At 44.1% G+C, this 193,219-nt stretch carries 127 protein-coding genes and 2 pseudogenes; 22 read left to right on the top strand and 107 right to left on the bottom strand.

Annotated features, from left to right (window positions below; genetic code table 11):
* Positions 1–26: 26 nt before the first annotated feature.
* Genes DW205_RS10270 through DW205_RS10260 form a run of 3 tightly spaced genes read right to left on the bottom strand, consistent with a single transcriptional unit; the run spans position 27 to position 2,335 of the window.
* Entirely contained in the window at positions 27–1,598 is a 1,572-nt protein-coding gene (locus tag DW205_RS10270; RefSeq protein ID WP_121963084.1) for a DUF3945 domain-containing protein, read from the bottom strand.
* 20 nt (positions 1,599–1,618) lie between these two features.
* On the bottom strand, positions 1,619–1,969 hold the full coding sequence (locus DW205_RS10265) for a helix-turn-helix domain-containing protein (RefSeq protein WP_004291454.1): 351 nt from the start codon (positions 1,967–1,969) through the stop codon (positions 1,619–1,621).
* A 3-nt stretch (positions 1,970–1,972) separates the two neighbouring features.
* A complete protein-coding gene (locus tag DW205_RS10260) occupies positions 1,973–2,335 on the bottom strand; it encodes a helix-turn-helix domain-containing protein (RefSeq protein ID WP_004304264.1) in 363 nt (120 codons plus the stop codon).
* A gap of 201 nt (positions 2,336–2,536) precedes the next feature.
* Here DW205_RS10260 and DW205_RS10250 point away from each other — a divergent pair, with 201 nt between their 5' ends.
* Positions 2,537–2,836 carry a helix-turn-helix domain-containing protein gene (locus DW205_RS10250; protein ID WP_004291426.1) on the top strand — a complete coding sequence of 100 codons (300 nt, stop codon included), beginning with the start codon at positions 2,537–2,539 and terminating at the stop codon, positions 2,834–2,836.
* 31 nt (positions 2,837–2,867) lie between these two features.
* Positions 2,868–3,173 carry a helix-turn-helix domain-containing protein gene (locus DW205_RS10245; protein ID WP_004291424.1) on the top strand — a complete coding sequence of 102 codons (306 nt, stop codon included), beginning with the start codon at positions 2,868–2,870 and terminating at the stop codon, positions 3,171–3,173.
* 77 nt (positions 3,174–3,250) lie between these two features.
* Here the strand turns inward: DW205_RS10245 and DW205_RS10240 are convergent, their stop codons facing one another.
* From DW205_RS10240 to DW205_RS10210, 6 genes are all read right to left on the bottom strand, one after another.
* On the bottom strand, positions 3,251–3,613 hold the full coding sequence (locus tag DW205_RS10240; protein ID WP_004291423.1) for a hypothetical protein: 363 nt from the start codon (positions 3,611–3,613) through the stop codon (positions 3,251–3,253).
* 11 nt (positions 3,614–3,624) lie between these two features.
* Positions 3,625–4,860 carry a site-specific integrase gene (locus DW205_RS10235; RefSeq protein WP_004291422.1) on the bottom strand — a complete coding sequence of 412 codons (1,236 nt, stop codon included), beginning with the start codon at positions 4,858–4,860 and terminating at the stop codon, positions 3,625–3,627.
* Positions 4,861–5,274: 414 nt separating this feature from the next.
* Positions 5,275–5,637, bottom strand: coding sequence for a DUF3244 domain-containing protein (locus tag DW205_RS10225; protein ID WP_005863481.1), 363 nt, complete (start codon positions 5,635–5,637; stop codon positions 5,275–5,277).
* A 170-nt stretch (positions 5,638–5,807) separates the two neighbouring features.
* Positions 5,808–7,619 (bottom strand): tetratricopeptide repeat protein, encoded by a 1,812-nt coding sequence (locus DW205_RS10220; protein WP_005863483.1) that lies wholly within the window; start codon positions 7,617–7,619, stop codon positions 5,808–5,810.
* 359 nt (positions 7,620–7,978) lie between these two features.
* Positions 7,979–9,547 (bottom strand): ATP-binding protein, encoded by a 1,569-nt coding sequence (locus DW205_RS10215; RefSeq protein ID WP_005863484.1) that lies wholly within the window; start codon positions 9,545–9,547, stop codon positions 7,979–7,981.
* A 133-nt stretch (positions 9,548–9,680) separates the two neighbouring features.
* Entirely contained in the window at positions 9,681–11,348 is a 1,668-nt protein-coding gene (locus tag DW205_RS10210; protein WP_005863485.1) for a nucleoside kinase, read from the bottom strand.
* 83 nt (positions 11,349–11,431) lie between these two features.
* Between DW205_RS10210 and DW205_RS10205 the strand changes: the two genes are divergently transcribed.
* From DW205_RS10205 to DW205_RS10190, 4 genes are all read left to right on the top strand, one after another.
* Positions 11,432–13,117, top strand: a complete 1,686-nt coding sequence (locus tag DW205_RS10205; protein WP_005863486.1) for a Na/Pi cotransporter family protein — start codon at positions 11,432–11,434, stop codon at positions 13,115–13,117.
* 76 nt (positions 13,118–13,193) lie between these two features.
* Positions 13,194–14,576, top strand: coding sequence for a S41 family peptidase (locus tag DW205_RS10200; protein WP_005863487.1), 1,383 nt, complete (start codon positions 13,194–13,196; stop codon positions 14,574–14,576).
* 11 nt (positions 14,577–14,587) lie between these two features.
* The gene (gene nagA / locus DW205_RS10195; protein ID WP_005863488.1) at positions 14,588–15,763 is read left to right on the top strand and encodes an N-acetylglucosamine-6-phosphate deacetylase; all 1,176 of its coding nucleotides are present in this window, start codon (positions 14,588–14,590) and stop codon (positions 15,761–15,763) included.
* Between the two features lie 56 nt (positions 15,764–15,819).
* Entirely contained in the window at positions 15,820–16,833 is a 1,014-nt protein-coding gene (locus DW205_RS10190) for an AI-2E family transporter (protein ID WP_005863489.1), read from the top strand.
* 16 nt (positions 16,834–16,849) lie between these two features.
* Here DW205_RS10190 and DW205_RS10185 read toward each other — a convergent pair whose 3' ends face one another.
* The 13 genes and pseudogenes from DW205_RS10185 to DW205_RS10125 form a co-directional block, all read right to left on the bottom strand.
* Positions 16,850–20,410: a tetratricopeptide repeat protein gene (locus tag DW205_RS10185; RefSeq protein ID WP_005863491.1), complete on the bottom strand. Its 3,561-nt coding sequence runs from the start codon at positions 20,408–20,410 to the stop codon at positions 16,850–16,852.
* A gap of 7 nt (positions 20,411–20,417) precedes the next feature.
* Positions 20,418–21,221 carry a metal ABC transporter permease gene (locus DW205_RS10180; protein WP_005863493.1) on the bottom strand — a complete coding sequence of 268 codons (804 nt, stop codon included), beginning with the start codon at positions 21,219–21,221 and terminating at the stop codon, positions 20,418–20,420.
* Positions 21,222–21,238: 17 nt separating this feature from the next.
* Complete coding sequence (locus DW205_RS10175; RefSeq protein WP_005863495.1) at positions 21,239–21,658, bottom strand: hypothetical protein; 420 nt, start codon at positions 21,656–21,658, stop codon at positions 21,239–21,241.
* A gap of 35 nt (positions 21,659–21,693) precedes the next feature.
* Complete coding sequence (locus DW205_RS10170) at positions 21,694–22,929, bottom strand: 3-phosphoshikimate 1-carboxyvinyltransferase (protein WP_005863497.1); 1,236 nt, start codon at positions 22,927–22,929, stop codon at positions 21,694–21,696.
* Positions 22,930–23,477: 548 nt separating this feature from the next.
* Entirely contained in the window at positions 23,478–24,299 is an 822-nt protein-coding gene (locus DW205_RS10165; RefSeq protein ID WP_005863499.1) for an alpha/beta hydrolase family protein, read from the bottom strand.
* A gap of 72 nt (positions 24,300–24,371) precedes the next feature.
* A complete protein-coding gene (locus tag DW205_RS10160) occupies positions 24,372–26,690 on the bottom strand; it encodes a GH92 family glycosyl hydrolase (RefSeq protein ID WP_005863501.1) in 2,319 nt (772 codons plus the stop codon).
* Positions 26,691–26,747: 57 nt separating this feature from the next.
* Positions 26,748–29,432 (bottom strand): alpha-L-rhamnosidase, encoded by a 2,685-nt coding sequence (locus DW205_RS10155; protein ID WP_005863503.1) that lies wholly within the window; start codon positions 29,430–29,432, stop codon positions 26,748–26,750.
* Between the two features lie 117 nt (positions 29,433–29,549).
* Complete coding sequence (locus DW205_RS10150) at positions 29,550–34,520, bottom strand: C10 family peptidase (RefSeq protein WP_005863505.1); 4,971 nt, start codon at positions 34,518–34,520, stop codon at positions 29,550–29,552.
* Positions 34,521–34,701: 181 nt separating this feature from the next.
* Complete coding sequence (locus DW205_RS10145) at positions 34,702–35,466, bottom strand: DNA-binding domain-containing protein (protein WP_005863507.1); 765 nt, start codon at positions 35,464–35,466, stop codon at positions 34,702–34,704.
* 359 nt (positions 35,467–35,825) lie between these two features.
* The gene (locus DW205_RS10140) at positions 35,826–36,773 is read right to left on the bottom strand and encodes a site-specific integrase (RefSeq protein ID WP_005863509.1); all 948 of its coding nucleotides are present in this window, start codon (positions 36,771–36,773) and stop codon (positions 35,826–35,828) included.
* A 62-nt stretch (positions 36,774–36,835) separates the two neighbouring features.
* Positions 36,836–38,578, bottom strand: coding sequence for an ATP-binding protein (locus DW205_RS10135; protein ID WP_005863511.1), 1,743 nt, complete (start codon positions 38,576–38,578; stop codon positions 36,836–36,838).
* Between the two features lie 128 nt (positions 38,579–38,706).
* Positions 38,707–40,908 carry a GH92 family glycosyl hydrolase gene (locus DW205_RS10130; protein WP_005863513.1) on the bottom strand — a complete coding sequence of 734 codons (2,202 nt, stop codon included), beginning with the start codon at positions 40,906–40,908 and terminating at the stop codon, positions 38,707–38,709.
* Between the two features lie 200 nt (positions 40,909–41,108).
* A pseudogene (locus DW205_RS10125) lies at positions 41,109–41,807 on the bottom strand (glycoside hydrolase family 97 catalytic domain-containing protein); the annotation flags it as partial.
* 379 nt (positions 41,808–42,186) lie between these two features.
* On the opposite strand from DW205_RS10125, the pseudogene DW205_RS10110 reads away from it, so the two are divergent.
* A pseudogene (locus DW205_RS10110) lies at positions 42,187–42,842 on the top strand (serine hydrolase).
* A gap of 181 nt (positions 42,843–43,023) precedes the next feature.
* Here the strand turns inward: DW205_RS10110 and DW205_RS10105 are convergent.
* The 10 genes from DW205_RS10105 to DW205_RS10065 form a co-directional block, all read right to left on the bottom strand.
* The gene (locus DW205_RS10105; protein ID WP_005863520.1) at positions 43,024–44,271 is read right to left on the bottom strand and encodes a GntP family permease; all 1,248 of its coding nucleotides are present in this window, start codon (positions 44,269–44,271) and stop codon (positions 43,024–43,026) included.
* A gap of 12 nt (positions 44,272–44,283) precedes the next feature.
* Positions 44,284–45,429: a glycerate kinase gene (locus tag DW205_RS10100; protein ID WP_005863522.1), complete on the bottom strand. Its 1,146-nt coding sequence runs from the start codon at positions 45,427–45,429 to the stop codon at positions 44,284–44,286.
* A 99-nt stretch (positions 45,430–45,528) separates the two neighbouring features.
* Positions 45,529–46,878: a glycoside hydrolase family 2 protein gene (locus DW205_RS10095; RefSeq protein WP_005863524.1), complete on the bottom strand. Its 1,350-nt coding sequence runs from the start codon at positions 46,876–46,878 to the stop codon at positions 45,529–45,531.
* Complete coding sequence (locus DW205_RS22505) at positions 46,856–47,359, bottom strand: sugar-binding domain-containing protein (RefSeq protein ID WP_005863526.1); 504 nt, start codon at positions 47,357–47,359, stop codon at positions 46,856–46,858. The genes DW205_RS10095 and DW205_RS22505 overlap by 23 nt, the downstream gene beginning before the upstream one ends.
* 7 nt (positions 47,360–47,366) lie before the next feature.
* Positions 47,367–48,800 carry a DUF3863 domain-containing protein gene (locus DW205_RS10090; protein ID WP_005863528.1) on the bottom strand — a complete coding sequence of 478 codons (1,434 nt, stop codon included), beginning with the start codon at positions 48,798–48,800 and terminating at the stop codon, positions 47,367–47,369.
* Entirely contained in the window at positions 48,787–50,469 is a 1,683-nt protein-coding gene (locus tag DW205_RS10085) for a hypothetical protein (RefSeq protein WP_005863530.1), read from the bottom strand. The genes DW205_RS10090 and DW205_RS10085 overlap by 14 nt, the downstream gene beginning before the upstream one ends.
* A gap of 263 nt (positions 50,470–50,732) precedes the next feature.
* Positions 50,733–52,397, bottom strand: coding sequence for a RagB/SusD family nutrient uptake outer membrane protein (locus DW205_RS10080; protein WP_005863532.1), 1,665 nt, complete (start codon positions 52,395–52,397; stop codon positions 50,733–50,735).
* Positions 52,398–52,415: 18 nt separating this feature from the next.
* A complete protein-coding gene (locus DW205_RS10075; protein WP_005863534.1) occupies positions 52,416–55,856 on the bottom strand; it encodes a TonB-dependent receptor in 3,441 nt (1,146 codons plus the stop codon).
* A 142-nt stretch (positions 55,857–55,998) separates the two neighbouring features.
* A complete protein-coding gene (locus DW205_RS10070) occupies positions 55,999–56,982 on the bottom strand; it encodes a FecR family protein (protein WP_005863536.1) in 984 nt (327 codons plus the stop codon).
* Between the two features lie 75 nt (positions 56,983–57,057).
* On the bottom strand, positions 57,058–57,600 hold the full coding sequence (locus tag DW205_RS10065) for an RNA polymerase sigma factor (protein WP_005863538.1): 543 nt from the start codon (positions 57,598–57,600) through the stop codon (positions 57,058–57,060).
* A 437-nt stretch (positions 57,601–58,037) separates the two neighbouring features.
* Here DW205_RS10065 and DW205_RS10060 point away from each other — a divergent pair, with 437 nt between their 5' ends.
* A complete protein-coding gene (locus DW205_RS10060) occupies positions 58,038–59,420 on the top strand; it encodes a hypothetical protein (protein ID WP_008777721.1) in 1,383 nt (460 codons plus the stop codon).
* 74 nt (positions 59,421–59,494) lie between these two features.
* Here DW205_RS10060 and DW205_RS10055 read toward each other — a convergent pair whose 3' ends face one another.
* From DW205_RS10055 to DW205_RS09970, 17 genes are all read right to left on the bottom strand, one after another.
* Positions 59,495–60,412: an endonuclease/exonuclease/phosphatase family protein gene (locus DW205_RS10055; RefSeq protein ID WP_005863542.1), complete on the bottom strand. Its 918-nt coding sequence runs from the start codon at positions 60,410–60,412 to the stop codon at positions 59,495–59,497.
* Positions 60,413–60,449: 37 nt separating this feature from the next.
* Positions 60,450–61,292 carry an endonuclease/exonuclease/phosphatase family protein gene (locus DW205_RS10050; protein WP_005863544.1) on the bottom strand — a complete coding sequence of 281 codons (843 nt, stop codon included), beginning with the start codon at positions 61,290–61,292 and terminating at the stop codon, positions 60,450–60,452.
* A gap of 13 nt (positions 61,293–61,305) precedes the next feature.
* A complete protein-coding gene (locus DW205_RS10045) occupies positions 61,306–63,135 on the bottom strand; it encodes a RagB/SusD family nutrient uptake outer membrane protein (protein ID WP_005863546.1) in 1,830 nt (609 codons plus the stop codon).
* Between the two features lie 20 nt (positions 63,136–63,155).
* Positions 63,156–66,719 (bottom strand): TonB-dependent receptor, encoded by a 3,564-nt coding sequence (locus tag DW205_RS10040; RefSeq protein ID WP_005863548.1) that lies wholly within the window; start codon positions 66,717–66,719, stop codon positions 63,156–63,158.
* 224 nt (positions 66,720–66,943) lie between these two features.
* A complete protein-coding gene (locus DW205_RS10035; protein ID WP_008777720.1) occupies positions 66,944–67,948 on the bottom strand; it encodes a FecR family protein in 1,005 nt (334 codons plus the stop codon).
* A gap of 75 nt (positions 67,949–68,023) precedes the next feature.
* Entirely contained in the window at positions 68,024–70,057 is a 2,034-nt protein-coding gene (locus DW205_RS10030) for a transglutaminase domain-containing protein (RefSeq protein ID WP_005863552.1), read from the bottom strand.
* A gap of 18 nt (positions 70,058–70,075) precedes the next feature.
* The gene (locus tag DW205_RS10025; protein WP_005863554.1) at positions 70,076–71,164 is read right to left on the bottom strand and encodes a BF3164 family lipoprotein; all 1,089 of its coding nucleotides are present in this window, start codon (positions 71,162–71,164) and stop codon (positions 70,076–70,078) included.
* Positions 71,148–72,305, bottom strand: coding sequence for a DUF4221 family protein (locus tag DW205_RS10020; protein ID WP_034526394.1), 1,158 nt, complete (start codon positions 72,303–72,305; stop codon positions 71,148–71,150). Before DW205_RS10020 ends, DW205_RS10025 begins: the two co-directional genes overlap by 17 nt.
* A 120-nt stretch (positions 72,306–72,425) precedes the next feature.
* Positions 72,426–72,644 carry an NVEALA domain-containing protein gene (locus DW205_RS10015; RefSeq protein WP_157257407.1) on the bottom strand — a complete coding sequence of 73 codons (219 nt, stop codon included), beginning with the start codon at positions 72,642–72,644 and terminating at the stop codon, positions 72,426–72,428.
* 207 nt (positions 72,645–72,851) lie between these two features.
* Positions 72,852–73,712: a DUF1573 domain-containing protein gene (locus tag DW205_RS10010; protein ID WP_005863559.1), complete on the bottom strand. Its 861-nt coding sequence runs from the start codon at positions 73,710–73,712 to the stop codon at positions 72,852–72,854.
* 102 nt (positions 73,713–73,814) lie between these two features.
* Positions 73,815–74,381, bottom strand: a complete 567-nt coding sequence (locus DW205_RS10005; RefSeq protein WP_005863561.1) for an RNA polymerase sigma factor — start codon at positions 74,379–74,381, stop codon at positions 73,815–73,817.
* 384 nt (positions 74,382–74,765) lie between these two features.
* Positions 74,766–75,671 (bottom strand): hypothetical protein, encoded by a 906-nt coding sequence (locus DW205_RS10000; RefSeq protein WP_005863563.1) that lies wholly within the window; start codon positions 75,669–75,671, stop codon positions 74,766–74,768.
* A 1,053-nt stretch (positions 75,672–76,724) separates the two neighbouring features.
* Positions 76,725–77,672: a Dyp-type peroxidase gene (locus DW205_RS09990; RefSeq protein WP_005863566.1), complete on the bottom strand. Its 948-nt coding sequence runs from the start codon at positions 77,670–77,672 to the stop codon at positions 76,725–76,727.
* A 148-nt stretch (positions 77,673–77,820) separates the two neighbouring features.
* Entirely contained in the window at positions 77,821–80,019 is a 2,199-nt protein-coding gene (locus tag DW205_RS09985; protein WP_005863568.1) for a glycoside hydrolase family 3 C-terminal domain-containing protein, read from the bottom strand.
* A gap of 22 nt (positions 80,020–80,041) precedes the next feature.
* Positions 80,042–82,570, bottom strand: a complete 2,529-nt coding sequence (locus tag DW205_RS09980; RefSeq protein ID WP_005863570.1) for a sugar-binding domain-containing protein — start codon at positions 82,568–82,570, stop codon at positions 80,042–80,044.
* Between the two features lie 107 nt (positions 82,571–82,677).
* Complete coding sequence (locus DW205_RS09975; RefSeq protein WP_005863571.1) at positions 82,678–85,524, bottom strand: TIM-barrel domain-containing protein; 2,847 nt, start codon at positions 85,522–85,524, stop codon at positions 82,678–82,680.
* A gap of 230 nt (positions 85,525–85,754) precedes the next feature.
* The gene (locus DW205_RS09970; RefSeq protein WP_005863573.1) at positions 85,755–89,834 is read right to left on the bottom strand and encodes a two-component regulator propeller domain-containing protein; all 4,080 of its coding nucleotides are present in this window, start codon (positions 89,832–89,834) and stop codon (positions 85,755–85,757) included.
* 203 nt (positions 89,835–90,037) lie between these two features.
* On the opposite strand from DW205_RS09970, the gene ribF reads away from it, so the two are divergent.
* The 3 genes from ribF to DW205_RS09955 are packed head-to-tail and all read left to right on the top strand — an operon-like array spanning position 90,038 to position 93,293.
* Positions 90,038–90,958, top strand: coding sequence for a riboflavin biosynthesis protein RibF (ribF, locus tag DW205_RS09965; RefSeq protein WP_005863575.1), 921 nt, complete (start codon positions 90,038–90,040; stop codon positions 90,956–90,958).
* A gap of 1 nt (position 90,959) precedes the next feature.
* Positions 90,960–92,015 carry a M20 family metallo-hydrolase gene (locus tag DW205_RS09960; protein ID WP_005860216.1) on the top strand — a complete coding sequence of 352 codons (1,056 nt, stop codon included), beginning with the start codon at positions 90,960–90,962 and terminating at the stop codon, positions 92,013–92,015.
* A gap of 3 nt (positions 92,016–92,018) precedes the next feature.
* A complete protein-coding gene (locus DW205_RS09955; protein WP_005863577.1) occupies positions 92,019–93,293 on the top strand; it encodes a lipopolysaccharide biosynthesis protein in 1,275 nt (424 codons plus the stop codon).
* A 96-nt stretch (positions 93,294–93,389) separates the two neighbouring features.
* Here the strand turns inward: DW205_RS09955 and DW205_RS09950 are convergent, their stop codons facing one another.
* Both DW205_RS09950 and DW205_RS09945 read right to left on the bottom strand, forming a co-directional pair.
* Positions 93,390–93,839: a YqaA family protein gene (locus DW205_RS09950; protein ID WP_005863579.1), complete on the bottom strand. Its 450-nt coding sequence runs from the start codon at positions 93,837–93,839 to the stop codon at positions 93,390–93,392.
* The gene (locus tag DW205_RS09945) at positions 93,824–94,840 is read right to left on the bottom strand and encodes a hypothetical protein (RefSeq protein WP_005863581.1); all 1,017 of its coding nucleotides are present in this window, start codon (positions 94,838–94,840) and stop codon (positions 93,824–93,826) included. Before DW205_RS09945 ends, DW205_RS09950 begins: the two co-directional genes overlap by 16 nt.
* Before the next feature lie 896 nt (positions 94,841–95,736).
* Here DW205_RS09945 and DW205_RS09940 point away from each other — a divergent pair.
* From DW205_RS09940 to DW205_RS09930, 3 genes are all read left to right on the top strand, one after another.
* A complete protein-coding gene (locus tag DW205_RS09940; RefSeq protein ID WP_005863583.1) occupies positions 95,737–98,775 on the top strand; it encodes a TonB-dependent receptor in 3,039 nt (1,012 codons plus the stop codon).
* Between the two features lie 14 nt (positions 98,776–98,789).
* Positions 98,790–100,301, top strand: coding sequence for a RagB/SusD family nutrient uptake outer membrane protein (locus DW205_RS09935; protein WP_227154381.1), 1,512 nt, complete (start codon positions 98,790–98,792; stop codon positions 100,299–100,301).
* A 74-nt stretch (positions 100,302–100,375) separates the two neighbouring features.
* Positions 100,376–101,353: an endonuclease/exonuclease/phosphatase family protein gene (locus DW205_RS09930; protein WP_005863587.1), complete on the top strand. Its 978-nt coding sequence runs from the start codon at positions 100,376–100,378 to the stop codon at positions 101,351–101,353.
* Between the two features lie 63 nt (positions 101,354–101,416).
* On the opposite strand, the gene DW205_RS09925 is transcribed toward DW205_RS09930, so the two are convergent.
* The 10 genes from DW205_RS09925 to DW205_RS09880 form a co-directional block, all read right to left on the bottom strand.
* Positions 101,417–103,999: a family 78 glycoside hydrolase catalytic domain gene (locus DW205_RS09925; RefSeq protein ID WP_005863589.1), complete on the bottom strand. Its 2,583-nt coding sequence runs from the start codon at positions 103,997–103,999 to the stop codon at positions 101,417–101,419.
* Between the two features lie 24 nt (positions 104,000–104,023).
* Positions 104,024–105,295, bottom strand: a complete 1,272-nt coding sequence (gene purD / locus DW205_RS09920; RefSeq protein WP_005863591.1) for a phosphoribosylamine--glycine ligase — start codon at positions 105,293–105,295, stop codon at positions 104,024–104,026.
* 42 nt (positions 105,296–105,337) lie between these two features.
* Positions 105,338–107,539 (bottom strand): S9 family peptidase, encoded by a 2,202-nt coding sequence (locus DW205_RS09915; RefSeq protein WP_005863593.1) that lies wholly within the window; start codon positions 107,537–107,539, stop codon positions 105,338–105,340.
* Entirely contained in the window at positions 107,520–109,070 is a 1,551-nt protein-coding gene (locus tag DW205_RS09910) for a class I SAM-dependent RNA methyltransferase (RefSeq protein WP_005863595.1), read from the bottom strand. The genes DW205_RS09915 and DW205_RS09910 overlap by 20 nt, the downstream gene beginning before the upstream one ends.
* Before the next feature lie 130 nt (positions 109,071–109,200).
* Positions 109,201–110,100, bottom strand: coding sequence for a serine O-acetyltransferase (locus DW205_RS09905; protein WP_005860231.1), 900 nt, complete (start codon positions 110,098–110,100; stop codon positions 109,201–109,203).
* 69 nt (positions 110,101–110,169) lie between these two features.
* Positions 110,170–111,732 (bottom strand): ATP-binding protein, encoded by a 1,563-nt coding sequence (locus DW205_RS09900; RefSeq protein ID WP_005863597.1) that lies wholly within the window; start codon positions 111,730–111,732, stop codon positions 110,170–110,172.
* 118 nt (positions 111,733–111,850) lie between these two features.
* Positions 111,851–112,846 (bottom strand): hypothetical protein, encoded by a 996-nt coding sequence (locus DW205_RS09895; protein ID WP_005863599.1) that lies wholly within the window; start codon positions 112,844–112,846, stop codon positions 111,851–111,853.
* Positions 112,843–113,979, bottom strand: coding sequence for a 6-bladed beta-propeller (locus tag DW205_RS09890; protein WP_005863601.1), 1,137 nt, complete (start codon positions 113,977–113,979; stop codon positions 112,843–112,845). Before DW205_RS09890 ends, DW205_RS09895 begins: the two co-directional genes overlap by 4 nt.
* Positions 113,980–114,448: 469 nt before the next feature.
* Positions 114,449–115,657, bottom strand: coding sequence for a hypothetical protein (locus tag DW205_RS09885; protein ID WP_121963082.1), 1,209 nt, complete (start codon positions 115,655–115,657; stop codon positions 114,449–114,451).
* Between the two features lie 13 nt (positions 115,658–115,670).
* The gene (locus DW205_RS09880; protein ID WP_005860241.1) at positions 115,671–116,150 is read right to left on the bottom strand and encodes a pyridoxamine 5'-phosphate oxidase family protein; all 480 of its coding nucleotides are present in this window, start codon (positions 116,148–116,150) and stop codon (positions 115,671–115,673) included.
* A 105-nt stretch (positions 116,151–116,255) separates the two neighbouring features.
* Here DW205_RS09880 and DW205_RS09875 point away from each other — a divergent pair, with 105 nt between their 5' ends.
* From DW205_RS09875 to DW205_RS09855, 5 genes are all read left to right on the top strand, one after another.
* Positions 116,256–118,460 (top strand): alpha/beta hydrolase, encoded by a 2,205-nt coding sequence (locus tag DW205_RS09875; RefSeq protein WP_005863606.1) that lies wholly within the window; start codon positions 116,256–116,258, stop codon positions 118,458–118,460.
* Between the two features lie 87 nt (positions 118,461–118,547).
* The gene (locus tag DW205_RS09870) at positions 118,548–119,357 is read left to right on the top strand and encodes a head GIN domain-containing protein (protein WP_005863609.1); all 810 of its coding nucleotides are present in this window, start codon (positions 118,548–118,550) and stop codon (positions 119,355–119,357) included.
* A 20-nt stretch (positions 119,358–119,377) separates the two neighbouring features.
* Positions 119,378–120,202: a head GIN domain-containing protein gene (locus DW205_RS09865; RefSeq protein ID WP_005863610.1), complete on the top strand. Its 825-nt coding sequence runs from the start codon at positions 119,378–119,380 to the stop codon at positions 120,200–120,202.
* 150 nt (positions 120,203–120,352) lie between these two features.
* Entirely contained in the window at positions 120,353–121,141 is a 789-nt protein-coding gene (locus tag DW205_RS09860; protein WP_005863612.1) for a head GIN domain-containing protein, read from the top strand.
* A complete protein-coding gene (locus tag DW205_RS09855; protein WP_005863614.1) occupies positions 121,138–121,938 on the top strand; it encodes a head GIN domain-containing protein in 801 nt (266 codons plus the stop codon). The genes DW205_RS09860 and DW205_RS09855 overlap by 4 nt, the downstream gene beginning before the upstream one ends.
* Positions 121,939–121,941: 3 nt before the next feature.
* Here the strand turns inward: DW205_RS09855 and DW205_RS09850 are convergent, their stop codons facing one another.
* The 9 genes from DW205_RS09850 to DW205_RS09810 form a co-directional block, all read right to left on the bottom strand.
* On the bottom strand, positions 121,942–122,958 hold the full coding sequence (locus tag DW205_RS09850; RefSeq protein WP_005863616.1) for an NAD(P)-dependent oxidoreductase: 1,017 nt from the start codon (positions 122,956–122,958) through the stop codon (positions 121,942–121,944).
* The gene (locus DW205_RS09845) at positions 122,955–123,161 is read right to left on the bottom strand and encodes a hypothetical protein (protein WP_005860253.1); all 207 of its coding nucleotides are present in this window, start codon (positions 123,159–123,161) and stop codon (positions 122,955–122,957) included. The genes DW205_RS09850 and DW205_RS09845 overlap by 4 nt, the downstream gene beginning before the upstream one ends.
* Before the next feature lie 27 nt (positions 123,162–123,188).
* Positions 123,189–123,950, bottom strand: a complete 762-nt coding sequence (locus DW205_RS09840; RefSeq protein ID WP_005863618.1) for a metal ABC transporter ATP-binding protein — start codon at positions 123,948–123,950, stop codon at positions 123,189–123,191.
* The gene (locus DW205_RS09835) at positions 123,934–124,818 is read right to left on the bottom strand and encodes a metal ABC transporter solute-binding protein, Zn/Mn family (RefSeq protein ID WP_005863620.1); all 885 of its coding nucleotides are present in this window, start codon (positions 124,816–124,818) and stop codon (positions 123,934–123,936) included. Before DW205_RS09835 ends, DW205_RS09840 begins: the two co-directional genes overlap by 17 nt.
* A 70-nt stretch (positions 124,819–124,888) precedes the next feature.
* The gene (locus tag DW205_RS09830; RefSeq protein WP_227793785.1) at positions 124,889–125,707 is read right to left on the bottom strand and encodes an FkbM family methyltransferase; all 819 of its coding nucleotides are present in this window, start codon (positions 125,705–125,707) and stop codon (positions 124,889–124,891) included.
* Positions 125,708–125,846: 139 nt separating this feature from the next.
* Positions 125,847–127,136, bottom strand: coding sequence for a S28 family serine protease (locus DW205_RS09825; RefSeq protein WP_005863624.1), 1,290 nt, complete (start codon positions 127,134–127,136; stop codon positions 125,847–125,849).
* Between the two features lie 6 nt (positions 127,137–127,142).
* A complete protein-coding gene (queG, locus tag DW205_RS09820; protein ID WP_005863626.1) occupies positions 127,143–128,060 on the bottom strand; it encodes a tRNA epoxyqueuosine(34) reductase QueG in 918 nt (305 codons plus the stop codon).
* The gene (locus DW205_RS09815) at positions 128,060–128,671 is read right to left on the bottom strand and encodes a polysaccharide deacetylase family protein (RefSeq protein ID WP_005860262.1); all 612 of its coding nucleotides are present in this window, start codon (positions 128,669–128,671) and stop codon (positions 128,060–128,062) included. The genes queG and DW205_RS09815 overlap by 1 nt, the downstream gene beginning before the upstream one ends.
* Positions 128,672–128,677: 6 nt before the next feature.
* Complete coding sequence (locus DW205_RS09810; protein WP_005863628.1) at positions 128,678–131,935, bottom strand: DUF2723 domain-containing protein; 3,258 nt, start codon at positions 131,933–131,935, stop codon at positions 128,678–128,680.
* 195 nt (positions 131,936–132,130) lie between these two features.
* Between DW205_RS09810 and DW205_RS09805 the strand changes: the two genes are divergently transcribed.
* The 3 genes from DW205_RS09805 (at position 132,131) to DW205_RS09795 (ending at position 135,627) form a co-directional block, all read left to right on the top strand.
* The gene (locus DW205_RS09805) at positions 132,131–132,430 is read left to right on the top strand and encodes a GNAT family N-acetyltransferase (RefSeq protein WP_005860267.1); all 300 of its coding nucleotides are present in this window, start codon (positions 132,131–132,133) and stop codon (positions 132,428–132,430) included.
* An 18-nt stretch (positions 132,431–132,448) separates the two neighbouring features.
* Positions 132,449–132,673 carry a (4Fe-4S)-binding protein gene (locus DW205_RS09800; protein WP_005860269.1) on the top strand — a complete coding sequence of 75 codons (225 nt, stop codon included), beginning with the start codon at positions 132,449–132,451 and terminating at the stop codon, positions 132,671–132,673.
* 131 nt (positions 132,674–132,804) lie between these two features.
* Entirely contained in the window at positions 132,805–135,627 is a 2,823-nt protein-coding gene (locus tag DW205_RS09795; RefSeq protein ID WP_005863630.1) for a pitrilysin family protein, read from the top strand.
* 39 nt (positions 135,628–135,666) lie between these two features.
* On the opposite strand, the gene DW205_RS09790 is transcribed toward DW205_RS09795, so the two are convergent.
* The 37 genes from DW205_RS09790 to DW205_RS09595 form a co-directional block, all read right to left on the bottom strand.
* Positions 135,667–136,569 (bottom strand): YitT family protein, encoded by a 903-nt coding sequence (locus tag DW205_RS09790; RefSeq protein WP_005863632.1) that lies wholly within the window; start codon positions 136,567–136,569, stop codon positions 135,667–135,669.
* A gap of 696 nt (positions 136,570–137,265) precedes the next feature.
* Entirely contained in the window at positions 137,266–137,721 is a 456-nt protein-coding gene (locus tag DW205_RS09785; RefSeq protein WP_005863633.1) for a hypothetical protein, read from the bottom strand.
* Between the two features lie 384 nt (positions 137,722–138,105).
* Positions 138,106–141,006 carry a TIM-barrel domain-containing protein gene (locus DW205_RS09780; RefSeq protein WP_005863634.1) on the bottom strand — a complete coding sequence of 967 codons (2,901 nt, stop codon included), beginning with the start codon at positions 141,004–141,006 and terminating at the stop codon, positions 138,106–138,108.
* A gap of 19 nt (positions 141,007–141,025) precedes the next feature.
* Positions 141,026–142,714, bottom strand: a complete 1,689-nt coding sequence (locus DW205_RS09775) for a RagB/SusD family nutrient uptake outer membrane protein (protein WP_005863635.1) — start codon at positions 142,712–142,714, stop codon at positions 141,026–141,028.
* Positions 142,715–142,740: 26 nt separating this feature from the next.
* On the bottom strand, positions 142,741–146,055 hold the full coding sequence (locus tag DW205_RS09770) for a SusC/RagA family TonB-linked outer membrane protein (protein ID WP_005863636.1): 3,315 nt from the start codon (positions 146,053–146,055) through the stop codon (positions 142,741–142,743).
* A gap of 103 nt (positions 146,056–146,158) precedes the next feature.
* Positions 146,159–147,097, bottom strand: coding sequence for a FecR family protein (locus DW205_RS09765; protein WP_005863637.1), 939 nt, complete (start codon positions 147,095–147,097; stop codon positions 146,159–146,161).
* Positions 147,098–147,202: 105 nt separating this feature from the next.
* Positions 147,203–147,790 carry an RNA polymerase sigma factor gene (locus tag DW205_RS09760; protein ID WP_005863638.1) on the bottom strand — a complete coding sequence of 196 codons (588 nt, stop codon included), beginning with the start codon at positions 147,788–147,790 and terminating at the stop codon, positions 147,203–147,205.
* A gap of 174 nt (positions 147,791–147,964) precedes the next feature.
* Entirely contained in the window at positions 147,965–148,762 is a 798-nt protein-coding gene (locus tag DW205_RS09755; RefSeq protein ID WP_008777709.1) for a prolyl oligopeptidase family serine peptidase, read from the bottom strand.
* 271 nt (positions 148,763–149,033) lie between these two features.
* A complete protein-coding gene (locus tag DW205_RS09745) occupies positions 149,034–150,827 on the bottom strand; it encodes a family 43 glycosylhydrolase (RefSeq protein WP_005863640.1) in 1,794 nt (597 codons plus the stop codon).
* An 18-nt stretch (positions 150,828–150,845) separates the two neighbouring features.
* Positions 150,846–153,122 (bottom strand): beta-glucosidase BglX, encoded by a 2,277-nt coding sequence (gene bglX / locus DW205_RS09740; protein WP_005863641.1) that lies wholly within the window; start codon positions 153,120–153,122, stop codon positions 150,846–150,848.
* A gap of 14 nt (positions 153,123–153,136) precedes the next feature.
* Positions 153,137–155,392, bottom strand: a complete 2,256-nt coding sequence (gene bglX, locus DW205_RS09735; protein ID WP_005863643.1) for a beta-glucosidase BglX — start codon at positions 155,390–155,392, stop codon at positions 153,137–153,139.
* A gap of 12 nt (positions 155,393–155,404) precedes the next feature.
* Positions 155,405–156,799, bottom strand: coding sequence for a glucoamylase family protein (locus DW205_RS09730; RefSeq protein WP_008777708.1), 1,395 nt, complete (start codon positions 156,797–156,799; stop codon positions 155,405–155,407).
* A 9-nt stretch (positions 156,800–156,808) separates the two neighbouring features.
* Positions 156,809–158,965, bottom strand: coding sequence for a family 43 glycosylhydrolase (locus DW205_RS09725; protein WP_050776217.1), 2,157 nt, complete (start codon positions 158,963–158,965; stop codon positions 156,809–156,811).
* Positions 158,966–159,105: 140 nt separating this feature from the next.
* The gene (locus tag DW205_RS09720) at positions 159,106–161,271 is read right to left on the bottom strand and encodes a glucoamylase family protein (RefSeq protein WP_005863648.1); all 2,166 of its coding nucleotides are present in this window, start codon (positions 161,269–161,271) and stop codon (positions 159,106–159,108) included.
* A 115-nt stretch (positions 161,272–161,386) separates the two neighbouring features.
* A complete protein-coding gene (locus tag DW205_RS09715) occupies positions 161,387–162,883 on the bottom strand; it encodes a RagB/SusD family nutrient uptake outer membrane protein (protein ID WP_005860289.1) in 1,497 nt (498 codons plus the stop codon).
* 24 nt (positions 162,884–162,907) lie between these two features.
* Positions 162,908–165,949 (bottom strand): TonB-dependent receptor, encoded by a 3,042-nt coding sequence (locus DW205_RS09710; RefSeq protein ID WP_005863650.1) that lies wholly within the window; start codon positions 165,947–165,949, stop codon positions 162,908–162,910.
* A 334-nt stretch (positions 165,950–166,283) separates the two neighbouring features.
* On the bottom strand, positions 166,284–169,142 hold the full coding sequence (locus tag DW205_RS09705) for a triple tyrosine motif-containing protein (RefSeq protein WP_005863652.1): 2,859 nt from the start codon (positions 169,140–169,142) through the stop codon (positions 166,284–166,286).
* 91 nt (positions 169,143–169,233) lie between these two features.
* Positions 169,234–170,064: a family 16 glycosylhydrolase gene (locus tag DW205_RS09700; RefSeq protein WP_005863654.1), complete on the bottom strand. Its 831-nt coding sequence runs from the start codon at positions 170,062–170,064 to the stop codon at positions 169,234–169,236.
* 413 nt (positions 170,065–170,477) lie between these two features.
* Positions 170,478–171,770: a tyrosine--tRNA ligase gene (gene tyrS, locus DW205_RS09690; RefSeq protein WP_008777706.1), complete on the bottom strand. Its 1,293-nt coding sequence runs from the start codon at positions 171,768–171,770 to the stop codon at positions 170,478–170,480.
* Positions 171,771–171,873: 103 nt separating this feature from the next.
* Positions 171,874–172,545, bottom strand: a complete 672-nt coding sequence (locus DW205_RS09685) for a TatD family hydrolase (RefSeq protein WP_005863658.1) — start codon at positions 172,543–172,545, stop codon at positions 171,874–171,876.
* Positions 172,529–172,750 carry a membrane protein insertion efficiency factor YidD gene (gene yidD, locus DW205_RS09680; RefSeq protein WP_005863660.1) on the bottom strand — a complete coding sequence of 74 codons (222 nt, stop codon included), beginning with the start codon at positions 172,748–172,750 and terminating at the stop codon, positions 172,529–172,531. Before yidD ends, DW205_RS09685 begins: the two co-directional genes overlap by 17 nt.
* On the bottom strand, positions 172,750–173,136 hold the full coding sequence (gene rnpA, locus DW205_RS09675; RefSeq protein WP_005863662.1) for a ribonuclease P protein component: 387 nt from the start codon (positions 173,134–173,136) through the stop codon (positions 172,750–172,752). Before rnpA ends, yidD begins: the two co-directional genes overlap by 1 nt.
* Positions 173,136–173,891: a uroporphyrinogen-III synthase gene (locus tag DW205_RS09670; protein WP_029257164.1), complete on the bottom strand. Its 756-nt coding sequence runs from the start codon at positions 173,889–173,891 to the stop codon at positions 173,136–173,138. Before DW205_RS09670 ends, rnpA begins: the two co-directional genes overlap by 1 nt.
* Positions 173,888–174,613, bottom strand: a complete 726-nt coding sequence (locus DW205_RS09665; protein ID WP_005860300.1) for a DUF4271 domain-containing protein — start codon at positions 174,611–174,613, stop codon at positions 173,888–173,890. Before DW205_RS09665 ends, DW205_RS09670 begins: the two co-directional genes overlap by 4 nt.
* Positions 174,614–174,649: 36 nt before the next feature.
* The gene (gene lpdA / locus DW205_RS09660) at positions 174,650–175,996 is read right to left on the bottom strand and encodes a dihydrolipoyl dehydrogenase (RefSeq protein ID WP_005863666.1); all 1,347 of its coding nucleotides are present in this window, start codon (positions 175,994–175,996) and stop codon (positions 174,650–174,652) included.
* A 10-nt stretch (positions 175,997–176,006) separates the two neighbouring features.
* Positions 176,007–176,411, bottom strand: a complete 405-nt coding sequence (locus DW205_RS09655) for a PH domain-containing protein (RefSeq protein WP_005863668.1) — start codon at positions 176,409–176,411, stop codon at positions 176,007–176,009.
* Positions 176,412–176,561: 150 nt separating this feature from the next.
* Positions 176,562–177,266 carry a hypothetical protein gene (locus DW205_RS09650; RefSeq protein ID WP_005860303.1) on the bottom strand — a complete coding sequence of 235 codons (705 nt, stop codon included), beginning with the start codon at positions 177,264–177,266 and terminating at the stop codon, positions 176,562–176,564.
* A gap of 141 nt (positions 177,267–177,407) precedes the next feature.
* Positions 177,408–177,971, bottom strand: a complete 564-nt coding sequence (locus tag DW205_RS09645; protein WP_005860305.1) for a DUF5025 domain-containing protein — start codon at positions 177,969–177,971, stop codon at positions 177,408–177,410.
* Between the two features lie 100 nt (positions 177,972–178,071).
* Positions 178,072–178,995 carry a hypothetical protein gene (locus DW205_RS09640; protein WP_005863670.1) on the bottom strand — a complete coding sequence of 308 codons (924 nt, stop codon included), beginning with the start codon at positions 178,993–178,995 and terminating at the stop codon, positions 178,072–178,074.
* A 24-nt stretch (positions 178,996–179,019) separates the two neighbouring features.
* Positions 179,020–179,973, bottom strand: a complete 954-nt coding sequence (locus tag DW205_RS09635) for an outer membrane beta-barrel protein (protein WP_008777704.1) — start codon at positions 179,971–179,973, stop codon at positions 179,020–179,022.
* A gap of 296 nt (positions 179,974–180,269) precedes the next feature.
* A complete protein-coding gene (locus DW205_RS09630; RefSeq protein ID WP_005863673.1) occupies positions 180,270–181,022 on the bottom strand; it encodes a hypothetical protein in 753 nt (250 codons plus the stop codon).
* Positions 181,019–187,111, bottom strand: a complete 6,093-nt coding sequence (locus DW205_RS09625; protein ID WP_121963081.1) for an FG-GAP-like repeat-containing protein — start codon at positions 187,109–187,111, stop codon at positions 181,019–181,021. The genes DW205_RS09630 and DW205_RS09625 overlap by 4 nt, the downstream gene beginning before the upstream one ends.
* 467 nt (positions 187,112–187,578) lie before the next feature.
* Positions 187,579–188,616, bottom strand: coding sequence for a tail fiber domain-containing protein (locus tag DW205_RS09615; RefSeq protein WP_227793788.1), 1,038 nt, complete (start codon positions 188,614–188,616; stop codon positions 187,579–187,581).
* A 177-nt stretch (positions 188,617–188,793) separates the two neighbouring features.
* Complete coding sequence (locus DW205_RS09610) at positions 188,794–189,732, bottom strand: glycosyltransferase family 2 protein (protein WP_005863683.1); 939 nt, start codon at positions 189,730–189,732, stop codon at positions 188,794–188,796.
* Between the two features lie 90 nt (positions 189,733–189,822).
* Positions 189,823–190,701: a tail fiber domain-containing protein gene (locus tag DW205_RS09605; RefSeq protein ID WP_005863685.1), complete on the bottom strand. Its 879-nt coding sequence runs from the start codon at positions 190,699–190,701 to the stop codon at positions 189,823–189,825.
* Positions 190,702–190,727: 26 nt separating this feature from the next.
* A complete protein-coding gene (locus DW205_RS09600; protein WP_005863687.1) occupies positions 190,728–191,090 on the bottom strand; it encodes a DUF3244 domain-containing protein in 363 nt (120 codons plus the stop codon).
* Between the two features lie 96 nt (positions 191,091–191,186).
* Positions 191,187–192,926, bottom strand: a complete 1,740-nt coding sequence (locus tag DW205_RS09595; protein WP_008777701.1) for a lipopolysaccharide assembly protein LapB — start codon at positions 192,924–192,926, stop codon at positions 191,187–191,189.
* Positions 192,927–193,219 lie beyond the last annotated feature (293 nt).

The following is a 193,219-nucleotide window of genomic DNA, read 5'->3' as shown; positions in this document are numbered from 1 at the left end:
TTTTGGATTCAGTGGCGGACACGGGATTACATTTTCATGCCCTTGCCCGTTTTCTTCTGCGGCTTCTCCTGCTGCTGTTGCTGGCGGGCGTCCTTCGGGTTGGTCTGACCTTTCTGCAACGGCTCTCTCAGATTCTTTGTAGCCTCGTTGGTCTTGCCATCGTTGTTCACCGCCACCTGCGTGCGGCTCTCGTTGGACGGAGCAACCTGCTGTGCATTGTCAGGGTTCGTGTCGTAGCGGTACGGGCGTCCCTTCTCCGGGTTGAACTTGATATACATCGTGGCATGGAAGCCCTGCTTGTCGGTCACGTTCTCCAGCTTCACGGCTTTACCCGCCACATAGTCGGCTTTCTGCTGGTCGGTGAAGCTCACGCCGCTCCATTTGCTGATGGGGCGGATGCTGCCGTCCTCGTTCATCCACGTGTTGCGGCGTTGCTCCTTCTTGGTCTGTGCGGCATTTTCCCCGCCCTGCGCCTGACTTTTCGATGTGTCGCCTTTGGTTTCCTGTGTCTGTGCGGTACGGGGCGACTTGCCGGTTCCCGGCACGAACTCCACGCCGCGCTGCTCCACGTTCACTTGCAGGGTGGTGACGAACTTTCTGCCGTCGTTGCGCTCGATGAGCTTGTCGCGTACGGGCAGTCCGGCGCGGAGCATGTCCCGCTCCTGCGTGGTGATTTCCGTCTTGCCGATGCGCTCCGGGATGCGCACCCTGCTTGCCGGAATGTCCGTGATTTCATTCGTCTTGCGGTCGATGCTGATGTAGGAGGGGATGATCTCGCCCGTTTCCCTGTCCACAATGTCCACGACCCTACCGAGATTGCCCGTTTCGCGGAGGTTCTTCCGGTCATTGTCGGAGAATTTGTGTTCCTTGTACTCATCCAGCTTCTGCTCCTTGCGGATGAAGTGCGGCACGAGGCTGATGTTTCCCTCACCGTCCTTCTTGAAGGAGAGGCGGGCGTCCAGCTCGAATGATTCGCCGCCGAAGGTCGGTTTGACCTTTACCAAGTCGGACTTGCCATAGTTGAGCATCTTCGTAAGGTCGCCGGACTTTTCAAGGTTGTCCCGCTTTACGCCCCATCTGTCCTCCAGCTCCTGCCAGTTGATTTTACTCTCGTCGATGGGCTGGTAGCCACGTTTGCCCTGCATCTGTTCGGATTTGTCCTGTTGCTGTTCTTTCCGTTGTTCCATGTTCTCCTGTTTTTGAGGTTCTTGTTTCTCTGTCTGTTGTGCTGCCATCTCTTCCTGCACCTTCTTCTCATAGTCGGAGGTGTCCACCTTGTGAGGGGCGAGCAGCTCCTTGTTCGCTTCGGGGTCTTTCAGCAGTTGCTTCATCACCTCTAAGAGATTTTCAGCTTGGTCTGCCGCAATGCGGTAGAAACCGAAGCGGCTGGGTTCCTTGCACTGCCGGAAGAAGTTCTTGAAGAAGTTGTCCAGCACGTCGCCATGTCGGTCGAATTGCAGGAAACTCTGCGCGTTCTCCGCTTTTGCGGGGGTGCGCTTGGGTGTGCCGTCCGCGTTCAGCCCGGCTACCACGCTGATCTCGCCTGTCTTCTCGTCACGGACTACCAGCACGTCCTTTTCGTCTTTTTTCTTTGCCATCTGAAAAATGTTTTAATGGGTTATTTATGAAAGAAATTATGGATACGAGCCTTGTAGAAGGCTATATCTTCCTTTTTGAAGTCCTTGATATGGTTGGAAAGGAATGTCAGCACGTCCTCCTCGCTGTAATAGGTCTTCTTGCCCAGCGTCTTGTAGGGCAATGCGCCTACGCTGCGGTAGCGTTGGAGGGTGCGTTTGCTTATCTGGAGCAACATGCACAAATCCTGATTGTCGAAAAGGCGGATGCTTTCCGTGATAGTGGGCTGTTTCCCCTCAGCCTTCATCGCCAGCAGCAGTTCGTCCTGACGGTCGAGCCGTTCCATCAGCTTCTGCATCCAGCCCTCGAAGTTGTTTCGTGTGAGCAGTTCCATGACCTATGTCCTCCTTCCTTTTGGTTTGCCGCCCGTGCGCAGCGTGTGGTTGTGGAACAGGGTGTCTATTGTCCCTTCCTCGTTCCTTACTGTGTTGTCCTCCAATAGCCGCAGTATCTCGGAAAGGCGGTAGCGGCAGCTTCCGCGTACCACCACATACTCGATACGGTGGTCGGTGCGCATACGCTGCATGGTGCGCTTGCTCACGTTGAGCATCTTCGCCGCCTGTGCCGTGTCAAGCAGCTTGTCTTCGGTTTCCCGCTTCCGTTTCTTCTCGTCCCTTGCCTCGCGGATGTACCCTGCGATGTTCGCAATCTGCGCCATCATCTCCTTGTAGGCGGAACTTTCCATTGTTATCACTTTCATGTTCAGTCCTTTCTTTTTGTTTCTGCGACAAAATTCGGCAATAAACAAAAGGGGCTTTAACAACTCACTACGTGACTCACGTAAGATTTTTGCGGAAGATGGCTCCGTAACCCGGTCAAACGGCGCAACAGGCAGCCTTTCAGCGGAAAACGATACGTCTTGTATGCCGTTTCGTTACCTTTGCGGCAAACTCTAAATGACATGAATATGGAAATAGTATCTATCGAGAAAAAGACTTTCGAGATGATGGTGGCGGCATTCGGCGCACTCTCGGAGAAGGTCGCCGCCCTAAGGCGCAAAAGCGACACGGGGCGCATGGAAAGATGGCTCACGGGCGAGGAGGTCTGCGGGCAGTTGAGAATAAGCCCGCGCACGTTGCAGACGCTGCGTGACAGGCGGCTTATCGGCTACTCGCAGATAAACCGCAGGTTCTATTACAAGCCAGAGGAGGTGAAGCGGCTGATACCGCTTGTCGGCACGCTCTATCCGCACGGCAGATGATTTGATTTATTCACCCACTGAATCCGAAGTTATGATGAACGAGAACAACGATGTTTTTACGATGGAAGACGAGCCGATAGCCTCTGTGGTGCAGGATATGCGCAAAGGCTCGAAATGGCTGTCCGCATTTCTGGAAAGCTACCGTCCTCCGCTGGACGGGGAACGTTACCTGACGGACGGCGAGGTGTCGGAACTGCTCCGTGTGAGCCGGCGCACCTTGCAGGAATACCGCAACAACCGCGTGTTGCCCTTCATACTTTTGGGAGGGAAGGTGCTTTACCCGGAAACGGGGCTGCGCGGGGTACTGGAAGCGAACTACCGCAAGCCGCTGGAGTGAGGCGGTTTCATGAAAAAGTAAACGGGTGACACCTTTTGTGGTGCTACCCGTTTACTTGTCTTATGGGGTATGTGCAATCAGCAATACCCGGCTTTTCCGTTCTGTATGAACATCACGTATGTCTGCCGTTTCTCTTGTGAGAGTGCCTTTCCCACCAGCCATGTGCGGAACAGGTGGGTGTTGTAGGTATTCACCCTGAAAGCGACCGGGATGATGATTTCAAGGGCGTACACGTCCGCGTGCAGCCCGTTTTCAAGCTGCATGTAGCGGCACACCTCGTAGTCGTTCAGCACGTCCGACTTGCGGACGGCTCTGATGGCGGCGTTCACTGCCGGGACGGTCGTATGGAACAATCCGGCTATTTCGGTGGCGGTCATCCACACGTCGTTACCGGTTACGCTGACTGCCTTGTCCTCGATGATGATTGTGTCACGTTTCATGGCTTTTCTTTTTAGATGGTGCAACCTGCAAATTCCTCGACGCCGTTCAATCTTGCGGCAAGGTTCTCCATGTCCTGATTGAGCTTCTCTTTGGTTATCTTTGCGTAAATCTGCGTCGTCTTTATGCTCTTGTGTCCGAGCATGGAGCTGACCGTTTCGATGGGAACACCGTTGGAGAGGAATATCGTCGTGGCTGCCGTGTGGCGGCTCTGATGCCACGTGATATGCTTGGTGATGCCGCAACGCTTGGCGACGGCACGGATACCGGCAAGGCACGTGTTATAATGCGGAACGGGAAATATCCTGCCGTCCCCGCACAGTCCCCGGTATTTGCCGATTATGCGGTTGGCGATGTCGAGCAGGCGGATGTTGGACACCACGCCCGTTTTCTGGCGGTTGATGTTTATCCACTCGTGTTCGTCGAAGTAGGTGCGGATATTCTCTTCCGTAAGGTTGCGCATATCCGCGAACGACAGCCCCGTGAAGGCGCAGAACAGGTAGAGGTCGCGGTACAATTCCTGTTTGGCGTTTTTCAGTTTCCCCTCCATCAGCAGGCGGATCTCATCTTTGGTCAGGAAACTGCGTGTTGTTTCCTCCTTCTTGATTTCATACTCGCGGAACGGGTCGCGCGTCAGCCACTCGTTGTTGATGGCGATGAATACCATCGTCCGTAACGGGCAGACGTACAGCCACACGGTATTGGTGCAGCAGTGCTTGTCCGTGCGCAGGAACATCTCGAAGTCGGAGATGAAAGCCGGGGTAAGCTCTTTTAGGGCGATGTCCTTCACATGGTAGCGGATGTCGAGGAACTCTTGCATGTGCTTGTAAACGGTGCGGTACTTCAGCAGCGTGCCTTTGGCTTTCATGCCTGCCTCCACCTGCTTCTCGTAGTCCTCGTTGTGCTGGCGGAACACCTGCATCAGCGTGTGGTAGCGGTGTTCCAGTCCGAGAAAGGCGTTCTTTACCTTCTCCGCCGTGACGAAGTTGTCACGCTCCATGATTTCCTGATAGTGTCTGTTGATGCGCACCCGCATCTTGTCAAGCATACGGTTCGTTTCGAGTGCCGCCGTGCTTCTGCCCGTGACACGTCCACCTTTGGTGTCCCACAGTTTCGGATCGACAGTCAGTTTGCAGCTGAACTGTGTCTGGCTGCCGTCCACCGTGATGCGTCCCATGACGGGAACTGTCCCGTCCTTTTTCACTACCTGACGCTTGAGGTAGTAGATTACTGAAAATGTACTCTTCATTGTCCTTAATTTTTGGGTTTCAAAATTAGTTGGTGAAGAGTCCGGTGTTGGTACGCAAAACGGGGAGGAACGGCGCAATCTTTTTCCGTAACCTGATTTTTCGCATGAGTTATGGATAACTCACTATTCCTTAGAGCCTTGTTTCGCTATTCGTACCCGTTTGTCGCATTTTCGGGCATGGTTACGAACAAGTAACGTAGCGGCGTCAGGATTTGGCTTCGGCAGGGATTGTAATGGCTTCACGGATTATCGCCACTTCAACCAAAACCCTTGTAACTCAATTCTATCACTATATCTTTCCGCATTTCACTTTTTTGTAGTAACTTTGCGGCGACAAGATACATTAAAATTCCATCGTGCCATCCCAATCCTAATCACGAAGACACGATGAGAATTTAAAGATTGTCATACGCTTTATCGGATCTCAAATTCACCAGTTAACCACCCTAACTTATGGCTTAAGATTACTTGATATGCTCCTGTCTGCATTCCGTCTATCGGAATGTCGATTATATCGCCCATCGCACCGGAAAGTATATTCTCATATATTATATTACCATTCTCATCCGTAATATGAATTGTCAGGTTGTCCAGAGCATCCTTGAACTCTATGCTCAGTACATTGTTATTTATGGACAATGTGGGTGGCAACGCCGTGATGGAACGATAATCCTCATCATCCCATCTTCCTTGTGTAGGAATATCATCCCCGTACGCCAATGAAATGGAGAAAAAAGAACCTAAAAAGATACAGAAGGTCAACAAATTTGTTTTCATGCTCTAATATTGTTTAATTACTGGTTGTGTTTTAATCGTTTGTGAATATCAGTAAAAAAACAATAAGCGAATGAACAAATATGAACAATGCGAAAAAATATTTTTTCGTCCTATTCTCGCTTTTGTTCATTTTTGTTCGTTTTTATTAATTTTAAATCCTGCATAAATTATTATATATCAGATATATATTTATCAAAATCCTTCGCTGTTCCTTCCTTCTTGGTGAGCTTCTCATACAATCTTTTTCGATAAACGGATACATTTCCCTTACTCAACAAGATTTCGATCGCCCCGGGTTTTACTCCTATTTTACTTAGATAACAGATTTTCCTCTCCGATTCGTTTAAGGAGGTGGATTTTTGCAAGGTGGTCACCATCTTTGGGTAAAGTTTGTCCACCGAGATGAAAAGTTTATGCCAATCCGTATCCGTGGGTTCCCAGCCAGCGGGGGAACGGAATTTATCATATAGGCGTTCGTTTTGCAGTCGCTCTGATTCCTCTATTTTTTTCCGCTCTTCTTCTCTTGCTTGTTCCCGTTTCTTTAAGTTTGAGTTCTCGCTCCGAAGGGTGAGCAAATTTTTCTCTAATTCATCTTTGGTATGAGACAATTTCTCTAATTGCATGATTTTTTGCCTGATCTCCTCGTTTGTCCGCTTTAGTTGCTCATCTTTTTCCTTGGAAAGTTGTCGCTCTTTCGTTTTGTAAATTTGGATTTCGTTCTGTAGGCTATCCTTTACGTCAGATATATTTTTCAGGGTCTGCTCATTTCTTTGAATTTGTTCTTCATTGGCTTTTAACCGTTGTAACAGGCTTTTTCGTTCTCGCCTGTAATGGATGAAACGCAGTAGGGCTACTGTTAATAAAAACAGGCAAGCCGTTATGAGTAAAGAATAAAAGGACTTCTGTTTAGAAGCGTAAAGCCGTGCCTCCCATAAATCCTGTTCGATTTCGTTATATGAATAGAACGCTTGTACGTTCCGGATGGATTCAGCATTCTTTCCTTGCTCTATAGAATCTTTTAATAATTCGTATTGCTTAGATAATAACGCCGCTTGTTCCCATTGCCCTTTCTCCAAGGCTATTTCTTTCAAATGGAAAAGTCCTCCGGCACGTGTCTCGGGTAAAGGTGCAGAATTTATGCAGGCTTGTAAGTAAAAGCAAGCCGAGTCGATTTGACCGCTTTTCTTATAAAGTTCCCCAAGCACTAGATATACGGGATATTTGGCTTGTGGTTTTGCTACGTTTTGTAAAGATGTCCGCAATAATCCATGTGCTTCCTCCAGGCGTTGTCTGTCTATATAGAAACCTGCTAATTCCGTATAAACCGAAGGAATAATTCTCTTCCTCATTAAAGCGATCGCTTTTTGGTTGCAAATAATAGCGCTGTCTTGATGGCCCAGCATCAAGAAGGTACGCCCTAAATCCCGCAACGCGAACACCTGTCCTGTACTATCACTTAATAAATGAAAATTTTCCACCGCTTTTTTCTGGAAAGGCAATGCCTTCTCATAAACCTTCTGGTAGGCATAGAGCATACCTATATGATTATGGATCCTACCAAGCAAGGCATGATCCTCTATCTTTTCCTCATCCCGAAGAGCCTTGAGGTAATATTCCTGCGCTTTTAGCGGGTGCCCCAAGTCTTGATTGATTCTTCCTTTATAATACCAAGCTTTCGCTTTTCTTCCCAAGTCGTCTGTTTTCTCGTAATAATCCGCGGCGATCGAGATCAGGGAGTCGGTGGTATGCGTAACGTACGTCTTGTCTTCCGCTTCCGTCAGCAGCAAATAATAATGTGCCTTATCTTTTCGGGATAGGTTTTCTTTGTTCTCTATTTGTTCAAGGAGCATTAAGGCGCTATCCGGATGTTGGGGCATAAGGTTCTCTATTTTTCGGAAGTCTATGGTTTGATGGCCCATTCCGTCGCAAGAGATCCATATAATAGGTATTAGAATTAACAGGAAAACAATGTTTTTCTTCATTTGTGTGTTATTTGTTGAGGGTAAAAATAATACAAAAAGACGAGAATATCTTGGCTGGAAATCCCGACTTTTTGGATCTATTTTTATTTCCATTACAAATATCTTGAATAACAGATGGTTACGCTAGAAGCAAGTCATCCGCTTATGGCTTGACAAGTGAATAACTAACGGCTTGTCAAGTGAATAACTAACGAGTAGGGGTAGCCGTCAGTTAACGGCTTGGGAAGTGATCAGTTATTCACTTGAGAAGCCTTTTCCCAGAGAAGATATACTTACTTTGCCGATGAAGTATATCTTCTCCGGGCATAGGATATATACTTCATCCGCAAAGTAAGTATATATGGATAAAACAGGCTTTTTTATCCTACCAGCCATCGTTCTATATTCCGGGTCTCTGAGGAGAAGTTCGCGCCGATCTTGATCACTTGCCGTTTATCAGCGGCGAAGGGTAGGGCATAACCTTTCTCCTCGATCTGCCGCAGAGCCTCCTCTGCGGTTCCGTTCAGCTTGAACTCCATGATATAGACGTAGCGGTCGGTTTGTAGGACGAGGTCGATGCGTCCGTTCGAGGTGTGGTATTCCACTTGCGTGTACAGTCCGACCAGCTTGAAGACGATGAAGAGCACGTTGCGGTAATGCAGCTCCGTGTCCCGTTCCGGGTTCCGGCCAATAATCGCCTCGTAAGAGGTATCGGCGAAGAAGCTTTGTAGGCGGTGGAAGAAGGCATCGTAGTCTCCTGCCCGTACCTCTCTCACAAAGCGGCCTATCTCGAAAGGAGACTTCGAGGCTTGAATGTTCGTATAGAACGGCAGTAAGTATTTCATGAAACCCTCCTCTACCTCTTGGTTCGGGAAACCTAAGCGATAGATCTTGAATTCCGGCTCGTAATCCTTGATCGTGAGGTATCCGCTTTGGTAGATGACGGGGATGGGATTGTTCGAAGCGGAGTCGATGCTGTTCAACACATCGGCGTCGGTCTCGGTGTTGGCCATGTCGTACAGGTCGTAGTTCGTTCGTTTCAGCAACTCCATCAAGTAAGTGGGCGTGCCCGTCTCGAACCAATAATCGCTGAGCCGCATATACTTGAAGGTATTCAGCAGGCTGAAAGGGTTATAAATGCCCGGTCCCCCGGCCACGAAATGATAGCCGTCGTACCGTTTCCGTAGCAAGGATCGGGCCTCCTCGTATGTCCGCTCAAGGGCAGAGGCCAACGTATGGATGTCCTCATCGAAATGCGTACGCAGCTCCGTTTCCGTGATGCCGCAAATGGCGGCGTAAGGCTCCCGCATGGATATATCGTCCAAATTGTTGAGGTCGCTGAAGACGCTTACCTTCCCGAACTTGGTCACGCCGGTCAGCAGGGCGAAGCGTATGGCCCTGTCCATGGTCTTCAACACACCGTAGAAGGGTTTGAGCATGTTCCGGAATCGGTTTTGCGTCTCCTCGTCGTGCAAGTTCTGTAGCAAGGGCTTGTCGTACTCGTCGATCAGGATCACGGCCCGCTGTCCGGTTTTGCGGTAGGCCCGGTCGATGATTCCGGCGAAGCGGAGGGGCAGGGTCTCCTCGGTAGGCCGTGTCCCATACTCCTCCTCATATCTGGACAAGGTATCATTTAATATCTTATACAAGCTGTCAGGGGCGTCGTAGTGGGAGATATTCAAGTCGAAATGCAAGATCGGATGCTTGGTCCACTCTTTCTCCAGCTTCTCCATGGCCAGTCCCTCGAACAGCTCCTTTTTCCCTTGGAAATAGGCCTCCAGCGTGGATAGCAGCAGACTCTTCCCGAATCGACGCGGGCGGCTGAGGAAATAGTAGCTTCCTGTTTTCACCAATTGATAGATCAAAGCGGTCTTATCAATGTAGAGATAGCCGTCCTTGCGGATTTTCTCGAAGTTCTGTATGCCGATGGGGTAAATAGTCTGGTTCATATCGTCTTGTGTTTAATGTGACTCATGGACAAAGATACAAAAAAAACACGTACGTGTTTTCAAAAAAAGACGTACATGTTTTCGGAAAAACACGTACGTCTTTTTTTAAAGGCTTTATAGAGTATGATTCTACCTAGTACTTGAAGCTTCCTCCCCCCAAGAATTCACGGAGCAAGGAAGTTCCGGGAAGTTCCTCCGTCGGGATGTAATTAAAGTAGCGGAGGAAACGGAGCAAACGATACGCCTCCGCATTCGCCTTACTACTCTCCGGCACTTGTGCGAGGATCGGTTCCGCGAATTTGCGCAAGGCGGCCAGCTCATACAACATGGCGCTGTTAAACATAGCGTCCGCATTCTCCTGATAGGGAAAGATCCATTTATCCTCACCCCGGCGCACGCTCGGCCAACGGTTGATCGTATCTTCCGCCGAATATCCCCTAAAGCGATAATCCCGGATAATACGGCGCAGCAGACGATTATCCGTCGTCGGTATCCAATTATGGTTATCCAAAGAGATAGAGGTCAAGACCGAGACATATACCCGATATTTATATTTATCATCGATAAACTCCGTCAGTTCCGGATTCAAAGCATGAATACCTTCTATTACCAAAATCGAGTTCTCACGAAGTTTTAACTTCTTTCCCTTGAAAATCCTTCGGCCAGACTCAAAGTTGAAACTAGGCAGCTCGATCTCTTCCCCGGATAACAACTTCTTCAAATCCTTATTAAAATAAGGTAAATCCAGCGCATACAAAGATTCAAAATCATACTCGCCATGCTCATCTTTCGGTGTATCTTCCCGATTCAAGAAATAATCATCCAAGGAAATTCCTACCGGATGAAGCAGGTTAGTCGTCAATTGTACTTGCAAACGCTTGCAAAACGTAGTCTTTCCCGAAGAAGAAGGGCCGGAGATCAAGACGATACGGATGCCCTCTTTATATCCATCGGCGATCTTTTCGGCGATCTTGGCAACCTGTTTTTCCTGCATCGCCTCAGAGACAAGGATTATATCCTGAGAGCGGCCTTTCTCTATCGCTAAATTCAAATCCCCCACATTATCTAAGCCGACAGTCCGCTGCAATGTAAGGTGTTCCTTATAAGCCTCGAACATCTTATCCTGCTTGATGACAGGCTGCAATTCCATCGGATCGGTCTGCTTCGGGATACGGAGCAAAACGCCATCCATATACGGTTCCAAGTCAAACAATTGGATATAGCCGGTCGAAGGGGTTAAACAGCCATAAAAGAAGTTGATATAACCTTCCAACTCATAATAAGAGGTATAAGGCAATCCCGCCGTCTCTATTAAGCGAGCCTTATCATTCATACCCCGCTCCCTGAACAATACGGCGGCATCCACCGTACGGACACTCTTATGGAGGAAAGGAAGATCCGCATCAATCAACTCCCACATACGTTTCTTGATCTTCTCGATCGTCTCCAGATCGATGTTCTTGCCGTTATGGATCACGCAATAGTAACCTTTCGATACCGGATGTTCCAGATTTAAGGTCGCCGTCGGCCAAATATCATACACCGCCTTGGAAAATATATGGCAAAGCGAGCGGACATAGGTTCTCAATCCGGATAATTGAGTATAGTCGATAAATTCGATATCCTTCGGTTGCCAGCAACGGAAGTTCAAGCTTTCCGTCTTATTATTCACTTGCGCGTTCATCGGCCTGTACCGAAGCGGAGCGCCAACCGCCGTATAAATGTCCAACAACGAAGAACCAATGGGTACATCCTTGTAGGTATTATTATTTTTGCAGTAAATTGTTATTGTCTCAGACATACTATCTCAGTTATTATTTGTAAATTCGCCCCCTAAAGTTAGGAATATTAATCGGATATACAATCCACTTAAACGTAATTTAAATGGACTATTCTTTTTTTGATTTTCTCCGGCTGATCGGCTCCTTGGCGCTGTTCTTGTACGGAATGAAGATCATGAGTGAAGGGTTACAAAAATTTGCGGGTGACAGTTTACGGCGAATACTAACCGCGATGACCACGAACAGAGTAACCGGTATGCTCACCGGGGTGTTAATAACGGCTCTTATCCAATCATCATCGGCTACGACGGTTATGGTCGTGAGTTTCGTGAATGCCGGACTCTTGACATTGACCCAATCCATCGGAGTCATTATGGGTGCTAACATCGGAACCACGGTAACGGCATGGCTTATCTCCGCCCTCGGTTTCAAGGTCGATATCGCCGCATTCGCCCTTCCCCTTTTAGCTTTCGCTCTCCCACTCTTCTTCTCAGGAAAAAGCTCTCGTAAATCAATTGGTGAATTTGTTTTTGGTTTCGCGTTCCTGTTCATGGGTCTTCAAAGTTTAAAGGCAAACGCCCCAGACCTCGGAGCGAATCCGGAAATGCTGGCTTTCGTGCAGAATTATACGGATATGGGATTTTTCTCCATCATCTTGTTCTTATTTATCGGAGCGATCTTAACCATGATCGTACAAGCCTCCGCCGCCACGATGGCTATTACATTGATTATGTGCGCCAACGGCTGGATCGATTACCATTTGGGAGTCGCTTTGGTATTAGGCGAAAATATCGGAACCACGATTACGGCCAACTTAGCCGCATTAACCGGAAACACACAAGCACGACGAGCCGCGTTAGCGCACCTTGTTTTCAACGTTTTCGGTGTCATGTGGGTTTTGGTGCTCTTCTACCCTTTCACGAATGCCGTCTCATGGTTTGTTACCCATGTAATGAAGGTCAGTGATCCGGCTGTGGCGGTATCCTTTAAACTGGCAGCGTTCCACACTGCATTCAATATCAGTAATACTTTCATTATGATCTGGTTCGTAAGCTTGATCGAAAAGACCGTATGTACGCTTATCAAGCCCAAGGTGGAAGACGAGGAATACCGCCTTCGCTATATCACGGGAGGTATGTTATCCACCGCCGAGCTTTCCATCCTACAAGCTCATAAAGAAATCTCATTATTCGCCGAGCGTACGGCTAGGATGTTTAATATGGTGAAAGAATTATTCTACGAGAAGAATGAGGAGACCTTCCTCAAGACTTATAGCCGCGTCGAGAAATACGAGAATATCAGCGACCGCATGGAGATCGAGATCGCAAATTACTTGACCGAAGTATCGGAAGGCCGTTTGAGTTCTGAAAGTAAGGAAGAAATCCGTATCATGCTACGTGCCGTCTCGGAAATCGAGAGTATAGCGGATTCTTGTAATAACCTTGCCCGAAGTATCAAACGCAGAAACGAGTTCAAATCCGAATTCACGGAGGAGCAAAACAAGCACTTGGATCATATGTTCGAGCTGGTATCCGGGGCGTTAAATCGCATGAACCTAATTTTGCATAAACCGGAACTCGTACATGATGATATCAATCCTTCTTATAACATAGAGAACGAGATCAACAACTATCGTAACCAGTTGAAGAGCCGGAATATCGAAGATATCAACAATAAGCTGTACCAATATCAAGATGGCGTTTATTACATGGACATGGTTAGTGAAAGTGAAAAGCTGGGCGATTATGTATTAAATGTTGTTCAAGCGGTTATCGAGAAGAAAATATAGCGTATATTTGTCCTTAACAATATCAACAGCCCTTTTCCGTTATTGAGAGAAGGGCTGTTTTTAATATATATCCACTATGAATTATAAATATTATACGATCGTTATCCTTGGCCTTTTAGCATTCTCCGCTTGCGAGAAAGATGATATTGACATTCCGGCAACCGACAATGAAGTAAATCAATGGATCGAGCAAACGATGCGAGAGAATTATCTTTGGTATTCCGAGTTCCCGGATAAAAGTTCCTTGGACTTTAGTCTTGATCCGGAGACCTTCTTCAAGGGCCTGTTATCCGATAAAGACGGGAAAGATCTTCCTGAAGGTCATCATTACTTTTCCCAATTAGAGAAAGCGACCGTAACAAAGAGCATTTACGACGCGAACAACTCATATGGATTCGATTTCGCGACTTCCAACCTTAAAGACGGAGGCAGTACCTATAAAATAGCCATTGTCCTTTATGTATTAAAGGATTCACCCGCCGAAGAAGCCGGATTGAAACGGGGAGACTGGATACTTGGCGTAAACGGCTCCTTGGGTTCTATCCAAGACTATGATGTATTGAGAAGCGGAGGCAGCGTATCCCTCCAACTAGGAAAAGAAATAGGAAACACCAAGGGATTCGTCTCCACCCGAAGAGTTACCTTGAACGCATCCCGAACGGTAGAAGACACCCCATTCCTAAAAGATTCCGTATACACATATGGCAATAAGCGAATCGGCTATTTGATGTACAACCATTTCGCCTCCGGACCGGATGAATACGATTATAGCGACACAAGTTATAATCTTTATTTGCAACAACTCTTCGAAAAATTCAAAAGCCGCAACGTCAATGAGTTCGTACTTGATTTACGCTATAATGGGGGTGGGCTTGTCAATTGCGCCCAATTACTGGCTTCGCTATTAGTCCGTGAAAACGTTTTAGGAGAACCTTTATGTATCATGGAGTATAACGATAAAAACTCCAATAAAAATGAGACCTTGCCTTTACTCAAAACGACCGAGGTCATGGCGGGAAACTTAAACCTACAACGGCTATTTGTTTTGACAGGTTCAACTACGGCTTCTGCCTCCGAACTTATCATTAACTCGCTACGATCTTATCTAGACGTTCGGGTTATCGGTAAGCAGACTTTTGGCAAGACCGTCGGTATGACGATCTACAATGAATCTAAAAAATATGGCTGGATACTTTCTCCCGTCACTTTCCATATTTATAATAAGGATCGGGAAGCTGATTATGAAGACGGATTTCATCCCGATGTAGCTATTGATGAATTCAAGAGTGATCTAGCTGAATTCGGAGATTTGAAGGATCCTTTATTAGGACAAGCTATTTACGAGATAACCGGCCAGTCACCACTCTTACGATCCGCTACCCCGAGGGGCAACCGGGAAATCCAATATAATCCCCCGTTGTCCTATAAGGATAACTTATTACTGATTCCAAAAGACTAAAAACAAAATATATGGAAAGCGCATTTCTTAAAATCATAAACGCAAAAGTATTAACTCCTTCGGGCCTCCTACCAAACGGGCAAATCATCATCTCGGATGGGAAAATAGTGGAGATCACCGGGCAAAACCGGGAGATTCCTCATGCGGAGATCATCGACGCAAAAGGATATTATGTGGCTCCCGGCTGTATCGACACGCATGTACACGGCGGCAACGGACATGATTTCACGGAAGCTACCCCGAAAGCGTTCTATGCGATCACAAGAGCACATGCTTTACAGGGAACAACGGCTTTATATCCTACATTGGCAGCGGCCCCTATCGAGACCTTCCGGGAAGCGATCAAGACCTGCGAGCACATCATGAACCACCCGGAACAGGGGGCCCGTATCATGGGATTACATCTTGAAGGCAACTATTTGAATATGGCTATGAAAGGCGGACAAGACCCTAATTATATTTACCCGCCCGATCCCCAAGAATATAAGGAATTACTAAACAGTACCCAATGTATTAAACGCTGGAGCGCCGCCCCCGAGCTTGACGGGGCTTTGGTATTCGGTAAATATGCGTCAGCTCATGGTGTGTTGGTTTCACTAGCCCACACCACAGCCGATTATCTCCAAGTGAAAAAAGCATACGAAGCCGGATTCACCCATGCTACCCACTTCTACAATGCCATGACTTCCGTCCATAAAGACCGTGAGTATAAACATGAAGGAACGGTAGAAGGTATTTATCTCATGAAAGATATGACCGTTGAAGTTGTAGCCGATGGTATCCACGTACCGCCAGCAATCTTAAAGTTGGTATATCAAATCAAAGGGGTAGAACGTACGTCCTTAATCACGGACGCAATGGCCGCCGCCGCTTGCGATAACGGTACGGAACATTTTCCGGACTCCCGGGTAATTATTGAGGAAGGCGTATGTAAATTAGCCGATCGCTCAGCTATCGCAGGAAGTATAGCTACCGGAATCCGCTTGATCCGTACCTTAGTCGAGAAAGCGGAAATTCCATTGCACGACGCTGTTCGTATGGCTTCCGAAAGCCCAGCCCGCCTAATGGGTATTTTAGACCGTAAAGGAACATTGGAGAAAGGAAAGGATGCCGATATCATCATTTTCAACAACGATATAGAGATTCAAGAGACCTTCATCGAAGGTAAACGGCTCTCCAAAGAATAAGAAATCCAATAAACAATGACTTCTCCTATCTTGTTTTTAGATAAATAAGGGCATGAATGTATATGGAAAACGTAAAAGAACATTACTGGAGATACTCATTGATCACCATTATATTAGGACTAGGGGTAATTCTATTTTTTAAGATTACCCCGTTTCTTGGAGGTATACTTGGAGCATTCACCATCTATATATTGCTGCGTGGACAGATGTTCCATCTGACAGAAAAGCTAAATATGAGACCGGCTTTTGCAGCTTTACTGTTACTGGGGGAAACAATCTTATGTTTCTTAATCCCAATCACATTGGCGATCTGGTTGGTAATCAACAAAACTCAAAATATTAATTTAGACCCGACTGTACTGCTAAATACAGGCCAACATATAGCGGATCTAGTTCAGGAAAAGACCGGGTTTGATGTACTGGATAGAGGAAACTTATTAAAAGCGGCCTCTATACTCCCACAAATCGGACAGTTTTTAGTGGGTAGCATAAGCAGTTTCGCCGTAAATGTCGTCGTCTTGATTTTCATTCTGTACTTCATGCTGATAGGCGGAAGAAAAATGGAAAACTATCTATACACCTTATTCCCCTTCAGTGATCAAAACAAGGATGAGGTACTCAACGAGATCAATATGATCGTAAAATCAAACGCCATAGGTATCCCTCTTTTGGCGGTTATACAAGGTATCGTAGCGGTGATCGGTTACTTTATCTTTCAGACTCCCGATCCGCTGTTATTTGGGTTTCTCACTTGTATCGCTACGATCATTCCCATTGTAGGGACCGCATTGGTCTGGGTTCCGTTGGCGGCTTATATGGCTTTAAACGGAGATTGGGTACATGCCTTGGGATTGGCTATTTATGCCTTGCTTGTCATTACGAACGTCGATAATCTGATTCGTTTTATCCTACAAAAGAAGTTGGCGGATATACATCCGTTAATCACCGTCTTCGGAGTCGTAATCGGGTTGTCCTTATTCGGATTTATGGGGATCATCTTCGGGCCGTTGTTACTATCCTTATTCCTTCTTTGTATAGATATCTTCAAGAAGAGCTATTTGGATAAATAAAGAGTATCTAACGCAATTAACGCTTCCGGGCCTTTTCCCGGGCGGCCTTTTCCTTTTCCCGCAAGGCTTCCTTGCGGGCTTTTTCTTTCTCTTTCAATTTTTGCTTGTATAAGCGTTCCTTCTCCTTACGTTCTTTTTCTTTCTCTTTCAAGCGTTGCTTATAAGCACGTTCCTTTTCCTTACGAAGGTCCTCACGAGCTTTCAGTTTCGCCTTACGGTCGGCTTCCGCTTGTTTCAGCTTGGCCTTGCGATCAGCTTCCAACTGTTTCTCTCGATCAGCCTTCGCTTTCAACAGGGCACGTTCTTCCTCCGCTTGCTTCTTGAGAAGTTCTTCCTGTTCTTTCGCTTTCTGCTCACGTAATTCCTTATCCGCCTTTTGCTGGGCCTCGAAAGCCTTACGAGCCTCTTCCTTGCGGGCTTCTTCTTCGGCAGCTTCCCGTTTACGGATCTCTTGGATTTCTTTCAAGGTCATGCCTTGATCCTCAACCGCCGGCTGAACAACAGGAACCGTATCCTTACGAAGGGTATCGACACGCTGGATTTCCGGTTTGTCAAACGCAGGGACCTCAATCGTATCCGGGACGACTGGTATAGCGGGCTGTCGAACAGGTTCTTGAACAGGCCGTTGTTCCTCCTCCGGCTCTGTAACAGGTTGTTTTTCCGGTTCAACTTCTAGTTTCAATTCATCTGCCTCTTCCGGCACTTCGGCTTCTTCCTCCGTGATCATTTCATCTTCAGTCGCCTCCTCCTCCTTAGCGGCTTCCATACGGGCTTTCCAACGACCTGCCAGATCCGGTAATTCCTCACCGAAGCTCTCATCGAAGAAGGTGATATATTCATCCAAGGTCTTGCCACGCATCAAGGTCTCATAATTATCATCAGAGATCGGTAACACGGCAACCGCTTTATTCAAGGCCGTAGCATAGCCATCCTTACCGTATATCATCTTATAATATTGGATAATCTCGTCAAAACTAATAAATCCTTTAATCGCCAGCATACTGATCGGGCCGGCCTGCTCCAAAGCCAAATCAAACTCTTTCACCATGAAGTTCGCGAAGTTATAAGCGGCGACGGCGAATAGCAACTGATTCTGATCTACGCTACCCGTAGGATATACCAAAAGCATCTGATAAGGCGTATTCCGTTCCGGATTAAATACACGAGCCGAATCCTCGGCAGATAGCATACCATCCTCGCCCAAACCGAATCGTAGGTTCCAACTCATACCTTTCACTCCGCCCTGCACCAAGGCACGTCCCCGAAGAACACCTTTCAACATCTCCCCGGCCAGTTCCGTGACATCCGCATTCGGATACTTCTCGACCAGTGCTTTCAAGGCATTCTTAAACCCTTCCGCATCCCCGGCCTGCACATAGGATAACGCATCCAAGAACATGAATTTAGGCATCAATGTAGCCAATGGATATTTCTCGCTTACGTACCGGAAACTCTTACGTACATACGCTGTATCGCTTTCCAGATAGCGGTCGTAAGTAGCTTGATAGATCGAGTCTTGTACCACATCCATCATGCGGATATTATACTCGTAATTCGGATCAGCCACAGCTACCGCATAATCGCTTTCCGGGAAGGCGTTCATTAGTTTATTCTTATACTCGGTAGCCAACGCTGTATTTCCGGTTTTCAGGGCCATCAAATATACTTGATAATAGCTCTCCAAACGGTGCTCATTATCCGGGAAACGGCGTTCCAAATTCTCGAACGCCTCGACAGATAAGGGGATATCCTCCAACTTATCCTTATAGATCATCGCCATATTGTAAAGACCGTCTATAATAATAATGTTAGAAGCATCTATATCCTCTTGCGTGAAAGGTAGCTGCTGTAGGTAATACTCACGGGTATGCGGATCATCGGCGGCAACAGCCGGCAGATCACCGCCTATCGAATCGGTCGGCAACGGCTCACCGTCCGGCCCTACCATTTGGGTGGAATCTCCCTCGGCCAGCATCTCCTCATCCAGATTCTCATTAAAGGTAGAGAGTTCCTTCTTACGGCGGCGCCAGTGATCTTCCAACGGACGACGTCCCCATTTACGCTGGAACTGTGTCTTTCCTTGCGCTACAGTCTGAGGGTTATAGAAGTAGAAAGACGCTCCACCGGACGCATTCGGCAAGACAACAGCGTTGGTTTCCGTACCGGGACGGTCGATTCCGGTGCCTTTCGCTTCCTGCTCGGCCAGATAAGCCTCCTTCTCAGCCAAGGCTTTCGCCTCTTCCTCCTCTTTCTTTACCTCCTCAATCTTCTTATCGATAATCGCTAACCGCTCCGCTTCCGGTAATTTAGCCAAGGCTTGCAAACTGTCTTGAAGATGGACCGCTTCTACATGCACGACCAATTCATCCAGAATCGCCGACAATTTAGAAACCCGTTCATAATCCCTGTATTCCTTTTGAATTCCAGCTAAGGCTCCGCTAAAGCAAGGTTGCGCTTTCACGTAATCCCGCATCGTAAAATAGATATCTCCCAGCTTTATCTGGCAGATCGCCTTATCCATTCCATTCAATGTACTCTTATCGATACCGAGTTGATAGTTCTTTATGGCATTCACCGTATCTTCCCGGCTGAGGTATACATTTCCTAAAGCATAGTATACTTGATCCAGATAATCCTTATTCTTCTGGCTTTTCGCCATTTTCTCGAGCATCTTCACCACTTTCAAATAATTCGTACCCGAGAATACTTCTGTCTGACGGATACGTGAGGCAAATTCCAACTCATACGGAGGATTCGAACGGGCTACCTCACCAAAGGTCTTATAAGCCAAGCCATCTAATTCTTGATCCGCATAGATTTGTCCCAAAAGATACTTCATCCGGGTACGTTGCTTCCGGTTTTTCTCCGCCTTGATAGCGGTCTTCAGATAAGGGATGGCATCCTCGAACTGCCCGTTCTTGATCAAATAATCGGCATACACCGCCGCATATTGCTTCAAGGCGGAAGCAGGAATACCGTTCTTGTTCATCTTATCCAAGATATCCTCGGATTCATAGAACCAACCCATCTCGGAATAACAACGGGCTTGCCACAAACGGGCCTCGGCCACGACCTCCTCGTCCTTCGCATAATGACGGGCTATATAGGAAAAGGTAGCGGAGGCTTGCAGGAAATCGGCATTGTAGAATTGCGCCTGTCCCATGATCAGCCAACTATTCTTTAAGAAAGGGTTATATTCCTCTTGTTCTTGGATAGCACGTAGTTTGGGATTATTCCGCCAGCCCGGTTTCTTGGCCGGTTTCGCTTTTATGGAGTGTAGTTTAATAGCTTTATTACTTTTCTCGATCGTCCGGTCGAAAGGGCCGCCCGGCTCGGCTTTGTCTTTAGGCTGAGCGCTAATCGGATACATATAGATCCTGTCGGAATAGTTCTCTTTATATCCGTCCTGTTGGCTTTTCAGTGCCTCGTCAAACGCTTGTTTTCCATTGAAATAAATATTATAACGGGTCGTAAAGGCATGATAAAAACGGCTCGCTTTCGTGTTCTTCTTCGTGCTGCACGACCAAAGCAAGAGTACCGTTAATAACGCCACTATGTAGTAAAACCCTTTTTTCATTCTTTAATTAACGCCGTAACAACGGTTTTATTGCTTTCAAGGCCAAAAAGAGGACCACCAAAAACAAGATGATAAACGCACCGGAAGGCACGTTCAGGAAATAAGAAAGAACCAGTCCGGACACGCAACCCAGAAAGCCGATCGCGATACTTCCCCATATGATCTTCTTGAAGTCGGAAGTAAACAGGTTCACCGTTATTTGAGGCAGGGTCAGCAAACTCATCAATAGCATAATCCCTACCAACCGGATCGAAAGAACAATTGTCATGGCGATAAAGCACATCATCGTATACTCGATCCATTTTACCGGTAGGCCTTGCGTGACAGCGAAGTCACGATCGAACGCCACGTAAACAATCTCACGGAGGAAAAGGGAGAATATGAGTATCAACAATACCACCAACCCTAAAATCCATAAGATATCGGCCGTAGAGATCGTTAATATATTACCAAATAGATAGGCGGATAGATTCGGGGCGTACCCCGGGGTAAGGAAGATGAAGATCACTCCCAAAGCCATACCCAGCGACCATACGCCCGCTATAGCGGAATCCTCCCTTACGTTTTGCGTCTTGCTCGCCCACTCCACGCCAAAAGCGGAGAGGATGGAGAACAGCATCGCCATCAAGATCGGATTTGTTCCCAGATAAAAACCCAAGCCCAAACCACCGAACGAAGCATGCGTGATCCCTCCGCTGATAAATACCAACCGGCGGGATACGATGTAAGTCCCGACAATCCCACAAGCGATAGCGGTTAGCAAGCTCCCGATCAAGGCATTCTGAAAAAAGGCATATTGCAATAAATCCATATGATTCGTTTCCTAAATTAATGAGTACGGCGTTCGCCAATGATCAAGAATGCCTCATCCTTCAAGGCATCCGGCAAATTGATCCCCCGCAATTGCAGGCTACGGAGCCAACCGGCCACCTCCACTTCCCGGAGGGTATAAAGCACTTCACTAAACTCCTCAACGGCTTCCTCATCGTAAGCGTCCGCTTCCACTCCTTGGAACCGATCCAGTTCCTCATCGTTATAATATTCGATTTTCTTGCTGACGGCAGCTAATAAACTATCCCGCTCGCAAGTCTCATGTTGTCCGCAGCAAACCTCCGGGATCTCCTGTGCCTCGGGGATCTCCGAGATCTCCCCCCGTTCCAGCATCTTCTGAAGTTTCTTATTCCGGAAATATCCGGCGACAGCGGCTACGACACCCAGGCCTATAAGACTTATGACAATGTACCACATAATTCAATTGAAAATTGAGAATTGAAAACTGAAAATTAAAGGGCTGATTCCCTAATAGAGAAACCAGCGGCCTTAAGATCTTCCCAATAATGGGGGTAACTCTTGCTGACCACTTGCGGGTGGGCGATCTCTATCCCCTCGGGACGTACCAAAGCGGCGGGAGCGAATGACAAAGCCATCCGATGATCCTCGTAAGTGGCGATTACCGGATGCGACTCCGGTTCCTTGCGTTCACCGTTCCACTCCAAGATGCTATCATTGCGATCCGTCAACACATAACCTAATTTACGAAGCTCTGTCTTCAATGCCTCGATCCGATCCGTCTCCTTGATCTTCAATGATTGAAGTCCCATAAAGCGGAAAGGGATATTTAATAACACGCAAGTCACCACAAAGGTTTGAGCCAAATCCGGTTCATTCACGAAGTTATAAACCAATTTCTCACAGATATTTCCAGTATGCTTTAACACGACTCCACGTTTCGTATAAGTAGTGCCCACTCCCAATTGAGCGAACAACTTCGCTCCGGCGGCATCTCCCTGCAAGCTATTCTTGAATAAACCTAACAATTCGATCTCAGCATTTTTCGATAACGCCATGATCTCATACCAATAAGAAGCGGCGCTCCAATCAGATTCCACTGTAAAATGAATCGGCTTATACTCTTGGGGAAGTACTTTGATCATATTCTCCGTCCAAGAGGCTCTCACTCCATATTGCTCCATCAATTGCAAGGTGATATGGATATAGGGCCTAGAGATAATGGCGCCCTCCAAATGCAACGTAACCCCATTTTCTGTTAACGGGGCGATCATCAAGATAGCGGATATATATTGAGAGCTGACATTTCCCGGTAGCGAGATCTCTCCGCCTTGCAAGGCGCTTCCGAAAATACGCAAAGGAGGATAACCCTCCTTCTCCATGTACTCGATCCGGGCGCCTAAAGCGTTCAGCGCATCCACCAACACCTTGATCGGACGGTTCTTCATGCGTTCGGTTCCCGTAATCGTCCATTCGCCCACCACCTTCGAGAGGAAAGCAGTAAGGAAACGCATCGTCGTACCCGCCGCACCCACATTAAAATCCCGATCGTTCGAGTTCAATGCCTTTACCATCAAATTTGTATCATCGCAATCGGATAAGTTCTCCACATCGTATGCGCTATAACTTAGCGCATTCAAGATCAATGCCCTGTTACTGATACTTTTAGAAGCGGGAAGCTTTACGGTAGTCCGGATAGCGGAACCCGGAGCATCTATCTGATAATTCATCGCTTTCGTATATTCAAAATTCAAGAGGCAAAAGTACGAAAATTAGCGTACATATGGAGTATAACAGCGGGAAACTTTCTTTATGCTTCTTTTCGAATGCGAATCGTGACAAGGCATTCGTTTGAATCGCCCCAACCAGTAGACGTGAGGGGCTATAAAACGCCCTTTTAAGTGAGAGTATTCCCGTTTTTAAGCACGAAAGGCGACAAAAGCCTACACGTATAGTCGCGTTGGGCGACGCCAATACTGCCGTTAGGCATTATAAACAGTCACGAATAGGGTTGTCAATAGTCGTGAATAGGCATCGTAACCCGGTTAGAACCCAGTCGTAACCCTATCGGATAGCCCGAAGAAGTCAATGGATATGAATTAGGATGAATTATTTTCGCTAGAATGAAAGGCGGTTTTTCGGTATTGTATTATCAATGAACGAATTATTGTTTTTTTCTTGCGTATTTGGCAACGAGTCGTACATAGTCCCGGAAAAATCGGTTCTCCGGGACTTCAGTTTACAAAATGTCAGAATGTCAAATCGCCAAACGGTCTTATCACAAGGCCTTCATCTTCAAGAAATGCTTCCAGAAAAAGAGGATCTGGTAATCAATAGAATTATTCCAGTATTGTGAATCATGATTACCCGGGCGAGTGATAAAGTCGTGGTCGATGCCTTGTTTTAATAACGCTTCGTGGTAGTTCTTATTCACCTCCAAAAAGAAATCGCTGTCACCGCAATCGAAGATCAAAGCGATCTGGTCTTTCCTCAAGGTTGGAACCAAATTGATAACCGTGTACTTCTCCCAGTTTTCCGGATATTTTGCTTTCTCACCTATTTGTACGCTCATCTCCCAGTTTTTCGGGAAAGGGCGGATATCCACGCCACCGCTGGTACTTCCCGCCGCGGAGAAAACATCGCTATGACGAAGGCCATTCCACATAGCGCCATGTCCACCCATGCTCAAACCAGTAATAGCACGTCCCTTACGATCGGCCACTGTCTTATAATGGGAATCCACGTATTTCACCAACTCATCCGAGATGAAAGTCTCATACCGTACATCAGCGTTCAAAGGGCTATCCCAATACCACGTATTCTTACCATCCGGGCATACGAAAAAGATACCCTTCTCATCAGCGATCTTAGGTAGATCCGGCTTGATACCGACCCATGTACGAGCGTTACCGCCATAGCCATGTAACAAATAAATCACCGGACACGCTTCCGTCGCGGCCATATCCGGACTTACCACGACTACCTCTATACTTTTATTCATCGAAGGACTTTTCACTTGCAAAGTATCTACCTTCGCTGCCTGTAAACCGAGCGGAAGCAAACAAACCAACGCTACCGCTACCTTTTTCATCCAATTCATATCAGTGAATATTAATGATTAATTCCCCGTAGCCTTGTTTTCAAGGAACTACGGGGACAAATATACAGATTTCTACTCGATGCCCCAAGTCTTGTCCGGTGTAGGCCCCATCTCCAATTCTAGTACGCCACCTTTCATAATATCCTTATAATCAAGATAGCATCTCGTATAATCCATCCCGTTTAATTTAGCGGATTGGATATAGGTGTTTTCCGGGGTATTTCGGTTGGCTCGTATGATAAATGTATTCCCTTCGCCAACCTGAATCTCGGTCTTCTCAAAAACCGGGCTGGATATCTCATAGCGAGTATCTCCCGGACAAACCGGATACAAACCACATGCCGCCAATACATACCAAGCGGACATCTGACCGACATCCTCGTTTCCAACCAAGCCTTCTACCTTATTCTTATACGCCTTATCGCAAATGAAACGAGACCATTTCTGGGTTTTCCACGGCTGTCCCAAATGATTGTACAAGAAAGGCACATGATGAACCGGCTCGTTCGCATGATTGTAATAAGCGTTCCACAGGAAATCCGTTGGTGTCTTGTCGAACATCGTATCCAGATCGGCAATCACCCGTTCCGTTCCACCCATCAGTTCCACCATACCCGGAATATCATGAGGCACGAACCACCCCTGTTGCAACTCATTGCATTCCATACAGCCGTACCATTCCTTCAGCTTACCCTCTTCCGGCCAAGCCTCAAACCGGCCATTCGCTTCTCTCGGGCGGAAGCTATGTTTCTCCGCATCATATAAATTCCGGTAAGACTGAGCCAACTTCGCATAATAAACCGCATCCTCCTGTTTTCCTAATGATTTCGCCAACTGAGACATACACCATTCCGTATACGCATACTCCAAGGTCTTGGAGATACTCTGCGGATTCGGGGTATAGCCCAACTCCGCATTCCCGAACATTCTCGAGGTTTTATCCGCATACCGATAAGCCTTTTCCATATCCAAGCTACAAATACCTTTCGCATAGGCATCCGCCAAGACCGATATAGCCGGATTTCCTAACATACAACCGCTATAGGCGTTCAACAACTCCCAGCGCTCATAGTACTCACGACCACTCTCCTCCGCCATCGTTGTCAATGACTTCAACAAATCGCTGACCAATACCGGATTAATAATCGTTTGCAAAGGCATCTGACTACGGAACACGTCCCAACCGCTAAAGATCGTACGTTTCGTGAACGTATCCGACTTATGCGCTTTTCCGTCCGCGCCCATATATTGACCATCCACATCCGTGTAAATCCTCGGATCGATCATTGTATGATACAAGGAGGTATAGAAGATCACCTTTTGCTCATCCGTTCCACCGCTGACATCCATCTTAGCCAAAGCCGTATCCCACAACGAGCGGGCACGAGAACGTACCGCGTCAAAATCCCAATCCTTGATCTCCGCTTTCAAGTTCTTTTCCGCACCCTCCAAGCTTACAAAGGAAATACCGGCCTTGAAAAGAACCTCCTCATTCGCCTCGGTCTCAAACTCCGTAAAGAACCCGAGGTGCTCACCCTCATATGCCTTTGGTCTCTCCGAAATCTTTGCGTTCGCTGTCAATGTCTGGAAAGCCGAGCTCTCCACGAATTCCCGATGCCGATCCTGCCCAGCCGGGATATCCACGCTCCATACACCATAATCTTTCAACGGTTTGGAGAACTGCGCATAAAAATACACGGTATACCGGGAAGAACCCTCACCATTCCCCCAGCCTCCGCCTTCCGGCGTACATTCTATTCGTCCGGCGATCGTATGGTCATCTATCACTTGAACCGCCTGATACGTAGAAGTACCTCCTACACGACGGGCTAAGTCCAACTGGATGCGAGACTGCTTATTCTCGGGGAAAACGAATCTCAGCATACCGCTATGAGGAGCCGCTGTCGCCTCCGCTTGTATCTGGTAATCGCTCAGCAATACCTTATAATATCCAGCCTTGGCCTCCTCGGATGATTTATCATACCGGGAACGATACCCGGCTACGCCCCCCTCTTTTCCCGAGTTCGTGCGCAGATCGCCCACGGTAGGCATTACCAATAAATTACCCAGATCACCGTACCAGCCGATACCACTCATCTGCGTAAAGGCGAATCCCTCGATCGTCTCATGCTCGTAGCTATATCCGGAACCATTGTCGCCCCCTGTAATCGTATTCGGACTTACCTGTACCATACCGAAAGGGGTAGTCGCACCGGGGAAGGTCTTCCCCAAGCCATGGTAAGCACCGGCCGCCTCCGTATTCGTACTCGCCCCGATAAAGGGATTTACATAATCTGTTCCCGCCATCAGATCTTTCTTTTGAGAGCCGCAAGCTACGGTAACCAATCCCAATAAGCCGAAAGCAGAGGCTAATAATGTTTCTTTAATCATGTTATATTCGTAGTATTAAGTTATATTTATTTCCAAAAGAAGGGAATCATATGATTCCTATTCCGCAGGCAGCGATAGCGTGTGTTTTCCACTTTCCAACAAGATCGAACCCAGCGATATCTCTACATTATTCCCATCTAACACACAATTCGATACGTTAAAGGGAGCGATAAAAGTCGCCGTACTATTCGCAGGAATTTCCAGATCAAGCGAGAGCGATCGGTTCTCCATAGTCCAAGACACACGTGCCGTACCGTAAGGGGTCTCTCTCGCCACCCTCGCCCACGTCACGCCATCCGGCACTTGCGGTTTGATAAAGAAATGTTTATAGCCCGGCCTATCCTCATCCGGCAAGATCCCTCCGATCGCCTGACAGAACCAAGCGCCAATGCCATTGAAACAATTATGAACCTTACTACGTTCTCCCGACCAGTATTCCCAAGTCGTAGAAGCCCCTTGATCGATCATATATAGATATCCCGGTTGCTCTCTCTTTTTCAGCATGGAATAGAGAAAATCAGCCTCTCCGTTCTTTATCGCCCAATCGGTCAAGATCGTAACACCCACCAAACCGGAACCGATATGGCCCTTACAATTCTCCAAAGTCTCTCGATATAAACCTTCCTTTACCTCGGGCATATGCTGTTCATCTGTCACGCCGACCAACATCGGATAAATCCGATCGATCTGGGAGCCTGTAGCGTACTGTTTCTTCTCCGGATCATAGAAAGTCTTCTGGATAAGCTCGTTCAATCGTTGGCGACGCTCTTTATACTTAGCGGCATCCTCCGCTTTCCCCAATACCTTCGCGATCTTCTCCATCGTAGTGAGGCAATCGCTTATAAAGCAGTTGCTAACCAGATCTACCGATGACTGCGCCGTATAATCGACACCCGCCGGAGCCAACCAATCCCCTAAATACCATGCCCGATAATCCGTATCCGGCCAACGTTTCAGCAACCCATCGACCGTATACGCATCCACATAACGCAACCAATGTCGCATAACCGGATAATATCGCTCGATCAGACGGCTATCCCCATAATTCAAATAAGTCTGCCACGATCCCGTGATAATAAAGCCACACCAATACGGACCACCTCCCGCCGGGTATGGATTCGGTACGCAATGCGGCATCCCCCCATCCTCACGGAGGCAATCCTGCCACATCTGCATCCAGTTCATATACACGGAAGAGCCCTCATACAATGTCTGGAAACTCTTACAAGAGGCATTTCCATCCCCACCGTATCCCATACGCTCATAATGCGGGCAGTCTACGATATAACCACTGAAAGCTAGGTTCTTGAAAGTATATTTGATCATCGCATAGATAGCATTCAAGTCCGGATCCGAGCACTCGAAAGACGAGGCATCCTTATAATCCGTATGAATCAGATAGCCAGTTACCTCCTCGGGAGCTTTCGCCAAACCGGATATCCTTATATATTGAAACGCATGGTGGTTAAATTTATTTCGGAATACCTCTTTGCCTTGTCCGGAACCGATATACCAATCCTCATACTGTCCGTTCTCCTCTTGTGGCTTGAAATCTTCGTTTTCATTTAACCAATCCGTATATTCCATACGGACCCGGTGGCCTTCCGGTAATTTTGGGAAACTCAGCTCAACCCAACCATTCAACGCCTTTCCCATATCTACGAGCCAAATACTGTCCCCTATTTGTTTGATTCCTTTGGGACGGATAATCTCTTGTATTCGATTAGGCTCACACATCTGGGGACTTACCTCTATCCCGGGTACCTCCACCTCCAACACCGGCTTCCAATCCAGTTCGTCGAGCGTAGCCGTTGTCAAATCCGGCAACGCCTTCCGCCCATCCACACATTCACCCCCGAATTGATGGGGATACCAAGTACCGGTACCGGTCTCACCATACATACTTCCCCGGCCTTCCCAAGAGCTATCCGTAACGAGTAGCGTACTTGTAGTGCCATTTCTTTGAATCTCGTCCAATTGCAGTTTAACCAACGGCCCATCATGAACGGCATTAAAAGTAGCTTTTCTGTACCAACCACGGCCCAACCAGAGCAATAAGTCGTTTATTCCCTGCTTTGCGTACGGCGTAAGATCGTACGTCACCGATAATGATCTTTTGTTTAATTGAAATACCGCAGGCGAGAGAACATCTTCCGATACCTTCCTCCCATTTAAATAGATCTCATGATACCCTAAGGAGTTTACATGAAGGAGTAATGTGGCATCACGGTCTTGAAGCTCGAACTTCTTCCTTAACATCGGATTCTTCTCATCCGGCATCCCTATATATTTCCCTTGCCATTCCGCTTTATCCAAAAGCCCGATCCCAAAGCGATTGATTGGACTCCAATCCGAGGATTCCCCCTTATTATCCCATACCCGGACTTTCCAATAGGCCAGCACACTAGATCGCAACTCTTTTCCTCGATAAGGGACCATCACGGAAGCGGACGATTCCACCTTACCTGAATTCCATAGATCGGCTTTGCCTTGAGCCAGCAAGGAACTATCCGTGGCTACTTGTATCTCAAAATACGCTTGCCGCATAGTTTGCCCGTCTGTCTCGATTTTCCAGCTAAAATGGGGATGGGTATTGTCGATCGCGACCGGATTCTCCAAGTTCTCACAACGAAGATCTTTTAAGATGATCCTCCGCCCGGATTCACAGCCCGACATCAGTAACAATAGGGTCACAAAGTAGATAGATATACATTTCATGATAAATAGATTGAGATTACGCATGAATATACTTTCTAATGGCTTACGATACTTATATCCCCGATAAATATTAAGATTTATTAAACAAGAAAGGCGAGCCACTCGCAAATGACTCGCCTTCCTATGATTCCTCAAGAATGGCTAGAAGCGGATCTTGTAGGATTGGTTGCCAATATAAATTATATAAGACCCTTGTGGAATACTCGTGATAGTCTCGCCTACAGGCAAAGATAAGTTCCTATACAAACGCCCTTCGAATGTAACGATACAAGCTGTGTCCATAACAGGAGTCTGGATATGCAATCGTCCATTCTCTCCCCATACTCGCAAGCCATTGGGATCTACCTCTGCGTTATCAGTAGGATTATCTTTCACGATGCCTGTTACGGTAACAACGATATTACTCGTTACTTTCTCAATCACATAACGGCCGCTTGATACCGGACCAAGTACTGAGCCATTCGCTTTCACTGTCAGTTGAGGCGCACTGTAGCCGTCCTTCAAAGTCAGTGTGAACGCAAAACTCTTGCCGGATTCTACATTCGTGGAAGACTCCGCAATCAAGGTAGCGCCCTCTACAACCGGCAATGTCACCATGTAGGTGGTCGGGGTTGGCTCCGGTTCTGGTTCCGGATCCGGAATCCTATTACCTGCCGCCGTAATCACCAAGGTAGCCGTGATCTTCTCCAATGCGAAAGCACCCGTGCCAGAATTGTATGTATAATCCGTAGACGCTAGCGTATTCTCTCCCATCTTCACAGTAATGGATGTCGGAAGCGTATAGCCGGAGGCTGCTTTCAGCGTAAGTTCCACTTTGGAATCCTTAGCCAAAGGCTCGAAAGAAGCCGGCTCGGAAGTGAGGTTAACAAGATTCGGGATTACCTCAAAGAAGCCCTCTTGTACACCTTTCGCCTCAATAACGATCTCGCCATCCACATTCTCAATCTCGATTATTCCCGTCGTATTGTCATACGTATAGTACTCAGAACCTGCTGCCCTAAGCAAATTCTTTTGCTTCAACAAACGACCACCCATCATCACCTTTATGACATAAGGGAATTTGTATCCCGTAGCTGGTGCTAATTCACATTTGAATGGCTCTCCTTCTTTCACAGTCTCTCCGGAAGTCTTAATCTCTATGTTCTCGGTCTGTTCTTTCACTTGGAAGATCTCCGCACCAGAAGCTTTAATGGAAACCTCAGCGGTTACGTTCTTTATTTCTATCTCCCCGGTCTTCGGATCATAGGAATAACCGGAACCAGCAGCCAGCACTTTACCACCCATCATCACCTCGATCGTGGAAGGAAGCCCGTACTGTGGGGTCACTACAGATAACTTACCGGTCAAGGTCTCACCATGTTTAATCTTCTTGCCTTGCGAGATATCAGAAGTCAAGTCTTTTAACGTAAGGGCTACCGCATAGCTCTTCTGTACGCCTTGCGCCGTGATCGCTAACTCACCGGTTACTTTCTTCAAAGAGATTTTTCCCGTAGCGGCATCATAGGTATAATCAGTTACGTCTACCAATGTTTTACCACCCATCGTTACCGTGATCTCAGTTGGAAGTGTATAACCCTCATTTGCGGAAAGTACACAAGCGAAGGCTTCACCAAATTGAACTTTAGTGTCCGACTTGATATCGGAAGTTATATTTGCCAATGTAGCGGTAACTGAATAGCTCTTTTTCACACCTTGTGCGGTAATGGAGAGCTTCCCTGTAATCTTCGCCAAAGAGAAAGCTCCTGTGGAAGTGTTATAGGTATAATCCGTACCGGCAACCAAGGTCTTATCACCCATCTTCACCGTGATCGTGGTTGGAAGTATATGACCTTCAGCCGCCTTCAAGGTCAATTCAACTTTGCCATTAACTAATACCGGATCAAAAGAAGCAGGTTCGGAAGTAACTCCAGCCAAATTGAGTATCACCTCATAATGGCGATCATCAATACCGGAAGCTTTCACGGTCAAGTCACCGGAAACTGCCTTGATCACGACTTTACCCGTTTTAGCGTCGTAGGTGAACTCTTCCGCTGTCAATGCGTCATTGCCCTTCAAGATACTGATCGCATCCGGAAGCTTGTAGTTCGTAGCGGCTTTCAAGGTGAAAGTGAACGATTCGCCTTCCTTCACGGTCGTAGCCGAGGTAATGGCCGGCGTGGAGGTTAGGTTCTTCAATTCTGCCGTTATCTTATAAACGGATGGTTCAGACACTCCTTCAGCGGTAATGGCTACCTCACCTCTCACATTCAATATCTCTACTTTGCCTGTCTTGGCATCGTAGGTATATCCCTTTCCTGCCTCTAAAGTGGAACCGGACATCTTTATCGTAATGGATGTCGGAAGCATGTAACCGCTATTCGCCGATAAGGTAAACGAGAATGCCTCTCCTTCTTTCACGATCGTAGCGTCTACGATGGCAGGGGAAGAAGACAGATTCGACAAATTAGCCTTAACGGGATATGTGGCGGCTTGGATCGGATCGGCTTTAGCAGTGATGACGATATCGCCGGTCACGCTATTGATATATACATATCCATTCGCTGGATTATAACTATAGATTTCCGGATCTAGGGTATTCCCGTCCATCGTAATCGTAACTGAAGATGGAAGTTGATATCCCATACTCGGAAGTAATACAAGCACCAAGGACTTCTGGTCTATGACAGTTGTCACCTCGTCTTGGACAGTCAAATCTTGCAAATTCACTTGGACCTTATGGGTTGTTATCGGAGTTTCCGATATGATAAGACTTGCGTTCTTATTATCGGTGGGAACACTCTTTCCTCCCACAGTCCCAACAGAAACAGACACATTTGCGTATTCATCTTCTGTAATTGGCCGCCCCGAACTTAGCAAGAACCGATAACTAGCCCCCTCCGCAAGATTACCGACAGCTAATGGCTCTTTTGTATAATGATAATTCTTATCAATCGTCTCTAGTTTAAGTTCTGTCTTCTGTTCGCCATCTACATAATATAACTTAATTTGGTCTATTGACTCTGCAACTAAAGATGTAGATAGTTTAACCTCTTTTCCCACAAGACAAGGATCTGCCTTATCAAAAGTATAAGTGAAAGGTATTTCCGTATTCACGGTTCCAATGACAGGGTCTGGAGTAATCTTTCCTTCGATGCGATTCAAAAATACCATCGATTTATCTTTTACCCCACCCTTAGAATTAACCATATCGGATTCGATATATATTTGAATATCGTAAACCAACTCGCCAGCCTTGGCAGACAGCACCTTGAGATAATTTATGTATGACCCATTAGTGATTTGCTCCAGGCTCACCGGCACGTCGAAAGAGCCATCTGTACCGATCTCGGCCTTTGTCCCTTGATTTGCTTTATAAATATCGCGATCACCATAATAAACATTCAATTGTCCTTTCCATGCGGCATAATCTTTCAAGGTATAACGCAAAATGACATTTTCCGCCACATTGGCGAGACCGTAAGAAATCCTATCTGTATTGTAATCGTTATATTCAGAGTTATCCAAACCCGTTATTGCCAAATACTTGTCATCAAAACCATTCCAACGAATGCTCACATTTATAGGTCTTACATTCGGATCGTCCGGATCATCATTTGAATTTCGCACTCCATTCATATCAATATATAAAGGAGCCTCAGCCGTACCTGTCATGACTACCCAATTCTCTCCATCCCTTGAATAAACCGGAAGAATTTTCTCTCCCTCTGCTAGAGCCTCGGTCAGCTGGCATTTGAAATCCCAATATGTAGACTTTTGCATCCAAATTGAAACCTCTGGTGATGGCGTACTGATACGCTTCTTGATTTTTCCATCCGCTCCGATCACGGCCATATCCACTGAACCGTAGAACTCTGCATTCCCTATATTTTTCGCACCTACGTTAATCGTAAAATCTGTATTTACCGCTAGTTGACCTGATAGTTCAAGAGACAAATACTTCAACATATATATTTTCGTATCACCAGCCTTTGGAGGACGTATACCTATTCCCATCCCATATAAAACGTAAGGATCATCCCCGCCGTCGGAATCCAATGCGGAAAGTAAAAAATAGCCATTGCTGATACCTCCCCACCCCCAGTTAATATGAAAAGCCTCATCTTCCTTATAGCCATCACAAATGAAAGCATGGCCACCTTCGCTATTATTCCCACTGTAAATAACAGGTCGATTACTTTCCAATTCATCTCTTACCAACTTTTTCCATTCTGTCCAACGATAATCCGATTTATTAACGTATCGCAAGCCATCACTATAACCGTATACAGAGTTAAGCCTCTCTATCGCATTCTTTGTATTAGCTCCACTTACATCAACAGAATACCCCATATCAACATTGGCCCCAATCTGCCACATCAAGGACGCTACAGTATTTGCCTCTTCCTCCGTAAATTCTCCATCTTTATAAATAAGAGGCATCTTGTCCCACTCATACGGCCCGTAGGAAACAGGAAGTCCACTCCAATATTCATTTACTCTATTACTGCTAGTAACAGTCTCTACCGGATACTCATGATATCTCATGACAATGGCAAGTGCCGTAGCTACACATCCGGTTACAGCATGGTATCCATCAATGATGGGTGTCTGCCGATTGTACGGATCTCCTTGATCCCACCTTGCGGTTGTAAGCAATACCTCGGTAGAAGCCGCCCTCAAATTACCAGCTAGGTATCGCCCCCACTCGGCTTGGATATTCACCGAGGCTTCCAAGTCTTTACGTTCGGCATAAGTGATCTGGCTTTGATAGAAAGCTAACATCGCACGCAAGTTGTCCGGCAAATTATTCGGATCAAAATTACCCTCGTCCGATTGTCCCAGAACCGGATAAGTGCGATCATCACCGGAGACGATCACGAATCCCTTGTTTCCCGGTACATTAAACACGAAATAGTCCACAGCACCATCAACCGTCCCGCTTCGTAACGCAGAACTTGATTTTCCCGGTGCCGCCGCATAAACCAACGATAAGTCTCCAGCCGAGCGCAAGCCCGAACCCGCATTAGCCACGTTCTCCGCCACCTTGCGGGCCGTGGACACGTCTATCCTTTCCGCCCAGACCATAGCGGCCGACAGGCAAAGGATCAGCATTAGTAAAAGTTGTTTTCTCATGAATTATAAATTTATAATGAATAAATGATTTAACATTCGTTAGTAAGGGGTATGGAAACACCGTTGTTCCCATGGATGGGAAAGCCCCAGTTGATAGGCATGGGAAAGCCCCGGTTCCCATGGGTGGGAACACCGTTGTTCCCTACCCTAGGTATAGAGGCTCTCCCATCCCGCTATGCGCCTAGATCTCGTCCGGGCTTTCGCTGTCGCCTCCTCCTCCCGCGCCAACGGTCAGGAGTATGGGAAATTTGTAGGTGCGTGGATCTTTTACGAGAGAATAACCCGCACCTGCCTGCGTGGTGACGCTCAGCCAGTACTGTCCCTCGGCGAGTTGCGGGATCTGGATGATGATCTCACTCGTAGTGTTACGTACGATAAGTAAAACCTTCGTAGGCGTAGCGCCCTCCTCGTCCTTGGTGAAGTAGACGCCTACAGATGGATGATCCCCCTTGATAAGCAACGTGCTGCCGAAGATGATGGCCGGGGCGTTCGGAGTGATATGGAGGTTCTTCTCACCTGTAGTGGAATCCGTGAGGCTCTCGATCATCGGGCCCACGGTGGCTACGTCGGCGTTCACGTAGATGTTTTCTAGCGCCTTCAGGAGGGTGGCGCTGGGGGTGAACATTACGGTGATCTTATTCTCCGTAGAGCGGAAGTCTGATTTCTTTCCGTCGAACGAGCCGTTGATAGTGAGCAGCCATTGCCCGAACTTGTTCACCACGCAACGGCCTTGGGCGAGGGCCTCTATCATCTCGTCGTAGGAGAGGTCGAGGATGTTGGTGATCGTCTCCGGGCGGTACTCGGTGCGTTTCTTCACGATGCGGTTCGAGATGTCTGAAGTTCGCGTGGTTCCGGTAATGCGGATCTTTCCGGTGAAATCGCCGGTTTTCTCGGTTAATACGTTGTCGTACAGATCTACGGTCAAGATGGTCTTTTCTTCTGCCATGATGCTTTTTGTCTTTAATGCCCCGTGGTAGTGGGGCGTTACCTTTTAATAATGTTTATCACCCTTATTCGCGAAATAAGGGGAAGAGATATCGCACGTCCAACATAAACTAAAAAAAACACGCATAACCACTATTTTTAACCGCATATCCACGATATATGCGCAATAAGCATAAATTTGGATTAATTAGAGGATACGATATCTGTATCCCCTTCAATTCCTATTTCTTAATAAATAGATAAAAGTGATTGTTTATCAATAATATTTTTTACATTTGCCAAGCCTTCCGTTGAAAATAGCCTATTATAGGTAATTTTTATGCAGAATAGGCTCCTCCCCTTATTTCGCGAATAAGGGCATCATCCAGCCGCCAAAAGCAAATCCACCTCTTCCGTCACCCTAGCGTTCGCACGATTCAATTCCGACTGTTCCAAAGAGGCCAGATAAAAACGTGTTGTTTTTTCCGAGGTATGCCCCAACGCTTGGCTAATGATCGATAAAGGGACTTGTTTCCGCAAGGCGTTCGTTGCCCATGTATGGCGGAAAACATACGAGGTCAGATGAATGGGACGAGATAGCGCACGACCGATCTTCTTCAACGAGTTATTATACGAACGCAGTATCGCCTTGTATTCCTCATGCCCTACCTCTCTACCCGGAGATAAAATAGGGAAAAGGTACGGGGAAGAAGCGTCCGCATACTTATTAATCAACCGCCGCATCCCCGCTGTTATCCCGACACGGATTAAGGTCCCCGTCTTCTTACGCCGATATACGATTTCCTCGCCATACAGGTTCGCCGTAGTCAAGCGAGCCATATCCGCGAAAGGCATGCCGCAAGATAAATAGGCGAACGTACAATAGTCGATCACGCACGCCAAATCCGGCTCCTCAGACTTCAAGGTCACGATCTCCCGGAGCGACTCGTTTCCCAACGCCCTAGATCCGGCTCTTTCCCGCTTCAAGTTCAAGTACGCGAAAGGCGATACGACGCAAGCCGGCAACAGACCATCCCGACAAGCTTGGTTATAAATCGAGCGAAAGTTGCTGAGGTATGTATTCACGGTATTCACTCGCAAGCCGGCGGATTGCAGATAAGCGACAAAACGGCTTATTAAGCCCGGGGTTATCTCCGGGAAAAGAAGGTTTCTCCTACCCAGAAAGGCGCAGATCCAATTACGGGTCGTCCTATATAAATCGGCAGTGTTATGTTTCCCCGCTAAACGTTTCTCCCAGATGCGTTCGGTGGCATAGGTATAAAATGTGATGCCCGCCTTGCCCAAGCGGTTATTCTTTCTCTTGCTCATATCTCCTTTTTTGATGATTAAACGTATTATTATCTACCATCAAAAATAGCATAAAAACAAAATCAAGCCAAGTCCATCTCGCAAACAGCAAGCTTCCAACCCTTAAAGACCAAGGTGACAAGACGAAGCTCCGTATCCCCCTTAGTAGCGTGAACCTTCGGGTCTGCGGCGTAACGGCGTAACTGGATGGCGGCCTCGGCTCTCAACGCCTCGATTTCCGTTTCGGAAGCGTCCCGACGGGCGTATTTCACCTCCACGATATAGCTAAAGCCTATCTCGGGCTGGTGGATCAAGTCGGGCATCATGTAGAAATCGGCGTACCCCTTGTTGGCCTCATACTCCGGATAAATTATATAGGTACGGGTCAAGCCTAGATAAGCCAGTAGGAAACCTTTCACGTGCGCCTCCCCCTCTATGAACTCGCGGATAGCGCTCTGCCGCTCCAGCTCGGAGGAAAAATACTCGAACACAGGCTTCCAGTCTCCGTCGTAAGCCATGTCCTTTACCAGATCATGAAGCTTGTATAACTCTATTGAGAAGACATCAGCTTCCCGGTAAGCCTCGATCAGATAGGTATATAATTGCTCACGTACCGTCAGGTTGGGAACGCCCAGAAGGGTATCTCCACGCTTGGTACCCTTGATGGAGAGCAACCCGAAATAGTAAAGCAGGCTCTTGAAGTTGTCCGGCTTGGCGATATCCTCGGCAGGAAAAGCATCCTTGATTACTGCGGTGGTCTCGCCGTTGTTCACGATCTCCTGGATGATCGAAGCGTTCGTGCCGAACCGCTTGTCGAGACGGATCAAATGGCGGAGCTTGTTGTAGTCCGTGCGGATGTTGTTGTCGATCATCTTATCCGGGGCCGATCTCAAGGGCAGGTAATTGCTGATGAAATACAGTACCATATCCGAGTTGTACATAGGCTCGTCCAGACTCTTCGTAGAGAAACGGTAGTTATCGTACCACGGCTTCATCAAGTTGATCAGATCGTCCACACTATCCTCAAAACCTGTCTCGCTCTTGTAATAGGCCAGCATCTCCCGTACCTCTCCCTCGCTAAAACCTATGATTCCATTAAAGCGGTAATCTGTCGTCATGTTGGCTCCGATATTGAAACCGCTGGTCACGTCGTCCATCGTCACTGGAGATACCCCAGTGATAAACATGCGCTTGATAGGGCCATCGCCCGTAGCCCCTTCTTTCAGTTTGTTGAAGAAATAACGGAAGAAGCCCGTACCGTGTGTCAATGCCTTGTAATGCTTCTCACCCATATTGGCGAGGATAGCGTTGGTGAAGTTATCATACTCGTCAATGAAGAGATAGATAGAGAGATTCAAGCGTTTAGCCTCACTGATCGTGTAGGTCAACTTCTCGTCAGCATTTGGCAGACTCTCCATTTTCTCCCGGAAGCCCGGATTGAAGAAACGTTCGTAGTAGTAGGCAAACTCCCGGAAACGAGCGGCACAGTGATCATTAAAAGAGCGGATCAACTCGTCAGGATCTGGGTTCACGCCTGCGAAATTGAAATCCAGTACAAGATATTGTCCCTGCTCCGGGGTCGGATGGGAGCCGATATATAAGTCGCCGAAGAGTTCCTCAAAAGAATCCTTACGGTTCACGTCATAATACCATCTGAGGACATTCAAGAATAGCGACTTCCCGAAACGGCGCGGGCGGATAAGGAAAAAGAAACTTGCGTTCCGCTCCACCTCCGCAATATAGCGAGTCTTATCAACATAATAATAATTGGCGGTACGGATTCGCTCGAAATCCGTCAGGCCATATGGAATTTGCTTCGTTGCCATAATATATCTCCTCCTGTTTATTTGTCACTTACGAATAAATCACTTGTTCGTAACTTACTTACGCAAAGATAACATCTACAAAATGATTTCACGAATCTTTGACCGTAGAATCATGCCGTCAAACCAAATCAATCGACAAACTCACCAGAAGGAGGATTCGCACCTTCTCCCACTCCCCACTTCTTATTAGGGCGGTCTCCCATAAACAATTCTAATGTTCCTCCCTTCATGACATCCTCATGAGTAAACCACGTCTTATTATACTCGGCGCCATTCAACTTAGCGGATTGAATGTATTTATTTTCCCACGAAACCCCATGAGCGATCATGGTAAACACTTTCCCGTTCGCCAACTGAATCTCCGATTTATCAAATAAAGGACTACCTATCGTATAAACAGGCACTCCCGGAGAAACCGGATAGAAACCTAAAGCGGAGAATACATAGAAAGCCGACATTCCACCACCATCCTCATCACCACAAACACCCATCAGATCATTCCTGAACCAACTTTCCATAAGCATACGAATCCGTTTTTGCGTCTTCCACGGTTGACCGGCGTAGTTATACAGATAAGGAATATGGAAACTAGGCTCATTTCCCATCACGAATTGCCCGACATTGCCCGTAGCGTCCGGATGAAGAGCGTAATATTGCCATTTTGACATTTTCATATCCTCAACAAATAACTGATCCAATCTCTCAATAAAAGGAGTGTTGCCTCCAAAAAGATCTATTAAATCCTGAATATGATGGCGTACATCCCAATTATAGGTCCAAGCATTATTCTCATCAAAATAAGCCCTAGCCCCGATACCTCCGGAAAAAATATAGTCGAACGGTTCTATAAACTTCCCATCTTTATCCTTCGGATGGAAGAAATGAGTCTCTTTGTTAAAGACATTCCGGTAATTATAAGAACGATCCTGAAAGAATCGATAATCCTCATCTTTTCCCAAATGTTTAGCTAATTGGGCGATACACCAATCGTCATAGGATGCGGCTGTAGTTACGGCTGCCGCTTGTCGCTGTTCAAATGGTCCTACCTCCGTAAACTCTTCTTTTTCTCCCGGATGCAAAGCGGGGAACCAGCCATTCTCATGATAAAAATCATCCAAGGCCGTTTTAGGTCCCCGGTACCAAGGGATCATGGACTCAGTCATCACCGTATGCTTCATACCCTCGAAAGCCTTTTCCACGTCAAACCGCAAGCCTTTATTCAAGGCATCCGCAAAGACACCTGCCGCATGGTTACCGTTCATGCAATGCGCATCCCCAAATACACAAGGGAAAGTAGGTATCCACCCGGATTGCTCATACATCCGGATATAAGACGCCAGTTTTTGTTCTTGAGCCTCCGGATTCAATAACACTTGCAACGGGTGAAGGGCCAGATAGGTATCCCATACCCAATCATCCACCCAAAAATCCACCCCATTATCTTCATGTATCTTTCCGTCATACGCACTAAAATATTTACCATCTTCAGAAATATTGATCATTCTTTCGTGCGCCCGATACAAGGCGGTATAAAATGTGGTCTTTTGATCCTCCGTGCCTCCTTCAATCTTTATTTTGCCTAACACGTCGTTCCATTTATCACGAGCTTGCGAGGCCAATTTCTCCAGATTGAAATCATTGATTTCATTATATAAATTCCGCTTGGCCTGCTCTACTCCAATATAAGAAATTCCATAACGAACATTTACCACATCCTTCGATTCCGGAAATTCAGCAAATACCAAAGAATGAGAGAGGCTATCAACTTGAATGGGCTGGGCATCAAACTCCAAATAAAAATAATGTTTTATCCCGGCGAAATTATCATATCCACACAAAGCTCCATCCTTTATATCGATCTCTCCTTTTCCATTGGCTTTCAACAAAATCAACCGTCGATCCGAATCCTCAAACCGAAAACGATAGATCGCCGATTTAGCAGCAGGCGCAAAATCCACCCCTACGGAGAAATCATCCAAATACACCGAATAATTATAAGGCGTAGATTTCTCATGATCATATCGATATTTTAAATTCCCACCGAACTCCTTAACGTCCCCCCTATAAGGCAACAGCAACAATGAATGGCCTTGCCTATGGGAAGGACTATTTAGGGGCAGTCCCTCCATACGATCCGTCGTAAACTCATTATGAGTCGGAATCATTCGCAACATGCTGTTAGGCAGGTGGGTAGTGGGATAGGTAGGCACAAGTAAATGACTGATATTCCCAATCCGGTTATTCACATAATCTACTGGTGTTTTTTCTATTTTACTTATGCAACTACATAATAATAGAAACAAGGTTGTCTGAAATAATAGTTTCTTCATGAGATTGTAATTAATAATAACGATTCTCTAGCATCTGTCTCCCTACAAAGATGAAAATTAAAATTGATGAAGCAAAACTATCGTAAACTATTCAAAGCAAAACTCTCTAGAGAATTACATGCCGTGTTCCCGTATTATAACTAGAAAAGAGGCTACCTTCCTTTTGAAGTGAACCTCTTTTCTATCTAGAATAAAGTTTATCAAAAGGATACGGGTTGAATATGCATAGCGGCACCACCATCTGAAGCGAGCGGTACTGTTATTTTATCCTTTGCGGTAACAGTTAAAGTATCTTTGATAAGATGATTAGGATTGGTATCCGTGTCTCGCGCATCTTTATAAAGAGTTACTTTATAATCTCCTTTACCGAGGAAATCCAAGGCTATTTCCACATTACGGGCTTGACTATTGTTGATCGCCCCAACGTACCAATCGTCTCCATGCCTACGTGCGATCGCTACATACTCATTGACAGAGGCATCCGGTACGACCGTTTTGTCCCAAGTAGTCGGTACGGTTTGTAAGAACTCGAATCCCGGCTGGCCTTCGTAAGCTTCCGGAGTATCGCAGATCATTCCCAAATAACTCTCCAATACGACATACATCGCTAGCATATGGCAGCGAGTGCTAGTGACATAAGGGTTGCTTTGTTGTATCTTAAACTTGTCTTTCGGAAGAGCCCGAAACCCACCTAAATGATAATCGGCAGTTCCAGCCAATAAACGGGTAAAAGGCATAGATATATCATGATCCGCGGTCGTGACCATACATCCTTTGAAATTCTCATAATTGAGCGTCCCTTCCCGGGTAAATTCATTCGGATAAGTCCGATGTAATCCAGATGGCTTACTGGAACCATGGAACTGCACGAACAAATGATGTTTAGCCGCCTTTGCCATAAGGCGAAGTATCCTTTAATTGTTTGTTCTTTGGCTGCCCCAAATTCCGAAGGTTAATTATCAAAAATATATGGACAGGCAATATGGTGATGAGATCATTTTGAGATTTCCTGTTAATCTAGAAGTAAAAAAAACAATAAGTACTTCAACGACCTTACACTATAATATATTAATAATCAAAAGAATAAAACATCAATCATATTTTCGGGAAAACATGTACGTGTTTTTTCAAAAACATGTACGAGAATTCAGGAAAACACGTACGTGTTTTGAGAAACAAATAATGAGATCGTAAACGCCTTTGGAAAAATATACAATAACCCAATGGCAAGCCGAACATGGAAAAATTTCCTACCTTCGCGTAAAAACGGTATATTCCATGAACAAATACGTTAGCACGATTCTCTCAATCTTACTTGTATTCGCACTACCTGTCATAGCCAAAGACAAGAAAGGAGAATTAAAGAAATTATTGAGAGAAGCTATAGCCAACAAAAAAGCCCAAGTAGGAATCGCAGTTATTATCAATGGCGAGGATACGATTACACTGAATAATAAGGTACGTTATCCGTGATACATTATCTGGAACAAAACAAATTACCACTCACAACTTCTTTATATATTTCCCAAACAGAAGAAGATATGCACCGTGACCTGCGATTATGCTATCAGAATTGGACTTCTCCGCTGGATGCTGCCAAGCTGCTAGACCTATTTGTATCCCGCCCTCTCTTTACCGAACCTCATCAAACGTTCATCAAACAGACTATGATCGAATGTGAGACCGGAAAAGATCGGCTGGCTCAACCGCTAGAGGCAACCGATGCCATTATCGGGCATAAAACAGGAACGGGCGACCTGAATGCCCGATGGCAACTGATCGGTACGAACGACATAGGTTTCGTTTTCCTACCGGATGAAGAAAGATATACGATTGCGGTATTCGCTAAAGACTCGGAAGAGAGCCCGGAAGCAACTGCGGCAATCATTGCGGATATATCCCGGATCGTATATCAGTATATCCAAAGAGACTAGCGTGCAAGGGATTGCCATTTCATATACGTGCCGATCCGCTGTAACCACTCCTTCGAGACATAGCGCAAGCCGGACAACCCATGCTGGCTAAATGCGATCTGTATGACCGTAAATCCAAGGTAGACCAATACACTCGGGAATAACTCCAAAACGAAAACACTAAGCCTTATCACGAAAAGAATTAATTCACGGTAAGATAAGCAATTATAGTCCCAACGGCCAAAATAGCGCCGATCGCGGTCTCATAAGGAATCAGCCTCAACCGCTCACGAATGCTTATATCCGCTACCCCACCAGTAGCGTGGAAGAACGATCCATGCGGCAAATGATCAAGCACGGTAGCACCGGAATTAATCATAGCGGCTCCCCAGACACCACTGATACCGGCGGCGATAATAATATCCGCGAATGACGAAGAGGCAACTGTCGCTCCGGCTGTAGTAGAGGCTGTAGCGGCAGACATCAATACGCCGGAAACCGGAGCCAATAAAAGCTCTCCCATATTCGTATGCGATAACGCATCTAATAAAACATCCTTGATAGAGGAAGCCTTGATCACTCCCGCTATAGTGCCTGTCCCGACCAACAGGATCGAGACATTCGACATCTTCTTGAGTCCATACGAGAGGCTGTCCGTAATCAATGACCATTTCCTCATCGCCAGAATCCCAACGATTCCTCCAACGGGCAAGGCTATCATCGGATCGATCGCCACATGGAATAAAGGGCGAAACGACAGCAGTAGGATCGTCACTACCGGAGCGACCATGCTAGAGGCGAAGGAGGGGAGATCCGCTTGCAGGTTATCTATCTCCTCGTTCGCATAAAATCCATTTTGCCGGGGTAAGAAACGGCCTATGACATATACCGTAAACAACAAGCCAACCAACGCCGGGATCAAGTTCGCATACATGACAGAGTACAAATCCGCATGAAAATTCTCAGCGGCGATAATCGTATTCGGATTTGGAGAAATGATATTGCCACATTTGCCTCCACCGATCATCATCAACAAAAGGCTACCCCGGGGAACCGCCAGTTTCCGGCCGATGCTCAACGCAATCGGAGCCACCGTAATAACAGCAACATCAATAAACACTCCAATAGCCGTCAGCAACATCGTAGCGAAAGCGAGCGCAAAAAACACATGCCGTTCTCCCAATCTATAAATGATCGTATTGGAGATAGAAGCCGCCGCACCTGTCTTCACCAATATCCCCGACAATACTCCCGCCGTCAAGATCCGAATGACGGCCGGAGTTACGTCATTTACTCCACTGATCATTAAAGAGATCGTTTCCGGCAACGACACACCCCCTAATAATCCTCCTACTAATGCCCCTAAAATAAGGCTATAGACTGGCGATACCTTTCTTATAATCAAGAAAATCGACACTAATAATCCGATAAAAGCTCCCCATGCACTCATTATACCCATGTGTTAGTGATTCATATAGTAATGGATTACACGCAATTGTTGTTCCAAGGCACGCCCAATATTCCGGCAGGTGAAATCCTTATCCATCGCCTGCTCCAAGGAAACCGGATAAGGAAGAAGTGGCAAGACCGCCAGAAACCCGGATTTATTAAGCGCCTCTACCTCCTCTACGGAACCACCCATTACGATAACCGGGATACCCTGTCTCATGCCTGCCTGCAATACTCCGCATGGGGTCTTTCCCATGCAAGTCTGTTTATCCAGTTTACCTTCTCCCGTAATAATCAGATCCGCCCCCCGTATACATTCATCAAAACGCAAGGCATCCAGAACCATCTGGATACCGGGTTTAAGTTCAGCCTTTAGGAAAGCGACAAACCCTCCACCTAAACCACCTGCGGCTCCCGCACCCGGAATGTCGTCTATCTCTATTCGTCCCGTTCTTTTTATGACTTCCGCAAAATTTCGCAAGCCCTCATCCAGCAAACGGACCATAGCGTCGTCCGCTCCCTTTTGGCGGGCAAAGACATACGCCGCCCCTTTCTCACCATAAAAAGGGTTATTCACATCGCAGGCTATGGTAAATGAAGTTTCCCGCAATTGCGATAATGCCCTTGAGCAATCTATCTCATAAATCTGATTAAGGATCTGCCCACCCAATCCCAGCTCATTCCCTTTTCTATCAAGAAAACGAAAACCCAAGGCCTGCAACATACCGGTTCCTCCGTCATTCGTTGCGCTTCCCCCTATTCCTATCAAGAAATCCCGGCAACCACGATCCATAGCGTCTTTTATCAACTCACCGGTTCCATACGTCGTTGTTCTCAAGGGATTACGTTCCGACACAGGCACTAACGTAAGACCACTCGCCGTCGCCATCTCGATAACCGCCGTACGATTATCTCCCAGTATCCCATAAGTGGCCTCGACCGATCTCATCAACGGATCATGTACGACACAAGATACGGCTTCTCCACCCATCGCCGTAATCAAAGTCTCCACGGTACCTTCTCCCCCATCCCCAACCGGGATTTTCACGACCTCGCAATCCGGAAAAACCTTATGGATCGCCAACTCGGCACATTCAGCCACTTCAATCGAAGATACTGAGCCTTTAAATGAATCGGAAGCAACAACGATTTTTTTCATTTACCAACCTTTTTATAACATGAAAAATAAGATGCCCAAATATATAAAAAAGGAGTGTCCTTTTCCGAGGACACTCCCATAAACTTAACTAGGTATTCTTTATTTTGCCCGTGTACATTTGATTACCTCTTGATTGATGTATTTAACCTTCTCCAGATCCATCTTTTCCACCTTTCGGTCATAAGTGACCAAGCCGTTTATCTCATGTTCCACATCTGTAGTCTGCGTATAGATGGCCGTGCTTAGTCCGAAATAGTTTATCATCTGCTCTAGCTCGGTAAGCATTAATACATAGGTATCGGTCAAGATTTCTCTATTCAACATCATCTCATAAGCGTCATTGCGTACAGGCCACATATGCCCACGCACAAATAGACCTTTTCCTCCGAATTCGCCAAGGGACGCAGCACGTTTATCATCGGGACGGGGGATCGCCTTAGGCTCGATCTTGCCATAATGATGCATATCCACGAAATCTCCATTTCCGGGATCTCCATAAGCTTTCCGATAGCCCGGAGCGTAATTATATCCCGACATACCGTTTACCCAACGATTCGGATCGTACTTTTTCACCCAAGCTGTGATGTCTGTCGCTTCAAAGGCTCCCCAATTCTCATTAAACGGAACCCACATCACAATAGAAGGCGAGCTGACGTGTTGGTCGATCATCACTTTCAATTCGTCACGGAACTGTTTACGAACCGCCACGGAATCCTCACCATCAGGCTCCCAAAGATTCGGCATATCTTGCCAAACCATCAAGCCAAGCCTATCACAATGATAATAGCAACGTTGAGGCTCTACTTTGATATGCTTGCGTATTACATTAAAACCCGCACGTTTCGCCAGTTCTATATCATATAACAAAGCCTTGTCGGTAGGAGCGGTAAATGCGCCATCGGGCCAATAACCTTGATCTAAAAGACCGATATGGAAAACAAACTCCCCGTTCAATAAAGGCCGAAGCACACCATCTACCTTTCCCATACTAACAGAACGCATACCAAAATAAGAAGATACCTCATCTATTATCTCACCCTTTCGATCTTTCAACTGTAATTTCAAACCATACAAGAAAGGATCATCTGGACTCCATAGACGGGGTTCCCGGATAGGCAAGTAAAAACTCATATTGGAATTTCCTTCGGTTCTTGCCACCTCTGAAGTACCATTATCCGCGATAGCCGTTACCTTTAACTCCTTATCCTCCGTATAAGCAATTACTTCCAACCGATTATTTTTTAAATCGGGCACTAGCTTAATCTGAGAAATATATTGTTTCTCTACCGGTTCAAGCCAAACGGTTTGCCAGATACCGGAGGTAAAAATATAATCTCCACGTGAGCCGTTCTTGCCCGAAGCGGCCCGGCCGTCGTTAGGATCATAAGCACCTACCACAAGGACATTTTCACCGGATTTCAAATAATCAGTAATATAAACTAAAAGCATCGTACCCTCCCGTATGGGTACCCACCTTCTTACCGTTGACAAACACAGACGAGATCCGATCTACAGCCCCAAAATTCAACAATACATGCCTGCCCTTCCATGCTTGAGGAACAGAGAAGCTACGCTTATACCACAGACAAGTATCACCCCCACGAGCTATACCGGATAATTCCGATTCCGGAGGATACGGCACACGTATCTTTTCTACTTTCGCGGGAAAGGCTGGAGGAGTGGTCGCCGTAACAGGATCGAGCAGGTCTTTTCCTCCCATATAATCCCATATACCATTCAGATTCAACCATTCCGAACGCACCATCTGTGGACGCGGATATTCCGGTAAAGGAATCTCAGCCTTCAATGCCTCCTCTGTCCATGGGGTAGGCAATGTGAACTTCTCTAGGATTTGCGCCTTTACGGAGAAGAGATCTCCCCCAAAAAGAAAGGAGCAAAGAGCTAAACAAACAACGGTAATCTTTTTCATAAACCAACTATTTAAATAATTCCGGATAATATTTCCGAATCAAATCTTGATCTTCTTTCTCCAACTTATCGATCAAGACCGGCTTATCTTGCGGGCGGAGACCTTTTTGGTTGATTTTGTTGATCAAGCTCCAATCCTTAGCCGGTTTTGTCGGGGTCGGATCGGCAGGTTCATGAGCCGGCAAATCATAACGGGTAAAGTCGATGACATAAGCCGGGGAATTTTTCGTATGCCAATCACGTAATAAGGCCAAGCGGAATTCCTTATTCATAAACCATTTTATCTCCAAGTTATTATAAGAGTCTCCCAAACCAGAGCCTCGTTCTACGAAGCGATAGTTCCAGTCGTCGTTCGATTTATATTGTTTTCTCCAAAGTTCGCCAAATTCTCCGAACGTAACGAAATGAGTATCCGGCCAGCGTTCCTTGGTACCCGTTACCCACATCTTCATGGCATCGCAGATGAGATCCTTCCCGAACTCATGTACCATCTGCGCCTCCCAGATATTGGCTACCCAGCCAAAGCCATTCAACTCAAGACCTTTATCAAAGTGAATCGCTTCCGTGTGCATCACCTCACGATGCCCCAAATCAAGCCCCCAACCTTTGTACGTCTCGATCGGGCCGACACCTCTACGGCTGTTATATCCATCGATACCATGTCCGGTCTGTCCGCTACGGCGGGCACAGATAAAGTCCATCGTCCAGCCATCCAGATTCACGCAATCGATGAAATCGCTTTTTCCCTGCGCCGGCTTGCAGAAGTGTTCCGTCGAGGGATAGAAAGGATAAGAAGGAGAACCGTCAGCGCCACCACCGTCTATATTATGCTGGCTCCAGATCACGGCGTGCGCCACATGGATGTTCTCTTTCTCCGCCAGATATCTTAGATTATCGGCCGATAAGAAACCTCCCATAATCGATTGGGGACGATAACCATTTCCTACCATTTTAGAAATGATCTCTATCGCCTCCGACATCTCACGGTTTACCCGCTCACGGGGTAGATACATCGCAGGAAAATAACCGGGGAAATAAGTAACCTCATCCCCATATTTCTTTTGGCACTCCACTACATAATCACGGATCTCCCGGTAATTCTTCCGTCCGTCCTCCAAGGCATTCATCGTGAATCCCCATGTAAGACGACCGTTCGGGTTATTCGTGGCGAAAGCCTCCCGCAAGGCCCGCACTCCCTCAAGCGTATGCCAATCCACCTCATCGCGGGGATGTAACTTGACATCCCGGGAGACTTCCCAAGGCGTCGTACGTATCATGATACATAAGGTGACAAAACGATTTCCTTCTATCGTCAGCGGTTCCGTATTCGCCGGGACGACCACAGGATCCGCCGCCCTTAATTGAAAACCACTGAGCACAGCGACCATCCATACGATCACCCATTTTCTCCAAACTGATATATTCATATTACTTTCTCGCATTTGTACAATCTATTACTATTTCCTGATCCGACGGAAACATCCTAAAGACATAATCCGAACCAGATTCAGGTTTCCTTATATGGCCTTTTTCGCAAGTGATCACGTAGTTGAAACCATCGAAGCTAGCGTTGACCGCCTTATCCTCTATAACGGTGAAAGGTAGCTCCTTCCCTGCCGCAGCCTTTAGCTCTAAAGCCCATGAGAAGTCCGCCTCCTTTGATAGAGCGACTACCTCGAAGCGGGTCTCATAGAACGTGATCTTGAAAGCATGGCCTTTTGAGTCTTCGGCGGAAACTACCAAGGTATCCTTGCCTATCTCCGTCACTACCGGATGGTCCAAGGAAAGTTCCTCCTTATCTCCATCCTTGTCTAATCGGACGATCCGAAGCCCGGCACGATCGAGTCCCTCGCTCCACATGAATCCGTCCACGACCGGCAACGTATAGAATAGGAACTGGTTCCCGTCTCCGGGCTTTTCTAGATAAACCGACTTATAGCTCTCGTCGAAAAGATGGATATCCCTAAAGCGGAACGTTCCCTTCTCCCACAATAAGTTCGCCCGATAATAACGGCTGTTAAACCAGACCGTCTTATTGCCTTCTCCACGGACATCCGTCAACGTAGTGACAGCCGTCGCCGGCGTAACCTTGAAGCATTCCTTGAACCACGCACCGGATTCGCCCAGCGTCTCCACCCGGATCTTATTTTCCTTCCTCAAGGAGTCCAAGATAGGGATCTGCATCTCCAGTCCCTTGCTCATATTACTCCACGTGAAAGAGTTCTCCTGTCCCGCTTGCGCATAATTGAAGGCCAGACAAGGCTGATCCACGATCGATTCCAAGAAATAATCCACCCAGCGGCGATCCATGCCCGCCTTCTCATACACGGGTTCCAAGGAGATCACCCCTTGACGCTCTTGTCCCAGACCATCATCATACTGATAAATAGGATCACTGCCCAGCATACGGAAAATAGGAACGGGGATTTGCCCCTCCTCGGTCTGCGCCGGCATATAGGCGTTTACCCGGCTCGGGTAATAGGCTTGGTTCCAGTAACCACCCCATAGGGTATAACCATCCGTCCCCACTTGGTCCTTGCAGTTGCACGACGCCACGATCTTATATTTATCGTACATATACCCCAAGGTATGTGCGTCGATAAACCAAGAGCCGATCGATTTCGGGTACGTGCCGAATATCTCCTTGAACTTCGCCATATAGACATCCACCAGTCGCTCCCGTTCTTCTTTCGTATATCCGGTGCTGAAAGCGATATTCGCGTGCGAGACCCAAGAATGCTCGCCACGCCACTTGATCCCGACGGCCTCGATCTGCGGTTGCGTAAGTTCCCACCAAGCGCCGATCTCGGAATGATCATTGAGTTTACTTTTCAACAGATCTTGGTACAATGGGTTGATCAACGCATCGTACTGCAATAAGAAGGTTGCCGGTAAATCATATTTATTCACCAATTTCACTTGCTCACAAACCGTCTCGTACAATAAGCTATCGGCGTTCTCCACCCGGTAGTCTGTCTGGCGGATGAAATTGATGATGTTGATAATACGGGGAGCAGCCGCACTCTCAACCAGTTTCTCTCCCGCGCTACGGCATCCCGCACAGCAGAAGACGATAAAGCATACAAGACCTATCTTCTTTATGAATGACATTCGATTCAATTTTAAATTCATTTACTCTCATAAAATATTCTAGAAATGGCATTTCACCGGTGTAAAATCATTTTTAGAGATCTAAAAAGCATTTCGCAAGGGTGCAAAGCCATTTCTTAAACCTAAAAATGGCATTTCACAAGCGCAAAGTCGTTTTTAGAAATCTAAAAGGTACTTCGCGAGGGTGAAAAGCCATTTCTTAGATCTAAAAAGGCATTTTACACCAGTGCAAGGCCATTTTTACCGGAATATAAGGCATTACCCTACCACCCCGGGTTGTTCGGAGCCAAGTTCGGGTTCAGATACAACTCATCCAACGGAAGGGAATAATAGTAATGCTTCGGGGTCACAAAGTTACGATTCTCCGCCGGTTCCACAATCAAGAATCCATTTTCGTCTGTCAAACCGGGATTTCCCTCGTTCAAGACATCCAAGTTCTCGTATTCCGAACCTTTCAGCTTAATGCCTTTTATGGCACCTATCAATTCCGTCTCAGCCGTCTTCCAACGTCTCAAATCATCCCTGCGGAAGCCTTCGAACGCTAACTCGATCGTACGTTCCCGACGGATCTCCGTCCGCATATCCAACCCATTGCTCTTCACGAAAGCGTTGGTCAGAGGAGGCATCTCCACGCCTTTCCGGGAACGGATCACATTGATCGTCTTGTTCAAGATGTCATCGCTGATCGCCCCGTCTTTCTCGTAAGTGGCCTCAGCCAATATCAGCAATACCTCCGGATAACGGATGATGTGATAATCATATACATCCTTGTCAGAAGGAACGGAAGTCTCCGCCATATATTTCCACAACTTATAACCCGTACGTGTCTCGGGACGTATGGTAAATTGCGGCGGGCAGGTCAAGGCGCCGTCTTGCGGACTGATATAGTCGGTTCCGGGCATCAAGAAGGTCTGTTTCATACGAGGGTCACGATTCTCATATTCGCTCTTGATCGTGGCATATCCCTCAAATCCGGAATTAGCGTTCTCAATCGGCAATCCCGTACTCTTACACAAATACATATCGGCCAGCTTACGGGTAGGCGTCCCTCGCCATCCCCAATATACAGGGCACGCGTCGCTATGGTGGCGGATATCCGTCTCGTACCGACTGTCGAAGATACCCTCTTTTGAATTATCGCCCGCATTGATAAACAAGTAGCGGTAGCTCTCCTCACCAGAGCCTTCATATAAAGCATACTCACCACTATCGATCACTTTTGCAGCGGCATCGATCGCTTGTTGCAACAACTGCTGATAGTCCGAACGGTGCTGGTGATACTTCGCCCAAGTCCCGGCAAACAAGGCAACCCTCGCTTTCAACGCCAAGGCAGCGCCTTGGGTTACACGTCCCGCCTCATCCGAGTTTAACTCACTCTGCAAGGGTAGTTTAGCATACACCTCGTTGAGTTCCGACAAGATGAAGTCTTCCACCTCCTGTTGCTTATTCCTAGAACCATACAACTCCGGGGAATCTACGGTAAGCACCTTCGTCAAGATAGGGATATCGTTGTATTTCGCCATCAACCGAAAATGCGAGTAAGCACGGAAGAAACGGGCCTCAGCCACATACCGCTCGATCTCCGAGGGATCGCCCTCGTACGTCTGGCTCTTCTCGATAATCATATTGCTCTGACGCAGGTCTATGAAAGTAGAGTCCCATAGGGCATCCGTATTCGGTGCGATCAACGTACCGTTGCTCGTCGTATTCTCGTTCAACTCATAGGCGATATCGCTATCCGTATCCTTCGTGCCGAACGTCTCGGTACGTGTGTAGAGCCAATTGACCTCTTTCTCGAAATCATCCGGGGTTTTCCAGAATAGCTCGTCCGGCATATTATCTTTTGGCAACAGGTCTATATCTTGGCAACTTGACAAGAACAAAGCGGAAACAATAAAGCTTCCCAATATTATCCGATAGTTTTTCATGACTTTTCGCTTTAATTTTTAAAATACGACATTTATACCAAATGAATAATTACGGGTAAACGGATAGGAAGTAATGCTACCGCTGTTCTCCTCCGGGTCCCAACCATTTGGCGTGTTATGTACCTCGAATAAATCCTCGCCGGAAAAATACACCCGCACCTTCTGCAAACCGGCCTTCGAGGTCAAAGTCTGCGGGATCGTATAACCGAACTGCAAGTTTTTCAAACGAGCATACGCAACGTTAAACTTCGTGTTCGTAGATACATAATAATTGTAGTTTCGTTTATCCTTCAACGTGATCGCCGGATACTGGGCGTCCGTTCTTTCCGGGGTCCAAGTCTTTCCATACCAATACTCGGCGGATTGATACCATGCCTCTGGCATCGGGCACCGGCTCTCCCCTTCCAAGAACATCGTCCTACGGCCGACTCCTTGTATGAAAGCACTCAAATCGAATCCCTTCCAAGCCATACTCAGGTTAAAGCCGAAATTATAACGCGGGTTCTTGTCGCCCAAGTATTTCACGTCACCGGAGCCTTCTTTACCATCACCTAATACGGATAGCTTCCCGTCTCCATCCAAGTCTTTGTACATAGCGTCACCTACGCTCAAGTCACCCGGGATACCTCCTTCCGAGAAACGAGATTTATACGCCTCCAATTCTTGCTCATTCTGGATGATTCCATCAAATTCATATCCGAAATAGGAATTCAACGGATATCCGGTCGGAGTCTCGTTATTACCTAATTTGATCAGGTTACTTCCAACCCGATCCACGACTTTGTTTTTCGCGTCACTGATATTAAAGCGAACCGAGTAGCTGAAATCCTTGATCTGATCCCTCCAGCCTAGAGAGATTTCCCATCCATGAATACTTAAATGGCCGCTGTTCGTGCTCGGAGCGTCCGCACCTAACATAGAAGGATATGTCTTCGGGATAAGCATGTTTTTATTCTCTTTCCAGAAGTAGTCGAACGATCCATATAAACGGTTATTGAGCGTCGAGAAATCAAATCCCACATTGGTTGTCTGGATCGTCTCCCATGTACGAGAGGTAGAAATAATATTTCCAGACGTAGCCATTTGTCCTTTTACGCCAGCCCCGAAAGGATAATAATCGTTCGATAAAGAGATCAATTGAATATAATCATACAATCCGATACCGGACTGATTACCCATCTCTCCATAAGAAGCCCTTACCTTCAAGTCCTCGAACCAACCCAATCTTTTCATGAAGCCTTCTTCCCCGACACGCCAAGCCGCATTTACACCCGGGAACCATCCCCAACGGTGATCCGGATCAAAGCGGGAACTACCATCCGCACGGATCGTTCCTTCGATGACATATTTATTGGCAAACGTATAATTCACTCTGGAGAAGAAAGAATTAATCGTCCACTGATTTCCCTCGCTCCAAGCGTTTTGATCTTGAGCGCTACCCAATTGCAAAGACATATTTTCTTGTTGGTCGAAGTTAATACGCTTCGCCGTGAACCTATCATAGTTCTCAGACTCATGGGAAGTACCGACCATCACGCTTAAATCATGCCGGTCATTGAAGTTCTTTTTATAATCAGCATAGAGCGTGAAGTTCTTGGATAAAGTTTTCTGGTAACGACGCTCCGCGCTATTCGGCGTACGTTTCTCCCGGACCTCGTTATTATCCCAATCGTAATTGATGATTTTCTTGTTCGTCACGTTCTCATCCTGATCATACTTACGGATCACGGCTTGCCCCACCAATTGTAATCCGTCGATCACTTTCCAGCGTAATTGGTTGTTGACCGTTATATTACCTGTAGTCTTATTCACCATACCCCCGTCTTCCAATACTTGGGCCGGATTATCGAAACCCTCGAATGTATAGAAAGTTCCCGACGGATTGTACATCGGAGTCCAAGAGCGAGTCTTATAAATCAGTTCCCATATATTCTGTCCTTCCGTCAAACCCGAGGAATAGTCCCTGTTGCTTGCCTCATAAGCTAAATTAAGATCGTAAGTCAAGTTCTTGAAGATCTCGACGCTCGATTTAGCACGTACGAAGTAACGCTTGTTCACATCCTCACCAAATTTAGGGATACCTTCCTCCCGCTGATGGCCTAAAGACAACATATACGAGTATCTCTCTCCACCGCCGGAGATATTGACATTGTAATTCTGCATATTACCATTGCCAATAAGCATATCATTCCAGTCTTGATCCTTGAAGAATTGCGGATAGCCGGTCCAACGCCCCCATTCCGCATCAGTCAACACCAGATCACTATTCTGCCGGATCAGGTCCAATTGATCTCTCGTGTATTCTGGAGTGAATGATCCATCGGTGATCTCCAAGGCCATCTCCGCATGTTGTAATAGATTCGCCGGTTTCCTTAACAACGCAGGAGTCTTAATAGAGTAATATGCATCAAAAGCAACAGATGTCTTCTGATTGCGCTTACCACTTTTCGTTGTCACCAGAATAACACCATCCGAGGCACGAGCACCGTAAATAGCGGCCGTACCATCTTTCAATACGGAAATATTCTCGATATCGGAAGGATTGATCATATTAATGTTTCCCTCCGCTCCATCAATCAAAACAAGGGGAGTACCACCGTTGATAGAAGAGACATCACGAACCTTCATGGTCATGTCCGAACCCGGAGCGCCTCCGGCACGTGTAATCGTCAAACCGGGTACCTCTCCCTGCAAAGCCTGAGCCGCATTCTGAACCGGACGAGACTCAAACGCTTTCGCATCGGCCGTAGATACGGCACCACCCAAGTTCGCTCTTTTTACCGTACCGTAACCGACAACTACAACCTCATCCATTTGCAAAGCATCTTCCCGTAACTTCACGTTCAAATTCGCTTCCTTGCCGGGACGCAATTCCGTCATGGCATATCCGATGTAAGAGATTTGAAGGACACCGTTTTCCGATACCTCCATTGTAAATTTTCCATCAAGGTCCGTAACCGTTCCGTTGGTAGTACCTTTCTCAACTACGTTCGCACCGATAATAGGTTCTCCATTCTCGTCGGTCACTACCCCTTTTACCAAATTCTTCTTTTGTAAAACCGCCTGTGAAGAAGGAGCGGCTTTCTCGTTTTTTGTAGAAGGATTAATTAAGATGAAATTATTCTCGGTAATCTCATACTTTATCCCTTCCTGCTCGAAAAGACGCTTTAAGATAGTTTCTACCGTCTGCTCTTTCACATGTACAGATACTTTCTTATTCAGGTTAACCTTCTCGCTCTCGTAGATAAAACGGAAGCCAGACTGTTTCTCTATCTTGAAAAGAACCTCCTTTATTGTCTGGTTATTAACGTCCAAAGACAACTTTGTCTCTTGCGAATAGACAGAGGCCGAGATCTGAAGTGAACATGCGATAGAGAATAATGTCGTCAATCTCATAATAGACAAAGTTTTTTTAAGGACCGGAGACTCTTCCGGCCTTGCTATATTCCAAAAATTCATATATTTGTAATTCGATTGTTTGTTAACACTAGTGTTACGAGCACTAATTTTAATGATCAAAAAGATGACGGGGAATGTTCCAGCATTTCCCGTTTTTCATGTGTATTCATGCGATTCCTGTTCTTTACTTCATAGGCAGACTTTATTTAGAGGTTATACTTATATTTTTTCCTTTCACGTTATAACTTATATCACTCAATCGGGATAGTACACCCAATATATCCGTTATGGTTTCCTCCTGTATGACTCCATCGTAATGTATACTATTCCCCAAATCCTTTTGAAGATGGATGGTTACATCGTACCTCCTCTCCAGATATTTGCAGACGGAAGCCAACGACATATGATCCATATAGAGTTTATCCTCCAGCCAGCTGTACGAATGAGATAACACACCCGATGTCGGTCTCATCTTGTTGGTTTGCTTATCGAAAATCGCCATGTCACCGGCGTTCATTAACAACTTATCATTCCCATGATCCAACTCGATACAGCCTTCCACCAACGAGGCTTCAACTGTTTTTTCATCCGTATACGCTTGCAAATTAAAAGAAGTTCCATGTACCTTTAAGCGTAATCCATTGCTCATCTTGATCACGAACGGTATCTTGTTCTTCGAGACATCGAAGAAGCCCTCTCCTTGGAAATTCACTTCCCTGATATTCTCCTTTGCGTTATAGGAATACGTAATATCAGATCCAGAATTCAGCTTAACAACGGAACCATCCGGCAAGACCACCTCCGATCGGCTTCCGTAATCAGCGGTCATTCGAACCAGCATTTCCGGCTGTTTATCAAATACTCCCATTTTCGAAAACCCGAGGACAAGCAATAAAGTAGCCGCCACTCCTGAAATGATATATCCAATATTCACCAAGCGTTTCCGCTTATTATCTCTCTCTTTATTGATACGATCGATCTTATCCCATGCGTATTGAGCATTAAAAGTTTTTTGCTCCAGATAAGAGCCTGTTTCTTTCCAGATCTCTTTATACCGTTTAAAATCTTCTTGATTAGACTCATCCTCAGCCAACCATTCATCCAGAACCGGATCCACGATCTCTTCATTCATCCTCTCCGATAAATGGTCAACGATGTGTTCTCCTATTTGCTTTTTCTTCTCCATGAGTCTAGTCTTTATTTAAATGACACCACAAATAAAAAAAGGTCCTATACGAACCTTGAAAATTTTCTCATTATTTTATACCTCCTTCATCTCCAGACATTCCTTCAACTTCTGTAAAGACATCCATATTAGATTTTTAATTGTTTTCACGGATATAGATAGTTTCTCCGATATTTCTTTCTGCTTCAATCCTTTTACCCTGTGAAGAAGTAACACTTCTCTGCTCCGATCCGGCAAATGGTCTATACAATCATAAAGAGCGATCCTAAACTCTTCTGTTTCCAGTTGATTATCCTCATAGGATAGAAGTAATAAGTCTTGATTCTCTGATAAACTTCCCGTCTGCACCTTTGATCGGATAAAGTTCAAGGCCAGATGTTTAGCCATCCGATATAAATATCCTGATACATTTTCCTTTATCTCTATTCTCCCCCTATTTTTCCATAAATTCAAGAAAAGCTCTTGAACAACATCCTCCGCATCATTTCTATCCATCAATAGACTATACACATACTGACAAAGACGCCCGTAATAACGATCAAACAGTTTATTATAACTGATATAATCATTATTTCCGATCGCTATCATTAAAACCTTATCGGCATGAATTTCCTGCATACAATCTTTATTATCATGAATATTCGCAATCGTCTTTACAGGTAAATGAGTTTCGGCAAGACTATGGCTAACAAAAAGAAGAACGAAGATATAAAGCGAACAGAATCAGTTTGTAATCGAGGTTTAAAAAGATGCTTAGTTGATAGATCTGAGATTTCATAAAAAGGAGGAATAGATTATAAATATATATGGTTGAGCGATTTACGGTTTATCAACAAAACCATAGTCTTGCCGAGACTCAGTTGTAATAGATCTCAGAAATATATTTTACAAGGGATCAATCGTGTCTTTCCTCAAATCTCCTGTAACGCAAATGTAGAAAAATTATTATTCGATTGGTTATTTTAATATTTATTTTCCTGCAAAATTATTATTTTTGGAAAAAACAGGACGTAATCTCCGATTTTATCTACGAATAGTTTAAAATCTAAGTTGTCATGAAAACATATGCTGAAAGAAAACAGAGAACACCGCATACCCTTGTTGGTCATGTTGGTAATTCCAAGCAAGCATCTTTGTGTGAAATATTACAGTCTTCTCATGATAAGTTGCTTGAGAGGAAGGCTATTCAATGTCAAATAAATAATAACAGTCCAGGAACTAAAATAAAAGACGAGCTAAAAATACCATCAGTCAATAATTTTGTACCCATTCAACGATATGCTACCTTCACGGAAGGTGGGAAAATTTATAATATTTCCAATTCTGGCCAAGCTATTTGCGGCTTGGAATATCCAAATCACGAATTGTATGTATTAGATTTTAATACTATTATGCAAAAGGAAGGTGCTATGATTGAGTTTGTGCCAAAGGAAAAAAGACAATTTACAAGACTCAATTCAACATACCGTACAAAAGAGTATATCCGGGTAGAACCGAAATGGAAAAAGGAACATGATTTTTCGAGTAAAAAGTTAATTTCAAGTTTTTCAAATCTTAATGATGTTACAGGTGGATATAATGAAGAATTTAATTCGCTCTATCAAGAGGTGAACGAGATAAGAAAAAGCAGTGAGAATTTAAGGAAGTTCTTTGTTCAGTTGCAATTTAAATGGCCGGCCGAACAGAGTCAATTTACTTCTGTCTATGAAATGTATAAAGAAATTCACATTAAACTTTCCTCTTGGCTCTACCCAGAAAGAGGTAAAAAGCCTGTAACTGGAAGTTATGATACCTTGATCGAAAATTTAACCACATTGAAGTCTGATCTGGAAGTAGCCTTGTCGCCCTCTTCCTATATACCTACCGTCTTTGATAATAATAGTGAAAGGGATGATGTCCACGAGATGTATGGTCCGATTGTAAATAATATAGATTCCCTTATATCGAAATTACGACAAATAAAGAGTCGTATCTCAATTGATACCTTAGGTCTATGTACCAGAGAGGCATTTCTTTACGAACAAACCCACTCTGAAGAGGTTAAAATGCCCAGAGGGTGCGATATGGTTGCCTCTCTGTTTGGCCGATACGAAAGTCAAAGTAAATCTAGCATGTTGAATTTTACAGTGAAAGATAGTACCGCTCATCATTACGCTACCATTATCTCCCAAGACAATTCGGATTATATAACGATAGAAGGGTTTGCCAAAAAGAATTATGCGGGTGTAGACGATACTTGGGAATTTTTTATGCATGGACATTTTAATACCTCTCCCGAACAAGCATTTACGGATTATACGAAAATAAGATATACTTATTTCGATCAGTTTAAGGGAGGAATCGATCCAACAAGACCCCATACATCCAAAGAAACAGGTAATTGTTATTCTGATACAATTAATTCTTTTATGGGTAATTATTATAAAAAGAATGAGTAAATAGAACCTCTATAATATTTCTACAGAATAGGAGGCGACCTCTAGCGATCGCCTCTATTTTTCTTAAAGTTTTTCTATTCTACTTCTACCACAACCATTACAGGAAAATGATCAGATGGCGTACGAGCGACATACTTCTGCATGGAAACTTCTTTAGGGAAGTTCGCATCCTGTTCCTTTTGAGCGCTTTCTTTTGCTTCCGAACGATACGTATCCGTCAAGACTCCGTACTTTTTCACATCAAACTCTTTCGTAAGGAATAAATGATCGATACGACTGTCTGTTTTGCGATCCGCATGGAAGGCATTAAACGTGCCGTTGGGTACATACCGGAAATCCGCTATCTGATAAGAATCCCGCATAATACCGGAATTGTCCAGTAATAAGTAGGATTCATTATGTTGATCCACATTAAAATCACCTGTCAGAATCGCCGGTAGCTTCTCCGGAAATTCTTTCAACTTCTTAAGGATAAGTTTCGCGCTTTCCGCACGGGCCTGTACGCCAATATGATCCATATGTAAGTTAAAGAACAAGAAAGTAAAGCCGGTTTGTTTATCCCGAAATTTACCCCATGTGCAAATACGGGGAAGAACGGCATCCCATCCCTTATTGGGGCGATCGGTTATCGTAGACAACCAAAAGTCCCCATGATCCAGTACCTCAAACTTCTCCTTACGATAAAATATGGCAGAGTGTTCCCCGGCTTGTTTACCATCATCACGCCCTACCCCGATATAATCATAACCGGGCATCGCATTTTTAAGGTCTTGCAATTGCTGGTACTTGCCTTCTTGAGTTCCGAAAATATCAAAACCGTGAAACTGAATCAACTGGGCGATATACGGATACCGTTGCCCCCAGCCATTACCATTCGTCGAGTCACCCGCATTCGCGTTACGCAAATTATAAGTGGCAACTACCATAGACTCCGCCTGCAACGCAAACACGGAGCAAAGGAGAAATAAGAAAGAATAAATTAGCTTCTTCATACCTTTATAATTATTTTTAACATCCTAATCCTTAAACTCAAAATTCAGCCTCAATCATAATCGGGAAATGGTCTGAAGGGTAATGACCGTATTGGAACTCATTCAACGTACCATATTTATTCACGTGAATATTCTTGGTAACGAAAATGTAGTCAATTCGATTCTTCATCGGAGCATTCAAATTAAATTGATTTGTCGTTCCTACCGTTCCATAGGGTGGTGTTTTTGAGATTTCCCGTGAATCCAACAGTAAACCATCGGATTTCAATATTTGTATAGGCTCAGAATCCGGCGTACCATTGAAATCACCTACACAGATAGCAGGGGAATCCCCCGCTATCTTTTTAATATTAGCCAACATAATCAAAGCAGACTCATGACGGGCCACTTTACCGATATGATCGAAATGCACACTAAAGAAATAAAATTCCTTTCCCGAAACCTTATCCTTCAACTTCGCCCAAGAACAAACCCTCCGGCATTGCGCATCCCAGCCAAAAGAAGGCTTATCCTGTGTCTCCGACAACCAGTAATTTCCCGAGTCCAATAATTTAAACCGATCTTTCTTAAATAAGACCGCGGCATGTTCCCCTGCCTCTTTTCCGTCATCCCGACCTACACCAACAAACGTATACGTACCATCTTTCACCAAATCCTTCACTTGGTGAATCAGTCCTTCCTGGATTCCAAAGACATCAAAGTCATGGAAATGAACCAAAGATACCGCCATGTCTTTGCGGTGTGCCCATGAATCATCCTTATCCCCCTCATTATCATACCGCAGATTAAAACTACCCACGTTCAGTTTACACTTCTGTTGTCCGGATATCCCTATGCAGAAAGTAAATAAAGAGATAAACACTATAATTAAGTTTCTCATGATACCCCCTTGATTACCAACCCGGATTCTGGCTTAGATTCGTATTGAACTGGATTACAACCTCCGGTATCGGATACAAGTACTGACGAGTCGGCCAGCTCCGTCCAGCATAATTATACTCCATCAAATAACCACCTTGAACCGGCTTCACGTTTAGCACATTACTCTTATTTGTACCTACATAGACACCAATCGCAGCATATTTCTCATCAGCGATTTTGTCCGTATCATAGAAATAGGCGTCATAATTACCATCGCCATTCACATCCAGCGGTTGGTTAAGTGACGGGATAAAGATACCTTCCCAAGGATCGTTCACCCAAAGATCGCAACAATTCCAACGTTTCAAATCATTTAGGCGCAAGCCTTCCAGACAAAGTTCAATACCACGTTCGCGACGGATCTCCAACAAGGAAGGATCAGAGATCGTCGGGTAATAAGAAGCGATATAAGGTTCCGCAGATGACGGACGGGTTGTCAATGTACCTGTCTGTGGTGTGCCTCCCGTAATTCCCGCACGAGAACGAAGCGCACCTATCGTAGCCGCCCAATCCGCATCAGTCAGTTCGCCTAATTCAGCCTTAGCCTCAGCATAGTTCAACAAAACCTCAGCATAGCGCATGATAGGAATGTCATTATCATTCGTAGCCGCATCATCGTAAGCCACGTCATCCATGGCAAACTTCGTAAACTGATATCCCGTCAATGTATGTCCCGTGAAATTAGCTGCCGTCGGCTCATAAACACCAGAAGCATTCTTACGGGTATAATCCGCTCCCCGGATCGTCTGGTTCAAGCGGGTATCACGTCCTGTTGTCTCCTCCACGAAATTCTTATAGCTTCCATCCGCTTTTTTCTCGACATAAGGCGTACCATCCGCATTCAAGTATGACAGCATAAATTTACGGCTCATGCATAAGTGTGGTCCGTAAGTAGAGGAATTATACCACCAATTCTGCTCACCCAGTCCTAACACCTTGTCAGTCTCGATAGCCATCATTACCTCCGTGGTAACGGCCTTATCGGCAATGAAAAGTTCGCGATACGCTCCACGGCCATCGCTATAAGCACCTGAAGTATAAAGTTTGTACGGTCCGTTATCCATAACTTCCTTAGCCGCCTCAGCCGCTAGTTTATATAAATCTTTGGCCGAATATTCCGTACATCCCGTACGAGCGATATCCAATTGGTCAGCGGCATGGTATTTACGCCAAGCAGCCTCAAACAAGCAAACACGAGATTTGAAAGCGGCAGCTGTCCATTTATTTACGATCGTTGAATTATGCGTGACATCCTCTTCCAATATATTCGTATACGCATAATCCAAATCCTCCAAGATATGCCCGATAATCACATCACGTGTATCACGCGGGTTATAAAGATCCGGGTCTTCAGCCTCGTTAAATACCTTATCAATCCAAGGTACCTCGCCATATTGTACCAATTTATCAAAATAGAAGCGAGCACGGAACAAGCGTGCGATACCATTATAATTGTCACGGATAGTCGTGCTTAGTGACTCATTCACGTTATTCTCCAAAAAGAAATTTATATTACGAAGAGCGGACCATGACCAACTCGTCGCGCTATTCGTAGTATAAGCGCCAACCTCCATACCACCCAAGGAATTTTTCACCCCATAATCTGCCGTAGCATCACGCCGGAAAGCGCTTCCTCGGGAAGGCAAGACATTGTAAAATGAGTACGTATACGTCTTCAAACCATTCTCGGAGCTAAACACCATATCCACAGAAGCCTCCGACTTTGGTTCCTCATTCATCTCGCACCCCGAAAATATAGCCAAAAGTGCCACCAGACCGCTTAATAATATATTCTTTTTCATTTCGTATAATCTCCTATTCTTTAAAATGTAACATTCAGGCCGATGCTGAACGACTTCATCATCGGGTAATTATATCCATCACCACTGTTGCTGGAAGTCAAGTCCTTATCCGATTCACCGATATTCGATACATTGACATCCTTGGAATACTTGTAAAGCGGAGACCATGTAAAGAGATTTTCCCCGGAAAGATAAATTCCTACATTTGTCAAATGCAACTTCTTAATCCATTCTGATGGCAAATTATAGCCAACCTGTATGTTCTTCAAGCGTAGATAGGCCGCATTCATCAAATAGCGCGTGTTGGCGTTCTTATGACCTCCATAGAAAGGCGCATAGTAACCCGTGTAACGAGGCAAGAAAGCATCCGGATTCTCTGGAGTCCAATAGTTGTCCACATGCCAAGAGGGCATCTGGTTATACGGACGATTGTACTGCCCCCAGAACGTAGAGGCTTCATTAGACGGATACCAATCTTGCTTACCCACCCCTTGGAAGAAAGCACTTACCCAGATATTGTTCCAATCGGCAGAGAGCGTAAAACTATAAATATAACGAGGCTCCTCGTTACCAATGATCTTACGGTCGCCCGGATCATCTACCGTATTCTGTCCGCGGTCAATATAGCCGTTGCCATTCAAGTCTTCGAACTTAATATCGCCCGGATACAACTTATAGGTTTTCGATGTTTGCATAAGTGGGTTATAATAGGATTGCCCCGCAGCTTTCGCAGCGGCCTCAGCCGCATCGATGCCAGCTTGATCCTGCCACAAGCCATTGGATACAAACCCCCAAATCTCACCGATACGCATTCCCTCGTAATAATTCTTGTCGAGCGACTGATTTGCGTACTCGCTCAATGACATATTCGCGTTATTAAACTTGTCGATCACTGAATAGTAATCCGCCAATGTTCCCTTGATACTATAATTAAACCGCTTACCAGCTAAATCAAATCCATCTTTCCATTCCAAAGACAACTCATAACCATAGGTAGACATATCCGCATAATTACCTTTCGGCGAGGAAGCACCGAACACATCCGGTACGGTCGGGCCATTCACGATCATGTCGGTTGTTTTACGGATATAATAATCTCCGCTCACGGTCAAACGATTGTCGAAGAATCCCAAATCCACTCCGATATCATACGTCGTGGCGGTTTCCCACGTCAAGTTGCCGGGAAGAGCCGCCGGAGATGACATATAATTCTGCCGCAAACCGTCAAGAATATAATCAGACTTGCTGATACCCAATGTCTGGATATACTGATAATTACTCAATCCGGCCGCATTGCCCAAAGAGCCCCAAGAAAACCGGACCTTAGCGTTAGAGATATGTTCGGACTTAACATTCCACCAAGGTTCTTGCGAGATTCGCCAACCCACGGAAGCCGAGGGGAAGAAAGCCCAACGCTCATCACTCGGGAAGCGGGAGGAACCATCGTAACGTCCGTTTACCTCCAATAGGTAGCGATCGTCAAAGGCATAATTCAAACGGAAGAAAGCGCCACCAAACTGATAAGCCTTCCATTGTGAGGTAATGCTCCGGTTATCAGTACCCATCACCAGATTCATGTTGTCCACGTCATCCGTCAACAGGTCATCATTATAAGCATAGATACGTTTGAAGCTAGATTTCTCGTAATTCCATCCAGCCATAGCCTTAAAATAATGTTTCTCGGCAAAGGTTTCCTCAAACTCCGCAAAAAGGTTCGTTGCTAGATAGTTCGTATGATCAGTTGTCTCCGCCAAGTTGGAGTAAGTACCCGTGATATATTCGATCTTACTTTCGCCATTCGCATCGGCCGACCGCGCATATGGCGAACGCACCTGTTTCTTAGTCTTCTCTTGCGTCTTCTGTTGATAAGTAAAATCACCATTCACACGCAAACGGTCACCCAAGAACTTCGCATTGAATGTCGTAGTATTCTTCAAGTTGGAGTTCTTTGTCGTAATACCGCTACGTCCATAAAGCAAATCGCCTACGGTATAGACGGCAGAATAAGTCATCGTACCATCAGGGTTGAACAGTGGCGATGACGGGTGTCCCTCGTCCGCGATATTTCTCCATACCACACCAGAACCTTCCGAATAGGTAATCGGATTGTAGTATTTATTATGGGAAAACTCAAAGTTATTGTTGATCTTCAACCAAGGAGTTAACTGATAACCTCCTTTGAAGCGCATATTATAGGTCTTGAACTTATCCGTTTGCTCATCGCTATCGAAAAGTCCATCGTAACTATAGAAACGTCCTGACAAATAATAATCAAACTTCCCGTCGGAACCCGAGATGGAAAGATTTTGATTCTGCGCAAAGACACTCTTCTTATACATCAGATCATAATAGTCGGTTCCTTCCGGATAATATACATAACGGCCTTTTGTACCGATAGAGCCATCAGAGATCACCGTCCCGAAATCGCCCGTCTCATGACGGCGCTTATACTCGTCCAGCCAAGCCACGGAAAATTGCTGTGTCTTGTTGATACCAGAAGGATTCGCTTGATTGTAATTAAAATAAGCGTCATAAAAATGCTTTGCCCAAATATAACCATCGGAAACTACATCCGGCACATTCTGTGGTGATTGTAATGAATAGCTAGAAGACCATGTCACCTTCGGCTTACCTTCCGTAGCGTTCTTCGTCGTGATCAAAACCACGCCAAATGGAGCACGTGCGCCATAAATAGCGGAAGCGGCAGCATCCTTCAATACGGAAATACTCTCAATATCATTCGGATTTAACATAGAAGGGTCTCCTTCCACACCATCAATCAACACCAAAGCACTACCCCCATTGATAGAACCGGCACCACGTACGTTAAAATCCGCCGTACGCCCCGGTTTACCATCAGACAAGGAAATATTCAAGTTCGGGACAACTCCTTCTAACATCTGAGTAGCGTTAGCCGTAGGACGCCCCTCGAATACATCACTAGTCACTTGCTCTACCGCACCAGTCAAATTCACTTTTTTCTGGGAACCATAACCCACCACGACTACCTCATCCAGCTTCTGCGTGTCCTCATGAATAGATATAACCAAATTATCTTTATTGCCTACCGGAACATCTTGAGCCACATAACCAATATAAGAAACCTGAAGTATCGCATTCGGAGTTACCTCAATAGAGAAATGACCATCTATATCCGTGATGGTACCATTGGTAGATCCTTTCACGACCACATTCGCCCCGATGATTGGTTCCCCTTTCGGGTCTGTAATCGTACCGGTAACTTTCTTATTACCTTGTTGCTGAACAGTTTTTACCGATGATAAAACGATCTGATGACCCGATTTCAATACATAAGCCACATTCGCTTGCTTTGCTATCGCATCCATTACAGCATTAATATCCGCATCTTCCACGTCAACAGAGATCGGAGAATTCAGACCTTTGATCCCATCATTATAGAAAAAACGATATTCAGTCGTTTCCTCTAATTCTTTAATAACCTCCCGCATCGGTCTATCCTTTACCGACAACGATATCTGGGCGGCAATCGCAACTCCGGAAAAGCCCGACAATAATTGGGCATACAAAAGTGTCCGGAAAAAAGAGTGCTTGAAATTACTCATTTTTAAAAATTTTTTAATAATACATAGATTTTAAACAGGTAACTTTACAAGCAAATCATTTACATATTCTATCTTATTTATAACCGGCTAGTTATTTCCTTGAAGATATTATATACAAGTGATTTTGCTTAAGAGGAAGAAGGGCCTTGCCTTTCTTCTTTTTTTACTACAATCATCTAGCTCATCTCATAGGCTTCTTCTTTATTAGGTTAACACTCAACTTTCTATTTCTCATTTAAATAAATAGTATCACCTACCGACACATACGTAATCGGAGCCGTAAGGCTTATTATTTCAAATACATTATCCAGACTATTATTCCGGATCACCCCCGAGAAACTGTAGCCTTTAATCTTATTGGACAAAAAACGAACTTCAACATTATACATTCGATTCAACAATACCACGATCTCCTCCAACGACTCGCCAGAGAAGGCCAGTTCATTCGTACGCCAAAGACGGGCATAAGAAGCATTTGTCGGGTGATTAACAGATAATATATGACTAGACTTATTAAAAACCGCACTCTCATCCGGAGACAGAATCACAAACTCTTTTCCAACCGCTGTTCGTACACTGCCTTCAAACAAGGTCGTAACCACCTCGTCATCTTCCTCATACGCCTTCACATTAAAAGCTGTGCCTAGCGCCTCGACTTCCATATCCCCCGCATTTACCAAGAAACGGCGCAATGTATCTTTCGAAACTTCAAAATAAGCCTCACCAGATAAAGAAACTGATCTTTCTTTCACGCCATAATCACTCTTATAATTAAGTTTAGTATGCGAATTTAACCATACTTTCGTCCCATCAGGAAGAACCACGCTAGCACGTTGCCCATTATCTGCCAACACCACATAATCCAATGGATCAGGTGGTGGGACCTGTCTCATATTATACCAATGGGAGCCAATTCCAAGGCCTATACATATTAAAGCCACCGCCGCATAAGAAAGCCACTTCCATAAGGTATGCGGTTTCTTCTTTATCTCCAGAGTTTTTTTCTCTTGTCTCATCCGCTTTTTAATCTCACAAAACATCTGTCCTTGTAGCTTAGGAGGAAGCTTTTTCCCGGAAGATTCTTCCCATCTAGACTTATAAAAAGCCATGATCTCTTCCTTATGATCGGGATCTCTAAACCACGCCAAAAGAGTTCGCTCTTCTTCCGGTGAAGTCTTACCACTCATGAAGCGATCCAATAATTCGATATGTGTATGCATTTTTCTCATCGTGTAATAAGTATATCCCGAAAAAGAACTTTACCCTTACACGGAAAAATCAAGAAAGCCTTGATTTAACACAAATTAATACCACACTTGTTTTCCGCCTTCATAAGTAAACGGGCGATGTTCTTTTCCTCGTGTATGGTTATGAATACGAAAAATAGATTCCCGTGGAATATTTTGATAAATTAATTTATTGTCTTCGGCATACTGTTTACCTAATGATATCCACTTTTTGTCCCAATAGAAGAGTTCATATAATTCTCCCGTTACGATCTTATTATCATCATTCCTCGGATAAAATTCCACCTTCGCTATCTGTTTAGGTTCGCCTAGATCTAGAACAACAAATTGATCTTTTTGAAATTGATCTGGTTGATAATAAGACACTCGGTCCTGATCTGTCACCAAATCGAGACCATGTCCTTTAGTCCCTTCATTTCCACCCCACTCTCCGGAAAACTGCTGGCCATCGCCTCCAAATACTTTTATTTCCGCTATAGCGTAAAAATAGCCCAATGGCTGTGTTTCTTGAAAATCACAGATCAAATAACGATATTTTTGGGAAACAGATATACGGAAACTATCCACATAAAAGGGAGGATTTTCAATAGAATATATCAAAGAACGATCCGAAAGATCTTTCTTGTTACAAACATAAAAGCGGGTTCCTATCGTTCCTGCGGCTTGAAGCGCCGTATTCATTCTATATGGAACTTTTGAATAGAATGTAGCAGAACTTTCCGCTTTTTCAAAATCTGGTAATAACTTACGTAATTTACCTTCACGAGTCAGAATAAACGCATCTCCAGCAGGTCGTATCTCTCCATCATTATAATAAGCGGGAAGATAGAGCATGTTAACCCCCATTTTAGGAAAACGTACCTTGGAACCTTCCGGTCGCCCCCAACACACTGGATTCCAACCAATAATATCATAGCAACATAAATAGACATATTCTTTGGGATGTTTCTCATTCCAAAGTGGTACCTCTATATCTTCGCATACGACATACTGGTCCGTGATATCTTGAATCCCCGGATTTTTGAATAAAGGAGGTATTTCTTCTTTAGACAAGATAGCGAGCGAGTGGGGTTGTATCCGATAGTTATACCTATAGACTTTAGGAGCAGTCCTACAATATTGAATAGTAATAGTCGACGGAAACATATCAATTTTAGATTGATAGACATCTCTCCAAAACATCCCGTCTATCTTAATGTCATCCTTAGTAAGGAAAGGTCTTTGTGTATTATCATATATCATGCCGAATTGCTTACTCCCTATAATCTCGACCCATGAATGAGGATATTGTGAATTTCCCCAACAGGGAACCATATTTAATGCAGCAGGTATACCATTCGCCCTCAATGCAGCAATTTTATATGTAGACTTTTCTAAACAAGTTCCCATTTGAGTGGCTACTATATTTTGGAAAGTCATAGGGCGCAATCCTTGATATTTACCGGTAAAGATTATCCATTCATTGAGAAAGCCCTGCTCTACCTCATCCGATATAGCTTTACCAATTTCTTCATACGAACACATATACATAGAATCTCGTAGTGAAGCATATTTTCGATCAAAATAACTCCCAGCATGTTCCCAATGACAATTATCTGTAGTGTAAGGGAGTACATAATCAAAGAAAATATCCCAGTCCATATTCTTACACCAAGGATATCGCTCTTTATTTTGAAAACACTGATCTATATGATGTATAAGATAATCAGAAGACAATTCTTTCAAATCAGATAAAAAGCGAGGATTTACTTTTGTATAAGAATACAATTTGTTTATACTATCATATATAGCGTATTGGATATCATATAAAAAGGAACCGTATGTCTCTCTATAATTAGCGAAAGCATCGAAATACACATGGTTTCCTTTCACCGAGTTACTATCTAATACTTGCTTCCCTATCATATTACTTATTAGAAAGCGGGCAGCTTCCTGTTTCTTCTGATTATCCTTATAATGATCTAGAACAGCTTCTAACTCCGATCTATTTTCTCCGGAGTTATCCAACGCTAATTCCAATAGAACATTTTCATTCGAAGAACAAGCATAAAAAGTTAAAATAATAAAGAAAAAAAAGTATCTTACTATCATAGCTAAAATGCTTTTTTACTACCATGTAAATGTAACCTTTGATAGATCAAAAGAATACAGATGATAATCATCATCCCAGCCCAAGGCTATTAGTTCTTTATCATCGTTTGTCACACAAATATTGAATAGTTTTATATCAGTAACTAATCGACAAATACATTTTCCACTCCAATCATATACTAAAATGTCATTACTTAACATAGTATCTAACATTCTTGTATTAGTATGCTGATTCAACTTTTTCCCTGAATATAAAGTATAAATATAACGATCAGTCGCATATATATCCGTATAACCGATTACATTCTCTTTGCCATGCTTTATGCCGTTCCTGCCAGATCTACTATCATCAATGTATATAGGATAAATATCGTGATAACGTTTTATGAGCATTGGAATCGTATCTATCTGATATAGTTCAAAGATAGCGCCAGAGGCCGCAACCGTAGCCAATCTATCTAATACTGAATTATAAACCATATAGCCTTGATAGGCAAATGTTTTACTTTTACCTCCACTATCGTTCCCATCATTTGGAAAATCGCCAAAAGACTTCACATATTTACCTGCACAATCAAACAAAGCATATCTCTTAGTATTTGTTTCCTCTTTATCAAGGAGTCCAGAAACGACATACCCATGCTTTGTTTGAATAGCAGAGAGAAACATATATTCCAAATTCACAATAGAAGAAATACTTTTAGATAAACTTTTGGTTATAATTTGTTTCTTTTGTATATCCAATATAATCACATTTGATTTATCTTTCTTTTGCATCAAACGAGGCATGATGTTTTCATCTGGGCCTTCTCCTGTTTGGGAAAAAGATAGAATACTGTCTTTTGTATAATATATTTTATCCAAAAGAGAATCACCTAAATAATTCTCTTTGATTAGACATTTCTCACTCTCAAATAGCATCATCCTCCCAAACGAACTTAACTTATAAGTATCCGCATTGAGTTGATTTGCTTTTATATTAACGACTTGTAGAAAGTACTCTTTGGGATCTATTTCGTTCTGTTGACAAGAGGCAAAGTGTATAAAAATAAAAATTATAATTAATATATATTTCTTCATATTATTCTTTTCAAACAGCTGAATCATTATACTTCTCTTTGCTTTTACATAGCCTAAATAGTCTAAATATCAGTTTATCATCATCATAATTTGGATTTTTATAATGATTTTCAGAAATATACAATCCTTTTTCATCAATATACATCAGATTTGGATTATATGTATATTCAGGAAAAACAGTCTCACCTATTATATTAAAGTTTTTATCTAGAATTATAATAGAAAATATCTTTCTTCCAAAATCCCACAATTCCATATAGTTTTCTCTATTATCTATCTCTGTTTTCAAATAGCAAACTCTATAATACACATCACGGTATTTATCATATAATAAGTTACCATAATTTGGATTTTCACACATAGATTTTAATGTTCCATTATAATCATTCGGCATCACAACCCTATCAATATAATTACTTTTTACATTCACTCTTTCAACAATATTGTGATCTATAGAAGTTATAAATATATCTTCTTCATAGAAAAAAGAATAGATAAATTTATCACCATTAAAACATCTACTAAAATACAATTCTACACCAGCATTCTTTTTTTTATTATCTGCACCACTAAATCGGGGATATTCAAATGGAAGTTCTTGTACATTCCCTGTATTTAGATCAATCATTGCAGATACAGGGTTGGGATATTTCCATCGATTACACTCCGACAATACAAAAAGATTATTATTAAATTTAAGTATAGGGTGATAACTAAACGACAAAGAGTTACATGCGTTTAAAACATTTCCATCTTTTGATTTTCCATAATAAATTTTTTTATTTATTTTCCCCTCTTTATTTACACTATATATTTCCGGGAGCTGTAAACTCGTCAGATAAATACTATCTAGACTGTCAATATAATACCCTAAGAAAAAACCAACTCCATTATCTCCCTCTATATCAAGATCTATTTTGAAGGCCATTTCTTTTGTCTGTATATCATAAAAAACAATCTGATTTTTGAAACCATTTTGAAAACTAATATATTGATGTCCATCTTTATCTGTATAAGGAAATAGAGCTTTAATATATGGTTCTACATCATAATTCAAATCAAATGTCATATTACTATCCTTTTCCAAGTAATACATATAATTTATTTTTTCACAAGACAAAAGAGAAATTAAGCTTGATAATATTATTAGCAAATAATATCTTTTCATTTTATAAGTATTTGAGATAAGTTTCAATCGTAATAATTAGGTTCTACAACGAATTATATAGATCAAAACAAAGTTATTTTATTACATATTTCACTACAAAAACGTTATAGAACCATAAAATTAATCACATGGAGCACAACCGATAGACCCACTATTACAACAAGCTCTTGTATCTAAGTTCAACCAGCAACTCCAATGAGTAGTACATTCTTCACCCGCAAGAGCTTCTATATTGCTTAAAGCTAATCCAGACAAAGAAGGATCAATATTATTTTTTAGAATATTAATCATCACCAAACAGAAAACAATAACAATAAGAATAATTCTTAATTTCTTCATAACGCTCATAATATAATTATTTATAAGATCTTTATATTTTGCCTAATCTTCTTTAGTTAGAATAAGATATCCTCTGTATATTTTTTTACATTTAAATAAATTTTAAACTTTCACATCACCTCCTTTCTGATAATATTTTGGAGCGAAGAACTTGCTGTGATAGTTTCTAATATATCAGGCAAGTTTCCCTTTTATAATTTGACTTTATCAAATCGTATTTCCCCGTACATTGAGTTTAATTAATTGATTTGTATTACATTTTACTGTGATTGTCTCATCAAAGAGTCCCTTATTTTCAGGTGTCACTCCCACTTTAATATGAAGAGATTCACCGGGCTGAACTGGATGTTTATCAAACAAAGCTTGAGCACATCCACAAGTGGTAGTTACATCTATAATAACTAAAGGTTGGTCTCCTGTATTGACAAGCGTAAACAAAGTGTCTTTACTCTTCCCTAAAGGAATAGTTTCTAGTAAGAGTGATTCCTTTTCCACTTTTACGGTTGTCTGAATTGGTGCAACAGGTTGTTTCCTACCTATTTCTTCCAAATATAATTCTTTTACGTTCGGGTTATGGACAGGATTACCTATCACTACCACTTTATTATTCTTGTCTAATAAAAATACTTGAAACCGAATATCTTTTGGAAAATGATTGAGCTGATTTAGACTGTCTGATCGATCCAAGCAAATCGGCTTGTCAAAATTCTCTCTTATTAATAAAGAATGTATCTCCCACTGATCATCAAACTGAAAAAAAAATAAGAAAGGGATATTCTTCTGACTGATAGAATCTGTATATCGGATAAATTCTTTCCAACGGGATAATTGCAATTTACAACTCGTACAACCAATTGAGTCTACAAAAACCAAGACTTTGTAATCCGAAGTCGGGATTACGAAATTAGTTGTATCAGATGCAAATCTGGTAAAGACCATATTTTCCGGAAATAGAATCTGCTTACCCTGCCATTCTTTAACCAACAATGTTATTATTTCCTTTTGCTTATCTTGACAAGCTGATAGGAAAATTGTTAATAGTAATATGGTTAGATCTAAAGGTCTCATTTTATGTAAATGTATATACGTTTGTTCATCATATAATATAATACGTATATCCGATAAAAACTATCTACCCCTACAAACCACAAGATATTTAATGCTTATTAACTATAAAAAGAGTGTTATAAGGCAAAGAAAGCCATCAGAAGAAAGTCGATCTCGCAAAAAACGCAAAGCCCTACTCAACTGTGTCTCCACAGTCTTTTCTGAGATAGAGAGGCGTTCCGCTATTTCTCTATATGATAAATGTTCATGACGGCTCAAACGGAATATCTCCCGACGTGATGGCGGTAATTCTTCTATCAAGCTATTAATATATTCCCGTAAAGACTCTGCGTCGATTCGTTCTTCCATAAGCGAATCGACATCTGATAGCTGTCGTTGTAGGCTTTCCGTCAGTTTTTCAGAGAGTAACCGGTTTTCTGTCTCTTTATAAACCAAGTTACGGGCTATGGTGAATAGATAGGCATCAAAGTTTTGTTCCGGATCTATAGTCTCATGCTTCTCCCAGATTTTAAGAAAAACGTTTTGGGTCAAATCCGCCGCCATAGATTTATCATATAGCAACGAATAAACAAAATGATATACATGCTGATTATATTCCCAAAATAGAGTTTCAAAAGCCTTTTCATCCCCATTCTTCAGATCTATAAGCAAATTTCCATCCATTTTCATATCACATATATATTATATATCCCCGCCATACCAACTTATCTCCATTCTGCTTATTCGCAGTTCATATACTTTAGTTCTGATGAAACTACGTTGATTTGAATAGAGGATAAAGGTGATAAGAGATAGAAAATCAGTGAGTAACTAAATGGTAGAATAACCAATAGCAGTATAGATCTAAATAAAAATAGATATAGATGATTGTTATTTAGGGACTTACATTAGATAAAAGACGTAGTTTCATCAGAACCTAGAACAAGGTTACAAGTGAAGATTCAAATATAAACAAACATCATTACATATCGCAAATATACAAAAAAATGTAAATACAGTATGAGTATCCTTGAAATCTAGTTAAATTCTACTTGAGGACAAAGAATGTCCTCACTAATTATCCGCTTCGCAAATGATATATTGATAAAGGTCGGAATGCCCGGTTTTATCGATTATCTTATGCTTTTCGAGTTGGAATTTCAGTTGGGCCAAACCAAGAGCGCCAAAGCCGGGAAGGTCTAATAAAGAGTCGAGTCCGTTTTTGAGGGCGTAACGTAGAATATCTTCTATGATTTCTATTTTCAAGGTTGTAAGGCATTTACGGATATAGGGCGCTAAGGTGAGACGGGTAATGGGTTGGCATATCCGTTTCGCGGCATTTAAGGGAACGGGGGTAAGTGATCGGGGAGATTCGATACATAGACCGTTTTGGAGCGCCTTTTTATATAATCTTCTCAATTCGTATTCCATGTTCCTGTTCTCTATCCACAGACGTTCTATCTCAAGGTCTTGGTTCGTGATTGTTTTCTTGTATTCGGTCAGGAAGCCCATGTTTTCTTGCAAGCGGAGCGATATGACCTTATATCGGCGACAGATTCCGTCGTAGGATATACCACAACGTTTAGCTACGTCTTCTATCTTGGCTCCGGAAGTTATTTCCGTAAAGATAAGTCGGTCTTTCTTGTCGTGTATGAATGTTGATAGTTCGGCGATAATGAGTTTAAGTAGGGGAGAGATGTTTTTAAGGGATCGCAGGCAGAAAAGGTAATCATCGAATTGGGAGATGATCTCGTTTATCTCTTCTTCCTTGTCTTGGATGATAAGTTGCAGGTATAGCTTTTGTATTCCCATACGCTCGATATGGGAAATGAATTCACGCAAATTGGTCAGATCGACTAGGCGAACACCTTGCTTCACGACGTAAGATGTTATTTTTTTAGATATCGCCCATTGCTGGATTTCTTGAGATGGAAAGCCGGTGATACGAGCGGCTTCTTCAAGAGTAATAAACTCAGGCATAACTATTTGATTAAAGTAAAACTTATACTATTTATCTTTAAAAAGGGCGTTATTTGGCGTTATATTGAAGAGCTGGCCTTTCATTATAAAATAAAGAAAGGGCGATTGGCTGAAAATATTGTTGACAAAGGCTCGGCCAAGCCTCAACACTCAATAAAGTCAGCCGCACGCCCCCCTTATCTGTATACAATAATCTATCTATACTATACAGTAGCATAGATAACACGTATATCTAATAAAGGGTTGCGGGGCTTTCTCTGTGCATTGAGTGTCTCGAAAAATTTGGCCGATTTTTGTCAACTCGCACAAATATCGCACGCAACACAAGGCTTCTAACTTAAAAGCCTTTTATTGTCGCAAATATACGTATTAAAAATATTTTAGTCTATGATAATCCATACGTTTTCTATTTTATCATTGTTTTACTACCAACAAAGAAAGAATAAGTAGATAAAAACCTACGCTTTTACCTTTTGCTTTTCTGTCTTAATTACTAGCTAGGCAAATATATGATATATTCTTTAATTATAATTGATTATTAAGGAAAAAATCAAGATGGCGATCCATCAAACAGTACGAAGACTACTACCCTAAAGTCTACGGAATGACCTTACAAAATACTTTTATAGCGCAAAAAAGATTAGGTACATTGCCAAATGGCTTTTTTAGGTAGAAAGTTACCAGTTAACTAACATTTCAAAGTAAGTTAGCTTCAACGGCAAAGTAAGTTAACTTCATAAATCCGGGTTGAAATCCGCAAACGACATACAACACGCGTCTACACTCCCAACACTATATAACCGCTATGGATATTTGAAGTATTGATAATAGGCGGTTTACTTCTGTTATCCGTAACTCCAACCTTATCAGTCAACAAGCCTTTCATTAAAAGATAAGCACATCATAATGGCACGACTGTGCCATCCCAATGGCACACCATTGCCATAAGGAAGGCACAGCTATGCCACGCTGATGGCACTGTCGTGCCACGATATGGAAAATGATTGGCACTGCGGAAGTCTGTTAACTAGACAGTTAAGGATGGATAAATAATTATTCCCCTAACTTATCAAGCAACTCATACGACGGAACGAAGAAAAGAGTTCCCGTTATCGGCGTGCTGAAGTCCAGCAGACGATCCGTATTGCCTACGGGATCACCGACGAACATATTCTCCAGCATTCGTCGGGTGGTGCTGAACGTGCTGGCATAGGCGATAAAATAGGTACCGTATTCACCTTTGGAGGTATGGGCGAATGGCATGTTAGCACGGACTATTTTCAGATCGTCTCCGATGTTCGTCACGGCGTTATGAGCGTTCTTCGGTTTTTCTTCATCTGATAGCTCAACATCGTTGAATTTACGGCGACCGATGACTTTCTCTTGCTCTTCCACTGGAAGCGCATTCCATGCCACCATATCATGAATGTATTTTTGCACAAACACATAACTTCCGCCCATAAACTCGGGGTCCTCATCGATTACCGCGAAACGATAGGGGTCTTCATCCACGGCAGGATTCTCCGTACCGTCCACGAAACCGATAATCGCCTTACCGTCTCTATACCGAAAACCGTGGGTCTCATCAATCGATTCCACGACACCTCGCAGTTTCTGGTCTATAATGGAGGCGAACTCAAAGCACAGTCCCATCTGCTTACAGCGGATGTGGAATAGTAAATCCCCGGGGGTAGAAACAGCCGTAAGCTTAACTCCTTTGATCTCTTCAAACGGTTGCAATTCTTTGGGGTTTCCTTGCTCCGGAAAGAAACGTTTCCAAGCATCCGCCCCGAATCCTATCGTACAACTGAATTGCATATCAGGATAGCGATTGCGCATACTACGTATCAAAGCGGAGAAATTAGCGCACACGTCCTTTACCTTATCAATCGTGTCGGGGAGATCTTTTAGAGCATAGACAATGAAAACCGCATTCTCGCCCGGTTTTTGGGTAACATCTTGCGGATAGTTAGCGTTCAATGGATTTTGTAGAGAGTTCATAGCACATCTTTAATTATATTGTTATTATATGGATATAACTCTATAGATGCGCTCTTGTTCAAGGAAATGTAACGAAAAATGTCCTAGCGGTTATTTTTCAATATCTATTTGTAGAGACGGGGCGTGCCCCGTCTCTACAACTGGGTAGTTATTTCACCTCCACGCTGATTCTCTGCTTGATATCTGAGGCGGAGGCTCCTAGTTGGAGGATGAACTCGCCGGGTTCTACGACGAATTGGCTTTGTGCCTCACTATAGAAAGCTAAAGAGGATACGGGGATGTCCAACGTGATTCGCCGACTCTCACCGGGTTTAAGGAATACCTTCTTGAAGCCTTTTAACTCCTTGACCGGACGCATCACGGAGCAAACCGGATCGCTTACATACAATTGGGCCACCTCAGCTCCTTCACGGTCTCCGGTATTGGTTAGGGTGAAAGTCGCTTGGATCGTGTCCGCTTGATCATACGTCTTTTTATCCGTATTCAGATTGGAATAGTTGAATGTCGTATAGGATAAGCCGTAACCGAACGGATAAACGACCGGAAGCCCCTTCGTATCGAACCAGCGGTAACCTACCAAGATATCTTCCTCATAATTCACTTTCAGATCCCTGCCGGGGAAGTTGCCCAACGCATGCGCCGGAGATTGATCCAAGCTCACGGGAGTGGTGAACGGCATCTTACCGCTCGGATTCACCTTGCCGGATAATACGTCCACCAAGGCATTTCCTCCTTCCATGCCGTTGAACCAAGCCCAAACGATAGCCGGGGAACAAATATCTACGGCGGCCATATTCAACGGCGATCCGGCGATCATGACCACGATCGTACGAGGATTCGCCTTTACCACCTCTTGAATCAACTCAACCTGCCCGTATGGGATATCCATATTCAGACGGTCGAACGACTCGGTATCATAATCATGGTTTAAACCACAAACCAAAAGGGCCACGTCACTCGTGCGGGCAACCTCTACCGCCTCTTTCAATAACGCGTCGCTTTCCTGTGTCTTGGAAGAGAAAGTACCAGAGCTTTGCCCATTATTGCTACCCTCCACGAAAGTAGATAACTTCTCATAACCTTGGGCAAAACGGATATCCACCTTATCGCCCCATTTCGCACGAAGCGCCTCTAATGGAGTTACCTCGTAAACCGCCTTGATCTCGGAACTCAAGCCACCATTGGAATGTTTGCGGGTAGCGTTATCGCCAATTACCGCCAGACTCTTGATCGAGGAGAAATCCAACGGGAGAAGATTATTCTGGTTCTTCAATAAGACAATGGCTTCGGCAGCCGCGTCGTAAGTGGCTTGCTGATGCTCTTTCGTATTCATGGAGCCGGGGCCGAAACGCTTTTTCGGGTCCAAGACATTCGTCTTGATCATCACACGTAAGACATCGCCCACCTTCTCGTCCACCAAGCTCATTGGAATCTTACCAGATTTAACAGCCTCGATCAAGGGGTTGGCATAATACCAATCCTCATATTTATCGATCAGCGTGCCCATCTCCAGATCCAAGCCGGCCTCCATAGAAGGAACCGTGCTATGGGCAGCTCCCCAGTCGGTTACATATACGCCATCGAATCCCCATTCATTCCGAAGGATCTTGCGAACCAAGTAGTTATTCTCCGCGCAGAACTCCCCACGGAATTTATTATAAGCGGCCATTACCGTCAAGGCGCCTCCCTCCTGTACGGCCGCCTTGAAAGCGGGTAAATAAATCTCACGCAAGGCACGCTCGCTACATTCCACATCGACAGTCGTACGGTTTGTCTCTTGGTTATTCACGGCGAAATGCTTTACGCTGCAAGCCACGTCACGGCTCTGCAAACCCTTGATATAAGCGACCGCCAATACGGAGTTCATATAAGGGTCCTCGCTCATATACTCGAAGTTACGGCCACAAAGCGGGGAGCGAATGATATTCACGCCCGGGCCCAGCAATACGTCCTTCTTACGCCAACGAGCCTCCTCGCCCAGCACCTCGCCCCGACGGTAAGCCAACTCCGGATTCCAAGCGGCGGCGAAAGCCGTGCCGGTCGGGAAATAAGAGGCGGAATCATTTGTCCAACCCGCATATGCCCAGTCGTGGCGATTGATCTCCGCACGTACCCCGTGAGGCCCGTCGCTCAAGCTCCACTCGGGAATCCCCAGACGCTCTACTCCGGCAACATAGAATTTTGAGTTACCATGCAATAATCCGACCTTTTCCTCCAAGGTCATCTTCTTAATCAGTTTCTCGATACGTTTCTCCATTTGTACCTTCTCTTTATCCGTGACCTGCGAGCTCGCGGCAGCCGCGTTCAAGAATAGCCCGCAAGCGATCACGCCTATTATCTTTTTCATTTCCTTTTTATTTATAGGTTTATTATTGCGCTTGAATCGTTACCGTCGCCTCGGGTAAGCCCTCGGCTATGGCTTTTAAGTGGATGTCGCCTTGTCCGCCCTTGTTCCGGATCACGACCAAGGCTTTTCCATAGTAAGCTTGCCGTTTCGGTTTACGGAGGCTGTTCGGATCGTTCGGATCTCCGTTATCCGTTCCGGCGATCTCACCCGGGCCCTCCACGAAGAAACGGATCAATGGAGTAGCGTCGGGAACCCGGTTACCATCGATATCGCATACATCTACGGTTACAAACGATAGGTCCGAGCCATCCGCTTGGATGACGCTACGATCCGGTGTCAAGACCAAACGGGCCGGCTCTCCTGCCGTATGGATCTCTTTCACCAAGACCTCCTTACCCCCTAAGCGGGAGACGGCTCTCAAGGTTCCGGGCGTAAAAGGCATACGCCAAGAGACATGATAGGTACTGTCCGTTTTTTGTCGTACGCCTAGGCTCTTTCCGTTTAGGTATAGTTCCACCTCATCGGCATTGTTATAATAGGCCCAGATATCCACCGGTTCGCCTTCTTTCCAGTTCCAATGCGGGAAAATGTGCAATACGGGTTCATCCGTCCACTCGCTTTTATACATATAATATACATCCTTCGGGAAACCCGCCAGATCCACGATACCGAAGAAGCTGCTCCGGCTGGGCCACCAATAGGGGGTAGGCTCTCCCAAGTAATCGAAACCCGTCCAGACGAACAGGCCGGATACATGCGGAAGCGTCTTCACCAGATGCCAAGTCTTCTCGTGCGTAGAGCCCCAAGGTACATGGCAATTATCATAAGAGGAGCAAACATGCTCGGGAGCCTCGAAAGGCTTGTCCCACGATTCCGGACGGATATAAATATGATCAGACGGCATCTCATAATAGCCACGGGTCATCAAGGCCGAGGTAGATTCGCTCACGATCAGTTTCTTTCCGGGGAAATTCCGGAGGAACGGCTCGAAATATCGCTCATGGTAGTTGAAGCCCAGCACATCCAAGGCATCCGAGCGGAACAGATGATTCGCAGGGTTTACCTCGTTACAGCCGGCGGTAACGACCCGGGAGGTATCTAGCCGTTTCACGATAGCCGCCAGATGACGGGTGATCAAGGATTGACGGCTAAGGGTCGTATCCTTCAGCAAAGCGGGATCGATGGCATGGCCGGCATTCAAGATCAGGTTCGCCGCTTGCAGATCCAGCTCGGTAGCGTCGGCATGACTCCATTGCTCAAGTACCTCATTGCCTATACTCCACATGAAAACAGAGGCGTGATTCCGGTCACGCAAGATCTCGTCCGTCAAATCCCGCTCGTGCCACTCCGCGAAATACCGGGCGTAATCGTATGGGGACTTACGGCGTTCCCACATATCGAAAGACTCATCCTGTACCAGAAGGCCCATACGATCGCAAAGATCCAGCAACTCGGGTGCCGGGGCGTTATGGCTGGTACGGATCGCGTTCACACCCATCTCCTTCATGATCTGTAGCTGGCGCTCGATAGCCCGTGTATTCACGGCGGCACCCAGACAGCCTAAATCATGATGCAGGCAAACCCCTTTTATCTTCAAAGGCTTATCATTCAAATAAAAGCCGGTAGCGGAATCCCAACGGAACGAGCGAAGGCCGAATACCGTCTCGTAACGATCTACCACCTTACCAGCCACTTTCACTTCCGTGACGGCCGTGTAGAGCGAGGGAGAATCGGGACTCCAAAGCTTGGGATTTGGGATCGAGAACTGATGATCGACAGATGCCTCCCGCATACGGGCGTCGTAACAGGGCGTATACGGTACCCGTAATAGAGTTGTTACGGGTGCCGTAACAACTCTGTTACGGTCATCGTAAATAGAGGTAGAGATTTCGGCATCCCTATCCGCCTCCGAGCTATTCCTTATTCTCACCTCCAACGAGAAGGTAGCCTCCTCCGGCGAGATCCTCATGTCATGCACGAAAGTACCCCAGTTGTCCACATGTACCGGATTCACCTTTACTAACCATACGTTACGGTAGATACCGGAGCCTGAATACCAGCGGGAATTCGGTTGCTCGCTATTATCCGCCTTCACGACAATCACGTTCGGTTGGCTTCCATACCTCAAATAAGGCGTCAAGTCATAACGAAACGATACATAACCATTCGGACGGAATCCCAGCGAATGACCATTGATCCAGACCTCGCTATTCCGGTAAACCCCGTCGAAATCAACATAAACAACCTTACCCCGATCCGTCTCCGGAAGGGTAAATGTCTTTCGATACCAACCAATCCCGCCCGGTAGCGCGCCGCCGCCCGGGGTAGACGGGTTATCGAGGGAGAAATCCCCCTCGATACTCCAATCATGCGGTAAAGATAAGATACGCCAAGTGGAATCATCGCTGTCCGGGGATGAATAATCCTGAACGCTATCCGACAAGGCAAATTTCCAATCGTCATTCCATGGGCTACGTTCACGCACCTGCTCCCCGGTGGGGGAACAGGCGGTGAGCAATAGGCCCAGAAGCCACGCAAGTGGCCGATTCATCAGTGGTATCATTAGTGATTATATAGTTTAATTGATACTACCCAGTTGTAGAGACGGGGCGTGCCCCGTCTTAGCACAGACTGATGGGTATTATTTAAAGTTACCATTTAGAGGGGTTGAGACGGGGCACGCCCCGTCTCTACAACTAGAGGTTTACCTTGGTAAGATATTGTCACGTCCTTGCCAGCGGGGTTCTCCGGCGTGATGAGACGTACCGTGATCTGACGCTCGCGGATCATGCCCGGATAGTCGCCCTCCCGTGCGCCGATCGTGAGCGTTCGCCTCGCATCATCATAAACAAACGGGATGGTAGCGTAATTTCCTTTCTCGTAATCGTAGGTCACGCCATTATCCTCATATAAGGTGAAGGAACCGTCGGCACCGGCGTAAACAGAGACGATTAAGTCTTTCTGTTCCTCTTTCGTAGACTGGATTACCTTTCCGGTCGGTACGATAGAGCCGGCTCTCACGAACAAAGGCATATGCTCGTAAGGAGCATCCACGTCCATTGTCGTTCCGCCTTGTATACGCTTGCCGTTGTAGAAATCGTACCAAATGCCGGCCGGGAAGTACACCTCACGGTCGCGAGCCTTATACTCATACACCGGGCATGCCATGAAGGCCGGGCCAAACATAAACTGGTCGTCTATATCGTAAGTCTTCTCATCGTCCGAATAATCCATCACCAAGGCACGCATGATCGTATAATCCTCAAAATGCGTCTTGGAGGCCAAGCTATAGATATACGGCATCAATTGATAGCGCAACTCGGTATAATACTTCATCGATTGGTACGTAGGCGATCCTTCCGGAGCGATATTATAGATCTCGCGGCAAGGATATTGCCCGTGGCTACGGAACAACGGACAGAAAGCTCCGAACTGATACCAACGGTTGTTCAACTCCCTCCATTCCCTCAAATCCTCGCTACCTTCCTTAGCGGCCATATAACGGTTCTCCACGCTGAAGCCACCTATATCCATCGTCCAGTAAGGGATACCGGACATGGCGAAGTTCAAGCCGGCGCTGATCTGCGCTTTCATATCCTCCCAGCGAGTACCGATATCGCCACTCCATGTAGCGGTAGAATAACGTTGCTGGCCGGCGAAACCGGAACGGGTCAATAGGAATACACGGTCATCCGGGTTTACGCTACGTTGTCCGTCGTAGATCGCCTCGGCGTTAGCCAAAGCGTAAGCGTTGAAGTATTTCGTGGACGGGCCCAGATAAGTCGGTCCGCAAAGCGCCTTGCGATACTCGATATCCGTATTATCCTGTACGTTCGGCTCGGAAGCGTCCATCCACCAAGCGTCGATGCCCAAGGAATACAGATGCTCGTTCATCTGTTCCCAGAAAAGCTTGCGGGCTTCCGGGTTGTACGCGTCATAGAAAGAACCGATATAACCCGGATAAATCCAGTCGCAGATACTATCCTTAATCGCCTGCTGATACATAGCACCCAGTGCGTCCAACTCTTTATAATGCTCTGTCGTATAATAGAACTTCGGCCATACGGAGATCATGATACGGGCATCCTTATCGTGGATTTCCTGAATCATGCCTTTCGGGTCCGGGAAGCGTTCCTTATCAAACTCGTGGCTACCCCATGCGTCTACCGGCCAATAGCTCCAATCCTGTACGATCACATCCAAGGGAACCTGCCGCCGGCGGTATTCGTTCAAGGCGGTCAATAGCTCCTCTTGCGTCTTATAACGCTCACGGCTCAACCAGAATCCCATCGCCCATTTCGGCATGATCTGGCTCTTGCCCGTAACCGTGCGGTAACCGCTGATCACCTTATCCATGGAAGACTCTCCGTTGATGAAGTAGTAATCGATATCATCCCCCATTTCCGACCAGAAAGCCAACCGCTCCCGCTCCTCCTCCGGTAGCGGAGATAATACCTTCAAGCCGATATAAGATACATCTCCATCCGGCAACCATTCGATACGGATCGGATAACGTTTGCCCTTTTCCAGATCGGCCGTAGCCTTGTAATCATTCGGGTTCCATGCCGCACGCCAACGTTCCGGGATGATCTCCTCGTTATTCACAAATACCTTGGTATAACCGGCGTAATGTAGTTTGAAATGATAAGTACCCGTCTCTTTCGCCTCGATCTCACCCTCCCAAGTAGCGGAAGCGCTCGGCTTCGGGAAGTCTGCCGGCAGGTTCTTGATGGTTTTCAGATTCTCATAATCTACCTTATCTTCATCCCGCTGGATTAAAACGGAATTCTTCGCCTTATCCGTATAGTAGGTAGCGGTCAACGCCCCTGCCCTCCCGTCTTTTCCGTATAGACCAAAGACATCGCCCAAATCGGCGTATGGACGCTTGTCGCCGAAACGGCTCAAGGAATAGTTATGCCAAAGTACACCATACCCTTTTGAGGAAACGATAAACGGCACGCTCACCTTCGTGTTATATTGGAAAAGCTCCTCGTTCTTGCCTTTATAGTTGAACTCATCGCTCTGATGCTGTCCTAGGCCGTAAAGCCCTTCCTCGTCCTCACTCTCAAATACCTGACGTAAGGTATAGCCTTTGGTTCCTTCCACCTCGATCGGCGTAAATTCCTTGCCTCCGTTTGTCTTCTCACGAAGGATCGTGTGTCCGTTGGCGTCGGTAAAGCGAACCTCTCCGGTCTCCCGTGAAAGACGGGCCTGTGTGGTTTGCGTACTTACGATGATCGTATCCCCCGAGGTCGTTATCTGAAACGATGGGGCGGGCAACGATTTCGTGTCCTTGATCAAGTTCACTTGGTTGGAAAACTTACCATCCGGAGAGGCGATTACCCGGATAATATCATCAGAGATTACTTCCAATTTAACAGCCTTCGCCTGTCCGGAACGGATATCGGCGACCAAGCCATTCTCGACCTTCCGGTAAGCGGAATCAGTCATGCAGGAAGTCAGCAGGGAAAGCCCTAACGTGAATACCGCGATGTGTTGTTTCATATTCTATAGATTCTTTAATTATTTCCGATCAGCAATGAGTCCGAACAGGTTTTTCCATACAAGAAAAATGGTTCTTCATTCGTTGGCAAAATTAAAGGGTTTGCGGCGGACAGGAAGCCATAAATGTTTTGGGTTACGGGGAGAACCGTAAAAAGGTAGGGGAAGAATGTTTATTTTAAGGGGATATTTTGTTATATCCCCTAATTACGTGGCATTTATTTAGAAGAAGTTTATTTATGATAGTCAGAGGGAAGCCTTCCGAACTCATCCTTAAAATACTTCCGGAATAACTTCACATCATTGAAACCGCACTCCAGCGCGACCTCATTGACCCGCATCTGGCTCTTCTCCAATAACTGCGCCGCACGCTTCAAGCGCACCGTACGGATCAACTCCACCGGAGTCTTACCCGTGATGGAAAGGCATTTCTTGTAGAAGTTCACACGACTCATGCCCATCTCCCGGCTCAACCGTTCTACAGACAACTCCGGATTGGCGATCTGCTCCTCGATATAGGCGATGGCCTTACGCATCAACTCCTCATCCATGGAGCTAGCTTGTACCTCCGTCAAGGCGATGCCCATGGTAGAGGACTGCATAAAGGCCTTTTGCATCTTCTTCTTCATCTCGATCAAATGCCGCACCTTCAAGAGAAGCATCTCCATATTGAATGGCTTACTGATATAATCATCCGCACCGGCTTCCAGACCGACCAGTTGGCTATCTTTAGCGGACTTTGCCGTCAGTAGGATCACCGGGATGTGGGAAGTCCGGATGTCTCCCTTGATCCGGCGGCATAAGGTGATACCGTCGGTGATAGGCATCATCACGTCGCTGATCACCATATCCGGCAGCTCCTCCGGAATGAGTTTCCACGCATCTTCTCCATCCGCCGCCGTGAGTACCGAATAAACGCCACTCAAGCTTAACTTCATAAATTCCCGGAAATCCGTGTTATCGTCTACGACCAGCAACGTAGGTCTTCCCGCCGGAGACGCATCCTTATCGGCGATCTCCGCATGCTCCTCAACCGGAGGCAAGATATCCCCTTCGGCAATTCCTTCCGGAGCCGAGATAATATCTTGGTTATCCAAGGGGATCACCGGCAGCGTAACCGTAAACGTACTACCCGCTCCCGGCTCGCTTTTCACGGTTATCGTCCCATGATGCATCCGCACGAATTCCCGGCATAGGTGCAGGCCGATACCCGTACCTACCACGGGATTTCCCTTATCCGGGGAAGACACCTGATAAAAGCGATCGAAGATAGCTCCTTGTTTATCCGCAGGAATACCGATACCGCTATCCGACACCTCGATAACCAGTTTGTTCTCTCCCTCCTTCTCCAACCGCAAGCTAAGCGTCACCGAGATAGTACCTCCCTCCGGCGTAAACTTAAAAGCGTTACTCAGTAGATTAGAGACGATCTTGAAGACCTTATCCGTGTCAAACTTCATCGGGAGAGACGTGAAGACCGAGGAGAAAGAGAAATGAATCCGCTTTTGCTCCGAAAGCTCCTTGAAGGAATAAGCCACGTCACGCACGAACGGGACAATATCGCCGGTAGACAAGACCAAGCTATCCCCTTGCATATCGATCTTGCGGAAATCCAATAACTGGTTCACCAATTTAAGCAACCGGTCGGCGTTCCGGTAGATCAACTTCAATATTTGCTGGGATTCCAAGTCTTTCTCCGTTTTCATCAACTTCTCCAAAGGAGTCATGATCAATGTTAGCGGCGTACGGAACTCATGGCTTACGTTCGTAAAGAAACGAAGCTTCATCTCGTCCACCTCATGCTGCTGACGCACAGTAGCCCGTTCTTGCTCCTCCTCCAACTTCTTTTGCTGGATACGGAAAATAAAACGTATCACGCCATACGCCAATAATATACCAGCTATGATATACAACGCTATTGCCCATCCGGTAGCCCAGAACGGAGGCAAGATCGTGATCTGCAAGCTCGTGATCTCCTTGCTCCAAATCCGGTCGTTATTCATCGCCTTTACCTTGAAAGTGTAAGTTCCCGGGTTCAAGTTCGTATAGGTAATACGACGTTCCAAGGCGCTTACGGTAGTCCATTCCGAGTCGAAGCCCTCCATCTTAAAAGCATATTTATTCTTCAAAGGAAGGAAATAGCAACAAGAAGAGATGGTAAAGGAGAAATTACGTTCCGTATAATTCAGTTTCAATTGCTTGGTACAGGTGATATCTTTATCCAAAATCACATGCCCGTCATACGCCTCTCTCGCCGTTATCGGGACATTATTCACCATAAGTCCGGTTATCACCGCCGGTGGAGCATAGCTATTATAACGTATCCGGGCAGGATCAACGAAGGTAAGACCGTTTGTCCCGCCAAACGCCAACTCACCCGTTTCCAGTCCGCAAGCGCTATTCACGTTAAACACACGTCCTTGAACGCCCTCATTCTCATCATAGCTATTCCAATCGAACGTATAATTATTATCCGTATCCCGATTCGGAACGATATTCAATAAGCCGTTCTTCGTTCCCACCCAAACCGTATGATATTTATCCTCCAGAATAGACATGATGCTGTTATCCGGTAATCCGGAAGAATGGTTCAACCGATACATCTTATCATTCAACCTATCATATATATGTAGCCCATGATTACTCCCGATCCATACCCATTGACGGCTATCACAAAATACGACATTGATGATTTGATCCTCAAACACGGAACGTCCATCCTTCGTGCCGTTAAAAGAAGTAACAGCCCCCGTCTCCGGGTTGATCCAGTTCACTCCTAAAGAAGTTCCAACGACAATATTCCCCTTCTCATCCCCGGAAAGGCTATATACGATATCCGAGTTAATCGCATTCTCCTTATCCCCCATGCGATAATACGTCCATTTCCCGGTAGATTGATCCAAGCAATCCAGGCCGCCTTCCAACGTACCGATCCACAAACGATTCTTGGCATCGACATACAAACTATACACGCTATTATTGGATAAGCCGTCCTTACTGCCCGGGATATCCCGATAATGCTTGAAACGTTTCCCGTCAAAACCGGTCAACCCCTCCATATAAGTACCCAGCCATAACTTGCCATCCAAATCTTTCGCCATACTAATCACGACATCGCCGGAGATAGCGTTCTCGCTTTCCCGCCCCGCCCGGTAGCGGACATACTCCCCGGTTTCCCGATCGTAACGTAATAGGCCGTTTCCGCTAGTACCGATCCACAGATCCCCTTCTTTATCTTCTACGATACAATTAAAGTCATTGTTAAAGATATCCCGCATCAACTCCAAAGGGTACCGGATAGTCTGGAATTTAAAAATGCTCTCATGATAATAGTTGATGCCGTTTTTATAAGTGCCGGCCCACATAATCCCCGTATCATCCCGATACAAGCAGATCACGCTATTCTGGCTCAAACTCGTTTGGTTAAACGGGTTATTTCGTATATAACGCATCCGGTCCAGACGTTTATCCAAGATATTGATACCGCCATGATCGGTAGCGATCCAGATATTACCGTTCATATCCTCCGCCACGTCACGCACCATTATAGAGGATAAAGCGACCGGGGTTTCGGTCGTATAATGTTTCCACTCCTTGCTTTTGGGATTTAGGCGAAAGAGACCTCTACTATATCCGGGATTTAAGAAAAACCACAGATCCCCGTCACTATCGGCGAACACATAGAATAACTGGGCATTCGCATATTGAGTCAGATACTCATCCCGATAGACAGGTTCTCCGGATGCCTTATCGATCCCCTCTACCACTCCCGAGGTATGGACTACATATAGACGATCGCCCACGTCACTCATATCACAAACCCGGCCATCCTCTTTATTTAGCGGATACGAATAAATCTTTCCCCTCGCTTGATCATAACGGCAAAATTCATTCGTATAGGTAGCGAAATAGAGTTGTTTATCATTGTCGACAAATATCTTAGCGGGAGGATTCTCTAGACGTAAGCTATCTAATATTTCCTTCTCCGGAATAAAACGGTCATTACCGGGCTCATATACGCAAAGTTGGTCCGTATTATAGGTAATCCAAATACGCCCATCGGCGGTTTCTTGAAGCTCGGAGACATGCTCCTCCCTAAAAGGCAACCCGCTTTCCTTGTATTTATAATGCTTAAACTCATACCCATCAAAACGGTTCACCCCAGAAGTGGTACCCAACCACATAAACCCCTTCCGGTCTTTCAGGATACAAGTGATCTCATTGGAAGACAGACCGTCCTGTACTCCCAGACGGTTGAAAAGAATATCTTCCGCCGCTAGTCCGGATCCCAACATTCCCCAAGACAGGATCATTATAATACAGAGTAGAGTTTTCGTTTTCATACTTAGCAAATATAGATATTTCCCGAGAACGAACCAAACCAACCTGTATCTAATTCTGCTGCAACGCGGGTTGCAGTAAACATACACGTAAAGTATCTATATATAAGAACATGATTATTAAAAATTATCCCGTACATTTGTCTTTCGATTGGAATAGAAATGAATAAGGCGCAATGATTGTTGTAAGAGATTTTGACAGACTGAAAGGAAAGGAACTGGTAGCTACGATCGGATTTTTCGATGGTGTGCATCTAGGACACCGTTTTTTAATCGACGAGATGAAAGAGATAGCCAAAGCACGTAACCTGCCATCGGCCGTAATCACCTTCCCGGAACATCCCCGGGCCGTATTGCATGCGGATTACCAACCGAAGCTATTAAATTCTTTCGAGGAAAAGTTACAGCAATTAGAGACTACCGGAGTAGATTATTGCATCGTATTGGATTTTACGATCGAGCTATCCCGGCTCTCGGCCAAGGAATTCATTACCTCTATTTTAGCGAAGAGCCTGCATGTAAAGACCTTATTGATCGGATATGACCATCGTTTCGGGCACGATCGGACGGATGGCTTCGAGCAATATGTCGTTTATGGCACCGAATGTGGTATCGAGGTGCTGAAGGCATCTCCCTATGACGAAGGGAATACGGCCGTCAGCTCTTCCGAGATCCGGAAATTACTTCAAGCCGGAAATGTAGCGGAAGCCGCTTATTTACTGACCTATCCCTATCAATTGCTGGGCCATATCGTCAGCGGCTATAAAGTAGGACGCACGCTAGGATTTCCCACGGCGAATATACGGGTAGATGAGCCTTTTAAAGTCATTCCGGGTATTGGCGTATATGCCGTATGGGTGGAGGTGGAAGGCGAACGATATAAGGGAATGCTTTATATCGGTGACCGTCCGACACTCAATAATGGGAAGGACATATCCATGGAGGTCAATATTCTGGATTTCTCCGGAGATATCTACAATGATAGCATTCGTGTCTCATTCGTTCAATACGTACGCAGAGACATCAAATTCGATTCCTTAGAAGAATTGAAAGCCCAACTGGAGAAAGACAGATGCACCGTAAATAATTTATTATAATATGGAAAGATATTACGAAGCGATTGATTTATTAAAAGGCATGATCTCCCGTCCGTCTTTCAGCCGGGACGAGACCGCCGTAGCGGATTTCCTGCAAGCAGAATGGCAAAAGGCCGGACAAAAGGTGTTCCGCAAAGGCAACAACCTGTGGATCATCGCCCCGGATTTCGATTTCGGTAAACCGACCCTTTTACTCAACTCCCATATAGACACCGTCAAGCCCGCTTCCGGTTGGACCAAAGACCCGTTCACTCCCGAAGAGACCGAGGATGATCAATTATATGGACTGGGCAGTAACGATGCCGGGGCGAGCGTAGTCTCCCTCTATGAAGCCTTCTGCATCTTAAGCGAGAAAGAGCAACCTTATAATCTAATCTTCCTCGCGTCTTGTGAGGAAGAGGTATCCGGGAAGAATGGCATTGAAAGCGCATTGGCCGAGCTTCCTCCTATCTCCTTCGCTGTCGTAGGTGAACCCACGGGTATGCAACCCGCCGTAGCCGAGAAAGGGTTAATGGTACTGGATTGCACCGCTATCGGAAAGGCCGGACATGCCGCACGTAATGAGGGCATCAATGCCATCACTTTAGCGATGAAGGATATAGAATGGTTCAGCACCTATCAATTCCCGGAGAAAAGCGACTTCCTCGGACCGGTGAAAATGACTGTCACCATCATCCATGCCGGTACGCAACACAATGTCGTTCCCGATAAATGCGAATTCACAGTAGATATTCGCACCAACGAATTTTATACGAACGAACAGTTATTCGAGCTAATCAAGGAAAAGGTTCATTGTGAGATCAAGGCCCGCAGCTTCCGCCTTAGCTCCACCCGCACGGATCTGGATCATCCTTTTGTGCGACGGGCGATCTTGATGGGAAAAGAGCCTTTCGGCTCTCCTACGCTTAGCGACCAAGCCTTGATGCGTTTCCCCTCCGTAAAGATAGGGCCGGGAAACTCGGCACGTTCCCATTCCGCGGACGAATACATCAAGGGACCGGAGATCCGGGAAGCGATCGATACCTATGTAAGGTTACTGAATGGATTACAACTATAGCTTATGTTAAAAAAGATACTGGGGACAATAGGCTCGCGTTATCTGATAGCCTTCCTTAACCTAGCGCTGATCTTCATCAACGCAAAGGTACTGGGAATCGAGGGCGTGGGGATGATCGGGTTGATCGTGGCCTCGGTAAATATAGCGGTAATCGTCAACGGGATTTTATGCGGGAATACGATTGTCTATTTCATGAACCGTTACTCCATGCGGACAATTTTCCTTCCCGCATATCTGTGGACACCTATCGGCTCTTCCCTAGCTTGCGGCTTCATGTATCTTACCGGGCTTTTACCCACCGGCTATCGGCTGGATATCTTCTTGTTGGCGATCTTGAGCTCTACGGTAAACGCCAATGCCCGCTTCTTGTTGGGTAAAGACAATATCAAAGGGTTTAATCTCACGTTTATATTGCAAGGAGGACTGCTATTTTTCGTCTTACTCTATTTCTATTATATATTGAAGCGCCCGGACGTACGGTCGTATGTCTGGGGATTATATGTCACGAACGGCATAGCCTTTATTGCCAGCCTATCGATGCTTGTTCCTTATTTCTTAAAGGAGACATCCCGGTCTTCCGGCAAATCACTCTACGGTCTATTAAAAGAAATGTTTGCCTACGGCCTGTGGGCCGGTGCGGACGGGTTGGCGGAAACCTGTACTACCCGACTCAATTATTTCTTGATACAACGTTTCGCCGGGTTGGGAAGCGTAGGCTTGCTAGATGCTGGGACCAAGATCTCCGAGAGTGTATGGAATATTAGTCGCAGCGTAAGTTTCATCGAATACAGTAGCGTGGCCAAGACCTCAGAGGCAACGGAACAAAAACGTATTACCTTACAGCTTTTCAAATTGACCTTTTGCGCTTTAGCCCTCGTGATGGGATGTATCCTATTGGTACCGGAATGGATATATACGGATTATCTTTTCAGCGCCGAGTTCAAAGGCATACGTAAAGTGATAGGCGGATTATCGATCGGAATCGTAGCGTTAGGCTGCAACAGCATCATCAGCCATTATTTCATCGGCAGCGGAAAGATCCGGTACAGTACGGCAAGCTCGTGCGTAGGGCTTATTGCCTTATTAATCTCCGGCTTTTTACTCATCCCGTCTTACGGGGTCGTAGGTTCCGCTATCACGACCAGTATCGCCTTTACCTCTATGCTGGTTTTCTCATTGACGGTCTTCTCCCGGCAAACACTTACACGCTGGAATGAGTTCCTTCCGAACAAAAAAGACTTCCAAGCTTGCAGAATTCATATACAAAAATCCTTGTAATTCTATCACGAATTTTATCGATAACGCCATCAAGTTCACGGAAAAGGGGACAATTACGCTTGAAATGATTTCGTGCAAGATACAGGTCTCGGGTTATCAAAACATGGACTGTACCTTATAAACAAACTCCATCCAAACCCAATAACGGATCGCTTTTCCTAAGAACATGGAGATCGCCACGACCCATATATTAGCCCGCAAGAAACCTAGAGCGACAGCGATAAAATCACCGATACCGGGAAGAAAAACAAAGAAGCCCATCCAAGAGCCTTTTCCCTTGATCCAATCCTGCACCTTCTGTAGTTTTACCGGATCGAGTTTGAGGTATTTCTCGATCCACTCTACCTTTCCCAGCATCCCCAGCCAATAGCAGCTCATTCCACCTAAGAAATTACCAAGCGTAGCAGCGATCATGCAAGGCCAATATGCCGAACCCGCCAATAATACACCCGTCAATACGACCTCGCTGCTAAACGGTAAGATCGTGGCCGCTAAGAAAGAGGCGATAAACACCCCGATATACCCGTAGGCTATAAGAAATTCCATATACGTATCATTAATAATGCGATAAACATAACTACCGAGAAATGGAACAGCCAAAAGATATATTTCCCCCGGTTCACCGTAAAAAAATGGGCGATCAAGATAGACGCCGGTACACAGGCCATTTCCAGAAATTCCTCGGACGACTGCTCATAGATAAAGAACAATCCAAACGACCAAATGGCCATGACAATCAGAAAAGAAAGAAACTGACGAGTACGCAAATTATCCTCATACTCATGTGTAACGATGTTTAATGAGGCAATGATCGTTAATCCCGCCACTAAAACAATCTGTATCCAATCTATAATTCCCGTCCCTAGTACCGCAAGGAAACGGATCTTGAATAAGGAGGTGAAAGGTATGGTAAATGCCGTGAAATCCCATTCCCAGACACACCATCCGAAAACAAACCAATAAACCGTCAAGATTCCGAACAAGGAAGCGACAAAGGTCCGGATATTCAATGTCCTGAAATTATACATCCCCAGCCAAAACAGCGGCAAGAACCAAAGGATGTGTATCCACAACAGACTTCCGATACTGATAATCAAGGATGCGTTATAAGCCTTATCCGTAGCGTCCGGGTCATGATAAGAGGTAAATAACTGATAAAGGGCCAATATCAAACAAAACACCCCGACAGATGTTGATTTCAAGGGAAAGAAATCCGGGTTTGTACTTGTCAACAAGGCATAGAAGAGAAAGGGAAGCAATGTCTTCTCACGAATCAACATCAACGCATAGTTTACCCGATGCACCAGAAACGCACCACCGGCCATCAGCAAAAAACCGATCAAATAGGTAAACAACTTTCCCGGAAAAACCAGACAAAGGGCATTCCATAAAGGAGGAGCCGTCACCTCTCCATACACGGGATAACCTACCGAATCCACATACCCCACGATCCAACAAAAAATACAAGCGCAAAGCATGTACAAATGGGTCATAGGTGTCGCTATAGTATATCTACGTCCGTAATATGAAGTTGTTCCTCTTGCCATATACCTTATTCTTTCATATTCACATCCTAAAGGAATGAAATAAGTAGCAAAGGTATGAAAATATAACAAGTAAACTGCATCGGCCAACAAAGTTTACTAACCTTGTCATTTCAATTAACTGATTTGGCCGATGCAGCTAACAGACTTGGTCAATGCAGCCAACTGCAAATTAGCTATGTCTTTTTACCATATCACTTAAATATTATATTTACATTTGAAAAATATTCTCACAGAGCGTTGCATTGTTCAAAAAGAAACGTATATTTGTGTTGTCTGGCTAAAGAGCGGTCAGAAAAATAAAAAGAAAGCGTTTTTTGCTTTATCCTTGGTTCGAAGTCTGGAAAATTTCAAGCAAGGAGGATGAAGACAATGTAGCGCTCATTCTGTTAGTGCATGTACACGGCAAGCATTCGCTATGCCAATACATAACTTTACAGCGTGGGAATATTGTTTACTTATTCATCCTTGCAAGGTATTTCCAGACACCCGAATCAGATGAATAGAAAACAAGTCTCACGCTTACTTTGTTTTAAACCTAAAAATTTATATTACCCATAGGAGACAGAGGGAACTTTATTCAGGAAAGGACTTATGGGTACACAACGTCGGTGTTATGAGATCCAAGCCAACGTATCCCACTTGTAATTCAGGATCAAGAGGTACTCCCTCTAACAATTCATGTAAACAATTGCTCAAAGCCCTCACGGCTACTTTGTTAACGTTAAGAATAAGCCCTTAAACGTATGTTAAATTGATTATTTATGAGCAAGATTTAATATAGAGAAAACCATATAAAAGCGCTTAGATTCAAAATCTTTCTTACTATGCAACTCTAATGTAATCTACTTGTCACATGAATAGTCGTACTTTGTAATAGCTAAAAATTAAAACGATTTATGAAAAATTGCAAACATGTAGTCCCTATTCTGGGAGCCTTTTGCTTGATGGCATCTTTATCCTTTATGCCAAAGGAAGCTTGGGCAGAGTCTTCATTAGCACCTATCAGCCAGCAACAAGGCAGTTATCAGTTAACCGGTACCATCCTCGATGGAATGGGTGAACCTGTAATTGGAGCCAATGTATTGGTAAAAGGAACAACGAATGGAGTAGTAACAGACTTAAATGGGAAGTTCAGTTTACAAGTAAAGCCAAACGACATTCTACAAATCAGTTATATCGGTTATAATTCACAAGAAGTGGCAGTCAAAGGCCAACATACACTTAATATTACCCTGAAAGAAGATGTGGAATCTTTAGATGAGGTAGTGGTAGTTGGTTATGGGACAATGAAGAAGAAAGACCTAACCGGCTCTGTGAGTAGCGTGAAGGCAGATGAGCTGACAGCCTTTACCGTAGCCAACCCAGTACAGGCTTTACAAGGAAGAGTTCCCGGCGTAGTACTCTCCCAAAATACAGGTGATCCTTCCGGAGACTATTCTATTAGGATACGTGGAGTAAACTCTATCAAAGGTGACAACTCACCCCTATACATTATCGATGGTATTCCTGCCAGCACAGCCTCTATCAATACCTATGATATTGAATCTATGGAAATTTTGAAAGACGCATCCGCTACTGCCATCTATGGTTCACGTGGTGCTAATGGTGTCGTGATGATCACGACCAAGAAAGGGAAAAGTGGAAAAGCGAAAGTCTCATACGATTTTGAATATGGATTCCAAAAGCAAATCAAGAAACTGGATTTGATGGATGCCCAAGAGTGGGCCCGTTTTTATAACGAATACCTTGTAAACGCAGAGATACTGGAAACCGCTCCCTTTAGTGAAGCTGACATAACCGCCATGGGGAAAGGTATGGACTGGCAAAAAGAGTTCTTTCAAAATGCTCCCATTATGAATCATAACATCAATGTATCTGGAGGTACCGATGACCTAAAATATTTTGTCAGTGGCTCTGCCATGACTAAAGATGGTTTGATCCCGAACAGTTATTATAACAAGTACAATTTGCGTAGTAGTTTGGATATGACTATGAGCAAGATGATAACCGCTTCCGTCAGTATGGGCTATAGTATGATTAACCAGATGAACCAGTCTGATGGAGGTGGTAATGGCGGTTCATCTATGATTGGTGCTGCTTACTCCGCCTCACCAAACTTTTATCCTTATGATGAGAATGGAGATTATAAAGATCTACGCTCTTGGTACAGCTGGTCTAGCCATGAGATCAAGAACCCTTTATGTATGGCTTATGAGTCCACTTATAAAACCGTGACAAATCTGACCAACATCAACGCCGCCTTGAACTTCAATCCGATTAAAGGCTTAAGCATACGGACCAGTTTCGGATTGGAAGGATCTGATGCCCGCTACGATGGTTACACCACCAAAAAGTATATTTACAAAAATAATACTGCCGATGTCAACCACAAGCGTAGTACGAACATCATTAACGAAGATATCGTGACCTACGATTTTTCGTTAAACAACATCCACAGTTTTAACGTAATGGGCGGCTTTACTTACCAACAAAATGTTTACAAATCGATCGCAGCCTCAGGCAACACTTTCTTGAGTGACGTTCAAGAAACGAACAACCTGTCATCAGCAGGAACAGCCAACACACCAAGTACAAACTACAGCAAATGGGTCTTGATGTCTTATCTTGGGCGTATCAACTATAGTTTATTAGGACGTTACCTCGTAACAGCCAGTTTCCGTGCTGATGGATCAAGCCGCTATTCGGAAGGATCAAGATGGGGATATTTCCCTTCTGGTGCTGTGGCATGGCGTGTGTCTGAAGAGCCTTTCATGAAAGAATTTGAAAGTATTTCAAACATGAAGTTGCGTGTTGGCTATGGAAAGACAGGCTCAACAGCTATTGATCCCTACATGACACAAAATCTACTAACCACAGGCAAGACTGCTACTGGAAGCGAGAACGTACCTTACTACTCACCCAGCAGTACCTATCCAGAAGATCTGAAATGGGAGACGACCTCGCAATGGGATGCCGGCGTGGATTTGGGATTCTTTAAACAACGTCTACGTATTACCGCAGACTACTATTATAAGAAAACCACGGATCTACTGAATACAGTATCACTTCCTTCATCATCCGGTTACAAGTCCACCGTACGTAACATCGGTAGTATAAGCAATCAAGGCGTCGAATTATTGATCGAGGGTGATGTGGTACAAAACAAGGACTTTGGCTTAACCTTACAGTTCAATATAGCTCATAATAAGAATCGCGTCGAAGAATTAGCTGATGGTAAAGATATCCTTGGCACAACTTATAGCAACTATGGATCTGGTTCCATCACAATTATCCGTGAAGGTGAGCCATTAGGAGCTTTCTATGTCTACAAAGACACTGGTTTAGACGAGAACGGTTCTTTATCTTATGAGGATATGAACGGAGATGGCCAGTACACCGATACGGAAGACCGTTACATCGCAGGTTCTCCTTTCCCTGATTTTACATATGGTTTGAACTGTGGTATCCGCTATAAGAACTGGGACTTCAACTTCTTTTTACAAGGCAGTCAAGGTAACGACGTGTTTAACTTGAGTGAGATGCGAAACTACAGCTATGGCCAAGGCATGAATATTGAGCGTAAAGTATACTACGAGAGTTGGCGAGAAGGTCAAGACAACAGTCATGCTGCCTATCCCAAGATCAATGCCGTTGGTTCACTGAAATACTCTGACCGCTTTATCGAGAATGGTTCCTATCTGCGTCTAAAAAACATCAGTTTAGCTTACAATCTGCCATGTGACAAGTGGGCTACCAAAAATTGGCTAAACGGTATTCGTATCTTCGTTAGCGCACAGAACTGGTTGACATTAACGAAGTATAAAGGTGTAGATCCTGAAGTTAGCTCAAAAGGCAGCGACGTGAATGCAGGTATAGACCATTTGACTTATCCAAACAGTAAAACCCTTTCCATGGGTGTGAGTGTTAAATTTTAAAATAAGCGAAAACAATGAGACATCTAATAATAATAAGCGCAATGGCCGGAGTTACTCTACTAACAGCTTGTGACAACGCCTTAAATGAGACCGATTATACTTATTCGATCTCAAGCGAGACATTTTATAATACTGTAGAAGAAGCAAATGCTGCGGTATTAGCACCGTTAGACGCAATGCGGTCAGCCTATAATTCAAACTTCTTCGCCACATTAGAGATCAATACAGAATATTGTTATCCAAAAGGAGTTTATCAAACATACAAACAATACAATGGCTTTGTGAACGCAACACATATGAACCGGAGTGATTCAAACTGGCAGAGCCTCTATAAGGCTATTATGTTCTGTAACACCGCTATCGAGCGGATACCTAACGCTACAAAGATGACCGAAGAGGAAAAGTTGGCCTATCTGGGAGAGTTACGCTTTTTACGAGGCTTCAACTACTTTAATCTCGTGAAATACTGGGGTGGTGTACCTTTGAAAACAGATAAAAATATCACAGAGTGGAATATTCCCAAGAGTAGCAAAGAAGAAGTATACAACTTCATAATCGAAGATTTAAAATATGCTTTAGATAATTGTCCTGACAAAAAACGTTATTTGGCTACTCCAGATAAAAATACCGTACGGGTCTGCCTAGCAGATGTATATATGCATACAGGAGATTACATCGAGGCAAAAAAGCTAAGTGGAGAAGTGGTGAACAGTGGTACATACCAATTAGTACAAGTTGCGGAACCACGTGACTTTGACAAGGTATTTGGCGCAGACTTGACCACCTCTACAGAGGAGATATTCTACATCAAGACTTCACGTATTGATGGTAAGACATGGGACTACCTATCCTATACCTCACATCCAAAGTATGAGTTCGTTCCCGGTAAAACCATGTTAAATGGTAACGGCTATTACACGCACTATACAGACCTGCGTAACCATATCATCAAGAGCTGGGACACGAATGACCTACGTTACGGTATGAACATAGGTTTTTATGTATTCGGCAAAGACGCTTACGGTGAATATACTTGTCTACTCACAAAATATACGGATCCGAACGCACAAGGTAATGGCGCAAATGTATCTATTCCTTTGATCCGCTATACAGATGCTATGCTGATCTACAGTGAGGCTTGTGCCCGTGTTGCCAATACCCCAACTATGGAATCCATTGAAATGTTAAACCAATTGCGCCGACGTGCCTATGGCAAAGATCCTAAAGTACCTAATGCTGAACTGGACTATAAGTTGAGTGATTACGCCAGTATGACCGCTTATATGGATTTACTATTAAAAGAAGAGACTTATGAACACTTCAATGAGGCAAAGCACTGGGACTTCATAGTCCGTCAAGGTCGTGCTCAAGAACTGGTAGGTAAGTACTTTAATGTGGAGACCGGTGAATATACACAGATTCAAGAACGTCATTATTTATGGAAAATACCAGACAGCGAATTCAATTATAACAAAGCAATGGATCAAGTTAAAGATCAGAATCCGGGTTATACCAGCTCCAATTAAAAAAGAAAAAGATAAATTTGTAACAAACCAGTCCCGGGTTACTTACGCCCGGGACAAAACAAATCAGATATATTATGAACAGAAACAAATTTTTAAAGACATTATCCGCAGTCTGCATCTCCACTCTCTTAATCTCTTGCGGACAAAAAAAAGAACAGAAACCATTACGTCTACTCTACTGGAATATACAAAACGGTATGTGGTGTGGACAAGATGATAATTACGAGAAATTCACGACTTGGGTAAAACAACAAGATCCTGATATTTGCGTATGGTGTGAGGCTCAAAGCATCTATAAAAATGGTACCGCGGATCCTTTGGATTCCCAAGAACGTTTTCTGGTAGATAATTGGGGAGTATTAGCCAAACGGTACGGACACCCTTACTGGTACATAGGCGGACATCGGGATAATTACCCGCAGGTCATCACCTCTAAGTATCCGATCGAAAATATAAAAAAAATAATAGGTGAGGAGCCAAACCAAGTAGTAACCCACGGTGCCGGTTGGGCAAAGATCATTGTAGACGAAAAGGTTTTAAATATAGTAACACTACACACATGGCCACAACAATGGGCTTTTCGCACTGAAGACCAAGAAGCAAGTAAAGCTGAAAACGGTGGTGATAAATACCGTCGCATGGAAATAGAGTATATTTGTAAGCACACCATTGGTACTAGCACGAATGCTACCAACGAATATTGGATGATGATGGGTGACTTCAACAGCCGCAATCGCACAGACAACGCCATCTATCGATATCCGGAAGATAGTCCTAAGTTTTTGACGCAAGACTATATCGCTCAAGAAACACCTTATGTAGATGTCATCGCTAAGAAGTATCCAAATGAATTTAAGACAACAACCGGTAAAGAAGCCCGCATTGATTACGTATATTGTACACAGCCTTTGTTTGACATAATCCAGTATGCAGACGTAATTACAGATGAGTACACGAAGCCTGTACGTGACCCGAAAGAGCTATCTAATTTCTGGTGGCCATCCGATCATCGTCCGATTATTATTGATTTTGATCTGAGTAAATTAAAATAATACTATCAATAATCTTACCCAAGCTTACAAACTTCAATGTAAACTTGGGTAAGTATAAGCTACTTATTTAACGATCTGATACGAACCCGCACGATACTCGTGAGCTTGGCTTTCGCCCGGAAGTGTCACGAGAGCGACCGCTCCTTCGGGAATGGTGAAATCCCAAATCCACTGGTCTCCCTCATACTTCCAAGAGCTCTTGATAATCCCTGCCGCCGAATTGTACTCCGCGTTTACGAACTCCAGACGCTTATCGGGAATCGGCTTCATGATAATGCGCTTGAATCCTGGCTCCGACGTATCCGCAGAGATACCAGCCATGGTCTCCCACATCCATTCACATACACATCCATAGGCATAGTGATTAAAGCTGTTCATGCCTTGCGGTCCCATGCCTTTATCAAGCATATAGCTATTCCAACGCTCCCAAATCGTTGTCGCCCCATTATCTACCGAATACAGCCAACTCGGATTCTTGCGCTGGAAAAGAAGCTCGTAAGCGATATCGCTCATTCCATTCTCCGTAAGCGTAGGCATCAGGATAGAAGTACCCAAGAAACCTGTCTGAAGGCAATTGCCATGCTCGGCGAAGTTGTCACGCAGTCGTTTCATCATGTTCTCCTTGGCTACCCCTTCGACCAGCTTGTTCTTCAAGGCGAATAGGGCAGGCGTCTGCATGGTATTGAATATCGCCGTCTTAAATTCTCCGTCAACATTCAGGAATTTATCCAATATATACTGTTTCGCTAGAGCAGCCATCGCTTCGTATTTCTCGGCATCCCGTCCCGTCGCACGAGCCATATCGCTCATCATTCCGGCATCTATAAGCCAGTAATTCGCACTTAGATAATTCCAATAATCATAGGCTTCCGGAAGCGTTCCGGATCCATCCTTCGCTGTATGTCTGCCGCTGCAACTCTCAAGCGGCTCGTAACTGAGCCAGTCGGCCCACTGGTAATTGCCATTCTCCGCGCTGAGGGCATGATGGTCATACTTGGTCTCGTTGATATGATTGAGATATTTCTCCATCGCCGCCCAATTCTCATCGATAATCTGAGTGTCACCAAATTGTTTCCAGACAACCCAAGGCACGATAACTCCCGCGTCCGACCAGCCCAAGCGGTTCATATCAGTAGGAGACGCACCGTATTGAGCCAATGGAGCGACACCGGGATACGCACCGGTTGGTGATTGTGTGTCACGCATATCACGCATCCATTTATGGAAGAAATCAGCGGTATTGGCAAAGAAAGTACCAGTCTCAGCAAATACCTGCGTGTCGGCGGTCCATCCCAGCCGTTCGTTGCGCTGCGGACAGTCGGTAGGAACCGAAAGGTAGTTGGAACGTTGTCCCCATAGGGTATTTGAAATCAACTGATTGACTAGTTTGTTGCCGGTCGTTATTGATCCGGTCTCCATCTGTTGGGTAATCGAGGAGACAGGAATCGACTGGATCGACCGGATACGTACCTCCTGATCGGCCGTGATCGATACGAAGCGATAACCATAGAACGTGCGAAGAGGGCGATAGGTCGTATAGTCCTTATGATCCGCAAAGGTATAGTCGAGTAACATCCCGGTATCCGGAGTGCGTAGATTCAAGCGATGGCAACTACCTTCAGGCCCATCCATTCCTCGGCTCTTCGCACCATTTCCATCGTTCAATATCTCAGAAGGACGACAATTTAGTTGGGTACCCTCCTTTGCCATGAACTCGAAAGCAGGAACCGCCGCGCAATTCTGGCCAAAGTCCACGACAAGTGTCTCGCCCGGATGAACCACCATTTCCTCGCCAGCCGCATATTCTTTCGTTATAACAACCTTTCCATAAGCATCTTCACTCTCTCCGGTGACCCCTTTCCATAGATAGGCCTTTTGAGGAGAAAGCGCCAAATCTTCACGAAAATAGACCTCACCTCCATTTGAAGGAAGTATCTCTCCCTCAAATTCCGTATTCTTTTCCGGTGTCGAAAGCTTATCGAGCGTATCGTATCCCGGTAACTCACGGGCATCATATTCCTCACCATCAAAGATAGCGGCATGTTTGACCGGTCCGGCGATCCCGGCTTTCCAATCGCTCGTATTGGAACCTAAGTACGCCTTGCTACCATCCGCATAGGTAAGCTCAAGCACTCCACGGAAAGCGACCTTGGTACCCACCATTCCTTGCTGGCCGCTGTATGTGATGATCTTATCGGCCCACCATCCCGGTGTCACCTGCACAGCGAAAACATTCTCCGCTCCCGCTTGTTTCGACAGGGCATTGCTTACCTCATACGTAAACGAACGCTTCGTCTTGTAGGGATGCGTAAAACCCGGTTTGAGAATCTCTTCTCCGATCAACTTCCCATTCACGTATAACTCGTACACACCCAAGCCCGTGGTCATCCAGCGTGCCGAGGTTATCTCTTTTTCATTCCTTACGACACTCACGAACCAAGCGGCACCATCGGCCGCACGCTCATTCGATCCGTTGATCTCACCCGTTATAACAGGAGCATTTGCCACGGATATCCATTCGGAATGGTTCCAAGCGGCATCATCCAATGCGGAGACACGCTTCCCCGATTCGTTCGTCTGATCAGTCGAACATGCATAGAGAGCCGCACAAACAACCCCTAAAAGCAATAGTTTTCGTTTTTTCATACGTATATTCTCTCTAATTGTCATTTACAGATCAAACCCGATATCCCGACGGAAATACTTCTTATCGAAATCGATCTGCTTAGCTCCGGCGAAAGATTGGGCCAAAGCCTCTTCCTTAGTAGCCCCATACGAACTGACCGCAATCACACGACCGCCATTCGTCAGGATCTGGCCGTCTACCAGCTTCGTTCCGGCATGGAACACTATATTGTTCGAGGATACGCCATCCAATCCCGTGATTACCTTATTTTTCTCGTAAGCCTCCGGATAACCGCCGCTTACCAACATAACCGTAACCGCCGCGCGAGGGTCCTGTACCAATGTACGAGCCGCTAAATCGCCTTCCGCTACCCCTTCCAGCAAATCAACCAAATCGCTTTGGATACGAAGCATGACTACCTCTGTCTCCGGATCGCCCATACGACAATTGTATTCTATCACCATCGGCTCATTCTTCACATTGATCAGACCCAAGAAGATGAAACCTTTATAATCGATATGCTCCGCTTTCAATCCCTCTACGGTAGGACGGATAATACGCTCGTCCACCTTCGCCATAAATACCTCATCCGCAAAAGGAACCGGGGAAACAGCTCCCATTCCACCTGTGTTTAAACCCGTATTACCCTCACCGATACGCTTATAATCTTTTGCTACCGGAAGCACCTTGTAATCGTTGCCATCCGTCAAGACGAATACGGAGCATTCGATACCATCCAAGAACTCCTCGATCACGACCGTCTTGCTCGCGTCGCCAAACATTCCGCCCAGCATATCTCCCAACTCTTTCTTGGCTTCCTCCAAGTTATCGATAATCAGTACCCCTTTACCGGCAGCCAATCCATCCGCTTTCAATACATAAGGAGCGGAAAGAGATTCCAAGAACGCATAGCCTTCCTCTAGGTTTTCAGTGGAAATACTCTTATAACGAGCGGTCGGGATATGATGACGCATCATAAACGCCTTGGCGAAATCCTTGCTACCTTCCAATTGGGCACCTTCCCCACTCGGGCCGATCACGGGGATGGAGCTTAATGCCTCATCCTTCTTGAAATAATCATAAACACCCTTCACCAATGGATCCTCGGGACCTACCACGACCATATTCACTTGGTTCGCCAACGCAAAATCCTTGATAGCGGCAAAATCATCCGCTTTAATATCCACGTTGGTTCCTACCAACGCTGTTCCCGCATTACCGGGAGCGATAAATAACTTATCAACTTTCGGGCTTTGAGCGATCTTCCAAGCGATCGCATGCTCACGCCCACCAGAGCCTAATAACAATATATTCATATCTCTTCTAATTTTCAATTCTCAATTCTCCATTCTCCATTTTCAATTCCCAAGGTAGTCATCGAAATACCTCGTAATCTTCTCATGCAAATGCGGACGGTCCTTACCGGTCACATTATGCTCATGGCGAGGATACACAAAGTAATCCGGATACGTATCAGCCTCTACGCAAGCCTTTAAGAAACCAAGGCTGTGTTGCCACACTACCACCGGATCGATATCCCCATGTATCATCAACAGATGGCCTTTCAGATTACCGGCCTTCAGTTTCAGGTTCGCGTTCTTATAACCTTCCGGATTATCCTGCGGGCGATCCATATAACGCTCGCCATACATAATCTCGTAATTGCTCCAGTCGATAACCGGCCCTCCGGCCACGCCCACCTTAAAGATCTCCGGATAAGTCAGCATCAAGTTCGTTGTCATAAAACCGCCATAACTCCAGCCATGTACCCCGATACGGTCGGCATCCACATAAGGCAAGGATTTCAGGAACTCGACACCCTTCACTTGGTCCGCCATCTCATTGATACCCAAATTACGATGAATCACGCTCTCAAAAGCATGTCCACGATTTGCCGAGCCGCGGCTATCCACGGTAAACATCACATAACCTCTCTGTGCCATATAGAGGTCCCAACCACGAGCCCCGTTTTGCCAGTCGCCCGTAACAAGCTGTACTTTAGGGCCTCCATATACATAGACAATCGTAGGATACTTCTTCGTCTCATCCAAATCCGGCGGTAAAGTCAACCGGTAATTCAAGCGAGTCTTACCATCGGCAGCAAGGATATGTCCAACCTTGATCCGGGGCATCCGATACAATTTAAAGGGATCCGGAGCGGAAAGTAAGGTAGAAATCACCTTAGCGTCCTTTATACAGACTAAATCGATATCCCTCGGGGTAGAAGGAGAACTTACATAATCAATCGCATATTCGCCGGAGGGACTCAGCAACCAACGGTGCACGCCCACTTTCCAACTCAAGCAATTCATGATATCACCCGTTCTCAAATCCGTCTCCCAAATATAACGTTGCATCCCCGTTCCTTGCATATTCGGAGATACGGGATGAGGTGCCGTTCCCTCGAAAATCACCTTATTTCCGTCTTTGCTAAAGCCTAGCACCTTGGTAACCACCCATTCCCCACCGGTTAGCTTCCTTAATTCCTTTCCAGTCGTATCATACAGATATAGATGGTTATAGCCATCCGCCTCACTCTGCCAGATAAACTTATCCGGATCGTTCGGCAAGAAGAGCACAGGATGCTGCGGCTCCACATAACAACGATCCGTCTCGGTAAACAGATCAGCCTCTTTCTTTCCCGTCAAGGCAGAGTACCGCACCAAATGCATCTCGTTCTGCTCACGATTCAACTCAGCGATATAAATACTCTTCTCATCCGGACTCCAAGCGATATTTGTTAAATATTTCTCTTTCGGCAAGCCTGTCTCCAACCAAACCGTCTGCCCGGTAGCTACCTGATAGACACCCACCGTAACCTCATGGCTCTTCATTCCAGCCATCGGATATTTATGAGGAACCGGCGTAGCGCAACGAGTATCGATATTCACCAGCGGGTAAGCGGTCACCATACGCTCATCCATACGATAAAACGCTAGAGCCGAGCCTTTAGGAGACCAAAACATACCTTTCGTAATCCCGAACTCCCGTTGATGGACAGCCTGTCCGCATACGATTCCATCCTGTGTTTCACGTGTAACAATCGTATTTCGTCCATCCGGGGATAAAATATGCACATTGTTTCCCTCCGTAAAAGCTAAGTTATTCGTAGCCGGGCAAAAGTCATAATTCGCCCAGTTATTCTTCAAAGCATAATCAGCGACTACCTTATTCTTCTTATAGTCATAATGAATCCGGTGCTGTTTGCTAGTAAAAGCCAAGACCGAACCACTTTCATAAGGTACCGAAAAGCTAGGCAAGGAACCAACCGTCTGTAGGTTTGCCACCATCAAGGCCCCATTCAGTCTTTCCAACGAAAAAAGGACCTCTTCTTTTTTCCCCGGCTTAGCTCCTAACACGCTATCTCCCTTAACATATAAGTACTCGTCCCCACACCATCGTAACTGTTTCAAGTCACGAGGTACGAAGCGGCTATACGTTTTTCCTCCCGGAATCAAGTCGTGCAAGGAGAGTTGCTTATCTTGGGCGGTAATCGACATCGTTAATAAAATCAGACATAGGCTTATGAATAAAGATGATTTAATCCTCATAATCATCATACCCTCTCCGTTTTATAGGCTTTATAGGTTTGCTAAACGGGCGCTTTCCATCCCGCTTATGATCGCCAAACCCTTTCTTACGGTCATCCTCATCCCGATAACGCATTTTCACAGGACGTTCTCCTTTTGGCTTGATCGGCTTACGAACCGGGGCATCCACGAATTTCTTGCGGACCGGACGATCCTCTCCCCGATCCTCTCCAAAGATACGTTTCCCCGGAATGGAAGCGAAACGCTCCTCATCATCCTCGCTATGAGCAGCGGCGAAACGACGTTCCGGACGATCCACACGGCCCGTACGGAAGTTTGGACGATCATTGCCTCTACGCTCGAAAGAGCCTTCCGATCTGTGCGGACGCTCCTCTCCATCCTCATTCAATGCCTTTTTGAAGTCCTTATTGGTTCCCTCAAATAACTCATAGCAACGGTATTCGCACTCCAAGGAACCGTTCATCAATTTGATCTTCTCGCTCGGGCGCAAGCCGATCTTATCGAAACATTCATCTTTATAGCTCAAAATCCAAGCCTTATATCCCATGAACACATGTTTCAAACGCTCGCCGATCATATTATACAATCCCAATAGATCACGAGATGATATACGCTCTCCATAAGGTGGGTTCGTCACCAATATACCTGGCTTCGGAGCCTCTGTATATTGTTGGAACGGTTTCACCTTCAGATCGATATATTTCATCAAGCCAGCGCTACGGATATTCTCCAAGGCGATATCGATAGCGGCTTGGGAAATATCGGAGCCATAGCAATGGAAAGCGAACTCACGCTCCCCGCTCTCATCATTATAAATACGATCGAACAATTCCTCATCATAGTCCACCCATTTCTGGAAAGCGAACTCTTTCCGATGAATACCCGGAGCGATATTCAAGGCGATCATGGCAGCCTCGATCAACAATGTACCGGAACCACACATCGGATCTACGAAATTAGATTCTCCTTTCCAACCGGTTTTTAGGATCATGCCGGCAGCCAACACCTCATTCAACGGAGCTTCCGTTTGATCCACCCGATAACCACGCTTGTGCAAAGACTCGCCGGAGCTATCGATAGATAAGGTACAATCGTTATGCGAAATATGGATATTGATATATAAGTCCGGGTTATTGACACGAACGGACGGACGCTTCTTGAACTTCTCGATGAAATAATCCACGATAGCGTCTTTCGTACGGTAAGCGACAAACTTCGAGTGATTGAAATCCTCGGAATAGATCACCGAGTCGATCGCGAACGTCTTGTCCAGCGACAAATACTTCTCCCACTCTACCTTTTTCACCTCTTTATAAACGGTATCAGCATCTTTGGCCTTGAAATGATAAATCGGTTTCAGAATGCGCAGGGCAGTACGGCAGTGGAAATTCGCTTTATAAAGCAATTCCTTATCACCCGTAAAGGAAACCATACGACGACCGATCTGCAAGTCGTTGGCACCTAAAGCTAATAACTCCTCGGCCAAGATCTCTTCCAACCCGTATAGGGTTTTGGCCACCATTTCAAATGTCTCGCTCATTTTAATTGAAAATTGAGAATTGAGAATTGAAAATTATTCCCAATTGCGTATTACGTTGTTTATTATTAATTATTCTCATTTCGCTCTCTGACATGCTTCGATCTCCTTCCAGCTACCCTCTTGATAATTTTCAATTCTCAATTTTCAATTGTGTAACCGTACTCCCTGCCGGTACATCCTCCGCTATCCAGACGTTACCACATATCGTAGCCCCTCTGCCAATCCGGATTTTACCGATTAAGGTGGAATTAGAATATACTGTCACATGATCTTCCAAGATAGGATGACGGGCTACGCCACGGATAGCGTTACCGTTCTCATCGGGGGGAAGTTTCTCTCCCGCCAAGCTGACGCCCTGAAAGATTCGGACGTAATTGCCGATCACGCTCGTCTCGCCGATCACCGTACCCGTCCCGTGGTCTATCGAGAAATGATGACCGATCTTCGCGCCCGGATGGATATCGATACCGGTCTCGGAATGTGCCATCTCCGTAATCATACGAGGAATATAAGGAACCCCGAGCTTATACAATTGATGGGCGATCCGGTAATTACCGATCGCCCGGAAACCGGGATAACAAAATATGACCTCACCTAGATTTTGAGCGGCGGGATCGCCATTGAAAGTCGCCTCCACATCCGTAGCCAGCAGACCGCGAATCTCCGGAAGCGTAGAGATGAAAGCCTCCGAAATAGCCTCTGCCTCAGCGGAGATCTTTTCTTCCGGGCAAGTCACGCAAGATGTATCCGCGAAACAAAGTCCCGCATAAACCTGCTTGGATAATAAAGAATGAAGAGTCTCAACATTTACGCCCGTATGAAAACGGATCGTCTGTTTACTGATACGGGCATTCCCATAATAACCGGGGAACAGGATCGCACGGCATAGATCGATGATCTCTTTCAGCACCTCGCCCGAGGGCAGCGCCTCCTCATCCCTGTACGCATGGAACAATTGTTTATACGATGCCTCATCCGATAGCTTCTCCACCGTATCGCCCAATACGCTACTATGCCTCTGTATATCCATTATTTGCGGAATATTCTTTATAATGCGCAAAAATAGTATTTTATTTGAGAACACCTTCACGAAGAGGCATCAAAAATACAGCCAACGACTAATATTACGTTCTATAGCGCTAAATTCCACGCCAACCTTTATCAACTTACGCCCATCCGCCTGATAGGGAACCAAATAACCTTTCTCATCGATTTGCCATATGGCTTCCTCGGCGGTTCCGTTCAACTTGAACTCAAAGACGTAAATGTATTTTGGTGTTTTAACCACCGCATCCGCACGTCCTCTGGCACTTCGCACCTCCGCCTCAGTAAATTGCCCCATCAACTTAAAGACCAAATAGAAAACCACTTGATAATGACGTTCGGTCTTATCATTCAACTCATACGGGAAATCAGCGAAGAAAGCTTGGAGACGGGAAAGGAAAGCATCTATATCCTTTGTCCGTAATTCTTGTACAAATTTACCAATATAAAAACTCTGCTCTTCCTTGGAAATGGAGGTATAGTAAGGGACTAAGAAATTAATAAAACCATATTTTACTTCTTCGTTCGGAAATTCCAATAAATAATTACGAAATTCCCGATCATAATCCTTTATCGTCAAATATCCACTCTGATAAATCAACGGAATCGGATTATTGGTGTTTACTCGATATTCAGTGAATGAAGCAGCAGGCGCCTCGATACCATCTATCAAAAGCCGTAAATCATAATTACTTTTACGGAGGAGGCTCACCAAAAAGGTCGGCGTACCCGTCTGAAACCAATAACTCTCCAACTCCAGCTTATTGAACGCATTCAGTACACTGAACGGATTAAACACTCCCACTCCATCTTGATGAAAATGATACCCATCATAATTACGTTCCATCCGCTCTACCACCTCAACAAACGACCAATTATTCTTTTTCCCGAAGGCTTCTATCTCCGGTACAAAATTCGTCGCTAACTCTTCCCGTGTTATGCCACAAAGCGTTGCGAATTGCCAGTCCATGCTAATATCGTTCAACTGGTTCAAGTCACTAAACACGCTAACTTGAGAGAACTTTGTCACCCCGGTTAGGAATACAAAGCGCAAATAGCGATCCGCACTTTTCAACACCCCATAGAACGCTTTCAACATTAGGCGATACTCCTCTTGCAATTTCTCATTATCAAATGATTGCAAAAGAGGCTTATCATACTCATCCACTAAAACGACCACCCGTTTTCCTGTCTGTTCACAAATCAAGCGTAACAAGGTAAACAAACGGTCATCAATCGTCTCATCCGCATCACTAGAACCATATATAGCCTCGTAAACAAGCAACTGCCTATCCACAAGACGAATCAGATCCTCCCCTGTATCAAATTTCTTGGCATTCAAATCCAAATGGATCACCGGATACTCAATCCAATCCTGTTCCAACCGTTCGATAGCCAATCCCTTAAACAGATCTTTTCTTCCTTTAAAATAAGCCTCAAAAGTAGAAAGCAAAAGGCTCTTTCCAAACCTACGGGGACGACTTAGGAAAAACGGTGTCTCCAACGAGGCCATCCGCCACACCCATTCCGTCTTATCCACATATACATAATTCCCTTCCCTTATCTTCTCGAAGGTCTGTATACCTATCGGCAGTTTGCGTACGATACTGTTTGTCATTATCTTTTCACTTTTGTTCCAAAGATAATTACTATTCTTGTCTTCCACAAGTTATTTACATCTCCAATCAGAAACTCGCTTTCGAGAAAACGGAGTTTCAGCCTGTCAAGAATATCATTTACAACAGGTATTTTACCACATCCAATGCTCCACTTTCATCAAGAGCCAAGGCGACCAGAAAACCATCGGAAGGGTCTACGGCAATCCTCTTTATTGAACGATCAAAATTCAATCGTTTCTTTAATTGGCCATCCCAAGAAAGAACCAGCAATGTGGATAAATTAGAAAAATCCACAGAACCATCGTACAAGCAATATACATACTGATCCGTACCGCATATATCGATAAAGCATTTCGTCGTTCCAAGAACATCCACTTGGGTGTCATTTTTCTTCAATAAAGGCACGATAGGCTCCTTCCCATACGTAAAGCTCCTTTGATAAGTTCCCTTCAAATCGTAAAAATCAATTCGATTAAAGAAGCGCAAGGCAGCAACCACACTGTTTTGCCGCTCATTCACACAAAGATTAGGCAAATAAGCGACGTGCTTACAAGAACGATACGTTCTTGCTACTTTTGGTGGCTCCACCCAATAAATTCCCTCTTCCCGATTCGCATAACAGAAAGGACCATAAACATTTTTCTCTACGATCGGAACCGCATAAACTTCTTTCGTGGTGACATTATAATGCGTAGAGGGAACAAGTTCGGGTATTAGTATATATTTCCGATCAAAACGCAAAGAATCCGCCAGCACCTGCATCTTATTAAATGTAAGTTGGTTATCCACGATCCAGAACTCATCCTTTCCGGCGGGTTCTTTTGTATTTGACTTCATAAACTCCGGATTAGAGAAATAAGTGGCACCATATCCTTTCAACGCAAACGCATGCAGGTGCGACAAATCATCTTTGTCGAATACTTGAATGATCGTATCACACCCACGAGCCAACAACACCAAATAAGACTCGGTAAGACCAATCCCATCATAGCATACACCAGAATCCCCTTTCATTAACAAATTTCCCTCCAGCCGTTTTTCTTCTCTTTCTGCATCGGAACAAGCGAGAAGAAACAAAGCGAAGAATACAATAATCCCATACAATACTCTCATGACCTTTCTATTTTAAATAAACATAAGATCGGATTATCGTCCTGTGTACGATTCTCCGCTATCCGTCTCAAATCCTCATAATGTATCTGATTACGCAACAGCACCGTCGAACTGATCTTCCCGATAAAATAATCTTTATACACTCCGCAAATACCGTAAAAGCCTGTCAACCCCGTAGCCCTTATGAAGTTGGGGAACGCATACGAGAATGCCTCTTTCCTATCCTTGTCATAAAATCCGAAGTAAGTTACCTTATCGCACATATAGGTCGCATGCAGGATCCGTTCGGTCTCCAGCAGCCCAAAAGAATTTACATAGCCGGAGCGAAACAGATCGCCAGAGAAATCTCTCCCGCCTCTCCCTTTCTCCTTGACATACTCGATAGGAGGCATACTTTTATCTCCGAAGCGAACTTTATAAGCAGGCTCCAACATCCCGTCCTTCACTTTCCATACTTCGGGGGTAAAGGGGAAATGCGCATACCAATTCCCAGCAAAGGCATGCAACGTCTTGCTCCCATTGATCGTATGGCCGGACGTGAAATAAGCCGGTCCCAACAATGCGTCTTGCTCTCCTTTCCTGTCCGTGGCTTTCAGATAGAAGTTTTCCCTTTGCGGTGTCGCAAATCCCAAAGGATAATACCAAATCCAATTCTCCTTATCTAAAGGGGCGCAGTCCACAAAATAATCAGCTACATCTTGCGTGGATATATATTGATAGGTATCCAGATCATAACGCAATAAGGCCGTCCCACCAAAATCCACCAATGTCAAGATTCGCTCTTTCTCATCCACGAAAAAGTGAGTTAGATAAAGATACTCTTTCGGCCCTTGTCCCCGCAAGCCTACACGAGTAATAAAATTTCCTTGATCACTGAATACAAAAAGCGCATTTATCTCATCACTTCTATCGAATACAAAAATACGATCGTCCACCCAGCAAACCCGGTAGAGATCTTTTAACAGCACGCTATCCTTCGTCTCCAAAGGAATGAATCTGCATTCCAAATGTTCCTGCAAGCCAACCGTACAATCGTTTCCGAAATCCACCACGTCCCACTCTTCCGATCGATTCTCGCATGCGGTCAAAATGGAAGCCAGACTTATCATCACTAAATAATATAGTTTTCTCATGTTTTTCATATTAGATTCAGACCGCTAATATACGTAACTTTTTGAAATACGCCAACTGCACAAGTTTTCCTAAGCGCACAATCGGAATTCACGAGAAGTACTACTTCCTTGGCCTATGAAGTATATCTCCTAGAGCAGTTGAAGTATATATTCTACAAAGGAAGGAGTAGTACTGAGAAAAAGGCCTGTTGGGATATAACCCTAAAAACTTTCGATAATTAGAAGGGGATACAGTGTTTATTTCCCACATAGTTATTGTACATTTTTCCAAATGCATTTAAAACCTCATTATCTGTTTCCCAAAACACGTACGTGTTTTCACAAATTCTCGTACGTGTTTCCGGAAAAACACGTACATATTTTTCCGGAAACATCATCAACTTTTTATCAGTCTGATTATAAAGACATTATCAATACGTATATTTTAAATACTTACTGTATTTTTCACTATCAACAAAATACCTTATGGTTATGATTTTTGAAGCCCCAAGAAGGCTTTATTTACGAGCTTATCGACTTCCTTATACAGCCGTTGTATTTCCTTTGTATCCAATCCATTTTGCTCCCACTCCGTCTTATGAGCGTCGAATAAATCGAAAATCCGGTTCTCTACCGCACGAAGCTGTTGGATATAACCAGATTGGTCATCATTCCATAACAGTTGCCAATGCAAATACTTTTGGCCGTTACCACGATGTATGGAGTAGACATTCTTCTGTAATTGAACAGAATACCAATCTAATAGGGCTGTTTTATAGGATGCGTCGTAAGTAACTAAAGCGCTTTGCTCCTTTCCCATTTTCACCCAAAGAGGAATAGCGACAGAGGTAGGAGGATATCCCAAGGCAGTCCACATCGTTGTCAATTCCGGATTCATGCCGGATCTCACGCCTTGGATTACGATAGAGGCCGTACTTTCCAGACGAGGGATGAAATCCTGCTCCACAAACCAACCCGTACGATTGTTCGGACTTTGTCCCTTGTCCATCAAATCGATATCCAGCAAGCTATTATAAAAAGAGCGGGAAGCCTGTTGAAAGATACGCTGAGGAGTAAATCCTCCGTCCCGCATTTCCTTAAAGATCTTTTTCGCATTCTCATAACGTACATATCCTTTGCCTTCATCCGTACGCCCCTCGAAAGAGAAATTCGTATAAATCAAGTAACCTTCCGGCGCCAGATTCGGATCATTCACGTCTTTCTTATAATATCGCTCATTATTCGTCTCATAATAAGCCGCGCCACCATAAGCATCGATCACTCCGAAATTAGCCTCCACACGCATCGGGCGAGGCAAGGTATCCAAGAAATGCTCGAAATCCTGCACCGTCTTACAGACTCTCAAGGCTTTTCGCATCAAGTTTCCCTCTTGATCCATCTCCTTTATATCATCGTCTTTCAAGTTATAAGAAGCCGTATTCATGATAGAGAAGCCCGTCTCATTGCTTCCGGTCCACACGGCTCCCTCCGGATCATCGCTATTTACCAGCCCCAGAAAACGATAGCCACCTTCGTCAAAATAACCGATATGGTTATACGGAGCGCCGGTATCCCGGTGTTTCCACATCAACGGACACCCGTCGGGAGTAGCCTTTCCAGTGATTATAATGGAGGTACAAGCCTTGTCAACCACCGGAAAACAAAGACATAGAACGAATAAAAGAAGTAGTTTTTTCATATCATTTATTGATTTAATAAGATTTCTTATGAGGAGCGCCAAATTCCTTACAGCTGACCTCGTCTATATCTACCGTCCAAATCTTCACGTTACGGACCGCCGGATCGCTATAACGGAAAGTCTTATCGGAATATTGCTTCATGATAATATCCAAGGCTTCCACCTTCTTGTCGAAATCCTCTTCGTAAGCGACCTTTCCCCAAGCGATCACGCTCTTCGAACGCATACGGTAGCTACAAGCTACCTCCGGGTGCTGGAAAACCAAGGCATGGTCAATACTAAACGTAATACAGACTTTCGGATTACGTTCCAATATAGAGATGCTTCGTCCATCCTGCGCCGAGTGTAAATAAATCACGCCATCCTTATAACCGAAATTCATCGGTAATACATAAGGCGTTCCATCTGTATCCGCCATGCCCACAAAGCAAACATCGCTCTGGCGGATAATCGATTCGATCTGTTCCTTGTCCGTGTGTATAAGTGTCTTCATATTCCTTTGTTTGATTCTTATCAAACACAAAATTATAAAAAAAATCCTCTTATATTTGTAACAGCTTCTCTACTTTCACCGTCTAAACTAAAAAATCAAATTAGAATGACAAAAAACACAATCTTCTCCTTTTTACAGGCTTGCGAAGCCACCGTGATCAAGACCGCCCAAAAATCATGGAAAGGAGCAACTATAGGAGCATTGGCTACTTTTACCTTATACCTCGTAATTATCAGCCTATCTTATCTGAAAATCGGAATATCGCCTATAGCGGATCTTAGTATCGCATTGATAACCGTGGGCATTCTATCAAGCCTGCTCGCCTTACTAAGCACATGGGGCTTTAAGATCATAAGATTATTCAATCCTTGGTTTGTCGGAATCTGTTTATCTACTTATATATTAGTCGGATTTCTTCCTTATCCGGATACTAGCCGGATGTTTATCGGATTCGAACTGCTTTGTGGTGCTTTAATAGGATACTCTGTTTACATCGGTATCAAGAAGAAAGTATCAATCACATTGATATTGATCGTATTAGGGCTAAACACATGCGTTGTTTACTTCTTGGCTAATGAAGGATTTGATCATACGACCCCGGTCTCGGAAAATTATTGGAACCAAAAAGCCCCTACATTTAACGCTCCTGATCCTACCATCGAAGGAACCTATACAGTAAAAACATTGCTATATGGAAATGGGGATGATAAAAACAGGGATGAATACGCAAACTCATGCGATATAAAAACCTCCTCTGTAGATGCCACTCCCTTTTTCGACCAGACTTCCGGATTCGATAATTGGATAAGAGAAATCTTTTGGGGATTCGACGCCTCCAATTACCCGATCAACGGACGAGTATGGTATCCTGAGGGCCAAGGCCCTTTCCCGCTGGTTATATTCGTACACGGTAACCATCTTATGCAAGAATATTCAGACCCCGGCTACGAATATATCGCTACCTTATTAGCAAGCAAAGGGTACATCGCCGCCTCGATAGACGAGAATTTCCTAAACAGCAATTGGAGTGGGGATTATAGCCATAATGAGATATTCACGAGAGCTTGGCTAATCCTAAAGCATCTGGAATGCTGGAGAGAATGGAACCAACAAGAAGACACCCCCTTTTACCAAACGGTTGATATGGATAATATAGCGCTTGTCGGACATTCCAGAGGAGGGCAAGCCGCTCCTCTAGCGACCGTGATCAACAAGCAAAAAAGATATTACAAGGATGCCAATCAGGATTTCAACTTCAATTTCTCCATCAAAGGAATCGTAGAGATCGCTCCAACCGCATTTTATAGCATGCACAAAGATAAGCCTTTGGAGCTGGAGAATATCGATTATCTACTTTTACAGGGAGGGTATGATCAAGATGTGTTTTCCATGGCAGGAAGCCGAAAATATAACAACCTTCACTTCACGGATACGAATTTCCATTTCAAGTCCGTATTATATATCTATGCGGCCAATCATGGACAATTCAACACCGTATGGGGGCGGAAAGATATGCCCTTCCCTTATTCGGCACTCCTCAATCTGACCCCTTTAATGGACGGTGAGGGTCAACGCAAGATCGCCCAAACCTATATATCCGCATTTCTCGACGCCTCATTAAAAGGCAAGAAAGAAAATCTATCGATCTTAAAAGATTACCGCCTAGCGAAAGCTATCATTCCCAAAGGATATTATTTCAACCAATACGAAGACTCCGGTTTTAAATATATAGCCGATTACGAAGAAGATCTGGATGTAACTACAGCTACATTGAAAGACTGTAGCATTCATGGGCAAAACTTAAAAACGTGGAAAGAAGAAGCCTTAATACTGAAAGACGATGAGAGCACATCCCAATTAACCTCCGCTGTTTATCTGGGATGGGAGAAAAAGGATACGAATTCCCTCCAACAGGCCGAATATACGCTTCAAATAGATTCAGCGGCCTTAGCCTCTTTGGATATCAACACGGTAAAGAATCTGTTCTTCTTTATCGGGAATAACTCGGATACAATCGATGCGGTAGATTTCACGTTTGAATTAACGTTTGGCGAAACAAGCGTAAAAAAAGATTTCTCTTCATTCTATGTGCTTCCTCCGTTATTAAAACCAGAGCTAACGAAATGTAGTACTTTACTCTCGCTGGGAAAAGAGAAGGTTTCTGAGAAAGTACTACAGTATGTAGAGATTCCGTTATCCTCCTTCAATCAAGGAGATAGCCTATCCATCGACCAACTGAAGGAAATCCGTTTTATCTTCAATAAAAAGGATAAAGGGGAAATCATTTTAGATAGAATCGGAATAAATTGATCCTTATTCGAAAAAAGTCCCTTATTTCTGCAACCCTTACAGATACTCGCTCGTCTATTAAGAAAAGAACCTAAAAAATTAAAGACGATGAAGACGAGAGTATCACTTTTTATATTCTGCATACAGATGATCGCGGTTTGCGGATTCGCCGCCGACCGACGTATCGATGGAAATGGAAATCCGGAAACCCGGGAGATAAAGATTAGCGATTACGACGAGATTACGTTCGTCGGCTCCGCTGATTTCGAGTATGAACAGTCGGATAAAGCGCCTTATCTATCCGTAACGATCGATGAGAACTTATTTGATTACCTCGTGACCGAAGTAGAAGGCGGTACGTTAAAGATCTATCCGAAATCTATCAAGAAAGGTTTTAATAATAACTCCTACGACTTGAGGCCGACCGTCTACAAGATAAAATCCAACTCCAAGGAACTAAAAGAGTTGAATACGGTAGGTTCCGGCAGTTTCATTATCAGCAAACCGACGAAAGTAAACCGGATGGAGATCAATATGGCCGGTAGTGGAAACGTTGAGTTGAGAGGCCCCGTAAAAGGTTACAAGCTTGAATGTAACATGGCCGGTAGCGGAAATATCATCGCCAAGGATATACAGCTGGACAACCTATCTTGCAGCCTCGCCAGCAGCGGGGAAATCGAGGTAATAGGAACCGTAGATCGTGCCTCATTCAATGTAGCGGGAAGTGGTGAGATTAAAGCCTTTGACTGCCAAGCACGTAAAGCAGAGTGTAATATCGCCAGCAGCGGCGAGATCAGCGTATATGCCACGCAAATCTTGGATGCTAATATCGTAGGTAGTGGCGAGATCCATTATAAAGGAGATCCGGAGATCAGTAAGTCTATCATGGGTTCTGGCTCGATCAGCAAAGTCAAATAAACATTTAATACATACGAACGATGAAAACAAAATTAGTAGCTGTAATAGCCCTCATCTTTTGTGCCTTCATGGCAGAGGCTAGTAAAGTAGAAGGAAATGGGAATATAATTACGAAAGAGATATCGGTAGATAACTATAGCGAGATCGAACTGGGTGGAAATATCGAATATTCCGGCAATAATTTTTGGGGAAATAGAAGCAACAAGAAATTCCCGGTATTCAAATATACGCATGGACGAAGCGCTTCATTGAAAATTACGATCGACGAGAATCTATTCCCACTCCTCTCGATCAAATCCAATAACGGACGGTTAGCTATCCGCATACAAGACGGGACCCGTATCAAACCGACCCAGTATGTAATCGAAGGAAGCTCGAAGACTCTGAAATACTTAAAGACTTCCGGCCCGATGGATTTTGAGGCGCAGAACGCTTTTTCCGAGGATCAACTGGAAATCAAGATTTCCGGCTCCAGCGACGTAAAGTTCCCACATAACGTGAAATTAAGATTAGGTGAGTTCTCGGTATCCGGCTCCGGCGATCTGGTTTTTGAAGATTTGGACTGCAAGAATCTTACCAGCAAGGTTTCAGGCTCCGGAGACATCACCTTGAAAGGTAAGGCGGACGAGGCCCGCTATTCCGTATCGGGCAGTGGAGATATAAAAGCATACGACTTATCTGTCAATGATTTGAGTTGCTCGGTAAGCGGTAGCGGAGATGCCCGTGTTTATGCCAAAGATAACATGAACCTATCGGTTTCGGGCAGTGGAGACATCCGCTATAAAGGCCCGGCGAACGTGAATAAATCAAAGTCCGGCTCTGGATCCATTCAAGGCGCAAATTGATCGAACACACACATTTTTTTCAATACACACATTATCAAATTTAAAAAAGCTACTAGATGTGATATCCGGTAGCTTTTTCTTGCTATTTTTGTAACCAACTCTTTATTTATAGAGTCTAAATTAAAAAGTAGAATCACAAAAACGATACTTATGAAAACAAAGGCTATCTTATTAATGGTATTTTTCCTAGGATGGGTCACTACCGGTTGGGCCGCAGATCATGTAAAAGGCGATGGTAAATTGACCTCGAAAAAGATTTCTGTCGCCGATTATAACGAGATTAAGGTGGATGGCGTAATTGATTTCAATTACGAGCAATCCGATGATCCTTCCACCGTGGAGGTTACCGTAGACCAGAATCTTCATCCCTATGTCAATATCGAGGTGAAGGATCGTGTCTTAACCATCGCTTTCAAAGGAGCGAAGGTAGATCATTTCACGAAGTTTATCGTAAAGACGAATTCTAAATGGCTTGCCGCCGCAAAAGTTTCCGGGAATGCCAACTTCATGGTAAACAGTCCGCTTACCGGAGACGAGACCGTTATTAAGGCGAACGCCAATAGCTTGGTGCAACTGAAAGAGACAGTTACGGTCGGTAAACTGGATTTGAATGTATCCGGTAGCGCAAATATGGTTGTCAATCATCTGGAAGCCGACAAGATCGAATGTGATATCGATGGCTCCGGCTCTATAACGATCAAGAAAGGTAACGCGAAAGAAGGAGACTACAGTATCGTCAGCAGTGGTGATATACACGCTTTTGGGTTAGCGGTTCCTCAGCTAAGTTGCAAAGTAACAGGCAATGGCTTAGCGGAAGTACATGCTACCGATAATTTAAAGGCCAACGTAATCGGTAAAGGAAATATCCGTTATAAAGGCCCGACAGCAGTTCAACAGAGAATAATCGGTAAAGGTACCGTAGAAGAAGTAAAAGAATGAAAACAAGAATTATATACCTATGTCTGCTGGTGATCCTCTCTACGACAGGCTGTATCCCTACGCAAACCATAAAAGGAGACGGCAATATCACCACGGAAAACATCCCGGTTTCCGAGTATGATTGTCTTGAGTTAGAGGGAGGAGGCATGGTCGTGAATTACACGCAATCCGACGCTCCTGAAGGTTTGGAAATAAAGACAGACCGGAATATCTTCGAGAAATATGAGTTTAATGTAGAGAACCATAAGCTTAAGATCCGTCCGAAAAAAGAATTCAGGAAACATACGAATTTCCGTCCGACCGAATTCATGGTTACGGCCAACTCCCGCAATCTAAAGAAACTAGCGGCGGCAGGCAGTACCCATGTAAATATAAATTCCCCTCTACAAGCCGAGGAGTTCGAGGCAGGATTAGCCGGTAGCGGAATTATCCAATTCCACGATACGGCCTCTTTTACAAACCTGAAGATAGAGATTGCCGGTAGCGGAGATTTCGTTGGCCATAAAGTGTATTGTGAGGAATTAAACGGGGATATGGCCGGGTCTAACACGATCGTTCTAGGGGGAACCGTAGGCATAGCTGAATTCTCGATCGCCGGTAGCGGTACAGTACGTGCTTTCGATTGTACCATGGATGAGCTTGAGTGCAAGATTGCCGGTAGTGGAGACATAGAAGCCTCTGTCGTAAACAAAATCAAGGCAGAGATAGCCGGTAGCGGTTCCGTAAAATACAAAGGAGATCCCCAAGATATCCAAAAAAAGGTAATGGGCTCCGGTAAGATCGAGAAGGTGGAGTGATTCTTACAACCACCCCTCCTTTTTATACCATTCGATACTTTCTTCCAAGCCTTTACGTAAAGGATAGGCCGGGATAAAACCTAAATCATCTTGAAGAGGCGTGACATCGCAAATCCAGTTACGCTGCTTCAAGATGATGTATTTATCACTATTTAGCGTCATACTTTTCTTCAACAACTTACCGATCCATTCTGAACAGTGGCAAGCGATACGCACCAATCCCAGCGGTATACGGGCATGCAATACCCGCTTCTTTCCTAAGATATCTTGTATCATACGGGCAAAAGACTCATCCGTGTAGACATCTCCGTCGGCTACAAAATAATGCCGGTTCTTTATCTCCTCTTTCTCAAGGGAAAGGAAGGCCACGGTCGCTAAATCTTTTACATAGATAAACGTGATTCGCTGGGGAATAGCGCCTACGGCGAAATCGAGTCCCGACTTTACGCTTTGTATTTCCATGAAATAATCCTTCTCACCCGGCCCGTATACTCCTGTAGGCCGCAAGATCACGTAAGGAAAATAGGTTTGTTTACGGATGTAGTTCTCCGCCTCTAGCTTACTTTGGCCATAAGCCGTGTCCGGCCGCTGCGGATCGTCCAAGCGTATCGGGCGGAAAGTCTTCTCGTCGCCTCGCCCATAGCTGCTTAGGCTGCTCATCAAGAGGAATTTCTTCGGTTTGCAGCCGGCGGCGGCTAAAGCCTCGATAAATCGATGCGTATTCTCGGCGTTCACACGGAAAAAGTTTCGCTTATCCAATGTCTTCGTCAACCCGGCGTTATGGATCACATAATCCCATGCCCCATGCTCACGGGCAAAGTCTGAGAGTTGAGCCGTAAGCGCTTCCTGATCGCCATATTTCAAGTCGATGAAATGAATCCGCTTATCTTGCAGATGCGCTTTACTGCTACCCGCACGGATACCCGCCCACGTCTCATAGCCACGGCGAAGCGCTTCCTCTACCAAGAAACCGCCGATAAAACCACTCGCTCCGGTTATCAATATCTTTCTGTCCTTCATTTTTCTTTCATATAAAATGTATAATAATACCACAACAACCCGATCCAATTCAAGAACAGGATCGTCAGCATCCAAAGAATCTTTTGTTTCTTACTGATGAAAGGGTTTTGCGATACGGCCTTACATCCAAACAGGATTACGGCAATACCTACGATATAACCGATCTCCGGCAAGCTTATCCAGCAAATGATTTGTGGTATCATAAAAATAGAGTTATTCGTGAAAAAGAATTATTCGTGTTGGTGTTTCTTCAAGACTCGGTGCGGCAAGTCACCATGCCCCACCAACTCGATCGGACAAGCGTATTTCTCGCCCAACCATTCCTCGGAGACATTCGCTCCCGGGTGATAATGCAAAGTCTCGTTTACGCAAGCGATATTTTTCACCATCGTCAAAACCGTACCGATATCATGGGAAACCAAGATGATAGCGCTCTCTTTATTGATCTCTTCCAAGAGCTGATAAAAACGAGACTCGAATCGTTTATCCACATACGAATTAGGCTCATCCAAGATCAACACCTGCGGACGGGAGACAATAGAACGCCCCAATAAGACCCGCTGCAACTGGCCACCGGAAAGCTCACCGATGGCCCTGCCCGCCAACTCCTCCAATCCCATCTGTACGATCACCTCGTCTACACGCTCTCTCTGGGATCTACTGAATGGACGGAACAAGGGTTTCTCCGCGGATAAACCGGAAGAGATCACTTCCCGTACGGAGATCGGAAACTTCTTATCGATCTGGCTCATTTGGGGTAGATAACCGATCTTCAAGGAAGGAACCTCTACATTTTCATCGTAAAAACGAATCGTTCCGGAAATAGGAGGCAATAAACCTAGTATCACCTTTAAAAGCGTCGTTTTCCCGCCGCCATTCGGTCCGATAATTCCCAAGAAATCATTTTTCCACACATCCAGCGTTACGTTACGTAAGGCGATCTTATTACCGTATCCGGCGGTAACCTCTCTCAACTCAATCAGCTTGTCCATCGGCTAACGATTTTGCGATATGAATCATTTCCTTACTCCAATCGTAATCCAGCGGATTGATCGGGATCAGACGGCAACCTGTTTCTTTAGCGATCAACTCGGCGTTCTTCTGGTCAAACTCCCGTTGGATAAACACGACTTTCGCATTATGTTCCCGTGCGGTCTCGACCAGTTCCTTTAATTGTGCGGGAGACGGTTCTTTTCCGTCCATCTCGATGCAAAGCTGGGTCAAGCCATATTCGTTGGCCAAATAGGTCAGGGCCGGATGGTAAATAATAAATGTCTTATTGTCAAGAGAATGTAACAAACTGGAAACGGTCTTTTCCGTTTCTCCGATTTCTTTCGTCAGTTGTTCATAATTCGCTTGGTAATATTCCTTATTCTCCGGGTCCAAAGACACAAAGGCATCCAAAGTGTTCTTGGCGATCACCTTCGCTCCAGAGATAGAGCTCCACGTATGCGGATCGACGCCTCCGGGATGATGATGGTGGTGGTGATCATGTTCCTCTTCTTCCTCGGGGCTTTTAAGTAAATCAATTCCTTCGGACAGGTCAAAAACCTTGAGTCCCGGATTATTATTCCGGATATTATCCATCCAAGCCTGTTCGAACCCGATCGATCCGATCCTTAAATAACCTTGGCTTTTACCCACCTGCACCATTTGCTGGGGCGTAGGATCATACGTCTCCGGACTTTGCCCCGCCGGAACCACACAATTAATCTTAAATTTATCTCCGGCTATCTTCTCCGCAAAATACCGTTGCGGCTCAATCGTCACGCTGACGATCCTCTCATCTGTCCGCTTATCGCCGCAGGCCATAAGTATCAAGACGAAAAGAGCCGATATCAATACCTTAAATTCTTTCATACCACATATATATTTTCGCAAAGGTAACGAATATCGGGTAATAAGGCAGCAAGGAGACGATTCAAAGTTATCAGGAACTAGCTTGACAACTTCCCCGAACAAGGCATTTGCGTAAACTATGTTTTACGAACATATAGCCATCGGTAAATGAATAGGAACAGTTAAACCGGTCCAGAAAAGCCGGGATTTGGACGACATCAGTTTCTTTATGATACGTACAGATCGCGAAATCCAAGTGATCCGCTTTCGCGAATAATTCCATACAGCCCTGTAAAGCCATACATTCCGCACCTTCTATATCCATTTTTAAGAAGATATCTTTTCGAGACTTGTCTTTCAAGAAATTATCCAAAGCAGCATTAACGTCATCGTCATGATCGCTGATATATTTCTTTACGATCATCGTTTTCTCTTTCCACGGCTCAAAAGTAGCCTGAAGCGCCTCGATCCATTTATCCTCATATTCAAAAAGATAAACAAAACGAGTAACCTCGATGGTATCCAGAGCGGTAAATCCCTCAGCGGAACCAATATCCAAGAGTGTCTTTCCCCTAAACTCCTCCACGGAATCCGCATAATGATGGGGATGCCTCACGTCTTGCTCGATCAACAAAGCCCGATAGCATTTCTCGATCTTAGATGTGCTATACTCTCTCGGAAAATATAATCGTTTACTTCCCCGGTGCATCACATAAGGCAATTCTTTCTCCTTATCCCACAGAACGGCAATCGACATCTCCAGATATTCCGCAGCGAAATCATAAGGATAACGTGTATATCCTCTTTTTCGAAAATAATCATAATACGCTAATTTAGGAGAAGAGGGCTCAAACACCTTGGTATAGTAAAAAGGTAACGTCCCATATAATATGCTTTTCAACTTCATCATCGAACCGGTAAACATTTCATCTAGTTTTTAATAGGGCGTAATATACGAGAAATATCTTAATATACATAACAAATCCCCGTATTACAACCGATAAGTAATAATACGGGGATTTATAGGGAAAAAATAGGCTACTCTATTTTTACTCGGCCAGCCATTTATTCATCTGTGTAAGGATCCGCTCCTTCATATCCTCCGGCATATTGCCGATACGGGCACGATGGCTACCTCGGGGCTGGATATAGATTTGCTCGTTCTTCTTGCCTTTGAAAGCGGGAACCATGGCTGCGCTCCACGGGTCGATCTCGCCATAGATGAAGATCATTTTCGGATCGTTGTCTTTCAAGAAGTTATAGATCTTATGGTACAGAGCCGGACGGAAGTCTACTTTATCGACCAGCTCCCCGGGAAGCATGATACGGTTCAAGTATCCGTGGGCACTATCGATCGTAAGGTATTTCTTGAAAGGTTTTACGTCATAGCCATAATAACCGAGCTCACGGGCGGCTTGTACGAAGAAAGAGATATTCGGCTGGTTCTCGGCGAAGTAATCAGGACCGCTGATTTCCATCAAATGATCGAAGAGCGCCTGATCGTCGGCAGACTTGGAAGGGATCGTACTTACCGAAGTTCCCCACTGCCAAAGAGCGAATGAATATTCCAGTACGCAATAATCCAATACCTCGGGCATCGGGATACGGAATGTCAAGTTCTTATTCTTACAATAGCTCTCCAATAAAGGGAGCATATCGGACTTACGTTTCAAGACTTCCAATTGAAAATCCTGTATCCTCTTGCGTTCCGCTTTCGTACCTACCTTACGTAAGAAAGGTTCGTGGCGGCCATCCTCTACGCCTTTACATAACGGACCGACATAAGGAACGGAGAAATCCACGTCGTCCGGGAAAAAGGCACGGTAAAGCATTGTAGTCTGCCCCCCCTTACTGATACCGGTACTGATCCATTTTTCCGGATAGATCTGCTTGAATGTATTGCGGACGTTATGTAAATCGTACGCAGAGTTCTCGGCGGTCAGATAATCCCAGTTTTTAGGTTCCGGCGTCGACTCCAAGAAATAACGGTACTCCACGAATACTAAGTTCGCGTTCAATAGTTTAGATAGTTCTTCTTGATATTTCGGATTGAGCGCATAAGCCGCTCCATATCCTTCGGTCACGATAATGGTAGGACGATCATAACCTACATGGCCTACGATAACCCGTTGCGTAAATGTTCCGGCGGCGGGGTCTTTCGGATCGACCTGCTGTGTAATACGTACTACATATTTCTCCGGATAATGATCGGATTGAAGTTTTTCAATACCACTAATTCCTTTTAGGGCGGCAAGCTTCTCTTGTAAATCTCCGGGAGCGGCCATTACCGTCATCACCGACAGGAAGAAAAGAAGCAAGAAGTTAAATGTTCTTCTCATGGTAATTTAGTCTTTTAGATATTGTATTGTTCGTAATAATCCCTCATATTTGGCGCGTTTCACCGCCGAATGCGCAAAGATACGATTATAATCCTCACGGCTCAATGCCTTGAAGTCGTCTTTTTTAAGAGAGAGCAAAGAAGGGGTGGGATGAAAGGCTGCTACTGCCGTAGGCATAGCGAAGCGGTTCCAAGGACAAACGGCTTGGCAGGTGTCGCATCCATAGACGCGGTTACCTAAAAGGACGGCTTGCTCAACAGGGATTTCTCCACGATGCTCGATCGTAAGATAAGAGATACATTTACGGGCATTCAAACGTTTCGGCCCTTCCAAGGCTCCGGTAGGACAAGCGTTCAAACAGCGGATGCAGGAACCGCAGTGATTCTTTTTGGGGGAATCATAGGTATCGACTACCAAAGTTGTCACGATCTCCCCAAGGAAAAAGAAAGAGCCTTTGCCCGGGATGATTAGATTCGTATTCTTTCCGATCCATCCTAAACCGGCTTTCCAAGCCCAATAACGTTCTAACAGAGGGGCGGAGTCCGTGAATACACGGGCCTCATTGTTGGAGGGATGATGCTCGGTTATCGCTTTCCATAATTGGCGAAGTTTATCCTTTACGACCCCGTGATAATCTTCTCCATACGCATAATACGAGATATAAGGTTCCGCCGGATTCCGGAGAACTTTCGGATAATAATTCAAGGCTACTGAGATAACTGATTTGGCACCTTCCACCAAGCCATCCGGATTGAGACGAATTTCCCGATGATTCTCCATGTATTTCATTCCAGCATGGTAGCCTTCCGCGATCCATTGGTCAAAATAAGCCTCCTCGCTCCCGGCCTTCGCTACTTCAGCGATACCGCAAGCGGAAAAGCCTAATTCCATAGCTTTATCTTTTATAAACTGGGAGATACCCATTATTCAAAAACTTTAAACTCGTAGCCTTCCTTTAAGAGCCATTCGACAGCCCGGGGCATTGCCTCACGCATATTGCGCTCGGCTTTCAAGGAATCGTGGAAGACGATAACGGAACCATTACGGGTATAGTTCTTTACCACGTTAAAGACACCATTCGGAGTCATATGCGGGCTATAATCGCGGGTGACCACATCCCACATCACGATATGATAATGGCGGCGAAGCCATACTACCTGCGGAAAACGCATATGCCCATGAGGAGGCCGAAATAAATTGCTGGGAATATATTCGGCTGCCTTCTCCACATTCGCCAAATAATTCTTCGTCCAGAACTTGATACCTTGGATATGGTTGAACGTATGGTTACCGACACGGTGCCCACGATCTATCACCATCTGGAAGACCTCGGGATGCTTACGTACATTATCCCCTACCATAAAAAAGGTAGCCTTGATCCCATACGTATCCAATATATCTAAAACCCAAGGGGTAACCTCGGGAATCGGGCCGTCGTCGAAGGTGAGATACACACACTTCTTCTCTGCCGGTATTCGCCAAGTTACCCCCGGGAACAGTGCCCTGTAAAACCAAGGCGGTTGTTCTATAAACATACTTTGTTAGTCTTTTGCCACTGATCCGTACGCCATACGGTAATTATCAAATTCCTCTTGATAAGGCTTAGCGAACTCCGGATTGTATTGTTTGCTTACACGCAATACCTCTTGGAGAACCGCCAAGTTATGACCTAAATCACTCTCGACAGATGATAATTGCCCCGGACGCAAACGGAAATACCAGTTTATACTGCGCAACGCATTGTCCGCTATACCTTTATAAACCATCTCCGCCTTCTCCTTCTGGCCCAACTCGTAATACAGCTCACCTAAAGAAAGAGCGCTATAATCCAACGGAACATTCTCGGGAGGCAATACTTCCATCGCCTTATCCAATACGTCCAGTGCTTTCTCATTCTTGCCCTCAGCGACCAAAGCGGCAGCCAACTTACTGAACAACGCGATACGATAGCTCTTGCACATCCGCATCACAGTCTCATCCAAGTACACACCCGGCGTATTGACACCACCCCATTTGAACTTATTCATCACGTTGTCATACATCTTCTCCGTATTGATCGAACGAACAGTTCCCTGTGTCTCCATCGGAACAATCTGATAAGCCATACCGGTCTGCTGGAAGTACGGATCCAATTTCACGAATTGATCCGGGCTTACGGTAATCGCGTAATAGATCGGACGGTTCCAATCATTCGTCTGCAACATATCCAAGATAATCAACTCTTGCTTACCCAAGACATCCTTGCCTTTCAAGTCAATCTTCATCTCTTTCTGCAAATACGGCAAGTTAGCGGTATCGATCACGCCGGCAGCCATAACTGCGGCGGAATCTACCCCCATCGTCAATGTCTGAGCAGGGATATAATCTAATTCTTGATTGATACCCGGGATCTTCTTAAACTTCGGATCGTTACTACGAACAAAATCAAGAGCGGTCTTCAGATCAATCGATTTATCCGTCATCGGGAATACATAAGCGGCATCACGAGTACCTTGCACATAATCCTCCGGTTGCCAAGAGATTGGAAGCGGATCGGATTCGTATGCTTGCTTCTTCATTTGGTTGATATACCAGTCGGTTTGCAAATAGCTCGTATTACATACACGTACATCCGTACGGATACCTTCCACCTCCTGCGCGTACCACAACGGGAACGTGTCATTATCACCATTCGTAAATATGACAGCGTTCGGCTCGCAAGATTCCAAATAGTTCGCACCAAAATCACGGCAAACATAACGGTTCGAGCGATCATGGTCGTCCCAGTTCTGCGCACCCATCTGGATAGGAACCAACAAGCAGAGTACCGTAGCGACAGAACCCGCTATCACCGGAGATAACTTGCCATACTTCTGCAATCCTTTCGCCAAGGCCGCCACACCGAAACCGATCCATATACAGAACGCATAGAATGATCCGGCATACGCATAGTCTCGCTCACGAGGTTGATACGGCGTCTGGTTCAAGTAAAGCACGATCGCGATACCCGTCATAAAAAACAAGAAGAACGTGATCCAGAATCCCTGAATGCCCTTCTTTCCGGCATAAGCTTGGAATAGAAGCCCCAAGATACCCAACAGAAGCGGTAACATATAATATACGTTATGCCCCTTATTGTTGACGATATCGAACGGCATATCCTCTTGCGGACCCACTAAAGCCTCATCAATAAACGGAATACCGGTTATCCAGTTACCATTCGACACCTCACCATGACCTTGTATATCGTTCTGCCGTCCGGAGAAGTTCCACATGAAATAACGCCAATACATGAAATTCAGCTGATAAGCGAAGAAATAACGTAAATTCTCGGCAAACGTAGGTTTCATCACAGTCACCATCTCACCGCAACGGTTGAACTTCACCGGTGTACCTTTCACTTGTGCCCACTCCTTATAAGCAGCCACATGACGTCCGTCGCTACTATACATACGGGGGAAAAGCATACTCAACTCATCCACGTATTCGTATTCCGTATCGTAACGAGAGATATAATAATGATCCTTCTCGTTTTTATCTTTCTTAATGACACGGCTCCAAGTCGGCTCACCCTCTTTCGATACAGGTACGCAAGTGCCGCCTTGGTTCTCACGCTTCACCTCGGATACATAGGTCTGACCGTAGATCAACGGAGTCTTACCGTATTGCTCGCGAGCCAAATAAGTACGCAAGGTAAAGATATCTTGCGGAGCGTTTTGGTTCATAGGCGTATCGGCTGTCGCACGGATCAATGTCAAGGCATAGGATGAATAACCCACTACGATTACCATCAAGCAGACCAAGATCGTATTCAGCATCTTGATATTTACCTTCTTGCTCATGAACAAATAAGCCGTCAAGGCCGCCGTGAGGATCACGGCGATCACGTAACCGCTACCGATAAACGGAATACCCAACAATACGATCGAGAGGATAAAGGATATCTTCATCCGCACCGGATGGATCTCGTCTTGCATCGTCTCCCAGATCGCCCAGATCAAGGAAGCCGCCAAGATAATCACGAACGCATATACACCCGAGTTATACGGCATACCGAACGTATTGACAAACAACAGCTCGAAATAACCGCAAACCTCAACCAAGCCTTGTACGACACCATACATCATCAAGCCCACGATAGCGAACGACACCAATAAAGCGATCAGCGTACCCTTCATCGTAGGATTCGGGAATTTCTTATAATAATATACCAGCACGATAGCCGGGATACACAATAAATTCAGCAAATGGACACCGATACTCAGACCCATCAAATAAGCGATCAGCACGATCCAACGATCGGCATGCGGACGATCGGCGGCTTCTTCCCATTTCAGGATCAACCAGAATACCAAGGCGGTAAACAAGGAAGAATAAGCATATACCTCGCCCTCCACGGCGCTAAACCAGAATGTATCGCTAAACGTATAAGCCAAAGAACCTACCAAACCGCAACCCATGATCGTAATCATCTGTCCCAGACACATCATCTTATCGTCTTCCACGATAATCTTACGAGCTAAATGGGTAATACTCCAGAAAAGGAATAAGATCGTCAGGCCGCTAAAAAGGGCGGACATCGTATTGACCATTACCGCCACCTTGGAAGGGTCCGAGGCGAACTGCGTAAATAAATTGGCTGTTAACATGAAGAAAGGAGCTCCGGGCGGATGGCCTACTTCCAATTTGTATGCCGAAGAGATAAACTCACCACAATCCCAGAAACTGGCGGTGGGTTCCATTGTCATCAGATAAACGGTAGAAGCGATCAAAAAAACGACCCACCCCAACACGTTGTTGATTAGTTTGTACTTTCCCATACTTTGTATAAGTGTGATAATTAATTGTTTCTACTTGCATACCCACACGGGCAGTCGGCCGCAAAGGTAATCATTTACGTTTAATACCTAACGTTCCATTCCCCTATAAATTATATAGAATAGATTAGAATTATATTAAACAAACCTTATCACTCAAGTGTTAATAGAATAGTTGAGTATTAAAATTATAGGGAGATGAAAGAAAATTATGAACTAATTGATAATGAAGAACGCCACCAATATGAATTTCATATAGAGCGATACGTTCCCAGAATAGAGTATATAAAAAATAAGGATGGGGTAATTTATCTCACCCACACTGAGGTTCCCATGGAGCTTGGAGGTAAAGGAATTGGTAGCCAATTGGTGGAGAAAGTGCTCTTGGATATCGAGAAGAAAGACTTACGTCTCGTTCCGTTATGTCCGTTCGTAGCTGGATATATCCAGAAGCATCCGGATTGGAAACGCATCGTAATGAGTGGTATACATGTTTAATATTTATAACAAAATTATATGGGCAAGAAGATCGAATATACGAATGGTGAACTCACCATTATCTGGCAACCGGAGTTATGTCAACATGCCGGTATCTGTGTAAAGACTCTTCCCGGTGTCTATAAGCCGAAGGAGAGGCCCTGGATACAGATAGAGAATGCGACAACCGCAGAATTAATTGCCCAAATCAATCAATGTCCGTCTGGCGCGTTGACATACCGAATGAATAAAGAGGTGAAATGAGGCCCCCCCGCCTGTCTCATCTTGATAGAAAGGAGTATTCCGTATCGGATACTCCTTTTTTCGCCATAAGGACCTCTTTCTATGATTTTTTGCTAGTTTTGTGATCTAGATTCACTATCAATGAAACAAATATGATAAAAAGACATTCTATCTTAACGGCAATCCTGCTTTGTTTCGTCGCTTTCACACAAGTGATGGCACAAGAGATGCAGGAACCCGAACCGCTTCCGATCGACCCAAAGGTTCGATACGGGAAATTGAGTAACGGATTGACCTACTATATCCGTCACAACGATCAGCCCAAAGACCGGGCAGACTTTTACATCGCCCAAAACGTAGGCTCCATCTTAGAGGAAGACAATCAACGAGGTTTGGCTCACTTCTTGGAACATATGGCTTTCGACGGCAGTAGGAACTTCCCGAATAACGGGATGGACGAATATATCGAGAGTGTAGGTATGCGCAGCGGGGAAAACTTCAACGCCTATACTTCCTTTGATGAGACCGTCTACATGATTACCAACGCCCCTGTCAACAAAAGCGGCGTGGTTGATTCTTGCTTATTGATCCTTCACGATTGGTCCGGGTTCCTAGCCTTGACCGACTCGGCTATCCAGAAAGAACGTGGGGTCATCCGTGAGGAATGGCGTACCCGACAGGATGCCCAGACTCGTCTATGGGAGCAGCAACTACCCAAGATGTACCCGGGAAGCCGTTACGCGAACCGGATGCCGATCGGTTCGATCGACGTGATCGAGAACTTCAAGCCGGACGAGTTGAGGGCTTACTACAAAAAATGGTATCGTCCGGACTTGCAAGCGATTATCATCGTGGGAGACGTAAATGTAGATCAAGTGGAGGCAACGATCAAAAAGATGTTCGCCGATGTCCCTGCCCCGGTCAACCCGGCAAAACGGGAACAAGTATCGGTTCCCGACAATGATCTACCTCTGATCTCGATCGCCAAAGACAAGGAGGCATCCAATACGATCCTTTATATCTTCTATAAACACGATAAATTGCCCAACGACTTGAATCGTACGATTGCCGGATTGGTAAAGGACTATATCCAGCAAATATGCGCGTCGATCATGGACGAGCGTTTCGATGACATCTTGCATCAAGCGAATCCTCCGTTTATCTATGCGGAAGCCTACGACGATGATAATTTCATGATCGCGAAGAGCAAAGGAGCATGGACCGTAGCCGCTCTTGCCAAGGAAGGCGAGATCGATTCCACACTGACCACGCTTGTCAAAGAGACCCAACGGGTAAAACAATATGGCTTTACGCCATCCGAGTATGAACGGGCACGCATCAACGTGTTGAAACAATACGAGTCCGCTTACAACGAGCGGAATAACCAAAAGAACGACGCTTATGTCCGTGAATACGTGAACCATTTCACCAACGGCGGTTATATCCCGGGCATTGAGATGGAATACACGCTATTGAACCAGATCGCCCAGAATATCCCGGTAGAGCAAGTCAACCAATATATCCAAGATATGATCGGAGAGGATAATATCGTGATCGGGTTAACCGGACCGGATAAAGAAGGTATAAAATACCCGTCCGAGGAGAACCTGCTCCGTACGTTCCTCAAAGCACGACAGATGCCGGTAGAGCCTTATAAGGAAACTGTCTCCAACGAGCCTTTAGTCCCGACCTTGCCGACCCCGGGCCGGATCACGGAGACAAAGACCGGCCAGCGCTTCGGAGCGACAGTATTTACCTTAAGCAATGGTATCAAGGTGGTATTGAAGCCTACCGAATTCAAGAAGGACGAGATCATCATGACTGCTACCAGCCCGGGAGGAAGCACTTTATTCGGCACGAAGGATATTGATAACTTAAAAGTTTTCAATGACGTGATCGAGATAGGTGGATTGGGCAATTTCTCCGCCACGGATCTAAGTAAGCGTCTGGCCGGAAAGAAGGTATCTTGCGCCCTATCGCTCAGTCAAGATAGTGAGAACGTGAACGGAATGGCCGCTCCTTCCGATTTGCGAACCTTATTCGAGTTAATTTACCTTAGCTTCACGGCTCCCCGCATGGACGAGGAGGCCTACGCATCTTTCGAGACACGGACAAAAGCGCAATTGCAGAATATGGAGTTAAATCCGATGGTCGCTTTCAGCGACTCTTTGTCTAAAGCGGTTTACGGAGATAATCCTCGTGCGTCACGTCTTCGTCCACAAGATTTCGAACATATCAGTTATCCTCGTATCATGGAGATGCGCAAGGAACGCTTCTCGGATGCTTCCGGTTTCGTATTCACGTTTGTAGGTAATATCCAGATTGATAGTATCCGTCCGTATATAGAGCAGTATTTAGCGACATTGCCATCTCAAGGAAAAATTGAGAAGGGAAATCCGGCGGAGGTTCCATCGATGCGTAAGGGAGACTATATGAATCGATTCAACCGCTCCATGGAAATCCCGAAAGTAACGGTAGCCAACCTCTATACCGGGCAGATGGAGTACAATCTGGAGAATATCATCACCGCTACCGCATTGAAACAAGTTATGGACTTGGTATATTACGAGAAGGTACGCGAGAAAGAAGGAGGAACGTATGGCGTCGGTGTATCCGCTAGAATCTCACCTTTCCCGGAAGGAAGAACGACATTACAGATATTCTTCGATACGGACCCGGCTAAGTGGGAGCAGATGAACACAATTGTCCGCAATGAGTTGAAACGGCTTTCCGAGGTAGGCCCTCGTCAAGAAGATTTCAAGAAAACACAGGATAACCTGCTGAAACGTCATGCGGAAGTCTTGCAGGAGAACAGCTATTGGTTGAACGTATTGGATGATTATTATTATAAAGGATTTGATACCGATACGGATTATGAGTCGATTGTTAAGGCGCTGACTCCCGAGAAGATAAAGGCATTCGCCCAAAAGCTTTTGGGACAGGGTAACCGGGTAGAAGTTATCATGCAACCCTAGTTACTATTTTGAGAGGATGAGACGGGGCGTGCCCCGTCTCTACTTTGATTTCTTTAGTTTAAAATGATCGAATCCTTCCCCATAAACCCCGATTACGGCGCTTTGGGATACAAAGGCGGTCGGATCAATATCATTAATGATACGGAAAATCGTAGTGGATTGCCGTTTTTTAGCGAGCACGAACATCATCTTCTGTTCTTGCCCCGTATATAACCCGGTAGCATCGATCACCGTAACCCCTCGATGCAACGCATTAATCTCCTTACCAATCTCTTGATACTTCTTCGAGATGATAAAGAATTGCACGGACTGGCGGGCACTGTTCACGATCTGATCCAGCACGAAACTACAAACATATAACGTTACGAAACCATATACCACTTTCTCCCAATCCTTTAGCACGAAATAACTGGAGGTGATAATAATCATATCGCAGATCATCATGACCCGTCCCAGCGTTATATCCCGGTATTTATTGATGATAGCGGCAATAATATCCGTTCCACCCGTACTACCGTTCGAGGAGAAAGCGATACCGATACCACTTCCGCAGAAAGAGGCTCCCAGCACACATGCCATAAACGGTTGGTCTTGTAATAAATGCATATCGGCCGTCAACTTCTGGATCAGCGACAGGAAGAAAGTAAGCGTAAACACGGCGAAGATCGTCTTGATACTGAACTTAAAACCTAATATTTTCAAGGCAAGCATCAGCAAGACGGCATTAATGAGGAAGTAAGTGTACTGAACAGGAAATCCCGTAGCCCAGAAAACAATGGAAGCGATACCCGGCACTCCACCTGTCGTAATGTCATTCGGCAAAAGGAAAACGGTCCATCCGATACCGTAAAGGATCATCCCAAGAGCGATCATTAAATAGTCCCGTGTCTCCCGAAGCAGGACTTGTCTGGATAAGGAAGAAATTGATAAAGTAGATTTCATCTCATTTATTTATTTTTAGCGGGCGCAAAGGTAATGAAAGTTATTGATAGGAAATGCTTCACCTTATATTTAGCCGGAAATATAATGGTTCACTTTCCCCTATTTACAGAGACGTAAGCAAAAGCCAAGGAATGTTAACTATTTATCAGTAATAACCCCTTTTATATAACATCACCTTTATTTAGAAAAGCTCTATAAACGAGAACATGAAGGAGAAAGCAGGCATTTATACGCCTTTTCCACACAAAAAGACCCGTTTTTCGATAAGAATACCCTCGTTAGATTACACATATAGTCCCGTTCACCCACGCCTGTACAGGCGTAAACCCACACATATAGTCACGATAGGCTACACATATGGTCATAATGGGCGATATGACTACCTTATAATGGGCATTGTTGCCCCCTAACGACTGGACCATAAGGCATAAGATATGAGATAGGATGAATTTATTTCGCTAGAATAAAAGGCCGTTTTTCAACAAGTCACTAGCGGATAGACGATTGCTGTTTTTTTCTTTCGTTTTTAGGAGCGAGACGTACTTTGGCCCGAAATAATCGATTCTCAAGGACTTCAGTTTACAAATTGTCACATTGATATTCTAACCAGAACACGCATAAGCCCTTTCATCCAATTGTAGAGACGGGGCGTGCCCCGTCTCTACAACCAAGTATGTATGAGCTGCAAATATAGACTTACAATCTCACATTCTCCATTTCCTCACACTTCTCTTCCCGCAAGCGTTGAATATCCTTAAGCTGGCGGTCGAAAAACATGAGCAAGTCATTGATGAGCCGTCCGTTCTGGGATAAAAGCAAAACCCCATCCATCAATTGCGTTGACAGGTAGCGAACTTTCATATTACTTACATGTTGATCGGGACGCTGCAGATAAACGGCCATACATCTGTACAAAATTGGTGCTATTTGTATCCACGGCAGTTTTAGGCCTACCAACAGATTTTTCACGCTTTGTAACTGATGGTTCAGATAATCGAAATCATCCTCATCTTTCTCAAAACGGCACGCTTCTTTCAAGCGTCGTGCCTCTTCCTTAAAAAATATATCACTCAACATTTCCATGTTCGAAACCGGAGCGTCTTGCTCTGAACCGACAGGTTCAGTTACGGGATAAATGTTTTCCACTTCCATAATATATTAGCATTAAGCAGGCGGAAAAAAGAACGGTCCCGCCTGACCCGTTGCTAAACACTTTACCAGAAAGCTGGAGGCACATTAATGCACTCCACGGGGGTACGGAACCGTCATATCGGATCGGTTACAGGCAAAAAAATGCCTGCAACCGAATAGAAGCAGGTATTCTACTCTGCTTTCTGGTTTTAAAATGTTTAGCATTGCAAATATACTTCTTTTTCCGGATATCCAACCTATAGAGGATAAATAATCAAGGCAACCGTACCAATTATCTATTTATCTATCGGAAAGATTTAAATATATGTTGAGACTATAAATAGAGCCCCCTCACGCTATACTATCATGGAAATTGCGGAGGAGGCCGTTTCAGTCTAAAGAATCTTATAACTTGACAGAAATTTGTTCACCTTTGTACTCAATTACCTTTGTAGGCTTACCCTTATTATCCCATCCCGCAGGAGCATTCGGGCTTACGTAAATAATATTGAAAGTTCTCTCTGATAACATCCCGGGATAAGAGCCTTCACGACTACCGATTGTCAAAGTATTCGTCGCATCGCTATAATTAAAATCGATCTTCGAATAAGTTCCTTTCTGGTAATTATTGTTCGTACCTTCATCTTCATATAGATAGAAGGAGCCATCCTTTCCGGCATAAATATAGACATCTATCACTTCCGGTTTTTTCTCATTTACATAAGTGATCTCCGGACCATATAATAAGATACCACCTGACGGAGCAAATATCGGCATACGTTCGAATGGAGCCTCAACCTCCTGCTTTTGGCCACCTTTATAACGTTTACCCGTATATAGATCATACCAATCCGTTCCTTTCGGGAAATACACCTCACGGGAAGTCGCTTTATAGGTATATACCGGGGCAATCATCATAGAGGGGCCGAACATATATTGGGTAGAATTATCCCGGACAGCCAAGTCGGAGGCATAATCCATCACCAATGGACGCATAATCGTATAATCATCAAAATACGTCTTACCTGCCAACGAATAAATATAAGGCATCAAACGGTAACGCAATTGATTATAATACAAGATCGTCTGATAGGCCGGATGATCTTCCGGGGCGATATTATAAATCTCACGCAATGGAAACTGTCCATGCGCACGGTACAAAGGGGTAAATGTGCCAAACTGATACCAACGGGCATTCAGTTCCCGCCATTCCTTCAAGTCGTCATTCTCAACACCGGTCTTGTCATAAATAAGCTGTCCTGTACGATAACGGTTCTCCACGCAGAAGCCACCGATATCCATTGTCCAATAAGGTATACCGGAGATTGAGAAGTTCAACCCCGCAGAAATCTGAGCTTTCAATTCCTCCCAACGAGTACCGATATCTCCGCTCCAAGAAGCGGTGGAATACCTTTGTAGGCCAGCGAATCCGGAACGAGTCAACAAAAATACGCGATCATCCGGATTTTCCTTCAATTGCCCCTCATAAATAGCCTGCGCATTCACCAACGCATACGTATTATAATATTGAGCTGAAGGGCCTAAAGCTGTCGGGCCGGTCAACGCCTTTTGGTAAGACATCGGTGTACAATCCTTAATATTCGGTTCGGAAGCGTCCATCCACCAAGCGTCCACTCCCAAACGATATAGGTTATCATTCATTTGTTTCCAGAATAACTTACGGGCACCGGGGGCATAAGCATCATAAAATGTAGCCACGAATCCAGGTGGAACAAAATCAAGGATGCTATCCTTAACCGCTTGCAGGTAAACCCATCCGTTAGCTGCCAATTCTTTATAATTCTTTGTGGTAGGATAAAATTTCGGCCAAACAGAGATCATGAAACGGGCATTCAAATCATGAATCGCATCAACCATACCTTTCGGATCAGAGAAACGTGCCGGATCAAACTCATGGCTTCCCCATGAATCAGTTTTCCAGTACTGCCAGTCCATGACAATATTATCCACACCCATTTTACGTTTTCGGAGCTCACGCAAGGCCGTCAATATCTCATCTTGCGTTTTATACCGTTCACGGCTTTGCCAAAAGCCCATCGCCCAAGCAGGCATGATCGGCGATTTACCGGTGACATACCGATAACCTGAGATTACCTCGTCCATCGAATCACCATGAATAAAATAATAATCTATATCATTTCCCATCTCCGACCACATAGACAATCGCCCTACTTCTTCTTCCGGACGAGGAGACAATACTTTCAACCCAATATAAGAGCCGGCTCCCTCACGCCATTCGATACGCACCGGGACTTTCTTTCCCGCTTGCAAATCGGCCGTGAATTTCACGCTATTAGGATTCCAAGAGGGCCGCCAACGTTCTTCTACCACCAGTTTATTATCCAAGAAGACTTTCGTATACGCTCCATAGAATAACTTAAAATGATAAACACCACTTTCTTTCGGTTCGATCTCACCTTCCCAAACGACCAAGCTGTTCCTGAAACGGAATCCTTCCGGGAATTTATCAAACGTCTCTCCCTTAAAATCAAACGTCTTCGGAAGAGGTTGGTGCGTAAACAGGGTCTCGTAATCAATTCTGGACTCTTGACGTTCCGCAAAGACCTCCAATCCATTATTTTTATAATAAGTAGCGGTCAAACCTCCCTCTTTCCCATTCTTATCGTACAACTTAAAGATATCCAAGTTCGAATAAGGGCGTGGATCACCGTACCGGGAATAAGAATAGTTATCGAATAAGACACCATAATTCTTGGAAGAAACCACGAAAGGCACCGATATCTTGGTATTATACTGATACAACTCCTCATTTTTCGATTTATAATTAAATTCATCCGACTGGTGCTGCCCCAATCCATAGAAAGCCTCGTCTTCCGGTGAATTAAATTGCTGGCGAGTCGTATAGCCTTTGCGACCTTCTACCTCTATCGGCGTAAACTGCCGTCCACCGTTACTTTCTCGCAATATTAGCTTACCCGACATATCATAGAATGTCACTTCTCCCGTAACAAGACTGACGGCCGCACGTAATTTGCCGGTATTCAGAAATACGGAATCCGAAGTCGATTCGACATTCCATTTTACCGGGGCCTTTACCGGAGCGACACGGACTAAGCTCTGCTTATCCTGAATCTTAGCCTCCGGGCTTGCCGTCACTTGAATAACCTCATCATTCACAACCAACAAACGAACCGTTTTCGATTGGTTCAGCTCGCCTTCCGGCAAGCTGACCAATATACCATTCGCTATCTTTTTATATCCGGCCTGCGCCGAGAATGGTAAGACAGCCAATAGCCCATATAACAATAAATACTTACATCTCATATCCTCTAAATTTAAAGAATTAATAACCCGGATTTTGTGTTAATTTCGTATTTAACTCAAGCACAGAAGTAGGGATCGGGAAAACGGTTGTAAAACCGGTATTATCCACTACGTAATCGCCAGTGGCGACATTATGATGCACTCCCGCATAACGATCAGTCGTAGGTTCCGTATAAGTCCCGAAACGTATTTGATCCTGACGGCGCATCCCCTCATAAGAGAATTCCAACATGCGTTCATCCAAGATATCTTGCAAAGTCACGTTACTTTTCTGTCCGGCTTGTACACGGTCACGAATCTCATTCACTTCCGCATCACCGCTTTGTCCCATACGGACTTTCGCCTCAGCCGCCAATAACAAGGCATCTGCATACCTCCAGAACACCTTATCATTATTATGATTCAAATAAGAAGAAGTCGTATTATCCACCTCATATTTAGACATACGGGCTCCCGCAAATTTTAATATCTGGTTCGGTACATCCTCCTTAAAATCAACAACCACATCCATTGGGTTATAGCATAACTGAGCTCCATCGCCTAAACCCGCATCTATCGGCTTGCCATCCACGAACACCGGTCCATAAAAGAACGTCATATCCATACGGGGATCTTGTTCATCCGTACCGTACTTGAAAACTTTCATCTGTTCTACGGTAGCGCAGGCACCATTCCAACCTTGCAAGCCATAAGCGGATGCGTGGGCCGCATGTAATGTACGAGTCGGATTATAATCGCTCACTTTATAGGTAGTACCATCACTCGGTTGAGTCCAGATATTTTCTACCGAACTATCGTTTGTCTTGGAAAAATTCTGGGAGAAGTTGGGTTGTAGACTATATCCCTCCTTCTCTATCTGTTTCTGACAATAAAGAACCGTCTCCCAAGCGTCACGAGTCGTACCATCCAACGCGATCTTAATGTTTTTACCGGCTTGGTTTACATACGGCGCAACTTTAGCGATACCACCCACCAAAGAACCATCATTCCAATCATCTTTTGACAAGATAGGACTATTAATAGCGACTTTCGCCATCGCCATATACCCCACAGCCTTGGTCACCCGGCCATAATACTTGCCCATATTCTGGCATTTTCCACTGGGCAAATGGGGAATGCAATCCGTCAACTCATCCACAATAAACTGATAGACCTCGCTTCTCGAAGATTGATTCACATCCGCCATCACAGTCTTCGAAGAAGTAACCAGAGGTACACGACCGAATAAATCGACCAAATGATAATACAGAATCGCACGCACGGCACGAGCCTCATATTGATAATCTTGCAGATAGCTCTCCCCACCCGCTTGAATGAAGGTCTCCAGATTATCGATCGAGGTATTACAGTTACCGATAATCGTATATAGCGCATTCCAAGTACTCTTTATCGTAGCGTTACCCGGACCATAATTATGCAAAAACAAGGATTGCCATTTACCTCCATCTACCCAGTCGCCTTGTCTTCCCGGCAATATCCAAGCATCGGAAGAAAACTCTTGTAAAGTATGCACATTATCCGTACTTCCATATAACCGATTCCCAAATGAGGTATAAATCGTAGCGATCGTATTTACATACACCAATTTCTCACTTTTATAAGCTTCTTCTTCCGGTATCTTACTCTTGGGATCCTCATCCAAAAATCCGGAACAAGCGGAGAATAAACCACCTAAAATCAGCATGGAGCTCACCAATACTTTTTTCATGACAATAAGTATTAAAAGATTAACAATTAGAATTTAACACCCAGTGAGAGTGAATAAGTACGGCTCAACGGATAAATCAATTTATCATCCACACCCAACGTACCCGAAACAGAAGATTTAGACGCCACATTCGCCGAGTTGATAAGCGGCGTCATACCAGAATAACCTGTGATGGTCGCGACATTGTTAACAGAGAACGCCAAACGCAAGGATTTTAAATACTTCTCAATCTTCAGTTTCTTGACGGGAATATTATAACCTAACGTAATATACTCGATATTAACATAGTTACCATTTTCCAGATAATAATCAGAAATCTTGATGTCGTATATCCGCTTATCCAACGCCCCATCCAATATATTATAGGTTGGATACAATGATAAATTATTAAACGTCAAACTTGTACCATTATAGATTTTATGCCCGAACGCCCCATTTAATTGAACCGCCAGATCAAAATCTTTATATCGCATATTAACAAAGCCACCCATATATACCTTTGGCAACGCTTGACCCGCTATATAACGGTCACCGCTATCCGATAAGTCCACTTTGCCATCGCCATCCAGATCCGCGATATCATAAACAAACTTACCATCTTCCTTCTCTACCAATCCGTTGCAATGAGGAATATAGAATACGCCTAAGGGTTGTCCCTCCGTCAAGTAAGTAACACCCGCATACTGGGTTAAGCTAGGAGCGTTCACCGCCGATACTTGGATATATTTACTAGTCGTAAACTCTGACCCCATATATGTACCACTTAATGATTTAAGCTTATTCTTCTGGAAAGACAGATTCGTACCCACGGTTAATGAGAAATCTTTTTTCTTGATGATATCGCCGCTGATCGCTACCTCAAAGCCGTTATTGGTCATTTCTCCTAAGTTCGCAAGCATAGACGTATATACGAACGGAGGAACCGGAACGGTATAAGTGTACAACATATCTTTCGTAGTAGACGCATAATAATCCATTGTCAAGCGAAGACGGGATTGGAACATCGCTAAATCCACGCCCACATCAAACGTATACTTCTTTTCCCAACGCAAATCCGGATTTGGATTTGAATCGATATAGAAAGTAGTCGTAGCCGATCCATCCACCAAGGTCGTTCCATTCGGAGCCATCAAGGAGAGGGATTGATACGGATCGATCGCATCTTGATTACCGGTCACGCCATATCCGGCTCTCACTTTCAAGTTATCGATAAAAGTCAAGGACTTCATAAAAGCCTCGTTCGAGGCGATCCAAGCGACAGAAGCCGACGGGAAGAATCCCCATTTATTACCATAACCTAATTTAGAAGAACCGTCGCGACGGACATTCGCCGTAACTACGTAACGGCTATCATACATATAATTAAAGCGTGCCATATAAGATAATAAAGCGAAACGGGTAGCATTAGAGGTAGCGTCACCCCAACTTATGTTAGCACCGGCTTTCAAGTTATTATAGGTAAAATAATTCGTCTCGTAACCGCTGGTTTTCGTGGAAGACTCGAACAAAGACTGTGTCTGCGCCTCCAATAAAGCCAAAGCGTTAATGCTATGCCGTCCGAATTCCCTTGCGTAATTCAATTGGAGATTTCCCATCAAGTCATTTCGTTCCGCATATTTCAAATAGGCCTGTCCATTCCCGTTCATCGAACCCTGTTGGATATCATTCGGGATATAACGCCGGTCATTCAAGCTATAGTAAGTATACGAACCGAATCCCGTCAAGTTCAATCCCTTGATGATCTCCACGTTTACACGTCCGTTCACGTTCACATGAGAGGCTATTTTCTTATTTGTGATCTCCAACATACCTAAGGGGTTATATACCTCGATCGCGGTCTTATCCTCATCCCAGATACCCGTTTCCGGATTCTTATAGTTCGGATACGTAGGATTGTAAGCTGCCGCCGAATAAATCGTACGGTACATATCAAATTGATGATCGCCTTCCCTACGTGATCCAAACATGCCTAAATCAAACTTCACCCGTTTCTGGAAAGCATACTGGCTTGCGTCCACTTTGGCCGTATAACTATTGGAAGAAGAATTCTTCAACAAACCCGGACGGCGGATCACACCGAGAGAGGCCCTTAGATTGGAATTATCATTACCGCTCGTAAATGAGAGATTATGGGTCTGGGTAAGACTGGCAGAACGTTCCACCTCCTCAAACCAATTCGTACTCGCTCCCATATCATTCGTACTCAATCCCATAGCCACCGCACCGGCACGCCATTCATCGGCCGTTAACATTCCCAAGTTCTTATAAACCTTATTAACACCGAATAAACCATTATATTCAATTTGAGCGAAACCGGCTCTACCCTTGGCAGTCGTAACGACAATTACCCCGGACGCACCCCGTGAACCATACTGAGCCGTCTCCGAAGCATCTTTCAAGATAGTCAAAGACTCTATATCGGAAGGAGAGATGGCGTTCAACATACTTAAATCTCCAAATACCCCATCGATGATAACCAACGGATCATTGCCTCCGGATAGAGAGGTAGTACCCCGGATACGGATATTCATATCACTCGTAGGGTCTCCACCTACATTACTGATAACAACACCAGCGACCTTACCCTTTACCGCATCCAAAGGCTCCGTAACGACACCCGAGTTCATATCCTCTTTCTTTACTTTCTCCACAGCACCAGATACGGAACGCTTGTTTCCTATGGCGTAACCCACAACAACAACATCATCCAGCCTTTGAACGTCTTCATCCAATGCAACATTAACCACCGAAAGATTCCCTATACTCACCTTCTTACTTACATAGCCAATATAAGAGAAGACTAATGCCGCTTTTCCATTTTGTACTTCCAGCACATAATTCCCGTTAAAGTCGGTTACCGTCCCGTTTTGGGTACCTTCCTCCAGCACGCTGACACCGATCATCGGTTCTCCTTGGGCATCTTTTACAACCCCGCTAATTTTCTTATTTTGTTGCTTTATTACCGCATGGATCTCTTTGTTCGCCTTCGCTTTGTAGATTATAATATGCTCATCTTTTATCTCATACGTCAATCCCTGTTTTCTCAGAACCTTATTCAAGACATTCTCGAGTGGCTCTTTGCTGACATCAACAGACAAAACCTCTTTCAAATTGACTTCACTACTTTTATAGATAATAGAATAACCAGATTGTTTTTCCAACTCACGGAACACTTGTTCTAAAGTAGTCTGATTCAGAGATAAATCAAGAACAACCGGAGACTCTGTGGCAGCTAATATATTACTCGTATTTAGTATTAAAAATAACATGCCGATTGCCATAACACGAACTATAAAGTATGGAACACCATACTTTACACGAATTCCTGTGTCTTTCTTCATGATAGATAAATTTAAATATTAACAATAACTAGAGGTCATTTCAAATAGCTTGGCTCCTACACTCTTTTCCAGATTTCACTTCATAGGCAAATTAATTTAAGTATTAAACGTTCTTGACTAGCTTGATTTTTCCATCCTTCTGAATATATGTCCATGAGCGTTGATAAGATAACTTTTTGAGAATATCATCCAAACTCACGTGTTTCCGGAAACTTGCGACATATTTATCATACTTTATCGACTCGGAGTCTATCTCGATCCTCACGTTGAACCGCCTTTCCAATATGGTAGAGATTTCTGCCAACGTCTGATCCTTAAACACCAGAATACCGTCCTTCCAGCACGTATAATCTTCCGCATCCACCTCATGGCAATAGAGTTTACCTGTATGGCTATCTTTAATTACCTGCTGATTAGGAGATAATATCATATTGTCCTTACCATGATCCGTCAATACTTGCACGGAACCTCTTTCCAAGGTCAACACGGCTTGGCGATCAGTATCATAAGCCTTGAAACTAAAACGGGTACCCAATACTTTCGCCGAGAATTGCTTCGTATGTACGATGAACGGGCTCTCCGTCTTCTTTCTGACATCAAAGAATCCTTCACCCTGTAAGCACACTTCACGGTTATCGGAAAATTCGGCCGGATATGTCAAGCTAGATCCTCCATTCAACGTAACTTGAGTACCATCAGAAAGGGTGAGATGCGTGATAGCACCCTCCGGAACTTCCACGACAATAGGCGCTTGAGCCGTTAAGAGCTGCCGACTATTGATGATTCCGATAGAAACGATTACAGAAGAAAGAATCAAGATTGCGATAGAAGCGGCCACCGGCCAATAACGGAATAGACGGGTTCTTCTAGTTGCCATCAGATTATAACGACGTCCCAACTTCTCTTCCACCCGTTTGAAAACAGCCTCTTTTCCCTCCTCCGCTTCTTGAACGGATAAAGTGTGTTTCGCTTTTATCGCATTTAAAAGCTGTAAAATCAGCTTTATCTCTTTTTCTTGATTCTTTTGATTATCCACAATCATACACTTTTTACTTGTAGGAGCCACCTACATTTGATTAATGATTCTATAAATAAAGAGTATGGAAGTCTTTTTTACCTATAAAGGGTATCACGAGTTTAACATTCATTAAAACAACAGATGAATTCTCCTTTTAACGACATTGTAATATCGGCTCACCGCATCCAACATTTTCCGGATCGCGATATTCATTTGTTGCTCCACGGTTCCTTCCGTTATTGACAAGGCTTGAGCGATCTCTTTATGCTTCATTCGCTCTTCACGAGCCAATAAGAAGATTAATTTGCAGCGTTCGGGGAGTTCGGAAAGGGCTTTATTATATACCTCTGTCATCTCGGCGTCAAGCAGATCACTATCTACCTCATTCGTATCTATATACAAATCTATCGGTAGCTCATCAATGGATATGTTTTGGCGTTGATGCTCTTTCTGTTTTAAGTAATGGAATGATTCGTTTCTACTGATGATAAATAACCAAGCGTTCAGGTCTTCTATATCAATCAATTCTTCCCTTCTTTTCCATAGGATACAGAATACCTCGGATACGACTTCCTCACGATCTTCCTTATTTGGCAGAAAATATCCCACAAAACGATTGACCGTGGCATATTGTATGTCAAACAACTCACGAAAAGAGGCATAATCTCCTTTCGCGACACGAGACAGTAGAGTTTTTAATATGAATTCGTTTTTCATTACGATTAGTCAAATCCATTGTCTTTCATAACAGATGGACTCATCTCTCTCCTTTCGTGACAAAAGTAATAAAAAACTTATAAACAAAAAGCCTTATCAAATATTTAGCTTCTTCTTAATAAGAGGGAAGCACTTATATATGATAAGGCCTATAAAAGATACAAGACTTACTAACTATAAGCTATGCTGGAACATCCAAGCCAGATAATCCGGTTCGGCGAAAGCGTTATCCCAACTGTTATGGTCTACACCGGGAAATTCCTTATAACGGACATCAGCTCCTGCTTTCTTCAATGCTTCATTAGCGTCACGGGAGAATTGTACATCGACTACGCTGTCGGAGCCGCCGTGATAAATACTGAAAGCCGTCTTGCCCTTAAAGTTCGCCAGACGTTGCAAGTTCGCTCCACCACAGATCGGGGCGGCAGCGGCAAACAGGTTCGGGTAACGCATCACGATATCGAACGTGCCCATACCTCCCATCGATAGGCCAGTTACGTAAATGCGTTTCGTATCGACCTTACCTTCCGCTATATAACTATCCAATAATTCCTTGACTGCGGCCATTGATTGCGTGGCCGGAGCATTCAACGGATAGAAACGCTTCCCTTCTTTTCCGGCGTTCAATCCCTTATATTCAGACCAAGTCTTCTCGGCCGGGCATTGAGGCGCTATGATGATAGCCGGATATTTCGTTTGATTCTCGAAAGAAGCGAACATATCACCACCATGTACTAATTGGGCCTCATTATCCGACCCTCGTTCGCCCGCTCCGTGCAGGAACAGGATTACCGGGTATTTCTGCGCCGGATTATAATCTCGGGGATACAGAACCCGATAATTCAATTGATAACCATCACGAGCCGTAAACTGCTTTTTCAAAAAACTAGCCTTATCACCAGCATATCCAGCAACGGAGAGAAGAAGGCAAAGAGACAAAAAAAAGATACTTCTAAGTGTTTTCATAATCATATATTCAAATGTAAATACTATCTACTTAGATCGATAACTTCCGCAAATATAATTAAATAGTCTGTTAAGGCGTTGTATAATATCAAGATTAAACCAACTATTAGGACGTGAGCGGATTCGTTGGGATGCTTTAGATGTAGATTTGAGCTTGTCTATCATAGCAAATCCAGATAAATACCCGTTAGTAAGTAAATAATCGAATATTGTATGTATTTTGTAGAGACAGATTGTCCTATCTCTACAAAATACATTTGAAAATGATACCGAAAGATTATTGGGCTTCCTGTATTTTTGTCGCTTCTGATACACCGTTCTCGTTGAATGCCTCGATGGTGAAATAATAAGGCTGGTCGGTGGACAGACTCTTTAATAGTAATTCATTCTTTCCGTATAGGAGCCATGAGTTGTATAGTTTATCGGGAGCGATACCCCAACGGATGTTGTAGCCTTGGCTATTCTTGGCTGCGTCCCAGGTAATCATCGCGTCACGGCGGTCCGCTTGGCGAACGACCTTGAAGTTCTTCACCGTCGCAGGCTTCTTGCCCTCACCGATACCGAACACACGCAAGTCCGAGATCGCCAGATGAGGCGTCGGGACCTCTATATTCTTATAACGGACATAACGGACACGAGCCGGATTATCCACTTGTACGTAATCGTTCGGGACATCCTTATAATTATTCCGGCGATCCACCAACGTTACCCAATCCTGCCCGTCCAAAGAGCCTTCCACCGCATAACGGTGGCGTAAACCGGGAATACGTCCATACATATTCGATTGATGATCGTGATAATTCACTTGCACGGCATACACCGTAGCGGGAGCCTCCAGATCGATCTCTACCCATTCGGTATCTCCATTCGTGCGAGCCATCCAGAATGTCTTACATTCCTCATCCGTCAAGTTGGCCGGAAGGAAATTGGCGGAAGTCTTGGGACGGTTCGATTCCGTGAATCCTTGCGCGGCGGGAGCGGAACCCTCCGCATATGAGGAAGCTTTCACCGGCTTTTTATAAGAAAGCAACATCCACCCCGTAAACTCTCCTTTCTTTCCCGGCTCGGCGGGAGCGTAATGCGGATAATCACCGAAGTTATTATCACAATACATAATGCCCTCCTTATCGAAGAAAGTAGGATACATGCAGAGGCGACGCTCCCAATTCACCGTAGCCGAGAGAGACATAGAGGCGAAATGCCAATAGTTGCCACCCGGCCCCACCAAGGTACTTCCGTGTCCGGCACCATTCATGAAACCACCGGGCTTATAGCTTACCGGGTTATGCGATTGGTACTTATACGGACCTAATGGGGAGTCCGCCACATAAACACCATCGGCATATACGTTGAATTCCGTACCGGGGGCGGCATACTGCATATAATATTTACCGTCGTGCTTGGTCAGCCAAGCACCTTCCATATAGCCCCCCAATACCGTATCGGTATGGTTCTCGCCAAAACGTTCCCAGCCATGCTTCGGCATATCCAAGCCGAAAAGCTCGACCGTCTCACCCTCGATCAAGAAACGGTCATCCTTATTCAGTTTCTTGCCCCGAAGCGGATAAACATTGGAAGAGCCCCAGAATAAATAAGCTTGCCCGTCATCATCGATGAATAAATCCGGGTCTTGTAGGTCGTGGAGTATAGCAGGAGTAGCGTTCCAATTACCCGATTTCGGATCATCGGTATAAAGAACGCTCATGGAGCCGGACGGATCACCCATCACATAAAGCACGGAATCCTTATAATTATGAACGGCGGGAGCGTTGGAACCCTGAGGATACCAGTTTTTACCGGGAGTGATAAAATCCCAGTTCAACAAATCTTTCGAATGCCAGTAGCCATGCGAACGGGTTACGAACATATAATACTCGCCCCGGAATTCTACGACAGCGGGGTCCGCACCCGAACGGTAAGACAGGTTGTTCGATGAGTTATAAATCATATACGTATAATCCACATTAAGCGGATTACAATACGTATTCGCCCGCATGGATTGAGCGGTGGCGGAACCTCCGGAAGCAGCCAAGAACAGAGCGGAAAAGATATATTTTGATAATAGTTTCATGTTGATATGTATTAATTTTTACCGCAGAGAGAAAGAAGACTGATTCGCCTCGTCGGCAGAATTCAAGCCTACCCAAACCGTGAAATCACCCGGCTCGGCTTTCTTCTGCATATCGATACCATAGAAAGCCAGCAAAGCTTCGTCAATCGTGAAAGAGACTTGCTTCTTCTCGCCCGCTTTCAAAGTCACCTTCTCGAAACCTTTCAGCTCTTTAACCGGACGGGTCACGCTACCCGCCAAGTCGCGGATATACATCTGGATGACCGTCTCGCCATCCACCTTACCCGTATTCTCTACCTCAGCCGTTACCGTGATCTTGCCCCCTTTCGTGAAAGAGTTCTGATCCAGCTTCATAGAGTTCACGGCGAAAGTCGTATAGCTCAAGCCATAACCGAACGGATACAACGGTGTGTTAGGCACATCCATATATCTGGATTTATAATCCGTATCCGGAGCTTCCGGAGGAACCGGGCGGCCTGTCGGTTTCTGATTGTAATACAGAGGCAATTGACCTACCGTACGAGGGAAAGACATCGTCAGGCGAGCGGACGGATTATAATCGCCACTGATCACATCAGCCATACCATGACCCGCCATCGTACCCAGATACCAAGCCTCCAAGATACCGTCGACATGCTGATCCTCCCAAGAAAGATCCAAAGGACGTCCGTTCACCAAGATCAAACCAAGAGGTTTACCCGTCTTTTTCAATTCTTTCAACAAGGCTTGTTGAGCGCCCGGCAATTTCAAGTCCGTACGGCAAGCCGCCTCACCACTCCAGTTGAAATCCTCGCCCATAGCCGCCAATACGATATCCGCACGGCGAGCCGTAGCGATCGCCTCAGCGAATTTAGATGAATCATCAGTCAAGAGATCACATCCCTCGGCATAAATGAACTTCACGTTCGTACCGGCATATTTCTCGGTCAGACCCTCGAACAAAGAGATACTCTCCTCACGCTCACCCCGGCCGGCCCACTCGCCATTCTGGTTGATCTTATCTTTTACCATCGGTCCGATCAAGGCTACCGTAATATGCTTATCCTTCGAGATCGGGAAGAAGTTATTATCATTCTTCAAAAGGACGATCGAGCGAGCGGAAGTCTCACGAGCCTCTTGCAAGAACTCCGGCTTCATGATCGTATTCTTCTCACGCTCATTGTCCAAGTAACGATACGGATCATCGAACAAGCCCAAGAGGAACTTCATCTCCAAGATGCTCGCCACGGCACGGTTGATATTCTCTTCCGAGACTTTACCCTCTTTCACGGATTGTACAAGATATTGGCTGTAGATGCCACCCGTCATATCCATATCGATACCGGCGTTCGCAGCCAGTTCCCCAGCCTCCTTGTCATTTCGCACGATACTATGGGCTACCATCTCATTGATACCGGTATAATCGGTAACCACGAAACCATTGAAGCCCCAGTCCTTACGTAACAAATCGGTCATCAACCATTTATTACCCGTGCTGGGCACTCCGTTGATCTCATTGAAGGAGGCCATGAACGTAGCGACTCCCGCTTCCTTAGCCGCTAAATAAGGCGGCATATAATAATTCATCAATGTATTTTGCGACAACTCGGACGTATTATAATCACGTCCGGCCTCAGCGGCCCCATAAGCGGCAAAGTGCTTACAACAAGCCAAGACCGTATTTACGTCAGCCAACGAACGCCAATCGTTTCCTCCTTGGAAACCCTCGACACGGGCCTTCGCAATCAGACTTCCCAAATACGGGTCCTCACCGGCACCTTCCATTACACGTCCCCAACGGGCATCCCGGGAGATATCCACCATCGGGGCGAACGTCCAAGCGATACCGGAAGCGCTCGCCTCATCCGCCGCGATCGCCGCACTTTTACGCATCCGCTCCAAATCCCAAGAGCAGGATTCCGCCAACGGCATCGGGAAAATCGTACGATAGCCGTGCACGACATCATAACCAAACAATACGGGTATCTTCAAACGGCTCTCGGACAGAGCCATCTCTTGCATTTTACGTACGCCATCTACCGTATATACATTAAACAAGCTTCCTACAAGACCTTGTTTCAGCAAAGTCTCATAATCCCCCGTCATAACCGGGCCGGTCACATCCCAGTTACAGGAGTATTGGGCCATCTGCCCCACCTTTTCCTCCAAGGTCATCAAAGAGAGCACAGAATCTACACGGCGTTCAATATTTTTGTCGCCGCTGAAGCTTTTCCAGCCACTTACAGCGGGTTGCTGGCATCCACCTAAGATAGCGGCAACGGCCGCACCAGCGATAAAAGTCGTTAACCTTTTCATTATTCGTATCTGTATTATTTGTTCCAAGTTACCTGCGCCGATTTCACGTCCCGGGAGTTCGTACCTACGTAAATATTGAATAAGCCCGGTTCCCAGATGTATTCCAACGCGCTGTTATAAAATTTCAAGTCTTCCGGCGTAATCGTAAAAGAGACTTTTCGGCTCTCACCCGGTTTCAAGGAGATCTTCTGGAAGTTCTTCAACTCTTTCATCGGACGGGAGATGCTGGCAGCCGGATCGCCGATATATAACTGTACGACTTCCTCGCCCTCTAGCTTGCCCGTATTCGTCACCTGTACGCTGGCGGTCAATACACCATTCTCTCCTTGCACACTCGTCTTATCCAGCTGAAGATCACCGTAAGAGAAAGTCGTATAACTCAAGCCATAGCCAAACGGATACAATGGATCGTTCGTGATATCCAGATATTTAGAAGTGAAATGATCATCCGGATTCATTGGGCGGCCTGTTTTCTTAGCATTGTAATACAAAGGAATCTGGCCTACACTACGAGGGAATGTAGTCGTCAATTTACCGGAAGGATTCACGTCACCGAACAATACGTCCACCAATCCGCGAGCCGCGGCGGAACCTCCATGCCAAGCCTCAACGATCGCGGAGAATTGGCTATCCTCCCACTCCAAGGTCAACGGACGGCCATTCGCCAAGACCAATACTACCGGTTTACCGGTCTCCAACAAAGCTCTTAACAGCTCTTTCTGGCTCTCCGGCAAACTAATATCCGCACGACTGCAAGCCTCTCCGGACCAGTTATTCGGCTCACCCATTACGGCAATGATACGATCCGCATCTTTCACTTGCTCAACCGCTTCCTTCACCAAACGGGTATTCTCCACCGGATCAACCTTCAAGCCACTGGCTTTCGCCAACATCGGCTCGTTCGTCAAATTACATCCCTTGGCGAAAATCACACGGGCCTTATTGCCAACCATTTCCTTCACGGCCTGCACTACGGAAGCTGACTTCGCCGTATCGATACCACACCATGTCCCGAACAACTCAACCTTCTTATCCGCCAACGGGCCTACCACGGCGATCGTCCCTGTCTTTCGCAAAGGCAACAAACCCTTGTCATTCTTCAACAAGACAATGGATTTGCCGGCGATATGGCGAGCCGTATTCATATGCTCATCCGTGAATGTATTCTTTTTCGCACGATCCGCGTCCAAGTAGCGATAAGGGTCCTCGAACAAGCCTAATTTATATTTCGCCTCCAATACACGGCGGCAAGCCTGATCGATATCCGCTTGAGACACACGGCCCTCTTCCAACGACTTCTTCAAGGTCGTGATATAACCATTTGTCATCATATCCATATCCAAGCCGGCATGCAAAGCCAAGGCCGATACGGTCTGCGTATCACCCAAACCATGATTAGTCATCTCGCCGATCGAATTATAATCGGAAACGACAAACCCATTGAATCCCCATTGATCACGAAGCAAATCGGTCAATAACCAACGGTTACCCGTAGCCGGAATCGCCTCCACCAAATTAAAGGAAGACATAACCGTGGCACAACCAGCCTCTACAGCCGCTTTATAAGGCGGGAAATACTCATTAAACATCTTGATACGGCTCATATCCACCGTATTATAATCACGACCGGCCTCGGAAGCGCCATACAAGGCAAAGTGCTTCAAGCAAGACAAGATCGTGTTCTCTTTCGTCAAGTCATCTCCTTGATAGCCTCTCACCATGGCGGCGGCGATCTTTCCACCCCACCAAGGGTCCTCTCCACTACCCTCGGCGATACGTCCCCAACGAGCGTCACGGGCGATATCCACCATCGGGGAATACGTCCATGTCACACCGTTTGAGCTGGCCTCGATAGCGGCGATACGGGCACTTTGCTCGATCAACGTCGTATCCCAGCTACAAGACAAAGCCAATGGGATCGGGAAGATCGTATGATATCCATGAATCACATCCAGTCCGAACAAAAGCGGAATTCCTAAGCGAGATTCCTTAACCGCTATCTCCTGCAATTTACGGAACGTCTCCAACTCCGAGCCTCCCGTAGCGCCTAACCAGCCCCGACGAATCGTCTCGTCCGCTCCTTCCGAACCACTCAAGATACCGGGAACACCCCCACCGGACAAGTTCAGCTGTCCGATCTTCTCATCCAAAGTCATTTTACCCATCAACTGATCGATAAACGTATCCATCGCTCTCGTATCTTGAACGGGCTTTTGTCCGTATGCCGCAAGTGCCAAACAAGCGGCGAATGATAATATAATCTTTCTCATGTTATTTAAATATTAAGATTCTCTCGCATTATGGATCGTGAAACCCAATTTCTTCAAACCGTCCTGGATTTCCGGACAGCTCATAAACAAACGCCACAGAAGGCCCGTACGGTAATTCTCGATCATCGGGGTGATCGTACATTGGTCTATCGCCAGATAACGACGCGGATACCAATTCTCGCCTTCACTGAAAGCGTCGTAAAAACCATACTTACCCCAGATGCTATCTCCCAGATTGAAATAGAAATGCTTCAATGCCTTCGAGGATTCCTCCGGTGTATACGGATAACTGCTCAAAGCCGCTGTCGGCGTAATCACCCCATGATCGTTGGAGGGCATATGCGCGTTATAGCCTTTCACGGAATAGCTGGCGGTCAATCCCCAGCAAGCGTCGCTATATCCTTTGAAGCCCTTCGGATTCTCCGCGCAATAACGGTAATCGATCAATACGTGATTCCGGTTCAAGTCCCAGTAGTTAGCGTATCGATCCGATAAGCCGACCGGACATAGGCCGATATAAGAATAATGTGCCCAGAACAACGGACCGCCGTACTCCTCGGCATAATTATGTTTCAAGATCAAAGGTAAATCGTAAGCGACCGCATCGCTCTTGATCCCTCCTTTACGAGCCCATCCGTTATGATAAGCGGAAGCCGGGATCGGATACGTAGGCGAAGACGCCGCCAAAATATAAGTAATCAGACATTCATTGTAACCTTCCAAAGGAAAATTCATCTCCCATGCGTAATTCGGGCTCCAATGCCAATACAATACATCCTGCCCGTTCAAATACCAGGTCCATTCCATCTCACGCCATAGCTGGTCAATCTTCGCAGCCAACGCTTTCTCGCTCGCATTACCGTCCTTGAAATATTGGCGTACGCATAAGAGACCTTGCATTAAGAAAGCGCTCTCTACCAAATCGCCTCCGTTATCCTTCTGGCCGAAAGGCTTTACCTTACCCGTAGGTCCATGCATCCAGTGAGGCCAGACCCCATGGAAACGATCGGCCTTCGCCAAGTAATCAGCGATTTGATGAAAACGGGCCACACCTTCCTCACGGGTGATAAAGCCACGCTCAATACCTACCAACAGCCCGGCGATGCCAAAACCACTACCTCCGGTGGTCACGATATCAGCATCGTTCTCAGGATACACGCCATCCGTATGGATACGCTCACAGGCCAGTCCGGAGGTAGGCTCCGCACCTTCCCACATATAATTAAAGTGAGCCTTTTGTATATAGGTCAAGAATTCATCATCCGACTGAAAATCCAACTTACGCTCATTGGGCGTAGACTCTGCGGATGTGTCACTTTTCTTGGCCTCATGACAAGCGGTCAACGAAAAGCCAAGCAACAGGGTAACAACGCCTGTACGGAAATAGGTATTCATAGATATATACATTTAAAATAGTTATCGTCTCAATACTTTACTCATCGGTGAACGGCCGCTCTCTCCCAATGCCTCGATCGAGAAATAATAGTCCGTATCCTTATCCAAGCCCCTGAAATCGTACATCGTATCTCCCAGTACCGTGATACTGTTGTACAATTTATCCGGCGCTATACCATAATAGATATTGTAAGCGTACGCCTCTTTTACCGGCTCCCAAGTGATCATCGCATTCCGCTTATCCGCTTTTGAGCGTTCCACCTTTAAGTTCTTAACGGCGGCGGGAGCTTCTCCCAAACCATTTCCAAAAATACGAAATCCAGACATAGCGAAGTTGCCCGAAGGCACATGTTCGTTCACTATTTTCAAATAATGGGTTTTCAAAGGCTCACGCAACTCGATATAGTCGTGCGGAACGTCCTTGTCGTTATCGCTCTTATCGACTACCAATTCCCAATTTTGTCCATCTATAGAATGATAAATACGATATTGATGATACAAGTCCATCGCCTTATTATGCTGTACGGCTCTATGCTCGTAATAGTTCAACTGGATCGCACGTACCTCTTTCAATCCCTCTAAAGAGATCTGGAGCCATTCACCCGGCTCTCCCGAGCGGGCGGACCAGAAAGTACGCATGCTCTCATCCGTTACATTCTCTGGTACTAACGTACTATCCATGGAAGAGGCCATCACCGGTTTTCCATACGATAGCAACATCCAACCGGAAAACGTATTCGCGATATCATCGACCTTCCCTTTCGGCGTAAGCAAAGGATAGTCCCCGAAAGCGGTGTTCGAATACATCACGCCATCCTTATCGAATGCCGTAGGGTACAAACCAATACGACGCTCAAACTTATATTTCAAAGAAAGCATGCAAGTAGCCACATGCCAGTAATTGCCATACGCATCCTCGAAAGTACCACCATGACCGGCACCTTGTACGAAACCTCCCGGCTTATAGCTCATCGGGTTATGTTTCTGGTAGGTGAACGGGCCCATCGGCTTGTCGGATACATAGACACCATCCGCATAGACCTTGAACTCCGTTCCCGGCGCACCGTATTGGAAATAATATTTACCGTTATGCTTGGTCACGAAAGCTCCTTCCGTAAAAGGCGCTAAAGTCGTACTATCGTCATTGTTCATCCCGAAACGTTCCCATCCGTGTTCTTCCGGGCGCAGCATCATGATCTCTTGGATCTTGCTGATCGGGTGGAAATCACGGCGATCCAGTTCCACTCCCTTCAAAGCGAACTCATTACTTGAACCATAGTACATATACAAACGTCCGTCATCATCCAGCAAAAATGCCGGGTCCCAGCTAGGAAGAGCCGTTTTCTCCACATACCGCTTGAACTTTCCGCTTTTCGGGTTCGTACTATACCAAATAGGCAATCCCGCATAGGTAGAACCGGTATAGAACAAGGTATCTCCACTTACGAAAGCCGCCGGAGCGCACAAGTCGTCATCTTCCGGATAACGTTGGAAACCGGCGAATACAAACTCCCAATTGCTTAAATCCTTGGAATAATAGAATCCGGCTTGGTTCGTGGCGAAAAGGAAATATTCCCCTTTATACATGACCATCATCGGATCGGCCGTAGAGCGGAAAGAGCCATTCTTCACCAAATCCGGCAGATTCGCCCGGAAGCAGTAGCTCAAATTCATCGGGTTGCAATAGGTAGAGGGATGATCGGCCGTAGCGTCGAACCAGCGGGTGGCTTGCTGAGGAGCTTTTACCCGTACATCACGAGGATCCGCCTCCATCCGGATATCTATTTTCGTATCGTTATCGCCAAAGGCGCGATAAGCGTACTTCATCCCCGGATAATACACGAATAACTCATGATCGTAGCGGCTTGCTTGTATCTTATAATAGCCTGTCGCATCGGTGGTATAATGAACCGGGCTAGCCGTGAACATCACCGTAGCGCCTTCCAAGGGCTTGCCGTCCGGTCCGGTAATCGTACCTTCCAGAAAATGTTTTTGGGATACGGTAATATAGTAATCGCTTACCTGCCCCTTGATCACGATCACGGAATCTCCCCGCTCGTTTACTTGAGCGTTTACGGTAGAGACCGCGAAGAAAGAGGCAAGGAGTGATACGAGCATACACTTATTGTAGGCTTTTAAGGAAGCGCTAGAAACTCCTACGTCTTTCCGGAAAAACATGTACGTGTTTTCCGAAAAAGACGTACATGTTTCCGAGAAAACACGTACATGTTTTTTCCAAGAAGCGATAGCCCTATTTATTCTATTATATGCCAGCATATTATGTTCAAGATAAGTTATTGTTGTTTTTTGTCGCATTATTATTTTATGGATTGAATCTTTTGGATACCTTTTTGGACATCCGGATGGCTCATGAAAAGGTTCCACAACAGATTCGTACGGTAATTCTCGATCATAACCGTTACAGGCGCTTGATTCAATCCCATAAATAAGGGAGATACCCAATTTACAGTCAAGTTGAAAGCATCCCGGAAACCGTACTCACCCCATAAGAAGCTGCCATGGTTACGATAATAATTCCGCAAGGCTTTCATGGAAGCGTCCGGCGTATAAGGGAAAGAAGCCAGAGCGCCCGTAGGTGCCATCGTTCCGTTATCCCGGTGCGGCATCGGCTCCTGAGCTTGATAGTTCCAAGCGAAATCGCTGGCGGTCAATCCCCAACAATCTTCTCCATAACCTACATACCCCCCTTGGTTCTCGATACAATACCGTTGATTGATCTTTGCCATTTTCTGGTTGTTCTCGAAATAATTCGTGTACTTATCCGTGAACTTATGTGGGTCCAGCCCGAGATAGGAGTAATGGATAAAGAAAAGAGGACCTCCATTAGAGACACCTACTTTCAAGTTCTCCCCATAATAAGTATTGCCATTCGTATACATCTTACCATCTTCTACACGTCCCCAATCGGCACGGTATTCTTGCGCATACTCCTCTTGGCTGGCCCAGCCGCTATAATACATCTCCGGAGAGATTCCGTATTTCGGCCCCATGATAGCCAACATATAGGTAATCATGGTCTCATTCCAGCCGATCAATTTATGATTGATCACCCACGCCTGATCTGGAGACCAGTGCCAATATAGATATGGGCTGTCCTTAAATTGCTTATACCAGCTCCATTCCACGTTCTTCCACAGAGAATCGATGCTCTTACGGATTTGTTTCTCCTTGTCATTCTCTTGGTTGAAATATTGACGAGCCGTTAACAGCCCTTGGAATAAGAAAGAGGTCTCCACCAAATCACCTCCATTATCTTTCGGGCCGAAAAAAGCAACCGTCTTCCCGGTTGTCCCATCAATAAAGTGAGAGACCGCCCCATGGAATTTATCCGCTTTCTCCAAGAAAGAAGTGATTTTCAAGAAACGCTGTACGCCCTCTTCCCGGGTGATAAATCCCCGTTCGATACCCGCCACGATCGCCATGATACCGAAGCCGGAAGCCCCGGTAGCGATCATATCATTCCGTCCGGGAATATTCTCACGGGCAAGACCGCTGTTTGGCTCCGCTCCCTCCCAATAGTAACGGAAGTTCGCTTCCTGTACCATATCCAGCAATTGCTCGTCCGTCATTGGATAGGTAGTGGCCGAGACTGTCTGGGAATCATTGGATTCATTCAGCGCATAATCCACAGCCGTCACCTTATAATAAGCCTTTTTACCAACCTCTCCCAAGAAATCGGTATAACGATTCATCCAAGGGCGGCGGACAGCGACCGGCTGGTAAGTGATCCCGTCGAAAGAACGGTAAATGCGATAGTATTTTATATCCTCCTTCGATTGAGGAATCCATTTGATATCGATATGACGCTCATACGCCTTGGCTTCCTGCAAGACCGGAGCGTTTAAGGCACTTACCGACGGGAGGGAAGCCGGCAAAAGCTCTATATCGTCCAGATAAATCGTATATTCGTTTCCATCGGCCGTACCGGGACGAAGGGCTACGGCCGCTAATTTCTTGATGTTCGTATCGTTCACGGCGTTTAATCCGAAATCCTTCAAAGGAATGGATACGGAATGCCATACGCCGGGACGTGTATCTTTCAGATAATTTCTCAGGTTTAGGTATTGGGTATACGTGCTGTCCGCATAACGAATAGCGATATTGGGAAGAGCGGCAGCATCCATGCTCTCTCTCAGTTGTACTTGTAAAGAGAGCGTAGAGGGCTCACGAAAGAAGTCATTGCCACGGACCGGGCAATATTGTATCTCGCTATACCAATCTCCACCGGGAGCGGATACATAGGTAAGCTCCAAGGAATTGCCGGGTGTAAAAGCGACAGAGCCGGCAACCGGAAGATGATGTCTCGCATTTTTAATCCAAGAAGGTGAGGTATATTTCGCTTGAGAATAAAAGTAATCCCCTTTCATCAAGCTATTCTCGAAGAAAACATAGTCGTAAGGTTTCTCCACCGCTTGCAAGCTGGCGGATAATAAGAGAGTAGTTAGTAATGCGATGTGTTTCATGATGTTGATATTTATATAAATAAACGATATGATTTGAGATAAAATAGGCGGTGCCAAACGGGTTGACACCGCCTTGCCAAACTACAAAGGTCTAGTAAATAATGAGAATCTTATATTACTCTGTTACTTCCGGCTCAAAAGGCACAGGCTCAGCTTCTAAGTTAGGATTCAAGTCAATTTGATCCTGTGGTATCGGATAATATTCGCTTTCTCCTTTCACAAAACCCGGAAGTTCTTGAGTGGCTCTGTCCGTACGGACTAAATCGAAGAAACGTTCGCCCCATTCCAATGCCAACTCAACTTGACGCTCTTCCAGAATTTGATCCAAAGTCGCATTTGCAATCGGAGCTAAACCAGCACGTTCGCGAACCAAGTTTAATGGAGCGTCTCCATTTTGTCCCTTACGAACTTTAGCCTCAGCGTTCATTAACAACACATCAGCATAACGGAATACACGGATATTATTATTATCGCCATATCCAGTACGTCCCGGAGTCATTTGATTAGCCGGTGTATAAGCCTTTCCATTATAAGCAGTCGGTTCACCCGGTTGAGCGACAGGAATATAATCACCGTCACGAGTAGTGGCATCCGTCATGAGGAACGTTGTTTCCGCACGAACCGCTTCACCACGTTTAGAGAATAAATTACGGATTTTCTCAGTCGGCTCAATAAATGCCCATCCAGAGATAGGAGCCTCTCCACGAGGACCTTGGAACGCAAACCAGTTGTCAGAAGAAACGATATCACCACTTCCATTTCCAAAGTCAGTAAATTGATACTCTAGCAAAGACTCATTACACAATTTTCCCGGAATCTTAAACAACTCATAGAAATCATTATACAACTCAAACTTTCCGCTATTGACGATATCCTCGGTCAAGGCCAATACCTCATCCCATTCATTATCATACATCTTCTGTTTCGCTTTCAACATCTCAGCGGTATATTTTGTAACCGCTCCCGGATGCTCAGACTCATTCGGACGAATAGCCGGTAAGTTTGCTATACAATAATCCAACTCGTCATAAATGTACTTCTTTACATCCTCTTTCGTATTCTTGAATACATTCAGTTCTTGATTGTCTAACAAAAGAGGCACATCGCCAAATAAATTTACCAACTGGAAATAAGCATATGCTCGGAAAAAGCGAACTTCAGCAGCATATTGAGCGTTTAATTGCTTGTCTGACTCACTCGTCAAATGTTTAGCATAATTCTCTAAAGACTCCAATGCTGAATTAGAAGTAGAGACAACATAATAGCAGTTTCCCCAAAGGCCACTTAATGCCCAGAAAGTAGTCAAACGATCATACTGGAATTTACTAGCATACTCATACTCAATCTGGTCCGTAGGAGATCCTCCTTTATTCACATCGTCACCGCGAACTATGATACATCCATACGAGGACCAAGACCCCAGATAACCACGAGCGGTCGCATATACACCGGAAACAGGCATATACATATTCGATTTATTCGTATAATCAATACCCTCTACCTCTACAGTATTCTCTGGAAGCTTATCCAAGTAATCACTACAACTGGATGTCAGCAATGAAAAGGCTAAAGGGATAGCCCATAAAATCTGTTTTTTTAATATATTTTTCATATACTTCTGATTAGCATTTAAAGATTAATAAATAATACGAAGACCTAACGTATAAGAAGATGCTAAAGGATATACACGCTCATCAAATCCATAAGAAGAAGATGCTATCTCACCTTTCTCGTTCTTACTACCCAACTCTGGGCTGAAGCTGTTTGCCTTGAAAACAGTCAAAGGACGATCAGCAGTCAAGCTCAAACGAATGCTCGGCATCTTGAATTTTCCAAAGTCTTTCTTCGGGAATGTATAAGCAACTTGTACATTCTGAATACGGAAATAAGAACCATCTTCTACATAGAATGAGTTAAAGTTAGAGATATTCCAAGGTTTTACAGAACCTTTCGCAGACATATATTCGTTAGTAGAACCCTCACCTGTCCAACGATTCTCGAACTGATCTAAGTCATAGTTCAATTCAGAGTGCCAACGGCGGTCACCACGTTTACGGTTTACGATCTGGTTTCCAGCTACACCTTGCATAACCATAGAGAAATCGAAATTCTTGTAAGAGAATCCTAAGTTGATACCGTAATTGAAGTTCGGGATATAAGAACCCAATGTTACACGGTCTTTATTATCAATCTTACCATCCTTATTTTGGTCAACATACTTGAAATCTCCGGGCTCCAAACCATTTGCTACAGCAATCGGATCAGCAGCGATCTCTGCGGCATTCTGATAAACACCCTCAATATCATATCCATAGTAAGCATTCAACTCACCACCAACTTGAGAAATCGTACGGAACTCCGCAGAACCACCATATAAATAAGATAAACCATTCAAATCTTTTACCTCATTGTGCAAGGTTGTCAAGTTTGCTCCAATGTAGTAAGAGAAATCTTTACCGATCTTATCAGCCCAGTTAAAAGACAACTCAACACCTGTATTCAAAATCTCACCTCTGTTACCTAATAAGTTACCAGCACCCATTGGCAGAGGAGCGTCGATCACGGCATTTTGAGTCAAACGATAATACCAGTCTGCCTCTATTGTCAAACGGCTATTCAACGTACGAAAATCTAAACCGACGTTCGTCTCATTCACGACTTCCCAACCTAACCAACTAAAATAAACCAAGTTCGTATAACCAGGAACAGCGCTTCCTCCAAATATACCAGAGGTACCCATATCTTGCGTAATGGAAGCGAAACCATCACTAGCCGCAACCTTATCGTTACCTAACTTACCCCAGCTCGCACGTAATTTCAGATAATCAACCCATTTCTGATCTTTCATGAATCCTTCTTCTGAAATATTCCAAGCAGCACCTACAGAAGGGAAATAACCCCATTTCTCTTGGTATTTGGAAGAACCATCAGCACGCATTGTAGCAGACAATAAATATTTGCCTTTATAATCATAAGATACACGACCGAACCAAGAAACACCACGATAAGTCGTACCGTCATCGCCAGTTTTACGTCCATCCGCATTACCTTGATTCAAATAGTAATATTCCTCGTGTCCGCCCGGAACACCTGTAGCTTCTCCCCATAGGTTACGCCAGTTCTCTTCACGTACGGATTGACCCAACATCGCGGTTAAACCATGATCACCGAACGTATCTGTATAGGTCAATGTATTATCTAAAATCCAACTGTGATAAATATCATTCTTCTTATTCAAAAGGGGAGTCGAATTCAACTGAGTTCCACCAACCAAAAATTCTGGAGTATAAGCTCTTGTCTGAATAACATTGATATCTTGGCTATAAGCCGTTTTAAAGAATAACTTATTCTCCGGCAAGAAGTCGAATTGCGCATAGAAAGAAGGCATTACGCGCAACATTGAATTTTTAGAATCATAATACTCCGCTTGAGCAACCGGATTGTAGTAATACTCACTCAAACCGATTTGGGCAGGAGAACCATATTTCGTAGGATACGGATTCAAGGAGCTATTTTCATCATATACAGGAATAATACCCGGTGTACGGAAAGCTGCTAACCAAACCTCGCCGTTTGGCAAGTTTTGCGTAGAGTTGCTCAAAACAACGTTAGCTCCTACTTTCAACCAATCAAAAGCCTTATAATCCGCTTTCGTACGCAAATTGAAACGAGAGTAATCATTTTTAGAATCCAAGATACCATCTTGATACAAATAAGAGGTACCCACAGAATAAGTAGCTTTTTCAGTACCTCCAGAAATGTCTAAAGAATGGTTGTGAGTTAAAGCTGTATGTAAGATCTCATCATACCAGTTTGTATTCGGAAGTGTTCCCCAAACATTTTTAGCGTTATTTACAACAGCCTGTAAGGTTTCATTACCCATCTCACTGATCATAGTCGCATATTGCTCACTATTAGCCATTTTCAATACATTCGTAGCCTTTTGAAAGCCAACATAACCATCATAAGTAACCGTAGCAGGACGATTCAACGCACCTTTCTTTGTCGTAACCAAGACTACGCCATTCGCCGCACGTACACCATAAATAGAAGCGGCAGAAGCATCTTTCAAAATAGACAAATCTTGAATATCACTATTATTCAAGAAATCAATATTATCAAAGAACATTCCATCTACAACATACAAAGGTTGGCTATCCGTATTCATAGAACCGATACCACGAATACGTACGGAAGGACCGGAACCTGGCTGGCCACTATTCGTAATCTGCACACCCGGCACTTTTCCTTGCAAAGCACTCATCGGAGATGATGTCGCATGTTTCGTAATCTCATCAGCCTTGATCACGGCAATTGGCGCTGTCAAATCCTTAGCCTTACTCGTACCATAACCGATAACGACAACCTCTTCCAAGTTTTGCGTATCCTCACTCATAAGAACATTTACTACAGTCTGTCCGTTAACCGGAACTTCTTGTGTAGTCATACCTACATAACTAAATACTAAAGTTGCGTTCTTGGGAACATTACTCAAAGTATAGTCTCCATCCATAGAGGTTATGGTACCATTCGTCGTACCCTTAACCAAAACACTTACCCCGATAGCCGGGTATCCTGTGGCCTTTTCAGTTACCACACCAGTAACTGTCAGATTCTGCGCAAACATAGTAGTCGCAGCAAGTAACAGGCATAAACAAAGCATTAATTTAGCTTTCATTCATTCTAGTTTTAAAGTTGAACATTTGTTTTTACACTCATTATTAAATTTGAAGCAAATGAACACCCAAACCTAAAAAAGGGCAAATTTTTGTATACTTCAACACTACTGCAAGCCTTGCGCAAGCAGAAAATTACTACTTTTATACTACTGCAATACATATTAATTATCTTATTTTCAGTTATAATACATTTGTTAATTCAAAAGGAGAACATTATATGTTATTAAACACATCTCACTAAATATGGGAACACAAAAATGACAAGGAAAACTCATAGTTATGATTTTCTTATTTCATAGTTATGATATTTTTCATTCATAACTATGAAATTTCTTAGTGGAACTGGATCATGAAATCTACCAAGCTTTGCCCCTCCGGTAGATTTAGTTTTTTACGCAATCGATAGCGCGCCGCCTCGATACCACGTACGGAAAGATTTTGCATACGAGCCATATCCTTAGTTGGCATATTCAAACGTAATAAAGCGCATAATCGTAAATCGCCCGGAGTCAAATCGGGATACCGCTCTTTTAGATTCGTAAAGAACTTTTCGTGGATACGATCGAAATTAGTCTGGAAAATGGCCCATTCATCCTCGCCTGATATATTCTCTTCGATCATGCGGATGAGCTTATCGAAGAATCGTTTCGTATAACTTCCCGATAATTGTTGAGCTTGTATTTCCTTTTTTAGACCTTCAAGGAAATCATTATGAGAGATAACAGACAAAGTAGCACTGGCTAATTCCTTACTCTTATAAGTAAGGTCATTTTCTAATTTTTCATTCTCTAGCTTGACAATTAATTGCTCTTGCGCCCTCAATTGCTCTTCTTGCAATCTCTTTTGCTCCTCGTTAACTTTTTTCTCACGCATGACAATCCACATCGTATACATTCTCACTAATACGACCAGTATACATAAAAACAAAGCAAAATAGATGATCAGCGCCCACCAAGAGCTATAAAATGGACGTTCGATCTTGAATGGATAAGACAGAGAAGATAGCTCTTTTCCTCGATCGTCTTTCACAACCGCATGTAACACAAAATTACCATACGGTAAATTAGAATAAGTCCGTTGAAAATTACTGGTGCCTTCTATCCATTCATTATCAAACCCGTCCAGTTTATAATAGATCAGGAAACGGCGCCCCGTAAAATCCGGATACGAAAACTTAAAAAGAATCGTATTATAGCTATAACTCAATACGGACGCACCGGCTTCCGGTGCGTCCGCTCCCTTGCAAGGGAGCGGAGCGAACTCATTTTCATGCCGATTATAGGCCCTTACCTGCGACAAACTTAATGGAACTCGAGTCGTATCCACATAATTCCGGTATCTGTCATAACGAGCGATCCCCCCGTTTAGACAAAAATAAGACGTCCCGTCGGAAGCCACATAAATATTTCCCCTATCCTCTATGGTCGGATTATCAAACAAAGTAAAAGGAATACGCTGTTTTAACTGGAATCGCCCAGACTCATATCCTAACAATACATATTCCGAATTCCGGATAAACCAATATAAATCATTATTCAAGGAAACAACTCGATAGGTATCGCTTAACTCGGGAAAATCCTCATTCAACAAATCATAAGGAACGATCTTTCCAGTCAAATCCTCATAAGTATAAAACTTACTCCCATCCGAGAAAACAATACGTCCGCGTAATTTCATTACATTAATCGTACCACTCTCATTACCTCCCTCCAGTTTTCCGATATACTCCATCTCTTTCACGCTCCTCAAATCCTCATTCAAGCGAAGACGATAGATACCTTTATACATATGGCTAGCCCATATATTGCCGGTAGGGTCAACCTCAAACGATTTGATCAAATTAGAGAATCCTTCTACATTATGGCTAAATTTCCAACGATTAGTAACCATATCCCGGGTGAAAACACTGAGTGGACGGTAAGACATCTGGAGTAAAACTTCCTTTCCATGGATAATTGTCTTACGTAATGCGGTACCCCCTCCATTGGGCCCCGGTATCTGAGTAGCTTTTCGGCCCTCTAGCTGTAAGGTACCTGTATTATGTCCGGCAATCAGTTGATTTCCGACATCGGAGATATACCATGTCTGTTCTTGAGTACCGGGAATCAAGGTTGGATAACTATCATTCTCAGATAACGCATAAAGACCTTGGTTCGTAGCTAAATAAACAATACCCTTCTCTATCACCATATCATGCACCATACCAATCTGGGCCTCAAGCGGTTCATAAAAATAGATCGGAGAATTTACATGTATCTGCGCGATACCATTATCCAATGTAACCCATAAATTATCCGAATTATCAGCAAATACTCTCAATACCGTATTATTAATCAAGCCATTCTCCCGGTTGATATGCCACAAAGTTTCCCCCTGCTTATTAATCGCTACAACCCCATTAGAAATCGTACCCACAATAAAAGTAGAATCTTTCATCATGACTCCCCGGTTTGCGATCCCTTCCTTTAATATCTCATTGGCTGGTGTATTCCACACAGACAATTTTTTACGCACCTCATCATAGATAAAACATCCACTACGAGCCGAGACCAATAATAGCTGATGATCAAATGGCAAGACCGAAACCACATCATCCTCCAAAACCTTTTTCGATAGTAACTCTGTAAACTGGCCGTCATCCATTCGACAAAAGCTTCCTCCCTCCATGAACTGAACGTATAGATGATCGTCTAATGTGAAAATATACAATGGAGATAGGTCGGATACACCTTTTCTTACTTTTTCCCCGTCATAAATAAAAAAGCTCCGGAATGATTGAAAATAAATCTCACCCTTATATTCATTAATCGTCCAGAACTCATCATTATTAAGATAGACGTTCATCTCAGACGAACTGAGTGAATGATAAATCAGATCATTCTCATCATCCATCTCAAAATACCCGAACTCCTCGAAAGAGCCGACATAAATACGTCCGTCCTTCGATATATACAAAGCACGGACACCTAGATTATTCGGTAATTTCACAAGATCCCAGTGAATACCGTCAAAAACCAAAAGCCCCCGGTTATTACCAATATACATCTTTCCTCCCGGACCTTGGGAGACGGCCCAATTCTGGTTTCCCGCTTTGTAATCACTTACGGAATAATTGATGATTTTAGGAATATAGGGTACCTTCGCATTCCCCGTTATACAAAATAACAAGGCAATAACGCAACAAATCAACATACGAACCAACGTCCTCTTAAGTATCTCCTTCACTATATAGTACAGAATGTTATGTACCACAAAAGTAAATAAAAAAACATCACGTTACACCCTACTTCTTATAAACTCTTACATAATCAATCTCGAACACATGTGGAAAAAGAGAATCATCAATACCCTTTTGGCCTCCCCAATTCCCACCGATCGCCAGATTCAGCAAGATATGAAAGCGTTTATCGTAAGGCCAAACCTCATAGCCTGTCCCCTCGTTCTTAAATGTAAAGTATAATTGATCATCTACATAAAGCCGGTACTCATCTTCCTCCCATTCCAAGGCGTACACGTGAAACGCTTTATAACAATCCGGACACGCAATTTTAGCATTTTTTTGAGTTCCGATCGCATGATTATATTTTTCCGTATGCGAAGAACCTACGATCGTGTCGGGATCATAGCCCACATTTTCCATAATATCTATTTCCCCGCTTTTTGGCCAATCCCCGTATTCCCAATCCGTTGGAAGCATCCAGATGGCCGGCCATGTCCCTCGTCCAGTCGGGAGTTTCGCCCGAATCTCAAAACGTCCGTACAACCAATCCCCTTTTCCTTTCGTAATCAGGCGAGCCGATGTATATGAACGACCTTCCATCGGTTCTTTCAAGGCCGTAATCCTCAACACCCCATCCGAGACCCAAGCGTTCTCCTTTCTGCCGGATGTATAATATTGAGCCTCGTTATTTCCCCATTGATATACATTACCTTCCGTATCATAAGACCATTTCGTAGAATCAGGAAATCCCGTATAGTCAAACTCCTCACTCCATATCAATTTCCACCCGCCTTTATCCATGGGTGCAGACAAATCGACATCACTAGCATTCGCCAGACTGCTCAAGAAAACACGATATAGGATAAAACTAAACAAAAGAAATGAACGTGACATAACAATATAGATTTAAATCAGAATTTCCACAAATGTATAAAAAATAAATAAAAGTGTAGATAAAAAACACATCGCAAGGTTATCCCCGCAATTATACTGCGAATACCACAGGAGATATACTTCAGGTGGCAGAGAAGATATACTTCATTGCCAAAGTAAGTACTACCTCATTTTCCCTAGGGATTTATCGGATAAGCTATCTATACGGGAAAATGCCACAAAATAAAAAAGGGATGCCAAAATTGACATCCCTCTCTCTGGATTGTTGAGTTGTCTCACGAGGATTCGAACCTCGACAGACAGAACCAAAAACTGTAGTGCTACCATTACACCATGAGACAATCCGATTGCTTTACTAAAGCGATGCAAAGGTAAGAATAAAATCTTACCTTGCAAATTTTTTGATTATTTTTTTACTTTGCGATCAACAAATAATAATTTTTCTTACCTCTTTGAACCAATAAATACTTATCGTCAAGCAGTGAAGAACAGTCGATTACAGTATCAACCTCCGCTAATTTCTCTTTGTTAAAACTTACGCCACCACTTTGTACCAATTTACGCATCTCACCTTTTGAAGGGAAGATAGCGGCTTTTTCAGTACACAAATCAACAGCCTTGATTCCTGCGGCCAATTCATCACGGGAGATATCGAAATGAGGAACACCCTCGAATACGGCTAGTAATGTGTCCTCATCCAATTTCAACAAAGCCTCGTGCGTGGAGTTACCAAACAAGATATTGGAAGCCTCGACAGCGGCCTCATAATCTTCCAAAGAGTGAACCATAACAGTCACTTCTTTCGCCAAACGTTTCTGCAACGGACGCAAATGAGGAGCGGCCTCTTGCTCCGCCTCCAAAGCGGCGATCTCTTCTTGGCTCAAGTCCGTGAAGATCTTGATATACTTGGCGGCGTCAGCGTCGCTTACGTTCAACCAGAATTGATAGAATTTATACGGAGAAGTATAGCGACGATCCAACCAGATATTACCGGATTCCGTCTTTCCGAACTTACCACCGTCAGCCTTCGTGATCAACGGGCAAGTCAAGGCATAAGCCTCCCCTCCCAACGTACGACGGATCAATTCCGTTCCAGTCGTGATATTACCCCACTGATCGGTACCACCCATCTGTAGGCGGCAACCCTCATGCTCATACAAATACAAATAATCGTAGCCTTGTAGCAATTGATAAGAAAACTCGGTGAAAGACATACCTACACTAGATTCGCGGCTCAAACGTTTCTTCACTGAATCCTTAGCCATCATGTAGTTCACGGTAATATGCTTACCGATATCACGGATAAAATTCAAGAAAGAATAACCCTTCATCCAGTCATAGTTGTTCACCAACTTAGCGGCATTAGGAGCCTCGGAGTCAAAATCAAGGAACTTAGCCAATTGTTTCTTGATGCAATCCTGATTGTGACGAAGAGTAGCCTCGTCCAGCAAATTACGCTCGGCAGACTTCATAGACGGGTCACCGATCATACCGGTAGCGCCACCCACTAAAGCGATAGGACGATGACCGGCACGTTGGAAATGCTTCAGCATCATCACACTTACTAAGTGTCCGATATGCAAAGAGTCTGCCGTTGGGTCGATCCCCACATAGGCCGATGTCAACTCTTTCTGCAATTGCTCTTCCGTCCCGGGCATCATATCAGCGATCATGCCCCTCCATCTTAATTCTTCTACAAAATTCATCGTATTAATTTATATCGTATTACATTAATATATTTGTCACTTTATCTCATACGAGGCAAAGGTACGACTTTTTAATTGAGAATCGAAAATTGATAATTGATAATTATCCGTTTAGGTGGAAGATAGAAACGTTTTTAGCGATTTGAATCCGCAGCTTTTCTTCCGGAATATCCAACGCTTCCGCTACATTTTGGTAGACCCCGCGGATATCAATCGATTTATCATCGGTCTCCAAGAAAAGGAAATCAGGCCATGCGGCACGCAAAGCCGATGGATTAAAACGATCTCCAAAAGAGAGATAAAACCCCAAGCGAACCAATTGGGAGGCAAGTTCACCATTACCTCGAAAGCCATGGATAATCCAAGGCATCTCCGGTTTCACGGCCTTTTTACAGGCAATGAGATCCGCCCACGCTTTTACGCAATGGATGATTAATGGCTTATGTGTTTCCTCCGCTAAATTGGCTTGTGCCAGAAACACCTCTTTTTGCAAATCCATTGGAGATTCGGCCAGCGTATCAAGTCCAGCCTCTCCGATCGCCACGACTTCCGGACCGGAGGCCAAGCCCCTAAGTCCATCCATCTGTTCCTTTACATTATATATATACCACGGATGGATACCATAGGAACGAATAACCGTATCAAGAAGTGGACCCGGCTGCATATCACCCATTGGACTCACGATCCTATTTATAATCGCGATATCCTCCTTATGGAAAGGCATCTGATGCGTATGTATATCATAATAACCCATGGCGTTACGGAACCGGATCATAACCGCTCCCACCCCAAGGATGGCAACGAAGTATTCGTTTAACCGCAAGATACAATCCTTTCACAGGGCCATATTTCTTCAAGGCTTGCACCGCATATTCGGAACAAGTGGGCGTATACCTGCATGAAGCCGGTGTCATAGGAGAGATACAATATTTATAGAAATAAACCGGCAATAAGAGTAATGTGGTAAAAAAGCGTCTCATTATTCTTTATCCCGAAGGATATGGATCGCTTTCTTCATTGCCTTTTCCATCGTAGCGTACGGATGGATCTCTTTATCGAGGTACAGGAATGCGATTAACATGCCCTTATTCTTCGCTTCCAACGGTTCCAGTAAATCATATTTACGAACCCGGTAAGCCTCACGTACCTGTCGTTTGATCAAGTTACGTTTTACGGCTCTCTTAAATCTTTTCTTCGGTACACTCACTAAGAAGGAAGCACGGGCTGGCATCTCTTCCTCCATCGGTAAATAAACGACCCGCAGTGGAAACGCCACGAACGATTGTCCTTTTTCGAATAATAGGTCAATGTAACGTTTCCACGACAGGCGTTCTTCTTTTGAAAGGGTATACCTTTTTGTCGTCATTATTTTTTACCGTCTTGCTGTTTTTTCAGATATAAATCCAAAGCAGCAGTCATAGAAGGGGCTTCCACCGTGGGAGCCTCAACGTCCAAACGCAGACCCGCATCTTTAACAGCCTTTGCCGTAGTAGGGCCAAAGCAGCCGATCTTTATATCGTCTTGCTTGAAATCCGGGAAGTTCTTCAATAAGGAAGAGATACCCGACGGACTAAAGAAAACCAACATATCATAATCGAATTTCTCGTCCTTCGCGAAATCATTGCTCACCGTACGGAACATCACCGCTTTCGTATAGTTGATTTTCTTCGCATCTAACAAAGCGAATAGATCATCTTTATGTACATCGGAAACAGGTACTAGGTATTTCTCCTTCGCATGTTTGGCGATAACAGTCACCAAATCATCTGCCTTACCGGTCTGACCATAAAAAATCTTACGTTTTCTATAAACGATATACTTCTGGAGATAAACAGCGATCGCCTCTGTCATACAGAAATACTTCATCGTTTCCGGGATAGCCACACGCAATTCCTCGCATAAATGAAAGAAATGATCGATAGCCGTACGAGCCGTAAAAATAACGGCGGTATGATCCAAAACCGAGATTCGTTGCTGCCTGAACTCCTTGGAAGATAAAGGTTCAACCTTGATGAACGGGCGGAAATCTATTTCCACACCGTATTTTTCTGCAATATCGAAATATGGTGATTTCTCCGATGCAGGCTTCGGTTGTGATACCAATAATTTTTTAATATTCAATGCCATAGAGTACTTGACTCGATAAAGTTATACAAATAAATAATGCCTTCATACAGAAAAACTAAAGGCAATATTTCTTGGCCGCAAAGGTACAAACTAATATATAAAAAACTGCTATTTTTCCTGTGAAATATCCGTATGGTCTTATAAATTATCACAAAACGACACAGAATATAGAAAAATACAAACAACAAAACAGGAATCTGTATACTGCTCCCCACGAATACCAACCAAAGTGCCGGAATGTATAAACAAATCCCCCACGCTCCTATAATAGCGTTATAATTAGTCTTCCAAAACTTGTATTTCGGAGCGTCCGTAAAAACAACCCCCAATAAATAATAGAAACAGCGCTTACACCAATAAAACAGTATCAATACCATCATTATCAACCCAATAGATATCAACACCGTATTTTCTAGCAAATGGTTGAAATACCCATATGCCCTAGCGATAGCAAAAAGGCAAACGCTACAAAGAAACAAGGCTTGAAACGTCATGAAATTCCGGAAGAGCCATTCGCTCCCCCTCGTTACCTCAAATAAATTTTGACGTTCTTTCACATATACCACATCACGCATCATCTTCAGGAATAAACGATAATTGGTACGGAACACCAACGCAAAACACATAAATAAGACGAACAAAAGGCTAAAGACCACATCGTCCACCAATTGTCCGTCCCACAAACGAATCCCTACATATCCTTCAAATGTACCCATGTGCCGCTATTATCGGCACAAAGGTACATAATTATTTCAATAAAGCGCTTCCTTAATAATCTCTCCTACCGTAGGATGCGGGAACACAAACGACTTTAACTCATCCGATTTCATCCCCTTCTCAATAGCGATTCCGGCGATCACGATCAACTCCGAGGCCGGATTACCCAACATATGGGCACCGATCAACGTCTCATCCTCCGACAAGATCAACTTACAAACACCATTCCCCATCTCATTCTCCGCGACAAAACGCCCAGAGAATGCCATCGGTATTTTTTTCACGGTATACGAAATACCTTCTGCCTGCAACTCCTCCTCTGTCTTCCCGACACCGGCGATCTCCGGATTCGTATAAACGACAGCCGGAATAGCCTTATAACTCATCGGGCGCAATTTGCCCAAGAGATGATCCACGGCCACCTCCGCCTCGCTAACTGCCGTATGCGCCAGTAAGGAAAAAGCGGTAATATCACCGCAAGCATATACATTTGGCAGGGAAGTCTGCATGTACTCATTCACCTTCACCCCATTACGAAAAGTCTCCGGAGCCAGTGTCTCCAAGCCAAAACCTTTCGTAACCGGACGACGCCCTACACTCAAAAGGACCTTATCGCCATGCAACGTGAATGTCTCCCCGTCTTTCTCTACAGAAACCTCGGTTCCATGCACCCCGGTCACTTTATAACTTAGATAGAACTTAATCCCCCGTTTAGCGTATTCCGCTTGCAACATTTCGGACAGCTCACGATCCATCGGGCCTAATATCTTATCCAACATCTCCACGACATGTACCTCTACCCCAAGGCTATTGAAGAAAGAAGCGAACTCCATACCGATCACGCCTCCACCGATTATCACCAAAGAGGCCGGAAGCTCCTTCGATTGCAACGCCTCCCGGCTCGTCCAATATTCCGTCTCCGCCAATCCGGGTATAGGAGGAATTACCGTTTCTGATCCCGTACAGATCAAAAGGTTCGCAGCCTCGTATAGCTCTTCTCCGGCGGCGATCGTAATCGTCCCGTCGGCCGCACGCCCTTGGATACAAGCTTCCGCCGTAACCATCACCACGCCATGCTCCGTCATTTTCATACGGATACCGGCTGTCAGCTTTTTCACGACCTTATTCTTACGGGCGATGATTTTCGGGAGATCAAAAGAAGGATTCTCCGCTTTCACCGCATACTTGGAAGCATGCTTGATATTATCATACGTCTTAGCGGAATAAAGAAGCGTCTTTGTCGGCACACATCCCTCATTCAAACAAACCCCGCCCAATGCGTTTTTCTCAAAAAGAATCGTGGAAAGCCCACCCTGCGCCGCTCTCTCCGCGGCAGTATAACCGGCAGGACCTCCACCGATTATAGCGACATCGTATTTCATACTATTAGATCTATTTAAGTTGTATATTAGGATTAATCTTTCTCAGCTGTTTGATAAAATCAGCCCGGTTGGTCGGAGATATGAGCATCCAAGGTTTCCCATTGCTCCATATGATCAGCCGATCCAACGAAAGGGCGTAGCTGGACACCGGCATCACGGTAGATTCCAACGCCTCTATATCAGCGATAGCGATCTTCTTCTCCGGGAAAATACTACAATGCGCTATCAACATATCATCTTCCGTTATCCGATAATACGTATTAAAGAAAACATGAAGCACCCCCAACGCAGCGATCATCATACCCACTATAGCCGATATATTGGTACGCAAAAACGCAGCCACGCAACCGATTACCACCATGATAATCACCAAATGATACCACCATCCCACTTTTGATTTATATTCTCTTTCCATTTTCCGAAATTTGCCGCAAGTTAACGAAAAACGTCAAACAAAAAGAAAATTGCCCAATCTTTCCCATAAAAGAAAATACGCTGTCACTTCTCAGCAACAGCGTATCCACTTAAACCGGTTAATACAAATCATAAGATTGTAGTCGCCTTTTTATTTTAATTCTTCCAATACCGTATAGGATTGTAATACGTTATTCTTATCATATTGTTCCGTACGCACTAAGCCTACATTCGGGCTGTACCACTCATAGCCATACCCAGTGATTGTCTCCTTTGATTTAGGGGAACGTGTAGCGATATTATATTTTACCTTAGCGCAATCGAACGTACCGGCAGGAGTTGTTATGCTTTCCGTTTTAATAAACTCACGGTCCTTAATGGCCATATCCTTACGATTCTTCCGGTTCTTCTTATCGTAGATCTTTACGGAAGCCTCGTCGAAATACACGTTATTCTTATCGAAATTAGCCGCATACGGATTTGGGTAATTTATAAAGTTCTCCGTGATATCCACATTCGTATTCATTTCCGATACCACTCCCGGATAAGAGAGCGTCTCTTTCGAGTCGAGGAAAAATTCTCCATTCTGGCAGTATGCCTTGATATCTCCTTTGTTCACGATCGTACCGGAGGGATTAGTATATACGTAGTCCGCTTCCACCTCTTGGCCGGAAGGCAATGTTTCCACCTCATCCACTTGATAACTCATAACAGATTGTAAGTTTCCCTTTGCGTCATATCCTTTACGGACCCATACCGTTCCCTCTGTTTGCGGAAAGAAGAACGTACAATCTTGCGCCATCGCTCCTCCCGCGATCAATGAGATTAAAGCCGTGTATAATATTTTCACCTTCATAATTTTGACGTTTAATTAATTCACTACTAAATACATGCCGGATATCCAATGCTTTGTTAGAACAGAGTGAACCCCCAAATGTTCAGAAGGTAAAAATTAAAAATAGCCAAAATATCGTAAGGCAGCGGTTATCATCCACTATCAATGGATACCGAATATAGCATCTTTTACGACGATAGAATCATTTACATCGTACCTATTATATAAAGTCCCTTCCATCTTTCCCTCAATATATGGCATCATGGACGATTCATGGTAACGAACACTATCCACATAGACCTTAAACGGTTTTTTTAAAGGACAATATTCCACCTTATTTAGTGAATCCGTTATCCGGATATAAGACGTTATCTCCTCTTGTGTCCGAATCCCCTTCTCTATATTATATTCTCCTTCTTGTAATGGGAGCAATACCACCTTCATCGCATAACGGCTTGAATGTTCGCGATCCAGTGGAATCGTCCAATGCGAACATCTCAAGACCTCCCATTCTCCCCTCCTTACTTCCGAATAAAATCCAGCATCTATATATCTCCATGAAGCCGACTTATTCCTAATAGAAATATCCTGTCCGTTTACCGCCCCCTCAAAATATCCCAGATAATAGGGTGTTTCTTTAGGTGTATCCTCTATTATCTCTTCTTTCTCGCAAGAGATAAACGCCAACTGCAAAAGAAATAGTGAAAAATAAATTAGGTATCTCATAACGCATATATTTTAGAAGTAAGACACTTATATTCAGAGCTATTTCCAAAGATACAAACTTTATCCGGATTTCAAACTAAAAAGACGTAGAATTGAAGTTCTATAAACCAAATACACACAAATCACTTCCTACATATGTACGAACCTCTTTACTATACAAGTTTCCATATATTATATTATCAGTTACATTTTTCTTAGATAAATTCAATCCCCAATGATATCTAAACATTAACCTATTCTCGCCTTCCTTAAACAATGGGGATGATACTATTACGGGGTAGTTAATCTCATAGACTAAACCGGACGGTATATTTTGTAACTGATCCGATTTTCCCTTCGACAATATGAAACTAGGAGGCATTATACTAGAACTCATTCGCATAGATTTTTCGTATATCATAATCACTCCTCCCGGATAAAACAGCTTATCCTTATCCGATATATTCTTAAATCGCAAGCTTACCCTTACAGTATCACCCATCAAAACAGTGTCTCGATCAGTTGCAATCACAAGGCTCATATTTTCTACGATATTCCCATCCGGCAATAATTTATCTTGTTCTTTCTCAAACATCAATGACTCCGAATAATGCCATTGTCCACTGTCCTTGCTTCTTTTAAGAACAAAATTATAGAAACTTTTAGCGGCCAAATCTCCATTTTTTGCTGAGATGAACCTAAATGATTTTGACAATTCCTGTATAGTATCCCTATCCTCTCCATCCATACCTTTCTCCCAAGAAGACGAGCTACAATAAGGTATCCCATTCTCATCTATCAAAAATGTTATAAAAAAATGGGTATCCTCATAATTAATCTCCGATAACTTCTCACAAATCAAATCCGCATATTTACCGGACGATCTCATCAAAACTGGTGGGACACCCCACCATGTCACTAGATGATTTTCCATCCATCTCCCATACCTATCGTAATATTCTTTATCACAATCAGAAGAAGTGTCTTGAGCAAATGCAGTTACACTGATAGACAACATCATCCATAAACATCCTATTTTCAACATCTTGATAACATTTTTTCGTCAATACTAGAAATGGAATCGTACCCCCGCATCAAAAGTCAAACGAAATAAGCCAGAGTAATCTCCTTTATCGTAAGAGACATTCTCTTGCTTGGGTAAGGAACCTCCTACATAACCGATATTCAAGCCCACTCCCACATGCTTTGACAAAAGATATTCTGCGCCTAATGAGAAATTATATCCTACACCGGATAAGGACTCGCTTATCCCCCTCGCCGATTCCCGGTAACTAAAATATCCTATACCTATTTTCTCTTCCACGATCCATCGGTTTATGATTTGTTTCATCACAAATTGAGGAGCGACATAAGTAAGCCCCACGTTAATATCTATTCCCGAATAAATATAAGACGATTTATATCCCGAATACAATAAGCCAGCACCGAAACCGCTCCTTGATATCCAATCATACCCAACTTGCCAATCCAATCCGTTTTTAGGATGGCCAGACCCACCCGGTGGCAAATAAAATTTACTGGTCACAAAAGCGTAACCTATATTCGCATAAATCGTGTTATGCTCAAATGAAGACTTCTCCACGACAGCCTCTTCCTCCAAATCCAACGCTTTCGATAGAGGAGCGGCCCGAAACGCCACCGTGTCCGACACTAAAAGCATACTACCGGCTATCTGATGGCAACTACTACCCAATAATGAAGGTTTCCGATGGTCTGTCAACGCCAATGCGTTACCTCCCGCTTTTGCCGTTTCTTGTTTCGCCAACCAAACAACCTGATCATAATTACATTTAGTAGACACTCCGTTATCCACTACAGAAACATTGCCGATCCTCTCTGCCGAGGCAGGAACAGCCTCCCCCAGCTCATACAAACGAACCTTATCCGCAGTTACGCTTGCCGGGTAACTTTTAGAGATATTTGTAATGACTTTGGGCGCACATCCCGTCATTAAAAACAGAAAAGAGACTAATAAGACAGACAAACATTTAATCATTTTCATTTTTCATTTATAAGTTCAACATCCACTTTTTGAAAATATTACATCTCCCAAATATCCGAAGGTAAACATATAACGAGTTTAGCGATGAAAAATTATCCACTATGTACCAAACATACTATTTGCTTAACGATCTCCATCTATTTAACATATAAAATGATATTACTCCTATTTATCACCTTCAATAAAGAATAATATAAATTCATTTCCTTAAAGCACATATTTTAAAAAGAAATAAAGGTGCATTTCACAATACACCTTTAACAATTCTATTTGATTAGATAAAATACTTATACACCTTACCATACTATAAATGGATAAGCTTCATCACTTACTAAGTGATAATCCCATTTTAAATTCAGTTCATTTGGAAAACGAGTCATTCTCAAGCCATCAGATTGAACAAAACCCTTAAATGAATACTCTAAAACCGGATCATATAAAAATAGTTCATTATTCTCTTTTGACCATTTCCCCTCAGATAATAAACAAGAATATCCATCTAATAAATAATATATTTTATAACAAAAATCCAAATCTAAAAATAGAGATACAAATCCATTTCTATATGTCCCTAATGGCAAAGGTTGAATTTCAATATTTTTTTTATCTTTAGATTCTAAACTATAAGTACGTACACTTTCACATCTATCTTTAAAATCTAACAAATAAGAGAAAGAATCATCCGCATCATTTTCATAGAAAAATAGTTCATTTTCCATAAATGAAAAACCTTTCCTAACGATTAGATTCGAATGATTAATCTCTTCCAAAACAATATTAGCTCCACTTGGGATATCTTGCAAATAATACATATTTCCTTCTTTATGAAAAAATCCATAAGAAGGAAATATATTTTGTACAAGTTCCGAGGTTCCAACAGAGAGTAAAATGTAATATCTATTATCCTTTAATAAGTTCAAGTCGCAAGAAACCAATACATTTGATAATTGATTCCACTTTGATTGATTTCCAAGTGAGTATGTTTGAGAAAATAAACTTCCCGAACATATCAGAAATAACACAATAAACTTACATCTCAAATTTTTCATCTAAATTTCATCATTTTAGGTAAAGAATAACTACTAGGATATGATTGCCAAAAATTTAATTTTAAAGCGGTTCTCACTTGCCCAATTGCATCTTGAATTCGGCCTGCACTAAAATATACTCCTGCAGAATATCTATAAGCTACACTTTCTGTGAATTTAGAGAGACAATTTTCCATTAATATATTGTGATGATAAGCATGTATTAACTCATGTCCTACAACAGCCCTAAAATCCACAATATTTCCACCAGCAAATTTAGGTGATATATGAAGCTCACTCTTCCCTCCAGAAAAACGATCTAAATATCCTGCAACATTAGCTCCTGTCTTTTTATTCACATAGGTTTCATCTGTTATCATACCATATTTACGCCCAGTTTTCGTAGTAATCTTCTCTATTCCCATATCTCCTTTTTGTATGTCAAATTCTTCCAAAATCCGAGTATTCAAATTTTCATCATTAAATTCAGCTGCTAGACTTGAGTTATAATTTTCTGCTATCTTAGCATGATTAACCCCAATCACAAATTCTGAAGTTTTCGATCCATTCCAAAAATTATATCCATTAGCCATATCCGTAAAGCCACGAATTAATCCACCAGTAAAGCCACTAAAAGCACCAGCCAAACCTCCTCCTATTAGACCAGCTTTCAAACCACCACCAAAGCCCGCACCCGATAGCCAAGCGTTTCCTGAACAGCCAACAAAACCTCCACTAAAGCCACTAGCCATTCCAGTTAAACCTCCAGAAATAAAACCTCCTGCGGTTAATGATCCTGCCACTGCTCCTCCAGCCCAAGCTCCTGCAGCACCAGAAGCAGCTCCTACAAATAATCCTTTAAACATATCACCTGCTAATCCCCAGCCACTTTTTTCACTAGAAACCATAGCACTCCCCATACCAATCCAGCCACCAATAATAGCCGCTGCCAAAATAAGGCTTTCCCCGTTAGGGTCCGTATAAGCCAACGGATTATTCAACGCATACGTATAGCCATTGAACGACTGCGTGAACTCCGGCGCTTGCACGATCGGATCCGGGCTTAAGAAGCGGCCCAGCAAAGGATCGTACAATCGGGCATTCATATTGATCAGTCCGAACATATCCAAATGCTCATGACCCGTAAAGCCACGGTCAAATTTGAATGTCGGTAAGTTCACGTAATTGCTCCAGTTTGAAGCATCACGCCTACGTCCCCAAGCATCAAAGTTCAAACGTTGGACCTCATTACCGGAAGTATTCGTTATCAACCAAGGAGAACCTAGATGGTCATTATGGAAATAATACATCCCCGCATCAGACGAGCCTTCCGTATAGACCGCCGCAATCTGGCCTCCGGCGTAAATGTAATAATTTTTCTGCGTTATAGAACCTTTTTGTATCTCTTCATAAGGACCACTGTAATATTTCGTGAACACTGATGAGTTATTCTCTTTGTATAGACTCTTGATACGTGTATTCTCGCCGTTATAAGTTAACGTATAGACTTTATTTCCTTCCGTTAGTTGAATGGGCATGCGGACACTATTATATGTCACTAATAAATCTGAGTTATTAAATTCTGCTGCCCCATTAAAGTTTACACTTTTTACCGCATGAGGATGATTAGAGTCATATTGATAACTTCCAACGTTGACTTTAGAAGTGATATTACCGTTTGCACTATAAGTCACACCTGTAGTCAACCGATTCATATCATCATAAGTAAAACTCTCTGATAAAGACTTATACAGATCCTTTCTCTCTCTGATATTTTGATGAGTATCAATACTTGGATAACTGATGTTCAAAAGAGTAGAAGATCCCTTCTTTGCTTGAATAGAAGTCGGCATTCCAACCGCATTGTACACATAACTTTCTTGTATACTATTGCCTAACGTGGATGATAAGAGTTGCCCTTTTGCATTTTCATTGCCCTTCTGCCATACCGTAGTATTACTAGACAGCCAAATCATTTTATATAGATCCCCATTTACATATTCGTATTTGATAGACTTAGAATTTGGGTATGTCATAGTTTCCAACTGTCCTTTATCATTATAGGTATAGGAGAATTTAAACGATTTGCTATCTACGGTTTCCGTCTTAGATGACAATCGGCCATAAGTCCCGTAACCATATTCCGTTTTCACACCGCCATAAATAACAGATTTCACTTGATTCTTATAGGTAGGATCATAAACATACGAGAAAGATTCGGTACCTCTTTTATAGGTTTGTAGTCGCCCGCTATTCTCATAGATATATTCTTCCGCCTGTCCCCTAGCATCCGTTTGTTTTTTCAGATTTCCCCAACCATCATAACTACAAAGTATTGTACCCGCATTAGGATCTATCAATTTTGTACGTCGTCCTAATAGGTCGTATTCCATCGTGGAAGTTGTGGAACCACACACAATTTTAGTTGGATTTCCGGATGGTCCGTATGTATAAGTAATAGTACCTCCCGGATCTGTTACACGTTTTAATTTGCCTGCCAAATCCGTTTCACGGATAGTTGTATATCCTTTAGTTCCATCATTAATTGTCGTTTGATTTCCTGAATAACTATACGAAATTGTACCTAGAGGAGTAATTTGCTTACTGATCCTTCCAAAACTATCATATTGGCTAGCATGATATTGAATAGAAGAAGCACCAGAATAATAAGGTTCAGACACTTGAGTAGTTCGTCCCAATGCATCGTAGGTAGTAACCATATAGACCTCTTTACCTAAAAAATTCTTATAACTCGATTGTATTTCACGCCCTAAGGCATCATACCAAATTTTCATCACTTGACCATCTCCCATTGTTTCTGTTCGAAGTATAACCGAATGATTCGGACTGTTATTGGTCCATGCCCAATTAATCATAGCGGTATTTCCCGTAGCAGATTTTTGGGATTTAGTCTTTATCTTTCCAAAACCGTCATACGTATAAGTATAAACATCTCCACTTATATCTGTTTGAGAAACCAACAATCCTGTAATTGCATCATACGTAGAAGATTCTATTTGTCCCAATACATTGGTATATGTTTTTAAGAAACGGCCATTATCGTACGCATACGATTCAATTCTAGAAATACTACCTACCGTTTTTGTTTTTGATGTAACATTTCCAAATCCATCATACTGAAAAGTTACTACTGTTTTATAAGCAGATTGGTTCGGTTCTACTGTCTGCGTTTTCAACAAGCCATTCGCATCATACGCATAGTCTACAGTATTTGTTTGAGAACTACCATTCACGGTGCTTACACTCACACTACGAGTCAGTAATCCTAACAACCAATTCGCCGTATTATTACTATATGTATTCGTTACTTTCTGAATATCTCCATTTCCGTAAGTAGCTGTTTGTGTCAATACATTTCCATAGGCATCATAAGAGTAGCTAGTCGTTACCGACTGAGTCAGTTTATTAGCTGCCGGTTCATAAGACTGTTCTTTCACTGATGTAGGATGGAAAGCAAATGAACCCGAGAAATCCGTAGATTTCACTAAGGTATTCACATAATCCACTTGAGTTAACTTACGATTTGTTGGGACATAAACTTTCTCTACACTTTTCGTAGCCGCTTGATAATAATCACCTGAAAATTCTTGGGTAACAGTAGTTTTTATAGATGTACCCAAATCATTCATGATCGTTTTAGCAAATCCCAAGAAACCACGTCCTCGCTTACAGACCTTTGCGTTCTCATAATTATAGGATATGCTATTAGTTCCACCAATACCATTGCTTGTACTTACATTTGAGACTAGTTTAAAAGGAGCAGTAAAAGATAAGCAATCGTATCCTGCAACAGTAGATGAACCACCACTCGATACTGTTTTCGTATAGATAGAGGTATCCGCCATTTTTTTATATGTAACAGTTGTTATATTACCATGAGAATCAGTTGTCGATTTTAACAAATTAGAAAAATCCGCATTGGGCATATATAATTGATAACCATTCCATGAGAAAGGAGCAGATACGACTAAAAACCCCAACTTTCCATCAGCTCGTGTGTCTAATGGATAAAAATTCCATTTATCTGAACCATAAGTATTAACACTCGAATATTCCTTGAAATTACGTCCACTATCATATCCCAAGTAACATTTAAGTGGAGTTGTACTACTACCTGAAACTTTATCAACAGCAAAGAAATCATCACATCCATCGCCATTCAAATCACAAACGAATATATCCTTTGAATAAGTAGTAAACTTTTTAGGAAAAGAATAACTCTCAAATCCAGCTCCTGTAGATAATAAAGTCTGCCAATTACTCCATTCTGTGTTATTCCATCCGGTTAATAACATATCTATTTTACGGTCACCATTAAAATCACCAAAACTAATTATATGATTTTTATTAGGAAGCGTACCGGTACGGTCTTGTACCACAGAACCAAAGCCATTATTATAATAATGCTCATAGCCATTCTCTTTTAAGTTCATAACCTCAGCCAGACCATCGCCATTAAAATCCCAGACCTCAACCCGATCCCAGTTCGTTTTCCCATTGATAATTCCTGATTTTATAGTATTAAATGCTATTAGGTTCCCTGCAGAAAAGCCAGACATACAAATTTTAAAATCATGTAATCCAGCACTTTTACTGGTATAATAGACAAATAAATCCATAGCACCATCTCCATTAAAGTCAGCCACTCTCACTCCGTGCGGACGAGACTCGGTCGTCACACTTGGCCCTGCTATAAAACCATTACCTGTTCCATAATATACGAAATAATTCTGATAAGTAACAGATGCAACCGCAATATCTCCATTTGAGGGCACAAGAGAATCTGACAGGCTTGAATTATCATTTAAGTTTGATTGATCATTCTCAAAAGTCAGAACAGAACCGTCTTGATTTTCATTTGAAGATATAGAATCGGACATTACACTTCGGCTAATAGTTTCCCGTCGAGCGATAAAATCAGTAATACCATCTCCATTAAAATCACCCGGAATAATCTCTTTAAAATCAGCAGGTAAAGATCCGGTACCAGAATAAGTAAATCTATTACCATTGGAATCAGCTAAAAATAATCGCCAGCCTGTCCAAGTTGCGTCAGGCGTAGGCGATGCGATAAAATCGGTTCTTCCGTCCCCATTAAAATCACCCAAAGATATATATGACTTATTTACATAATTCGCCGCATACGTAGACTGATCATAAACTACTTGTGTTTGTTTGAAGTCTGTATTCTTATACCAACTAAACGTAAGGGGTTTTAGTGTCTCGTTATTAGTTCCCGTAACCGTTATTTTTGATAGTAAATACGTATAATCATTCCCATCATAATTATATGACAGATTATATTTACGAAACAAAGAAGTGCCATAATAGACACCAATCTCACTTAACAATTTACTTTCCTTAAACTTACTTCCTGCTATATAATTTAAATTAACATCATAATTACGAGCCGTATATGTAAACTTTACAGAACAATAAGGAGTACGGCTAGCACTTCCCGTATAATCGATTTGTTTCAGTCTAATTTCTCCACTGCTTTCATTTTTATCATATGTATATGTATAGTAATTACCAACACGATCTCTCACTTTATTAACCATCCAAAAAGAGACTTGGTTATTATTTGGAGACTGCGCACATAACCTTGAATCAGCAGTATTTCCATATTCTAAAATTAAACCCTCTCTCGTTCTTACCTCAAAATGCGCAGAAGATGTATTTGCTGATATAATATTTATCTTCGAATAAGGATTTATCTCTGTCCGGTATTCGCCTGTAAGACTATTATACATCAAACGATTACCATCTAGCGTATATTTATCCGTACTATTAAATTCTATATCATTAATAGCGCCGTCGTGAAAAATAGTCTTACTAACACGAGTAATCGAAGATAGAGCCGATACAGAAAAACCTTTTCCCATTATTCCATCACCCGAAAAGCTATTATACACTATAGAAATATTTGGCTGTAAACCCGCTGTTCCAGGGGGAAGATCTATCGGTATATTATACGTTGCATTTCCTATTGGCCCTATATCAAAAGAACCTGACACATTCGATGTGTTCTGGGCCAAACCATGTAAATACAAAACGAATGAAAATAATATATATATGTGTCTTTTCATCACATTCACTATAAAGTTGTTGAACTAATTATTTGCTCATAAAAGATCAAAGCCTCACTCTTTATCTATTACGATAGTCTCCTCTTGAAAGGTACTAGTAGCAGAAGAAAAAGAAGATGTTACCGAACTAAACCTTCGTGTAGTCCTATTCCCGGAAGCGTCATAAATATAATTGAAAATTATCTGTTGAGATAACTGCATATTTAAGACACCTCCTGACTTCACCTCAAAAGGCCCATTAATCGTCACTTCTGCTGGTGCAGAAAGAGATAGATTTCCACTACTTGCCACAGTCACGTTTTGTATCGCAAGTGTAGTACATCCTAAAATAGACATCCCAGAAGAGACAGTCTGGTTAGTAAAAGTATTCATGCAAGATCTCGTATCAACTCCTTGTGACAACAAGGATGAATACAGGCAAATAAGCATTACTAAAATTAAATATATTTTTTTTGATCTCATATAAACTACAGACTTATATATTTTTTAAGAATATCCGCTTTCTTCCCATCCACAAAAAGAGTATAAATAAACGTTCCATAACCAAGTTCCGAACGGCTTACTTCTACCACATTACTACTTCCATTATCCAACTTAATAACTTTCACGGGTTTACCTGTGACATCAAATATCTGTAGACTAGCAGACACAAACGTCGCCGGTAAGGTATAAGAGACAGAAGCACCTTCCCTATTATATAATTTTGCGCTATCCACAGCACTTATATTACTTGTGGAAGTCGTGCTCGAACGTAATTGAGATTGTACCTCCGGCGATAGTAGAGCTTGCAAATTATCAATCACCTCATTCTGTTGTTGGATCGTTTGTTGCATCTCCTTGATACTTTCTACGATAAGCGGAATAAAACCTATATAATCTATAGACATCATCCCGTTTTCATCCGTTTGTACAAGTTCGGGTAATACCTTTTGTATGTCTTGAGCCAAAAAACCAATTCGTTTACGACTAGCCTCCGCTGCCTCTCTTCGATCTATCTCTGCTTGGATTTGTTTGTCTCTATTTATCTTTGCGATAGTAGCGGCATCCATAATCTCCTCTGAATCGGAGGAACTTCCCGATATCCCATTATCCAATGTGGCAGAGAACTTAGACTCATCCTGCTCCCTATTCTCCTCAAGTGTAGAGAGGTTGTATGAATAAGAGACCCCATTCACTTGCTCTAAAAGAGCTAATGGATTTTGCAGCGACTCTACATTTTCCTTCAAGCGAGCGTCTGAAGTTATATTCACTCCATTCACACGAAGATTCGTATTGAACACGAAATTAGTATTACTAGCCGGATTGTAATACGCCACGACATTGTTAGCATAACCATTTGTAGTCATATAAATACCCAATTTCCCATGCAGCCAAAGTTGATCCGTATCCGTGGTTCCATATTCTCCAGCAAACACATTCCAACCTTGATTCGCATATTGTCCAAAATCACCAAATGTTAATTTCGAACCTGCGCGTGCATCCCCTATCCGACCATATATCTGCATTGAGGTTACATTTCCTAAATCCTCATTATTGTCTTTTAAAAGGCCTGCTTGTACTCGTCCATTTGAAAGAACCCGGAGTTGAGCATTTGCGTTTACTACTAAACTAATTAAAATTAAGAAAGAAAAAAGTCTTGTTGTTTTCATATAAGTTGTTCTAAAATATAAATAGATAAACATTCAAATAATACTTCTAAGGAACCCAGTACCATATCCAAACAATTGCGTAAAAGAGGCTATTACGGATAGCGATCCTACACGTAAATCACATTTATTGCGGAACATTGCGTCTACAAACAATAAAAGGGCATAAATAATAAGAGGCACCAGAAACAAGCGGCAAAAGAATGAGCCGATAACCAATAGACAGACTGAAAACGTGAATAATGCCGGTAAGCAATGTACCAGCTTCAATGAGCCGGGATGTTTCCGGTTCAACGCGATCCGGGCCTCCCCCGAATGACGTACCTGACGGAAGAACTGCGTGAGATCCGTCCGCCTTTTATGATAAACCCATGCCGAAGGAAATAGCCGGGTCCGATAACCAGCCTCCATGATCCGTATGCTAAAATCAATGTCCTCACCATATCGCATGCCGGAAAAACCGCCCAGACGCTCATATACATCCCGCCTTATTCCCATATTAAAACTACGGGGATAAAATTTATCCAACTTTTTCTTCCCGCCGCGGATACCACCGGTCGTCAGGAATGAGGTCATGGCGTAATTGATCGCCTTCTGGATCGGGGAAAACGAGGCATGCGCCTTATCCGGACCACCGAACGCATCCACCGGATAATGATTCAACGAGTCGTGTATATGCTCAAGCCACGTGGAGGGTAGTACCACGTCAGAATCCAGTATGAGCAGATACTCGCCACGCGCTTGCCTAGCGCCATGATTACGCGCCATACCCGGGCCGGAGTTCGTGATCACACAATAATGGAGGTCCAACCGCTCTTGGTATCGCCTTACGATCTCTTTCGCCGGTATCGTAGAGCCATCCTCCACCACGATAACCTCAAAATGGACATAGGTTTGCTTGCAAAGGCTTGATAACAGATCATCAAGCTCATCCGGCCTGTTATAAACAGGAATTATAATGGAATATAAACGCATATCTTTTGTATAAAAAAGATTGAGGATACCCTCTACAGACGGTATCACTCAATCTTATCAAAAAAACTATAGCTTCAATAGAAATAAATATTATTGTACCAATAGCATACGTTTCGTTGAGATCAACTGTCCGTCTACTACCAAAGAATACATATACATACCTGCGACACCTAGATCAGAAAAGCTTACCATTATACTACCTTCTCCCCGGGTAGCGATATCGAATTTCTTAACTTGAGTTCCTTGCAAATTGCAAATAGAGATAAAAGCAGAACGTGCGGATGTAGGGATCGTAAAGGATATATTCGTGGTAGAATTAAACGGATTCGGCGTATTTTGATTCATTACCGCATTCGAGAGCAAAGACTTACTCGTCAAATTCTTGTTATTCTGCAAATCAGACAAATTAGCTTTTTCATCCAATTGCAATTCCAGTTGTTGGATAGTAGCGTCCAATTCTTTTACAGCCTGTACTAAAACGGGTATAACAGCCGTGTAATCCACCAAGCTATCACCTGTGGAACTTAACGTCACAATCTCTGGCATAACCTCAGCTACCTCCTGTGCCAAGAAACCAAAAGCTTTAGAAGGTACGGCTTCTGCTGATCTCAATTGCGATGTCTCACTTTTCCAATTGTAAGATACCGGTTTTAACCCCAATATGGTTCCTAATCCACTATTTAAGGGAGTGATATTGGTTTTCAACCGAGCATCCGAAGATTGATAAACCCCCTTTACTTCTATATAATTATACTGGGAGCTTTCTGAATCATAGAAAACGACCTTTCCTCCTGTTCCTGAGATACGAGGATTAGCGACCGCAACTTTTAATTTCAAGAATGTACCCGGATAATCACTCCCGTTATAATACAATTTTTGTCCCCACGTTTGTATATTCGTGTACTGGGCTTGGACACTAAACGATACGAATAGGCATAGTATGCCTAATAAAGATACAGATCTTTTCATGATTTAAAGATTTAAGTTGATAATATCTATTTTAACACATCAAAATATCCAACCAAATAATTATTTCCTTTTGATATAAATATCTTATAATCACCATTCAGCAAAAAATCTATAGAAATAGGATATTCTATCTCAGAAGAAACAGTTATGATGTCATTATAAAGTACATTTCCTTTTATATTTATAATTTTCACATTAAGTCCATCCAATAATTTATTAGAATGGATGTAAATATTATTTTCATCTATTGATAATGTAGGAGAAGATATTATAGAACGATCTTCCTCTTCTTCCCAAGATTGTTCAGTATCCTTCACTCTATTCGGATACACAACTGAAGAAACAAACATCAGAAATACTAATCCCAATATAAAACTTCTCTTTTTCATTATCTATTTTTATAAACAAAAATAGTCTCTATGAGAAATCTATAAGCAAAATAGGATTTACTTCTTATTTACTTTTTGTTTACAGCGATTAAGTTATTATAAATCAGCGATAAATTTATCCATCATTTCTGCGGTACCTTCTGTTCCATGAATCTTTTTATAGAGACGAATCCGGGATGCTGTTATTGCAGGAGTCGAGCGTCCAACTAACCTTGCAATGTCCTTCACGGGCATGGATATTTTTATCAAATAACAAATATGGAGTTCTAACTCTGAGATTTGCGGGTATAAAGCATATAATTGAGCGGTGAAATTTGAATAGGTTGTATCAATCTCTTTTCTCAACTCCTTCCAATCCTTATTCTGAATTTCCGTATCAGTATTATTACTTGTTTCATGAAATAACCGATAGACTTCGGATTTTCGAAAAGCTATTTCAAGCAAACTTTTTTCATTTTGAGAAGTAAGAATCTTTCGGTTTGATAGTTCTAATAATTCCTTTTGAGATTGCACAAGTTGCTTTTTAAAATTATCTCTTTGACACTCCGATTGCTGCAAAAGTTCCTCTAGATATGAAATTTTCTTATTATTATATTCAATACAATCCAAACTTTCCGCATATTGATTCTCTTTCAATAGACGTATTTTTTTCTCCTTTTCAATCGCTGCTTTTTTCTTCTTTTCTAACACATATATATAACATAGACTAAAGAAAATAATTAAAACAACAAATAATGCAAATTGATAATTGCGAATTTTTCTTTTTTCATTATCTATTTTCAATTGAACATTCTCCTTTTCTGTATGCTGATACTTATATAATGAGTTAACTTTTGCTACAGCTTCCGTTTTTGTTTGATTCTTAATTGAATCAGACAGTTCTATACATTTATACGCATAATTCAAGGCTAATTCACGGTCTCCTTCTTGGTTTTTTATTTTGGATAAGATTCTATACGTATTTTTTTTCATATAGATATTCCCATACTCATTTGCTTTCTCAAAATAATATAGAGCTGAATCTATTTGCTTATAACTTTCATATATACAACCTAATCCAAAATATATATTTGCTTGATTCTTCATACTTGAAACCTTACTGAACAAATCTTTAGCCAAATCATATTTTCCCATATCTATATAGATGCTACTCAATTCCCTTAGTACATTATCCATTCTCGATTGATCATTTAATAACAATGCCTTCTCATAAGCAGATTGATAGTAGTATATAGCACTGTCTGTATCTTGCTTGGCGTTATAGATCCGAGCAATATTCCTCAATGCGATCACCTCTCCTTTTCCTTTATCATACATCTTGTATTCATACGATTTCCTATAAGCTTCGAGAGCCTCATCATACAAACCTTGATATGCCAGTCGATATCCCATCTGCTCATAAACCCGTCCTAATATATCATATCGCTTACTATCTTTCCCTATGTCCGCAGCATCTTGAAAAGCTCTCACCGCTCTTGGGGCATCTCCCATATCCCGGTATGTACTTCCTAGATAATAATATGCCTCCATTAATTGATCTGGAGTCCCATAGTCCTCATAATACTGAACTATTGATTTGATCAAAGAGTCTGATTTATGAGGAATATACAGCTTATCTTTAGCTTTAATCTTAAGCAAAGCATGGTACATACGTATATTTTCCGGCTCATTCATGATTGAGCTATCCAAAGAGGAAAGACAGAGTAATGCGCTATCCGGATGCTCCCACATAACAGATTCCGCACGAGATAGTTCCGCAGGTAATGGTTTTTCTTGGCGCATACAAGAAAAAAGGGTAGCGAAAAGTAGTAAAGTCAGTCCTAGTGTTGTCTTCATTTAGATTATAGTTTACAACTTAAACGCAAGTTATAAAATTTATCCACAAATATCAATAAAAATATTCATTTGCCACAAAAAAATATCTTCTTTAAGCCTACTACTCAACTAAAAATCTTTTCCTTTAGTTTGATATCCTTCAATAGCCTCTGTGCATACCCCTCCATTTAAATGAATTTTCAAATAATACTTCTCAAAAAACCGACTCCATATCCAAACAATTGCGTAAAAGAGGCTATTACGGATAACAACCCTACACGTAAATCACATTTATTGCGGAACATTGCGTCTAC

The organism is Parabacteroides sp. AM17-47 (assembly GCF_003434625.1).
GTDB lineage: Bacteria > Bacteroidota > Bacteroidia > Bacteroidales > Tannerellaceae > Parabacteroides > Parabacteroides distasonis.
This window is presented reverse-complemented; position numbering and strand designations above follow the sequence as displayed.

Excerpts from the sequence above, each read along its gene's own strand:
- DW205_RS09645 (WP_005860305.1), bottom strand. The coding sequence starts at position 177,971 with ATGAGATACCTAATTTATTTTTCACTATTTCTTTTGCAGTTGGCGTTT.
- DW205_RS09810 (WP_005863628.1), bottom strand. The coding sequence starts at position 131,935 with ATGGGAAAGTACAAACTAATCAACAACGTGTTGGGGTGGGTCGTTTTT.
- DW205_RS09985 (WP_005863568.1), bottom strand. The coding sequence starts at position 80,019 with ATGAAAAAGATAATAGGCGTGATCGCTTGCGGGCTATTCTTGAACGCG.
- DW205_RS10135 (WP_005863511.1), bottom strand. The coding sequence starts at position 38,578 with ATGGCAACGAAGCAAATTCCATATGGCCTGACGGATTTCGAGCGAATC.
- DW205_RS10000 (WP_005863563.1), bottom strand. The coding sequence starts at position 75,671 with ATGCCTGAGTTTATTACTCTTGAAGAAGCCGCTCGTATCACCGGCTTT.
- DW205_RS10235 (WP_004291422.1), bottom strand. The coding sequence starts at position 4,860 with ATGAAGAGTACATTTTCAGTAATCTACTACCTCAAGCGTCAGGTAGTG.
- DW205_RS09915 (WP_005863593.1), bottom strand. The coding sequence starts at position 107,539 with ATGATGATTATGAGGATTAAATCATCTTTATTCATAAGCCTATGTCTG.
- DW205_RS09860 (WP_005863612.1), top strand. The coding sequence starts at position 120,353 with ATGAAAACAAAGGCTATCTTATTAATGGTATTTTTCCTAGGATGGGTC.
- DW205_RS10010 (WP_005863559.1), bottom strand. The coding sequence starts at position 73,712 with ATGAGACCTTTAGATCTAACCATATTACTATTAACAATTTTCCTATCA.
- DW205_RS09835 (WP_005863620.1), bottom strand. The coding sequence starts at position 124,818 with ATGAAAGAATTTAAGGTATTGATATCGGCTCTTTTCGTCTTGATACTT.
- tyrS (WP_008777706.1), bottom strand. The coding sequence starts at position 171,770 with ATGAATTTTGTAGAAGAATTAAGATGGAGGGGCATGATCGCTGATATG.
- DW205_RS10015 (WP_157257407.1), bottom strand. The coding sequence starts at position 72,644 with ATGAAGAAATTAAGAATTATTCTTATTGTTATTGTTTTCTGTTTGGTG.
- DW205_RS09780 (WP_005863634.1), bottom strand. The coding sequence starts at position 141,006 with ATGAGATGTAAGTATTTATTGTTATATGGGCTATTGGCTGTCTTACCA.
- DW205_RS10045 (WP_005863546.1), bottom strand. The coding sequence starts at position 63,135 with ATGAAAAAGAATATATTATTAAGCGGTCTGGTGGCACTTTTGGCTATA.
- DW205_RS10050 (WP_005863544.1), bottom strand. The coding sequence starts at position 61,292 with ATGAGAAACTTAATTATAGTGTTTATCTCTTTATTTACTTTCTGCATA.
- DW205_RS10215 (WP_005863484.1), bottom strand. The coding sequence starts at position 9,547 with ATGAACCAGACTATTTACCCCATCGGCATACAGAACTTCGAGAAAATC.
- DW205_RS10065 (WP_005863538.1), bottom strand. The coding sequence starts at position 57,600 with ATGCAGGAAATTCATGCCGATAAGGTTTTAATGATAGCGATCGGAAAT.
- DW205_RS10205 (WP_005863486.1), top strand. The coding sequence starts at position 11,432 with ATGGACTATTCTTTTTTTGATTTTCTCCGGCTGATCGGCTCCTTGGCG.
- ribF (WP_005863575.1), top strand. The coding sequence starts at position 90,038 with ATGATTGTTGTAAGAGATTTTGACAGACTGAAAGGAAAGGAACTGGTA.
- DW205_RS10270 (WP_121963084.1), bottom strand. The coding sequence starts at position 1,598 with ATGGCAAAGAAAAAAGACGAAAAGGACGTGCTGGTAGTCCGTGACGAG.
- DW205_RS09765 (WP_005863637.1), bottom strand. The coding sequence starts at position 147,097 with ATGATTGTGGATAATCAAAAGAATCAAGAAAAAGAGATAAAGCTGATT.
- DW205_RS09930 (WP_005863587.1), top strand. The coding sequence starts at position 100,376 with ATGAACAGAAACAAATTTTTAAAGACATTATCCGCAGTCTGCATCTCC.
- DW205_RS10245 (WP_004291424.1), top strand. The coding sequence starts at position 2,868 with ATGATGAACGAGAACAACGATGTTTTTACGATGGAAGACGAGCCGATA.
- DW205_RS09635 (WP_008777704.1), bottom strand. The coding sequence starts at position 179,973 with ATGAAAATGATTAAATGTTTGTCTGTCTTATTAGTCTCTTTTCTGTTT.
- DW205_RS09795 (WP_005863630.1), top strand. The coding sequence starts at position 132,805 with ATGATAAAAAGACATTCTATCTTAACGGCAATCCTGCTTTGTTTCGTC.
- DW205_RS09785 (WP_005863633.1), bottom strand. The coding sequence starts at position 137,721 with ATGGAAGTGGAAAACATTTATCCCGTAACTGAACCTGTCGGTTCAGAG.
- DW205_RS10220 (WP_005863483.1), bottom strand. The coding sequence starts at position 7,619 with ATGAAGAAAAACATTGTTTTCCTGTTAATTCTAATACCTATTATATGG.
- DW205_RS10250 (WP_004291426.1), top strand. The coding sequence starts at position 2,537 with ATGAATATGGAAATAGTATCTATCGAGAAAAAGACTTTCGAGATGATG.
- DW205_RS10160 (WP_005863501.1), bottom strand. The coding sequence starts at position 26,690 with ATGATTAAAGAAACATTATTAGCCTCTGCTTTCGGCTTATTGGGATTG.
- DW205_RS10020 (WP_034526394.1), bottom strand. The coding sequence starts at position 72,305 with ATGAAAAGATATTATTTGCTAATAATATTATCAAGCTTAATTTCTCTT.
- DW205_RS09655 (WP_005863668.1), bottom strand. The coding sequence starts at position 176,411 with ATGGAAAGAGAATATAAATCAAAAGTGGGATGGTGGTATCATTTGGTG.
- DW205_RS09825 (WP_005863624.1), bottom strand. The coding sequence starts at position 127,136 with ATGAGAAGAACATTTAACTTCTTGCTTCTTTTCTTCCTGTCGGTGATG.
- DW205_RS09880 (WP_005860241.1), bottom strand. The coding sequence starts at position 116,150 with ATGAAGACACTTATACACACGGACAAGGAACAGATCGAATCGATTATC.
- DW205_RS09900 (WP_005863597.1), bottom strand. The coding sequence starts at position 111,732 with ATGACAAACAGTATCGTACGCAAACTGCCGATAGGTATACAGACCTTC.
- DW205_RS09705 (WP_005863652.1), bottom strand. The coding sequence starts at position 169,142 with ATGTTGATTTGTTGCGTTATTGCCTTGTTATTTTGTATAACGGGGAAT.
- DW205_RS09890 (WP_005863601.1), bottom strand. The coding sequence starts at position 113,979 with ATGAGAAAACTATATTATTTAGTGATGATAAGTCTGGCTTCCATTTTG.
- DW205_RS10150 (WP_005863505.1), bottom strand. The coding sequence starts at position 34,520 with ATGAGAAAACAACTTTTACTAATGCTGATCCTTTGCCTGTCGGCCGCT.
- DW205_RS09790 (WP_005863632.1), bottom strand. The coding sequence starts at position 136,569 with ATGAAATCTACTTTATCAATTTCTTCCTTATCCAGACAAGTCCTGCTT.
- DW205_RS10060 (WP_008777721.1), top strand. The coding sequence starts at position 58,038 with ATGAAAACATATGCTGAAAGAAAACAGAGAACACCGCATACCCTTGTT.
- rnpA (WP_005863662.1), bottom strand. The coding sequence starts at position 173,136 with ATGACGACAAAAAGGTATACCCTTTCAAAAGAAGAACGCCTGTCGTGG.
- DW205_RS09905 (WP_005860231.1), bottom strand. The coding sequence starts at position 110,100 with ATGGATATACAGAGGCATAGTAGCGTATTGGGCGATACGGTGGAGAAG.
- lpdA (WP_005863666.1), bottom strand. The coding sequence starts at position 175,996 with ATGAAATACGATGTCGCTATAATCGGTGGAGGTCCTGCCGGTTATACT.
- DW205_RS10170 (WP_005863497.1), bottom strand. The coding sequence starts at position 22,929 with ATGAATTATCAGATAGATGCTCCGGGTTCCGCTATCCGGACTACCGTA.
- purD (WP_005863591.1), bottom strand. The coding sequence starts at position 105,295 with ATGAATATATTGTTATTAGGCTCTGGTGGGCGTGAGCATGCGATCGCT.
- DW205_RS09840 (WP_005863618.1), bottom strand. The coding sequence starts at position 123,950 with ATGGACAAGCTGATTGAGTTGAGAGAGGTTACCGCCGGATACGGTAAT.
- bglX (WP_005863641.1), bottom strand. The coding sequence starts at position 153,122 with ATGAAAAGGTTAACGACTTTTATCGCTGGTGCGGCCGTTGCCGCTATC.
- DW205_RS09595 (WP_008777701.1), bottom strand. The coding sequence starts at position 192,926 with ATGAAGACAACACTAGGACTGACTTTACTACTTTTCGCTACCCTTTTT.
- DW205_RS10180 (WP_005863493.1), bottom strand. The coding sequence starts at position 21,221 with ATGGATTTATTGCAATATGCCTTTTTTCAGAATGCCTTGATCGGGAGC.
- queG (WP_005863626.1), bottom strand. The coding sequence starts at position 128,060 with ATGGGTATCTCCCAGTTTATAAAAGATAAAGCTATGGAATTAGGCTTT.
- DW205_RS10155 (WP_005863503.1), bottom strand. The coding sequence starts at position 29,432 with ATGCGTAATCTCAATCTATTTATCATGAAATGTATATCTATCTACTTT.
- DW205_RS09600 (WP_005863687.1), bottom strand. The coding sequence starts at position 191,090 with ATGAAAAAGAGAAGTTTTATATTGGGATTAGTATTTCTGATGTTTGTT.
- DW205_RS10165 (WP_005863499.1), bottom strand. The coding sequence starts at position 24,299 with ATGAATTGGATGAAAAAGGTAGCGGTAGCGTTGGTTTGTTTGCTTCCG.
- DW205_RS09745 (WP_005863640.1), bottom strand. The coding sequence starts at position 150,827 with ATGAAACTATTATCAAAATATATCTTTTCCGCTCTGTTCTTGGCTGCT.
- DW205_RS10005 (WP_005863561.1), bottom strand. The coding sequence starts at position 74,381 with ATGAAAATGGATGGAAATTTGCTTATAGATCTGAAGAATGGGGATGAA.
- DW205_RS09720 (WP_005863648.1), bottom strand. The coding sequence starts at position 161,271 with ATGAAACACATCGCATTACTAACTACTCTCTTATTATCCGCCAGCTTG.
- DW205_RS09700 (WP_005863654.1), bottom strand. The coding sequence starts at position 170,064 with ATGTCACGTTCATTTCTTTTGTTTAGTTTTATCCTATATCGTGTTTTC.
- bglX (WP_005863643.1), bottom strand. The coding sequence starts at position 155,392 with ATGAGAAAGATTATATTATCATTCGCCGCTTGTTTGGCACTTGCGGCA.
- DW205_RS09630 (WP_005863673.1), bottom strand. The coding sequence starts at position 181,022 with ATGAAAAATTTGAGATGTAAGTTTATTGTGTTATTTCTGATATGTTCG.
- DW205_RS10040 (WP_005863548.1), bottom strand. The coding sequence starts at position 66,719 with ATGAGTAATTTCAAGCACTCTTTTTTCCGGACACTTTTGTATGCCCAA.
- DW205_RS10185 (WP_005863491.1), bottom strand. The coding sequence starts at position 20,410 with ATGAAAAAAGGGTTTTACTACATAGTGGCGTTATTAACGGTACTCTTG.
- DW205_RS09685 (WP_005863658.1), bottom strand. The coding sequence starts at position 172,545 with ATGATCCGGTTCCGTAACGCCATGGGTTATTATGATATACATACGCAT.
- DW205_RS09950 (WP_005863579.1), bottom strand. The coding sequence starts at position 93,839 with ATGGAATTTCTTATAGCCTACGGGTATATCGGGGTGTTTATCGCCTCT.
- DW205_RS10265 (WP_004291454.1), bottom strand. The coding sequence starts at position 1,969 with ATGGAACTGCTCACACGAAACAACTTCGAGGGCTGGATGCAGAAGCTG.
- DW205_RS09875 (WP_005863606.1), top strand. The coding sequence starts at position 116,256 with ATGACAAAAAACACAATCTTCTCCTTTTTACAGGCTTGCGAAGCCACC.
- DW205_RS09990 (WP_005863566.1), bottom strand. The coding sequence starts at position 77,672 with ATGAACTCTCTACAAAATCCATTGAACGCTAACTATCCGCAAGATGTT.
- DW205_RS09975 (WP_005863571.1), bottom strand. The coding sequence starts at position 85,524 with ATGAAACAACACATCGCGGTATTCACGTTAGGGCTTTCCCTGCTGACT.
- DW205_RS09935 (WP_227154381.1), top strand. The coding sequence starts at position 98,790 with ATGAGACATCTAATAATAATAAGCGCAATGGCCGGAGTTACTCTACTA.
- DW205_RS09715 (WP_005860289.1), bottom strand. The coding sequence starts at position 162,883 with ATGAAAAATATATTAAAAAAACAGATTTTATGGGCTATCCCTTTAGCC.
- DW205_RS10095 (WP_005863524.1), bottom strand. The coding sequence starts at position 46,878 with ATGCTTTTAGTTTATATTACTGATTATTTGAAATCCGGTGAAAATGTC.
- DW205_RS09955 (WP_005863577.1), top strand. The coding sequence starts at position 92,019 with ATGTTAAAAAAGATACTGGGGACAATAGGCTCGCGTTATCTGATAGCC.
- DW205_RS09865 (WP_005863610.1), top strand. The coding sequence starts at position 119,378 with ATGAAAACAAAATTAGTAGCTGTAATAGCCCTCATCTTTTGTGCCTTC.
- DW205_RS09805 (WP_005860267.1), top strand. The coding sequence starts at position 132,131 with ATGAAAGAAAATTATGAACTAATTGATAATGAAGAACGCCACCAATAT.
- DW205_RS10130 (WP_005863513.1), bottom strand. The coding sequence starts at position 40,908 with ATGAAGAAACTATTATTTCAGACAACCTTGTTTCTATTATTATGTAGT.
- DW205_RS10140 (WP_005863509.1), bottom strand. The coding sequence starts at position 36,773 with ATGAGCAAGAGAAAGAATAACCGCTTGGGCAAGGCGGGCATCACATTT.
- DW205_RS10075 (WP_005863534.1), bottom strand. The coding sequence starts at position 55,856 with ATGAATTTTTGGAATATAGCAAGGCCGGAAGAGTCTCCGGTCCTTAAA.
- DW205_RS09760 (WP_005863638.1), bottom strand. The coding sequence starts at position 147,790 with ATGAAAAACGAATTCATATTAAAAACTCTACTGTCTCGTGTCGCGAAA.
- DW205_RS09665 (WP_005860300.1), bottom strand. The coding sequence starts at position 174,613 with ATGGGTACATTTGAAGGATATGTAGGGATTCGTTTGTGGGACGGACAA.
- DW205_RS10035 (WP_008777720.1), bottom strand. The coding sequence starts at position 67,948 with ATGAGAAAAATGCATACACATATCGAATTATTGGATCGCTTCATGAGT.
- DW205_RS09650 (WP_005860303.1), bottom strand. The coding sequence starts at position 177,266 with ATGAAGGTGAAAATATTATACACGGCTTTAATCTCATTGATCGCGGGA.
- DW205_RS09895 (WP_005863599.1), bottom strand. The coding sequence starts at position 112,846 with ATGAGAGTATTGTATGGGATTATTGTATTCTTCGCTTTGTTTCTTCTC.
- DW205_RS10055 (WP_005863542.1), bottom strand. The coding sequence starts at position 60,412 with ATGAAGAAGCTAATTTATTCTTTCTTATTTCTCCTTTGCTCCGTGTTT.
- DW205_RS10225 (WP_005863481.1), bottom strand. The coding sequence starts at position 5,637 with ATGAAAACAAATTTGTTGACCTTCTGTATCTTTTTAGGTTCTTTTTTC.
- DW205_RS09755 (WP_008777709.1), bottom strand. The coding sequence starts at position 148,762 with ATGATTATGAAAACACTTAGAAGTATCTTTTTTTTGTCTCTTTGCCTT.
- DW205_RS09940 (WP_005863583.1), top strand. The coding sequence starts at position 95,737 with ATGAAAAATTGCAAACATGTAGTCCCTATTCTGGGAGCCTTTTGCTTG.
- DW205_RS09925 (WP_005863589.1), bottom strand. The coding sequence starts at position 103,999 with ATGAAAAAACGAAAACTATTGCTTTTAGGGGTTGTTTGTGCGGCTCTC.
- DW205_RS09770 (WP_005863636.1), bottom strand. The coding sequence starts at position 146,055 with ATGAAGAAAGACACAGGAATTCGTGTAAAGTATGGTGTTCCATACTTT.
- nagA (WP_005863488.1), top strand. The coding sequence starts at position 14,588 with ATGGAAAGCGCATTTCTTAAAATCATAAACGCAAAAGTATTAACTCCT.
- DW205_RS10100 (WP_005863522.1), bottom strand. The coding sequence starts at position 45,429 with ATGAAAAAAATCGTTGTTGCTTCCGATTCATTTAAAGGCTCAGTATCT.
- DW205_RS10030 (WP_005863552.1), bottom strand. The coding sequence starts at position 70,057 with ATGATAGTAAGATACTTTTTTTTCTTTATTATTTTAACTTTTTATGCT.
- DW205_RS10260 (WP_004304264.1), bottom strand. The coding sequence starts at position 2,335 with ATGAAAGTGATAACAATGGAAAGTTCCGCCTACAAGGAGATGATGGCG.
- DW205_RS10080 (WP_005863532.1), bottom strand. The coding sequence starts at position 52,397 with ATGAAAAACTATCGGATAATATTGGGAAGCTTTATTGTTTCCGCTTTG.
- DW205_RS09625 (WP_121963081.1), bottom strand. The coding sequence starts at position 187,111 with ATGAAAAGACACATATATATATTATTTTCATTCGTTTTGTATTTACAT.
- DW205_RS09945 (WP_005863581.1), bottom strand. The coding sequence starts at position 94,840 with ATGGCAAGAGGAACAACTTCATATTACGGACGTAGATATACTATAGCG.
- DW205_RS09855 (WP_005863614.1), top strand. The coding sequence starts at position 121,138 with ATGAAAACAAGAATTATATACCTATGTCTGCTGGTGATCCTCTCTACG.
- DW205_RS09615 (WP_227793788.1), bottom strand. The coding sequence starts at position 188,616 with ATGCAGATATATGGTCGGATAGGGGATGCACGCGCAGGTTCGAAATTA.
- DW205_RS09725 (WP_050776217.1), bottom strand. The coding sequence starts at position 158,965 with ATGTTTTTCCGGAAAGACGTAGGAGTTTCTAGCGCTTCCTTAAAAGCC.
- DW205_RS09640 (WP_005863670.1), bottom strand. The coding sequence starts at position 178,995 with ATGTTGAAAATAGGATGTTTATGGATGATGTTGTCTATCAGTGTAACT.
- DW205_RS10210 (WP_005863485.1), bottom strand. The coding sequence starts at position 11,348 with ATGTCTGAGACAATAACAATTTACTGCAAAAATAATAATACCTACAAG.
- DW205_RS09775 (WP_005863635.1), bottom strand. The coding sequence starts at position 142,714 with ATGAAAAAAGTATTGGTGAGCTCCATGCTGATTTTAGGTGGTTTATTC.
- DW205_RS09870 (WP_005863609.1), top strand. The coding sequence starts at position 118,548 with ATGAAGACGAGAGTATCACTTTTTATATTCTGCATACAGATGATCGCG.
- DW205_RS10145 (WP_005863507.1), bottom strand. The coding sequence starts at position 35,466 with ATGGCAGAAGAAAAGACCATCTTGACCGTAGATCTGTACGACAACGTA.
- DW205_RS09960 (WP_005860216.1), top strand. The coding sequence starts at position 90,960 with ATGGAAAGATATTACGAAGCGATTGATTTATTAAAAGGCATGATCTCC.
- DW205_RS09830 (WP_227793785.1), bottom strand. The coding sequence starts at position 125,707 with ATGATGAAGTTGAAAAGCATATTATATGGGACGTTACCTTTTTACTAT.
- DW205_RS09845 (WP_005860253.1), bottom strand. The coding sequence starts at position 123,161 with ATGATACCACAAATCATTTGCTGGATAAGCTTGCCGGAGATCGGTTAT.
- DW205_RS10025 (WP_005863554.1), bottom strand. The coding sequence starts at position 71,164 with ATGATTCAGCTGTTTGAAAAGAATAATATGAAGAAATATATATTAATT.
- DW205_RS09885 (WP_121963082.1), bottom strand. The coding sequence starts at position 115,657 with ATGAAAAAACTACTTCTTTTATTCGTTCTATGTCTTTGTTTTCCGGTG.
- DW205_RS10070 (WP_005863536.1), bottom strand. The coding sequence starts at position 56,982 with ATGGAGAAGAAAAAGCAAATAGGAGAACACATCGTTGACCATTTATCG.
- DW205_RS10240 (WP_004291423.1), bottom strand. The coding sequence starts at position 3,613 with ATGAAACGTGACACAATCATCATCGAGGACAAGGCAGTCAGCGTAACC.
- DW205_RS09800 (WP_005860269.1), top strand. The coding sequence starts at position 132,449 with ATGGGCAAGAAGATCGAATATACGAATGGTGAACTCACCATTATCTGG.
- DW205_RS10200 (WP_005863487.1), top strand. The coding sequence starts at position 13,194 with ATGAATTATAAATATTATACGATCGTTATCCTTGGCCTTTTAGCATTC.
- DW205_RS09980 (WP_005863570.1), bottom strand. The coding sequence starts at position 82,570 with ATGAATCGGCCACTTGCGTGGCTTCTGGGCCTATTGCTCACCGCCTGT.
- DW205_RS09910 (WP_005863595.1), bottom strand. The coding sequence starts at position 109,070 with ATGAGCGAGACATTTGAAATGGTGGCCAAAACCCTATACGGGTTGGAA.
- DW205_RS09970 (WP_005863573.1), bottom strand. The coding sequence starts at position 89,834 with ATGATCCTGTCTTGGGGAATGTTGGGATCCGGACTAGCGGCGGAAGAT.
- DW205_RS09730 (WP_008777708.1), bottom strand. The coding sequence starts at position 156,799 with ATGTATATATCTATGAATACCTATTTCCGTACAGGCGTTGTTACCCTG.
- DW205_RS22505 (WP_005863526.1), bottom strand. The coding sequence starts at position 47,359 with ATGAAAAAGATTACCGTTGTTTGTTTAGCTCTTTGCTCCTTTCTTTTT.
- DW205_RS10105 (WP_005863520.1), bottom strand. The coding sequence starts at position 44,271 with ATGAGTGCATGGGGAGCTTTTATCGGATTATTAGTGTCGATTTTCTTG.
- DW205_RS10085 (WP_005863530.1), bottom strand. The coding sequence starts at position 50,469 with ATGTCATTCATAAAGAAGATAGGTCTTGTATGCTTTATCGTCTTCTGC.
- DW205_RS09815 (WP_005860262.1), bottom strand. The coding sequence starts at position 128,671 with ATGTTTATAGAACAACCGCCTTGGTTTTACAGGGCACTGTTCCCGGGG.
- DW205_RS10175 (WP_005863495.1), bottom strand. The coding sequence starts at position 21,658 with ATGTGGTACATTGTCATAAGTCTTATAGGCCTGGGTGTCGTAGCCGCT.
- DW205_RS10090 (WP_005863528.1), bottom strand. The coding sequence starts at position 48,800 with ATGCGAGAAAGTAATATGAATATATCAGTTTGGAGAAAATGGGTGATC.
- DW205_RS09610 (WP_005863683.1), bottom strand. The coding sequence starts at position 189,732 with ATGCGTTTATATTCCATTATAATTCCTGTTTATAACAGGCCGGATGAG.
- DW205_RS10190 (WP_005863489.1), top strand. The coding sequence starts at position 15,820 with ATGTATATGGAAAACGTAAAAGAACATTACTGGAGATACTCATTGATC.
- DW205_RS09710 (WP_005863650.1), bottom strand. The coding sequence starts at position 165,949 with ATGAAAGCTAAATTAATGCTTTGTTTATGCCTGTTACTTGCTGCGACT.
- DW205_RS09605 (WP_005863685.1), bottom strand. The coding sequence starts at position 190,701 with ATGAAAAGATCTGTATCTTTATTAGGCATACTATGCCTATTCGTATCG.
- DW205_RS09850 (WP_005863616.1), bottom strand. The coding sequence starts at position 122,958 with ATGAAGGACAGAAAGATATTGATAACCGGAGCGAGTGGTTTTATCGGC.
- yidD (WP_005863660.1), bottom strand. The coding sequence starts at position 172,750 with ATGAGACGCTTTTTTACCACATTACTCTTATTGCCGGTTTATTTCTAT.